The organism is Limnohabitans parvus II-B4 (assembly GCF_003063455.1).
In the GTDB taxonomy this organism is placed as follows: Bacteria; Pseudomonadota; Gammaproteobacteria; order Burkholderiales; family Burkholderiaceae_C; genus Limnohabitans_A; species Limnohabitans_A parvus.
Genome location: NZ_NESN01000004.1, coordinates 112307 through 337388 on the forward strand (window position 1 = coordinate 112307; position 225082 = coordinate 337388).

At 59.7% G+C, this 225082-nt stretch carries 205 protein-coding genes, 4 tRNA genes and 1 riboswitch (2 of these 210 cut by a window edge); of the genes, 137 read left to right on the forward strand and 72 right to left on the reverse strand.

Going from position 1 to position 225082, the window contains the following annotated elements:
* Positions 1 to 1100, forward strand: partial view of a DNA topoisomerase IV subunit A gene (parC, locus tag B9Z37_RS11125; protein ID WP_108313100.1) — the 3' end only. It extends 1264 nt beyond the left edge of the window; the window shows 1100 of its 2364 coding nt (coding positions 1265-2364); its start codon lies beyond the left edge, outside the window; it ends in the stop codon at positions 1098 to 1100.
* Positions 1101 to 1208: 108 nt separating this feature from the next.
* Here parC and B9Z37_RS11130 read toward each other — a convergent pair whose 3' ends face one another.
* Positions 1209 to 1976: a helix-turn-helix transcriptional regulator gene (locus B9Z37_RS11130; protein ID WP_108313101.1), complete on the reverse strand. Its 768-nt coding sequence runs from the start codon at positions 1974 to 1976 to the stop codon at positions 1209 to 1211.
* 114 nt (positions 1977 to 2090) lie between these two features.
* Here B9Z37_RS11130 and B9Z37_RS11135 point away from each other — a divergent pair, with 114 nt between their 5' ends.
* The 3 genes from B9Z37_RS11135 to B9Z37_RS11145 all read left to right on the forward strand — a co-directional run bounded on the left by B9Z37_RS11135 (position 2091) and on the right by B9Z37_RS11145 (position 5964).
* Positions 2091 to 2558 carry a DUF3237 domain-containing protein gene (locus B9Z37_RS11135; protein ID WP_108313102.1) on the forward strand — a complete coding sequence of 156 codons (468 nt, stop codon included), beginning with the start codon at positions 2091 to 2093 and terminating at the stop codon, positions 2556 to 2558.
* Between the two features lie 68 nt (positions 2559 to 2626).
* On the forward strand, positions 2627 to 4354 hold the full coding sequence (locus B9Z37_RS11140; protein WP_108313103.1) for a tannase/feruloyl esterase family alpha/beta hydrolase: 1728 nt from the start codon (positions 2627 to 2629) through the stop codon (positions 4352 to 4354).
* 17 nt (positions 4355 to 4371) lie between these two features.
* Positions 4372 to 5964: a tannase/feruloyl esterase family alpha/beta hydrolase gene (locus tag B9Z37_RS11145; RefSeq protein WP_167394375.1), complete on the forward strand. Its 1593-nt coding sequence runs from the start codon at positions 4372 to 4374 to the stop codon at positions 5962 to 5964.
* Between the two features lie 18 nt (positions 5965 to 5982).
* Here the strand turns inward: B9Z37_RS11145 and B9Z37_RS11150 are convergent, their stop codons facing one another.
* The 8 genes from B9Z37_RS11150 to B9Z37_RS11185 form a co-directional block, all read right to left on the reverse strand.
* Positions 5983 to 6498 (reverse strand): DUF1993 domain-containing protein, encoded by a 516-nt coding sequence (locus tag B9Z37_RS11150; RefSeq protein ID WP_108313105.1) that lies wholly within the window; start codon positions 6496 to 6498, stop codon positions 5983 to 5985.
* A 50-nt stretch (positions 6499 to 6548) separates the two neighbouring features.
* Positions 6549 to 6749, reverse strand: a complete 201-nt coding sequence (locus B9Z37_RS11155) for a hypothetical protein (RefSeq protein WP_108313106.1) — start codon at positions 6747 to 6749, stop codon at positions 6549 to 6551.
* Entirely contained in the window at positions 6746 to 7012 is a 267-nt protein-coding gene (locus tag B9Z37_RS11160) for a DUF2164 domain-containing protein (RefSeq protein ID WP_108313107.1), read from the reverse strand. The genes B9Z37_RS11155 and B9Z37_RS11160 overlap by 4 nt, the downstream gene beginning before the upstream one ends.
* A gap of 8 nt (positions 7013 to 7020) precedes the next feature.
* Positions 7021 to 7479: a RidA family protein gene (locus B9Z37_RS11165; RefSeq protein ID WP_108313108.1), complete on the reverse strand. Its 459-nt coding sequence runs from the start codon at positions 7477 to 7479 to the stop codon at positions 7021 to 7023.
* Positions 7480 to 7665: 186 nt separating this feature from the next.
* Positions 7666 to 8082, reverse strand: coding sequence for a hypothetical protein (locus B9Z37_RS11170; protein WP_108313109.1), 417 nt, complete (start codon positions 8080 to 8082; stop codon positions 7666 to 7668).
* A gap of 29 nt (positions 8083 to 8111) precedes the next feature.
* Positions 8112 to 9008: a transglutaminase family protein gene (locus B9Z37_RS11175; protein ID WP_108313110.1), complete on the reverse strand. Its 897-nt coding sequence runs from the start codon at positions 9006 to 9008 to the stop codon at positions 8112 to 8114.
* A 15-nt stretch (positions 9009 to 9023) separates the two neighbouring features.
* Positions 9024 to 11681: a circularly permuted type 2 ATP-grasp protein gene (locus B9Z37_RS11180; protein ID WP_108313111.1), complete on the reverse strand. Its 2658-nt coding sequence runs from the start codon at positions 11679 to 11681 to the stop codon at positions 9024 to 9026.
* A 17-nt stretch (positions 11682 to 11698) separates the two neighbouring features.
* The gene (locus B9Z37_RS11185; RefSeq protein ID WP_108313112.1) at positions 11699 to 15127 is read right to left on the reverse strand and encodes a transglutaminase family protein; all 3429 of its coding nucleotides are present in this window, start codon (positions 15125 to 15127) and stop codon (positions 11699 to 11701) included.
* A 197-nt stretch (positions 15128 to 15324) separates the two neighbouring features.
* Here B9Z37_RS11185 and B9Z37_RS11190 point away from each other — a divergent pair, with 197 nt between their 5' ends.
* From B9Z37_RS11190 to B9Z37_RS11200, 3 genes are all read left to right on the forward strand, one after another.
* The gene (locus B9Z37_RS11190) at positions 15325 to 17922 is read left to right on the forward strand and encodes a DNA internalization-related competence protein ComEC/Rec2 (protein WP_108313113.1); all 2598 of its coding nucleotides are present in this window, start codon (positions 15325 to 15327) and stop codon (positions 17920 to 17922) included.
* 470 nt (positions 17923 to 18392) lie between these two features.
* The gene (locus B9Z37_RS11195; protein WP_108313114.1) at positions 18393 to 19844 is read left to right on the forward strand and encodes a circularly permuted type 2 ATP-grasp protein; all 1452 of its coding nucleotides are present in this window, start codon (positions 18393 to 18395) and stop codon (positions 19842 to 19844) included.
* 141 nt (positions 19845 to 19985) lie between these two features.
* A complete protein-coding gene (locus B9Z37_RS11200; protein ID WP_108313115.1) occupies positions 19986 to 20963 on the forward strand; it encodes an alpha-E domain-containing protein in 978 nt (325 codons plus the stop codon).
* A gap of 226 nt (positions 20964 to 21189) precedes the next feature.
* Here B9Z37_RS11200 and xth read toward each other — a convergent pair whose 3' ends face one another.
* The 4 genes from xth to B9Z37_RS11220 are packed head-to-tail and all read right to left on the reverse strand — an operon-like array spanning position 21190 to position 23931.
* Positions 21190 to 21972, reverse strand: coding sequence for an exodeoxyribonuclease III (xth, locus tag B9Z37_RS11205; protein WP_108313116.1), 783 nt, complete (start codon positions 21970 to 21972; stop codon positions 21190 to 21192).
* A gap of 24 nt (positions 21973 to 21996) precedes the next feature.
* Positions 21997 to 22569, reverse strand: a complete 573-nt coding sequence (locus B9Z37_RS11210) for a DUF4337 domain-containing protein (RefSeq protein ID WP_108313117.1) — start codon at positions 22567 to 22569, stop codon at positions 21997 to 21999.
* A 10-nt stretch (positions 22570 to 22579) separates the two neighbouring features.
* The gene (locus B9Z37_RS11215) at positions 22580 to 23068 is read right to left on the reverse strand and encodes a dihydrofolate reductase (protein ID WP_108313118.1); all 489 of its coding nucleotides are present in this window, start codon (positions 23066 to 23068) and stop codon (positions 22580 to 22582) included.
* An 11-nt stretch (positions 23069 to 23079) separates the two neighbouring features.
* Positions 23080 to 23931: a thymidylate synthase gene (locus tag B9Z37_RS11220; RefSeq protein ID WP_108313119.1), complete on the reverse strand. Its 852-nt coding sequence runs from the start codon at positions 23929 to 23931 to the stop codon at positions 23080 to 23082.
* 120 nt (positions 23932 to 24051) lie between these two features.
* Here B9Z37_RS11220 and B9Z37_RS11225 point away from each other — a divergent pair, with 120 nt between their 5' ends.
* From B9Z37_RS11225 to B9Z37_RS11235, 3 genes are all read left to right on the forward strand, one after another.
* The gene (locus tag B9Z37_RS11225; RefSeq protein WP_167394376.1) at positions 24052 to 24804 is read left to right on the forward strand and encodes a peptidylprolyl isomerase; all 753 of its coding nucleotides are present in this window, start codon (positions 24052 to 24054) and stop codon (positions 24802 to 24804) included.
* A 77-nt stretch (positions 24805 to 24881) separates the two neighbouring features.
* A complete protein-coding gene (locus B9Z37_RS11230) occupies positions 24882 to 25028 on the forward strand; it encodes a DUF4160 domain-containing protein (RefSeq protein ID WP_240606696.1) in 147 nt (48 codons plus the stop codon).
* Between the two features lie 8 nt (positions 25029 to 25036).
* Positions 25037 to 25291, forward strand: a complete 255-nt coding sequence (locus B9Z37_RS11235) for a DUF2442 domain-containing protein (RefSeq protein ID WP_108313122.1) — start codon at positions 25037 to 25039, stop codon at positions 25289 to 25291.
* A gap of 6 nt (positions 25292 to 25297) precedes the next feature.
* On the opposite strand, the gene B9Z37_RS11240 is transcribed toward B9Z37_RS11235, so the two are convergent.
* Both B9Z37_RS11240 and B9Z37_RS11245 read right to left on the reverse strand, forming a co-directional pair.
* The gene (locus B9Z37_RS11240) at positions 25298 to 26743 is read right to left on the reverse strand and encodes an FAD-binding oxidoreductase (RefSeq protein WP_108313123.1); all 1446 of its coding nucleotides are present in this window, start codon (positions 26741 to 26743) and stop codon (positions 25298 to 25300) included.
* Positions 26744 to 26769: 26 nt separating this feature from the next.
* The gene (locus tag B9Z37_RS11245) at positions 26770 to 27177 is read right to left on the reverse strand and encodes a DUF2069 domain-containing protein (protein WP_108313124.1); all 408 of its coding nucleotides are present in this window, start codon (positions 27175 to 27177) and stop codon (positions 26770 to 26772) included.
* A gap of 21 nt (positions 27178 to 27198) precedes the next feature.
* Between B9Z37_RS11245 and B9Z37_RS11250 the strand changes: the two genes are divergently transcribed.
* Positions 27199 to 28449, forward strand: a complete 1251-nt coding sequence (locus B9Z37_RS11250) for a YihY family inner membrane protein (RefSeq protein WP_108313125.1) — start codon at positions 27199 to 27201, stop codon at positions 28447 to 28449.
* A 362-nt stretch (positions 28450 to 28811) separates the two neighbouring features.
* Here the strand turns inward: B9Z37_RS11250 and B9Z37_RS11255 are convergent, their stop codons facing one another.
* From B9Z37_RS11255 to B9Z37_RS11270, 4 genes are all read right to left on the reverse strand, one after another.
* Complete coding sequence (locus tag B9Z37_RS11255; protein ID WP_108313126.1) at positions 28812 to 29135, reverse strand: DUF962 domain-containing protein; 324 nt, start codon at positions 29133 to 29135, stop codon at positions 28812 to 28814.
* Between the two features lie 17 nt (positions 29136 to 29152).
* Positions 29153 to 30472, reverse strand: a complete 1320-nt coding sequence (locus B9Z37_RS11260) for a cytochrome P450 (protein WP_108313127.1) — start codon at positions 30470 to 30472, stop codon at positions 29153 to 29155.
* Positions 30469 to 31287, reverse strand: a complete 819-nt coding sequence (locus tag B9Z37_RS11265; protein ID WP_108313128.1) for an alpha/beta fold hydrolase — start codon at positions 31285 to 31287, stop codon at positions 30469 to 30471. Before B9Z37_RS11265 ends, B9Z37_RS11260 begins: the two co-directional genes overlap by 4 nt.
* Before the next feature lie 236 nt (positions 31288 to 31523).
* On the reverse strand, positions 31524 to 32822 hold the full coding sequence (locus tag B9Z37_RS11270; RefSeq protein ID WP_108313129.1) for an O-acetylhomoserine aminocarboxypropyltransferase: 1299 nt from the start codon (positions 32820 to 32822) through the stop codon (positions 31524 to 31526).
* Positions 32823 to 32936: 114 nt separating this feature from the next.
* On the opposite strand from B9Z37_RS11270, the gene B9Z37_RS11275 reads away from it, so the two are divergent.
* The 4 genes from B9Z37_RS11275 (at position 32937) to B9Z37_RS11290 (ending at position 37011) form a co-directional block, all read left to right on the forward strand.
* On the forward strand, positions 32937 to 33404 hold the full coding sequence (locus tag B9Z37_RS11275; protein WP_108313130.1) for a CBS domain-containing protein: 468 nt from the start codon (positions 32937 to 32939) through the stop codon (positions 33402 to 33404).
* Between the two features lie 33 nt (positions 33405 to 33437).
* Positions 33438 to 34535, forward strand: a complete 1098-nt coding sequence (gene aroC / locus B9Z37_RS11280; protein ID WP_108313131.1) for a chorismate synthase — start codon at positions 33438 to 33440, stop codon at positions 34533 to 34535.
* Between the two features lie 338 nt (positions 34536 to 34873).
* Positions 34874 to 36091: an MFS transporter gene (locus tag B9Z37_RS11285; protein ID WP_108313132.1), complete on the forward strand. Its 1218-nt coding sequence runs from the start codon at positions 34874 to 34876 to the stop codon at positions 36089 to 36091.
* A gap of 2 nt (positions 36092 to 36093) precedes the next feature.
* Entirely contained in the window at positions 36094 to 37011 is a 918-nt protein-coding gene (locus B9Z37_RS11290; RefSeq protein ID WP_108313323.1) for an alpha/beta fold hydrolase, read from the forward strand.
* 7 nt (positions 37012 to 37018) lie between these two features.
* Here the strand turns inward: B9Z37_RS11290 and B9Z37_RS11295 are convergent, their stop codons facing one another.
* Complete coding sequence (locus tag B9Z37_RS11295) at positions 37019 to 37879, reverse strand: alpha/beta fold hydrolase (protein ID WP_108313133.1); 861 nt, start codon at positions 37877 to 37879, stop codon at positions 37019 to 37021.
* A 258-nt stretch (positions 37880 to 38137) separates the two neighbouring features.
* On the opposite strand from B9Z37_RS11295, the gene B9Z37_RS11300 reads away from it, so the two are divergent.
* The 6 genes from B9Z37_RS11300 (at position 38138) to B9Z37_RS11325 (ending at position 41984) form a co-directional block, all read left to right on the forward strand.
* The gene (locus tag B9Z37_RS11300; RefSeq protein WP_108313134.1) at positions 38138 to 38794 is read left to right on the forward strand and encodes a DsbA family oxidoreductase; all 657 of its coding nucleotides are present in this window, start codon (positions 38138 to 38140) and stop codon (positions 38792 to 38794) included.
* 10 nt (positions 38795 to 38804) lie between these two features.
* Complete coding sequence (locus B9Z37_RS11305; RefSeq protein WP_108313135.1) at positions 38805 to 39428, forward strand: histidine phosphatase family protein; 624 nt, start codon at positions 38805 to 38807, stop codon at positions 39426 to 39428.
* The gene (locus B9Z37_RS11310; RefSeq protein ID WP_108313136.1) at positions 39425 to 39805 is read left to right on the forward strand and encodes a thiol-disulfide oxidoreductase DCC family protein; all 381 of its coding nucleotides are present in this window, start codon (positions 39425 to 39427) and stop codon (positions 39803 to 39805) included. Before B9Z37_RS11305 ends, B9Z37_RS11310 begins: the two co-directional genes overlap by 4 nt.
* Positions 39805 to 40584, forward strand: a complete 780-nt coding sequence (locus B9Z37_RS11315; RefSeq protein WP_240606697.1) for an SUMF1/EgtB/PvdO family nonheme iron enzyme — start codon at positions 39805 to 39807, stop codon at positions 40582 to 40584. The genes B9Z37_RS11310 and B9Z37_RS11315 overlap by 1 nt, the downstream gene beginning before the upstream one ends.
* Entirely contained in the window at positions 40584 to 41279 is a 696-nt protein-coding gene (locus B9Z37_RS11320) for an SDR family NAD(P)-dependent oxidoreductase (protein WP_108313324.1), read from the forward strand. The genes B9Z37_RS11315 and B9Z37_RS11320 overlap by 1 nt, the downstream gene beginning before the upstream one ends.
* 72 nt (positions 41280 to 41351) lie before the next feature.
* A complete protein-coding gene (locus tag B9Z37_RS11325) occupies positions 41352 to 41984 on the forward strand; it encodes a LysE family translocator (protein ID WP_108313137.1) in 633 nt (210 codons plus the stop codon).
* Between the two features lie 140 nt (positions 41985 to 42124).
* Here the strand turns inward: B9Z37_RS11325 and B9Z37_RS11330 are convergent, their stop codons facing one another.
* On the reverse strand, positions 42125 to 44050 hold the full coding sequence (locus B9Z37_RS11330; protein WP_108313138.1) for a B12-binding domain-containing radical SAM protein: 1926 nt from the start codon (positions 44048 to 44050) through the stop codon (positions 42125 to 42127).
* 96 nt (positions 44051 to 44146) lie between these two features.
* On the opposite strand from B9Z37_RS11330, the gene B9Z37_RS11335 reads away from it, so the two are divergent.
* Positions 44147 to 45307 (forward strand): hypothetical protein, encoded by a 1161-nt coding sequence (locus B9Z37_RS11335; RefSeq protein ID WP_108313139.1) that lies wholly within the window; start codon positions 44147 to 44149, stop codon positions 45305 to 45307.
* Here the strand turns inward: B9Z37_RS11335 and B9Z37_RS11340 are convergent.
* The 7 genes from B9Z37_RS11340 to B9Z37_RS11370 all read right to left on the reverse strand — a co-directional run bounded on the left by B9Z37_RS11340 (position 45288) and on the right by B9Z37_RS11370 (position 52541).
* A complete protein-coding gene (locus B9Z37_RS11340; RefSeq protein ID WP_108313140.1) occupies positions 45288 to 45770 on the reverse strand; it encodes a GNAT family N-acetyltransferase in 483 nt (160 codons plus the stop codon). The two genes, B9Z37_RS11335 and B9Z37_RS11340, sit on opposite strands and share 20 nt — an antisense overlap.
* Before the next feature lie 2 nt (positions 45771 to 45772).
* On the reverse strand, positions 45773 to 47080 hold the full coding sequence (locus tag B9Z37_RS11345; protein ID WP_108313141.1) for a D-amino acid dehydrogenase: 1308 nt from the start codon (positions 47078 to 47080) through the stop codon (positions 45773 to 45775).
* A gap of 122 nt (positions 47081 to 47202) precedes the next feature.
* A riboswitch (glycine riboswitch) is annotated at positions 47203 to 47297 on the reverse strand.
* Positions 47298 to 47398: 101 nt separating this feature from the next.
* Positions 47399 to 47770, reverse strand: coding sequence for a glycine cleavage system protein GcvH (gene gcvH / locus B9Z37_RS11350; protein ID WP_108313142.1), 372 nt, complete (start codon positions 47768 to 47770; stop codon positions 47399 to 47401).
* Between the two features lie 66 nt (positions 47771 to 47836).
* Complete coding sequence (locus B9Z37_RS11355) at positions 47837 to 49114, reverse strand: TRAP transporter large permease (protein WP_108313143.1); 1278 nt, start codon at positions 49112 to 49114, stop codon at positions 47837 to 47839.
* Positions 49111 to 49605 (reverse strand): TRAP transporter small permease, encoded by a 495-nt coding sequence (locus tag B9Z37_RS11360; protein ID WP_108313144.1) that lies wholly within the window; start codon positions 49603 to 49605, stop codon positions 49111 to 49113. The genes B9Z37_RS11355 and B9Z37_RS11360 overlap by 4 nt, the downstream gene beginning before the upstream one ends.
* Before the next feature lie 74 nt (positions 49606 to 49679).
* A complete protein-coding gene (locus B9Z37_RS11365) occupies positions 49680 to 50651 on the reverse strand; it encodes a TRAP transporter substrate-binding protein (RefSeq protein ID WP_108313145.1) in 972 nt (323 codons plus the stop codon).
* 198 nt (positions 50652 to 50849) lie between these two features.
* On the reverse strand, positions 50850 to 52541 hold the full coding sequence (locus B9Z37_RS11370) for an electron transfer flavoprotein-ubiquinone oxidoreductase (RefSeq protein WP_108313325.1): 1692 nt from the start codon (positions 52539 to 52541) through the stop codon (positions 50850 to 50852).
* Between the two features lie 147 nt (positions 52542 to 52688).
* Between B9Z37_RS11370 and B9Z37_RS11375 the strand changes: the two genes are divergently transcribed.
* Positions 52689 to 53471 (forward strand): SDR family oxidoreductase, encoded by a 783-nt coding sequence (locus B9Z37_RS11375; protein WP_108313146.1) that lies wholly within the window; start codon positions 52689 to 52691, stop codon positions 53469 to 53471.
* Positions 53472 to 53482: 11 nt separating this feature from the next.
* Positions 53483 to 53905, forward strand: a complete 423-nt coding sequence (locus B9Z37_RS11380; protein ID WP_108313147.1) for an acyl-CoA thioesterase — start codon at positions 53483 to 53485, stop codon at positions 53903 to 53905.
* A 30-nt stretch (positions 53906 to 53935) separates the two neighbouring features.
* On the opposite strand, the gene B9Z37_RS11385 is transcribed toward B9Z37_RS11380, so the two are convergent.
* Positions 53936 to 54820 (reverse strand): metal-dependent hydrolase, encoded by an 885-nt coding sequence (locus B9Z37_RS11385; protein WP_108313148.1) that lies wholly within the window; start codon positions 54818 to 54820, stop codon positions 53936 to 53938.
* Positions 54821 to 55014: 194 nt separating this feature from the next.
* On the opposite strand from B9Z37_RS11385, the gene B9Z37_RS11390 reads away from it, so the two are divergent.
* Positions 55015 to 55608 (forward strand): TetR/AcrR family transcriptional regulator, encoded by a 594-nt coding sequence (locus B9Z37_RS11390; protein ID WP_240606699.1) that lies wholly within the window; start codon positions 55015 to 55017, stop codon positions 55606 to 55608.
* Between the two features lie 244 nt (positions 55609 to 55852).
* Here B9Z37_RS11390 and B9Z37_RS11400 read toward each other — a convergent pair whose 3' ends face one another.
* Positions 55853 to 56449 (reverse strand): peroxidase-related enzyme, encoded by a 597-nt coding sequence (locus B9Z37_RS11400; RefSeq protein ID WP_108313150.1) that lies wholly within the window; start codon positions 56447 to 56449, stop codon positions 55853 to 55855.
* 116 nt (positions 56450 to 56565) lie between these two features.
* On the opposite strand from B9Z37_RS11400, the gene B9Z37_RS11405 reads away from it, so the two are divergent.
* From B9Z37_RS11405 to B9Z37_RS14665, 3 genes are all read left to right on the forward strand, one after another.
* Positions 56566 to 56991, forward strand: a complete 426-nt coding sequence (locus B9Z37_RS11405) for a carboxymuconolactone decarboxylase family protein (protein WP_108313151.1) — start codon at positions 56566 to 56568, stop codon at positions 56989 to 56991.
* A gap of 98 nt (positions 56992 to 57089) precedes the next feature.
* A complete protein-coding gene (locus tag B9Z37_RS11410; protein WP_108313152.1) occupies positions 57090 to 57761 on the forward strand; it encodes a nitroreductase in 672 nt (223 codons plus the stop codon).
* Between the two features lie 60 nt (positions 57762 to 57821).
* Positions 57822 to 60140 carry an acyl-CoA dehydrogenase family protein gene (locus B9Z37_RS14665; RefSeq protein WP_146179731.1) on the forward strand — a complete coding sequence of 773 codons (2319 nt, stop codon included), beginning with the start codon at positions 57822 to 57824 and terminating at the stop codon, positions 60138 to 60140.
* 10 nt (positions 60141 to 60150) lie between these two features.
* Here B9Z37_RS14665 and B9Z37_RS11420 read toward each other — a convergent pair whose 3' ends face one another.
* Positions 60151 to 60729: a LuxR C-terminal-related transcriptional regulator gene (locus B9Z37_RS11420; protein ID WP_108313154.1), complete on the reverse strand. Its 579-nt coding sequence runs from the start codon at positions 60727 to 60729 to the stop codon at positions 60151 to 60153.
* Between the two features lie 78 nt (positions 60730 to 60807).
* On the opposite strand from B9Z37_RS11420, the gene B9Z37_RS11425 reads away from it, so the two are divergent.
* Together B9Z37_RS11425 and B9Z37_RS11430 are read left to right on the forward strand one after the other, a co-directional pair.
* Positions 60808 to 61515 carry a CoA transferase subunit A gene (locus B9Z37_RS11425; RefSeq protein ID WP_108313326.1) on the forward strand — a complete coding sequence of 236 codons (708 nt, stop codon included), beginning with the start codon at positions 60808 to 60810 and terminating at the stop codon, positions 61513 to 61515.
* 1 nt (position 61516) lies between these two features.
* The gene (locus tag B9Z37_RS11430; RefSeq protein WP_108313155.1) at positions 61517 to 62158 is read left to right on the forward strand and encodes a CoA transferase subunit B; all 642 of its coding nucleotides are present in this window, start codon (positions 61517 to 61519) and stop codon (positions 62156 to 62158) included.
* Positions 62159 to 62229: 71 nt separating this feature from the next.
* On the opposite strand, the gene B9Z37_RS11435 is transcribed toward B9Z37_RS11430, so the two are convergent.
* The 3 genes from B9Z37_RS11435 to B9Z37_RS11445 all read right to left on the reverse strand — a co-directional run bounded on the left by B9Z37_RS11435 (position 62230) and on the right by B9Z37_RS11445 (position 64648).
* Positions 62230 to 63033, reverse strand: coding sequence for a ParB N-terminal domain-containing protein (locus B9Z37_RS11435; protein ID WP_108313156.1), 804 nt, complete (start codon positions 63031 to 63033; stop codon positions 62230 to 62232).
* A 49-nt stretch (positions 63034 to 63082) separates the two neighbouring features.
* Positions 63083 to 63156 (reverse strand) — tRNA-Gly (locus B9Z37_RS11440).
* Between the two features lie 13 nt (positions 63157 to 63169).
* Complete coding sequence (locus tag B9Z37_RS11445; protein ID WP_108313157.1) at positions 63170 to 64648, reverse strand: NAD-dependent succinate-semialdehyde dehydrogenase; 1479 nt, start codon at positions 64646 to 64648, stop codon at positions 63170 to 63172.
* A gap of 146 nt (positions 64649 to 64794) precedes the next feature.
* On the opposite strand from B9Z37_RS11445, the gene alaS reads away from it, so the two are divergent.
* The 3 genes from alaS (at position 64795) to B9Z37_RS11460 (ending at position 69335) form a co-directional block, all read left to right on the forward strand.
* Positions 64795 to 67446 (forward strand): alanine--tRNA ligase, encoded by a 2652-nt coding sequence (alaS, locus tag B9Z37_RS11450; RefSeq protein WP_108313158.1) that lies wholly within the window; start codon positions 64795 to 64797, stop codon positions 67444 to 67446.
* 44 nt (positions 67447 to 67490) lie between these two features.
* Complete coding sequence (locus B9Z37_RS11455; protein WP_108313159.1) at positions 67491 to 68060, forward strand: TlpA family protein disulfide reductase; 570 nt, start codon at positions 67491 to 67493, stop codon at positions 68058 to 68060.
* A 159-nt stretch (positions 68061 to 68219) separates the two neighbouring features.
* The gene (locus B9Z37_RS11460; protein WP_108313160.1) at positions 68220 to 69335 is read left to right on the forward strand and encodes a transglutaminase-like domain-containing protein; all 1116 of its coding nucleotides are present in this window, start codon (positions 68220 to 68222) and stop codon (positions 69333 to 69335) included.
* On the opposite strand, the gene B9Z37_RS11465 is transcribed toward B9Z37_RS11460, so the two are convergent.
* The 5 genes from B9Z37_RS11465 to B9Z37_RS11485 form a co-directional block, all read right to left on the reverse strand.
* Positions 69336 to 70286 (reverse strand): pseudouridine synthase, encoded by a 951-nt coding sequence (locus B9Z37_RS11465; protein WP_108313161.1) that lies wholly within the window; start codon positions 70284 to 70286, stop codon positions 69336 to 69338.
* Between the two features lies 1 nt (position 70287).
* Positions 70288 to 71037, reverse strand: coding sequence for a tRNA (guanosine(46)-N7)-methyltransferase TrmB (gene trmB, locus B9Z37_RS11470; RefSeq protein ID WP_108313162.1), 750 nt, complete (start codon positions 71035 to 71037; stop codon positions 70288 to 70290).
* Positions 71038 to 71080: 43 nt separating this feature from the next.
* A complete protein-coding gene (gene gluQRS / locus B9Z37_RS11475) occupies positions 71081 to 71998 on the reverse strand; it encodes a tRNA glutamyl-Q(34) synthetase GluQRS (protein WP_108313163.1) in 918 nt (305 codons plus the stop codon).
* A gap of 6 nt (positions 71999 to 72004) precedes the next feature.
* Entirely contained in the window at positions 72005 to 73051 is a 1047-nt protein-coding gene (locus tag B9Z37_RS11480; RefSeq protein ID WP_108313164.1) for an NAD(P)/FAD-dependent oxidoreductase, read from the reverse strand.
* Positions 73052 to 73122: 71 nt separating this feature from the next.
* Complete coding sequence (locus B9Z37_RS11485) at positions 73123 to 74052, reverse strand: LysR family transcriptional regulator (protein ID WP_108313165.1); 930 nt, start codon at positions 74050 to 74052, stop codon at positions 73123 to 73125.
* A 108-nt stretch (positions 74053 to 74160) separates the two neighbouring features.
* Here B9Z37_RS11485 and B9Z37_RS11490 point away from each other — a divergent pair, with 108 nt between their 5' ends.
* The 11 genes from B9Z37_RS11490 (at position 74161) to B9Z37_RS11540 (ending at position 86506) form a co-directional block, all read left to right on the forward strand.
* A complete protein-coding gene (locus B9Z37_RS11490) occupies positions 74161 to 74862 on the forward strand; it encodes a pirin family protein (RefSeq protein ID WP_108313166.1) in 702 nt (233 codons plus the stop codon).
* A 156-nt stretch (positions 74863 to 75018) separates the two neighbouring features.
* Positions 75019 to 75552 (forward strand): flavodoxin family protein, encoded by a 534-nt coding sequence (locus B9Z37_RS11495; RefSeq protein WP_108313167.1) that lies wholly within the window; start codon positions 75019 to 75021, stop codon positions 75550 to 75552.
* Positions 75553 to 75665: 113 nt separating this feature from the next.
* Entirely contained in the window at positions 75666 to 76361 is a 696-nt protein-coding gene (locus B9Z37_RS11500) for a DUF599 domain-containing protein (protein ID WP_108313168.1), read from the forward strand.
* A gap of 52 nt (positions 76362 to 76413) precedes the next feature.
* Entirely contained in the window at positions 76414 to 79938 is a 3525-nt protein-coding gene (gene dnaE / locus B9Z37_RS11505; RefSeq protein WP_108313169.1) for a DNA polymerase III subunit alpha, read from the forward strand.
* An 83-nt stretch (positions 79939 to 80021) separates the two neighbouring features.
* Entirely contained in the window at positions 80022 to 80186 is a 165-nt protein-coding gene (locus B9Z37_RS14510) for a hypothetical protein (RefSeq protein ID WP_167394377.1), read from the forward strand.
* A complete protein-coding gene (locus B9Z37_RS11515) occupies positions 80177 to 80416 on the forward strand; it encodes a zinc-binding dehydrogenase (RefSeq protein ID WP_108313171.1) in 240 nt (79 codons plus the stop codon). Before B9Z37_RS14510 ends, B9Z37_RS11515 begins: the two co-directional genes overlap by 10 nt.
* A gap of 267 nt (positions 80417 to 80683) precedes the next feature.
* Positions 80684 to 82768, forward strand: a complete 2085-nt coding sequence (locus tag B9Z37_RS11520) for a hypothetical protein (RefSeq protein WP_146179733.1) — start codon at positions 80684 to 80686, stop codon at positions 82766 to 82768.
* Positions 82769 to 82940: 172 nt separating this feature from the next.
* On the forward strand, positions 82941 to 83879 hold the full coding sequence (locus tag B9Z37_RS11525) for a hypothetical protein (RefSeq protein ID WP_108313173.1): 939 nt from the start codon (positions 82941 to 82943) through the stop codon (positions 83877 to 83879).
* Positions 83869 to 84852: a hypothetical protein gene (locus tag B9Z37_RS11530; protein ID WP_108313174.1), complete on the forward strand. Its 984-nt coding sequence runs from the start codon at positions 83869 to 83871 to the stop codon at positions 84850 to 84852. The genes B9Z37_RS11525 and B9Z37_RS11530 overlap by 11 nt, the downstream gene beginning before the upstream one ends.
* A complete protein-coding gene (locus B9Z37_RS11535) occupies positions 84849 to 85313 on the forward strand; it encodes a hypothetical protein (RefSeq protein WP_108313175.1) in 465 nt (154 codons plus the stop codon). The genes B9Z37_RS11530 and B9Z37_RS11535 overlap by 4 nt, the downstream gene beginning before the upstream one ends.
* 2 nt (positions 85314 to 85315) lie before the next feature.
* The gene (locus tag B9Z37_RS11540) at positions 85316 to 86506 is read left to right on the forward strand and encodes an SPFH domain-containing protein (protein ID WP_146179734.1); all 1191 of its coding nucleotides are present in this window, start codon (positions 85316 to 85318) and stop codon (positions 86504 to 86506) included.
* Positions 86507 to 86564: 58 nt separating this feature from the next.
* Here the strand turns inward: B9Z37_RS11540 and B9Z37_RS11545 are convergent, their stop codons facing one another.
* From B9Z37_RS11545 to B9Z37_RS11595, 11 genes are all read right to left on the reverse strand, one after another.
* Positions 86565 to 87632: a zinc-ribbon domain-containing protein gene (locus B9Z37_RS11545; protein ID WP_108313177.1), complete on the reverse strand. Its 1068-nt coding sequence runs from the start codon at positions 87630 to 87632 to the stop codon at positions 86565 to 86567.
* A gap of 25 nt (positions 87633 to 87657) precedes the next feature.
* Entirely contained in the window at positions 87658 to 88383 is a 726-nt protein-coding gene (locus B9Z37_RS11550) for a hypothetical protein (RefSeq protein WP_108313178.1), read from the reverse strand.
* Between the two features lie 63 nt (positions 88384 to 88446).
* Positions 88447 to 89418, reverse strand: coding sequence for a cell envelope integrity protein TolA (gene tolA, locus B9Z37_RS11555; RefSeq protein WP_108313179.1), 972 nt, complete (start codon positions 89416 to 89418; stop codon positions 88447 to 88449).
* Positions 89419 to 89428: 10 nt separating this feature from the next.
* Complete coding sequence (locus tag B9Z37_RS11560) at positions 89429 to 89848, reverse strand: biopolymer transporter ExbD (RefSeq protein ID WP_108313180.1); 420 nt, start codon at positions 89846 to 89848, stop codon at positions 89429 to 89431.
* Positions 89849 to 89860: 12 nt separating this feature from the next.
* Complete coding sequence (gene tolQ / locus B9Z37_RS11565; RefSeq protein ID WP_108313181.1) at positions 89861 to 90559, reverse strand: protein TolQ; 699 nt, start codon at positions 90557 to 90559, stop codon at positions 89861 to 89863.
* A complete protein-coding gene (ybgC, locus tag B9Z37_RS11570; protein ID WP_108313182.1) occupies positions 90556 to 90987 on the reverse strand; it encodes a tol-pal system-associated acyl-CoA thioesterase in 432 nt (143 codons plus the stop codon). Before ybgC ends, tolQ begins: the two co-directional genes overlap by 4 nt.
* Complete coding sequence (locus B9Z37_RS11575) at positions 90984 to 92171, reverse strand: pyridoxal phosphate-dependent aminotransferase (RefSeq protein WP_108313183.1); 1188 nt, start codon at positions 92169 to 92171, stop codon at positions 90984 to 90986. Before B9Z37_RS11575 ends, ybgC begins: the two co-directional genes overlap by 4 nt.
* An 11-nt stretch (positions 92172 to 92182) precedes the next feature.
* Positions 92183 to 92707 (reverse strand): transcription antitermination factor NusB, encoded by a 525-nt coding sequence (gene nusB / locus B9Z37_RS11580; protein ID WP_108313184.1) that lies wholly within the window; start codon positions 92705 to 92707, stop codon positions 92183 to 92185.
* Positions 92707 to 93204 carry a 6,7-dimethyl-8-ribityllumazine synthase gene (gene ribH, locus B9Z37_RS11585; protein ID WP_108313185.1) on the reverse strand — a complete coding sequence of 166 codons (498 nt, stop codon included), beginning with the start codon at positions 93202 to 93204 and terminating at the stop codon, positions 92707 to 92709. Before ribH ends, nusB begins: the two co-directional genes overlap by 1 nt.
* Positions 93205 to 93206: 2 nt before the next feature.
* Positions 93207 to 94334: a bifunctional 3,4-dihydroxy-2-butanone-4-phosphate synthase/GTP cyclohydrolase II gene (gene ribBA / locus B9Z37_RS11590; protein ID WP_108313186.1), complete on the reverse strand. Its 1128-nt coding sequence runs from the start codon at positions 94332 to 94334 to the stop codon at positions 93207 to 93209.
* The gene (locus tag B9Z37_RS11595) at positions 94331 to 94969 is read right to left on the reverse strand and encodes a riboflavin synthase (RefSeq protein WP_108313187.1); all 639 of its coding nucleotides are present in this window, start codon (positions 94967 to 94969) and stop codon (positions 94331 to 94333) included. Before B9Z37_RS11595 ends, ribBA begins: the two co-directional genes overlap by 4 nt.
* 124 nt (positions 94970 to 95093) lie before the next feature.
* On the opposite strand from B9Z37_RS11595, the gene phaR reads away from it, so the two are divergent.
* Entirely contained in the window at positions 95094 to 95726 is a 633-nt protein-coding gene (gene phaR, locus B9Z37_RS11600) for a polyhydroxyalkanoate synthesis repressor PhaR (protein ID WP_240606700.1), read from the forward strand.
* 57 nt (positions 95727 to 95783) lie between these two features.
* Entirely contained in the window at positions 95784 to 97181 is a 1398-nt protein-coding gene (rimO, locus tag B9Z37_RS11605) for a 30S ribosomal protein S12 methylthiotransferase RimO (RefSeq protein WP_108313188.1), read from the forward strand.
* Between the two features lie 171 nt (positions 97182 to 97352).
* On the opposite strand, the gene B9Z37_RS11610 is transcribed toward rimO, so the two are convergent.
* Positions 97353 to 97437 (reverse strand) — tRNA-Leu (locus B9Z37_RS11610).
* An 18-nt stretch (positions 97438 to 97455) separates the two neighbouring features.
* Between B9Z37_RS11610 and rnr the strand changes: the two genes are divergently transcribed.
* Positions 97456 to 99732, forward strand: a complete 2277-nt coding sequence (gene rnr / locus B9Z37_RS11615) for a ribonuclease R (RefSeq protein WP_108313189.1) — start codon at positions 97456 to 97458, stop codon at positions 99730 to 99732.
* 110 nt (positions 99733 to 99842) lie between these two features.
* Here rnr and B9Z37_RS11620 read toward each other — a convergent pair whose 3' ends face one another.
* Complete coding sequence (locus B9Z37_RS11620) at positions 99843 to 101333, reverse strand: NAD(P)H-hydrate dehydratase (protein ID WP_167394378.1); 1491 nt, start codon at positions 101331 to 101333, stop codon at positions 99843 to 99845.
* A gap of 5 nt (positions 101334 to 101338) precedes the next feature.
* Positions 101339 to 102694 carry an amidase gene (locus B9Z37_RS11625; RefSeq protein WP_108313191.1) on the reverse strand — a complete coding sequence of 452 codons (1356 nt, stop codon included), beginning with the start codon at positions 102692 to 102694 and terminating at the stop codon, positions 101339 to 101341.
* Between the two features lie 213 nt (positions 102695 to 102907).
* On the opposite strand from B9Z37_RS11625, the gene rpsB reads away from it, so the two are divergent.
* The 19 genes from rpsB (at position 102908) to greA (ending at position 123331) form a co-directional block, all read left to right on the forward strand.
* The gene (rpsB, locus tag B9Z37_RS11630) at positions 102908 to 103657 is read left to right on the forward strand and encodes a 30S ribosomal protein S2 (RefSeq protein ID WP_108287173.1); all 750 of its coding nucleotides are present in this window, start codon (positions 102908 to 102910) and stop codon (positions 103655 to 103657) included.
* Positions 103658 to 103735: 78 nt separating this feature from the next.
* Positions 103736 to 104629 (forward strand): translation elongation factor Ts, encoded by an 894-nt coding sequence (gene tsf, locus B9Z37_RS11635; RefSeq protein WP_108313192.1) that lies wholly within the window; start codon positions 103736 to 103738, stop codon positions 104627 to 104629.
* 60 nt (positions 104630 to 104689) lie between these two features.
* On the forward strand, positions 104690 to 105412 hold the full coding sequence (pyrH, locus tag B9Z37_RS11640; RefSeq protein ID WP_108313193.1) for a UMP kinase: 723 nt from the start codon (positions 104690 to 104692) through the stop codon (positions 105410 to 105412).
* Positions 105413 to 105436: 24 nt separating this feature from the next.
* Positions 105437 to 105997 carry a ribosome recycling factor gene (frr, locus tag B9Z37_RS11645; protein ID WP_108313194.1) on the forward strand — a complete coding sequence of 187 codons (561 nt, stop codon included), beginning with the start codon at positions 105437 to 105439 and terminating at the stop codon, positions 105995 to 105997.
* Positions 105998 to 106070: 73 nt separating this feature from the next.
* On the forward strand, positions 106071 to 106919 hold the full coding sequence (locus tag B9Z37_RS11650; RefSeq protein WP_108313195.1) for a phosphatidate cytidylyltransferase: 849 nt from the start codon (positions 106071 to 106073) through the stop codon (positions 106917 to 106919).
* Positions 106920 to 106935: 16 nt separating this feature from the next.
* The gene (locus B9Z37_RS11655; protein WP_108313328.1) at positions 106936 to 108129 is read left to right on the forward strand and encodes a 1-deoxy-D-xylulose-5-phosphate reductoisomerase; all 1194 of its coding nucleotides are present in this window, start codon (positions 106936 to 106938) and stop codon (positions 108127 to 108129) included.
* Between the two features lie 218 nt (positions 108130 to 108347).
* Positions 108348 to 110672 carry an outer membrane protein assembly factor BamA gene (bamA, locus tag B9Z37_RS11660; protein WP_108313329.1) on the forward strand — a complete coding sequence of 775 codons (2325 nt, stop codon included), beginning with the start codon at positions 108348 to 108350 and terminating at the stop codon, positions 110670 to 110672.
* Positions 110672 to 111190 (forward strand): OmpH family outer membrane protein, encoded by a 519-nt coding sequence (locus tag B9Z37_RS11665; RefSeq protein ID WP_108313196.1) that lies wholly within the window; start codon positions 110672 to 110674, stop codon positions 111188 to 111190. Before bamA ends, B9Z37_RS11665 begins: the two co-directional genes overlap by 1 nt.
* Before the next feature lie 23 nt (positions 111191 to 111213).
* On the forward strand, positions 111214 to 112200 hold the full coding sequence (gene lpxD / locus B9Z37_RS11670; RefSeq protein WP_108313197.1) for a UDP-3-O-(3-hydroxymyristoyl)glucosamine N-acyltransferase: 987 nt from the start codon (positions 111214 to 111216) through the stop codon (positions 112198 to 112200).
* A gap of 2 nt (positions 112201 to 112202) precedes the next feature.
* Positions 112203 to 112643, forward strand: a complete 441-nt coding sequence (gene fabZ / locus B9Z37_RS11675) for a 3-hydroxyacyl-ACP dehydratase FabZ (protein WP_108313330.1) — start codon at positions 112203 to 112205, stop codon at positions 112641 to 112643.
* 6 nt (positions 112644 to 112649) lie between these two features.
* A complete protein-coding gene (lpxA, locus tag B9Z37_RS11680) occupies positions 112650 to 113465 on the forward strand; it encodes an acyl-ACP--UDP-N-acetylglucosamine O-acyltransferase (RefSeq protein ID WP_108313198.1) in 816 nt (271 codons plus the stop codon).
* 52 nt (positions 113466 to 113517) lie between these two features.
* Positions 113518 to 114459: a Gfo/Idh/MocA family protein gene (locus B9Z37_RS11685; RefSeq protein ID WP_108313199.1), complete on the forward strand. Its 942-nt coding sequence runs from the start codon at positions 113518 to 113520 to the stop codon at positions 114457 to 114459.
* Positions 114460 to 114484: 25 nt separating this feature from the next.
* A complete protein-coding gene (locus B9Z37_RS11690) occupies positions 114485 to 115585 on the forward strand; it encodes a DegT/DnrJ/EryC1/StrS family aminotransferase (RefSeq protein WP_167394379.1) in 1101 nt (366 codons plus the stop codon).
* Complete coding sequence (gene lpxB, locus B9Z37_RS11695) at positions 115585 to 116766, forward strand: lipid-A-disaccharide synthase (RefSeq protein WP_108313201.1); 1182 nt, start codon at positions 115585 to 115587, stop codon at positions 116764 to 116766. Before B9Z37_RS11690 ends, lpxB begins: the two co-directional genes overlap by 1 nt.
* Positions 116738 to 117355, forward strand: coding sequence for a ribonuclease HII (rnhB, locus tag B9Z37_RS11700; RefSeq protein WP_108313202.1), 618 nt, complete (start codon positions 116738 to 116740; stop codon positions 117353 to 117355). Before lpxB ends, rnhB begins: the two co-directional genes overlap by 29 nt.
* The gene (locus tag B9Z37_RS11705) at positions 117352 to 118125 is read left to right on the forward strand and encodes a TrmH family RNA methyltransferase (protein ID WP_108313203.1); all 774 of its coding nucleotides are present in this window, start codon (positions 117352 to 117354) and stop codon (positions 118123 to 118125) included. The genes rnhB and B9Z37_RS11705 overlap by 4 nt, the downstream gene beginning before the upstream one ends.
* Before the next feature lie 200 nt (positions 118126 to 118325).
* Positions 118326 to 119489 (forward strand): glutamine-hydrolyzing carbamoyl-phosphate synthase small subunit, encoded by a 1164-nt coding sequence (gene carA / locus B9Z37_RS11710; protein WP_205872587.1) that lies wholly within the window; start codon positions 118326 to 118328, stop codon positions 119487 to 119489.
* Position 119490: 1 nt separating this feature from the next.
* Complete coding sequence (carB, locus tag B9Z37_RS11715) at positions 119491 to 122751, forward strand: carbamoyl-phosphate synthase large subunit (protein ID WP_108313204.1); 3261 nt, start codon at positions 119491 to 119493, stop codon at positions 122749 to 122751.
* 103 nt (positions 122752 to 122854) lie between these two features.
* Positions 122855 to 123331, forward strand: coding sequence for a transcription elongation factor GreA (greA, locus tag B9Z37_RS11720; RefSeq protein ID WP_108313205.1), 477 nt, complete (start codon positions 122855 to 122857; stop codon positions 123329 to 123331).
* Between the two features lie 68 nt (positions 123332 to 123399).
* On the opposite strand, the gene B9Z37_RS11725 is transcribed toward greA, so the two are convergent.
* Positions 123400 to 123873 (reverse strand): YhbY family RNA-binding protein, encoded by a 474-nt coding sequence (locus B9Z37_RS11725; protein WP_108313206.1) that lies wholly within the window; start codon positions 123871 to 123873, stop codon positions 123400 to 123402.
* A gap of 31 nt (positions 123874 to 123904) precedes the next feature.
* Between B9Z37_RS11725 and B9Z37_RS11730 the strand changes: the two genes are divergently transcribed.
* The 4 genes from B9Z37_RS11730 (at position 123905) to glmM (ending at position 128955) form a co-directional block, all read left to right on the forward strand.
* Positions 123905 to 124567, forward strand: coding sequence for an RlmE family RNA methyltransferase (locus tag B9Z37_RS11730; protein ID WP_108313207.1), 663 nt, complete (start codon positions 123905 to 123907; stop codon positions 124565 to 124567).
* 106 nt (positions 124568 to 124673) lie between these two features.
* A complete protein-coding gene (ftsH, locus tag B9Z37_RS11735; RefSeq protein ID WP_108313208.1) occupies positions 124674 to 126587 on the forward strand; it encodes an ATP-dependent zinc metalloprotease FtsH in 1914 nt (637 codons plus the stop codon).
* 64 nt (positions 126588 to 126651) lie between these two features.
* Entirely contained in the window at positions 126652 to 127539 is an 888-nt protein-coding gene (gene folP, locus B9Z37_RS11740; protein ID WP_205872588.1) for a dihydropteroate synthase, read from the forward strand.
* A gap of 87 nt (positions 127540 to 127626) precedes the next feature.
* A complete protein-coding gene (gene glmM / locus B9Z37_RS11745; protein WP_108313333.1) occupies positions 127627 to 128955 on the forward strand; it encodes a phosphoglucosamine mutase in 1329 nt (442 codons plus the stop codon).
* Positions 128956 to 129000: 45 nt separating this feature from the next.
* On the opposite strand, the gene ppsR is transcribed toward glmM, so the two are convergent.
* The gene (gene ppsR, locus B9Z37_RS11750) at positions 129001 to 129822 is read right to left on the reverse strand and encodes a posphoenolpyruvate synthetase regulatory kinase/phosphorylase PpsR (RefSeq protein ID WP_108313334.1); all 822 of its coding nucleotides are present in this window, start codon (positions 129820 to 129822) and stop codon (positions 129001 to 129003) included.
* Between the two features lie 144 nt (positions 129823 to 129966).
* Between ppsR and ppsA the strand changes: the two genes are divergently transcribed.
* The 6 genes from ppsA (at position 129967) to rplI (ending at position 136019) form a co-directional block, all read left to right on the forward strand.
* Positions 129967 to 132357, forward strand: coding sequence for a phosphoenolpyruvate synthase (gene ppsA / locus B9Z37_RS11755; protein WP_108313209.1), 2391 nt, complete (start codon positions 129967 to 129969; stop codon positions 132355 to 132357).
* A gap of 16 nt (positions 132358 to 132373) precedes the next feature.
* Positions 132374 to 134494: a VC_2705 family sodium/solute symporter gene (locus tag B9Z37_RS11760; protein WP_167394380.1), complete on the forward strand. Its 2121-nt coding sequence runs from the start codon at positions 132374 to 132376 to the stop codon at positions 134492 to 134494.
* Between the two features lie 94 nt (positions 134495 to 134588).
* On the forward strand, positions 134589 to 134954 hold the full coding sequence (rpsF, locus tag B9Z37_RS11765) for a 30S ribosomal protein S6 (RefSeq protein WP_019428749.1): 366 nt from the start codon (positions 134589 to 134591) through the stop codon (positions 134952 to 134954).
* A gap of 17 nt (positions 134955 to 134971) precedes the next feature.
* A complete protein-coding gene (priB, locus tag B9Z37_RS11770; protein ID WP_108313211.1) occupies positions 134972 to 135259 on the forward strand; it encodes a primosomal replication protein N in 288 nt (95 codons plus the stop codon).
* Positions 135260 to 135273: 14 nt separating this feature from the next.
* Positions 135274 to 135555, forward strand: a complete 282-nt coding sequence (gene rpsR, locus B9Z37_RS11775) for a 30S ribosomal protein S18 (protein WP_019427495.1) — start codon at positions 135274 to 135276, stop codon at positions 135553 to 135555.
* Between the two features lie 11 nt (positions 135556 to 135566).
* Complete coding sequence (rplI, locus tag B9Z37_RS11780; protein ID WP_108313212.1) at positions 135567 to 136019, forward strand: 50S ribosomal protein L9; 453 nt, start codon at positions 135567 to 135569, stop codon at positions 136017 to 136019.
* Positions 136020 to 136085: 66 nt separating this feature from the next.
* Here rplI and B9Z37_RS11785 read toward each other — a convergent pair whose 3' ends face one another.
* Positions 136086 to 137609 (reverse strand): helicase HerA-like C-terminal domain-containing protein, encoded by a 1524-nt coding sequence (locus B9Z37_RS11785; protein ID WP_108313213.1) that lies wholly within the window; start codon positions 137607 to 137609, stop codon positions 136086 to 136088.
* Positions 137610 to 137680: 71 nt separating this feature from the next.
* Between B9Z37_RS11785 and B9Z37_RS11790 the strand changes: the two genes are divergently transcribed.
* The 9 genes from B9Z37_RS11790 (at position 137681) to rng (ending at position 145303) form a co-directional block, all read left to right on the forward strand.
* Positions 137681 to 138406 (forward strand): YebC/PmpR family DNA-binding transcriptional regulator, encoded by a 726-nt coding sequence (locus B9Z37_RS11790; RefSeq protein ID WP_108313214.1) that lies wholly within the window; start codon positions 137681 to 137683, stop codon positions 138404 to 138406.
* 9 nt (positions 138407 to 138415) lie between these two features.
* The gene (purD, locus tag B9Z37_RS11795) at positions 138416 to 139696 is read left to right on the forward strand and encodes a phosphoribosylamine--glycine ligase (protein WP_108313215.1); all 1281 of its coding nucleotides are present in this window, start codon (positions 138416 to 138418) and stop codon (positions 139694 to 139696) included.
* Positions 139697 to 139711: 15 nt separating this feature from the next.
* On the forward strand, positions 139712 to 140368 hold the full coding sequence (locus B9Z37_RS11800) for a 1-acyl-sn-glycerol-3-phosphate acyltransferase (protein ID WP_240606701.1): 657 nt from the start codon (positions 139712 to 139714) through the stop codon (positions 140366 to 140368).
* 24 nt (positions 140369 to 140392) lie between these two features.
* Complete coding sequence (gene hemF / locus B9Z37_RS11805) at positions 140393 to 141313, forward strand: oxygen-dependent coproporphyrinogen oxidase (protein ID WP_108313216.1); 921 nt, start codon at positions 140393 to 140395, stop codon at positions 141311 to 141313.
* Positions 141304 to 141945, forward strand: coding sequence for a nicotinate (nicotinamide) nucleotide adenylyltransferase (nadD, locus tag B9Z37_RS11810; RefSeq protein WP_108313217.1), 642 nt, complete (start codon positions 141304 to 141306; stop codon positions 141943 to 141945). Before hemF ends, nadD begins: the two co-directional genes overlap by 10 nt.
* A complete protein-coding gene (gene rsfS / locus B9Z37_RS11815; RefSeq protein ID WP_108313218.1) occupies positions 141945 to 142673 on the forward strand; it encodes a ribosome silencing factor in 729 nt (242 codons plus the stop codon). The genes nadD and rsfS overlap by 1 nt, the downstream gene beginning before the upstream one ends.
* Positions 142674 to 142679: 6 nt before the next feature.
* Positions 142680 to 143147 carry a 23S rRNA (pseudouridine(1915)-N(3))-methyltransferase RlmH gene (rlmH, locus tag B9Z37_RS11820; RefSeq protein ID WP_108313219.1) on the forward strand — a complete coding sequence of 156 codons (468 nt, stop codon included), beginning with the start codon at positions 142680 to 142682 and terminating at the stop codon, positions 143145 to 143147.
* A complete protein-coding gene (locus B9Z37_RS11825) occupies positions 143144 to 143746 on the forward strand; it encodes a Maf family protein (protein WP_108313220.1) in 603 nt (200 codons plus the stop codon). The genes rlmH and B9Z37_RS11825 overlap by 4 nt, the downstream gene beginning before the upstream one ends.
* Positions 143747 to 143830: 84 nt before the next feature.
* Positions 143831 to 145303, forward strand: coding sequence for a ribonuclease G (gene rng, locus B9Z37_RS11830; RefSeq protein ID WP_108313221.1), 1473 nt, complete (start codon positions 143831 to 143833; stop codon positions 145301 to 145303).
* A 19-nt stretch (positions 145304 to 145322) separates the two neighbouring features.
* On the opposite strand, the gene msbA is transcribed toward rng, so the two are convergent.
* Positions 145323 to 147098 (reverse strand): lipid A export permease/ATP-binding protein MsbA, encoded by a 1776-nt coding sequence (gene msbA, locus B9Z37_RS11835; RefSeq protein WP_108313222.1) that lies wholly within the window; start codon positions 147096 to 147098, stop codon positions 145323 to 145325.
* A gap of 98 nt (positions 147099 to 147196) precedes the next feature.
* Here msbA and tolB point away from each other — a divergent pair, with 98 nt between their 5' ends.
* The 7 genes from tolB (at position 147197) to B9Z37_RS11870 (ending at position 152228) form a co-directional block, all read left to right on the forward strand.
* Positions 147197 to 148489 carry a Tol-Pal system beta propeller repeat protein TolB gene (tolB, locus tag B9Z37_RS11840; RefSeq protein WP_108313223.1) on the forward strand — a complete coding sequence of 431 codons (1293 nt, stop codon included), beginning with the start codon at positions 147197 to 147199 and terminating at the stop codon, positions 148487 to 148489.
* Between the two features lie 38 nt (positions 148490 to 148527).
* Entirely contained in the window at positions 148528 to 149064 is a 537-nt protein-coding gene (pal, locus tag B9Z37_RS11845) for a peptidoglycan-associated lipoprotein Pal (protein WP_108313224.1), read from the forward strand.
* A 5-nt stretch (positions 149065 to 149069) separates the two neighbouring features.
* On the forward strand, positions 149070 to 149843 hold the full coding sequence (gene ybgF, locus B9Z37_RS11850) for a tol-pal system protein YbgF (RefSeq protein WP_108313225.1): 774 nt from the start codon (positions 149070 to 149072) through the stop codon (positions 149841 to 149843).
* Between the two features lie 15 nt (positions 149844 to 149858).
* On the forward strand, positions 149859 to 150977 hold the full coding sequence (locus tag B9Z37_RS11855; RefSeq protein ID WP_240606702.1) for a YeeE/YedE family protein: 1119 nt from the start codon (positions 149859 to 149861) through the stop codon (positions 150975 to 150977).
* Positions 150974 to 151762, forward strand: a complete 789-nt coding sequence (locus B9Z37_RS11860) for a tRNA threonylcarbamoyladenosine dehydratase (RefSeq protein WP_108313226.1) — start codon at positions 150974 to 150976, stop codon at positions 151760 to 151762. The genes B9Z37_RS11855 and B9Z37_RS11860 overlap by 4 nt, the downstream gene beginning before the upstream one ends.
* A 45-nt stretch (positions 151763 to 151807) precedes the next feature.
* Positions 151808 to 151883: transfer RNA gene (locus B9Z37_RS11865), tRNA-Lys, on the forward strand.
* Between the two features lie 93 nt (positions 151884 to 151976).
* Positions 151977 to 152228, forward strand: a complete 252-nt coding sequence (locus tag B9Z37_RS11870; RefSeq protein WP_108313227.1) for a hypothetical protein — start codon at positions 151977 to 151979, stop codon at positions 152226 to 152228.
* 88 nt (positions 152229 to 152316) lie between these two features.
* Here B9Z37_RS11870 and B9Z37_RS11875 read toward each other — a convergent pair whose 3' ends face one another.
* The 4 genes from B9Z37_RS11875 to dapC all read right to left on the reverse strand — a co-directional run bounded on the left by B9Z37_RS11875 (position 152317) and on the right by dapC (position 157892).
* Complete coding sequence (locus B9Z37_RS11875) at positions 152317 to 154326, reverse strand: ABC-F family ATP-binding cassette domain-containing protein (protein WP_108313228.1); 2010 nt, start codon at positions 154324 to 154326, stop codon at positions 152317 to 152319.
* 179 nt (positions 154327 to 154505) lie between these two features.
* Entirely contained in the window at positions 154506 to 155384 is an 879-nt protein-coding gene (prmB, locus tag B9Z37_RS11880; protein WP_108313229.1) for a 50S ribosomal protein L3 N(5)-glutamine methyltransferase, read from the reverse strand.
* Complete coding sequence (gene dapE, locus B9Z37_RS11885; RefSeq protein ID WP_108313230.1) at positions 155381 to 156559, reverse strand: succinyl-diaminopimelate desuccinylase; 1179 nt, start codon at positions 156557 to 156559, stop codon at positions 155381 to 155383. Before dapE ends, prmB begins: the two co-directional genes overlap by 4 nt.
* Before the next feature lie 97 nt (positions 156560 to 156656).
* Entirely contained in the window at positions 156657 to 157892 is a 1236-nt protein-coding gene (dapC, locus tag B9Z37_RS11890; RefSeq protein WP_108313231.1) for a succinyldiaminopimelate transaminase, read from the reverse strand.
* Between the two features lie 145 nt (positions 157893 to 158037).
* Here dapC and smc point away from each other — a divergent pair, with 145 nt between their 5' ends.
* Genes smc through def form a run of 4 tightly spaced genes read left to right on the forward strand, consistent with a single transcriptional unit; the run spans position 158038 to position 165308 of the window.
* Positions 158038 to 161565 carry a chromosome segregation protein SMC gene (gene smc, locus B9Z37_RS11895; protein WP_108313337.1) on the forward strand — a complete coding sequence of 1176 codons (3528 nt, stop codon included), beginning with the start codon at positions 158038 to 158040 and terminating at the stop codon, positions 161563 to 161565.
* A gap of 24 nt (positions 161566 to 161589) precedes the next feature.
* Positions 161590 to 162624, forward strand: a complete 1035-nt coding sequence (locus B9Z37_RS11900) for a cell division protein ZipA C-terminal FtsZ-binding domain-containing protein (RefSeq protein ID WP_108313232.1) — start codon at positions 161590 to 161592, stop codon at positions 162622 to 162624.
* An 18-nt stretch (positions 162625 to 162642) separates the two neighbouring features.
* The gene (ligA, locus tag B9Z37_RS11905) at positions 162643 to 164772 is read left to right on the forward strand and encodes an NAD-dependent DNA ligase LigA (protein ID WP_240606703.1); all 2130 of its coding nucleotides are present in this window, start codon (positions 162643 to 162645) and stop codon (positions 164770 to 164772) included.
* Complete coding sequence (gene def / locus B9Z37_RS11910) at positions 164769 to 165308, forward strand: peptide deformylase (protein WP_108313233.1); 540 nt, start codon at positions 164769 to 164771, stop codon at positions 165306 to 165308. Before ligA ends, def begins: the two co-directional genes overlap by 4 nt.
* A gap of 3 nt (positions 165309 to 165311) precedes the next feature.
* On the opposite strand, the gene B9Z37_RS11915 is transcribed toward def, so the two are convergent.
* Genes B9Z37_RS11915 through lptF form a run of 5 tightly spaced genes read right to left on the reverse strand, consistent with a single transcriptional unit; the run spans position 165312 to position 170102 of the window.
* Positions 165312 to 166481: a pyridoxal phosphate-dependent aminotransferase gene (locus B9Z37_RS11915; protein ID WP_108313234.1), complete on the reverse strand. Its 1170-nt coding sequence runs from the start codon at positions 166479 to 166481 to the stop codon at positions 165312 to 165314.
* Positions 166482 to 166514: 33 nt separating this feature from the next.
* Positions 166515 to 167456 carry a CysB family HTH-type transcriptional regulator gene (locus tag B9Z37_RS11920; protein WP_108313235.1) on the reverse strand — a complete coding sequence of 314 codons (942 nt, stop codon included), beginning with the start codon at positions 167454 to 167456 and terminating at the stop codon, positions 166515 to 166517.
* A gap of 44 nt (positions 167457 to 167500) precedes the next feature.
* A complete protein-coding gene (locus B9Z37_RS11925; protein WP_108313236.1) occupies positions 167501 to 167893 on the reverse strand; it encodes a sirohydrochlorin chelatase in 393 nt (130 codons plus the stop codon).
* Positions 167890 to 168996 carry an LPS export ABC transporter permease LptG gene (gene lptG / locus B9Z37_RS11930; RefSeq protein ID WP_108313237.1) on the reverse strand — a complete coding sequence of 369 codons (1107 nt, stop codon included), beginning with the start codon at positions 168994 to 168996 and terminating at the stop codon, positions 167890 to 167892. Before lptG ends, B9Z37_RS11925 begins: the two co-directional genes overlap by 4 nt.
* The gene (lptF, locus tag B9Z37_RS11935; protein ID WP_108313238.1) at positions 168993 to 170102 is read right to left on the reverse strand and encodes an LPS export ABC transporter permease LptF; all 1110 of its coding nucleotides are present in this window, start codon (positions 170100 to 170102) and stop codon (positions 168993 to 168995) included. The genes lptG and lptF overlap by 4 nt, the downstream gene beginning before the upstream one ends.
* A gap of 23 nt (positions 170103 to 170125) precedes the next feature.
* On the opposite strand from lptF, the gene B9Z37_RS11940 reads away from it, so the two are divergent.
* From B9Z37_RS11940 to B9Z37_RS11950, 4 genes are all read left to right on the forward strand, one after another.
* Positions 170126 to 171622, forward strand: coding sequence for a leucyl aminopeptidase (locus B9Z37_RS11940; RefSeq protein ID WP_108313239.1), 1497 nt, complete (start codon positions 170126 to 170128; stop codon positions 171620 to 171622).
* A gap of 10 nt (positions 171623 to 171632) precedes the next feature.
* Positions 171633 to 172067 carry a DNA polymerase III subunit chi gene (locus tag B9Z37_RS11945; protein WP_108313240.1) on the forward strand — a complete coding sequence of 145 codons (435 nt, stop codon included), beginning with the start codon at positions 171633 to 171635 and terminating at the stop codon, positions 172065 to 172067.
* Positions 172068 to 172204: 137 nt separating this feature from the next.
* Complete coding sequence (locus tag B9Z37_RS14710) at positions 172205 to 172327, forward strand: hypothetical protein (protein ID WP_276308865.1); 123 nt, start codon at positions 172205 to 172207, stop codon at positions 172325 to 172327.
* A gap of 118 nt (positions 172328 to 172445) precedes the next feature.
* The gene (locus tag B9Z37_RS11950; protein ID WP_108313241.1) at positions 172446 to 173612 is read left to right on the forward strand and encodes a branched-chain amino acid ABC transporter substrate-binding protein; all 1167 of its coding nucleotides are present in this window, start codon (positions 172446 to 172448) and stop codon (positions 173610 to 173612) included.
* Positions 173613 to 173715: 103 nt separating this feature from the next.
* Here the strand turns inward: B9Z37_RS11950 and B9Z37_RS11955 are convergent.
* Positions 173716 to 173806 (reverse strand) — tRNA-Ser (locus B9Z37_RS11955).
* 186 nt (positions 173807 to 173992) lie between these two features.
* Between B9Z37_RS11955 and B9Z37_RS11960 the strand changes: the two genes are divergently transcribed.
* Positions 173993 to 176266, forward strand: coding sequence for an arginine/lysine/ornithine decarboxylase (locus B9Z37_RS11960; RefSeq protein ID WP_108313242.1), 2274 nt, complete (start codon positions 173993 to 173995; stop codon positions 176264 to 176266).
* A 469-nt stretch (positions 176267 to 176735) separates the two neighbouring features.
* Here B9Z37_RS11960 and fabI read toward each other — a convergent pair whose 3' ends face one another.
* The gene (gene fabI / locus B9Z37_RS11970) at positions 176736 to 177551 is read right to left on the reverse strand and encodes an enoyl-ACP reductase FabI (RefSeq protein ID WP_108313244.1); all 816 of its coding nucleotides are present in this window, start codon (positions 177549 to 177551) and stop codon (positions 176736 to 176738) included.
* 49 nt (positions 177552 to 177600) lie between these two features.
* On the opposite strand from fabI, the gene B9Z37_RS11975 reads away from it, so the two are divergent.
* The 12 genes from B9Z37_RS11975 to B9Z37_RS12030 all read left to right on the forward strand — a co-directional run bounded on the left by B9Z37_RS11975 (position 177601) and on the right by B9Z37_RS12030 (position 193649).
* Entirely contained in the window at positions 177601 to 179508 is a 1908-nt protein-coding gene (locus B9Z37_RS11975; protein WP_240606704.1) for an extracellular solute-binding protein, read from the forward strand.
* Positions 179509 to 179511: 3 nt separating this feature from the next.
* Positions 179512 to 180549, forward strand: coding sequence for a microcin C ABC transporter permease YejB (locus B9Z37_RS11980; RefSeq protein WP_108313245.1), 1038 nt, complete (start codon positions 179512 to 179514; stop codon positions 180547 to 180549).
* Positions 180546 to 181601: an ABC transporter permease gene (locus B9Z37_RS11985; RefSeq protein ID WP_108313246.1), complete on the forward strand. Its 1056-nt coding sequence runs from the start codon at positions 180546 to 180548 to the stop codon at positions 181599 to 181601. The genes B9Z37_RS11980 and B9Z37_RS11985 overlap by 4 nt, the downstream gene beginning before the upstream one ends.
* Entirely contained in the window at positions 181598 to 183196 is a 1599-nt protein-coding gene (locus tag B9Z37_RS11990) for an ABC transporter ATP-binding protein (RefSeq protein WP_108313247.1), read from the forward strand. Before B9Z37_RS11985 ends, B9Z37_RS11990 begins: the two co-directional genes overlap by 4 nt.
* A 154-nt stretch (positions 183197 to 183350) precedes the next feature.
* A complete protein-coding gene (gene rimP / locus B9Z37_RS11995) occupies positions 183351 to 183914 on the forward strand; it encodes a ribosome maturation factor RimP (protein WP_108313248.1) in 564 nt (187 codons plus the stop codon).
* Positions 183915 to 183985: 71 nt separating this feature from the next.
* On the forward strand, positions 183986 to 185470 hold the full coding sequence (nusA, locus tag B9Z37_RS12000; protein WP_108313339.1) for a transcription termination factor NusA: 1485 nt from the start codon (positions 183986 to 183988) through the stop codon (positions 185468 to 185470).
* Positions 185471 to 185493: 23 nt separating this feature from the next.
* Positions 185494 to 188487: a translation initiation factor IF-2 gene (infB, locus tag B9Z37_RS12005; protein ID WP_108313249.1), complete on the forward strand. Its 2994-nt coding sequence runs from the start codon at positions 185494 to 185496 to the stop codon at positions 188485 to 188487.
* Positions 188488 to 188862, forward strand: a complete 375-nt coding sequence (rbfA, locus tag B9Z37_RS12010; protein ID WP_108286996.1) for a 30S ribosome-binding factor RbfA — start codon at positions 188488 to 188490, stop codon at positions 188860 to 188862.
* A 2-nt stretch (positions 188863 to 188864) separates the two neighbouring features.
* Entirely contained in the window at positions 188865 to 189845 is a 981-nt protein-coding gene (gene truB, locus B9Z37_RS12015; RefSeq protein WP_108313250.1) for a tRNA pseudouridine(55) synthase TruB, read from the forward strand.
* Positions 189846 to 189858: 13 nt separating this feature from the next.
* Entirely contained in the window at positions 189859 to 191676 is a 1818-nt protein-coding gene (typA, locus tag B9Z37_RS12020) for a translational GTPase TypA (protein WP_108313251.1), read from the forward strand.
* Positions 191677 to 191689: 13 nt separating this feature from the next.
* Positions 191690 to 192574 carry a DMT family transporter gene (locus B9Z37_RS12025; protein ID WP_108313252.1) on the forward strand — a complete coding sequence of 295 codons (885 nt, stop codon included), beginning with the start codon at positions 191690 to 191692 and terminating at the stop codon, positions 192572 to 192574.
* Complete coding sequence (locus B9Z37_RS12030) at positions 192567 to 193649, forward strand: enoyl-CoA hydratase/isomerase family protein (protein ID WP_108313253.1); 1083 nt, start codon at positions 192567 to 192569, stop codon at positions 193647 to 193649. Before B9Z37_RS12025 ends, B9Z37_RS12030 begins: the two co-directional genes overlap by 8 nt.
* Positions 193650 to 193747: 98 nt before the next feature.
* On the opposite strand, the gene smpB is transcribed toward B9Z37_RS12030, so the two are convergent.
* On the reverse strand, positions 193748 to 194242 hold the full coding sequence (smpB, locus tag B9Z37_RS12035) for an SsrA-binding protein SmpB (protein WP_108313254.1): 495 nt from the start codon (positions 194240 to 194242) through the stop codon (positions 193748 to 193750).
* Between the two features lie 94 nt (positions 194243 to 194336).
* Between smpB and B9Z37_RS12040 the strand changes: the two genes are divergently transcribed.
* The 12 genes from B9Z37_RS12040 to B9Z37_RS12095 all read left to right on the forward strand — a co-directional run bounded on the left by B9Z37_RS12040 (position 194337) and on the right by B9Z37_RS12095 (position 205892).
* On the forward strand, positions 194337 to 194777 hold the full coding sequence (locus B9Z37_RS12040) for a type II toxin-antitoxin system RatA family toxin (RefSeq protein WP_108313255.1): 441 nt from the start codon (positions 194337 to 194339) through the stop codon (positions 194775 to 194777).
* A complete protein-coding gene (locus B9Z37_RS12045) occupies positions 194770 to 195138 on the forward strand; it encodes an RnfH family protein (protein WP_108313256.1) in 369 nt (122 codons plus the stop codon). The genes B9Z37_RS12040 and B9Z37_RS12045 overlap by 8 nt, the downstream gene beginning before the upstream one ends.
* Before the next feature lie 8 nt (positions 195139 to 195146).
* Positions 195147 to 196055, forward strand: coding sequence for a class I SAM-dependent methyltransferase (locus tag B9Z37_RS12050; RefSeq protein WP_108313257.1), 909 nt, complete (start codon positions 195147 to 195149; stop codon positions 196053 to 196055).
* Between the two features lie 97 nt (positions 196056 to 196152).
* Positions 196153 to 197622, forward strand: coding sequence for an IMP dehydrogenase (gene guaB, locus B9Z37_RS12055; RefSeq protein WP_108313258.1), 1470 nt, complete (start codon positions 196153 to 196155; stop codon positions 197620 to 197622).
* Positions 197623 to 197703: 81 nt separating this feature from the next.
* Positions 197704 to 197970: a nucleotidyltransferase family protein gene (locus B9Z37_RS12060; protein ID WP_240606705.1), complete on the forward strand. Its 267-nt coding sequence runs from the start codon at positions 197704 to 197706 to the stop codon at positions 197968 to 197970.
* Complete coding sequence (locus tag B9Z37_RS12065; protein WP_108313260.1) at positions 197967 to 198314, forward strand: HepT-like ribonuclease domain-containing protein; 348 nt, start codon at positions 197967 to 197969, stop codon at positions 198312 to 198314. Before B9Z37_RS12060 ends, B9Z37_RS12065 begins: the two co-directional genes overlap by 4 nt.
* Positions 198315 to 198327: 13 nt before the next feature.
* Complete coding sequence (guaA, locus tag B9Z37_RS12070) at positions 198328 to 199941, forward strand: glutamine-hydrolyzing GMP synthase (RefSeq protein WP_108313261.1); 1614 nt, start codon at positions 198328 to 198330, stop codon at positions 199939 to 199941.
* 48 nt (positions 199942 to 199989) lie between these two features.
* Complete coding sequence (locus B9Z37_RS12075; RefSeq protein ID WP_108313262.1) at positions 199990 to 200646, forward strand: FMN-binding negative transcriptional regulator; 657 nt, start codon at positions 199990 to 199992, stop codon at positions 200644 to 200646.
* Positions 200647 to 200652: 6 nt separating this feature from the next.
* The gene (locus tag B9Z37_RS12080; RefSeq protein WP_108313263.1) at positions 200653 to 201003 is read left to right on the forward strand and encodes a hypothetical protein; all 351 of its coding nucleotides are present in this window, start codon (positions 200653 to 200655) and stop codon (positions 201001 to 201003) included.
* Positions 201000 to 202370 carry a tRNA adenosine(34) deaminase TadA gene (gene tadA / locus B9Z37_RS12085; RefSeq protein ID WP_108313264.1) on the forward strand — a complete coding sequence of 457 codons (1371 nt, stop codon included), beginning with the start codon at positions 201000 to 201002 and terminating at the stop codon, positions 202368 to 202370. Before B9Z37_RS12080 ends, tadA begins: the two co-directional genes overlap by 4 nt.
* A 15-nt stretch (positions 202371 to 202385) precedes the next feature.
* Positions 202386 to 203297, forward strand: coding sequence for an LD-carboxypeptidase (locus B9Z37_RS12090; RefSeq protein ID WP_108313265.1), 912 nt, complete (start codon positions 202386 to 202388; stop codon positions 203295 to 203297).
* A gap of 102 nt (positions 203298 to 203399) precedes the next feature.
* Entirely contained in the window at positions 203400 to 205892 is a 2493-nt protein-coding gene (locus tag B9Z37_RS12095; protein ID WP_108313266.1) for a penicillin acylase family protein, read from the forward strand.
* A 49-nt stretch (positions 205893 to 205941) separates the two neighbouring features.
* Here B9Z37_RS12095 and B9Z37_RS12100 read toward each other — a convergent pair whose 3' ends face one another.
* Positions 205942 to 206619: a helix-turn-helix domain-containing protein gene (locus tag B9Z37_RS12100; RefSeq protein WP_108313267.1), complete on the reverse strand. Its 678-nt coding sequence runs from the start codon at positions 206617 to 206619 to the stop codon at positions 205942 to 205944.
* A gap of 346 nt (positions 206620 to 206965) precedes the next feature.
* Here B9Z37_RS12100 and B9Z37_RS12105 point away from each other — a divergent pair, with 346 nt between their 5' ends.
* Together B9Z37_RS12105 and B9Z37_RS12110 are read left to right on the forward strand one after the other, a co-directional pair.
* Positions 206966 to 209035, forward strand: a complete 2070-nt coding sequence (locus tag B9Z37_RS12105) for a RecQ family ATP-dependent DNA helicase (protein WP_240606706.1) — start codon at positions 206966 to 206968, stop codon at positions 209033 to 209035.
* Between the two features lie 135 nt (positions 209036 to 209170).
* Positions 209171 to 209665 (forward strand): hypothetical protein, encoded by a 495-nt coding sequence (locus tag B9Z37_RS12110; protein ID WP_108313268.1) that lies wholly within the window; start codon positions 209171 to 209173, stop codon positions 209663 to 209665.
* Between the two features lie 37 nt (positions 209666 to 209702).
* On the opposite strand, the gene B9Z37_RS12115 is transcribed toward B9Z37_RS12110, so the two are convergent.
* Positions 209703 to 210620, reverse strand: coding sequence for a Bug family tripartite tricarboxylate transporter substrate binding protein (locus tag B9Z37_RS12115; RefSeq protein ID WP_205872589.1), 918 nt, complete (start codon positions 210618 to 210620; stop codon positions 209703 to 209705).
* A 299-nt stretch (positions 210621 to 210919) separates the two neighbouring features.
* Here B9Z37_RS12115 and B9Z37_RS12120 point away from each other — a divergent pair, with 299 nt between their 5' ends.
* Positions 210920 to 212113, forward strand: coding sequence for a YbfB/YjiJ family MFS transporter (locus B9Z37_RS12120; RefSeq protein ID WP_108313270.1), 1194 nt, complete (start codon positions 210920 to 210922; stop codon positions 212111 to 212113).
* 68 nt (positions 212114 to 212181) lie between these two features.
* Here the strand turns inward: B9Z37_RS12120 and B9Z37_RS12125 are convergent, their stop codons facing one another.
* Positions 212182 to 212889 carry a VOC family protein gene (locus B9Z37_RS12125; protein ID WP_108313271.1) on the reverse strand — a complete coding sequence of 236 codons (708 nt, stop codon included), beginning with the start codon at positions 212887 to 212889 and terminating at the stop codon, positions 212182 to 212184.
* A gap of 90 nt (positions 212890 to 212979) precedes the next feature.
* Between B9Z37_RS12125 and B9Z37_RS12130 the strand changes: the two genes are divergently transcribed.
* From B9Z37_RS12130 to B9Z37_RS12170, 9 genes are all read left to right on the forward strand, one after another.
* Positions 212980 to 213585 (forward strand): isochorismatase family protein, encoded by a 606-nt coding sequence (locus tag B9Z37_RS12130; protein WP_108313341.1) that lies wholly within the window; start codon positions 212980 to 212982, stop codon positions 213583 to 213585.
* A 178-nt stretch (positions 213586 to 213763) separates the two neighbouring features.
* On the forward strand, positions 213764 to 215662 hold the full coding sequence (locus B9Z37_RS12135; RefSeq protein ID WP_108313272.1) for a propionate--CoA ligase: 1899 nt from the start codon (positions 213764 to 213766) through the stop codon (positions 215660 to 215662).
* Between the two features lie 208 nt (positions 215663 to 215870).
* The gene (locus tag B9Z37_RS12140; RefSeq protein WP_108313273.1) at positions 215871 to 218738 is read left to right on the forward strand and encodes a 2-oxoglutarate dehydrogenase E1 component; all 2868 of its coding nucleotides are present in this window, start codon (positions 215871 to 215873) and stop codon (positions 218736 to 218738) included.
* 44 nt (positions 218739 to 218782) lie between these two features.
* Positions 218783 to 220030, forward strand: coding sequence for a 2-oxoglutarate dehydrogenase complex dihydrolipoyllysine-residue succinyltransferase (odhB, locus tag B9Z37_RS12145; RefSeq protein WP_108313274.1), 1248 nt, complete (start codon positions 218783 to 218785; stop codon positions 220028 to 220030).
* 60 nt (positions 220031 to 220090) lie between these two features.
* Positions 220091 to 221518, forward strand: a complete 1428-nt coding sequence (lpdA, locus tag B9Z37_RS12150) for a dihydrolipoyl dehydrogenase (RefSeq protein WP_108313275.1) — start codon at positions 220091 to 220093, stop codon at positions 221516 to 221518.
* Between the two features lie 113 nt (positions 221519 to 221631).
* Positions 221632 to 222729 (forward strand): cell division protein ZapE, encoded by a 1098-nt coding sequence (gene zapE, locus B9Z37_RS12155; RefSeq protein WP_108313276.1) that lies wholly within the window; start codon positions 221632 to 221634, stop codon positions 222727 to 222729.
* On the forward strand, positions 222726 to 223061 hold the full coding sequence (locus B9Z37_RS12160; protein WP_108313277.1) for a hypothetical protein: 336 nt from the start codon (positions 222726 to 222728) through the stop codon (positions 223059 to 223061). The genes zapE and B9Z37_RS12160 overlap by 4 nt, the downstream gene beginning before the upstream one ends.
* Positions 223058 to 223276: a DUF465 domain-containing protein gene (locus tag B9Z37_RS12165; RefSeq protein WP_108313278.1), complete on the forward strand. Its 219-nt coding sequence runs from the start codon at positions 223058 to 223060 to the stop codon at positions 223274 to 223276. Before B9Z37_RS12160 ends, B9Z37_RS12165 begins: the two co-directional genes overlap by 4 nt.
* Before the next feature lie 95 nt (positions 223277 to 223371).
* Positions 223372 to 225082: the 5' portion of an ATP-dependent DNA helicase gene (locus B9Z37_RS12170; RefSeq protein WP_240606713.1), read on the forward strand. 293 nt of this gene lie beyond the right edge of the window; only the first 1711 of its 2004 coding nucleotides appear in the window; the start codon lies at positions 223372 to 223374; its stop codon lies off the right edge, out of view.

Genomic DNA, 225082 nt, shown 5'->3' on the forward strand with positions numbered 1-225082 from the left:
TGAACATCGACGAGGTGATCCGCATCATCCGCCACAGCGACGAGCCCAAGCCCGCGCTGATCGAAGCCTTCAAGCTCAGCGACCGCCAAGCCGAAGACATCCTGGAGATTCGCCTGCGCCAATTGGCCCGACTGGAGGCCATCAAGATCGAGCAGGAGTTGTCTGAGCTGCGCGAAGAACAGGGCAAGCTCGAAGAGATTTTGGGCAGCCCCGCCGCGCTGCGCCGCCTGATGATCAAAGAGATTGAGGCCGACGCCAAAACCTTTGCCGACCCACGCCGCACGCTGATCCAGGAAGAGAAAAAAGCCGTGGCCGAGGTCAAGGTGGTGGACGAACCCGTGACGGTGGTTGTGTCTGAAAAAGGCTGGGTGCGTGCCCGCACCGGTCACGGCCACGACGCCACCAGCTTCGCCTTCAAGGCGGGCGACGGTCTGTATGGCACCTTCGAGTGCCGCACCGTGGATCAGCTCATCATCTTTGGCAGCAACGGCCGCATTTACAGCGTGCCCGTGGCCACACTGCCCGGCGCACGCGGCGACGGCCAGCCGGTCACCACGCTGATCGAGCTGGAGCCCACCACGCAAATTGCGCACTACTTTGCAGGCCCGGCCAACGCCACGCTGCTGCTCAGCGGCTCAGGCGGTTATGGTTTCATGGCCTCGGTCGAGAACATGATCTCGCGCAACAAAGCGGGCAAGGCCTTCATCAGCCTGGGCGACGGCGAAACCGTCTGCGCCCCCAGCCATGTGAGTGGCTCCAGTGCCACTGTGCCTGCCGACAAACAGCCCATGCCCGCAGCCAACAGCGTGTGCTGCGCCAGCACGGGCGGCCGGGTGTTGACGTTTGAGATCAGCGAACTCAAAACCATGGAAAAAGGCGGCCGGGGCCTGATGCTGATCGACCTCGAAGCCAAAGACACCTTGGCTGGTGCTGCGGCTTACACCCGCAGCGTCAAGATCGAAGGCATCGGTCGCGGCGGCAAAGAGCGCGAAGAAACGCTCGAAATCCGCAGCCTCAACAACGTCAAAGTCGCTCGCGCCAAGAAGGGCAAAGTGGCCGATCTGGGCTTCAAGCCGAATCGTGTGACGCGGGTGGAGTGATGCTTTTTTAAGCATGCCCCGCCAGCCCTTGCGGGGCATGCCTTTCGAGGCTTGTCCCTGTAGTTGTCCACAGCTTTGGGCACGCTGTTTGGGGACAATTGGCGGGCATCATCCCGCCAGCAAGGCAAACAACTCGCTTTTGAAGTGGATGCCCAGCCGCGCAAAGGCGCGGTTGCGGTAGGTCTTGATGGTGGGTAGCCCCAAGCCCAGGTCAAGCGCAATGCCTTCTTGCGTCATGCCGGTCAGCAGGCGGGCGCAGACCTCCAGCTCGCGCGGTGTCAGCGAGGGCTCAAACTGTTGCAATTGGCACACCCATTCGGCGGTGTTGCGTCTGGCCAGCCGTGGGCGGGTGAGTTCAATTTGTTTTTGCGCCAAGGTCAGCAGTGCCGGTGCCAGCGATTCAAAGTCGGAGAGTTGGCCATCGCTGAAGGGGCGCTGGTGTTCATGCCGGTAAAAGTTGATCGCAAAAATCGCCGTGTTTTGGCGTTGCACGATCGAGACCCGTTCTGCCATGCCATGCGCTTCGTACACGCGGGCGCGGTGCTCGGCGGGCACTTCTGGGGCGGTGATGTGACACAGCACCATGCTGTCAGCCGATGCGTCTTGCACAGCCAGTGTGCGGTCACTTAAATAGGGGCCAGACAGGTAAGCGTTCCAGCATTCGCGGGTGGTGTCTGGAATGCCCAGACTGGCCGACATGAACCGGGTGGGGTCGCAGCCCCGGCCGATTTGGTAAATCGAATACGAGGCTGCGGGCACCAGCGGGTGCAGGTGACTTAAAAGCGAGGTTTCAAATTCGCGCTGGCCCATCAGGCCGATGAGGCCTTGCAGCACCTGAACGGAGCTGCTGGAGCTGGAGGGGGTCCATTGGCGCATGAAGGGGCTGGTTCAAATGGGCTTGCGCCGAGGGCGCTGTGAGCCAAGGTTCGGGTTTTTCCGTCATCTTAAGGGAGGACAGACGCTCTTTGCACTTAGGAATACCCTTGGCCAATGCCCAATTTGCCAACGCCTCAACTGAAATATTTTGCCGATCTGTCTGTCCAGGTAGACAAGCCCCAGGAGGTTGGCCAAACCCATCATGGTGTGCGTCGCCTGATCCCGATCCTGGGTGGACAAGTGCAGGGCGAGGGTTGGACGGCGCGTGTGCTGCCCGGCGGGGCCGATTTCCAGTTGATCGTGAACGAACGCATGGCCGAGCTGGATGCCCGCTATGTGATCGAGACCGATGGCGGCGACTTGATTTATGTGCAAAACCGCGCGGTACGCACGGCTGCCCCCGAGGTGATGGCGCGGCTGGTGCGAGGTGAGTCGGTGCCGCCCGAGTCGGTGTATTTCCGCTGCAGCCCGAGTTTTGAGACGGCCTCCAAGTCGCTCGGCTGGATCAGCGAGCGCTTGTTTGTGGGCACCGGCGCCCGCCATCCGGACCGGGTGGTGATGCGCTTTTTTGAGGTGGCCTGAAGCCCTGTTTGTCCATTGATCCGGCTAAGAGCCGCATTTTGACTGCCGCATTTTCAAGGAGATTCCTCATGCATCCCACCTCATTGCACCGCACCCTTCAGGGCTTGGGTGTGCTCTCTGCGCTCGGCGTGCTCGTCGCTTGCAGCACTTTGCCAAGCACCGCTGTTGCGCCCCTGAAAGCGGCCACAGGTGCCAGTTTGGCCCAATGCGAGGCCTTGGCGTCCAAGCTCCAGCTGCCCCATACGCGCATCGAGTCGGCCGCTTCGGTGGCTGCTGGTGCTATCAAGCAAGGCGATAAAGCGGTGCCCGCGCACTGCCTTGTGAAAGGCCGCATGCACGAGCGCAAAGGCAGCGATGGCCGCGACTACGCCATGGGCTTTGAGATGCGTTTGCCTGTGGCCTGGAACGGCCGCTTTTATTACCAAGGCAACGGCGGGCTGGACGGGGCCGTGGTGCCCGCTTTAGGCGCGTTGGGTGGTGGGCCGCTGACGGGCGCACTCATGCAGGGCTTTGCCGTGATCAGCTCGGACGCCGGGCACAGCGGCCCGCAAACCACCGTGTTTGGTCTGGAGCCACAGGCCCGGTTGGACTACGGCTACCAAGCGGTGGAAAAACTCACACCCATGGCCAAACAGCTGATTGCCGGGGCTTACGGCAAAGGGCCAGACCGTTCTTACATCGGGGGCTGCTCCAACGGCGGGCGTCACGCCATGGTGGCTGCTGCGCGTGTGGGCGACCAGTACGACGGTTATTTGGTCGGCGCACCGGGCTACCGCTTGCCGTATGCGGCTCTGGCGCAAATCTGGGGTGCCCAGCAGTGGGCACCGCTGGCCACACCCGGGGCCACGGTCAAAAACCCGCTCAACCCCAACGGCACTTTGCCCGATCTGGCCAGCGCCTTCACCACGAAAGAGCGCCAGACGGTGGCGAAAGCAATTGCCGACAAATGCGATGCGCTGGACGGTGCCAAAGATGACATGGTGCAGGCCACACAAACCTGCCAAGCCACCTTCAACGTGAAGACCGATGTGGCCACCTGCACCGGCGAGCGCAACGGCGCTTGCCTGACGACAGCCCAAAAAGAGGTGGTGGCCCGCGTGTTTGGCGGTGCGCACACGGCGGACGGCCAGCGCATTTACGCCAGTTTCCCTTACGACACGGGTGTGGCGGGAGCCAACTGGGGCACTTGGAAGTTTGTGGATTCGCTGATCCGTGATCCACTGGCCATCGGCACCATCTTCAGTGTGCCGCCTGCGCCAGTCAAACCACTGGAAGAAAACGTCACCCAGCGCCTGGCCATGTTCTCGGCCACCAACGACACTTACCGCGAATCGGGCTGGTCGCTGATGACACCGCCCGGAGAGGCCAACCCCGCCAATATGGCCGCTTTGCGTGCGCGGGGGGCCAAGGTGGTGATGTACCACGGCGTGAGCGATGCGATTTTTTCTGCAGACGACACCCGCCAATGGGTGGAACGCCTGAACCGCGCCAACGCCAATCCGGGTTCGGACTTCGCGCGTTACTTCCCGGTGCCCGGCATGAACCATTGCAGCATGGGCCCGGCTGCTGACCAGTTTGATTTGCTCGGTCCGCTGGTGCAGTGGGTGGAGCAGGGTGTGGCACCGCAGGCCGTGGTGGCCAGTGTGCGCGGCGCAGGCAACGCGGGTGGCGTGAACACCGAGCTGCCTGCCGACTGGTCTGCCCAACGCACGCGCCCGCTGTGTGCCTACCCCACGGTGGCCACCTACAAGGGCAGCGGCTCCTTGGAGGACGCCAGCAGCTTCTCCTGTAAATAAGAATGAAAGACAATGCCATGCAACAGATAAACCACATCTTCGCCGCAGTGGGAACGCTGCTGACCGTGAGCGGTGCGGCTTGGGCGCAAACGTCGGACTGCGCTGCTTTTGCGGCCACGACCTTGCCGGGCATGAGCCTGAAAACCGAAGCAGTGGCGGGTGACAGCACACGCCCACCGGGCGCCACAGCAGGCCCCATGCTGGTGGCGCATTGCAAGGTGAACGGCAAGATGGCCGAGCGCATGGGCCAGGACGGCAAGCCCTACCACATCGGTTTTGAGCTGCGTTTGCCCACGGCCTGGAATGGCCGCTTTTTGTACCAGGGCGGTGGCGGTAACGACGGCGTGGTGCGCCCCGCCGTGGGGCCGCAGGCCGCACCCGGCTACGCGCTCAACCGGGGCTTTGCGGTGGTCACCACCGATGCCGGGCACCAAGGGCCTACGGCCGATTTCGGGTTCGATCCGATCGCCCGCACCGACAACGCTTACAACGCACACGACAAGGTGGCAGTGACGGCCAAAGAGCTGATCCGTCAGTTCTACAGCAAGCCCGCCGACAAGTCCTACTTCATCGGCTGTTCGGGCGGCGGGCGACAGGCCATGATGTTCACGCAGCGCTTTCCCAGTTACTTTGACGGCGTGATCGCCATGGCCCCGGCCATGCGCGTGTCCAAAGGCGCGACCATTGCGGCGGCATGGGATACGCAGGCGCTGCATGCCATTGCACCCAAGGGCGCTGATGGCCAGCCAGTGCTGAGCCAGGCTTTGAACGACGGCGATCTGGCCTTGGTGCGCAAAGGTGTTCTGGATGCTTGCGATGCACAGGATGGCGTGGCCGACGGCCTGGTGTCCAACCCAGCGGCCTGCAAATTCGATGTAGCGGCCTTGCAATGCAAAGGGGCCAAAGACGACAGTTGCCTGGCACCTGCCCAAGTGGGTGCGCTGAAGAAGATGTTCACAGGGGCCAAGAACTCCGCAGGCCAGCCGCTGTATTTTTCATGGCCACTGGACCCCGGCATGGGCCACCCGCAAAACGACTGGCGCATGTGGAAACTGGGCAATTCGCCCACGGCCAAGGCCAACTCACGCCACGTGTTCCTGATGCAAGATGCGCTGCAGGGCTACTTTGTGACGCCGCCCGATCGCAGTTTGAGCATCTACAAGTTCGACTTTGACCGCGACCCGCAGCGCATGGACGCCCATTCGTGGATCTTCAACACTGACAGCGACGTGAAGCTCGCGGGCTTTCAAGCCAAGGGCGGCAAGCTGATGTTCATCCACGGCCTGGCCGATCCGATCTTCTCGGCCGACGAGATGGTGGACTACTACCAGCGCCTGACGGCACAAAATGGCCCTAAAACCAATGCGTTTGCGCGCCTGTTCCTGGTGCCCGGCATGGGCCACTGCGCAGGCGGTGCAGCCACCGACAGCATCGATGGTCTGGGCAGCTTGGTGGACTGGGTCGAAAAAGGCCAGGCTCCGCAAAGCGTGCCAGCCAGCGGCACAGCGGTCTACCCGGGCCGCACACGCCCGCTGTGCGCTTACCCGCAATATGCGCACTACAAAGGCTCAGGCAACCCTGAAGACGCGAGCAACTTCAGTTGCCGGTGAGTCTGAAGGCGCAGGGCTTCAGTCCTGCGCACCCAGCAGGTAATCCACCTTGCCCACGTCCACGCCGTTGTGGCGCAGGATGGTGTAGGCCGTGGTGATGTGGAAGTACATGTTCGGCAGCATCCAGCCGCTCAGGTAGTCCTGACCTTTGAGTGTGCGGGTTTTGCCGGGGCCTGCGGGGAAGGTGATCTCTTTGTCTTCAGTGCCGTCCAGCGCTGCGGCAGGCACGGTGGCGATGAAGGCCAATGTTTTTTGGATACGCTCTTGCAACTGGGTCAAGGTGGTCTCGGTGTCTTCAAACTTGGGGGCTTCTACCCCCGACAGGCGAGCCACGCCATTTTTGACAGCGTCGCAGGCGATCAGCACCTGGCGCGTGAACGGGAACATGTCAGGTGCGAGTCGATAGCTTGTCAGTGCCGTGGGGTCGATCTTTTTGGTTTCGACAAACTGCTCAGCCTTGGACAGGATGTGGCTCAGGTTGGTGAGCATGCGGGTGCAGACGGGCAGGCTGGCGCTGGACATGGAAATGGTCATGGGTTGTCTCCGTTGGGTTTGTTGAATTCAGGTCTCGGCCTTGGGGTGCGTTAACGTGGTTGCGCAGCCAGCTGGCCGCGTTCTTTTTCATATGGGTCGTGGTGGGGTAGGGCTTTGCTGGGGGCTGCGCCTGTGCCCACGGCTTTGGCTTTTTCTTGCGCACGGATCTCCTCGTACACGGCTTGCGTCGAAACGAGGCTGCAGCCCGATAGGCTCATGAGCAGTGCGAGGGTGATGTGCGCGGGGTTCATGGTTTGCGCTGATTGAATTTCGACCAATACTGGAACTCGTCTTCACGCACTTCGTACTCCAGATCTTCCACGCGCATGAGCATGCGTTCCTTGGCATCGCTCACGGCACGGTTGTAGATGCTGGGGCCGATTTCTTCCAGGACAAAACCGAGCAAGGCACCGGCAGAAATGTTGCCGATTTTTTGTTCGAAGTTGTCCAGAAAATAGCGCTCAATGCTGGCAATGGCCTGTGCTCGGTCTTCTTTGCTCAGTTCGATGGCCATGGCCGTGTTCAGCCGATTTCGGCGATCAATTCGATTTCGACACAAGCCCCCATCGGGATTTGGGCCACCCCAAAAGCGCTGCGTGCATGGGCGCCGGCTTGCGGGCCAAACACCTTGCCCAGCAGCTCGCTGCAACCGTTGGTGACCAAGTGCTGTTCCGTGAAGTCACCGGTCGAGTTGACCAAGCTCATCACTTTGACAATGCGCTTGACCTTGTTCAGATCGCCCACGGCCGCGTGCAGCGTGCCCATCAGGTCAATCGCCACGGCGCGGGCGGCTTGTTGACCTTCGGTCGTGTCGATGTTTTTACCCAATTGACCGACCCAGACTTTGCCGTCCTTTTTGGCGATGTGGCCCGACAGAAAGACCAAATTGCCGGTTTGCACAAAGGGCACATAGGCTGCGGCCGGCACGGCCACTGGGGGCAATTCGATGTTCAGGGATTTCAGGGTGTCGTAAATGTTCATGGAATTTCCTTTGAGGGTGTAGCGTATTCTTCTGTTGTCGTGCGCGGTGCTTCGCGACTTGGATCTGTGCCCAGTCTTGAAAGACTCCACTGTACCGTGTCATTTCCTGGCTTTCCGCTGCCTCCCCCTTTTGAGGGATAGATTCATTGGGGAAGCATCCGTTTCCATGCGACTGGCTGCGCAGCTTTACCGGATCAATCTAGCCTGCCGTGCTTGGGCCTCATTGAGGACTTGTTTGCGTCGGGATGCCAAATCAATGACGATGTACTCTTCCCCCACCGCATTGCCACCGCAAGCCGGTGCATCGATGATGACCACGACAGGTTTTCCTCGGAATTGGCCGCACACCATGTCCGTGTAGCAGCTGGGATGCAGCTGCACAGTGGCGCTGTCGTTGATGCTCACAATGGGGCTGTAATTGGCGGGAGCCCATCGGACGCCTCGAGCAAACTGAACGGCAGTGCCATTGCAGTTCAGGCGCTCAACTGTGATTTCTTCGTTGGAAACAAACTTGCCGCCGTTCAATCGCGCATGGGTTTGTGCAGCGGCGAAAGATGGCATGAGGACGGCCATCATGCAGCTGAGGAAAAAGCTTTTGGTCATGGGGTGTTCCTGATCTTCATGTCATCGGGTCATTCAATAGGCCTTACCGTCACGGCCACTTCGAGCGTGTGCGCTCCACCACCTTGCAAGACCCCCCGCAATGGCGAGACATCGGCAAAGTCGCGTCCGACAGCAAGGCGCACATAGTCCAGTCCTGGGCTGGCCAGGCCAACGCGGTCATTGGTCGGATCCAGATCGAGCCAGCCTTGGCATGCGTGGTTGGCCAACTCAGGCAGGTAGACCGAGGCCCAAGCGTGTGAAGCATCGCTGCCCACCAGCCGTGCTTGCCCAGGGGGTGGCTGGGTCAACAGGTACCCGCTCACATAGCGAGCAGATAAACCCAATGAGCGCAAACAAGCCAACAAAATGTGCGCAAAGTCTTGGCAGACACCGCGCTTTTTTTCCAGGGCTTCGAGTGCAGGGGTGTTGATGTCGGTGCTGGCGGTTTCGTAGCGGAAGTCCCGGTGCATGCGTGTGGTCAATTCTTGAGCCGCTTGCATCAGGGGTTTGCCAGGCGTGAAGCTGCTTTGTGCGTAGGTCAGAAAGGCTTCATGCACAGGCGCGTGGTGCGAACCAAAGACAAAGCCGCTGTGCACATCGCCCGGGTGACCACCTCGGTAGTGGAAATGCTCGCGCACCGACTCCCAGCTTTGGCTGGCGCTGGCTGCAGGCACAGCCGCCGTCTCGACTTCACTGTGCGCTTGCACCCGCAAACCGTCGTGCGGACTCGTCAGAGCCCAATAGACCGTGTGGTTTAAAAAAGCATCGATGCGGTGCTGCACAGAGGCCGCAGGCGTCACTTGCAGCGAGTGGCTGATGACCTTTTGGCAGGGGGTGTGGGCGGGTTGCAGGTGCGCCACATGTTGCGCGGTTTGGACCGACGGGTTGTAGCGGTAACGGGTTTCGTGGGTGATGGCCAGGCGCATGGTGTGGGGGGCTGGTCAGGCGCCAACGCTGTAGCGGGCTTCGCCGCTGTGGGTGAAAAACAGGCTGCACAGTCGGTCAGAGACCTCGTGGGCTGCGCTCTGGCAATGGGCCAATGCGGCATGCAGTGGCAAGCTGCTGTCGCTTCGGTTTGCTGGGACGTTTTCGGGCCAAAGTGATGCGGGGGGCAGGTCGATGAGTTGGGGTACCCATTCGGCCAAGGGCAAGGTGGCGCCATCGGCCAACTGACCCATGCGCAGCAAACGCGACCGCAAGGTGTGTGCGACCCAAGCCAGTGAGCGTGGATTGTCGGAATGGGTCACCAGCAAATCCATCAGGGCCTGAGGTGTGCGGCTTTGCTGGTACTGGGCGTGGAAGCTGATGGTGCTGTCAAACAGGTCGAGCACGGCATCAAAGCCCGCTTGTTCGCCGAGCAGACCCCACTGCACGGCTTCAGACAGGGCGCTCGATAAAAATTGCAGACGCTCTATGTGGCGACCGATCGAGAGTAAACGCCAGCCGTCATCACGGCTCATCCGGTCGGTTTGTGCGCCAGTCAGTGCGGCCAGCATCTGGCTCGTGTCGGCCAAGAGCCTTTGCACGGCCAGTGTGTCGGGTGCGGCGCTCAGGTGCTCGGGCCTGAAGAATCGCGATTCGGCTTGTTCGAGCAAGCGCCAATGCTCGGGCGAGAGGCGTTCGCGCACCGAGGCGGCCGCCAGTCGAACGGCGCGCAAATTGAAGCCGACGCTGGTCGCCAGTTCCTTGTCCCACAGCCCGGCAATGAGCGAGCGTTCAAAAACGCGATGTGCTTGCGATGCGGCGGGTACGCCCGCTCGCACCAGGCCGTGCTGTGTGGCCATGCGGGTGATGAAGTTGAGCAAGCCTGGTTGGTTCTGGTTCTCACTGCCCAAAATTTCCAGACTTAGGCGGACCAGGCGCAAGGTGTTTTCGGTGCGTTCGGTGTAACGGCCCATCCAAAACAGATTTTCTGCGGCACGGCTGGTGACCAGGCGTTGCCGCTGGGAAGAGGCCCCCGATGAGGTGTTGGGTGACTGAGACTGAGACTGAGACGGTTCAGGTGCATCGCGGGTCTGGCTGCGCTCGGCCCTTGGGCTTTGCACCCACACGTCGGCGCTGCTGCCACCGCGCTGCATGGAGGCAATGCCTGTCTGTGTGCCCAAGCGAGCCAGGCCACCCGGCAAGACTTGCCAGTGGCCTTGGGCATTGGCCACGGCGAACACGCGCAACACCACCGGCCGAGACTGGATGGAGGCGGCTCCATCCGAATCGGTTTGCCAGGTGGGTTGGTGCGACAACGGCAGCCACGACTGCAGCGTGTGCGCATCTGGGTCGCGCAAGATGCGGCCCGCCCACTCGTCTTGCTCACGACGCGAGAGCGTGTGACCCAGAACTGGCTCAAAGCTTTGGCGGTCGGTGTTGTAGGGGTAGGTGGGTTTGATCACGCACTGGCCGATGCGTGGCAACACATCTTGCAATGCAGCGGCTTCGCCGCACCACCAGCTCGGTATGGCGGGCAGTTGCAGTGCTTCACCCAGCAGGTCGCGTGCCAGTGCGGGCATGAAGCCCAGCAGCGCGTTCGACTCCAGAAAGCCCGAGCCAGGTGTATTGGCCACCAGCACGTGGCCACGGCGCACCGCTTGCAGCAGGCCCGGCACACCCAGAGTGGAGTCGGCTCGCATCTCCAGCGGGTCAAGCCAGTCGTCATCCACGCGCTTGAGCAGGCCATGCACGGGTTGCAGGCCTTGCAAGGTTTTCAAATAGAGCTTTTCGTCGCGCACGGTCAGGTCATTGCCCTGCACCAGACTCAGACCCAGATAGCGTGCGAGGTAGGCGTGCTCAAAATACGTTTCGTTGTAAGGCCCCGGGGTGAGCAGTGCAATGTGGGCTGAAGCCCCGGCAGGGCTGCGAGCCTTGATGCCGTCGATCAGTGTTCGGTAGGTTTCGGCCAAGCGTTGCACCGCCAGAGCCTCAAAGGCTTGCGGAAACAGGCGCGAAACAATCTGCCGGTTTTCAAGCAAATAACCCAGACCCGAAGGAGCTTGCGTGCGCTGTGACAGCAGCCACCAGCAGCCGTCAGGCCCGCGTGCCAAGTCAAAAGCGGCCAAGGACAAATAGCGCCCACCGACAGGAGGCACGCCGTGCATGGCGGGCAGGTAGGCCGGGTGGCCCTGGACGAGGGCTGCGGGGAGTTGGCCACTGAGCACGAGTTTTTGCGGCCCATAAGCGTCGGCCATGATGCTTTCGAGCAGTTGCATGCGCTGCATCACGCCCGCTTCAATTTGCTGCCAGTCCTTGTGGCCCAGCATCAGTGGAAACAGATCGAGAGACCAAGGGCGCTGCGGCTGATCGGCTGCTGCATACACGTTGTAAGTGATGCCGTTGTCCCGCACTTGCCGCTGCAGGTTGGCCATGCGGGTGTTCAGGTCCGACTCTTGGCCTGTGCTTTCTGACGCCAGTGGGGCGATGAAGGTTTGCCAAGGCTCGCTGATCGCTGCGGCGGTTTTTTCCGCATGGACTCGATGCGGGGTCTGATCAGCGGGGGTGACTTCGCCCCGCAATTCGTCCCAGTGCCCGGCAGGTGCGCACTCTTGCTGAAGCCCCAGCCATTTCACGGCTTCAGCTGAGCGGTCCTGATAGGGCGAAGTGTCATTCATCAAACCATTGTCGCTGATCAGGCCCGTCGCAGATCCAATGTGTACGGAAACTCTGCGCTGGCATGCAAGCCGGCGTTGGGGCCGAGCGCTGCCAGGTTGCGCATCGTGCCCGGGGTGTGTCCCATGCGGAAGAAACGCGCCAGGCGGCGGCTTTCGGCCTCGTAGGCATTGACCGGAAAGGTGTCGTAGTTGCGTCCGCCCGGGTGCACCACATGGTATTGGCAGCCGCCGAGAGAGCGCTTCATCCACGTGTCCACCAGGTCCACCGTCAGTGGCGCGTGCACACCGATGCTGGGGTGCAGCGACGAGGGCGGGTTCCAGGCCTTGTATCGCACGCTGGCCACGTATTCACCCACCACGCCCGTGGGCTGCAGGGGCAGGGCTTTGCCGTTGACGGTGACGCAATGGCGTGAAGGGTTCATGCCCGTCACATGCACCTCAATGCGCTCCAGCGACGAATCCACATAACGGGCGGTGCCGCCCGCCGAGCTTTCTTCGCCCATGACGTGCCAAGGCTCCAGCGCATTGCGCAGGGTGAGCACGGCGCCATCGACCCTGATTTGGCCGACCAGCGGGAAGCGGAACTCGAAATGCGGTGCAAACCAGGCGGGATCGAAATGGCAACCCGCGTCGCCCAGTTCCGTGAGCACGTCGTCAAAGTCTTTGTGAATCCAGTGCGGCAGCATGAAGCGGTCGTGCAGCTCGGTGCCCCAGCGGGTCACGGGGGCGGCATAGGGCTCGTCCCAGAATCGGGCCACCAGCGCCCGCAGCAGCAGCTGCTGCACGATGCTCATGCGGGCGTGTGGCGGCATCTCGAAGGCCCGCAGCTCCAGCAGGCCCAAGCGGCCCGTGCTGCTGTCGGGCGAGTACATCTTGTCGATGCAAAACTCGCTGCGGTGCGTGTTGCCGGTCACGTCCACCAGGATGTTGCGCAGGGTGCGATCGACGACCCACGGGGCCATGTCGGTGCCGAATTTTTGCCGGTTTTTCACGATCTCGCGCAGGGCGATTTCCAGCTCATAGACCTGGTCGTTGCGGGCTTCGTCCACGCGCGGGGCCTGGCTGGTCGGTCCGATGAACATGCCGCTGAACAAATAGCTCAAGCTGGGGTGGTTGTGCCAGTAAAGGATCAGGCTGGCCAGCAATTCGGGTCGGCGTAAAAACGGGCTGTCTGCCGGGGTGGCCCCGCCCATGACCATGTGGTTGCCGCCGCCCGTGCCCGTGTGGCGGCCGTCGGTCATGAACTTTTCGGCCGACAGGCGCGTCTCGAAAGCGGCTTTGTACAAAAACTCCGTGTGTTCGACCAACTCTTTCCAGTTGTGGGCCGGGTGGATGTTGACCTCGATCACGCCGGGGTCGGGTGTGACCTGCAGCAGTTTCAGGCGCGGGTCGCGTGGCGGCGGGTAGCCTTCCATGACGATTTTCATGCCCAGCGTTCTGGCCGTGGCTTCGACGGCACTCACCAGCGCCAGGTAGTCTTCCAGCCGGGCCAGAGGCGGCATGAAGACGTACAACACGCCAGATTTTTCACCTTGCTGTTGCGCCTCGGCCTCGACCTTGGGGCCGTTGGCACGGCGCGGGTCGCGCACTTCCACACACAGGGCGGTGCGCACCACAGAGGCGTCGGACTCGAACTTGGCTGCCGGACTTGCTGGAGCCGTTGCCTTTTGGACGTGGCGCGGCTGCAGGGTGATCGGGGCGGCCGCTGGCAAGGCGCTGCGGGGCGAAAACGGATCTTGCTCGATCATGTGCCAGCGGTCGGTCGGTGCTGCCCACGGCAAGGAGTCGAGTGGCAAGCGCCAGCCCATGGGGGAGTCGCCGGGCATGAGGTACATGCGCTCGTCGCGCAGGAACCAGCGGCCGGTTTGCCAAGGTGCCCCGCTCAGATTGGGGGTCTTTGACGAGGTGGCTTGCTCAACGGCTGGTTCAGCAGCTGGTTCAAAAGGCTGCAGCGGCAGCACATAACCCACAGGCTGGTCCAGCCCTTGGCTGAAGATGCGACGCAAACGGATGCGCTCCATCTCGTCGTCCAGTTTGGCGTCAAACGGGTCGACGTTCACGGGCAGGCGGCGTTCGCGCCACAGGTAATACCAGGTGTCCTCAAACCCGGGCAGCACGGTGTCGCCGGGCAGGCCCAGCTGCTCGGTCAGCCCTTGCATGAAGCGCTGGGCATCGGCGCTGGTGTACTGGCTGGGTTCGCGTTCGTCGGCAAACACGGCCGGGTCTTGCCAGCAGGGCGTGCCGTCGGCGCGCCAGTAAATGGACAGCGCCCAGCGCGGCAGCTGCTCGCCCGGGTACCACTTGCCCTGGCCAAAATGCAAGAAACCGCCCTGGCCGTATTGCTGGCGCAGCTTGTGCACCAGCTCAGTGGCCAAACCGCGTTTGGTGGGGCCCAAAGCGTCGGTGTTCCATTCCGCGCCGTCACGGTCGTGGGTGGACACAAAGGTGGGCTCGCCGCCCATGGTCAGGCGCACGTCTTGCGCTACCAATTGCGCGTCCACCTGGTCGCCCAGGGTCAGCACATCGGCCCATTGTTCTTCGCTGTAGGGCTTGGTCACGCGGGGTGATTCGTGGATGCGCGTGACGCTCATCTCATGGTGAAACTCGACCTCGGCTTTGTCCATCACGCCTTCAATGGGGGCGGCCGCAGAGGGCTGTGGTGTGCAGGCCAGCGGAATGTGGCCTTCGCCCGCCAGCAGGCCCGAAGTCGGGTCCAAGCCCACCCAGCCTGCGCCGGGCAAATACACCTCGCACCAGGCGTGCAGGTCGGTGAAGTCGACTTCGGTGCCGCTCGGGCCGTCGAGCGATTTCACGTCCGGGGCCAGCTGGATCAGGTAACCCGAGACAAAGCGGGCCGCGATGTTCATGTGGCGAAACAGCTGCACCAGCAACCAAGCCGTGTCGCGGCACGAGCCGCTTTTCAGGGTCAGGGTTTCCTCGGCCGTTTGCACGCCCGGCTCCATGCGGATGGTGTAACGGATGTCCTGGTGCAAGCGTTGGTTGATCTGCACCAAAAAGTCGATGGTGCGCTGGCGCTTGCGGTCCATGCTGGCCAGGTATTTTTTGAACAGCGGGGTCTTGTTGTCTTTGTCCAGATAGGACTGCAGTTCTTCCTTGACGGTGTCCGAGTACTTGAAAGGCACTTCCTCGGCCGAGGGTTCCAGAAAGAAGTCAAACGGGTTGAACACGGCCATCTCGGTGACCACGTCGACCGTGACTTTGAAGGCCGTCGTCATTTTGGGGAACACCAGCCGCGCCTGGTAATTGGCAAAGGCGTCTTGCTGCCAGTTGATGAAATGCTCTTCGGGCTCGACCTTGAGGCTGTACGACAGGATGCGGCTGCGGCTGTGCGGGGCAGGGCGCAAGCGGATGACTTGCGGGCCGAGCTGCACGGGGCGGTCGTATTCGTAATGGGTAACGTGGTGCAGGGCAACGTGTATCGACATATCTCGTTCAGCGCAACAGGGGCTGCACGCATGACAAATGCAGCTTGGGCGGTTACAACTAGCAAGACACGCGCCAGGAATCTGGACAAGACAGGGCAAAGACCCACCGATGACTCACCCAGCCAAATCAGGGAGGCTGCCATGAAGCGAAAGTGCATGCAGGGGGCCTGCGGGTCGACTGTCCGGCAGGCTTGGCCATGTGGTCACTGAAGTGGGGCCATGGTTTGGGTCTGGCTTTGCTGGCTTGGTGCGCTGGTGTGGCCGTTCAACTGCAACAAGAGGTGCTTTGGCCTGTCTGGGGCTATGCCGCAGGGCTGTGCCTGGCTTGGGGTGCTGGCCTGGTCTTGCGCCGTTTGGCCTTGTCTGTGGGTTGGCGTGCCGTGGTCCTGTGCCTGGTTTGGGGGTCTGCGTCCTTTGCTGTGACCGGCTTGCACGCCTTGTCCCGCTCGCACAGCATCGACCCTGCGCTGGAGGGCCAGGACCTGGATGTGGTGGGGGTGGTCCAGGCCATGCCGCAACGCCAGGACTTGGGGTGGCGCTTTCGCTTTCAAATCGAGCAAGCTTGGCAAGTCGACAAAACGGGCATGGCCCGAAGCGTGGATCTTCCGGCATCGTTGCCTTCGCAGGTGTATCTGGGCTGGTATGGCCAGGAGGGCACAGACGACAGTGGTTGGAACACTTCGGCCTTGCCCGAGCCGGTGAAGGCGGGTGAGCGCTGGCGCTTGCGGGTGCGCCTGAAAGCGCCGCACGGCAACCTGAACCCTCGGGGGTTTGACTACGAGTTGTGGTTGTGGGAGCAGGGCATTCGCGCCACTGGCTATGTGCGCACGGGGGGCAAAGACCCGGCCCCGCTGCGGCTGGCCGCCACTTGGGCGCACCCGATCGAGGGCTGGCGTCAGGCCGTGCGTGACCGTTTGCTGACGCATGTGTCATCGACCACTTTGCCGTGGACCGGGGCTGCTCAGTCAGCCCCGTTGGCGGGCGTTTTGGCGGCATTGGTCACGGGTGATCAGGCGGCCATTGACCGTGCCGATTGGGATGTCTTCCGGGCCACGGGGGTGGCGCACTTGATGAGCATTTCCGGGCTGCATGTGACCATGTTCGCCTGGCTGGCTTCGGCAGGCTTGGCTTGGGTGTGGCGCAAGTCGGCCTTGTGGGGTTTTGCGGGGGCTTTGCGGTGGCCAGCGGTCCATGTGGGGGCGCTGGCAGGCTTGGTGTTGGCAGGGTTTTATGCCTTGTTCAGCGGCTGGGGCGTGCCAGCACAACGCACGCTGTGGATGCTGGGGGTGGTGGCCTTGCTCAAAATGTCGTCTCGTCAATGGCATGGATCGCTCATTTGGCTGTTGGCGGGTGCGGTGGTGTTGGGGCTGGATCCTTGGGCTTTGTTGCAGCCGGGCTTTTGGTTGAGCTTTGTGGCGGTAGGGGTGTTGATGGCGTCTGGCCAGCACCGTGCGCAGGATCGGGTGATGCCAGCGGAACTTGTTGAACGCGATGCGCGGCAAGGCCGCACCGAGTTGGTGCTGAATGCTGGAAGGCACCGATGGGGTGCGCTTCTGCCCCCTGTTTGGGGAATGGCTTTGCTGCGCGGGGCTTGGGGCTTGCTGCGTGAGCAGGCCGCGATCACCTGGGCTTTGGCCCCGCTGACCTTGCTGTTTTTTGGCCAGGTGTCTTTGGTGGGCTTGTTGGCCAATTTGCTGGCGATTCCCTGGGTGACTCTGGTGGTCACCCCGCTGGCCATGCTGGGGGTGGTTTGGTCGGGCGCATGGGTGCTGGCGGCTTGGGCGCTGCAGCCTTTGGTGGGCTGGTTGGGGTGGCTCGCAGCCTGGCCGATGGCCAGCGTGTCCACGGCCACACCACCCTGGACTTTGGCCATGCTGGCGCTGCTTGGGGTTGTGGGCCTGGTGCTCAAGCTGCCGCTGTCCTGGAAGCTCCTGTGCCTGCCGCTTTTATGGCCTGCGCTGTTTTGGGTGCATCCGCGTCCGGCGGCCCCTGCGTTTGAACTGTTGGCCGCCGATGTGGGGCAGGGCAACGCCGTGTTGGTGCGCACTGCCACGCACAGTTTGTTGTACGACACCGGCCCCCGCTATTCGGCCGAAAGCGATGCCGGCCACCGTGTGCTGGTGCCCCTGTTGGCGCAAATGGGCGAACGGTTGGATGTGTTGATGCTCAGCCACCGCGACAGTGACCACACAGGCGGTGCAGCGGCCGTGTTGGCCATGCAGCCCCAAGCGCGTTTGTGGTCATCGCTGGAGGACGAGCACCCCTTGCATGCGATGCGCCCGGGCTGGACGCGTTGTCAAACCAGGCAATCTTGGGTGTGGGACGGCGTGCTGTTCGAGGTGCTGCACCCGCCAGCCATCACGGCCGTGCAGGTGGGTGGGGCGGCCCCCAAACACCCCAAACCCAACGAGGTCAGCTGCGTCTTGCGCATCAGCAGCGGTCAGGCCTCGGCCCTGCTGACCGGTGACATTGAAGCTGCGCAGGAGTCGGCTTTGGTGCAGGCGGGCGTAGCGCCTGTCGATGTGCTGTTGGTGCCACACCATGGCAGCAAGACCTCTTCCAGCCTGCCCTTTTTGCAGGACTTGCAACCCCGGCTGGCGCTGGTGCAAGCCGGCTACCGCAACCGCTATGGGCACCCGGCAGAACCTGTCCTCGCTCGCTACCGCACTCAGGGCATTGCGCTGGTGGAATCCGCCCGTTGCGGTGCCGCCAGCTGGCGCAGTGATGTGCCTGGGCAGGTGCAGTGTGAACGGGCACTGTCCAAGCGCTATTGGCACCACGTCATTGCGCCCTGATGCGGTGGTCATACCCGGCGCTCATGTCATACCCGGCGCTCATGTCATTCCAGCGCTCATGTCATACCCGTTTCTTTTGTCATACCCGGCTTGACCGGGTATCCATCAGCGTCGAAGGCATGGACCCCCGATCAGGTCGGGGGTGACAGCGTTTGGGTCATCGCCAGTGCCCGTGTTCATGTCATTCCAGCGCTCATGTCATGCCCGGCGCTTTTGTCATACCCAGCGCTTTTGTCATACCCGGCTTGACCGGGTATCCATCAGCATCGAAGGCATGGACCTCCGATCAGGTCGGGGGTGACAGTGTTTGTTGGACGTGACAAGTCTGCTCGACACGGCAAGTCTGCTGGACGTGACAAGTCTGTTTGGGGGTAACAGATCTGTTGAGCGCAATGCGGATCGGTGGATTTGACCCGAATCAATCGCGGCGGGTACGCATCTTGCTAACTTGTCCTCAGGAGTAACGAGCCATGCGCCAATTCGATGAAATGTACAGCCGCTTGCCTGCCGCAGGCGATGCCGGAGAAGTCAGAGACCATTACCTGGCCTATGCCCGCTGGTTGCAAGCGCAAGACAGCCAGACCATGGCTTCGCGCCGTGAAGAAGCCGAGATGATTTTTCGCCGTGTCGGCATCACCTTTGCCGTCTACGGAGACAAGGACGAAGACGGCTCCGGCACCGAGCGCCTGATCCCGTTTGACCTGATACCCCGCGTGATCGCCGCCCAAGAGTGGAAAAGCATGGAGGCCGGTCTGGTGCAGCGCGTCACCGCCCTCAACCGCTTTATCCACGACGTCTACCACGACCAAGAGATCCTGAAGGCGGGTGTGATACCGCGCGAGCAAATCGAGGGCAATGCCCAGTTTCGCCCCGAGATGGTGGGGGTGGATGTGCCCAACAACATCTATTCACACATCAGCGGCATCGACATCGTGCGTGCCCCCGACAGCGCGGGCAAGGGCGAGTACTACGTTCTTGAAGATAACCTGCGCGTGCCCAGCGGTGTGAGCTACATGCTCGAAGACCGCAAGATGATGATGCGGCTGTTCCCCGAGCTGTTCAGCCAACACCGCGTGGCCCCGGTGGCGCATTACCCTGATTTGCTGCTGGAGACCCTGCGCGCCAGCAGCCCCGCCACCACGGCCGAGCCCACGGTGGTGGTGCTCACGCCCGGCATGTACAACAGCGCCTACTTCGAGCACGCCTTTTTGGCGCAGCAAATGGGCGTGGAACTGGTGGAAGGGCAAGACCTGTTCGTCAAGGACAAGTTTGTCTACATGCGCACCACACGCGGCCCGCAGCGCGTGGATGTGATCTACCGCCGGGTGGACGATGACTTTTTGGACCCCAACGTGTTCCGCCCCACCTCCACTTTGGGATGCGCGGGCCTGATGGACGCCTACAAGGCTGGCCATGTGGCCATTTGCAACGCGGTGGGCACAGGCGTGGCCGACGACAAGTCGATCTACCCCTATGTGCCCGACATGATCAAGTTTTATCTGGGCGAGACGCCGATCCTGAAAAACGTGCCGACTTATCAGTGCCGCAAGCCCGATGACCTGCAGTACACCCTGGCCAACCTGAAAGACCTGGTGGTCAAGGAAGTGCACGGCGCGGGCGGCTACGGCATGCTGGTGGGCCCGGCCTCGACCAAGGACGAAATCGAGCGTTTTCGCGGTGCCTTGCTGGCCAACCCCGAGGGCTACATTGCGCAGCCCACGCTGAGTTTGTCGAGCTGCCCCACCTATGTGGACAGCGGCATCGCGCCACGCCACATCGACCTGCGCCCCTTTGTGCTGAGCGGTCGCACCGTGCAGATGGTGCCCGGCGGCTTGACCCGTGTGGCGCTGAAAGAAGGCTCTTTGGTGGTGAACTCGTCACAAGGCGGCGGCACCAAGGACACCTGGATATTGCAGGACTGAGGCGCACTTTGTCATACCCGCGCACGCGGGTATCCATCTGCGCAAACGTGACAAAACCTGGACACCCGCCTGCGCGGGTGTGACAAACACTGAAAACATGGATGCCCGCCTTTGCAGGCATGACGCACTAAGGAAAGAAATATGCTGAGCCGCACCGCTGATCACCTCTTCTGGATGTCCCGCTACATGGAGCGGGCCGAAAACACCGCCCGCATGCTCAATGTGAGTTACGAGACATCGCTCCTGCCCCAGTCTGCTGCCGCTGTCGAAGCCGGTTGGGAAGGCATCTTGTCCATCAGCGAGCTGTTGCCCGCCTATTTGGCGCTTTACAAGACGATCAACCCCCGCGATGTCATGGCGTTCATGGTGAAAGACGCAGACAACCCGTCTTCCATCATCTCTTGCCTGCGAGCCGCCCGTGAAAATGCCCGTGCGGTGCGCGGCACGCTGACCACCGAGGTCTGGGAGACGCAGAACCAGACCTGGCTCGAAGTCAACCGCATGCTCAAAAGTGGCGAGTTCGAGCGCGATCCGGGCCAGTTTTTTGAGTGGGTCAAGTTCCGCTCGCACCTGTCACGCGGCGTGACGGTGGGCACCATGCTGATGGACGAGTCGCTTTATTTCATGCGCATGGGCACGTTTTTGGAGCGGGCCGACAACACGGCGCGGCTGGTGGATGTGAAGTTCCACGCCATGCAAAACGACTTCTTCGGTGCCCCGCAATACGGCGCACCTGAGACCGAGAGTGCGCAGGAATACGACTTCTACCACTGGAGCGCGATTTTGCGCAGCGTCAGCGGTTTCGAGGTGTACCGCAAGGTGTACCGCGATGTGATCCGCCCCGAGCGTGTGGCCGAGTTGCTGATCTTGCGCCCGGACATGCCCCGCTCGCTGCACGCCAGCCTGAACGAGGTGCTGTCGAATTTGAAAATGGTCTCGCACGACCCCGACAGCGACACTTTGCGCCACGCCGGGCGCTTGCGCTCGGAGCTGGCCTTTGGTCGCATCGACGAAATTCTGGCCACAGGCCTGCACGCTTACCTGACCCAGTTCCTGGAGCGTGTGAACGTGCTGGGCGGCCGCATCAGCCGTGAATTCTTGATGCCGCAAGCGGCCTGATTTTTTGTCATCCGCGCGAAGGCGCGGGTCCATGACAGCCGAAGACATGGACCCCCGATCAAGTCGGGGGTGACAAATATGAAATCGGTGACAAATATGAAAACAGTGACAAATACGGCAGCAGTTGTGAATATGGAAGCAATGGCCCCTTTGTTGTCATGCCCGCGAATGCGGGTATCCATGACAGCCGAAGGCATAGACCCCCAATCAAGTCGGGGTGACAAAATCAATTGGCCAGCGTCAGCACCACCGGCGCATGGTCGCTCGGTCGCTCGTTCTTGCGAGGCGACCGATCGATCACGCACGCACTGGCACGGGCTTTGAGCGCTGCAGAAATCAAAATGTGGTCGATTCGCAGACCCCGGTTGCGGCGAAAAGCAAACTCGCGGTAGTCCCACCAGCTGTAGCTTTTCTCGGGCTGCTCAAACAGGCGAAAGCTGTCGGTGAGTCCCAGGTCGGTCAGGGCTTGGAGTTTTTCGCGCTCGGCCACCGTGCAGTGGATCGTGTCTTTCAGTCCCACCGGGTCCCACATGTCGAGTTCGTCAAAAGTGATGTTGTAGTCGCCCAGCAGCACCAGCTGGGGGTGCTTTTGCATCTCGCTGGCCACCCAGTCGCGCAGCGCATCGAGCCAGCGCATTTTGTAGACAAATTTGTCGCTGTCGGGCGCTTGCCCATTGGGAAAGTACGCACCGATCACCCGCACCGTGCCGCCTGCACCATCGGGGTAGGTGGCTGCGATCACGCGCGACATGTCGTCTTCAAAGCCGGGGATGTTTTTCACCACATCGGTGCCTTCGGCCTTGGAGATCAGTGCCACGCCGTTGTAGGTTTTTTGGCCGAACCATTGCGCCTGGTAGCCAGCTTCCGTGAACGCCGCCAGAGGAAACTTGTCGTCGGTCAGTTTGAGCTCTTGCAGGGCCAGCACATCGGTGGGGTTGGCCGCCAGCCAGTCCAGCACCTGAGGCAGGCGCACCGACAACGAGTTCACATTCCAGGTGGCGATTTTCATGAAGGACTTAACAAATGGAAGAACTTAAATGTGGAATGCGGCCAAGCCGCCAATCACCACACCCACTGCACCCGCGCCATACATGACGTATTCGAGCCATTTTTTACGGGTCAGCAGAGCAATCGCCGCCATGGCGATGGCCACTTGCAGCACGGTGGTGGCCTGCGCCCAGCGGTGGTGCTGGTGCATTTGCTCGTCAGATTGTTCGTCCCAATGCTTCGATTCGGCTTCGAGTTTTTCAGCGGCTGCCTTGATCTCGGCCTTTTCGCCCTTGTAGCGCTTGATTTCGTCCTGATAGAACTCTCTTTTAGCGGGGGTCAACTCCATGGCCAGCTCGCTCAGGTTTTGCTTGCTGCTTTTGGCCTGGTAATAGTTCCACTGGTTGGACGCTTCGGTCTTCTTGATGGCGGCATTGTTTTTGTACAGACCGGCATTGGCCTGGGTGGCCCCGCCCATGTAACCAAACAGCGCACCCACCGTGGCGATGATGGCGGTGAACATGGCAATGCTGCTGGTGTGCCCGTCGCCGTGACCTTGCGCTGCGTGCTCCAGCTCGTGGTCATGGGGACCGTGAACGTGAAAACCGTGTCCTGACATGCGTGTCTCCTCAGATGGCTTGTTGGTATGTGACAAAACTGAATGGCAGGCCATTGGCCGCCACATGCGATTCGCGCTGGACTTCGGCCCAACCTGCGCCTAGCACAGGGGCGAAGGCATCGCCGTCAAAGTCGGCGTCGATCTCTGTGACGACAGCGGTGCTGGCCAGGGGCTCGGCTTGGCGGTAGATTTCGGCGCCGCCCATGATCCAGGCGTCGGCCACATCGCCGCACAGGCGCATGGCCTCTTCGATCGAGCTGGCCCGCAACGCACCTTCGGCCTGCCAGTCGGCTTGGCGAGTGACGACGATGTTGACGCGGCCGGGCAGGGGCCTGAATCGGGCTGGAAGCGAGTCCCAAGTCTTGCGTCCCATGATGACGGGCTGGCCCAGCGTGACGCGCTTGAAATGCGCCAGGTCTTCGGGCAGATGCCAAGGCATCTGGTTGTCTTTGCCAATCACGCCGTTCCGGGCGCGGGCATAAATGAGGTGCAGCTTCATCCCGCTGGGCCTCAGACAGCCACGGGCGCTTTGATGGCCGGGTGGCATTCGTAGCCCACGACCTCGAAGTCTTCAAACTCGTAATCGAAGATCGACGCTGGCTTGCGTTTGATGTTGAGCGTGGGGTAGGCCATGGGCGCACGGCTGAGCTGCAATTCCACCTGCTCGTGGTGGTTGCTGTAAATATGGCAATCCCCCCCCGTCCAGATGAAGTCACCCACATCCATGTCGCATTGCTGCGCCACCATGTGGGTCAGCAAGGCATAGCTGGCGATGTTGAAGGGCACACCCAGAAAGATGTCGGCGCTGCGCTGGTAGAGCTGGCAGCTCAGGCGCGGCTTGTCTCCTGCTTTTTGCGGTGGCGCCACATAGAACTGGAAGAACGCATGGCAAGGCATGAGCGCCATCTGGTCCAGCTCGGCCACGTTCCAGGCGCTCACGATGATGCGGCGACTGTCAGGATTGTTTTTGAGCGTATCCATGACCTGCTGCATCTGATCAATGTGACCGCCGCCCGGGGTCGGCCAGCTGCGCCACTGCACGCCATAAACGGGACCGAGCGAGCCGTCTTCGCGAGCCCACTCATCCCAAATGGTGCAGCCGCGCTCTTGCAGCCACTTCACATTGCTGTCGCCGCGCAGAAACCACAGCAACTCCACAATGATGGCCCGCAAAAAAACCTTCTTGGTGGTGACCAGCGGGAAGCCCTCGTTCAGGTCAAACCGCATCTGGTGGCCAAACACGCTGCGCGTGCCGGTGCCGGTGCGGTCTCCCTTTTGCACGCCCGTCGTGTAGACGTGGCGCATGAAGTCTTCGTACTGGCTGCGAACAGGGCGGAGATGGGGCTGGGCAGGGGTGTTCATGGTCGCTGAGTTTAAGTCAATAGGACGTTGTATCCTTGATACCGAATTTCTTGTTTGGCTGAAAGGTGAAGGATGTTTCGAAAGCACTGGATGAGACGATGGGGGCTGACAGCCACTTGCTTGTTTGCGTTTGCTTCTCAGGCCGCCGACGCCCCAGTGGCCGTGGTCAACGGCGTGTCCATCGCTGCCCGCCTGATGGACCGCAATGTGCAAGCGAACGTGGCCCAGGGCCAAAAAGACACGCCCGAGTTGCGAGCCGCGCTCAAACAAGAGCTGGTGGCGCGTGAGCTGATGGTCCAAGAGGCACAAAAGCGTGGCCTCGACAAATTGCCCACCACACAAGACGCCTTGCTGGCGATGCGCCAAAACCTGTTGATCGAGTTGGTGTTGAACGACGAGTTCACCAAAAACCCGATCTCCGAGGCAGAGCTGAAGACCGAATACGAGCGCCAGGTCAAAGCCTTGAAGGCGGCGGGCGACCTGCAGCAGTTCCAGATCTCGACCATCGTGCTGGCCACCGAAGCCGATGCCCGTTCGGTGATGACGGCCATGCGCTCAGGCCAGGCCTTTGATGACTTGGCCAAGTCCCGTTCGATGGACCCGAGCAAAGACAAAGGCGGTGACTTGGGCTGGTTCTTGCCCGATCAGATTGCCCCGGCCATTTCCAATGTGGTGGTCAACTTGGCACCCGGCGCGGTGTCGGCCGCCCCGATTCAGGTCGGCCCTTACTGGCATGTGGTCAAGCTGGCGGGCAAGCGCCCTTACCAGGTGCCGGGTTTTGACGAGAGCAAAAACCTGCTGCAATCCGCCGTGGTCCAGAACCGCCGCACTGCTTTGCTTAAGAAGTTGACCGATGCGGCTGTGGTGAAGTGAGCTTTTGGGTGGAGAGGGGGTTTCAGCGTCAAACGCCCCCTGAGTTAGGTGGGAGTTTGTCTTCAATGGATATTGCAATGCTCACGATTTCCGGTGGAGAGTTGCCACGAAGGGCGCAAGAATTGGTTCTTGATTGGGCTGAACTGCATCAGCAAGAATTGTTGGAAGATTGGCGTATGTGCATGGAAAAGCAACAGCCAAAACCTATCGCACCACTGAAATAAGGTCACACATGGATTGGGATGTTATCTCTGTCAAACCTGTGGCGCATTTGGCGCTCATGGTTCAATTTGCAGATGGCACTGAGGGAGGGGTGCGGTTTGAACCTAGCCACCTGACTGGTGTGTTCGCCACACTTAAAGACCCATCGGTTTTTGCGCAGGCCTTTGTAGATGGTGGCGCGGTCTCTTGGCCCGGGGACTTGGATTTGGCCCCCGATGCGATGTATCAGGCCATTAAATCCCACGGTGAGTGGGTGCTGCGCTGACCTAACTTATTTTCCCAGCACCCGCCCAGGGTTGAGCAGGTTTTGCGGGTCCAGGGCTTTTTTCACCGCCCGCATCATGGCCAAGGCCGTGGGGTCTTTGTAAAGCGGCAGCTTGTTCACTTTTTGCTCGCCAACGCCGTGTTCGGCACTGATGGAGCCGCCAAAGCGTTTGACTTGGTCAAACACCCAAGTGTTCACCTTGTCTTCGAACTCGCGTAAAAAGGCTTGGCCATCGGCCCCTTCGGGCGCTTGCACGTTGTAGTGCAGATTGCCATCGCCCAGGTGCCCAAAATCCACCATGCGCACGCCGGGCACTTCGCGGGCCAGCAGGGCATCGGTCTCGGCCACGAAGGCCGGGATTCGTGAAACCGGGATGCTGATGTCGTGTTTGATGTTCAGGCCTTCTTGGGCCTGCGCCATCGTGATGCTTTCGCGGATGTGCCACAGGCCTTTGGCCTGCGTCAGGTTTTCGGCGACCACGGCGTCGGACGCGTAGCCTTGTTCCAACGCGGCTTCGAGCAGGGCTTCAAATTGGCTGCGGGCGTGTTGTTCGTTTTCGCTGTCGGAGTTTTCGAGCAGCACACACCAAGGGGTGCCTTGCCACAAGGGCACGCGCAGTTGGGGGTAGTGCTTGTCGACCAGACCCAGGGCAAACTGGTTCATGACTTCAAACCCCGTGAGGCCCGGGCCCAGGCGCTGGTGCGCCAAGCCCAGCAGTTGCACTGCTGCTTCCATGCTGGGCACAGCGGCCCAAGCGGTCAGCTGCGCGGCGGGCTGGGGGTAGAGCTTCATGGTGGCGGCGGTGATGATGCCCAGCGTGCCTTCGCTGCCGATCATCAGGTTGCGCAAGTCGTAGCCGGTGTTGTCTTTGCGCAGGCCGCTCAAGCCGTGCCAGATGTCGCCTTGGGCGTTGACCACTTCCAGGCCCAGGCACAGCTCGCGGGTGTTGCCGTAGCGCACCACCTGTGTGCCGCCTGCGTTGGTGCCCAGGTTGCCGCCGATGGTGCAGCTGCCTTCGGCGCCCAAGCTCAGGGGAAACAGAAAACCTGCGGCCTCGGCGGCAGCTTGCAGGTTTTGCAGCACGCAACCGGCTTCCACGGTGATGGTGAGGTTGGCTGGGTCGATGGCCCGCACGGCGTTCATGCGGGTCATGCTCAAAACAATTTGTGTGCCCGAGCCGTTGGGCACCCCCCCCACCACCAGCCCGGTGTTGCCGCCTTGCGGCACGATGGGGGTGTTGGCCGCTGCACAGGCTTTGACCACGGCGGCCACTTCGCTTGTGTTGCCCGGACGCACCACGGCCAAGGCACGACCTTTGACGCGTTTGCGCCAGTCTTGCTCCCACGGGCTGAGGTCGGTGGCCGGGTCTTCGTGGGTGAGGACGTTGGCGGAGCCACAAATCTGGCGCAGCTCGGTGATCAGGGGTGTACTGGGCTGGGGGCTTGTGGTCATGGCTGGGCTCGGGGTTTGAACAGGGTTCAGTCACGGGGCACGGGAACGAAGTTGCCCGTGGCTTTGGCGGCTTTGAATCGGATGCGCACATGCAGGGCGCAGGCGACAAACAAGGTGGTGCACAACAGGGTTTGCAGGCCTGCCAGCGCGTTGGAGGGCCAGGCATCGCCCCAGGCACGCACCACGCCCTCAATGAAGTACAGCCAGACCAGCATGCTGACCCAGCGGTAGGTGTACATGCGGTTTTTGAGCAGACCAGACAGCGGAATGCACAAAGGCAAGACCTTGATGGCCCACCAAGAGCCGCCGGGCCGCAAGGGGGCCAACCAAAGCTCCCAAAGCAGGCCCAAAACAATCAGGCCGAGCAGGCTGCCCACGGCCATCCAGCGTGTGAAATCGACGCCAGCGGGTGTGTTTTCTGTGTGTGTGTTCATTGCGGTGGCATCATACCGGGCATGCAATCTTCCTTGTCCAAGTCCACTTTGCGTGCGCATTTCGCACTTTGGTGGCAAGAGCTGTCTGTTTTTCCGTGGCGTCAGATGGCGGGCGTCCTGGCCGAGCGCTTTCGCGATGCCCGTTTGGGTGTGAGTGCCAGTTCGCTCACCTTCACCACCGTGTTGGCTTTGGTGCCCTTGTTTGCCGTGGGTTTGGCCGTGTTTGCGGCGTTCCCAGTGTTTGGCAAGTTTCAGGACACGATCCAGCGCTGGTTGATCGAGAGCCTGGTGCCCGAGAGCATTGCCCGACAGGTGCTGAGTTACCTGACCCAGTTTTCCCGCAAGGCCAGCCGTTTGGGCTCGGCGGGTTTGGTGGCGGTGTTGCTGTCGGCGGTGTTTTTGATGGTGACGATCGAACGCACCTTGGGCCAGATCTGGCGCTTGCGCCGCCAGCGGCCTTTGCCCCAAAGGGTGCTGTTGTATTGGTCGGCCATCACTTTGGGGCCTTTGCTTTTGGGCGGCAGTTTGGCGATCACCTCTTATGTGGTGTCGGCATCTCGCGACGTGGTGGATGTGTTGCCGGGCTCGATCCGCTGGTTGCTCGACAGCTTTGAGTTCTTGTTGCTGACCGCTTGCGTGAGTGGTTTGTACTTTTATGTGCCCTACACCCGCGTGCGTTGGCGTCATGCCATGACGGCGGGGTTTTTTGTGGCGGGGGCTTTGGAAATCGCCAAAAAGTTGCTGGCCATTTACCTTTTGCAGGTGCCGACCTATTCGGTCATTTACGGGGCTTTTGCGGCACTGCCGATTTTGCTGGTCTGGATTTACGTGACCTGGGTGATTGTTTTGCTGGGCGCGGTATTGGCCTCCAGCTTGCCTGAGTTAGGCCGGCAGGCGTGGCGAAAACCCGATGGCGCGGGCTGGGCTTTCCGCTTGGCCTTGGAGGTCCTGGCCGAGTTGAGCGGCGCTAAATCGTCCGCGCATCGCGGCTTCAGCACCGACGATCTGGCTGAGCGCTTGCGTGTAGAGCCGAGCGAGCTTCGGCAAGTGTTGGAGGTGTTGCAAAGTTTGGACTGGGTGGGCCGCTTGACCGAGCAAAACGACCAAGGGCAAGCACGTCAAGTGTTGTTGATCGACCCCGCCCAGGCGAGCGTGGCACCGTTGGCCGACCGGCTGTTGGTGCTCAGGGCTTCTGCGTCCGATCCAGTTTGGGTTCAGACGGGGATGGGCCAAATTCGGGTGGCGCAGTTGCTGCCGGAGCCCACAGCCTGATGTCATTCCGGCGCATGTGTCACCCCCAACGCATTCGTCACCCCCGGCACATGTGTCATACCCGGCACATGTGTCATATCCGGCACATGTGTCATACCCGGCTTGACCGGGTATCCATGGCTGACGAAGGCATGGACCCCCGATCGAGTCGGGGGTGGCAAGTCAAGGGCAGTCGGGGGCGGCAAGGTTTTGTCATACCCGGCTTGACCGGGTATCCATGGCCGCCGAAGGCATGGTCCCCCGATCAGGTCGGGGGTGACAAGTCAAGGTGAGTCGGGGCTGACAAGTCAGGGTGAGTCGGGGCTGACAAGTCAGGGTGAGTCGGGGGCGTCAAGTCAAGGTGAGCCGGGGGTGATAAATTTTCAAAAATTCACCCGTCCGCGCCACATGTCGCGGTACATGACCCAGTCGCCCATGAAGCTGTAGAGCGGGCGTTTGAAGCTGGCGGGCTTGTTCTTCTCGAACACAAAATGCCCGATCCAGGCGCAGCCGTAGCCGCACAGCAAGCCATACAGAAAGTACTGGGGTTTGCCGGTCACGGCCAGCATGGCCAGACACATCAGACTCAATGTGCTGCCCACAAAATGCATGCGTCGGCAGGTGCGGTTGCTGTGCTCGCTCAGGTAAAAGGGGTAGAACTCGGCAAAGCTGGTGTGCTGAGGCGCTTGTGTTTCGGTGGTGTCCATGGCTTGTCTCCTGGTGCTTATTGGATTGAAAACGGCGCGTGCAAGAAGCCGCGAAACCTCGCCCGGCCTCCGCGCATGGGCGTTTGGGTGAGTTGGTAGTCGGGAAAGCGTTGCAAAAACCGTCCGATGGCGATGCGCCCCTCCAAACGCGCCAAACTCAAACCCGCACACTGGTGCACCCCAAAGCCAAAGGCCAGGTGCTTGTTGCCTGTGCGGCGCAGGTTCAGTTGTTCGGGGTTGTCGTAAACGGCAGGGTCGCGGTTGGCCGCACCAATGCACAGCGTGACCAAGGCGCCTGCGGGCAAGTCCATGCCGTTGACCTGGGTGGCTTGAACCGCGCGGCGGTTGCTCAGTTGGTTGGACGATTCAAAGCGCAAAAACTCGTCGACGGCCAAACCCAGAATCTGTTGGCGCTCTTCTTCAGTGCCCGCCTGCGTCAAGTCGGCCTGCAGCTGTTTGCGCTGCTCGGACCATTCCTGCAGGCTGATGAGCGCGTTGCCGATCAGGTTGGTGGTGGTCTCATGCCCGGCATTGAGCAAAAACACGCAGTTTTGCAGCAGCTCGACCTCGCTCAAGGCGTCGCCATTTTCCTCACCCTGGATCAAGCGGGTCAGCACATCGTGCTCCGGGTCACCGGGTTGCAATCGCCGATCCGCAACCAACTTGCGCAGATAAGCCAGAAACTCGGTCACGCTGCGATTGCCCAGCGCTTCTTGCTCTGGGGTGAGGGATGGCTCCAGCGCCCCCAAAATGGCCAGCGACCAGCCGCGCAGCGGTTCGCGCTCGGCGTGCGGCACACCCAGCAGGTTGCCGATGATCTCGACCGGAATGGCCGAGGCAAAGTCTTCGATCAGGTCCCCGCCGCCTTGCGCCTCGATCTTGTCCAGCAGGCTGTCGACCAGCTGTACCAGGCCTGGCTCCATCGCTTCAATGGCCCGGCGAGTGAGGGCGCCCATGATCAGGCGGCGCACCCGGGTGTGCAGGGGCGGGTCGTTGAAGACCAGGCTGCTCGTGTGGTGCTCAAACAGCGGTGCCATGCCACTCGCTGTGGCAAATGGTGGCTGGTTGAAGGGGGCGTGGTTGTATTTGGGGCCGAACTCGACTTGCTTGTCGGAGCTGAAGACCTTGGCGTCGCGGTACACCGCTACCAGATCGGCGTGGCGCGTGAGGAAATAGGAGCCATCGGGCATGCGCTTGAAGGGCTCGGCTTCGCGCAGCGCGGCATAGACCGGGTAAGGGTTGTCCAGAAAGTCGCGCGGCAAGGCCCGCAGGTCTAGGTTTTGGGCCAACTCGCGGGCCCTTTCTGCCGACAGGGGCGGGGTGATGTGGGCGTTCATGGGTTCAAAAAATCTTTAAGGGCCTGCAAAACGCCTTCGGGCGCTTCGGTCATGAGCGAATGGCCTGCAGGCAGCTGCACCACCTTGGGCTGGGCGCACAAATCGATCAGGCTTTGTGCAGCTTTGGGTGGCGTCATCTGGTCGGCGCTGCCCAGCACGAACAAGGCGGGGCAGGTCACGCGGGGCATGGCCGCTTCTGCACCCCGGTAGTCGTCGCAGGCCTTGAAGCCGGTGTGGAACACATTGACTTGCGTGTTGCTGGCCAACACCCGGCGCATCAGCGCCTTGCTGCCGCCATACAACCAGGTGCCAGGGCCCAGCGCCGAAGGTGGCGGTGCCAATGTGGAATGCGAAAAGCTGTTGACCATGTCAATCGCCTTGAACGGGGCGCTGACGGATAAATCGAGCAGGGCGGGCGAGACGCGCATGGGGTAAGCGGTGCCCACCATCACCAAATTGCCTACGCGGCCTGGGTGCGCCACTGCATCGCGGGCGGTGGCTTCGAGGGCAATGAGCGAGCCAAAGCTGTGGCCGATCAGTGCGGCCTTTTCAATCTTCAGGGCATCGAGCAAGGCGATGACGGTGTCGGCCGCTTCTTCCACGCTTTGGGGTGGGGTGCCTTCGCTTTTGCAATGCCCCGGCAGGTCAATGGCCAACACGTTCCAGCCGTGGTGCGCCATGTAGCGTGTTTGCAAGATCCAGACGCTGTGGTCGTTGAGCACGCCGTGGATGAACACGGCGGTGGGCTGCGCGGGGTTGAAGGGCTTGCCGCCGGTGTAGGCGTAGAGCGTGTGGGTGGGCAAAGAGACGATCATGACTTGAGGCTCAGGTGATGAACTTTTCCGTTCAAGAAAGGACAAACGCTCGACATGTCACCCCGGACTTGATCCGGGGTCCATGGATTCCCGCATGCGCGGGAATGACAGTGGGTGCTCGGAATGACAGTGGGTGCGCGAAATGACAGGGGTTGCGCGAAATGACAGGGGTTGCACGGGAATGACAGGGGTTGCGCGGGAATGACGGTGGAGGGCATGGGCAGCTTGCGCAAATTTCAAGCGGCCTTTTCCGCGGCTTTGAGGGCTTTTTTCAGATCGTCGATCAGGTCGGCCGGGTCTTCCAGGCCAATCGACAAGCGGATGGTGCCGGGGCCAATACCGCCAGCGGCCAGTGCTTCGTCCGTCATGCGGAAATGCGTGGTGCTGGCCGGGTGGATCACCAGGCTGCGACAGTCGCCCACATTGGCCAGGTGGCTGAAGACTTTGAGGGTTTCGATGAACTTTTGGCCTTGGGCGCGAGTGCCTTGGATGTCGAAGCTGAACACCGAGCCCGCGCCGCGTGGCAAGAGTTTTTGTGCCAAAGCATGCGAGGGGTGGCTTTCCAGAAGTGGGTGTCCCACACGGCTGACCAGCGGGTGCGCGGCCAAAAATTCGACCACTTTGGCGGTGTTCTCCATGTGCCGGGCCATGCGCAGCGGCAGGGTTTCGATGCCTTGCAAAATCAGCCAAGCGGTGTGCGGGCTCATGCAAGCGCCAAAGTCGCGCAGGCCCTCGCGCCGCGCCCGCAGCAAGAAGGCACCCACGGTGCTTTCTTCGCTGAACACCATGTTGTGAAAGCCTTCATAGGCCTGGCTCAATTCGGCAAATTTGCCCGATTTGTCCCAGTCAAAACTGCCGCCATCGACCACCACACCGCCCACCACCGTGCCGTGGCCCGACAAAAACTTGGTGGCCGAGTGGTAAACGAGGTCTGCCCCGTGGTCAAAAGGCTTGATGAGCCAAGGCGAGGTGAGGGTGGAATCCACCAGCAGCGGCACACCCGCTTCGTGGGCGATGGCGCTCACGGCCTCGATGTCCAGCACATCCATGCCGGGGTTGCCCACGGTTTCGCCAAAAAAGAGTTTGGTGTCGGGTTGCACAGCGGCACGCCAAGCGTCCAAGTCGCCGGGTTTGACGAAGGTGGTGCGGATGCCAAAGCGGCTCAGGGTGTAGTGCAGTAGGTTGTGCGAGCCGCCGTACAAAGCCGACGAAGCCACGATGTGTGAGCCCGCGCCCATGAGCGTGGCGATGGCCAGATGCAAGGCCGCCTGGCCGCTGGCCGTGGCTATGGCCCCAATGCCGCCTTCAAGCGCTGAAATTCGCTGCTCCAAAACGGCATTGGTCGGGTTGCTGATGCGGCTGTAAACATGGCCAGGGCGCTCCAGATTGAACAGGGCCGCGGCTTGGTCGGTGGACTCAAAGACAAACGAGGTGGTGAGGTGGATCGGAACCGCCCGTGCACCGGTTACCGGGTCGGGGGCTGCACCCGCATGCAGGGCCAAAGTGTCAAAACCGGGATCGCTGTAACCAGCCATGAAGGGTCTCCGAAAAAAGAAAGTGTCCGGCAAGCTTGAAGCCTTACGCTTGGCGTTCATTGTGGGCTATATTGATATCCAATCTAACCCGGATCGACCCTCAGGAGACACACCATGAAAGTCAGCGACATCCTCCGCGTCAAGGGCGGCACCTTGTTCACCGTGCAGTCCGACGAGCCTTTGTCTCTCGCCATGAACGACATGGCCGAAAAAGACCTCGGTTCTTTGGTGGTCATGGCCAGGGGGGCGCTGGCGGGCATGCTTACTTTCCGCGAGGTGATCCGGCAAATCGTTAAAAACGGTGGGCAAGCCGGTTCCTCTTTGGTGAGCGATGCCATGGACAGCCAACCCTTGACCTGCACGGGCGAGACCGATATCGACGAAGTGCGCCGCATGATGCTGGAGCACCACGCCCGCTACATGCCGGTTATGGAAGGCACGATGCTGATGGGTGTGATCAGCTTCTACGACGTGGCCAAGGCCGTGGTGGACGGTCAGAACTTTGAAAACAAGATGCTCAAAGCCTACATCCGCGATTGGCCCGAAGGCTCGGCCTCAGATGCCGAAGACGTCAAGCTCTGACAGGCGGCTGCGCCGCTCTGGGATAATGACTCCATGAGCGGCAATACATTCGGAAATCTCTTCTCGGTCACCAACTTCGGTGAATCCCACGGCCCGGCCATTGGCTGCGTGATCGACGGCTGCCCCCCGGGCATGCCCTTGAGTGAGGCCGACATCCAGCCCGACCTGGACCGTCGCCGCCCCGGCACCAGCAAATTTGTCACCCAGCGCAACGAGCCCGATGCGGTGCAGATCCTCTCGGGCGTGTACCAGGGCCTGACCACCGGCACCCCGATTTGCTTGCTGATCAACAACACCGACCAGCGCAGCAAGGACTATGGCGACATCCTGCAAACCTTCCGCCCAGGTCACGCCGACTACACCTACTGGCGTAAATACGGCCTGCGCGACCCGCGTGGCGGTGGCCGCTCTTCGGCCCGTTTGACCGCGCCCATGGTGGCTGCCGGAGCGGTGGCCAAAAAGTGGCTCAAAGAGAAATTTGGCACCACGTTTGTCGGCTGCATGACCCAGATCGGCGATGTGCCGATCGGCTTTGAGAGCTGGGACCATGTGCCCAACAACCCGTTTTTTGCCCCGGTGGCCGATGTGTCGGCGCTGGAGGATTACATGAATGTGCTGCGCAAGTCCGGTGATTCGTGTGGTGCCCGCCTGCGGGTGGTGGCGCGTGGCGTGCCCGTGGGCCTGGGCCAGCCGCTGTTTGACAAGATCGACGCCGACATCGCCTTTGCCATGATGGGCATCAACGCGGTCAAGGGCGTGGAGATTGGTGCAGGCTTTGGCTGTGTCACCCAAAAGGGCAGCACCGCAGGTGACACGCTCACGCCCGAGGGCTTTGTGGGCAACAACGCAGGTGGCGTACTCGGCGGCATCAGCACTGGGCAAGACATCGAGGTGTCCATTGCCGTCAAACCCACCAGTTCCATTTTGATTGCCCGCGACTCGATTGACTCAGAGGGCAAGCCCACAGAGGTCATCACCAAGGGGCGTCATGACCCGTGCGTGGGCATCCGCGCCACCCCGATTGCCGAGGCCATGCTGGCTTTGGTGGTCATGGAGCATGCTTTGCAGCACCGGGCCCAATGTGGTGATGTGGTCCATGACTTTCCACCCATCGCTGCGGCCAAGCCCTGATGCACCATGGCCTGGTCATACCCGCGCATGCGGGTATCCATGCGCCGATCCGTTTCGGCCGTGGTGATGTTCCACTTTGTCATACCCGCGCATGCGGGTATCCATGCTTGGAGTCATGGATGCCCGATCAAGTCGGGCATGACAACTTCTGGGGCCAGGGCATGACAACTTTGAGGTGCAGGGCATGACAACTTTGAGGTGCAGGGCATGACTTGCTCTTGTCGCTACGGCCAAGCCCTGATGCCCCATGGCCTTGTCATACCCGCGCATGCGGGTATCCATGTTGGGGGTCATGGATGCCCGATCAAGTCGGGCATGACAGGCTCTGGGTGTCGGGCATGACGGCTTTGCAATCAGCTTCTGGTGCACGCAAACAGCTCCTGCCCTTTGCCGCGTTGTCGGCCAGTTATTTCGCGCACATCGGGTTCTTCAACCCCTATTTGCCACTGTGGTTGCAAGACATGGGGCTGAGCCTCTTGACCATCAGTGTGCTCACGGCCGTGCAGGCGACGACCCGCCTGTTTGCCCCATATGCCTGGGGCGCCTTGAGCGACCGCACGGGCGAGCGTGTGAAGCTGCTGCGCATTGGCGCAGGGGTGGCGTTTGCGTCGGCTTGCCTTCTGTTTTGGGATTGGGGGCCTGTGGGCCTGGGCTTGGTGCTGCTGGTCATGTTCACCCACACCAGTTCCATGATGCCCATGAGCGAAGCGGCCATGGCCCACCTCGTCAGTCAGGGTGGCGGGTTCGATGCCAAACGCTATGGCCGTGTGCGCCTGTGGGGCTCGCTGGGTTTTCTGGTCACAGTGTTTGTGGCCGGGGCCTGGTTCGAGGCCTTTGGCATGCAGCATTTCCCGGGCTGGACGGTGGTCAGTTTGGCAGCGGTCTTGCTCAGCGTCTGGTGCTTGCCCGATCTGAAAGAGGCGCAGCACCACACCGATGCCCATGTGTCTGTGGGACGCGTGTTGCGGCAAAAAGCGGTGCGCTGGTTTTTTGCATCCACATTTTTTCATGTGCTCTCGCACATCGGCATTTATGTGTTTTTCTCGCTGTACCTCGATTCGCTGGGTTACAGCAAAACCATGATCGGCGTGTTCTGGGCCGTGTCGGTGGTGGTCGAGATTGGCTGGTTTTACAGCCAGTCGCGCTGGTTGCCCCGCCTCCCGCTGACGGGCTGGTTGGTGGTGTGCTCGGCAGCCATGGTCTTGCGCATGGGCCTGACGGCCTGGTGGGCAGATGTGCTGTGGGTGCTGCTGCTGGCGCAATGCCTGCATGCGCTGACCTTTGCCACCCACCACACCGCCTGCATCGCCTTGCTGTCGCACCATTTCCCGGGGCGTTTGCGTGGGCGGGGGCAAGCCCTGTACACCGTGATTGCCTATGGTTTTCCGGGCGTGATCGGGGGGCTGCTGGGTGGTGTGCTCAGTGAGCGCTGGGGCCTGGTGTCGGTGTACCACGCCAGCTTGGTGACCAGCATGATCGCCACGGCAGCCGCTTATAAGGTCTGGCGCTTGCAGCACCCCAGACGGCCCTTGCCACGTCTTGACCCCACTGAATGACCATGACCGCTGGTGACAAAAATGGGCCCTTGGCTGTGGCGACGCCAGCCGCTTTGCCTGCATTTTTGCCATCTGAATTGGCAGTGGCCCTGGCAGGCGGGGAGCGTTTCGTCACCCATTGGGAGGGTGCCGGCACGGTCTGGCATGTTTGGGGGGAGGCACAGCATCCGGCAGTGGTGCTGCTGCACGGCGGCAGCGGCAGCTGGACGCACTGGGTGCGCAACATCGCGCCTTTGCGCGACGCAGGCTGGCGCGTGCTGGTGCCCGATTTGCCAGGTTTTGGCGACTCCGATTTGCCCAGCGGCTGCACCGATGTGGACGCTTTGCCAGCGCATCTGCACGCAGGTTTGCAGCAATTGCAGCAATCGGGTCAGTGCGCAGACGAAGTCAGCGTGGTGGGTTTTTCGTTCGGGGGCATGGCCGGGGCTTTGTGGCTGGCCGAACATGCGCAAGACGCCCAGCGTCTGGTGCTGGTCGGCGCTCCGGGCATGGGCCTGACGGTGCCTGAGCGCATCCCGCTCAAGGGCTGGCGGCATTTGCCCACCCCCGAAGCCCAAGAAGTGGTGCACCGCCACAACCTGATGGCGCTCATGCTGCAGAACCCGAACAGCCTGGACGACTTGGCCCTCAGCCTGCATGCAGCCAACGTGGCGCGTGACCGCATGCCGCGCAGGCGCATGTCTTCCACCGACATCGTGGCCCAAACCCTGCCCCAATTGCAGGTGCCTGTCAGCGCCATTTATGGGCAACACGACGCCTTGTACAAAGGACGTTTGCCCGAGTTGCAGGCCGCCATGCAGCGCCAGGCAGCCCATTGGGAGCAGTGGCACACCGTGGCCGGGGCGGGGCATTGGGTGCAGTACGAGGCGGCGCCAGCGTTCAACACTGCTTTGCTGGCGCAAATTTCCTCGGGCGGTTGATCGGGACTTACTCGGCTCCCGCTACAGGTGTCACGACACCTTCGTTGATCCAGCGCACCAGGGCTTGTCCCACGGCTTCGTGACGTTCATCGTAGCTGTGGTAGCTGGCTTTGCCACAAGGATCGGACCATCGGTTTCCGCCCACCACCGTGATCAGCCGGTTCGGGCTGCCTTGACGCTGTGCAAATCGGTAGGGCGTGAAGCGGCACAGGTCATCGCGGTGGTGCAAGTAGACAAAGGGCACACGCACTTGCTCGTGGGGGAATTGGTCGATGCTTTTGGCGTAACCCGTGAAGGGGCCACCTCCCGCGATGGATTGGGTGGCGGAATGGATGGCGCCAGCCAGGTGATCTGGCAAACGCAAAGACAGCCAATGGCTGCTGATGGCGCCGTAGCTGTGCCCCATGGCAAAGAAGCGGGTCAATGTCTGCTGGTTTCGCACTTGTTCTATGAGGCGGCGCACGTCATCGGCGTAAGCCTCAGAGCTGCGAAATTCGTCATCGCAGGCGCTCGGGTTGGGGCCCCGTTGCCCCCATTGGTCGGTCGGACAGTCCACGGTCAGCAAGGAGATGCCAGCGGCAAGGAGCACCGGACGCATGCGCTCAACGTGTTGCTGGAGGTAAAAGAAGGCGGGTTGACCGTTGCGCAGCTCGATCCGGGGAATGCCAGGCCAACCCGGAAAAACCATCAGAACGTTGCCATTGGCTTGGGGGGCTGTGTCCAGTAAACCCCGGATCACGACTTTTTGCTCGCTTTTGCTGCGGGCGCTCAATGCCTCCACCACTTGCCGCTGGGTATCTTGGGCTTGGGCATTGGGCAACAGGGCCAGCGCCATCCACAGACCCATCAAAAGCTTGAGTGTTCTCATTTTCAGTCCTTTCAGTCATCAGTTTGTGGGTGTTTTCAGGGCCGATACGGCTGCGCGCAGTCGGCCTGTGACCCCAGCGCCAGGCCCATAGCCCTGACTTGGGCCTTGATTACATCCCGCGTGTTGGTGCCGAGTAAGACAAGGACGTTCATGTTGGCGAGCCTTGGTCTATGGGAACCGGGGGGATGAAGGAAGCTGTCTGCGATTGTCGGTGATTTGCGGCAAGATAAGGCATTGGTTTTGCCTTGAAAGTTGCTGATGACCCCCCTGAAAATCGATTTCGTTTCCGACATTGCCTGCCCCTGGTGCGCCGTGGGCCTGGGTGCTCTGGAAAAAGCCCTGGAGCGCCTGGACGGCCAGGTGCAGGCCGACTTGCATTTCCAGCCCTTTGAGCTGAACCCGCACATGCCCCCCGGCGGGCAGGACCTGGGCGAACACCTGACCGAAAAATATGGCTCCACCCCCGAGCAGCAGGCGCAAATTCGCCAGACCATTGCCGCCCGTGGGGCCGAGGTGGGTTTTGAGTTTCACCCGGGCGGTCGCGGCCGGGTTTACAACACCTTCAACGCGCACCGCTTGCTGCACTGGGCCGAGGGCCAAGGCGCGGGAGCGCAACACGCCCTGAAGAAAGCCTTTTTGCAGGCCTATCAGGGCCGGGCCGAGTGCATGGAAGACCCGGAGGTTTTGCTCGCGGGCGTGGCCGAAGCGGGGCTGGATGTGGCCGCCGCACGTGAGGTGCTCAGCAGCGATGCGCACACCGCCGAGGTGCGTGAGCGCCAGCAGTTCTACACCCAGGCAGGCATCCGCTCGGTGCCTGCGGTCATCATCAACGACAGGCATTTGATCTCGGGCGGCCAGCCGGTCGAGGTGTTCGAGCAGGCACTGCGCCGCATCGCTTCGGGCGAAGTGTCCTGAGGCGCAGTGGATGACACCTAGCACTCGCGTTCCTGCTGGTGTGCCTCGCCGCACGGCCCTGGCCCGTTTGGGGGCGACCTTGGTCGCGCCATGGCTGGCCAGCACACCTGGCTTGGCTGGGACGAAGTCCGCACAGCCTGCGACGCGGGCGCAGTTGTTGGCTGTTTGGCGGCAAAGCGGCGGTGTGCTGCTCATCCGCCACGCCGCCACCGAATCGGGGATTGGCGATCCGCCAGGGTTTGTGATCGGCCAGTGCCGCACGCAGCGCAACCTGAGCGAGGCGGGGCGTCAAGCTTCGCGGGCCTTGGGAGCTTGGCTGCAAGTGCAGAACTTCAAGCCCGACGCGGTGCGCAGCAGCCAGTGGTGCCGCTGCCAGGACACGGCGCGGCTGGCTTTTGGCGCTTTCGAGGACTGGACCGCGCTCAACAGCACGTTTGCCGGGCAGGGCGATCCGGCGGCTCAGCAGCAGGCTTTGCGCGAGCGCTTGCAGGCGCTGCCGGCCGGGCGCACCGAGGTCTGGGTCACGCACCAGGTCATCATGACCGGCTTGACCGGGGCGTACCCGGGCCTGGGCGAAGGTTTTGTGGTGGACCGCCAAGGCCGCTTGGTGGCCCGTGGAGACCTGGCCGCATGAGCACGCTGCACCGCTTGACGGTTTACTTTGACGGCTCTTGCCCCTTGTGCCGCCGCGAAATCGCGATCTACCGCCGCCTGCCTCAGGCGACGAGTGTCGATTGGGTGGATGTGAGCACGGGGGCCGAGTTGGGCTCGCTCAGTTGTGCGCAGGCCATGGCGCGTTTCCATGTGCGCGACGCGCAGGGCCGCTTGTTCAGCGGTGCGGCGGCGTTTTCGCAGATGTGGCGGCTGTTTCCGGGCTGGCGTTGGTTGGGCTGGTTGTCGGCTTGGCCACCGATGTCGTGGGTGTTCGAGGGGGCTTACCGTTTGTTTTTGCCGCTGCGCCCGCGCCTGCAACAGTGGGTGCGGCGCTGGGTGGGCGAGGAGAAAGTGTGATGAAACTGCAGGGTGTTTCTGTTGTGCTGCTGGCCAGCTTGACCACGCTGGGCGGGCCTGTGGCGCAAGCCCAAACGGGTCAAGCCTCGACTGAAAAAGTGCCTGACAAAGTGCCTTTGGGCGACTGGGCCATCGACCGCACCGAAGTCACCATCGGACAGTTCGGCCGTTACGTGCGTGCCACAGGCACCGTGACCCGCGCAGAAAAAGAAGGTGGCGGCTTTGAGTACGGCGCTGGCTGGGAGCGTCGCCCCGGCTGGTCTTGGCGTTACCCCGACGGTCGATCCGATGGCGTGCCCGTCAGCCCGGATTTGCCCTCTGTGCACCTGGACTTTGCCGAGGCACAAGCGTATTGCCGCTGGGCCGGAGGGCGCTTGCCCACCGGGGCCGAGTGGCAAAAGGCCGGCTTCACCGAGCTGCGCGATGCGCCGCCTGCACCTTGGGTCAAGGGCCGCACCTACCCCTGGACCACGGGTGACAGTCCGCAAGGCACCAACACCAGCGATGCCGACCCGTGGCCTAGGGCCGCGCCCGCCGGGGCCACGCGCCAGGGCGTGAATGGCCTGTACGACATGGGGGCCAATGTGTGGGAGTGGACCACCGATGCCCGGGGCGCTGAGCGGCGCACCGTCGGCGGCTCTTGGTGGTACGGCGCGTTCAACATGAAGGCCGATGTGCAGGCTTACAAACCCGCTGATTTTTACGCGGTCTACATCGGCTTTCGCTGCGCCTATGACCTCAAGTCGCCAGGCAGCAAGCCCAGCAAGGCCCGGCCATGATGCATTCCCTGCCTGAGGGCTACCGCGCCTTGGTGATCGGTGCGAGCGGTGCCATCGGCAGTGCCTTGCTGCAGCAGTTGCAAAACGACCCGCGCTGCGAGCTGGCGCAGGGGGTGTCGCGCCAAAGTTCGCCGGGGCTGGATCTGCTGAATGAAGCGAGCATCGCCGCCTGTTCGCAAGCGCTGGCTGCGCAGGGGCCGTTCCATCTGGTGCTGGACGCCACGGGCGCACTCACTGTGAACGGGCGCGGCCCTGAAAAACGCCTGGACGAACTCGATGCCACGCATCTGTTGGCATCCCTGCAGCTCAATGCCGTGGGGCCTGGCCTTTTGCTCAAACACTTCGCACCCTTATTGGCGTCGGGTGAACGGCTCATCTGGGGCAAGTTGTCGGCGAGAGTTGGCAGCATCGAAGACAATCGCAAAGGCGGCTGGTACGGCTACCGAGCGGCCAAGGCCGCGCTCAACATGTTGTTGCAAACCGCAGCCATCGAAATCGCCCGGCGCAGGCCTTTGGCGGTGGTGGCCGCTTTGCAGCCGGGCACGGTGCAATCTGCATTGAGTCGACCCTTTGTGGGCGACGACGCTCTACACCCAGAACAGGCCGCGCAGCGTTTGCTGGCTGCCCTCGACGCCTTGCAGCCCACAGGGCGTGCCCACTTTGTGGACCACCAAGGGCAAAGCATTCCTTGGTGACCTGACAAACGAAGATGTGGGTCCGAGCTTGAAGGACAATCCGGGCACATATTGAAATACAGGGATGACAGGATGAGCGTGCAGTCGTGGTGGATGTTTGTCGTGATGACCTTTGTGATATCAGCCACCCCGGGGCCCAACATGCTCTTGGTCATGAGTCACGGTGCGCGTTTTGGTCTGCGCCCCGCCATTTGGACTATGGCGGGCTGCATGACGGCCCTGATGGGCATGGTCAGCATTTCAGCGGCCGGGGTGGGGGCTTTGCTGCACAGTTTCCCTGTGGTCTTTGATACGCTGCGCTACCTGGGTGCGGCTTACCTGGCCTATCTGGGCTACAACTTGTGGCGTGCAGGTGTGCCCACGGGAGACGAGCCTGTCATTGCTGCCGTGGCGGAAACGCCGCAGCGCAGCGCAGGGTCTTATTACCGGCAGGGGCTGGCGGTGGCAGCCAGCAACCCCAAGGCCATTGTTTTTGCGGCGGCATTTTTCCCGCAGTTCATCCAGGCCGATCGGCCTGCGGGTTTGCAGTTTGCAGTGTTGTTGATCACCTTCACCGTCATCGAGGTCAGTTGGTACCTGATCTACGCCCTGAGCGGTCAGAAGTTGTCGCGTTTTTTGCAGCAAGCCCATGTGCTGAAAAACTTCAACAGGGTCACGGGTGGTGTGTTTGTAGGCTTTGCGGCCTTGATGGCCGCCAGCCGCTGATCTTTTCTGGGCTCTGCCGAACACTGGCCCGGTTTACCCCTGTCAACTGTGCGCCAAGCTGTGGATAAGTGCATGAACAAGCCCTGAGAGCCGCATGCCTGTTGGTTTGGCAGCGGTTGCTTGTTATTTGAGCAGTCGTTTCAGCCGAGCGCTTTGGCGATCTTGTGTCGCGGCACGGTGGTTTTGGGGCACTGCCCCTTGGGCAGCTCAAACCACTGGCGCACATCGTTTTCTACGCCCACGCCGTGCATGAAGTTGTAGATGGCTTTTTTCAGGCCCTGGCCCAGCAGGTCGTGGTCCACGCCCGGGGGCATGGGCGTCGGGTCGACAAAGCCCACATCGTTTTTGGCAAAGGTGCCTTCGGGCAGGGGCAATAACGTCACGCCATAGGCCTCGGGGTTTTGGCCCACGGGGGAATGCACGGTGCAGACAAAGCGGTGGAAAAAGCCGCTGTGGATGCAGCCGTTTTCAAACAGCTGGCGCACGTATTCGAGCGCGTCCACCGTGTCCTGCACGGTTTGAGTCGGAAAGCCGTACATCAGGTAGGCGTGCACCAGCACACCCGCATCGGCAAAGCCTTTGGTCACTTGCGCCACCTGCTCGACCGAGACGCCTTTTTTCATCAATTGAAGCAAACGGTCAGATGCGACTTCGAGCCCGCCCGACATGGCGATGCAGCCGCTTTGGGCCAGCAAGTCGCACAGCTCGGGCGTGAAGGTTTTTTCAAATCGGATATTGCCCCACCACGAAATTTGCACGCCTCGGCGCAACAGTTCTTCGGCCAAGGCTTTCAGGGCTTTGGGGGGCGCGGCTTCGTCCACAAAGTGAAAGCCGGTCTGGCCCGTCTCGGCCACGATCTGTTCGATGCGGTCCACCAGGGTGCTGGCTTGTGCGGTCTCGTAGCGGCTGATGTAGTCCAGGCTCACGTCGCAAAAGCTGCACTTCTTCCAGTAGCAGCCGTGCGCCACGGTGAGCTTGTTCCAGCGCCCATCGCTCCACAGCCGATTCATGGGGTTGAGCATGTCGAGCAGCGACAGGTATTTGTGCAGCGGCAGGCCGTCCCAGGTGGGCGTGCCCACGTCTTCAAAGGGGATGTCGGGCTCTTGCATATTGATGTACTGCACCTGGCCTGCGTCGTTACGGATGAAGGTGCGCTGCAGGCGCTGCATGCTGCGCTGGCCTTGCAGGTGCTCGATCAGGCTCAGCAGCGGGCGTTCGCCACCGTCGAGCGTGACGAAATCCACATGGTCAAACACGCGGGCGTCTTTGAGTTCGCGCAGCTCGGTGTTCACAAAGCCACCGCCCAGGCCAATGCGGATCTGCGGGTACGAGCGCTTGATGCATTGGGCGATGCGAAAGGCCGCATAGACCGAGCCGGGGAAGGGCGCCGACAGCAACACCAGCGTGGGCTGGTGGCGCTCGATGGCTTGCAGTGCCAAGCGCTCCAGTGTGAGGTCGATCAGGTTGGGGGGCTGGGCCAGTGCTTCGGCCAACGCGTCAAAGCTGGGTTGGCTCGCGGCCAGGCGCTCGGCGTAGCGCACGAACTCAAAGCCTTCGTCCACGGCATCGCGCAGCACATCGGCCAAATCGTTCAGGTACAGCGTGGCCAAGTGCCGGGCGCGGTCGGTCTGGCCCAAAGCACCAAAGGCCCAGCCAATCGGGTCGCCCGTGCCGTCGTCTTCGTAGGCGTCGAGTGCCGAAAAGCGCGGGCCTTCGGGCAAAAATCCCCGGCCTGCAATGCGGTGGCTCAGGGTGCTGTCGCGCCCTTGCAAAAAGGCGATGACCGGGTCGATGCTGACGGCGTAATCGTTGAAGTGGTCGAGGAAAAAATTCACTGGCCCCGAGCGGTCTTCGACGGGCAAAGCGAGCGCTGCATCGCGCAGATCGGTCAGGCCTTGTTTGTTCAGCAAGGCCAGCACGGTGGCCAGCGCCAAATCCTCTTGCACCGCATCGAAACCCCGCGAACGCAAAAAACCCGTCAGGTAGGCCGTGGACGGGTAGGGCGTGTTGAGCTGCGTCATCGGCGGGATGAGGCTGAGCACTTTGAACGGGTTGGGGCTGGGCATCAGGCGGTGGCTTGTCGGGTCAGATGGGGGATTATCAACGGCCTCGGGGGCGTTAACATCCATCAGCCCAGCTGCCTTGCATGAATTGACCTTGAGATGACCCCTTTGCCCGAAGCGCTCCCCGACACCGCACCTGCTTTGTCCACCTTGATGGTGCAGGCATCGGCCAAAGCCAAACTCACCCCTGCTCAGCAGCGCTTCAACGACTTGTTGGCCCGGATCGAGCTGCTGTCGGGCCACATTCAGCGGCTAGAAAGCTGGTCAGACCGGCACCGCTATGGGCACATTCAAGCCCTGCGTGAATGGGTGCAGCAAGCGCAGGTGCACCGCAAGAGCCTGCTCCTGTTTGTGCACGAACGCTTGCAAACCACCGACTTCACCGACCGCCAGCAGCGGATGGCCAGGGGCCTTGTGCGTGGCTTGATCGACCAATTGGCCGCCAGCGCTGATCCGCAAGTGCAGGCTTTGTCTGACTTGTATGTGAGTGAAGAAGACACGCAGGAAGCCGCCGAGGAGCAGGCCGAAGCCGCCCGGCAGCTGCGCGAGCGCATCGAGGAAGCGCTGGGCCAGCCGCTCAACAAGCCCAGCCAATACCAAACGCCCGAAGAGATGATGCAGGCGGGCATGCGCCAGTGGCAGCAGCAGCAAGAGGCCAATGAGGCCAAAAAGAACGCCAAGCGCACAGCCCGAAAAGCCGAAAAACAAGCGAAAAAGAAAAGCGCGGCTGCCGAAAAAGGCGAAGTGCCCGCCGCCATGCTGCGCGAGCTGGACGCCAAAAGCGCCATCCGCACGGTATTCAGGCAATTGGCCAGTGCCCTCCACCCCGACCGCGAGCCCGATGAGCAGGAGCGCCTGCGCAAAACCGGTTTGATGAGCGAGGTCAACGCCGCTTATGAAAAAAACGACCTGACTACCTTGCTTCGCCTGCAAATGCAGGTCACGCAGGGCAGCCCCCAAAGTACCGCGGGCATGGCCGATGACAAGTTGATGGCCATGTCGGTGTTGCTCAAAGAGCAAGTCTCAGCGCTCGAAGACGATCTGGACCAATTGCAAAGCCGCCTGAGCCGCGAGTTGTGTGTGCCCGTGCGGGCAGACGCGGACGAGGCTGTCATGGCCCAGTCGCTGCAGCGCCTACAGGCCGATCAACGCTACATCACGGAGAGCTTGGAATCGGATTTGCGCCGCATTCAGAACGAAGCCGAACTCAAGCGCTGGCTGAAAGAGCAGTGGCAGCTGGCTAAAGCCACTTCTGCATGAAGCTGGCTTGGCCTGCTGCCGGGTCCAGGGCATAGGGCTCAAAACCAAACCCGAGGTAACTCTTCAAGGCCCGTGTGTTGCCTGTCAGTACTTCGAGCGTGAGCTTGCAGCAGCCACGCGCTTGGGCGTGTCGCTCGGCCGCCGCCAGCAAAGCCTGACCGACCCCAGCACCCCGGTGCTCGGGCAGCACGGCGATGTCGTGGATGTTCATCAGGGGCCGCGCTTTGAAGGTCGAATACCCCTCGATGCAGTTGACCAGTCCCACAGGCGCAGCGTCCAACCAAGCGATGAAGCTGGCCGCATCGGTGCGTGCGGCCAAGTCATCGCACAGCCGCGCTTTCACATCCTGCGCCAATGGCTCGCCCCCGCCCATCGGGTCTTGGGCGTAGGCGTCCAGCAACATCACCAGCGCCGTGCGGTGGATGGGGTTCTGGTAATCAACGGACAGGATGTGAAGTGGCATGGTCAGACGGCTGCAGGGGTCATGAAGGAGCGCACATTGTCCTGCATCGCTGCCATCACATGGCCCGCCAGTTGGTGCGCCGTGATCGCACTCAGCGTCCAGCCCAAGTGGCCATGCCCTGTGTTGTAGAACACGTTGGCTTTCTTGCCTGCACCCACACGCGGCAGCATGTTGGGCATCATGGGGCGCAGACCCGCCCAGGGCTCGACGCGGCGGGTGTCCACGCCGGGAAAGCATTGGTTGACCCAATTGACGAGTGGCTTGATGCGGTCGGCGCGGATGTCCAAGTCAATGCCGTTGAACTCGGCGGTGCCCGCCACGCGGAAACGGTCAGTCCCCAAACGGCTGGTGACCAGTTTGGTCTCGTCGTCCAACAGGCTCACCTGTGGTGCGGCGGCTTGGCTGGCGGCGTCGTTCAAGCCCACGGTGATCGAATAGCCTTTGACAGGGTAGATGTTCAAGCGGTCGCCCAGTTGCTCGGCCAGTTTGCGTCCATGCACGCCAGCACAAATCACGATGCTGTCAAAGCTGAGGGTCTCGGTCTGGCCTTGGTGCTGCACCTGCACCGTCGCGGTTTGCCCGTTGGATGCGACATTCAGCACCTGGTGCTCGGTGAGGATTTTCACCCCCAGGCGCTCGCAAGCCTTGGCCAGACCAAAGGTGAACTTGTGGATGTCGCCCGTCGAATCGCTTTCGGTGAAATAGCCGCCGTAATACTGGCCTTGCAGTGTCGGCTCGATGGCCTTCATTTCGTCGGGCGTCACGGCGCGGCGGGGCAGGCCGCCTTGGGCCAGCAGTTTGGAGACTTCGCCTGCATGGTCAAAGCCTTTTTTGTCGCGGTAGATGTGCAGGATGCCTTCGCGCTTGTGGTCGAAGTCGATGCCTTCTGCCTTGGCCCAGGCGAAGTGGTGCTCGCGCGATTCGATGGCCAGTTGGGCCGTGGCAATGGTGTTGTCTTTGTACTTGGGAATGGCGGCCACAAACTCGGCCATCCAGCTGAGTTTGTGCCATGTGGGCGCGGGGTTCATGAGCAAAGGGGCATCGCTCTTGAGCATCCATTTGAGGCCCTTGACGATGGTGGAGGGATGGGTCCAGACCTCGGCGTTGGAGGCGGACAGCTGGCCGCCGTTGGCGTAGGACGTTTCCATGCCGGGGTAGCGGTTTTTCTCGATCAGGGTGACTTGAAGGCCTTGTTGGGCCAAGGCGTAGGCGGAGGTGACGCCAGTGATGCCGCCGCCAATGATGACAATGTGCTTTTTCATGAAGCTACTCTCTTTGATGCGTCTCAAACGGGTAGACGAACCGCACACCGGATGTGTGCAGAACGACCCCCTCTGTTTGAAACCTGAGAGATTCACCCTGCCTGTGGAAGGCTTGGGGCTTGCTCCTGCGGTGTGCCGGGGGACGAATCCCGGCAACTCTTCAGAGTGCTTTGTTCACCACGGTCCTTTTGCCTGAGAGTTTCCGGGGTGGTTGCTCCTTCGGCGTTGAGGGCCTTTGGCCCCCAAGCTCTCCCACAGTGAACGTCGGACTGGGTCCGACTCGGGGTGACGGTTGCAAAACCGGCGTCACCCTGTGTTTCAGATTCTACGGCCTGAATCCCAGTCTGACAGGCCCATGACAAAAAATCAGTCGGTCAACTTCTGGTAACTGGCCTCGTCGTGCAAGGCGTCCAGGTCCGACAGCTGAGTCAGCTTGACCTTGAAGAACCAACCGGCGCCCAAAGGATCGGAATTGGCCAAAGAGGGGTCGGCACGCAGGGCTTCATTGACCTCGATGATTTCGCCTGCGGCAGGCATGTGCACGTCGGCAGCGGCTTTGACAGACTCCACCACGCCAGCGACTTCGCGCGCTGCAAAAGTTTTTCCGATGTCGGGCAAATCGACAAACACGATGTCGCCCAGGGTGTCTTGGGCATGGACCGTGATGCCCATCACGGCGGTCAGGCCATCGTCATTGCGCTGGAGCCAAGTGTGGTCTTCGGAGTATTGGATGGACATGGTGTGTAACAAAAAGGCCTGGCCCTCAAGGGGCCAGGCGGTGTGAGAATGCGGGAAATTCTAGCTTTATTTGGCGTAGACCAGATCCCGCAAAGTCAAGGACAGGGCGGGCACATAGCTCACCACCATCAAGCAGACCAGGATCACCAGGACGAAGGGGATCAAATCTTTGATCATCCGGTCCAGCGAAATCCGCGCCACCGTACATGCGGCGAACAGGTTCACACCAAAAGGCGGTGTGATCATGCCCAAAGCCAGGTTGACCACCATGACCAGACCAAAGTGAACCGGGTCGATGCCGAAGTGCACGGCCACTGGGGCCAAGATGGGGGCCAGCACAATGATGGCTGCGCTGGTTTCGATGAACATGCCAATGAAGAACAAAGCAGCGTTGACACCCAACAAGAAGTAAGCGGGTGACTTGAGCACGTCTTGCAACCAGTGGCCAATCGCTTCAGGCACACCAGCACGGGTGATCAAGAAGGCGAACAAGCCCGCGTTGGCAATGATGAACATGATCACCGCGCTGGACAGCACCGATTTGCGCATGATGATGGCCAGGTCTTTCAGCTTGATCTCACGGTAAATCAAGGTGCCCACAATCAGCGCGTAGAACACCGCCACGGCAGACGCTTCGGTGGGGGTGAACACCCCGCCGTAGATACCGCCCAAAATGATCACAGGCATCATGAGCGCCCAGCCGGCTTGCCAGGAGGCCTTGCCAAAGCTCAGACGGCCTTCGCCGTCGTTCTTGCCCCAACCTTTGTATTTGCAATAAATCCAAACCCAGAACATCAAGGCTGCGCCAATGAACAGGCCAGGACCGAAACCGGCAATGAACAATTCGCCAATTGAGACTTCGGCACTGACGCCGTACAGGATCATGGGAATCGAGGGCGGGATGATCACGCCCAACTCGGCCGAGGTGGCTTGCAAAGAAGCCGCGTAGGTGGTGGGGTAGCCGTGCTTGATCAGCGCCGGGATCAGGATGGTGCCGATGGCGAAGGTGGTGGCCACCGACGAGCCCGAGACGGCTGCAAAAATCATGCAGGTCAGCACGCAGGTCATGGGCAAGCCACCTTGCACGCCGCCCACAATGCTCTTGGCGAACTCCACCAAGCGGCGCGAGATGCCGCCGGTTTCCATGATGTTGCCCGCCAAAATGAAGAAGGGGATGGCGGCCAGCGGAAATTTGTTGATCGAATTGAACATCTCCTTGACGGAGATGAGCATGTTGGCGTTGCCGATTTGGATACCGACAATCGCCGACAAACCAATGGACACGGCCACCGAGATGGTGAGTGCAAAGCACAGCACCATGGTGCAAAGCATGACGACGCTCATTGTGCGGTCTCCAATTCAAGGCGCTGGGGGTCCAGCCAATTGCCAATGATGCTGATCACGCTGAAACACGCACCCACAGGCAAAGCCATGTAGGCCCAAAACATGGACACGTCTTCCAGACCAATCATGGACTGGACCTTGCCCCGGTTGGCGTAGTCCCAGCCCCACCAAATGATGATGCAGACCAAGGTGAGTGCAGCCAAAGCCACGGCGGTGTCCAGGAATTTTTTCATGCGTGGGCCGCTCCAGCGGTAAAGCACGTCGACGCTGACCATCGCGCCCTGACGGAAAGCCATGGGAATGCCCATGAAGACCATCCAGATCAGGCTGAAGCGGATGATGACTTCTGTCCATTCAACCGGAACTTCCAGTACAAAGCGGGTGAAAATTTGCAGCATGCCCAGACTGGCCGCGACAACCAGCATCAAACAGGCCACGAACATGGAGAAAGCGGTGGTCCACTTTTCTATGCTCAGATAAAGCGAGCGCATAAAAAATCCTTCACGACAAAATCAAAAAACGCCCGCCAATCCAGGATTGGGCGGGCGTTTCCACAAACTTCAGATTACTTGTAGTTGCGGATGCGGTCCAGGTTGGCTTTGCCGAACTGCTTTTCGAACTCGGCCATGGCGGGGCCCATGGTGGCCAAGAATTTGGACTTGTCCACGTTCTCAATGATGTTCATGCCTTTTTTGCGCAGCTCAGCCACGCCGTTGGCATCGTCTTTGTCCACGCGTGCACGGTTGGCCTTGACCGCTTCTTTGGCTGCGTCCAAAAAGATTTGCTTGTCCGCGGCGCTGAGTTTGTCAAACGAGCCCTTGTTCATCAGGATCACCACGGGTGAGTAGACGTGGCCAGTCAGTGTCAGGTGCTTTTGCACTTGGTCAAAGTTGGAAGCCATGATCACCGACAGTGGGTTTTCTTGACCGTCCACGGTGCCTTGTTGCAAAGCGGTGAACACTTCAGGGAACGCCATGGGGGTGGTCACGATGCCCAAGCTCTTGTAAGCGGCCACGTGCACAGGGTTTTCCATGGTGCGCATCTTCAGGCCCTTCAGGTCGCCCGGCTCATTCACCGCACGCTTGCTGTTGGTCATGTGGCGCACGCCGTTTTCACCCCAAGCCAAAGCCTTGAAGCCTTTGGAGTCAAACTTGGTCAGCAACTCTTGGCCAATGGGGCCGTCCAGCACGGCGCGAGCGTGTGCTTTGTCACGGAACAAGAAGGGCACGTCCAAGATGCGCGACTCGGGCACAAAGTTGGGCACAGGACCGGTCGATGTGGTAGCCAATTCTTGGGTGCCCAGTTGCACAGACTCGATGGACTCGCGCTCACCGCCCAAAGAGCCGGAGTAGAAGTTCTGAATCTTGATGCGGCCGTTGGTGCGCTTTTCGACTTCTTTGGACAGGGTGTCGATGGCCTCGCCTTGGTGGGAATTCTGGCCCACAGAAATGCTGTTGCGCATGGTGATTTGCGCAGAAGCGGTAGCCATGACACCAACAGCCAAACTCAGGCCCAACATCAATTTGCTCAATTTCATTCGATAGCTCCTCGTGGATCAGTGGACGACAACAAGCTGCGAATCAACTTGTCATACAAGTTTCATTATGGAGGTCTCTTTGGTCAGATAGGCTACGGGTTTTCGCGGGGGTGGTGATGCCAAGGTGACGCCAAACAATGCATCGGGTCAAACCAAAAAAAGAGGCCCCTCAGGGCCTCTTTAAAAAACAGGGCAATCTCACATGCCTGTGTAGTTCGGACCGCCGCCACCTTCGGGCGTGACCCAGACGATGTTTTGCGTCGGGTCCTTGATGTCGCAGGTCTTGCAGTGCACGCAGTTTTGCGCGTTGATCTGCAGGCGGTCCGAGTGGTCTTCGTTTTTGACGAACTCGTACACACCCGCTGGGCAGTAGCGGCTCTCGGGGCCGGCGTACTTGGCCAGGTTGATGCTGACGGGCACCGAAGCGTCTTTGAGCGTCAGGTGGGCAGGCTGGTTTTCTTCGTGGTTGGTGTTGCTGATGAACACGCTGGACAGGCGATCAAAGGTCAGCTTGCCGTCCGGTTTCGGGTACTCGATCTTCTCGCACTCGGCCGCAGGCTTGAGGTAAGTGTGGTCGGCCTTGTCGCGGCGCAGCGTCCAGGGGATGTGTCCGCGCAGCACGAACTGCTCGAAGCCGTTCATGAGTGTGGCCACGGTCAAGCCCTTCTTGAACCAGGTCTTGAAGTTGCGTGATTTGTTGAGCTCGGTGTAGAGCCAGCTGGCTTCAAAGGCCTCGGGGTAGGCACTCAGCTCGTCGTGCTGGCGACCGGCCACGATGGCGTCGTAAGCGGCTTCTGCGGCCAACATGCCGGTTTTGATGGCGGCGTGGCTGCCTTTGATGCGGCTCACGTTCAGGTAACCGGCGTCACATCCCACCAAGGCACCACCTGGGAACACGGTCTTGGGCAGGCTCATCAGGCCGCCTGCCGTGATGGCGCGGGCACCATAACCGATGCGCTTGGCATTGACCTCGCCCTTGTCGTTGGTGAAATACCACTTGATGTTGTTGTGGGTTTTCCAGCGTTGGAACTCTTCAAAGGGGCTGAGCCAAGGGTTGGCGTAGTCCAGGCCCACCACATAACCGATGGCGATCTTGTTGTCTTCCATGTGGTACATGAAAGCGCCGCCATAGGTGTCGTTGTTCATGGGCCAGCCGGCGGTGTGCATGACAAAACCGGGTGTGTGGCGTGAGGGGTCGATCTCCCAAACTTCCTTGATGCCGATGCCGTAGGTCTGCGGATCGCGGCCTTCGTCGAGTTGGTATTTGGCGATCAACTGCTTGCCCAGGTGGCCGCGTGCGCCTTCGGCAAACACCGTGTACTTGCCGTGCAGTTCCATGCCCAGCTGGAAGTTTTCGGTCGGCTCGCCGTCTTTGCCGATGCCCATATTGCCGGTTGCCACGCCTTTGACGCTGCCATCTTCGTTGTAGAGCACCTCCGCGGCGGTGAAGCCGGGGAAGATTTCCACGCCCAAGTTCTCGGCCTGCTGTCCCAGCCAACGGGTGAAGTTGGACAGGCTGATGATGTAGTTGCCGTGGTTTTGTGCGCACTCGGGCAAAAAGATACCGGGGGTGCGGGTGGCGCCGGTTTCGCTCAAAAAGCTCCAAGCGTCATCGGTCACGGGCTGGTTCAGTGGTGCGCCCAATTCTTTCCAATTGGGGAAGAGTTCGGTCAGGGCCTTGGGGTCCATGATCGCGCCCGACAGGATGTGGGCACCGGGCTCGCCGCCTTTTTCAAGCACGACCACCGACACATCCTGGCCTTTTTCGGCGGCCAGTTGCTTGAGGCGAATCGCTGTGGACAGGCCGCCAGGGCCGCCGCCGACCACGACCACGTCGTATTCCATGGATTCGCGGGGGCCATAGGTGCTCAGGATTTCTTCGGGGCTCATGAACGTCTCTTGTGAAGTGGTGAATTCGGGGCCGACACGCAGCGTGTCGGCCGTGTGACTCATTTTATGCGGCACAAAGGCCTTTCCCCCGCACAATGGTGTCACCCGTTGTCAGAAGCGGATACGAACCCCTTTGAAGGATTTGCCATGGCTTATGAAATTGATTTGTCGGGCCGCGTGGCCTTGGTGACCGGTGCATCAGGTGGTTTGGGCGCTCAATTTGCCAAAACCCTGGCCGCTGCCGGTGCTGGCGTCGTGTTGGCCAGCCGCCGGGTTGAAAAGCTCAAGGACCTGCGCGCCGAAATCGAAGCTGCAGGTGGTGACGCCCATGTGGTGGAGCTCGATGTCACAGACCGCCACAGCATTGCTGCCGCAGTGGCGCACGCCGAGACTGAGATGGGCAGCATCGACATCTTGGTGAACAACTCGGGCGTCAGCACCACCCAGCGTATCCAAGATGTGACGGAAGAAGACTACGACTTCATCATGAACACCAATGTGCGTGGTGCATTTTTTGTCGCGCAAGAGGTGGGCAAGCGCATGTTGGCCCGTGCCAAGGGGGCCGCACCCGGCAGCTTCACGGGCGGTCGCATCATCAACATCGCCTCGATGGCCGGCCTGAAAGTCTTGCCGCAAATTGGCGTTTATTGCATGAGCAAGGCCGCTGTGGTGCAGATGACCAAAGCGTTTGCCGTGGAGTGGGGGCGTTTTGGCATCAATGTGAACGCGATTTGCCCCGGTTACATCGACACCGAGATCAACCACCACCACTGGCAGACCGAACAAGGCCAAAAACTCATCAGCATGCTGCCGCGCAAACGCGTAGGTCAGCCCCAAGACCTGGACGCGTTGTTGATGTTGCTGGCGAGCGATCAGAGCCATTTCATCAATGGCGCGGTCATTTCGGCTGACGATGGATTTGCTGTTTAAGGAAGCACCCGATGAAGCTGGAGTTGCCTGAGCATAAAAAACTCGTTCATCAGATGGTCATTCCCATTCGCTGGGGAGACATGGACGCCATGGGCCACGTCAACAACACGGTCTATTTTCGGTATCTGGAGTCGGTACGGATCGATTGGTTCGATCAAATTGGCTTTGATCTGAACCCTCAGGGCGAGGGGCCCGTGATTGTGAATGCGTTTTGCAATTTTTACCGGCAGTTTGAATACCCGGGTGACATCCTGGCCAAGATGTATGTGAGCGACCCGGGACGTACCACTTTTGAAAGCTGGTGCACGCTCGAACGGGTGAACCAACCCGGTCGCGTGGACGCAGCAGGCGGAGCAACCACCATTTGGGTGGATTTCCCGAAGCAAAAAGCGGTGAATTTGCCCGACTGGGTGCGCGAAAAAGTCACCCCCTGACAAGCGCCGGGCAGACCTTGGCGCTGCCTCTTAGGCCTTGGCCCCCACCGCCGTCCATTGGTTGGCATGACGGGTGAGCCAGTCATGGGCTTGGGTGGGATGGCCCACCTGCATGGGGTGAAAGTCTTTGCGCGTGTATTCCCACACGGGCTTTGCCACACGCCAAACCATGCCGTGACGCCCGAACAGGAATTTGCCCGCTGACCACCAGGTGGCGGGTTTGAACAGCGTCTTGTCGTGCCAGAGGTTGTTGATCGTTTGGCGCAGCACGTCTGTGCTGAACTGGATCGTCACGTACCAGAACCAGCGCATGCGCCAGCTGTGGTTGCCGCCCAAGCGTTGGTAGAGGTCAAAAGCCACGCATTTGTGTTCGGACTCTTCGGCCGCATGCCATCGCCACAGGGTTTTGAGGGGCTCTTCGGCGCCCGCAAACCAGTCGCCTGCTTGGTCCATCCGTTCCAGCGTCAGGTCGCCAAAAATGGATGTGAAATGCTCAAAGGCGGCGGTGATCGCCAACTCGTGCAGGTAACCCTTCTCGCTTTTGCTGAAAAATTCGTCGCGGCCTTTTTTGAGGCGCTGCTCCGCGCGTGGCCCCCAGTGGTTGACCAAGCCTTGTTTTTCAAGGTGTGCGTTGTAGAGCGCGTGCAGGTGGCGGTGGGTTGCTTCTTGACCCACAAAACCCTTGGCGATGTGCTTGAGTTCTGCGTTTTCTGGCGTGTCGGGCAGGTTTTTTGCGCCTGCTTTGACCGCGTCGATGAAGGACTGTTCTCCCACAGGGAAACTCATGGACAAGGCATTGGCATAGGCCGTCAAAAACGCATCACCGCCATTCCAGTGGCGAGAAAAGCCTTGGCTCAAGTCCACGCTGAGTCGGCGAACTGTCAATTCAGTGGGGGCTGCAGGGTATGTGCTCATAGGGTGTGCCTTGGGATATCGGTCAGAATGTGAGCATTGTTCAGGTTTTGCAAAGACCTTGCAACTCGCGATCTGCTCACATTTTGGAATGGATTTTTCCGATGCCCAGCCCGAAACCCGATAAAGCAAACTCTCCGCTGCGAGGCCCATCCAGCCTCAGGCGGCAGCCTTCACAAGCCCGCGCCCAGCAAACCATGCAAACCTTGTTCAAAGCGGCTGCTCAGATTTTGGACAAGGACGGCGAGGCCGGTTTGACCACCAACAAAGTGGCCGCCGCTGCAGGTTTTTCGATTGGTACGCTTTATCAGTACTTCCCGAGCAAAGAGGTGTTGGTGCGTGCCATGGCCGCACGCGGGCAAGAGATGGTGCTGCAAGCCCTTGAGCAATACCTGGCCGCGCTGGAGTTGCGGCCCGATGTGTCCACGATGGACCCGCAAGACCTGTTGCGTCAAGCCATGCGCATCTTGCTGCAAGGGTTTGCCAGTGGAAAAGGCTTTAGCCAAAGCCTGATTCGCTTGGGTTGGATGATGGAGCAACCCCAGGAGACGGCCAGCGTGGTGCGCCAAGTGGCCGATCGCTTGGCGATCTTCTTTGAGCGCATCAATCATCCTGAATTGAAGTCACCATCTCCCGCGCAGTTGTTTGTGCTCAGCCGCTCGGTGATCGGCACTTTGCGAAGTGCCAGTCTTGAAAAGTCACCGCTCTTGGGCAGTGCGGCGCTCGAAGACGCGCTGGTGCAAGTGGCTTGGGCCTTGTTGGCCCGGCAGCATCTGTTGTACCCGGTGTGAGCGGTTATTCATGGCTATCGAAGGCATGGACCCCCGATCGAGTCGGGGGTGACAAATGTGCCGCATGCCCCAGCCTGTCGTGCCCCGGCCAGTCATCCCCCGGCCAGTCATCCCCCTGCGTGTCATAGCCCTGCGTGTCATAGCCCTGCGTGTCATCCCCCTGACTGTCATGCCCGCGCATGCGGGTATCCATGGCCGCCGAAGGCATGGACCCCCAATCAGGTCGGGGGTGACAAAGGGGAAGTCAAGCCGCTGGCTTGGCCTTGGGCGCGCGGCCCATCAGGTAGAACTCGGGGTTGGGCATCATGCCGCTGAAGCTGGCCATGCGGTTACTCAGGCCAAAGAAGGCGGTGATGGCCGCGATGTCCCAGATGTCCTCGTCATTGAAGCCGTGCGCGTGCAGGGCGGCAAAGTCGGCTTCTTCCACTTGGTCAGACTGGTTACAGACCTTGAGCGCAAAGTCGAGCATGGCGCGCTGGCGTGGGCTGATGTCGGCCTTGCGGTGGTTGATGGCCACCTGATCGGCCACCAAAGGCTTTTTCTCGTAAATGCGCAAGATCGCCCCGTGCGCCACCACGCAATACAGGCAGTGGTTGGCCGCGCTGGTGGTGGTCACGATCATCTCGCGCTCACCCTTGGTGAGGCCACTCTCGCGCCCCACCGACTCGGGCACCATCAGGGCGTCGTGGTAGGCGAAAAACGCGCGCCATTCGGCTGGGCGGCGGGCAAAGGCCAAAAACACATTGGGCACAAACCCGGCTTTTTCCTGGACTTCGAGCACCTTGGCTTTGATGTCTTCGGGCAGGTCATTGATGTCGGGGGCGGGGTAGCGTGTGTTCATGGCGTTCCTTTTGGGTGTCATACCCGCGAATGCGGGTATCCATATCTGATGGGCTTTGGCTGTCTTGGGCGCAGCCACTTGACAGATTATGCTGATGAACTTTTCAGGAGCCTGTCATGTCCAACACACCCGCACGTTCACCCATCGAGCAAGCCCGCGAGGCTCGCCCCGATGACGCCAACTTTCAAGCGGGCCTGACCACCCGCTCCCAGGTCATGGGCCCTGAGTACGTGGACCGCGCCTTGGGCGCTGCCACCGACTACACCATGCCCATGCAGGAGTTCATCACGGCCAATGCCTGGGGCAACGTTTGGCAGCGCCCGGGCCTGGACCTGAAGACCCGCAGCTTGATCACTGTGGCCATGCTCACGGCCCAGGGCAAGCAGCACGAACTCAAGGCCCATGTGCGCGGCGCGCTCAATAACGGCGCGACGCCCGAGGAGCTGCGCGAAGTGATGCTGCACGCCACCGTGTACTGTGGCTTTCCTACCGCCATCGACGCCTTTCGCAGCGTCACCGAGGTGGTCGAGTCCATGGCCTGAGCGATGTCGATCAGGAGGCGGGGCGAGTAACGAACGCAACAGGGCTGCATTGACGGGTCTTGGCTTTTCACCGATTCTCGGATGAGGAGACAAAACCCATGGAATTTTCAGAACTCATCAAGGCCCGAAAAAGCGTTCGCGGCTACCTGCCCAAACCCGTGCCACGCGAGGTGATCGAAGAGATCATCGAGGTGGCCAAGTGGTCGCCTTCGTCGATGAACACCCAGCCTTGGCATGTGCATGTGGTCACGGGCGAGCCCTTGGACCGCATTCGCCGGGGCAACACCGAGAACATGGTCAAGGGCGTGCCGCCCAAGCGCGACTTTCCGATGAAAGAGGCCTACGACGGTATTCACCGCAAGCGCCAGGTCGACATCGCCATTCAGCTGTTCGACGCCATGGGCATCGCCCGCGACGACAAAGAGCGGCGCACCGATTGGGTCATGCGTGGCTTTCGGCAGTTCGATGCGCCTGTGTCGCTGGTGCTGACCTATGACAAATACCTCGAACCTGCGGCCATCAGCCAGTTTGACCTGGGCGCTTTGTCGCATGCGCTGGTGCTGGCTGCATGGGAGCGCGGCTTGGGCAGCGTCATCAACGGCCAAGGCATCATGCAGTCGGCCGTGGTGCGCGAGCACGCGGGCATTCCTGACGACCAGAACATCATGATCTGCATCGCCATGGGCTACCCGGACGAAGACTTTGTGGCCAACAGCGTGAAGTCGGTGCGCGAAGACGCCGCCAACTTTGTGCGTTACGTCGGCTTCTGAACCCACTTTTGACCCAGGCGCCATCAGGCGATGGCGGCCGCCTCTGAGAGCGATGACCCCATGAACTTGAGCAAAGACGAACTGGAATTTCGTGACGAAGTGCGCGCCTTTTTGGCGGCCGAGTTGACCGACGAGATCCGTCTGGGCGGGCACCGCACCTCGGGCATTTTTTCAGACTATGAGGTCGGCATTCCCTGGCTGCGGATTCTGGCCAAACGCGGCTGGGCTGCGCCGCACTGGCCGGTGGCGTGGGGTGGCTGCGGCTGGACGCCCAGACAGCATGATATTTTTGCCAGCGAGATGTCGGCGGCCGATGCCCCCAAAGTCTCGCCGCTGGGCCTGGTGATGGCCGCGCCCGTGCTGGTGGCGTTTGGCACGCAGGCCCAAAAAGAGCGTTGGCTCGCGGACATCCGCAACGGCGTGAGTTACTGGTGCCAGGGCTACAGCGAGCCGGGGTCGGGTTCGGACTTGGCCTCGCTGCAATGCCGCGCCCGCCGCGAAGGCAACGAGTGGGTGATCAACGGCTCCAAAATCTGGACCACCCACGCCCACCGCGCCACGCACATGTTTTGTCTGGTGCGCACCGACAACAGCGGCAAGCCGCAGCAAGGCATCAGCTTTTTGATGTTCGAGTTGAACAATCCGGGCATCCAGATCCGGCCGATCATCAGCATCTCGGGCGACCACGAATTCAACCAGGTCTTTTTTGACGAGGCCCGCGTGCCCGCTGACGCCCTGATCGGCGAAGAAAACCAGGGCTGGACCATTGCCAAATTTTTGCTGGAGCACGAGCGGGGTGGCTCGTCTGCGCCGTTCTTACGGGGCCGTTTGGCCCGCTTGCGCGAGTCCTTGCAAGAAGCCTTTGCGCAAGGCGCGTCGGTCACCGAGCACGAAGACATCGCCCTGAGTTTGGCCAACGCGCAGTGCCGCATCGACGCCTTGCACGCGTGGGAACAACAGGTGCTGACCGCCCGCATTGGCGGCGGCACGCAACCTGCTTGGATGCCGGCTGCGCCGTCCATGGGCAAGGTGCTGGCCACCGAGCTCAAGCAGCACCTGACGGAGCTGGGCCTGGACATTGCAGGTCCCTATGGCGCCAGCAGCCTGACCATCGAGGAGGCTGCTGCCCATGCGCTGCCTGTGCCCGAAGAGTCGGTGTTTGCGACCCGTGCGTATTTGAACGACCGCGCTGCGTCGATTTATGGCGGTACCAACGAAGTGCAGCGCAACCTGATAGCCCGCCACGTTCTGGGGGCCGAAGTGGTCGAGCCTGTGCTGCCGCTGGACGAGACGCAGGCCATGCTCGTGGCCAGTCTGCAAGGCTGGCTGCAAGACAAATGGCCCTTTGACAAGCGGGCGCAAATGATCGCCACCCCAGAGGCGATAGGGCCGCTGTGGCAAGGCCTGGCCCACGAGCTGGGCCTGTTGGGTGCGGCATTGCCAGAACACCTGGGCGGCATGGGCGGTGGATTGCCCGAGCAGCTGCTGATCTGCCAGGCCCTGGGTGCGGCCCTGGTGGCCGAGCCTTACAGCAGCTCGGCGGTCTTGGGTGCCAACTTGCTGCAGGCGCAGGGTGACCCGGCAGCCGATGCGCTGTTGCAAGGCCTGGCCGAAGGCCAAGTGCGTTTGGCCGTGGTGGCCTTGGAGCCTGCCGGGCGCACGGATTTGAGTCGGGTGCAGACCCGTTTGCACAAGTCGAACGGCCAGGTGCACATCAGCGGGCGCAAAGCCCTGGTGCGTGGCGCACCCGGAGCCACGCATTGGCTGGTCAGCGCACGAGACGACGCGGGCCAGCTGCGCATCTGCCTGCTCGACCCCGCAGCCAGCGGCATGCAGCGGCGTGATGTTCGACTGATCGACGGTGCCTGGGCGGCTGAGTTGGCTTTTGACCAAGCGCCCGTGCAGGCGCTGATCGGTCAGGGCGATGCGCTGGCCGCGCTCTCGCAAGCCTGGGATGCGGCCACGCTGGCCGCAGGTGCCGAAGCCGTGGGCGTGATGCAGACCCTGATGCGCGACACGCTGAACTACACCAGCCAGCGCAAACAGTTTGGCCAGCCTCTGGCGGCCTTCCAAGCTTTGCAACACCGCATGGCCGACATGTACATGGCGCTGGTGCAGGCCGCAGCAGCGGTGGGTGCTTGTGCCGATGTGCTGGGCGACAGCCCCGAGCGCCGCGCCGAGCGGGTGTCATCGGCCCATGTGACGGTGCTGCGTGCGGCGCGTTTGGTGGGGCAGGGCGCGGTGCAGTTGCACGGCGGTATGGGTATGACCGACGAGCTGGCTGTGGGCCACGGCTTCAAGCGGCTGACAGTGATCGAGCAGCAGTTTGGCGGGGTGGCGCAGCATCTGCGGCGGGTGGCGGGTTTGGCTCGAGCCTGAGCATGAATGCTCACCCCCGCATCAACTTCTGAATTAAATCCGCAGCCCCTGAGGCTTGGTATTTGCGCATCAGCTTGACGCGGTAAATTTCTACCGTGCGGTGGCTGATGCCCAGGGCTTTGCCAATCTCTTTGCTGGTCAGGCCGTCCATCAGGTGGGCGGCGACTTCCCGCTCGCGGGCGGTGAGTTCGGCTTTGACGGGTTTGCGGGCCGAGAGGTCTTCAAAGGTCCAGATGCCGGCTTCGTGCGGGGCGTCGCGGTTGAGCGCCCGTCCGGTCACATGGCACCAAAAAGTCTCGCCTTTGAAGCGGCCGTCCACGCGTTTCATCACGCGGTCGTCGGCGTACACGCCCTTGGCGTTCAAGATGGGCGTGATGCGCTGGCCGGTGCGCTCGTACTCGTCGGCGCTGGGGTAGAGCAGCTGGAAGGTTTGGCCGATCAGCTGTTCGCGGGGCACGCCAAACATCTCGCACACGCGTTGGTTGCAGTCGACCATGGTGCGGTTGCGCGAGAGCACCATGCCGATGGGGGCCAGGTCAAAAGCGAGGCGGTAATCGATGTCGTTGGCAGTGGTGGAGGTATTGGGCATCAGGGCACACCATTACGAAAAACTACGTATTTGAATACGTAGTATCGTAGCGTTTTGATCCTCTATCTGGAGATTGGCGTGAACAAGATTTATCCCTCCGCAGCCGAGGCCTTGAAGGGCATCGTGGCTGACGGGCAACTGATTGGCGTGGGCGGCTTTGGCCTGTGCGGTATCCCTGAAGCGCTGATCGACGCGCTCAAGGAGAGCGGCGTGCAAAACCTCACAGCGGTGTCTAACAACGCGGGCGTGGACGATTTCGGTCTGGGCAAACTGCTGCAAACACGTCAGATCAAAAAAATGATTTCTTCATACGTGGGCGAGAACAAAGAGTTCGAGCGCCAGTACCTCGCGGGCGAGCTGGCTTTGGAGTTCACCCCCCAAGGCACGCTGGCCGAGAAGCTGCGTGCGGGCGGCGCGGGCATCCCGGCCTTCTTCACCAAGACCGGCGTGGGCACGCTGGTGGCCGAAGGCAAAGAGCTGCGCGAGTTCGATGGCGAGACCTACGTGATGGAGCGATCGCTGGTGCCCGATGTGTCGTTGGTCAAAGCGCACCGCGCCGACAAGTCCGGCAACCTGCAATTCCGCTACACCTCGCGCAACTTCAACCCCGCCGTGGCCATGGCCGGCAAGATTTGCGTGGTCGAGGTCGAAGAGATTGTGGAAACCGGGGCCATGCACCCGGACAGCGTGCACCTGCCGGGCATTTATGTGCACCGCATCGTGCTGAACCAGCACCCTGAAAAGCGCATCGAAAAACGCACGATCACTGAGAAAGCAGGAGTCTGATATGAGCTGGAGTCAAGACCAAATGGCCGCCCGTGCGGCCCACGAATTGGAAGACGGTTTCTATGTGAACCTGGGCATTGGCATCCCCACGCTGGTGGCCAACTTTGTGCCTGCAGACAAAGAAGTCTGGTTGCAAAGTGAAAACGGCATGCTGGGCATTGGCCCGTTCCCGACCGAAGACGAGGTCGATGCCGACCTGATCAACGCCGGCAAGCAGACCGTGACGACCATCAAGGGCTCGTCGATCTTTGGCAGCGAGCAGTCGTTTGCCATGATCCGCGGCGGCAAGATCAACCTGTCCATCTTGGGCGCGATGCAGGTCAGCGAAAAGGGCGATCTGGCCAACTGGATGATTCCCGGCAAGATGGTCAAGGGCATGGGCGGCGCCATGGATTTGGTCGCTGGCGTCAAGCGCGTGATCATCTTGATGGAACATGTCGCCAAGAAAAAAGACGGCACCGAAGACATGAAGATTTTGCCCAGCTGCACCCTGCCTTTGACGGGTGTGGGGGTGGTCGACCGCATCATCACCGACCTGGCCGTGATGGACGTGACGGACGCGGGCCTCAAAGTGGTCGAGTTGGCGCCGGGTGTGACACCTGAGGCACTGCAGGCCAAGACGGGTGTGAAGCTGATCTTCTGATCGGCGCGCTTGCCCTGAAAAAACCAAAGGCCCCGCGAGGGGCCTTTTTCATGATGGCTTGAACGCCGTGTTCAGTGCAGCTGCGCTTCGAGTTCTGCCACGCGATCGCGCAGGGCCTGGTTTTCGGCGGTCAGCGTGGCCACGCGTTCTTGCAGGTGGCTCACTTCGTTACCCTGCGAGGCCTTGGGTTCTTGCGCATCTTCTCTCACCGTTTTGCGGCTGACTTCGCGGACTTTTTGGGCTGCTTGCTTGAGTTCGTCCTTGCCGCCCAAGGCCGCTTGTTTTTGCTCTTCGGCAGGCAGTGTGGCCACGGCGGCTGCGGCATTGATGGATATCGTGCCTGCTTTGACGGCGGCCACCAATTCGGGTGCGGCTTGCTTTTGGATTTTCTCGATGTTTACCACCTGGCTGCTGCTCAGTCTCGCGGCCTTGGCAATGTCTGAGCGGCTTTTGAGCGGATTGCCCCCCATGTGGAAGGCGCTGTCGCTGGCGTCCACTGACAGTGCTTCGGGTAAATCGGTCGCGCTGACTGCATTGGCTGCTTGTGCGCGGCGCTCGCTCAGGATCTCGCGCTTGCGCAAAGCCAGTACGCCGCGCTGAAAGTCCGATACGCTGCGACGCCCCAGGTGCTGGTCGATCATCCACAGGTGCACGTCTTCTATGGACTTGAACCGCGTGTTTTGTACCGTCTGAAAAGACAAGCCATGCTTTTGGCAAATGCCGTAGCGGTTGTGTCCGTCCACCAACACATCGCCCCACAGCACCAGGGCGTCACGGCAGCCCTCGGCCAGGATGCTGCGCTCCAGCGCCGCGTGCTCATCAGGTGTGAGCGGGTCGATGTAGGCTTTGAGTTCTTCGTTGACGGTGATGTGCATGGCGCGCTGTACAAATGCAGAAGGCCCCTTGCGGGGCCTTCTTTGAAGCTGGAGCGGGTGAAGGGAATCGAACCCTCGTTATTTGCTTGGGAAGCAAAAGTCCTACCATTAAACGACACCCGCGAAGCCGTGTAGTTTACTTCAGGATGTCGCCCACACAGAGGTATTTGATCTCCACATAGTCGTCCATGCCGTGGTGCGAGCCTTCGCGTCCCAGGCCTGACTGCTTGACGCCCCCAAAAGGCACATGCTCGGTGGCCAAAATGCCCACGTTGATGCCGACCATGCCGTATTCGAGCGCCTCGCTCACTCGGAAGATGCGACCCACGTCGCGGCTGTAGAAGTAGCTGGCCAGACCAAACTCGGTGTTGTTGGCTGCAAAAATGGCGTCTTGCTCGGTCTTGAACTTGAAGATGGGGGCAAAGGGGCCAAAGGTTTCTTCGCGGGCGCAGACCATGTCAGCGCTCGCATCGGCGATCACCGTGGGTTCAAAAAATTGTCCGTCCAGACGCTTTCCGCCAGTGAGAACGCGCCCGCCCTTGGCGATGGCATCTTTCACATGGCGCTCGACCTTGTCGAGGGCCGAGGGTTCGATCAGCGGGCCTTGGTTCACGCCGTCGGCAAAGCCGTTACCCACTTTGGCGGTTTTGACTTTGGCCGCGAACTTGGTGGCGAACTCTTCGTACACCGACTCCTGCACATAAAAGCGGTTGGAGCACACGCAGGTCTGGCCCGCGTTGCGGTATTTGCTGGCAAAAGCGCCTTCGACGGCGCTGTCGATGTCGGCGTCGTCAAACACGATGAAGGGCGCGTTGCCGCCCAGCTCCAGCGACATCTTTTTGACGGTGGGGGCCGACTGCGCCATCAGGATGCGGCCCACTTCGGTGGAGCCGGTGAAGCTGATGTGGCGCACCACATCGCTGGCGCACAGCACTTTGCCGATGGCGATGCTTTGCGGGCCGTCAGCGGTGATGATGTTGAGCACCCCGGCCGGGATGCCCGCACGAATTGCCAGCTCAGCCGCTGCCAAAGCCGTGAGCGGGGTTTGCTCGGCGGGTTTGATGACCACAGGGCAACCTGCTGCCAGCGCCGGGGCCACCTTGCGGGTGATCATGGCCAGCGGGAAATTCCAGGGCGTGATGGCCGCGCACACGCCAATGGGCTGCTTGAGCACCAGCAGACGGCGGTTGTTGTCGAACTGGGGCAGGGTCTCGCCGTTCACTCGCTTGGCTTCTTCGGCAAACCACTCCACAAAACTCGCGCCATAGGCCACTTCGCCACGCGACTCGGCAATGGGCTTGCCGTTTTCTGCAGTCATGAGCCGGGCCAAGTCTTCGGTGTTGGCGATCAGCAGGTCAAACCACTTGCGCAAGATGATGCTGCGCTCTTTGGCGGTCTTGGTTTTCCAGGGGCCCCAGGCGGCGTTGGCTGCGGCAATGGCGGCCTCTGCCTCGGCGGCGCCCAGGTTGGCCACGTTCGCCAAGTGCTGGCCAGTGGCCGGGTCGGTCACCTCAAAACGCTGACTACCCGGCACCCATTGGCCGTTGATCAGGGCGTCGGTCTTGAGCAAAGTCGGGTCGTTCAGCAGGGCGAGGGGTGATGTTTTCATGTCTATAGGGTCTCCGGATATTATTTAACCTGTTAAATAAATTGTGCCATGGTTTGCACGATATCGCAGTTGCTTGGGGTCGCCTGTCACGCAAACAACTGAGGGTGGGGGCAAACTTATAATGTTCGGTTGCATCTAAAGCAAAGAACACCATGAGCCAACCCGTTATTTCCGTCGCCGACATCCGCAAGACTTTCCTGGACTTTTTCGAGTCCAAGGGCCACACCGTGGTGGCGTCCAGCCCCTTGGTGCCAGGCAATGACCCCACCCTGATGTTCACCAACTCGGGCATGGTCCAGTTCAAGGACGTGTTTTTGGGCTCGGACAAGCGCTCGTATGTCCGTGCCGCCTCTGTGCAAGCCTGCCTGCGGGCCGGTGGCAAACACAATGACCTGGAAAACGTGGGCTACACCGCGCGCCACCACACTTTCTTCGAGATGCTGGGCAACTGGTCGTTTGGCGACTACTTCAAGCGCGAGTCGCTGGAGTGGGCGTGGGAGCTCTTGACCCAGGTCTACAAGCTGCCTGCCGACAAGCTGTACGCCACGGTCTATATGGAAGACGACGAGGCCCATGGCATTTGGGAAGGCATTTTTGTCAAAGCCGGCTGGACCCCTGAGCGCATCAAGTCAGAGAACCGCATCATCCGCATCGGCGACAACAAAGGCGGGCGTTACAAGTCAGACAACTTCTGGATGATGGCCGACACCGGCCCTTGCGGTCCTTGCTCCGAGATTTTTTACGACCACGGCGCACACATCCCTGGCGGCCCACCCGGCAGCCCCGATGAAGACGGCGACCGTTTCATCGAAATCTGGAACAACGTGTTCATGCAGTTCAACATGGACGAAACCGGTGCCGTCACGCCGCTGCCTGCGCCTTGCGTGGACACGGGCATGGGCCTGGAGCGCCTGGCGGCCATCTTGCAGCACGTTCATAGCAACTACGAGATCGACATTTTTGACGCGCTCATCAAGGCGGCATCGCGTGAAACCGGCTGCACCGACCTGAACAACAAGTCGCTGCGTGTGATCGCCGACCATATCCGCGCCACCTCGTTCTTGGTGAGCGACGGCGTGGTGCCCAGCAACGAAGGCCGTGGTTATGTGCAGCGCCGCATCGTGCGCCGCGCCATTCGCCATGGTTATTTGCTGGGCCAAAAGACCCCGTTCTTCCACAAATTGGTGCCTGATTTGGTCAAGCTCATGGGCGCGGCTTACCCCAACATGGCCGATCAGGCCGAGCGCATTGCCGACGTTTTGCGTGTGGAAGAAGAGCGCTTCTTTGAAACGCTGCAAAGCGGCATGCAGATTTTGGATGCGGCTCTGGACGGTGGCGTGAAAGTGCTGCCGGGCGAAGTGGCCTTCAAGCTGCACGACACCTACGGCTTCCCGCTCGACCTGTCGGCCGATGTGTGCCGCGAACGTGGCCTGAGCGTGGATGAAGCGGGTTTCGCCACCGCCATGGAAAAGCAAAAAGCCCAGGCCCGCGCGGCTGGCAAGTTCAAGATGGACAAGGCGCTCGACTATTCGGGCGCGGGCAACGATTTTGTGGGCTACGACGACCTGACGGCCAACGCCAAAGTGCTGGCTTTGTACGCCGACGGCAACGCCGTGACCGAGCTGAAGGCAGGTCAAGCAGGCGTGGTGGTGTTGGACACGACCCCGTTCTACGCCGAGTCCGGCGGTCAAGTGGGCGACCAGGGCATGCTGCACAACGCGGGCGGCCAGTTCAACGTGGCCGACACGCTCAAGATCAAGGCCGATGTGTTTGGCCACCATGGCGAAATCAAATCCGGCAGCCTCAAAGTGGGCGACGCGGTGCAGGCGCATGTGGACCTGGCTGTGCGTGCCGCCACCGTGCGCAACCACAGCGCCACCCACCTGATGCACAAAGCCCTGCGCGAAGTGCTGGGCAGCCATGTGCAGCAAAAGGGCAGCTTGGTCAATGCCGAGCGCACCCGTTTTGACTTTGCCCACAACGCCCCTGTGACCGATGCCGAAATCCGCCAGATCGAAGCCCAAGTGAACGCCGAAATTTTGGCCAACGCTGCGGCACAAGCCCGTGTGATGGACATCGAAAGCGCCCAGAAAACCGGCGCCATGATGCTGTTTGGCGAGAAGTACGGCGAGACCGTGCGTGTGCTCGACATTGGCTCCAGCCGCGAGCTGTGCGGCGGTACACACGTCAAAGCCACGGGCGACATTGGCCTGTTCAAGATCGTCAGCGAAGGCGGCGTGGCCGCAGGCGTGCGCCGCATCGAGGCGGTGACGGGCCAAAACGCTTTGGCTTACCTGCAGTCACTCGAAGACACCGTGACCCAAGCAGCAGGCACGCTCAAAGCCCAACCGGCTGAGCTGAACGCCCGCATTGCGCAGGTGCTCGACCAGGTCAAGGCGCTGGAGAAAGAATTGGCCGCAGCCAAAGGCAAGCTCGCTTCGGCACAAGGCGACGAGCTGATGACGCAGGCTGTGGACATCCAAGGCATCAAGCTCTTGGTGGCCAAGCTCGAAGGCGCAGATGCGAAGACCCTGCGCGACACCATGGACAAGCTCAAGGACAAGATGAAAACCGCCGTGATCGTGCTCACGGCTGTGGACGGTGAGAAGGTGCAGATCGCTGCGGGCGTGACCGCAGACACCACAGGCAAAGTCAAGGCGGGCGAGTTGGCCAGCTTTGTGGCGGGCCAAGTGGGCGGCAAAGGCGGCGGCAAGCCCGACATGGCCATGGCCGGTGGCACCAATGCAGCGGCCTTGCCTGCTGCGATGGCCAGTGTGCAGGCTTGGGTGACCGAGCGGCTCTGACCGGGGTCCGGCTTGGAACTTTTTTTCAAGCTTCAGGCGGCGTCATGTTGAAAAACGGACGCCGCTTTTTCTTGCGCCTGTGCCTGGCTTTGCTGGCTTGTCTGGGGCAGAGCTTGGCGCATGCCCAGTTCGACAAAACCCCCTGGCCCCGCTCGCAGGCCACACCCGCCATCGACCTGGTGGACCTTCATGGCCAGCACTGGACCGGCGCTGCGCTGAAAGGCCGGGTGGTGGTGCTCAACTTCTGGGCCACTTGGTGTGGTCCATGCAAAGAGGAAATGCCGTCTTTGCAGGCCTTGCACAAAGACCCAAGCCCAGGCCCAAGCGACGCGCGTCCAGCGGTCGTGATCGGTATCAATGTGAAAGAAACGCCCAGCACGGTGCGCCGATTCATGGCGGCGCAGCACCTGGATTTGCCGGTGGTGCTGGACCCTCAAGGCGATTTGACGCGACAGTGGGGCGTGCGCATTTACCCGACCACAGTCTTGATTGGGCCGGATGGCCGGGCGCGTTGGCGGGTGGTGGGTGATCTGGACTGGAATGGTCCCATTGCACGGGCTTGGTTGAAGGACTTGCAAGCCCTGCCCGCGACATCCCAGTCCGCCTCCAAGTAAAGCGCTGGGTCCCGCACCCGTTCAAACAGGCCGACGTGGTCGGTCATAATCGCCGGGCCTTGCGCGCTTTGTGCCGGGCGACCTGCCTTCGGGGCATTGGCGTTTTCTCAACGCCTTGTGTGTGCCGACAGGTCTCATCCTTATTTCGGAGTTCTTTCCATGACCACCGCTCGCCGCTCTTTGCTCAAAGGAGGCGCCGCTCTGGGCGCCATGATCGCTGCACCCACTTGGTTGCACGCCCAAACCACGGCCCCGGCTGAACGCCGCTTTGCCCCCGAAGCGGGCACTTGGCGCACCTTTGAGGTGACCACCCGTGTTGAAATCGCCGACCCACAGGGTGCAACCCGCGTCTGGTTGCCCGTGCCCAGCATGGACACCGCTTGGCAACAATCTTTGGACACCCGCTTCAGCAGCAACGGCACCGCCCGCATGGGCAGCGATCTGGTGGAAGGCGCGCGTTTTGTGTCGGCCGAATTCGCCGCTGGCGTGCGCCCTGTGATCGAGGTCACCAGCCGCGTGAGAACCCAAAACCGTGCCGCTGAGATGAGCGCGGGCCGCGTGTTCGTGGCCGAAAGCGCCGACACCTTGCGCCACTACACCCGCCCCACACGTTTGCTGCCCACCGATGGCATCGTGCGCACCACAGCCATGGCGGCCACCAAGGGCGCGAAGACCGACGAGCAAAAAGCCCGTGCCATTTACGACTGGGTGGTGACCAACGCTTTCCGCGACCCCAAGACACGCGGCTGCGGCGAAGGCGACATCAAAACCATGCTGGAAACCGGCAACCTGGGTGGCAAGTGCGCCGACTTGAACGCTTTGTTTGTGGGCCTGTGCCGCGCGGTGGGTTTGCCTGCACGCGATGTCTACGGCATCCGCCTGGCCCCATCGGTTTTTGGCTACAAAGAACTGTCGGGCAATCCGGCCAGCCTCAAGGGCGCGCAACACTGCCGTGCCGAGGTGTATTTGCAAGCCCGTGGCTGGGTGGCGATGGACCCGGCCGATGTGGCCAAAGTCATGCGTCTGGAAACCGCCGAGTGGATCAAGAAGACCGATCACCCTGTGGTGGCCCCGGTGTACAAGCATTTGTTTGGTGGCTGGGAAGGCAACTGGATGGCTTGGAACAGCGCACACGACGTTAGCCTGCCCGGCGCCAAAGGCGGTGTGGCCAATTTCTTGATGTACCCCGTGGCCGAAACCGCAGAAGGTCGTTTGGACTCTTACACGCCCGACGCGTTCAAGTACACGATCACGGCCACCGAGATCAAAGGCTGATCAAAGCGCCAATTGCAGCTGGCTCTCAAACACACGGGCTTGGCCCGTGTGGGGGTCGGTGAAGGCGATCGATTGCGCCAGCAGTTGCAAGGGCTGGCTGAAGTCTTCGGGCGCATCCGGGCCGCGCAAGACTTCGGGGTAGAAAGCGTCGCCTTCAATCGGCAGACCCAAGGCGTTCATGTGCACCCGCAGCTGGTGGCGTTTGCCTGTCACGGGTTCGAGTTGGTACAGCGCCCGCTCGCCTTGCGTCTTTAACAGCCGTATGCGGGTCTCGCTGTTGGCTGGGCCTGCCACTTCCTTCGTTCTGAAAAAGGGCTCGCCGGGCACCAAGCGGCTGGCGTACACCGCAGGTAAGGCCATGTCACGGGGCGCAGCGGCGACCGCGTGGTAAGTCTTGTGGATGTCTTTGTCGCGAAACAGCGCGTGGTAAGCGTCACGGTCTTGCAGGCGTTTGCCCAGCAGCACCAGGCCCGCAGTTTCTCGGTCAATGCGGTGCAGCGGCACCAGATCGGCGCAGCCCGTCAGGCGCTTGAGTTGTACCAACAGGCTTTGCTGCACATAACGACCCGAGGGCGTCACGGGCATGAAATGCGGCTTGTCGGCCACCAGCAAGTGCGCGTCTTCAAACAGGATGTGCGCCTGAAACGGCAGGGCCGGTTCATCGGCCAGATGGCGGTAGTAATACAGGCGCTGGCCGGGTTGGCAGCTTTGGTGGGGCAGGGCGGTTTGCCCGTCTTCGTGCAGCACCAGTCCTTGGGCCAAGCGCTCGGCCCATTCGCTGCGCGAGATGCCCGGCATGCGCTGGGCCAAAAAATCGAGCAGGTTGGCTGCGCCCTGGGGCACGGAGACGACGCTGGGGCTCACGCCATTGCGCATGGGCAATTGAACGCTCCGCATGGGCAACTGAATGCCCCGCATGGGCAAGGGGACGGCGTGCCCTGCTTCGCGCATGTCAGACGCGGCGGAACACCAGATCCCACACGCCGTGGCCGAGTTTCAGGCCCCGGTTTTCAAATTTGGTCAGGGGGCGGTAGTCGGGCTTGGCGGCAAAGCCATCGGCGGCGTCGCTGGTGTTGACCAGCAAGGGCTCGGCACGCAGCACGCCCATCATTTGCTCGGAATAGGGCTGCCAGTCGGTGGCCAAGTGCAGGTAGCCGCCGGGTTTGATGTGCTGGGCCAGGCGCTGGATGAACGGCGACTGGATCAGGCGGCGCTTGTGGTGGCGGCTTTTGTGCCAAGGGTCCGGAAAGAAAATGTGCACGCCGTCCAGGCTGTCCGGGCCGAGCATGTTGTCCATGACCTCGATGGCGTCGTGCTGAACGATGCGGATGTTGCCAATGCTTTCCTCACCGCAGCGCTTGAGCAGTGCGCCCACGCCCGGTTCGTGCACTTCGCAGCACAAAAAGTTGTCGCTGGGGCGCACGTGGGCGATCTTGGCGGTGGCGTCGCCCATGCCAAAACCGATTTCCAGAATCAGGGGAGCGCTGCGGCCAAAGGCGGCTTGCACATCCAGACGCGCTGCGCTGTAGGGGATTAGGAACTTCGGACCAAACTGCTCAAAGGCCCGCACCTGGCCCGAGCCCATGCGCCCGGCACGCAGCACATAGGTTTTGATTTGCCGCATGAAGGGCGCGTCAGAGGAGGCCTGTTCGGTGGCGGATTCGAGGGCAGGCTGCTGAGGAGATTTTTCAGGCGTCGTCATGTCGGGTGTCGCGTGGTGTCGGGGTGCTTGGCAAAGCCTGCCATTATCGCGGCTGTGGCTTTGAGTTGCGCACGAACACGGTGGTCCATTGGGTCAGTGCTTGGGCAATTGGCGTGTGCTCAGGCATTGCGGGCAGGCCCAGTGCCTGCGCCGCCGCATTGAGCGCCCGAAGTGGGTGTTGCAAATCCAGCGCCATGGCCCCGTTTTGTTTGCTGAGCTTTTCGCCGTTGTTACCCAGCACCAAAGGCGTGTGCAGGTATTGAGGGGTGGGCAAGTCCAAGGCCTGTTGCAGCAGAATTTGCCGGGCGGTGTTGTCGGCCAAGTCTTCGCCGCGCACCACATGGCTGATACCTTGCGCGGCGTCATCGACCACCACCGCCAGCTGGTAGGCCCACAGCCCATCGGCGCGGCGCAGCACAAAGTCGCCCACTTCTGCGCTCACGTTTTGTTGCTGCGGCCCCAAACGCCGGTCTTGCCAAAGCGTGGCCAGCGGCAGATCCAGTGCGGTTTGCACCGCCTGCACGTTCAGGCGCCATGCTCGGGCTGGCTTGCCTTTCAAGCCGGCGCGGCAAGTGCCGGGGTAGACCGCGGCTTGGTGGCGGGCCACAGACGGCGCTTGCGTGGCTTCGATGGCGGTTTCAATGTCTTTGCGTGAACAGCCGCAGGGGTAAGCCCAGCCGCGCGAGATCAGTGTGTCCAATGCAACTTGGTAAGCCGCTGTGCGTTGGTTTTGCCACAGCACGGGTTGGTCGGAGACCATGCCGCAGGTGGCCAGTTGTTGCAAGATGGTTTGGTCCGCGCCAGGCACACAGCGTGGCGTGTCCACGTCTTCGATACGAACCAACCACTGGCCGCCACGGGCGCGGGCGTCGAGCCAGCTGGCCAGGGCCGCCAACAGCGAGCCTGCATGTAAAAGGCCGGTTGGCGATGGCGCAAACCGGCCTGTGTACCCTAGCGCCATGAGCGGTCAGCGTTTTTTGAGCACCGCCAGCGCCAACTCCAGGCCAGAGACAAAAGCGTCTTCGGCGCGGTGGCCCAAGCACCAGTCCCCGCACAAGCCAATGCCTTGTTCTTTGGCCCAGATGTGGCTTTGGCCCAAGGGTTGTGCTGTTTTGGCGTACAGCCAGCGGTGTACTTCGGCGTGAGCCGGGGTAGCGCGGATGCCGGTGATTTCGGCAAATGCTTTGATCAGCTTGCCTTTGATGCGCTCGGGGGCGTCGTTGACGTGCTCTGCCGACCATGGGGCGCTGGCTTGCACAGTCCAGCGTTCGATGCGCTCACGCCCCGGCTTGGAAGACTCACGCGCCATCCAGGCGATGCGGTGGTGCGTGCTGCGTGCGGCGTTCCACTGGGGTCCGAGTGTGATCAGGCCCGGCTGTACGGCTTGAGGGTAGGCCAGCATCAGGGTCCAGCAAGGGTCCACCTGGACATCGTTCAGAGGTTTGCCCAGTGCGCTCAGACCAGAGGTATTCAACAAGGCCAAGGCTTGAGCGGCCGGAATGGCCAGAATGACTTTGTCAAATCCGGCAAAAATGTGCTGCCCATCGTCTTCGGTTTCGGTTTGCAGTTGCCAGCCGTTTTTCTTCATGGGGTCGGCCATGATTTGCGTTACGCGGGTTTGCAACTGCACATTGCCGTCCTCCAGCAAGGGCGCGGCCCAGGCTTTGACCAAGCCATTCATTCCGGGGGTGGCCACCCAATGGCGCTCGCCGCCGGGCAAACCGGCTTCGATCACCCGGCCATTGGGGTCGAGCACGCGCACGGCGTTGGCGCTCCAAGGTTTGCACACACCGGGGGCCGTGCCAATGGCCAACTCGAAGCGTGGATCGCGCACCGTGAAGTACTGGGCCCCGTGGTCAAAGCTGCCAAATGCGCTGGCGCGTGTGGACATGCGCCCGCCCAAACCCCGGCTTTTTTCAAAAAGCGTGACGTTGTGACCGGCTTGGCGCAACGTGCGTGCGCAAGTCACGCCGGCCAAGCCGACTCCGATGATGGCAATGTGTTGTGTAGTCATGCTGCCACTTTAGCCCAGAAAAGGCGGGCCATGGCGCTTGGGTGGGTTTGTCCTTATGCTGTGACGCGTTCTCAACCCGCGCTCAGCAGAGCCTGGCGCGTGGCGGGTTTGTCCAGCTGCGCGGTCCACCACAGCAGGGCGTGGCCAGCAGGGCTCAGGCGGCTGTCGCGCCAAGCGGCATGGACCGGGCTCAAGCGGGATTGGTCGGTTTTTTTGACCACCAACAGGCCTTGCTGCACATGCGGTGCGGCCAGACTTTGGGGCAGAAAACCGGCCCCCAGACCACGCAGCTGTGCCTGCAGTTTGCTTTGCATGTCGGGCACGGTGAAAACGTCCTGACCGCCTTGCAGTCCGACGGTGAGGCCGCTGCCGCGCTGCACCGAGTCGGCCACGGCCACCATGCGGTGCTGGACCAACTGGGCATCGCTCAAGGGCTCGGCCGCTTGGGCCAAGGGGTGTTGGGGTGCCACGACAAACACAAAAGGCACCTCGCCCAGCGCCATGTGCTGGATGTCGGCGGCCAAATGCTGCCCCAGCGCCACGCCCAAGGCCAAGTCGGCCTGGCCGGATGTCAACGCGGCCATGGTGCCCGACAGGGTTTCGTGGCGAATGCGCAAGCGGGTGGGGCTGTTCAGCGCCAAAAAGGCTTCGCACAAATCCATCACCACGCTGCGCGAGACGATGCTGTCCACCGCCACCGTCAGCACGGCCTCCCAGCCGGTGGCCACGCGCTTGACCCGGTTGGCCACGGCGTCAATGTCTTGCAGCAATCGGCCCGCTTCGCGCAGCAGCTCTTGACCTGCAGCCGTGGGGCGCGCCTGGCGCGAGCTGCGGTCAAACAGCAGCACGTCCAAAGCATCTTCGAGCTGACGTACGCGGTAGGTCAGGGCGCTGGGCACCAAGTTCAGCTTGCGGGCGGCGGCGGCAAAACTGCCTTGTTCGTCGATGGTTTGCAGCATGAACAGGGCATCGGGGGTGAGCCAATCTTTGGGACTTTGCATGATCTTGCTATTTTATTTCAAATAATTTGAATGATGGCGGCAAACGAATTGCACCGTGCTGACATGTTCGTTCTTTAAAGTCCTACCCAATCACTCAGGAAACCCAACATGTTGACTTTGCGCAAATCCTCCGAACGCGGCTACGCCGACCATGGCTGGCTCAAGTCGTTTCACAGCTTTTCTTTTGCCAATTACTTTGACGCGGCCCACATGGGTTGGGGCAATCTGCGCGTCATCAACGAAGACCGCATCGCGCCTGGCACGGGCTTTGGCACCCACGGCCACCGCGATATGGAAATCATCAGCTACGTGCTGTCGGGCAACCTGGCCCACCAAGACAGTATGGGCAACGTCAAGGGCATTCCGCCCGGCGATGTGCAGCGCATGAGCGCGGGCAGCGGTGTGCGCCACAGCGAGTTCAACCACGCAGAAGGCGCGCAGACCCACTTTTTGCAAATCTGGATCGAGCCCAATGTGACGGGCATTGACCCAGGTTACGAGCAAAAAACCGTGCCCGAAGCCGCCAAGCGCGGGCAGTTGGCCCTTGTGGCCGCCCCTGATGCGGGCGACTACACCGTCAAAATTCACGCCGATGCCCGCTTGTACGCAGGGCTGTTTGATGGCACAGAAAGCGCCAGCCTGCCCCTGAACCCCGCCCGCAAGGCCTATGTATTTCTGGTGCGCGGTAGCTTGCAGGTCAATGGCCAGCAGCTCAACGCGGGTGACGCAGCCATGCTGCAATCCGAACCGTCTTTGGCCCTGGCCAACGGCCAGGACGCTGAAGTCCTGGTCTTCGACCTGGCACCTTGAGCATGAATCAGTCATTGCCGAGCACTCATCTTTCACTCCTGCACACTGATCTGTCGTTCCCGCTCGCTGATCTGTCATTCCCGCGCATGCGGGAATCCATCCCCCATCGCACCTTACTTAACCCTTTTCCCTCAACCCCTCCAAGGAGCTTTTCTCATGGCTAAAACTGTTGTTGTTTTCCATTCCGGCTACGGCCACACCCAACGCGTGGCCCAATTCGTGGCCCAAGGCGCGAACGCCCAAACCATCACCATCGATGCCGATGGCAACCTCACCGAGGCCGACTGGGCCACGCTGGACGCGGCCGACGCCATCATCTTTGGCTCACCCACTTACATGGGCATGGCCTCGTGGCAGTTCAAGAAATTTGCCGACGCCACCTCCAAGCGCTGGTTCACCAGTGCCTGGAAAGACAAAGTCGCAGGCGGCTTCACCATCTCGGCCAGCCCCAGCGGCGACAAACTGTCGACCATCCAGTACTTCATCACGTTGGCCATGCAGCAAGGCATGGTTTGGGTGGGTCAGCCCGCCATGAACGACGGCACCATCAACCGCATCGGCTCCAACTCCGGCCTGATGGCCCAAGTGGGCCCGACCAGCCCAGCCGAAGACATCCCGCAAGGTGACCTGGACACGGCCAAAGCCTATGGCGAGCGCGTGGCCGCAGTGGCTGCGAAACTGCGCGGCTGATCTTGGGGCCTTGGCCCATTCCCAAGCCAGGGCGCACGGCACGCCCTGGCTTTTTTTTGCGCGTTTTCGGGCGCAAGCACCTGCTCGGGCCCCGTACTTGCTAGGATGAGGGCATGAAAATCCTCTCGATGTTGCCGTGGGCCGACTGGTTGGCCATGTTGTCATTTTTTGGTTTGTGGGTGGGTTACGCCTGGTTTGCCCGGGTGCGTGGCAAGCGCGACCAAAGCCTGATCGCCACCACCAACAAATACCGCCAAAAGTGGATGCTGCAAACCACCGCACGCGACCCCCGCATGCTCGACGGCCTGATCACCCAGAATCTGTCGCAAACCCCGGCGTTTTTTTCATCGACCAGCATCATCATCATCGGCGGTCTGTTTGCGCTCTTGGGCACCACTGACAAGGCGGCCGAGTTGGTTCGTGAGATTCCGTTTGCCCAGCCGACCCCCATCTTGGTGTTCGAGTTCAAGGTCCTGGTGCTGGTGGGCATCTTTGTCTATGCCTTCTTTCGTTTCTCGTGGTCCATGCGCCAGTACACCTTTGTGGCCTTGGTGATCGGGGGCATGCCCCCGCCCGAAGAGTTTGATTCCGGACGGCTGGACCGCCAGCATGTCGCCGAGCGGGCAGGGCGCTTGGTGGGGGCTGCCGCCGAGACGTTCAACGACGGCTTGCGGGCCTATTATTTTTCCTTTGCGGCCATGGCATGGTTCTTTTCGCCACTGGCGCTGCTGATGGGCACAGCCTTGGTGGTGCTCATCCTTTATGGGCGCGAATTCCGCTCCGACGTGCTGCAGGTTTTGCGTGACTGAATCGCCTCAAATTTGTCAATTTGAGGTCTGTGGCCTCCTACAATGAGGGCCTATGTTTGTTCACCTGCGCCTCCACTCTGAATTTTCTGTCGTTGACTCGACCTGCCGCATCGACGATGTGGTCAAGATGGCGGCCAAAGACGGTCAGCCCGCCTTGGCCATCACCGACCTGAACAACCTGTTTGGCGGCGTCAAGTTCTACAAAGAAGGCCGAGGCAAAGGCGTCAAACCCATTTTGGGGGCAGAGATCAACCTCGAAGGCCTGGGCGGCGATCCAGCAGCCTTCAGCCGGGTGGTGCTGTTGGTGCAAAGCCACCAAGGCTATCTGAATATTTGTGAGTTGCTGGCCCGTGCCTGGACGCAAAACGTGGTCAAAGGCGTGGCTGTGGTCAAGCTGGCCTGGCTCAAAGAAATCTCTGAAGGTTTGATTTTGCTGTCAGGTGCGCAAGCCGGCCCGGTGGGGCAGGCCTTGGTGCAGGGTGACAGTGACAAAGCCGCCGATGTGGCGCTGCAACTGGGCTCGATTTTTCCGCACCGTTTTTACCTGGAACTGCAACGCGCAGGCCGCCCTGAAGACGAGCCTCAGGTGGCCGGTGCGGTGGCGCTGGCCGCTCGCTTGGGTTTGCCCGTGGTGGCCACGCACCCGGTGCAGTTCCATACCGCCGAAGATTACGAAGCCCACGAAGCGCGGGTGTGCATTTCTGAAGGTGAAATCCTGGCCAACCAGCGCCGGGTGCGCCGCTTCACCCGCGAGCAGTATTTCAAGTCGGCCGAGCAGATGTGCGCCTTGTTTGCCGATGTGCCCAGTGCGATTGCCAACACCTTGGAGATTGCCAAGCGTTGCAACCTGACCCTGGTGCTGGGCAAGCCGCAGCTGCCCAATTTTCCAATTCCGCCCGTCAATGGCGTGGTCATGTCGGTGGATGATTATTTCCGCCACGTCTCGCACGAGGGGCTGGAGGCGCGCCTGCTGCACTTGTACCCGGTCGAAGCCAAACGCAACGAGGAACGTCCGCGCTATGTGGAGCGGCTGGAATTTGAGCTGAACACCATCTTGAAGATGGGTTTCCCGGGTTACTTTTTGATCGTGGGTGACTTCATCCAGTGGGCCAAGGCCAACGGCTGCCCGGTGGGCCCGGGCCGGGGTTCGGGTGCGGGTTCGCTCGTGGCTTACGCGCTCAAGATCACCGACCTCGATCCGCTGCAATACAACCTGCTGTTTGAGCGCTTTTTGAACCCCGAGCGCGTGTCCATGCCCGACTTCGACATCGACTTTTGCCAAGGCAACCGGGACAGGGTGATCGATTACGTCAAGGACAAATACGGTCGTGATGCGGTCAGCCAGATCGCCACCTTTGGCACCATGGCTGCACGTGCGGCCATTCGCGACGTGGGCCGTGTGCTCGACATGAGCTACATGTTTTGCGACGGCATCAGCAAGCTGATCCCCAACAAACCGGGCATGTCGGTCACGCTGCAATACCCGCCTGCCACGCCCAAAGAGGGCGACAAGAACAACTACGCCATCGCCATGGAGCCGATCCTGGCCGAGCGCATCGAGCGCGAAGAGGATGTGAAGACGCTGATCGAGCTGGCCCAAAAGCTCGAAGGCATGACCCGCAACATCGGCATGCACGCCGGGGGCGTGTTGATTGCGCCCGGCAAGCTGACCGACTTTTGCCCGCTGTACCAGCAGCCCGGCAGCGAATCGGCGGTGAGCCAGTACGACAAGGACGACGTGGAAGCGGCAGGCCTGGTGAAGTTCGACTTCTTGGGCCTGGCCACGCTGACGATTTTGGAGATCGCCCGCGAGTTCATCATCGAGCGGCACAAAGGCCAAGAGAACTTCGCCTTTGAAAACATCCCGCTCGACGACACACCGACCTACAAACTTTTCTCCGACGGCAAGACCGAGGCCGTGTTCCAGTTTGAAAGCCGCGGCATGCAGGGCATGCTGCGCGACGCCCGGCCCAGCCGCCTGGAAGACCTGATCGCGCTCAACGCGCTGTACCGCCCGGGGCCTATGGACCTGATCCCCAGCTTTGTGGCGCGCAAGCACGGGCGCGAGGTCATCGAGTACCCGCACCCGCTGGTGGCCGAGATGCTGAGTGAGACCTACGGCATCATGGTCTACCAAGAGCAGGTGATGCAGACCGCCCAAATTTTGGGTGGCTACAGCCTGGGTGGTGCGGACATGCTGCGCCGGGCCATGGGTAAGAAAAAAGCCGAAGAAATGGCCGAGCACCGTGCCATCTTCCGCGCAGGGGCTGCCAAGAACGACATCACCGAAGAAAAAGCCGACGAAGTTTTTGACTTGATGGAAAAGTTCGCGGGCTATGGCTTCAACAAGTCGCACGCTGCCGCTTACTCTTTGCTGGCCTACCACACGGGTTGGCTCAAGGTGCACTACACCGCCGAGTTCTTCTGCGCCAACATGACGGTGGAAATGGACGACACCGACAAGCTCAAAGTGCTCTACGAAGATGCGGTCAAGTTCGGCATCACGTTCGACCCGCCCGATGTGAACCGGGGCACCCACCGCTTTGAGCCGGTGACCGACAAAATCATCCGCTACGGCTTGGGTGCCATCAAAGGCACGGGCCAGCAAGCCATCGATGCCATCGTGGCGGCCCGCAACGAGGGCGGTCCGTTCACCAGCCTGTTTGACTTTGCCGTGCGCGTGGACCGCACCCGCATCAACAAACGCACGGTGGACGCGCTCATCAAGGCCGGGGCTTTTGACTCGCTGCACATGAACCGCGCCGCCTTGTCGGCCAGCATCGACCGGGCCTTTGAATTCTCGAACGCCACCACGGCCAACGCCAACCAAGGCGGCTTGTTTGACATGCTGGGCGACGACTCGCACGGCTCCAGCACGCAAGAGCCCGACTTGGTCGAGGTCATGCCTTGGGGCATCAAAGAACGCCTGCTGCTCGAAAAAACGGCGGTCGGCTTCTTCCTGTCGGGCCATTTGTTTGACGCGGTGGAGCGCGAAGTGCGCCAGTTTGCACGCCGAAAGATTGACGACCTGATCGACAGCCGCGACTCCATGGTGTTGGCAGGCATCGTGAGCGATCTGCGCATCATCAACGGCCAGCGTGGCAAGGTGGCGATCTTCAAGCTGGACGACAAGTCGGGCGTGATGGAGGCCACGGCCGACGAAGCCCTGATCAACTCGGCCAAGCATTTGCTCAAAGACGACGAGCTGATCATCGTCACAGCCAAGATGCAGGCCGACCGTTTTTCGGGGGGCTTCCGCCTCAAGATGGAACAGATCATGGACCTGGGGGCCGCCCGCTGCCGCTATGGCAAATACCTGCGCGTGGCCGTGAACGGCCGTGCCCCCGACATCGCCCGGCTGGTCAAAGAGTTCCCCGCGCAGCGCGAGCAAACCGAGCAAGGTGATCTGGTGCGCGGCTTGTCCGTGCGCCTGGTGCTTGAGCGTCGCTCCGACGATCTGGCCGCCCGCGCCGAGCTGGCGCTGGGCGAAGCCGCCAAATTCTTCCCGACCGATGCGGCCCTGGCCAGCTGGATGGCCCAGGCCGACCAGGGGCAGGCGCGGGTCGTTTACGACTGATATCAAATCCCGCCGAGCCCGACCGCTGAGCGATCCTTTGATCGTTCCGCACAGCGACGGCGCGGGCGTGATCGAAGCGGTGGGTGCAGGCGGTCATTTTGGCCGAGCGCCTGGCGGGTGATTTACGTGGGCAAACCGTTTTGGTGTCTGGGGCTTCATCGGCTGTGGGCCACTCCATCACGCAAATGGTGTGCTTGGTCGGTGGCCGTGTGATCGGCACCGTGGGCTCCGAAGCCAAATGGACGTGAACTTGCCGTTTCGCCCTTGGTTGTTGCAGTCCATGGGCGTGAAGTTCTTTCTGCTCTATGACCTGACCCCCGCCGACCGTCAAAAGGCGATTGCCCGCCTGTCGGACATGCTGGTGCAAAACCAGCTGCGGCACAGCATCGGGGCGCGTTACGCTCTAGCCCAAATAGCCGAGGCCCACCGCACCGTGGAAGCGGGGCAGACGGTGGGCAATGTGGTGATCGATTTTTGAATCAGGACCTTGCTGTGTCAGGCCAGTGTCCTGACCCACAGCGATCCTGATCCATTGCATCTAAGCACCTGGCGCAACAGGTGTCATGTACAGACTGCGTTTCCAGTCCTCGCTGCTCATTTTGAGGGCTTAGATGAGTGGTGAATTTGAAGATATTTTTGATTTAACGCCGTTTGTTGAATTTAAATATTTGGCCATTTTTTGATGTTGCATATATAAATTTAAAGTAACATGAATATTTCTCGCGTTCGCTAAGACTGGAGTGGTATGAGCACAAAATCGTTGGCCAGGCCGATTGACAATGTCCTGGATGTACATGAAACGAGGGTGGTGGCCATCATTGACCACTTGGCTCCGGTGCTGGCCTCTTGGCGTCAAGGTGAAGATTTGCGCCATGAAAAGGACACCCTAGAGGCGCAGTGCGATGTGCTGGAGGGTCAAATTCTGACGCTCAAGCCTGCTGGCGAGCAGCTGGCCGCAGATTTGGCGGTCTCGCAAAAGAAGGTGTCTACCTTTTTGATGGTGGGTGTGGCGGTCTTGGCGGTGGGTTTGGGCCTGTATCTGGCTTATCCCGTTTTGACCTTTTTGGCGCTGGCGGCCAGCTTCCCGTTTTGGAAGTGGCATCAGTTCAAGCAGCAAGCGGCCACACTGGCCGAAGCTTTGGCCCAAAACCAGCAGGCTTTGTCCGATGCCGATGTGGCTTTGCGCCAGGCGCTGGCGCGGCTCGAGGTGATTGAGCAAGAACTCGATTCGCGTTTGGGGGGCTTCCCTGAAATCACTTTGGCCGATGTGCATTTGGCTTTGGAGTCGCTCGATTTGGCAGGTCACCGGGTGCTCAATGACCGCTCTGGCAGCCATGCGCCCGTTCGCTTGACCACGATTGACACGACGGCTTTGACCGATGAGGTGTCGGCGATCACCGGGCAGCTGGATGCTTTGTTGGACATTCCGCCCATGCTGTCTGCCGATGAGGTGACGGATTCGGCCGATCCGATGAACAGTCTGTACGGCGAAGAAAACCAGCTGCAGTCCTTGGTCGGTGAGTTCACCAACAATTTGGCCAAATTGCACGATGTGGGCATCGACATGCATTTGGTGCCCGCGTCGAGTTTGTTGCAGCAGCGCTTGTCGGCGGGTGAGTTCCAGGATGTGATGGCTCCTCAAGCTTGCGAGGTCGCCGCTTCGGGCAGCCATGCGCAGGAGATCGAGACATTCAAGGAGACGATCAATGTGCTGTCCAGTGAAAACGGACAGCGCATGCTGGACACGCTCAACACGGTCTACGAGGGGCTGGAAGCCACGTGCAACCGTTATGCGAACGCCCGCATTGCGTCGGTCAATCAGATTCATGGTGGCTTGACCCAGGTGCTGGAGCGGGCAAGCTGGTGCAGCCGCAAGTTTTTCTGCCCGCGCACGATCGTGGCGCCCCAATACATTGAGGACTTGATCGGTGTGCAGATTGAGAGCGCCCATGCGCTGGACATCCACACCTTGCTGGACCGTTTGCAATCGGACGAGGTGGTGCGCGCCCGCATCAGCAAGAAGCCTGATTTGCTGGAAGATTTGTCGGCAGCGCATCAGACGGTGGGTTTGTTCTTGCACATGATGGCGGTCGATGAGAACGGCAACGCTTTGCAGGATCAGGCCATCAAGCCGCGCCATGTGCAGATGCAGATCGATGACGCTTTGAAGGTCTTCCGCTTGGTGCTCAACAAGATCTTGACCGGCGCAAGCAATCCGATCATCCATTTTTCGCAAGAGGCGCAATTGCGCTACGACCCGGATCTGGATGAGTGGTCAACCGATTTGGCGGCCTATGTGTACCGCACACCGGATGCCATCAAGTACGGCAGTGTGGTCAAGGCGCATTGCGATTTGATGATTCCGCTGTGGGAGCATTTGTGGACGGAGAAGGCCGATTTCCGCAAGTCGGAGCTGTTCCGTACCAACGAGATGATGATTTCGATGAGCGAGAAAGAGGGCGAGAAACTGATCAGCGTGGCCAATCAGTTCCGCGACGACTTGCGCACGAACCGAGAGAACTTGTATCTGCTGGAGTCGGATTTGAATGCCAAATACGACGAGATCCTGAGCTTCCGCGATGGCATGAGCATGCTGGGCTTGTTGTCACCGCGTGTGATGGAGCAGATCACCGATGAGCGTTTGCAGCGCTTGTTGATTGGCGAGTCGCCGCTGTCGGCTGCCAGCACTTATGAGTCCACTTTGGCCAGCTTGCCCAAGGCTCAGGGCCTGACGCGGGGTACGGTGCATGACCCGATCGAAGTGGTGCGAGAGCCCGGGATCATGTTATCGACGCCCAGGGTCGGTGGTCCACGTTTGATTTCTGCTTGATTGAAGGGAGCAGAAGATGTCAAACACCCCATCGGGCGTGAGCCAGAGTTATGTTGACTCTGCGATCAGGTCCCTTCGTACTGAGATGCATGGTGAGCTCCGCTCGGTGTATTCCGAGATTGGCTCTTTGCGTTCTTATGTCGAGCATGAAGTCGCAAGGTTGGAGAGAGAAATGAGAGAAATTGGCGAGATGATCGTTCAGGCCCTGGAGCGGCAAACAGTGGCTGTGGTGGGCGGTGTGGCCGCCACCACGCTGATGCTGGAGCGCACCAAGCAACAAATTCAAACGGATTTCAGCGAAACGCGCTTGAAGCTGGATTTGCAGACCGAGTCGGCCATGCAAATCGAGATTGGCAAGAAGGTGGCCGAGGCCCAGTCGAGCAAGACAAAGTTGGGCGCGTTTTCTCAGGACATCAAGACCCGCTTTGAAAAGGCGGTCGAGGGCGCTGCGATCAATCGGGATTTGTACGATCTGAATTTCCAGAAAATCCTGGACGAGTTCGACAACAAGACCAAGACCATCGGCAGTCATATTTTTCAGATCCGCAACGAAGACATTGCACCTGCCGAGCGGGCAGCGCAAATGCCTTACGAGGTGGCGCACACCTTGCCGATCGAGATGGACTTGCACCGCCTCGAGATCCGTTCGCAGAATTTGGACCAGTCTTTGTCCATGCTCAAGTCGAGTCGCCTGGACGATGTTTTGTATTCACAGCAACGCAACGATGCGCAGTTGACGCCGTTTGCCGGTGGGGCTGCGGCGCAGCCGTCGGCCCATTGGGTGGTTGAAGGGGTGCTGACCAGCTCGTCTTTGCACAGCAAGCTGCTGGCAGGCCAGTCGGCCCAAAGCTGTGGCAGTGAGTCTTTGAGCTTGCAAAACCTGACCGACGAGCTGGCGTGCTTGAGCGGTGAGCAGGCCCTGGCTTCGGCAGAGCAAAGCGTGCGCTCTGGTGCGGTGCGGGATGCGAATTCCAACGACGTTGTGGCCTTGGCCAAGGCGGCTCAGATGCTGCGCAACAAGGGGCTGATTTCGCAGGATGCGGCCACCATGTTTGAAGATTTCATTGGTTCGGGTCAATTGAAGATTGTGGAGGCGCGTCATGCCCATTAAGCAAGAAGGCAGCAACGTGGTGGTCAAGGGCCACATTGCGGGCAGTGTGTTCCCGACCAGTGAAAAAGACACGAATTTCCCGGTGTTGGTCGATGGCAGTGAGCAGCCCGCCCGCATTGAGGGGGCTTTGTATGGCCGTGCGCTGGAGTTGCGCGGCGATGTGCTGGTCGAGGGGCCAGTAGTGGCGCGGGGGGATTTGCGCATTGATCCACGCCAAGGGCGGGTGCAGTTGCGCTCGGGCTTGACGATCAATGGGTCTTTGAATTGCCATTTGCAGGCCGACACGCAACCCATGCGTGCGGTGCAAAAAGCGTCTTTGATCATCAAGGGTGACTTGGTGGCCAACCAAAACATTGCACTCAAGAATGCGGTGATTTTCGGCAGCGTCCGGGCGGTGAACTGCACGCTCGAAAATTGCGTGGTGCTGGGCACTTGCATTGTGGAGGAGCGTTTGTCGGTGCGCATGTCTTCGCTGGGCGGTTACGCCAGCCGTGATGTGTCGTTTGAAGGGGCGTGCATGATGATCCATGCCTTGGGCGAGAGCTTGACCCAACCGGTGATGGCCCCGTATGAGGCGGCTGATGGCACCATTCAGGCCAGCGATGTGCGTTACTACCCGGCGGTCCGCAAGTTGGATCAGTTGATGAATCTGGTGGATTTGGCGCAGGCCGACTACCCCGCGTATTCGCTGCTGTCGCCGCACACGGATTGGCTGGAGTCGCCGGTCACCCCGAATGCGGCTTTGGATGAGTTGCACGCCGAGTCGCTGGACAAATGGGTCTTGTCCATCGGCGGGCGTATTGGCGATGTCACGGTGATTTCATCGTCCATCGACGCGATGACGGCGATGCTGAAGGTGGGCTTTGAGTATGAGCATTACCATCCACAGCGCCGTCAGCAGTACATCGAGCGCCTGCGCGGTCAGTTGACGAGCAGTGAGCAATGGGTTCTGGAATCGGTGTGCCCGGCATGAGCTACGTTTTCCGCTTTTTGGTGCTGGGCTTGGCATTGCCTTTGGTGATCTGGCTGCTGTTCAATGGCCCGGACCTGAAGGCTTCGGCCAATTTGTTTTTCTTCGGCATCATCGTTCTGAAGTTTTATTGGCTGATTTGGGGCCGTGTTCTGTTTGCCATGTTTGGCGGTGACCGCTTCACGTATGGTGGACTGGCGCTGGGCCTGAATGTCTACGCTTTTGCGCAGGCGTTGGTGTGGGGTGTTTTTTACTTCACGATTTCGCCTTGGCTGACGGGGGGGCCACGGTGGCAGCAGTTGTCGCAGGTGCCCACTTGGTTGGTGGGCTATTTGTCGGTTTGGATGTTGCTGAACATGGCCATTCCCTTGATGACTTCGCGCCATGTCAGCCCTTTGCCCAAGGCTTCGGAGCGCAGAACGTATGAAACGCCCGGTGAAGACCGGACACAGGAAGGGCAGTGACGATGAGCTTGTTAGGCAATTTGTTCGGTAAGTCGGTGGAGGCGGTCAAGGACACGGTGACTTTGTCTTTCATTCGCGACGAGACGAAGTCTTTGTACATTGCGCGACCAGAGAGCGCGATGGGCCAGTTGGTGTACATGCACCCGGACAAGAGCATTCCGCGGGGTGCCAAGATCACGGTGCGCAGCGATGAGTGCGCTTTGTTTTTCCGGGAGGGCAAGTTCATTGCCCGCTTGAACCCGGGGACCGAGTTGCTGGATACAGCAAACTTGCCTTTCTTGGGACATTTCCTGGTGGACCATTTCACCGGGGCTAATCACTTCTTGTGTGAGCTGTTTTTTGTGGCCACGCACGAATGCCGCCTGGACAGCGGCGTGGCGGAACTGGGGCAATACAAGGACTTGAACTCGGCCAACGTGGTGGGGATCAACGCCCGTCTGTCGTACACGGTTCGGATCAAAGACCCTGTGACCTTGATGACGTCTTTGACGGGCCTGTCGGCTTGGTCGGGGGCTGCAGCGCAACAGGTGCTGGATGGGCGCATTTTTAACCAGTTGCGCAAAACAGTGGGCATGCGGTCCATGCGGCAACCGGTCATGCAGATCGTCTCCAACGTGGATGTGGAGTCGATCAGTCAAGAGATTGCCCGGCTGACGGACGAAGAGTTTATGCCGCTGGGCCTGACGATTGGCCGCATTTATGACCTGGCCATGCAGCTCGACGATGCGAGCTTGCAGTTGCTGCGCGACTTTGGCAAACAGGAGTCGCAAAACCGCATTGCTTCGCAGGACGGCTACACCGAATTCAATCTGGTACAGGGCCAGCGTGCGGCACTGGAGGGCCTGGGCAAAGGCATGGAATCGCACGGGGTGCCGGTGATGGGCTCTTTTGGTGATTTGACACGCCGTGGACCGTCTTTGCAGTCGGCTGGTGTCGGGGCAGGTGCAGTGCGCCATGCTGCGGCTGGCACGGTGATTTCGGGCCAGGCGGCGTTTATTGTGCAGACAGACCGTGGCCCCGCAGGCCCCTATTCGGCCAGGCAGGTGGCCTTGATGGCGATCTCCAAGGGGCAGAGCTTGGCGCAGGTGCAAATCCGCTCGACCCAAGACCCTGAAGACATGTATTTCGCGGCCGATTTGGAGCCGCAGATTGTGCAGGAGTTCAAGCGTCGCTCACCGCCGGGTGCGGCTTGATCTGAGCCGAGACGGCATCAGCCCACGCCCAGCAGGGCGGGGCTCATGGTTTGAGCGGTCAGGGCTTGCGTGCCGGGATCGCTGGGAGCTGGGGCGATGTCTGGTTGGCCACCGCCTTGAATTTGGGCTCTGCAGCACGCGCGAACTCCGCCAAACTGCTGAGGGCTTGCGCCCGGTCTTTGGCAAAGTAATAAGCCAGCTTGAGCGCTGACTGGGCCGGCTGGGTGATGTCTTGTGCGGCAAACACCTGAGAAGCCAGCAACCAAGCAGAACCTGATTGTGGATCGGTGAGCAGCAACTCCAGCGTCAGCTTTTGGGCTTGTGCATGGTTGCGACTGGACAAGGCAGTCTGCGCTTGCTCACGCAGGGCTTGTGCGTTGGGGTTGGCTTGAGCTTGTGCGTTGCTCACCATATCGGCCAAGGCACTCCATTGGTCCTGGCCGACCAACTGCAGCATGTCGTTAATAAAGGCTTTGTCCACGGTGCGTGCCGCCACAGCCGCTGGGGCAGGTGCAGCTGGTGCAGCAGGAGCCGCCACTTGAGCTGGCGCGGGAGCCTCCTGCGGTGCGGGGGCTTTGCTGCCACCCGCCAACGCGAAATAAGCCACGGCGCCTGCGGTCAGCAGACCCAAGCCGCCCACGGCCATTTTGACGCCGCTCTTGGACGTTGCTTGGGCTTGTTTGGCGCTGTTGGCGCTTGTAGGCGCAGGCGCTGGGCTGGGAGCGGCCGGTGGTGTCGCAAACTCTGGGGCCACTTCGTATTTAGCAGTGGCTTGTGCTGCGGGTGCGGTCGCGATTTCGGGGGCCGCAGCCGGGGCTTGTACTGGCAGTTCCTCGGGCATTTGCACCGCTGCTTGCGCGGGCACTTGAACAGGTTCTTGAACAGGCGCGGGGGGCGCAGGTTCATCCAGCACGGGTGCAGGTGTTGTGTCTGGCACCAGGGGGCTGGCCTCTTGGGCTGGGGCCGCAGTCTGGCTTTGTTCGGGGGCTGCGGGTGCAGCAGGCACGTCGGCTACCGCTGGGGCGGGTGCTGCGACGGGTTCGGGCGCAGTGCCGACGGCGTTTCCGCACTGGATGCACAGTTTGGCTGTAGGGCGCAGCGATGCACCGCAGTGGTTGCACTTCATGGGCAATGTCCTTCAGACGGGTGTATCAAAAGCCTGTGGCGGCGGGTTTGGCTGCGGGGGCCGGTTTGGCCGCAGGTGCAGCCGGTGGGGCCGCGGGTTTGGGTGGGGCGGTTTCCTGGGCTTTGCGGCTCAGCGCGGCCTCGCGCTCGCGCAGGACGCGCTCGCGTTCGGCCAGTTCACGTTCTTTGGCTTGTTGCTCCCGCTCTTCCAGTGCTTTGCGTTGGGCTTCCAACGATTGGCGCTCGCGCGCAAGGCGCTCTTCGTCTTGGCGCATGCGGTTGCGTTCGTTTTGTTCGCGCTGGGCTTGCTCTTCAAGGCGTCTGGCCGCTTCTCCCACAGCTGGATCAATGACTTTGACCGGCAAGGAAATGGGGGCGCCTTCGCAGGGGATGGCCGATTTGAGTCCGCGTGACATATAGCGGCCAAAAATGCGGATGTTGTAGTCACCACTGCCGCCGTAGCGGTGGGTCAACTTCAGTGGCAGGCTCTGAAAGCCGTCTGAGCCCACGCGAATGTCTTGGGTTCGGCCATCACCGTATTCGACACGCATGCCGCACCAGACTGTGTTGCTGTTGGGCGTGAGCTGAACGGTGACCGCAAAATCCTCGTTGATCGGCACGGGGCTTCTCGACAGGGATGCCGAGTTCAGGACTTGGGCTTGGAGTGGCGATTGCAGCCACAAGGCCAGGCCGAGGAGGGTGCCCTGAACAATGGATGAAGTGGTCAGACGGGGTATTTGAACGGTTTTCATATAAGGTGACTTTGATTTTTTTGTGATTATAAATTTAAACATTGCAAAATACCTCGATAAGTGTCAATCCGAGGGGCGGAACCCCAGCACGATGACGGGAGGCACACGACCATCGGTGTCCTTGGGCAAGATTTCCGTTTTGTCGATGGCGCGCAGCACAGCGTCATCCCACGCTTTGTTGCCGCTCGGTTGCGCGATGCGGCGGCTCAAAATCATGCCGTCTGGGGCGACCTTGACTTCGACCTCTGCCCGCGGGTTGCCCACCACATCGCCGGGGTAGGTGATGTTGGGTTTGATGCGACCGACCAAGCGGCCTGCATAGCTGGCGGAAGGGCCTGATGATTTGAGTGCGGTGCCCGTGGCGTTTTCGCCACCGGAGGCCCCCGCCATGCCTTGCATGCGTTTGAGGTTTTCTTTGCGCAGCGCGTCCGTGCGTGCGGCATCGGCCTTTTCAGCGTTGGCTTTTTCGGCGGCTTTTTTCTTGTCGCGTTCTTTCTCTTCTTGTGCTTTTTTCTCTTTGGCCGCTTTTTCTTTGGCTTTGTCTTCTTTCTCGCGCTCTTTTTCTCGTTCCTTGCGCTTGAGTTCAGCCTTTTCATTTTCAGCCTTTTCCTTGGCGGCCTTCTCTTTTTCGGCCTTCAGCTTTTCAGCTTTCTCGGCTTCTTTCTTTTTTTCTTGTTGTTTTTTCTTTTCGAGCGCGATTTGGGCGTCCAGCCTCTCTTGCGCCAGATCGGGGGCAGGCGGTGGCGGTGGGGTGGGTTTGGCAGGTTTAGGCTGAGGAGCGGGTTCCGGCTCGGGCGCTGGCTCCGGCTCCGGCTCCGGTGGCGGTTCTTGCAGCCTTGGGGCTGCGGCCTGCGGTGTGGCGGACCACAGCTCGGCTTCGGCTTGCACGGTTTGCGTTTGTGTTTTCCAGGCCGTGGCCAGGCCCAAGGCCAAGAACAGCAGCGCGTGCACCAAGCCTGCGGTCAGCCAAGCGCGGCCCGCACCGGGCTGAGGTGGCGGGGCAAATTCGAGGTGCGGGGCGGCCTTGGCGTTCAAACCCGAGTCCTCAAGGGGCCAGTTGAACCGACAAGCCCACGCGTGCAATGCCCGCACGCTGCAGGCTGTCCATGACTTGCACCACGGTCTCGTATTTCACCGTGCGGTCGGCGCTGATGACGACGGCCGTGTTTTGCTCGTCGCCGACCAGACGCTTGACGCTGGCGGCCACGCTGGGCAGGGTGGCGGAGTCGGTTTTGCCGTCACTCACCAGCTCCAGCCGTTCGTCTTTTTGGATCACGATCTGGATGACTTTGTCGGGTTGTTTGGCGGCTTTGCCCACGCTGGGCAGGTCGACCACGCTGGGTGTGATCATGGGCGCGGTCACCATGAAAATGATGAGCAGCACCAACATCACGTCGATGAAGGGCACCATGTTGATTTCGGCGATGGTGCGGCGTCCGCGACCCCGGGATGAGACGGCTGGCATGGGTGGTTTCCTTCAGTGACCCGAAGCCGAGCTGTTGGCCCCGCCCAGGCTGCGCTGCAGGATGTTGGAGAACTCTTCGATGAAGGTTTCCAGCTTGATGGCGATGCGGTCCACGTCGTGCGAAAAACGGTTGTAGGCCAGCACGGCCGGGATGGCCGAGAACAAGCCAATGGCGGTGGCAATCAGCGCTTCGGCAATGCCGGGGGCCACGGTGGCCAGGGTCACTTGCTGCAAGCTGGCCAAGCCTGTGAAGGCGTGCATGATGCCCCACACGGTGCCAAACAAGCCGACATAGGGCGAGATGGAGCCGACCGAGGCCAGAAATGCCAGTTGCGATTCGGCCACGTCCATCTCGCGCTGGAAGCTCGCGCGCATGGCGCGGCGTGCACCGTCGAGCAGGGTGCCCGCGTCGCTGATGTGGCGCTCGCGCAGTTTTTGGTATTCGCGCATGCCGCTGGCAAAAATCCGCTCCATGGGGCCAGACAGTTTGGCGTTTTGGCTGGCCGCGTTGAACAGCTCATTGAGGCTGGTGCCTGACCAAAAGAGGCGTTCAAACTCTTCGTTCAGGTTTTTGATGCGCTTGATGGCTCCGAGCTTGCGCACGATGGCAGCCCAGCTGGTAACAGAGATGGTCAGCAGCAGCAAGACCACCAGCTGCACGACAAAACTGGCGTGCAAAAGCAGCGAGACGATGGACATGTCTTGGTTCATTTCAGGGCTTCCAGAACGGGGGCCGGAATGCGGCCCGGTTTCAATGTGGTGGCGTCGACCCAACCCAGGCGTATGGTGCCTTCGGCCAGCAGTCGGTCGGTTTGGCCCTCGGCGCGCAAGTAGGCACGCTGGGCAATGGTCAAACTGGCTTTGCCGCCGCTTTGCAGCTCGGCGGTCACGATCAAGGTGTCGTCCAGGCGGGCGGGCGAGTGGTATTTGACGGCGGTTTCACTCACCACAAACATGCCACCCGATTCGTCGCGCAGCACCTGTTGGCCAAAGCCGAGCGCGCGCAGCCATTCGGTGCGGGCGCGCTCAAAGAACTTCAGGTAGTTGGCATAAAACACGATGCCACCCGCGTCGGTGTCTTCCCAATAGATGCGGATGGGGTGCTGGAAAGCGGCGTTGATTTCCGCAGAGATGCTCATGGCTGCAACCACGCTTTCAGGCGGGCAATGGCGGTTTGCAACTCGGCCATCGAATTGGCGGTGGAAAAACGCACAAAGCTGGCCGTCTGGTCGGTGCCAAAGTCGCGCCCGGGGGTGATGGCCACATGGGCATGTTCCAGCGCGGCAAAGGCAAAGTCCCAGCTGTCTTTGAGGCCCAACTTTTGGCAGGCGGCGCTGCAGTCGGCCCAAGCATAAAACGCACCATCGGGGGCGACAGGCACGGACAAGCCCAGCTCGTTCAAGGCCGGAATGAAGTAGTCGCGCCGGGCTTTGAACTCGGCACGGCGGCGTTCGTATTCGGCCAGGCTCTCGGGCTCAAAGCAGGCCAGGGCCGCCTGTTGCGCCACGGTGCTGGCGCAAATGAACAGGTTTTGCGCCAGGCGCTCCAGCACAGGCGTGAGCTGCTCAGGCACCACCAGCCAGCCCAGACGCCAACCGGTCATGTTGAAGTATTTGCTGAAGCTGTTGATGCTGATGACGTCGTCGCCCAGGGCGAGGGCGCTTTGGCCGAATTGTTCGTCGTGGCTCAGGCCCAGATAAATTTCGTCGATCAAGGTGATGCCGCCACGGCTGCGCACCACTTCCATGATGCGGCGCAGCTCGGCCGGATCGATCGAGGTGCCTGTGGGGTTGGACGGGGAGGCCAGCAAGACGCCACGGGTTTTCGGGCCCCAAGCAGCGGCCACCTTGGCGGCGCTGAGCTGGAACCGCTCTTCGGCCGTGGTGGGCAGTAAGACCGCGGTGCCTTCTGCGGCACTCACAAAGTGGCGGTTGCAGGGGTAACTCGGGTCGGGCATGAGGATTTCATCGCCCCGGTCAATCAGCGCGAGACACGCCAATTGCAGCGCCGCCGATGCGCCCGCGGTGACCACGATGCGGCTGGCAGGCACTTGCACGCCAAAGCGCTGCGCGTACCAGTGGCTGATGGCTTGGCGCAGCGCATCCAGGCCCAGCGCGGGGGTGTATTGGGTGTGCCCGCCTTCGATGGCTGCTTGTGCAGCTTCTTGCACGCGGGGTGGGGCGGTGAAGTCGGGTTCGCCGATGTTCAAAAAAACCACCGGTCGGTCGGTGTGGGCGACCTCGCGGGCTTTTTGCGAGGCGGCTTTCGCCACTTCCATCACATAAAACGGCTCTATGCGTTCGGCACGTTCGGAGATGCGCATGGCCTGGGCGTTTATTTGGCGCGGCCGGACTGGCGGTCGGCTTGCACTTCGGCGCTGCGCAACTCGGGGGCCAAGCCACCCAGCACGGCGTTCACATATTTGTGGCCGTCGGTGCCGCCAAAGTCTTTGGCCAGCTCGATGCACTCGTTCAGCACCACGCGCCAAGGCACGTCCAAGCAGTGCTGCATTTCGTAAACACCGATCCACATGATGGCGTGCTCAACGGGGGAGATTTCGGCAAAGTGACGGTCCAGCTTGGGCGCGATCATCGCGTCGAGTGCTGTGGCTTGCTCGATGCAGCCATAAAGCAATGCGTCGTAGTGGGCCGAGTCGGCTTTGTGAAAACCCGACAGGTCGCGGGTGAAGACATCGATGTCTGAGGCTTCGTTGCGGCCCACGATGTGCTGGTACAGCGCCTGCAGCGCAAACTCGCGTGAGCGGCTGCGGGCGGGCTTGGCGGACGACTTGCGCGTGCCTGCGGCTGCGGGCGATGCACTTGCCGCTGTGGTGTCCGGCGTGCTGTTCTGGTCGGTCATCAGGTGTTCTCTTCGTCGTCAAATTCTTCGGCCAGGTCGGCCGACAGGTCGTCCATGATGCAGGCCATTTCAACGGCCACACGAGCAGCGTCGCGACCTTTTTCGGTCTGCCGCACGATGGCTTGTTCCAGGTTTTCGGTGGTCAAGATCGCGTTGGCGATCGGCAGGTTGTAGTCCAGCGACACGCGGCTCACGCCAGCGCCCGACTCGTTGGCGACCAGCTCGAAGTGGTAGGTCTCGCCACGGATGATGCAGCCCAGCGCGATCAGCGCGTCGTATTCGGCCCGCTCGGCCATGGCCTGCAGGGCCACGGGCACTTCCAGAGCGCCAGGCACCATGACATGGTCGATGCTGGTCACGCCCAGAGCTTCGAGTTCTTCGATGCAGGCTTTGGCCAGGGCATTGGTGATGTCTTCGTTGAATCGGGCCTGCACGATGCCGATGTGCAGAAATTGCCCGTCGAGTTCTTGTTCTGTGCCTTTGTTCGCTTCGAGCATGTTTATTCCTTGGGGATGTAGCCAGTGATTTCGAGGCCGTAGCCGGTCATGCTGGGCATGCGGCGGGGCTGGCCCATGAGTTTCATTTTGTGCACGCCGCATTCGCGCAGGATTTGCGCGCCCACACCGTAGGTGCGCAGGTCCATCTTGCCGCGCTCGGGCGCTTGTGCCGAGCGGGCGCGGCCTTCAAACTGGGCCAGCAACTGGTCGGCCGACTCGCCGCAGTTGAGCAACACGGCCACGCCGCAGCCTTGTGCGTTGAGGTACTGCAAGCTGGTGTCCAGACTCCAAGAGTGCATGGAGCGGTTGACTTCGAGCGCGTCGAGCACCGACAGCGGTTCGTGCACACGCACCGGCACTTCGGTGTCGGCAGACCATTGACCTTTGACCAAGGCCAGGTGCACGGTCTGGCTGGGTTGGTCACGGAAGGCGTGGGCGGTGAATTCACCGTGGGCGGTTTGCAGACTGCGGCTGCCGATGCGCTCGACGAGCGATTCGTTGCGGCTGCGGTATTGGATCAGGTCGGCAATCGTGCCGATTTTCAGGCCGTGCTCGGCAGCGAAGATTTGCAAGTCCGGCAGGCGGGCCATGGTGCCGTCGTCTTTCATGATCTCGCAGATCACGGAAGAAGGGGAGCAGCCAGCCATGGCGGCCAGGTCGCAACCGGCTTCGGTGTGGCCTGCACGCATGAGCACACCGCCGTCTACGGCTTGCAGCGGGAAGATGTGGCCCGGTTGCACCAGGTCGGTCGGTACGGCATTTTTGGCCACGGCCACTTGCACGGTTTTGGCGCGGTCCGCGGCCGAGATGCCGGTGGTCACGCCTTCGGCGGCCTCGATGGACACGGTGAAGGCGGTGCTGTAGACGGTGCCGTTGCGGGCGGCCATGGGCGGCAGTTTGAGGAATTCGCAGCGCTCGCGGGTGAGCGTCAAGCAAATCAGGCCCCGGCCAAAGCGGGCCATGAAATTGATGGCTTCGGGCGTGACGTGGTCAGACGCCAAGACCAGATCACCTTCGTTTTCACGGTCTTCTTCGTCGACCAGGATCACGATGCGGCCGGCTTTCATTTCGGCCACGATCTCTTCGACAGGCGAGATCGCCACGGGGGTCAGTTGCGCGGGGGCGTTCATGCTGTGTCTTTCTGGATCAGTCCGGCGCTGAGCATGCGCTCAACATAGCGGGCCACGGTGTCGATTTCGAGGTTGACCCGGCTGCCAGCTTGGAGGCTACCGAGGGCGGTGTTGTCCACGGTGTGCGGGATCAGGTTGATGCTGATTTCGCAGCCATTGGCCAGATCGGCCACCTTGTTCACCGTCAGGCTCACGCCGTTGACGGTGATCGAGCCTTTGTAGGCAAGGTATTTGGCCAGGGCATGGGGTGCCAAAATGCGCAGTTCCCAACTTTCACCGATTTGCTCGAAGTGGCTGATTTGGCCCACGCCATCCACATGGCCCGACACGATGTGCCCACCCAGACGGTCATGGGCACGCAGCGCTTTTTCGAGGTTGACGGTGCCTTCTCTGTCCAAACCGCTGGTTTTATCCAGCGATTCGGCCGAGATGTCGATCGTGAACTGACGGCTCTCGGGGCTGAAGGTGGTGACGGTCATGCAAGCGCCGTTCAAGGCGATGCTGTCGCCCAGGCCCACATCGTAAAGGTACCCGGCGGGGGCCTCGATGGTGAGGCGCTTGCCGTGGTGTAAAGAGCGACCCAGGTCGTGAATGGCGACGATTCGCCCCACGCCGGTGATGATTCCGGTGAACATAGCTGTCTATTTTCGCAGGTAATGAGGGTTAATCGGGGAGGGCGGCAACAAAAAAGCGCACTGTAGCTTCATCGCGTGTCTGCCTGGTTGGATCAGGGTTAACCAAGGCTCGAGCTGCCCGGGCATGTGCCTAGAATGTTGCATTGCAGCAGATTTGCTATTTACAGTCACTCATCAGGAGTTTTCATTGTCGGTCAAGCCCCCAGTCAAGTCGATCAAAACAGCCAGCACACCCGCGGCAGCGGATGTCCGGACGATCAAGAAATACCCCAATCGGCGCTTGTACGACACACAAACCTCCTCCTACGTGACCCTGGCCGAGATCAAAAAACTGGTCATGGCGGCGTCCCCTGTGGTCGTGCTGGATGCCAAAACGGGTGAAGACCTGACGCGCTCTATCTTGCTGCAGATCATTTTGGAAGAGGAATCTGCAGGCGTGCCCATGTTCAGCGAAGCGGTGTTGTCCAACATCATCCGGTTTTATGGCCATGCCATGCAGGGGCACATGGGCTCTTATTTAGAGAACCACGTCCAGTCCTTCATGGATTGGCAAAGCAAACTGGGTGAATCCAGCCCGGCCCTGAGCCCGGAAGTCTGGGCGCAGTTCATGCAGTGGCAGACGCCGCTGATGCAAAACATGTTTTCGGGATTGGCCAATCCGTCCCAAAACGTCATGGCGCAGATGCAGGAACAGATGCAAAAGCAAATCCAGAAGAACACGGAGCAGTTGCTCGGCGTCATGGGTTTAAGGACTTGATGGGCGCAACATGTCCTTTTGTCACAACGCAGACGTTTTTGCGGGGACAATGCGGGCATGAGTGAAATGACTGCAACTGCCCCCCTCCCGACCCCGAAAGTGGGTTTTGTCAGCCTGGGCTGCCCCAAGGCGCTGACCGATTCCGAACTGATCCTGACGCAATTGAGTGCAGAGGGTTATCAGACTTCCAAAACTTTTGAGGGTGCTGACCTGGTCATCGTCAACACCTGTGGCTTCATCGACGAAGCCATCAAGGAAAGTTTGGACACGATTGCCGAGGCGCTCAATACCAACGGCAAAGTGATCGTGACCGGTTGCCTCGGCGCTAAAACAGCCGAGGGCGGTGGCAATATGGTCTTGGAAACGCACCCCAGCGTGCTGGCCGTGACCGGGCCCCACGCCACGCAAGAGGTGATGGACGCAGTGCACACCCATTTGCCCAAGCCCCACGATCCGTTTCTGGACTTGGTGCCTGGTGGTTTTGGCGAGGCTGGCCTCAAACTCACGCCGCGCCACTATGCGTATTTGAAGATCAGCGAAGGCTGCAACCACCGCTGCACGTTTTGCATCATCCCGTCCATGCGCGGCGACTTGGTCTCTCGTCCGATTGGCGATGTGCTGAAAGAAGCCAAGGCCTTGTTTGAGGGCGGTGTGAAAGAGTTGCTGGTCATCAGTCAGGACACTTCGGCTTATGGGGTGGATGTGAAGTACCGAACCGGTTTTTGGGACGGTAAACCGGTCAAGACCCGTATGCTGGAGTTGGTGCAGACGCTGGGCGAGATGGCCCGCGCGCACGATGCCTGGGTGCGCCTGCACTACGTTTACCCTTATCCCAGTGTGGACGACATCATTCCACTCATGGCCCAGGGACTGGTGTTGCCGTATCTGGATGTGCCTTTCCAGCACAGTCACCCCGATGTGCTCAAACGCATGAAGCGTCCTGCCAGCGGCGAGAAAAACCTCGAGCGCATCCAGCGCTGGCGAGAACTGTGCCCCGAGTTGGTGATTCGCAGCACCTTCATTGCCGGCTTTCCGGGAGAGACAGAAGAAGAGTTTCAGCACCTGCTGGACTTTTTGCGCGAAGCGCAAATCGACCGGGCGGGTTGCTTTGCTTATAGCCCTGTCAAAGGCGCCACGGCCAATGAGCTGCCGGGTATGCTGCCCGAGGCGCTGCGCGAAGAGCGCCGCGCCCGTTTCATGGCGGTGGCTGAAGAGGTCTCTATTGCCCGTTTGCAGCAGCGCGTGGGTTCAACCATGCAGGTGTTGGTCGACTCTGCACCGGCCATGGGCCGGCGCGGTGGTGTGGGGCGCAGCTTTGGCGATGCCCCCGAAATCGACGGCGTGGTGCGTTTGTTACCGCCCGAGAAGCTGAGCAAAACACTCAAAGTGGGTGAGTTCACCCGCGCCCGTATCGTCAGCGTGGAAGGCCACGACCTGGTGGGGGTGCCGGTTTGATGGTGTGCGGCGCGCCGGGGGGCCGCCTTCAGGCGGCCCGGTTGCGTCGCGTGCAGTCGGGCTGGAATGCCTTGTGTTTTGAAGGCACGGGAAATACCGCAGACAACAAAAAAGCCGTTGATCAGAAATCAACGGCTTGTTGTGTTTTTAACTTATCTGATTCGATAAGATTGGTGCCCAGAAGAGGACTCGAACCTCCACGATGTTACTCGCTAGTACCTGAAACTAGTGCGTCTACCAATTCCGCCATCTGGGCGCCTCAGGAATTAAAGGATTGTATATCAAAAAAGTAGCGCCACCCAGCGGCTTGCTGGAAGAAATTGAAGGAAGTGTTCAAGGACACCGGGATGGCCATGGATTTTTGATCCGTGACAACGGCGAATCGGACATTTATTTGTCGCCCAACGAGATGCGTGCTGTGCTGCACAAGGACCGAGTCAAGGTGCGCATCGTGCGCCAAGACCGCAAGGGCCGCCCTGAAGGCCGCATCGTCGAAATCGTTGAGCGACCCGAGCAGCCCATCATTGGTCGATTGCTGCACGAAGGCGGCTTGTGGTTGGTCGCGCCCGAAGACAAGCGCTACGGCCAGGATGTGATGATTCCCAAAGGGGCTACCGGTACGGCCAAGCCGGGGCAGGTGGTGGTGGTCGAGTTGACCGAGCCGCCAGCCTTGTTTGGGCAGCTGGTGGGCCGTGTGAAGGAAGTGCTGGGTGAAATTGACGACCCCGGCATGGAGATCGAGATTGCCGTGCGCAAGTACAGCGTGCCGCACGAATTTTCGGCGGGCTGCATTGAGCAAGCCAAGGGCTTGCCGGACAAGGTGCTGGCCAAGGACCGCAAGGACCGGGTTGATTTACGCGATGTGCCCTTGGTCACGATCGACGGTGAAGATGCCCGTGACTTTGACGATGCTGTCTATTGCGAACCGGCCAAAGTGGGCCGCGGCAAAGGTTGGCGTTTGTTGGTGGCGATTGCCGACGTGAGCCACTATGTGCAAACGGGCAGCGACATCGACATCGATGCCTACGACCGCGCCACCAGTGTGTATTTCCCGCGCCGCGTGATCCCCATGCTGCCCGAAAAATTATCCAACGGGCTGTGCTCGCTCAACCCCGACGTGGACCGTTTGTGCATGGTGTGCGACATGCTGGTCAATGCCAAGGGCGATGTGCACGCCTACCAGTTTTACCCGGCGGTGATGCACAGCCATGCCCGCTTCACCTACACCGAAGTCGCGGCCATTTTGGCCAACACCCGCGGACCGGAAGCGGCCAAACGCAAAGAGCGTGTGACCGACCTGATGAATTTGCAGGATGTGTACAAAGCCTTGCTGGCTTCGCGTGCGGTGCGTGGGGCGGTGGATTTTGAGACCACTGAAACCCAGATCGTGTGTGACGAGAGCGGTCGCATCGAAAAGATCGTGCCGCGCGTGCGCAATGAGGCGCACCGCTTGATTGAAGAAGCCATGTTGGCGGCCAACGTCTGCAGCGCCGACTTCATTCAGCAGGGCAAGCACCCCGGCTTGTTCCGGGTGCACGAAGGCCCAACAGCCGAGAAAAAAGACATCCTGCGCAATTACCTCAAGGCGCTGGGCCTGGGCATGGGCATCAGCGACGATCCGCACACCAGCGAGTTCCAGAAAATTGCGCAAGCGACCAAGGACCGCCCGGACGCACAGCAGATTCACACCATGTTGCTGCGCTCGATGCAGCAGGCCATTTACACCCCGGTGAACAGTGGGCACTTTGGTCTGGCCTATGAGGCCTACACCCACTTCACCAGTCCGATCCGCCGCTACCCTGATTTACTGGTGCACCGCGTCATCAAGTCGATTTTGTTGGGCCGCAAATACACGCTGCCCAGCTTACCTGTGCCGGGCGAGGCACACGCCAAACTCAGCAAGCGCTTGGAGAAAAGCCGCGCCGCTAAAGGCGATTCACCCGAGTCTCAAGCCCCGCGCGTGCGCATGTCGGCCGCCGACCAGCGGGCCTGGGAAGCTGCGGGCTTGCATTGCAGTGCCAATGAACGCCGTGCCGACGAGGCCAGCCGCGATGTGGAAGCTTGGCTCAAGTGCAAATACATGCGCGAGCACTTGGGTGAGGAGTACAGCGGTGTGGTGTCTGCGGCCACCAGCTTCGGCATCTTTGTGACATTGGACACGTTGTATGTGGAGGGTCTGGTGCACATCACTGAGCTGGGGGGGGAGTACTTCCGCTTTGACGAGTTGCGCCAGGAGCTGCGTGGTGAGCGCACGGGCATCCGTTATGCCATTGGCAGTCGGGTGCAGGTGCAGGTCAGTCGGGTGGATCTGGATGGTCGAAAAATCGACTTCCGCTTGGTGCACCCTGGTGACGATCTGGTGCCGCGCGCCATGCGTGACAAAGGTGTGTCTGCGCCAGCCGAGAGCGGTCGCGGCAAAAAACACGGTTCGCAAGACCGCCGGTTGGCCGATGCCGAGCGCAATCGGTCGCCCATTCAGGCCCTCAAAGCTTCGGTGAAGAAGGCGGCCGCCAAGAAAAAGGGACCACGGACCACCAAGCCGCGCCGCTGAGGTGGTGTTGCCGAGGGGCTTCATCCTTCGGGTGGTCAGCACCACCTGATGCTGTCAAAAAGCCAGACTTCAATTCTGGCTTTTTGTTTTCTTTGCGTTGTGGCGACTTGTCAGGCCAAGCGCTGTGCCAATCGACTGGCCGTCAGGGCTTTGTTTGGGGGCCAATCGTCGGCCAATTGACCATGCTGCGCAGCAGCTGTGCAAGCCGCATCAAATGCGCCCAGACCTTGCGCCATGCGTGCACCGATGAGTCCGGCCAGCACATCGCCCGTGCCGCCTATGGCCAAGCGGCCGTTGCCGGAGGTGTTGATGCGTGGCGTTTGGCCAGGCGCTGCGATGACCGTGCCTGAGCCTTTTAAGACCACGGTGCATCGGAGTTGATCCGCCAAATTTTGAGCCGCCTTCAGCCGGTCGCTTTGCACCTCAGTTGTGCTGATGTTCAAAAGCCGTGCTGCTTCCAGGGGGTGGGGTGTGATGACGGTCGGTTGCGCATCTGTCCGCTGGCGCAGCCCGACTTGCAACTTGTCGTCTTGCGCAACAGCGTTCAGGCCATCGGCATCCAGCACCAATTGCCCACTGCGTCGCAGCACCTCTGCCATGACGGATTGCACGGTTTGACCACCGCCGCAGCCGCAGACCACATGCAGTTTTTCCAAATCGAGGCGCTGCCATTCGCGTTGCATCAGATCTGGTGGCACGCTTTCTGCGTGTTGCCCTGAGAGCAGGCTCAAGATGACGCGTCCGGCACCGGCGTGCAAGGCGGCTGTGGCTGCCAAAACGGCGGCACCTGTCATGCCCATGCCGTGCGCGGCCATCGCCTCGCCACCGATGATGGCCACATCGCCATGGCTGCCTTTGTGGCTGGCGTGGCGCTTGATCGGGCGTGGTTTGCTGTCGTTGAGCAAGGCTTGGGGTGGTGGCACGCTGATGCCGTCCCGAAAGCCCAGGCAATCCAGCCAGATTTGACCGCAGGCATCTCGACCATGACCCATGAAGAGCCCGGCTTTGGCCGCAATGAAGGTTAGAGTGTGATCGGCTTGTACAAGCAAGGCGGTGTCGGTCGCGTCGCCCAGCAGTTGCCCGGACTCGGGATTCAGTCCTGTGGGCAAGTCGATGGCCAGCACTGGGGCTGGACATCGGTTGATGGCTTGCACCCAAGTTTGCATCTCGCAACTGAGCGGCCGTGTGGCACCCATGCCCAAAAGGGCGTCGATGCACAGGTCCAAAGGACCCATGTCTTCCAGCCAAGAGGCTGGCAGTTCCGAGTTGATCTGAACGCCCGCTGCTTGCGCCCTTTGCCATGCTGCGTGCGCGTCGGCTGGCAGGTTCTGAGCTTTCCCCAGGAGGCTGACACGGACCGCTTTGCCCCATTGATGCAGGTGCATGGCGGCTTCCAGGCCGTCACCGCCGTTGTTGCCAGGACCTGCGGCGACCCATATGCGCTGGGCATAAGGTGCCAGGGCCAAGGCCAGTTGGGCGGTGGCCAAACCAGCTTTCCCCATCAGGGGTATCGGGCTGCAGGCTTGAAGTTGGGCTTCCAGCACTTGAATGCCTTGCCGCCCATGGACGGGCCAAGCCGATGTGCGGGACAGTCTTTGCATGGCGTTCAATGCCTTTGCAAAACGGGTTCCAGCAGAGCAGCCAGTTGAAGAATGGTGTCGTCGTGCATGGCGGTGTGCCATGCCATCAAACCGACTGGCAGTTCGCCTGGGGCATGGCAGGGCAGCGAAATGGCGCAACCGTCCAGCGTGTTGATGGTGCTGGGGTTGCGCAGCAGCAGGGCGTTGACGCGGAAAAACTCTGCATCGCGTTCCGGGCCGGGTGCGACGTCACTCAGGCAGGGTCCCACGATGGGCAGGGTGGGCGAGAGGATCGCGTCATACCCTTGCAGTGCGGCCTCGACCCGGGTAATCCAGTTGGCTCGTGCGCTTTGCAGGTGGATGTATTCATGGGCGGCCATTTGAGCGCCTCGCTGAATGCGCTGGGCCACTCGCGGGTCATATTGATCCGCGTCCTTGCCAAGCCAATCGCGGTGCCATGCAAAACTCTCGGCGGGACTGAAGCCGCCTGTGGCCATCATGGGGACGATGTCCAGCAGTTCCCGCAGGGGGATTTCCTGAATTTGGGCGCCCGCTGCACGCAAAGCCACCAGGCTGCGCTCAAAAGCACGGCTCACAACGCTGTCCATGCTGTCCTGCATGAGGCTTTGCACGATGGCCAAGCGGTAGCTCGACAAGGGTTTGTGTGCTTTTGGGACCTTTCTGCCCGACAAAATTTCGTGAGCCAAGACGGTGTCCCGCACCGTGCGGGTCATGGCGCAGACGGTGTCCAGTGTGGTGGACAGGGGAATCGCACCTTGGGTGGGTACGAGCCGGGCGGTATTTTTAAAGCCGACGATGCCGTTCAGTGCAGCAGGAATGCGGATGGAGCCACCTGTGTCCGAGCCCAAGCCAATAAAGGCGGCGCCGGTGGCGACCGAGACGGCTGCACCCGAGCTGGAGCCGCCCGGGATGCGTGGCGCTTGAGCTTCTCCAACCGGGCGGTCTGTCAGGGCATCCCAAGCTGCAGGCGTGCCATGGTGGGGGTTGATGCCAACGCCTGAAAAGGCGAATTCGACCATATTGGTTCGGCCAATGAATCCCGCCCCTGCGGCACGCAGGCGAGCAATAGCGGGGGCATCTTGTCTTGCAGGCTGCTGGTTTTGCAGCACCACCGAGCCGGCTGCGGTGACTTGTCCCTCGATATCAAACAAATCCTTGACTGAGACCGCCAAGCCCGCCAAGACTTGCCCTGTTACGGCGGGCTGGGTCGCGGTTTTTTTGAGGCTTTCAGGGGTGATCTGGAGGAAAGCATGTTGGCACGCCGAACTCTGCGCCACGTCCAGGCAGGCTTGTGCGGTGGCCAGGGGATGCGTTTTCCCTTCAATCAGGGCTTGCCGGGTGGCAATCAGGTCGGCTTTCATGGGGGAGTGCCTCTGTAGAGCAAAGTCAGGATGCTATAATCCTAAGGCTTTGTACAGCTCGGGTACTGTCTTTTGAGTGTCTTATTCAAAATGCAGTGATTCAGGTCAACAGAGCACATCCGCAAACCAGTCCCATCAAGGTGTCGCGCTTGTTCACACATGACAAGCCCGATCAGTGGACTGGATTTTAGACTCAACCTTTGGAGTATTAATATGTCCGTTACCATGCGCGAAATGCTGGAAGCCGGTGTCCACTTTGGTCACCAAACCCGCTTCTGGAACCCCAAGATGGCCCCTTTCATCTTCGGTCACCGCAACAAAATTCACATCATCAACCTGGAAAAGTCGCTGCCGATGTTCCAGGATGCGATCAAATTCGCCAAGCAGTTGTCTGCCAACCGCGGCACGATCCTGATGGTCGGCACCAAGCGCCAAGCCCGTGAAATGGTGGCTGCAGAAGCCCAGCGCGCTGGCGTGCCTTTCGTCGACCAGCGCTGGTTGGGCGGCATGCTGACCAACTTCAAAACCGTCAAGACCTCGATCAAGCGTCTGAAGGACATGAAGGCCCAGCAAGAAGTCGGCCTCGACAGCCTGAGCAAAAAAGAACAGCTGATGTTCAAGCGCGAGATGGAAAAGCTCGAAAAAGACATCGGCGGTATCCAGGACATGGCTGCTTTGCCTGATGCGATTTTCGTGATCGACGTCGGTTACCACAAAATCGCCATCTCGGAAGCCAAGAAATTGGGCATCCCATTGATCGGTGTCGTGGACTCCAACCACTCGCCAGAAGGCATCGACTACATCATCCCCGGCAACGACGACTCGGCCAAGGCCGTGGCTTTGTACGCCCGTGGCATCGCTGACGCGATCATCGAAGGCCGTGCCAATGCGGTCAACGACGTGGTCAAGGCCGTCACCGAAGGCGCTGACGAATTCGTCGAAGAAGCCAACGCTTCTGCCTGAGTTCCCAAGACTCGATGAAAGGGGCTTTGTGGCCCCTTTTTTTTAATCTGACTTTTAGACTGAATACGGAGAAATCAAATGGCTGTAATTACCGCAAGCATGGTCGCTGAACTGCGCGCAAAAACCGACGCTCCCATGATGGAGTGCAAAAAAGCCCTGACCGAAGCCGAAGGCGACATGGCCAAAGCTGAAGAATTGCTGCGCGTCAAGCTGGGCACCAAGGCTGGCAAAGCCGCTTCCCGCGTGACCGCTGAAGGCGTGGTCACCAGTTTCGTGAACGGCATCACAGGCGCCATGATCGAAGTGAACTGCGAAACCGATTTTGTGACCAAGAACGACAGCTTCTTGGCTTTGGCCAACGCCGCTGCCAAGCTGGTGGCTGAGCACAACCCTGCCGACATCGCTGCCTTGGGCGAGCTGCCTTACAGCCAAGACGGCTTCGGCCCCACCCTGGAAGAAGTGCGCAAGGGCCTGATCGGCAAGATCGGCGAGAACATGAGCTTCCGCCGTTTCAAGCGCGCAGCCGGTGGTGCCAAGATCGCCAATTACCTGCATGGCACCCGCATCGGTGTGTTGGTCGAGTTTGACGGTGACGAAACCGCTGCCAAAGATGTGGCCATGCACGTTGCCGCCATGAAGCCTGTGTCTTTGACCAGCGCCGAAGTGCCCGCTGAGTTGATCGAAAAAGAGCGCTCGGTCGCTGCCGCAAAGGCCGCCGAGTCGGGCAAGCCTGCCGACATCGTCACCAAAATGGTTGAAGGCTCGGTGCAAAAATACCTCAAAGAAGTGTCTTTGTTCAACCAGTCCTTCGTCAAAAACGACAAGCAGACCGTCGAGCAAATGCTCAAGGCTGCTGGCACCACGGTGAAGGCATTCACTTTGTATGTGGTGGGCGAAGGCATCGAGAAGAAAGTTGATGACTTTGCTGCTGAAGTGGCTGCCCAAGTGGCTGCTGCCCAAGCTGCGGCCTGATCCTTCTTCTACGCTTGAGTTGCTATTTCATCGTCCACATTGATATTCAAGGAGCCCATCATGTCCCCAGCCAAGCCAGCCTTTAAGCGCATTTTGCTCAAGCTGTCGGGCGAGGCCCTGATGGGTGACGATGCGTTTGGCATCAACCGTGCCACGATCGTTCGCATGGCCGAAGAAATCGCTGAAGTCACCCGCTTGGGTGTTCAGGTCGCTGTGGTCATTGGTGGCGGCAACATCTTCAGAGGTGTTGCTGGCGGCTCTGTAGGCATGGACCGTGCCACGGCGGATTACATGGGCATGCTGGCCACTGTGATGAATTCGTTGGCTTTGGCTGATGCCATGGACAAGGCCGGTTTGACCGCACGTGTCATGTCGGCCATCGGGATTGATCAAGTGGTTGAGCCCTATGTTCGCCCTAAAGCTCTGCAGTACTTAGAAGAGGGCAAAGTGGTGGTGTTTGCTGCCGGTACCGGCAATCCGTTTTTCACCACCGATACAGCTGCTGCCTTGCGTGGTGCCGAGATTGGCGCTGAAATGGTTCTGAAAGCGACCAAAGTTGACGGTGTGTACACCGCCGATCCCAAGAAAGACCCTTCAGCAACCCGTTACAGCGAGATCAGCTTTGACGAAGCTATTTCACGCAACTTGGGCATCATGGATGCGACGGCATTTGCCTTGTGCCGTGACCAAAAATTGCCTATCAAAGTGTTTTCCATCATTAAAAACGGTGCTTTGAAGCGCGTGGTTTTAGGTGAAGACGAAGGCACGCTGGTTCACGCTTGACCCTGTTCTGACGAGGAGAACTTCATGACGATTGCAGACATCAAAAAAACAACCGAAACCAAAATGGAGCAATCCATTGCGGCTTTCAAAAATAACCTCACCCGCATTCGTACTGGGCGTGCCAATCCGGCGTTGCTCGATACGATCCATGTCGACTATTACGGTTCGCTGGTGCCGTTGTCTCAGGTGGCCAATGTTTCCTTGATGGATGCCCGCACGATCAGTGTGCAGCCTTGGGAAAAGAGCATGGCTGCCAAAATCGAAAAAGCCATCCGCGAGAGTGAGCTGGGCCTGAACCCTGCTTCTCTGGGCGAGTTGATCCGCGTGCCCATGCCCGCCATGAGTGAAGAGCGTCGCAAGGAAATGACCAAGCTGGCCCGCACAGAAGGTGAAAATGCCAAGATTGCCATCCGCAATCTGCGCCGTGACGCCAACGAGTCGGTCAAAAAATTGGTCAAAGACAAAGAGGTTTCTGAAGACGACCAAAAACGCGCAGAAGCCGATGTTCAAAAATTGACTGACAAGCGCATGACCGAGATCGATCAGTTGGTGACTGCCAAAGAACAAGAGATCATGGCGGTTTGAGTTTGAATTCCATGCCGTGGCATCCCACGGCCTGACAGGCCGCCCCTAGGCGGCCTTTTTTTCTGGAGAAACCATGCTCAAACAAAGAGTCATCACTGCCTTGGCCTTGCTGGCCTTGCTGTTGCCCGCCTTGTTTGCAACCCATCCTTGGCCTTTCATGGGCTTGACCGTGGTGCTGATCGCAGCGGGCGCGTGGGAGTGGGGGCGCTTGAACGGCGTGCCTGCTTGGGTGGCCTGGTCGGGTGCTGTCATGTGCTTGTTGGCTTGCGCCGTGGCTGAACAATTGGGCTGGGTCCAGAGCACTCCCCCCATGGTTTGGTTGGTGGCTGGCTCGATGTGGGTTTTGTTGGGGGCCTGGATGATTCAGCGCGGTGTGGCCGGTTGGGGGCTTTGGCCCCAAGGCTTGCGTTGGGTGGTGGGCTTGTTGTTTTTGACCTTGGCATGGGTGGCCATGGCACAAGCCCATCGGCGGGGTGTGAATTTCCTTTTGTCCATCCTCGTACTGGTCTGGGCGGCCGATGTCTTTGCCTATTTTTTTGGCAAGGCATTCGGCGGGCGCTGGATCAAGACCAAGCTGGCGGCCAGCATCAGCCCAGGCAAAAGCTGGGAGGGCGTTTTGGGCGGCATGTTGGGGGTCTTGCTGGTGGCGGTCATCTGGGAAGAGCTTGATCGTCGCTGGTCCTTGCCTGACCTCAGCTTTTATTCGCTCTTGTTTGCCAAAGGCTGGTTCGTGGCCTTGCCCGCCTTGTTGTTCATGTCCGCCATGAGCGTGGTGGGTGATTTGGTGGAGTCATTGGTCAAACGCAGTGCCGGTATGAAGGACAGCTCAGGTCTGTTGCCCGGGCACGGCGGCGTGCTCGACCGTGTCGATGCGCTGTTGCCCACTTTGCCTTTGGCGATGATGTTGGTTTTCTGGATTTGAGATGAGGTCTGATTTCATGCAAGCAAAACAACGCATCACGATCCTGGGTTCGACCGGCTCCATTGGTCAAAGCACGCTCGATGTCATGGCGCGTCACCCGGGTCAGTTTGCCGTGCATGCATTGACGGCATCCAGCCAGGTTGATCTGATGTTGGCCCAATGCGTGCAGTTCAAGCCAGAGGTCGTGGTCATGGTTCAGGAGGCCGCAGGCCGTCTGCTGGCGGACAAGCTGAAATCCGAGGGCTTGAACATCCCGGTTCGTTGGGGGGCTGCGGCTCTGGACGAGGTGGCCAGCGCCCCGGAAGTGGACGCGGTCATGGCGGCCATTGTGGGCGCCGCGGGATTGTCACCTTGTCTGGCGGCTGCACGTGCAGGCAAACGACTTTTATTGGCGAACAAAGAGGCCTTGGTGGTGGGGGGTGAGGTGTTTCTGGCGGCTGTGCGTGAGGGCGGAGCTGTGCTTTTGCCGATAGACAGTGAGCATTCCGCCATTTTCCAGTCGCTGCCAGAAGATCCCTCCACTTGGCAAAGGCGTGTGCACAAGATCATTTTGACGGCCTCGGGAGGGCCATTTCGGGCTCGCGATCCGATCAGTCTCAAGGATGTCACGCCCGAGCAGGCTTGTGCGCACCCCAACTGGGTGATGGGCCGGAAAATTTCAGTCGACTCGGCGACCATGATGAACAAGGCCCTCGAAGTCATCGAGGCGCGTTATTTGTTCGGTTTGGAGCCGGACCAGCTGGAAGTGGTGATTCATCCCCAGAGCGTGATCCATTCCATGGTGCAGTACAAAGACCATTCTGTGGTGGCTCAATTGGGCACACCCGACATGCGTGTGCCGATTGCCTACGGCTTGAGCTGGCCGGAGCGCATGGTGTCGGGTGCGGGTGCACTTGACTTTCATTCCTTGGCCGCCATGACATTTGAGTCCATGGAAGACCATGGTCATCCTGCGCGATTCCCGGGCTTGAAGCTCGCATGGGCAACCCTGAAGGGCCTGCCAGGCAGTTGTGCGGTACTGAATGCCGCCAATGAGATTGCTGTGGCAGCATTTTTGAACCGTGAGATCAGGTTTGACCAGATCCATGATGTGAATGAGGCCACCTTGAATGCGGTAGCCAGCGTTCGACCTGAAAATTTGGATGATTTGTTGAGTCTTGACCGTCTGAGTCGCGATGCGGCTCTCAAGCTTGTCACGAGATGGCGTTGACGGCCGGATTTCAGCCTGCGCCAAGGCTGCAGAGGGCGCCATGAACGCCCTCTCCTGAGGTGTATTATCTTGGCTTGTTTTGTTTGGTCGCTGTATCTTGGCCGGGACAGGCGAAAATACGGTGTTGCCCTGCTGGGGCACATTGGTCGGTTTTTAAAATGGGTTCTGGACGGGGGCTTTTCATGAGCATGCAGTCCAGACCTCTCTATGGTTGCTCCATGAATTTTTTTGACATTCGTTCACGCATTCAGCCTGCTGCATTGACTTTGGCGGCCTCTTTGATGGCGTGCATGCCTGCTTGGGCCGTTGACCCATTCACCGTGCGCGATATCCGCGTAGAGGGTTTGCAGCGCATTGAGTCCGGTACTGTTTTTGCCTCCCTGCCATTGCGCGTGGGTGATCAATATTCGGACGAAAAGGGCGCAGCCGCCATTCGGGCCTTGTTTGCATTGGGTCTGTTCAAGGATGTGCGCCTCGAAACCCAAGGCGATGTTCTGGTGGTTGTGGTGGAGGAGCGTCCATCGGTGGCCGCGGTGGAGTTCATCGGTCTCAAAGAGTTTGACAAGGATGTGCTCGTCAAGGCTTTGAAAGAAGTGGGTCTGGCCGAAGGTCGGCCTTACGACAAAGCGTTGGCCGACAAAGCCGAGCAGGAACTCAAGCGTCAGTACATCAGCCGCAGTTTGTATGGCGCAGAGGTGGTCAGCACTGCAACGCCTGTTGACCGCAACCGCGTGAATTTGAGCTTCACCATCACAGAAGGTGGTCCCGCGAAGATCAAGCAAATCCAGATCGTGGGCAACAAGGCATTCTCCGAGTCTGATTTGCGTGACCAGTTCAACTTGGATACCGGTGGCTGGATGAGCTGGTACACCAAATCTGACCGCTACGCCCGCACCAAGCTCAACGCCGATTTGGAGGCTTTGCGGTCTTACTACTTGGCCCGTGGCTTCCTGGAGTTCCGCATTGACTCCACCCAAGTGGCCATGTCACCCGACAAGCAAGACATGGCGATCACCATCAATGTGACCGAAGGCGAGCGCTTTGTGGTCTCCGGTGTCAAGTTGGAAGGCAACTACCTCGACAAGGACGACGAATTCAAAGCCTTGGTCAAGATTGGTGTCGGCAAGGCTTACAACGCCGAAACCGTGGCAGAAACCACCAAAGCATTCACCGACTATTTTGGCAAATTTGGTTTTGCCTTTGCCAAAGTTGAAGCCAAGCCTGAAATCGATCGACAGAACAACCGCGTTCAATTTGTTTTGCAGGCAGAGCCTTCGCGTCGCGCGTATGTCCGGCGCATTTTGGTTTCGGGCAACAACCGCACGCGAGACGAAGTGATCCGCCGCGAGTTTCGCCAGTACGAGGCCGCTTGGTACGACGGTGACAAAATCCGCCTGTCACGTGACCGCGTGGACCGTTTGGGCTTCTTCACTGACGTGAACGTGGAAACCATTGAAATCCCGGGCACCCCCGATCAGGTCGATTTGATGTTCACCGTGGCCGAAAAGCCCACCGGCAGCATCTCTTTGGGGGCGGGTTTCTCTTCTGCTGAAAAAGTGACTTTGAGCTTTGGCATTCGCCAGGAAAATGCTTTTGGTTCAGGCAACTATCTGGCCGTTGAGGTCAACACCAGCAAGTACAACCGCAATTTGGTTCTGAGCACCACAGACCCTTACTTCACACAAAACGGCATATCCAGGACGATTGATGTGTTCCAGCGGACAACGCGCCCATACTTGGGGGACATCAACTCCTACAGTTTGGTCAACTCGGGTTTGGGTCTGCGTTTTGGTGTGCCTGTGACTGAGACCGATACAGTATTTGTTGGTGCAAATGCTGAGCAGACGCAAATCAAGTCGGGAACGGGGCTGCCTTACCCCTATCAAAAATATGCTGCCGACTTCGGCTCGACCAGTTCGGCTATTCCTTTAACTTTAGGGTGGGCGCGGGATGGTCGCGACAGCGCCTTGGTTCCATCCAAGGGCACTTATCAGCGCCTGAACGCGGACCTCAGCTTGGCGGGTGACGTTCGTTATTTCCGCAGCAATTACCAATATCAGCAGTATTTCCCTTTGAGTAAAAAATACACCCTGGCGATCAATGCAGATCTGGGGTTGGGTAAAGGCCTGAATGGTCAACAGTTCCCATTGTTTAAGAATTTTTACGTTGGTGGCCTTGGCAGTGTTCGTGGGTTTGAGCAATCCACCCTTGGACCTAAAGAAAGCACAATTCAAAACGACCCTACTTCAGCTCCGGTATACCTAGGCGGCTCTAAGAAACTCGTCTTGAATGCCGAATTCATGATGCCCTTTCCTGGGGCCGGTAACGACAAAACCCTGCGTCTCTATGGTTTCACCGATGTGGGCAGAGCGTTTGGTGAAAACGAAAAACTGTCTCTGGGCGAGCTTCGTGCTTCGGCCGGTATCGGCCTGAGCTGGATTTCACCCATGGGGCCTTTGCGCTTCTCATATGCAACGCCTATCCGTCAACAGACAGGCGATAAAATTCAGAAACTCCAATTCCAGATCGGAACTTCCTTCTAATGAAAACGATTCGCAAGACCCTTCTCGCCGCACTGCTGGTTGGTGCATCGGCTTTGACAAGCTTGGCTCAGGCCCAAGACTTCAAAATCGGCATTGTCAACACCGATCGTATCCTGCGTGATTCCAATGTGGCCAAAGCTGCCCAGGCCAAGCTGGAGTCCGAGTTTTTGAAGCGAGAAAAAGACCTGAATGACGCCATTGCGGCTTTCAAGCAGTCGGCTGAAAAGTTCGAGCGTGATGCACCCACACTGGCTGAGGCCCAGCGGGTGGCCAAACAAAAGCAGTTGATCGAGCAAGACCGTGACTTGAAGCGCCGCCAGCGCGAATTTCAGGAAGATCTGGGTGCTCGGAAAAACGAAGAAAACCAGATGCTTTTTGAAAAAGCAGGCCGTGCAGTGAAACAAGTCGCCGAGTCAGAGAAGTACGATCTGATTTTGCAGGATGCCGCCTACTTCAATCCCAAGCACGACATCACCGAAAAAGTCATCAAGGCACTCAACGCCTCGGTTGGCAAATAACAGGCGCATGCCTGTTTGAGACCGTGTCGCTGACGCTTGGCGCTATCGTAGAGGCACTTGGTGGCCGCCTGTTGGGCTCTTCTGACATGCAGATGTCGGGATTGGCGCCTTTGCAGACCGCCCAGCCCAGCCAAATCAGTTTTCTGAGTCAAGCCAGATACCAAAGTCAGTTGGCCCCGAGCCTTGCGGGGTGTGTCATTGTCAGCCCGGCTTTTGAAGCCCAGGTGGTGCAGCGCACTGCGGCCATCATCACCGATGACCCTTATTTGTACTTTGCCCGATTGACCCGCCTCTGGAAGCGTGAGCACCATAAAGGCACAGGCCCTCGAATTCATCCCAGTGCCATCATCGACCCACAAGCGGAGATTGCCGCCGATGCGGTGATTGGCCCTTTGTGTGTGGTGGAGCGAGGTGCTGAAGTGGGGGCTGCAACCGTGCTCAAGTCACGCGTGACGGTTGGTGAGGATTGCAAGATCGGAGCGCGTTGTCTGTTGCATTCCGGTGTGGTGATCGGCGCTGACGGCTTTGGCTTCGCACCTCACCAAGGGCACTGGGAAAAAATCGAGCAACTGGGGGCAGTGCGCATTGGCAACGATGTGGAAATCGGTGCCAACACCTGCATTGACCGGGGTGCATTGGACGACACCGTGATCGAAGACGGCGTCAAACTCGACAACCTGATTCAGATCGGGCACAACGTGCATGTGGGCCGCCACACGGCCATGGCCGGGTGTGTTGGTGTGGCTGGTAGCGCCCGGATTGGCGCGCATTGCACGGTGGGTGGTGGTGCTGTGGTGTTGGGTCATCTGAGCTTGGCTGACCATGTGCACATTTCGGCAGCATCGGTGGTCACGCGCTCGATCTTGCAGCCCGGGCATTACACGGGCATGTTCCCTTTGGACAGCAATGCCAATTGGGAAAAAAATGCCGCCAGTCTCAAACAATTGTCTCGATTGCGTGAACGCATCAAAGCCTTAGAGGCTGACATTCAAAACAACAAGGAAACATGACCATGATGGACATTCATAAAATTCTCAAACAGTTGCCGCATCGCTACCCGTTCTTGCTGGTGGATCGCGTGTTGGAGATTGAAAAAGGCGTGCGCATCAAGGCCTTGAAAAACGTGACCATCAACGAGCCATTTTTCACGGGCCACTTTCCACATCGGCCCGTCATGCCAGGTGTATTGATGCTCGAAGCCTTGGCGCAAGCCGCGGCCTTGCTGTCCTTTGACACGCTCGATACCGCCCCGGATGACAACACGGTTTATTACTTTGCTGGCATCGATGGTGCGCGTTTCAAGCGGCCTGTGGAGCCCGGCGATCAGTTGACCCTCGAGGTGCAGCTGGACCGCATGAAGGCCGGTATTTTCAAATTCAAGGCGCAAGCCAAAGTGGGTGACGAGTTGGCCTGCGAGGCCGAGTTGATGTGCACCATGCGCAAAATTGCCTGAGGACCTATGGCGACTATCCATTCCACTGCCTTGGTCGATCCGGCTGCCCAGCTGGACGCCTCCGTGACCGTTGGTCCCTACACCATCATCGGCCCTAACGTGGTCATCGGTGCAGGCTCTACGGTGGGCTCGCATTGCACCATCGAGGGTTACACCACCATCGGTCTCAACAACCATGTCCACAGCTACACGTCATTGGGTGCTGTCCCCCAAGACAAAAAGTACGCTGGCGAGCCGACCCGGCTGGTGATCGGCAATGGCAACACCATCCGTGAGTTTTGTACGTTCAATGCTGGCACCGTCAACGGTGGTGGTGTGACGCAGGTGGGTGATGACAACCTGTTCATGGCTTATGTCCATTTGGCGCACGATTGCCATATTGGCAGCCACACCATTTTTGCCAACAACTCCCAACTGGCGGGTCATGTTGTCGTGGGTGACTGGGTCATCTTGGGTGGCTTCACTGTGGTGCGCCAGTTTCTTCGTTTGGGTGCCCACAGCTTCACTGCGATGTGCACTTTGCTGTTTGCCGATCTGCCGCCGTATGTGACTTGCCAGGGCCAACCTGCTGCTGCGCGCACTGTGAACGCTGAAGGCCTGCGCCGCCGCGGTTATTCCCCGACCCGAATTGCCGCCGTGCGGGCCATGCACAAAGCTTTGTACCGTGAAAATTTGACGTTCGACGCCGCAAAAGACCGTATTTTGCAAATAGCGAAGGACAAACCCGAAGTGCAGGCAGATGTCGACATGATGCTGGATTTTTTGGCGGATGTTTCTCCCAAAGTTGGCATTGTTCGTTCGCGCCGCCGTTCGCTTGATTGACAGTTTTCAGGAGCGGAATTTCTTCCGCCTCCGTGCATGAAAGGAGGGCCCTGTGGCCCTGTTGCGTTGCGCCGTGATTGGCGTTGGTTATCTGGGCAAATTCCATGCTCAAAAGTACGCCAAGATTCCAGAGTGTGAGCTGGTGGCCGTGGTGGACAGCCGTCAGGACCAGGCAGACGCTGTCGCGGGTCCTTTGGGGTGTGCTGCACTGACGGATTACCGGGCTTTGCTGGGCAAAGTGGATGCGGTCAGCATTGTGGTTCCTACGCAAGGTCATTACGATGTGTGTGCCGAGTTTTTGCGTGCTGGCGTGCATGTCTTGGTTGAAAAGCCAATGACCACCACCCTTGAGCAAGCCGACGAGTTGATCCGATTGGCCAAAGAAAACCGTTGTGTGTTGGCGGTGGGTCATCTGGAGCGTTTCAACCCTGCAGCGCTGGCATTGGAGCCTTTGCTGTCTGACCCCCGCTTCATCGACAGCTCGCGTCTGGCTCCATTCAAGCCCCGTGCCACCGATGTGAGTGTCTTGCTCGACTTGATGATCCACGATGTGGACTTGATCCTGTCCTTGGTGGACAGTGAGCTTGAAAGTGTGGACTGTTCGGGCGCTCGTGTGCTGACATCGGACATCGACATCGCCAACGCTCGCATTCGCTTTGCCAACGGTTGCGTGGCCAACGTCACGGCCAGCCGAGTGAGCGCCAAAAGCGAGCGGAAAATGCGCGTGTTTCAAAACCAGGCGTGCCACTCGCTGGACTTTCAGGCCCGCACGCTGACCACGTACCGTGGTTCAACCGATCCGTTGGTCGAGACGGAACAAGCCATCGAGCGGCACGAGCAATCGTTTGGCGAAGCCGATCCGTTGTTTGCCGAGATCGTGGATTTCGTTGACAGCATTCGCAACAAGCGCCCACCCAAAGTGAGCGGTGAAGCCGGTCGCCGTGCACTTGAAGCTGTGCAGCGCATCACCGAAGCCACCCGTCTGATTTCCTGAATTTTGAATATTTGAAAGGTACGCCATGCGCATCCCTATGGTCGATCTGGTCGCGCAATACCGCGACCTCCAGCCCAAGCTGGAACCTGCATTTTTGGGCGCTTTGAGCGCGGCGCAGTTCATCCTCGGACCCAACGTCCAAGCGTTTGAAAAAGAAGCGGCCGCTTATTTGGGGGTGGCGCACGCCATCACCTGTGCCAACGGCACGGATGCTTTGCACCTGGCTTTGCTCGCTGCCGGTATCGGCCCCGGTGACGAAGTCATCACCACGCCATTCACTTTCATTGCTACCGCTGAGGCGATTGCTTATGTGGGTGCCAAAGCGGTATTTGTAGACATCGACCCTCACACATTCAATATTGACGTGGAGCAGGCCCGTCGTGCGATCACGCCTCAAACCAAAGCCTTGCTGCCTGTGCATTTGTTTGGGCAACCCGCAGACTTGGCCCCGTTGATGGCCTTGGCCAAAGAGCATCGGCTGCAGTTGGTCGAAGATTGCGCGCAATCGTTTGGTGCCGACATCGGTGGCCGCAAAACAGGTGCCATGGGTGATGTGGCGGCCTTCAGTTTCTTTCCCAGCAAGAATCTGGGCTGCTATGGCGATGGTGGCATGGTGACCACCCAGTCGGACGAGATGGCCGAAACATTGCGCATGCTGCGCAATCACGGCAGCAAGGTGCGTTACTACCACGACATCATTGGCTACAACAGCCGCCTTGACGAGTTGCAGGCGGTGGTGTTGCGGGCCAAGATGCCCTTGATTGACCAATACAACCAGGAGCGCCGCCGCGTCGCGCACCGGTACAACGCTGGCTTGGCGGGCCTGAATTTGCAAACGCCTTTTGAAGACGGTGTTGGCCTGCACGTGTACCACCAGTACACCCTGTTGACCGATGACCGTGCTGCGATTCAACAAGCCTTGACCGAGCAGAAAATCGCCAGCGCCATTTATTACCCCGTGCCTTTGCATCAACAAAAAGTTTTTGCTTCGATTGCTGCCGGTTTGAGCTTTCCTGTGACGGAATCTGTGGCTGCGCGTTGCTTGTCTTTGCCGATTTATCCAGAGCTGAGCAACGACTCAGTGGATGAAGTTTGCGGCGTCATTCGTCAGGCTTTGAAGGCGTGATGAACGCGAGAGACGCCCAGCAATTTTCTGGATCGGCATCTGCGCAAGATCTGCGTTTGAGCATGGTCGCTGCTGAGCGTTCGGGTGACATGCTGGCGGCTTTGTTGCTGCAAGGCATGCGCAAAAGCTGGCCTCAACTGCAAGCTTCGGGCATTGGTGGCCCGCAGATGGATGCAATCGGCTTTGTCTCTCGCTGGTCTTGCGACGAATTGTCGGTGCGTGGTTTGGTTGAAGCCCTTTGGCGTTACCGTCACATCAACGGCATCCGCCAGACCTTGATTCAGGATTTGTTGGCTTCTCCGCCTGACTTGTATGTCGGCGTGGATGCGTCTGACTTCAATTTGCCAGTGGAGCGTTTGCTGCGTCAAAAGGGCGTGCCCACAGTTCAACTGGTGTGTCCATCGATCTGGGCTTGGCGACCTGAGCGCGTGCAAAAGATTCGTGACAGCGTGGACCATGTTTTGTGCATTTACCCGTTCGAGCCTGCCTTGCTGGCTCAGCACGGCATTGAGGGGACCTTTGTCGGGCACCCTGTGGCCGATGTGATCGATATCGAGCCAGACCGCCTACAAGCGCGCCAAGCCTTGGGGCTCGCTACCGATGCCACCATCGTGGCTTTGTTGCCCGGAAGTCGGCCTTCCGAGGTCAAGGGATTGGCCTTGCCGTTTCTTCAGGCCGCCAAGCGCATGCTTGCGCTGCGACCCGGCTTGCAGTTTGTGCTGCCGACACATGGTCCTTTGCTGCCCATGATCGAAGCGGCCATTGCCCAAGCCGGCATGCAAGGTCAGGTGCATCTGATCATGGGGCGTTCGCATGAGGTGCAGGCCGCCTGCGACGTGGCCTTGGTGGCCAGTGGCACCGCCACGCTCGAGACGGCTTTGCATAAGCGCCCCATGGTCATTGCTTACAAAATGCAATGGCTGTCATGGCAGATCGCCAATCGCAAGCGCCTGCTGCCCTGGATTGGCTTGCCCAACATTTTGTGCAATGAAAGCTTGGTACCTGAATTTTTGCAAGAAAAAGTGCACCCCGAGGCGCTGGCCAAGGCTGTTTTGCAGTGGCTCGACGATCCGGTCGCTGTGGCCAAAATTCAACAGCGGTTCACCGAGCTGCACCATCAATTGCGTCAAGACATGCCGACGCTGGCCACCTATGCGATCCAAAAAGTCCTTGCCGCTTGAGCAAAAAACCTTGAATTGGGACACCGCAGGCCTTATGGCTGGCGTGGATGAGGCTGGGCGAGGCCCCTTGGCCGGTCCTGTCGTGGCAGCCGCTGTGATTTTGGACGACTTGCAGCCGATCGCTGGCTTGAATGATTCCAAAAAACTGTCTGCCAAGCGTCGTGAGCGTTTGTTTGACGAGATCCGTGCGCGGGCTTTGTGTTTTTCAATTGCCGAAGCGACGGTGAAGGAAATTGACCAGCTCAATATTTTGCAAGCCACGATGCTGGCCATGAAGCGTGCTGTCGAAGGCTTGCGCTTAAAGCCCCAAATGGTCCTTGTCGATGGCAACCGGTTGCCGACGCTGGACATTTTGGCGGAGGCCATTGTGCAGGGGGATGCGCTGGTGCCAGCCATCTCTGCCGCTTCCATTTTGGCCAAGGTGCACCGTGACCGTTTGTGTGAAGACATGCATGAACGCTATCCGGTCTACGGCTTTGACCAACACAAAGGTTACGGGACGGCCCAACATTTGGCTGCATTGCAAACGCATGGCCCGGCAGACTGCCACAGAATGACTTTTGCCCCGGTGGCCAGGAGCGTGCGATGAATCTGATCACCTCGCGTGACAACCCCCAAGTCAAAGCTTGGCGACGTTTGGCGCAAGACACTACGGCTTACCGCAAAGCCGGGCAATTCTGGCTGGAGGGTGATCATCTGTGCCGTGCCGCCATCGACCGGGGTGTCAAGCCCTTGCAAATTGTGTTGAGTGCTTCTTGCTTTGAAGCGCAGGGCCCTCAGTGGGCAGGCTTGACCGATGCCTTGTTTGTTTTGCCTGATCCTTTGTTTGCCAGCCTGAGTGGTCTTGAGTCTCCGGCCCGAATGGGTTTTGTGGTTGCGTGGTCGGCGCAGGGGCAACTTTTGTCAGATGCTTCCACCGTGGTTCTGGACCGTTTGCAGGACGCGGGTAATGTAGGCGCGATTTTGCGCTGCGCTTCGGCTTTTGGGTACCGGCAAGTGCTGGCCGTCAAAGGAACTGCTGCTCTGTGGTCGCCCAAAGTGCTCAGGGCTGGGATGGGGGCGCATTTTGGTCTGCATTTGATCGAATCGGTCAGCGAAGAGGATGTGGCCGCTTTGCAGGTCCCTGTTTTGACCACAAGTTCCCATCAGGGGCCTTTTTTGCATGAGTTGTTGCAACGCCAGGAATTGACACCAAAGTGTGCCTGGGTTTTTGGCCACGAAGGGCAGGGCGTCAGCGACAGCTTGATGGCTTTGGCGCACCAAAAAGTGCGAATTGCCCAACCTGGCGGGGAAGAGTCATTGAATGTGGCGACTGCAGCGGCTATTTGCCTGCACGCCAGCGCCACTGCTGCCATTTGAGTTGGTGAAGGGCCTGTTTCCGAACGTTTTGTCGGGGCTCTGTCAGGGTTTTCGAGCGGTCCTCAGCTATAATAAGAGGCTTTCCCGCATCAACCTGTACGCCACAGTCCATCCCAGGCCCAATCCTCGAACAAGCAGCCAAAAAGAGATCGCATCTCTGGTGAGTGCTGAGGCGTACCCGAACTATTCCGGAGAACCCAGTGCTTTTGTCTCTTCAGGGAACCTTCCCGCCCGCCATCTTGGCGCTCGCAGACGGCACGGTCTTTATCGGCAACTCGATCGGAGCCACCGGCTCCACAGTCGGCGAAGTGGTGTTCAACACCTCGCTCACCGGCTACCAGGAAATCCTCACCGACCCCAGCTATTGCCAGCAGATCGTCACTTTGACGTACCCGCACATCGGCAACTACGGTGTCAGCGTGGAAGACATCGAAGCTGACAAGGTCCATGCCGCTGGCTTGATCATCAAAGACCTGCCTTTGATCGCCAGCAACTTTCGCTCCAGCCAAACCCTTTCGGCTTATCTCATGGAGGCGGGCACGGTGGCCATTGCCAACATCGATACCCGCCAGCTGACCCGCATTTTGCGCACGAAGGGTGCCCAAAACGGTGCCATCGTGGGGTTGGCCAAAGGTCAGGCGGTCACCCAAGCGGTCATTGACCAGGCGATTGCCGCAGCAAAAGCTGCCCCCAACATGGCGGGTCTCGACCTGGCGCAAAAAGTCACGGCGTCCCAGCCTTATGACTGGACGCAAACCGAGTGGAAACTCGGCGCGGGCTACGGCACTCAGACATCACCCAAATTCCATGTGGTGGCTTACGACTACGGCGTCAAGAAAAACATCTTGCGCATGTTGGCCGAGCGCGGCTGCAAAGTCACTGTGGTCCCAGCAAAAACACCCGCAGCCGAAGTGCTCAAACACAAGCCGGATGGCATCTTCCTGTCCAACGGCCCTGGCGACCCACAGCCTTGCGACTACGCGATTGCGGCGGCGGCCGAGTTGATTGAAACCGGCATCCCGACCTTCGGCATTTGCCTGGGTCATCAGATCATGGCCTTGGCCAGTGGCGCCAAAACTTTCAAGATGAAGTTTGGCCACCACGGTGCGAACCATCCAGTGAAAGACCTCGACACGGGTCGTGTGTCCATCACCAGCCAAAACCACGGTTTTGCGGTGGACGAAAAATCTTTGCCCGCCAACTTGCGCGCCACGCACGTGTCCTTGTTCGATGGCACTTTGCAGGGCCTGGCCCGCACCGACAAGCCGGCGTTCTGCTTCCAGGGTCACCCCGAAGCGTCACCTGGCCCGCACGACATTGCTTACCTCTTTGACCGCTTCATCCACCTGATGGAGGCGAAATAACATGCCAAAGCGCACCGACCTCAAAAGCATTCTCATCATTGGCGCGGGCCCGATCATCATTGGTCAGGCCTGCGAGTTCGATTACTCTGGCGTGCAGGCTTGCAAAGCCTTGCGTGAAGAGGGTTACAAAGTCATCCTGATCAACAGTAATCCTGCGACGATCATGACCGACCCGGCCACGGCCGACGTGACCTACATCGAGCCCATCACTTGGCAAACGGTCGAGAAGATCATTGCCAAAGAGCGCCCTGACGCGATCTTGCCCACCATGGGTGGCCAGACCGCGCTCAATTGCGCTTTGGACCTGTGGCACCACGGTGTGCTTGAAAAGTACAAGGTTGAGTTGATCGGCGCAACGCCCGAAGCCATCGATAAAGCCGAAGATCGCTTGAAGTTCAAAGATGCCATGACCAAGATCGGTCTGGGCTCTGCGCGCTCGGGTATTGCCCACAGCATGGAAGAAGCGTGGGATGTGCAAAAGACCTTGGGTTTCCCCACGGTCATTCGCCCCAGCTTCACGCTGGGCGGCACGGGCGGCGGTATTGCCTACAACCCCGAAGAATTCGAAGTCATTTGCAAACGTGGCCTGGAGGCTTCGCCCACCACCGAGTTGTTGATTGAAGAGTCCTTGCTCGGTTGGAAAGAGTACGAGATGGAAGTGGTCCGCGACAAGGCGGACAACTGCATCATCATCTGCTCGATCGAAAACTTGGACCCCATGGGCGTGCACACCGGTGACTCGATCACCGTGGCACCTGCACAGACGTTGACCGACAAGGAATACCAAATTTTGCGCAACGCCTCGCTGGCAGTGCTCCGCGAAATTGGTGTGGACACGGGCGGATCGAATGTGCAGTTCTCGATCAACCCCAAAGATGGCCGCATGGTCGTCATCGAGATGAACCCCCGCGTGTCGCGTTCATCGGCTTTGGCGTCCAAAGCCACGGGTTTCCCGATTGCGAAAGTCGCGGCCAAGCTGGCCGTGGGCTACACGCTCGACGAGTTGCGCAACGAAATCACAGGTGGTGCAACGCCCGCATCGTTCGAGCCTTCGATCGACTACGTGGTCACCAAGATTCCACGTTTTGCGTTCGAAAAATTCCCAACCGCCGACAGCCGCCTGACCACCCAAATGAAATCGGTGGGCGAGGTGATGGCCATGGGCCGCACCTTCCAGGAGTCGTTCCAGAAAGCACTGCGCGGTTTGGAAGTGGGCGTGGATGGCATGAACGAAAAAACCCAAGATCGCGAAGTGCTCGAGAAAGAACTGGGCGAGCCTGGTCCTGAGCGCATCTGGTACGTGGGCGATGCATTCGCCATGGGCCTGAGCGTGGACGAGGTCTTTGCCTTGACCAAAATCGACCCTTGGTTTCTCGTGCAGATCGAAGAGATCGTGAAGATCGAGCTTGAACTTGAAGCCACCACGCTGGAGGCGATCACTGCCGAAGAGCTGCGTGCGCTCAAGAAGAAGGGCTTCTCGGACCGCCGCCTGGCCAAGTTGCTCAAAACGACTGAGCATGTGGTGCGCGCCCGTCGCCATGCCCTGAACATTCGCCCTGTGTACAAACGCGTGGACACCTGCGCGGCCGAGTTCTCGACCGACACCGCCTACATGTACTCATGTTATGAAGGTAACGGAGATGGCGAATGTGAAGCTGAACCCACGACCAACAAGAAAATCATGGTGCTGGGAGGCGGTCCCAACCGCATTGGTCAAGGCATTGAGTTTGACTACTGCTGCGTGCACGCCGCCTTGGCCATGCGCGAAGACGGTTACGAAACCATCATGGTCAACTGCAACCCCGAGACCGTGTCGACCGACTACGACACCTCGGACCGTTTGTACTTTGAGCCCGTCACTTTGGAAGACGTGCTCGAAATCGTCGACAAGGAAAAGCCAACCGGCGTCATCGTGCAATACGGTGGTCAAACGCCTTTGAAGTTGGCGCTCGATTTGGAAGCGGCAGGCGTTCCCATCATCGGCACCAGCCCTGACATGATCGATGCGGCTGAAGACCGCGAGCGTTTCCAAAAGTTGTTGCACGACCTCGGTTTGCGTCAGCCGCCCAACGCCACGGCTCGCACCGAGCCAGAAGCTTTGGAAAAAGCGGCTGCCTTGGGTTACCCCTTGGTCGTTCGCCCCAGCTATGTGTTGGGCGGCCGTGCCATGGAAATCGTGCACGAGCAACGTGACTTGGAGCGCTACATGCGCGAAGCGGTCAAGGTGTCGCACGACTCGCCCGTGTTGTTGGACCGTTTCCTGAACGACGCCATCGAGTGCGATGTGGACTGTCTGCGCGACCCCGAAGGCAAAACCTTCATCGGCGGCGTGATGGAACACATTGAGCAAGCGGGTGTGCACAGCGGTGACTCGGCTTGCTCCTTACCTCCGTACTCTTTGTCCGAAGCCACTGTGACCGAGCTCAAGCGCCAATCTGCCGCGATGGCCGGTGCTTTGAATGTGGTCGGCTTGATGAACGTGCAGTTTGCGATTCAACACGTGGACGGCAAAGACGTCATCTATGTGTTGGAAGTCAACCCACGCGCTTCACGCACCGTGCCTTATGTGTCTAAAGCCACGGGCATCCAGCTGGCCAAGGTCGCTGCACGTTGCATGGCGGGTCAAACACTTGCGTCGCAAGGCATCACCAAAGAAGTCACGCCCCCTTATTTCAGCGTGAAAGAAGCGGTGTTCCCGTTCGTGAAGTTTCCCGGTGTGGACACCATCCTCGGCCCCGAAATGAAGTCCACAGGCGAAGTCATGGGTGTGGGCAAGACCTTCGGTGAAGCCTTTGTGAAGAGCCAATTGGGTGCAGGCACCAAACTGCCACGCCCAACCAAGGCCGACGGCACGTCATCGGGCAAGGTGTTCATCTCGGTCAAGAACAATGACAAGCCGCGTGCCATCGAAGTGGCGCGTCAGTTGGTCTCACAAGGCTTTGAGTTGATCGCGACCAAAGGCACGGCTGTGGCGATCAACGCCGCAGGTGTGGCTTGTGCCACGGTGAACAAGGTGACCGAAGGTCGTCCCCACATCGTTGACATGATCAAGAACAACGAAGTCGTGCTGGTGATCAACACGGTCGAAGAGCGCCGCAATGCGATCGCCGACTCACGTCACATCCGCACTTCGGCCTTGCTCAACCGTGTCACGACCTTCACCACCATCGCCGGTGCCGAAGCCGCCGTCGAAGGCATGAAGTACATGGACCAGCTGGACGTGATTTCTGTGCAGGAAATGCACGCGCAACTGGCAGCCTGAAATCGCGGCCCAAGCCCTGTGCCTGGCATATGGGTGCAGGGCATAATGCAGTCAATGACCGCCGAGTCTCAACACTCGGCGGTTTGCTTTTGGAGAACTGAACATGTCAACCATCCCGATCACAAAACGCGGCGCAGAAAAGCTCAAAGACGAGCTGCACCGCCTCAAGACAGTCGACCGCCCTGGCGTGATTCAAGCCATTGCCGAAGCGCGCGCGCAAGGTGACTTGAGCGAAAACGCCGAATACGACGCGGCCAAAGACCGTCAAGGCTTCATCGAAGGTCGGATTCAGGAAATTGAAGGCAAGCTGTCTGCCGCGCAGATCATTGATCCGGCATCGGTCGATGCGGGTGGTCGTGTGGTCTTTGGCACGACTGTGGAACTCGAAGACGAAAGTTCGGGCGAAGCTGTCAAGTATCAAATCGTGGGTGAGGATGAGGCCGATTTGAAATTGGGTCTGATCAACATCAGCAGCCCGATTGCCCGCGCCTTGATTGGCAAAGAAGAGGGCGATGTGGCGGAAGTGCAGGCGCCGGGTGGTGTCCGCCGCTATGAAATCGTGGGTGTTTCGTACATCTGAGAAACGACAAAGGCCGTTGTGAAACGGCCTTTGTCGTTGTTATCTGCCTGTTTCAGGCAGCGTGTGTGTCAGTCGTGGCGGCCTTTTTTGACCGATTTTTGCTTGGGCTTGGCCCGTTTGATTTGGCCACCCGCCGCCAGACGTTGGTTGCCCAAAACGCGAACGGTTTTGACCTCGGGTCGTTGACCACCGCGTGAGCTGTATTTGAGGATCTTGAAGTCGCGTGGACCGGCTTTGCGGTCTTCGTCAATCTCTTTGATTTTTTCAGGCTGAGGGCGCCAGAGGATCAGCAATTTGCCAATGTGCTGGATGGGGGCTGCATTGAGTTGGTCGGCGAGTTGGGCAAACATCGCTTCGCGTGCAGCGCGATCGTCGCCCAGAACCCGAATTTTGATCAGGCCATGGGCGTTCAGGGCCGCTTCGGTTTCCTTGACGACAGCAGGAGTCAGGCCATCGCCCCCGATCATGACGACCGGATCCAGGTGATGGGCATCGGCGCGAAAAACTTTGCGCTCGGAAGGTGTGAGTTGTATTTGGGGCATCCCCGTATTATCCCCGCAAGGACGCAAAAGAATGAAAGTCAAAACCAAAAGTAAAAAGGTCAACAAAGCGTGGTTGAACGACCATGTGAATGACACCTACGTGAAACTGGCTCTGAGAGAGGGCTACCGGGCGCGGGCTGCCTATAAATTGAAGGAAATCGATGAAACACTCGGTTTGATCCGTCCTGGCAACTTGGTGGTGGATTTGGGGTCGGCCCCCGGTGCGTGGAGCCAGTACCTGCGCAGACGGCTGTCGCCCGATGGCGCGGCTGTGGGGGCGCTCAACGGAACGATCATTGCGTTGGACCTTTTGCCCATGGCCGCCGTGGAGGGGGTTCACTTCATTCAGGGCGATTTCCGAGAAAACGAGGTCGCCAACCTGCTGGAGGCTGCATTGCAGGGGCGTCAGGCAGATGTGGTGGTGTCCGACATGGCCCCTAATTTGTCAGGTATTGAGTCGTCAGACGCCGCTCGCATCCTGCATTTGATTGAGCTGGCGGTCGAATTTGCCCAAAACCACATGAAGCCCGAAGGTGCGTTGGTCGTCAAAGTGTTCCATGGCAGCGGTTACAGCCAGATTGTGAAGATGTTCAAAGAGACCTTTAAGGTCGTCAAACCCATCAAGCCCAAAGCGTCGCGAGACAAGTCTTCTGAGACCTTTTTGGTGGGCATGGGGCTGATTCACGGCGTTTGATGTCGTAATTCCTGCCTTTTAGAGGGCCAAAGCCCCTTCCATCTGCCATGAGGGCCTTCCGCAGGCCTAGAATCACCACAGTCATTTTTTTCGATTGGAGCCTCTCTTGAATAACCCTTGGTTTTCCAAAATTGCCGTTTGGATGGTGATTGCCATGGTGCTGTTCACCTTGTTCAAGCAATTTGACAACCGTGGTGTCGCCGGTGCGAACGCCATTGGCTATTCAGATTTTCTGGAAGAGGTTCGCGGTAACCGCATCAAGAGCGCCACGATTTCCGAAAGCCCTGGCGGCACCGAGATTCTGGCGGTCACCAATGACGATCGCCGCATCAAAACCACAGCGACCTACCTGGACCGTGGTCTGGTGGGTGACCTGATCAATGCAGGCGTCAAATTTGATGTCAAGCCACGCGAAGAAGGCTCACTGCTCATGACTTTGTTGGTCAGCTGGGGCCCGATGTTGCTGTTGATCGGTGTCTGGGTGTATTTCATGCGCCAGATGCAAGGCGGCGGCAAAGGTGGGGCTTTCAGCTTCGGCAAGTCCAAGGCCCGCATGCTGGACGAAAACAACAACCAGGTCACATTTGCGGACGTGGCTGGTTGTGATGAAGCCAAGGAGGAAGTCAAGGAAGTTGTCGATTTCCTGAAAGACCCCCAGAAGTTTCAAAAGCTCGGCGGCCGCATTCCCCGTGGTTTGTTGCTGGTGGGCCCTCCGGGTACCGGTAAGACCCTCTTGGCCAAAGGCATCGCCGGTGAAGCCAAGGTCCCGTTTTTCAGCATCTCGGGCTCTGACTTTGTGGAAATGTTCGTGGGCGTGGGCGCTGCCCGTGTTCGTGACATGTTCGAAAATGCCAAAAAGAACGCGCCTTGCATCATCTTCATTGACGAAATCGATGCCGTCGGTCGCCAGCGCGGTGCCGGTTTGGGCGGTGGCAACGATGAGCGCGAGCAAACCCTCAACCAGATGCTGGTTGAGATGGACGGTTTCGAAACCAACCTCGGTGTGATCGTGGTGGCGGCCACCAACCGTCCCGACATTTTGGATGCCGCCTTGCTGCGCCCAGGCCGTTTTGACCGTCAGGTGTATGTGACTTTGCCCGATATCCGTGGCCGTGAGCAGATCCTCAATGTGCACATGCGCAAGGTGCCGATTGGCCAAGACGTCAATGCCGGTGTGATCGCGCGTGGTACGCCCGGCATGAGTGGCGCTGACTTGGCCAACCTGTGCAACGAAGCCGCTTTGATGGCAGCACGTCGCAACGCCCGTGTGGTCGAGATGGTGGACTTCGAAAAGGCCAAGGACAAAATCCTGATGGGCCCTGAGCGCAAGAGCATGGTCATGCCTGAGGAAGAGCGTCGCAACACGGCTTATCACGAAGCAGGTCACGCCCTGATTGGCAAACTTCTGCCCAAATGCGACCCTGTGCATAAAGTCACCATCATCCCCCGTGGCCGTGCCCTGGGTGTGACGATGAGCCTGCCCGAGCAAGACCGCTACAGCTACGACAAGGAGTTCATGCTGAACCAGATCAGCATGCTGTTTGGTGGACGCATTGCCGAAGAGGTGTTCATGCACCAGATGACCACCGGTGCCAGCAACGACTTTGAGCGTGCGACCTCGATTGCACGCGACATGGTGATGCGCTATGGCATGACCGATGCTCTGGGCCCGATGGTTTATGCTGAAAACGAAGGCGAAGTGTTCCTGGGCCGCTCGGTCACCAAGACCACCAACATGAGCGAGTCCACCATGCAAAAGGTGGACATGGAAGTGCGCCGCATCATTGACGAGCAGTACAAACTGGCCCGTCGCCTGATTGAAGAGCACAGCGCCCAGATGCACGCCATGGCCAAGGCTCTGCTGGAGTGGGAAACCATCGACAAGGACCAGATCGACGACATCATGGCCGGACGTGACCCCATGCCTCCCAAAGACTGGACGCCTCGAACCCCTCCTTCCGGTGGTGGCAGCGGTGGCACCCCTGCGGTTCAGCCAGAGCCAGCAACCACGGCCGCTTGATTTTTTCAAGATCGGTGCAACAAAAGCGGGGCCTTCGGGCTCCGTTTTTCATGGAGTAAGCCACATGGAAGTTGAAAAAAAAGGACTGCACAGTCCTCTGCGCTGGCAGACAACGCGTTTTGAATTAGACCTTTCCCGCCCTTGGGTGATGGGCATTGTGAACGTCACCCCCGATTCTTTTTCTGACGGTGGACGCCACGGTGATACGGCGCAAGCTTTGCGGCATGCCGAACAATTGCTGCGCGATGGCGCGGGGATTCTGGATGTGGGCGGCGAGTCCACGCGACCAGGCGCATACCCTGTGCCTTTGTCGGAAGAGTTGGCGCGTCTTGTCCCGTTTTTGCAGGAAGCTGTGCGTTGGCAAGTGCCGATCTCGGTGGACACTTACAAGCCTGAAGTGATGCAAGCGGTGCTGGATCTGGGCGTTGACATCGTCAATGACATTTGGGCTTTGCGCCAGCGTGGGGCTGAGCGGGTGATTGCAGCACATCCCGCTTGTGGCGTGTGTTTGATGCACATGCACCGCGACCCACAAACCATGCAAATGCAGACCATGACGGGCGATGCTCTCACCGAGGTCACCGCTTTCTTGAAAGGGCGCGCCGAGTCGCTCTCCGCGCAGGGCATTGCTGCGTCGCGACTGATGCTCGATCCTGGCATCGGTTTCGGGAAAACCGTTGCGCAGAACTTTCAATTGCTTGCCAGGCAGGCCGATTTGTTGCGCTTGGGTTATCCGGTTTTGGCCGGTTGGTCGCGCAAGTCTTCTTTGGGCGCGGTATTGAGCGAAAACGGGCAGACCCCTGAGCCCGCCCAGCGACAGGCTGCCAGTGTGGCCGCGGCTTTGTTGGCGGTGGAGCGGGGTGCTTGTGTGGTTCGGGTGCACGACGTGAAGCAAACGGTGGACGCCCTCAAAGTCTGGCAGGCCATGCAGCTTCATGCCGACGCCGGCTAAAACGCTGGGCAGTCCTTTTTGTCAGGGTTCGCGGTCAGCGTGGCCGCTAAAATTCTTCTACTTATTAAAAAAACAAGGATGGTGAGCATGGCGCGTCAATATTTCGGCACAGACGGCATTCGGGGCACGGTAGGCCAAAGCCCCATCACGCCCGATTTTATTTTGCGTCTGGCGCATGCGGTAGGCCGTGTTTTGAAGGCTCAGGAAGCGCACCCTGTGGTGCTGATCGGCAAAGATACCCGCATTTCTGGCTATATGCTGGAAAGTGCGTTGGAGTCGGGCTTCAACTCCGCAGGGGTCGATGTCGTGTTGCTGGGCCCGGTGCCCACGCCAGCCGTGGCGTACTTGACCCGGGCGCAGCGAGCCTCGCTGGGCGTGGTGATCAGCGCAAGCCACAACCCGTTTGCGGACAACGGCATCAAGTTTTTCAGTGCCCAAGGCAAGAAGCTCTCCGACGCATGGGAAGAAACCGTTGAGGCGACTTTGCTGGAAGACCCTGTTTGGGTGGACTCGGCCGCTTTGGGCAAAACCCGGCGCCTGGACGACGCTGCGGGTCGGTACATCGAGTTTTGCAAGAGCACGTTTTCCAACGATCTGACCCTCAAGGGCTTGAAGATTGTGGTGGACGCCGCCCATGGTGCTGCCTATCAAATCGCGCCCAAGGTTTTCCATGAGTTGGGTGCCGAGGTGATCGCGATCGGTTGTTCCCCTGATGGCCTCAACATCAACAAAGGCGTGGGGGCCACGCACCCTGAGGCTTTGGTGCAAGCCGTCAAGGACCAAGGCGCCGACTACGGCATTGCGCTGGATGGGGATGCGGACCGCTTGCAATTCGTGGATGACACAGGCCGATTGTTCAACGGTGATGAGTTGTTGTACCTCATGGTCGCAGACCGTTTGGCGCGGGACGAAGCTGTGCCGGGCGCGGTGGGCACCTTGATGACCAATCTGGCGGTGGAAGTGGCACTCAAACAACGTGGCGTGCAGTTTGTGCGAGCCAAAGTTGGCGACCGTTATGTGCTGGAGGTCTTGCACGACAAAGGCTGGTTGCTGGGCGGTGAGGGCTCAGGTCACCTGCTGGCCTTGGACAAGCACACCACAGGCGATGGTTTGGTCAGTGCTTTGCAAGTGCTGCAAGCCTGTGTGGGCAGCGGACGGACCATGGCCCAGTTGCTGGAGGGCATCACTTTGTTCCCGCAAACGCTGATCAATGTGCGTTTGACACCGGGCTTTGATTGGCAAGGCCACCAGCCCTTGTGGGATGCCACCCGGGCTGCAGAATCCGAATTGGGCGATTCGGGGCGCGTCTTGATTCGTGCCAGTGGCACCGAGCCCTTGGTCCGAGTCATGGTGGAGGCCCGTGATGCCGCTCAGGCTCGGAAATGTGCCGAACGGATTGCTGCGACCCTGTCTTGATCTGCTGCCCCGGTTGTTGCGCGCAATACCGGGCAGGCAACTTGCTCAGTAAATCAGCCGCTCAGGTTTGATTTCCTGCAGGATGGTGGTGGCGATCTCTTCAATCGACTTGGTGGTGGTGGACAGCCAGCGGATGCCCGAGCGGCGCATCATGGCTTCGGCTTCGGAGACCTCCATGCGGCAATTTTCCAGGCTGGCATAGCGGGAGTTGGGTCGGCGTTCCGCACGGATTTCGGCCAGGCGGTCGGGGTGAATGCTCAGGCCGAAGATTTTTTTGCGGTGTGGCACCAGGGCTGGGGGCAGCTGCTTGCGGTCAAAATCTTCGGGAATCAAGGGATAGTTCGCGGCTTTCAGGCCGTGCTGCATGGCCAAGTAAAGGCTGGTCGGAGTTTTGCCGCTGCGGCTCACACCCACCAAAATCACATCCGCCGATTCCAGATCCCGGTTGGATTGGCCATCGTCATGGGCCAGCGAAAAGTTGATGGCCTCGATCCGGTCGTGGTATTCCTTGCTCTTGCTCACGTCCGAAAAGCGCCCGACCCGGTGGTGGGACTTGATGCCCAGCTCGTTTTCAAGCGGGTTCACGAAGGTGCCAAACATGTCCAGCAGCATGCCTTGGCAGTGCTCCTGCAACACTTTGAGCACGTCCATGTTCACCAAGGTGGTGAACACGATGGGTTTGTTGCCCTCGGTGTCGGCTGTGTGGTTGATCTGCCGTACCGCTTGGTGCGCCTTGTCGATGGTGTCGGTGAAGGGCAGGCGCACATGACGGGTTTTCATGTCGAACTGGGCCAGGATGGCGTTGCCAAAAGTCTCGGCCGTGATGCCGGTGCCGTCAGATACGAAAAAAACAGTGCGTTTGGACATGGATGCAAAAATTTCAAATGCAGGCGGCAACAAGCCCCCTAAAATGATTCGATTATCCATGGCACCCCGCTCGGCGGTTGAATTCCAAGAACAACAAATCCCCGTCTTGCCCCATGGAACCCGGTTTTAACTTTGGAGCTTTGTATGTCTGATCTTTTCAGTGAGACCGCCTTGGTCGTTCCCTTTGAGCAATTGCGCATGACCGATGTCGAGTCGGTGGGGGGGAAAAATGCCAGCTTGGGGGAGATGATTTCCCAATTGCCCTCGGGCGTGCGGGTGCCCACGGGTTTTGCCACCACCGCCCATGCTTTTCGCCAGTTTCTGGCTTTTGGCGGCTTGACCGAGCGCATCAACGCTCGTCTGGACGCGCTGGACACCGAAGATGTGCGCGCTTTGGCGGCTGCGGGTGCCGAAATCCGTGCCATGGTCGAAGCCCAGCCATTCCCGGCCGATCTGGAGCAAGCCATTCGCGAGGCGTTTGTGCGTCTGCAAGGCAGCAACCCCGATGCTTCGTTTGCCGTGCGCTCTTCGGCCACAGCCGAAGACTTGCCGGACGCCTCTTTTGCCGGTCAACAAGAGACCTTTCTGAACGTGGTCGGCATCGACGATGTGCTGCACAAAATGAAAGAGGTGTTTGCCTCTTTGTACAACGATCGGGCCATCAGCTACCGCGTGCACAAGGGTTTTGCCCACGCCGATGTGGCTTTGTCGGCGGGTGTTCAGCGCATGGTGCGCTCCGATTTGGGCGCTGCGGGTGTCATGTTCACCATCGACACCGAGTCGGGCTTTGAAGACGTGGTGTTCATCACCTCCAGCTACGGCCTGGGCGAGACGGTGGTGCAGGGCGCCGTGAACCCGGACGAATTTTATGTGCACAAGCCCATGTTGGCCGCGGGCAATCGCTGCGTGATCCGACGCAATCTGGGCTCCAAGCTGATCGAAATGGTGTTTGCCACGCCTCAGGAAAAAGCAGCATCGGGCAAGTTGGTCAAAACCACTGACGTGCCTGCTGAATTGCGCAACCGCTACAGCCTGACAGACGATGAGGTCGAGCAATTGGCCCGTTATGCGGTGGTCATTGAGCAGCACTACGGCCGCCCGATGGACATCGAGTGGGGCAAAGACGGTACCGATGGCCTGCTTTACATCCTGCAAGCGCGCCCCGAAACCGTGAAAAGCCAGGCCAAGGGCACGCCCGAGCTGCGCTACAAGCTCAAAGGCAAAAGCACCATCCTGGCCGAGGGTCGGGCGATTGGCCAGAAGATCGGCACAGGACCTGTTCGCTTGGTGCACAACATCAGCGAGATGGACAAGGTCCAACCTGGCGACGTGCTGGTGACCGACATGACCGATCCGAACTGGGAGCCGGTGATGAAACGCGCCAGCGCCATCGTGACTAACCGCGGTGGGCGCACATGCCACGCCGCCATCATTGCGCGGGAGCTGGGCATTCCCGCCGTGGTGGGTTGCGGCAATGCCACGGAACAGTTGAAAGAGGGCACCTTGGTCACCGTCAGCTGCGCCGAGGGCGATACCGGTCACATTTACGATGGCTTGTTGGAAACCGAAATCAGCGAAATCCAGCGTGGCGTGTTGCCCGAGATCAAAACCAAAATCATGATGAACGTGGGCAACCCCCAGTTGGCCTTCGACTTCGCGCAATTGCCCAACGCGGGTGTGGGTTTGGCGCGTCTGGAGTTCATCATCAACAACAACATTGGTGTGCACCCCAAGGCGATCCTGGACTATCCCGCGATCGATGCCGACTTGAAGAAGGCCGTGGAATCGGTGGCCCGTGGGCATGCATCGCCCCGTGCTTTTTATGTCGACAAAGTTGCCGAAGGTGTGGCCAGCATCGCCGCAGCCTTTTGGCCCAAGCCGGTCATCGTGCGTTTGTCTGACTTTAAAAGCAACGAGTACCGCAAGCTCATTGGCGGCAGCCGCTACGAGCCCGAAGAAGAAAACCCGATGCTCGGTTTTCGTGGCGCTGCACGTTACATCAGCGCAGACTTTGGCGAAGCCTTTGCCATGGAGTGCGAGGCACTCAAACGCGTGCGCGGCGAGATGGGATTGACCAACGTTCAGATCATGGTGCCCTTTGTCCGTACCCTGGGACAGGCCGAAAAGGTCACCCAGCTGCTGGCCAGCCAAGGCTTGCGCCGTGGCGAAAACGACCTCAAAGTCATCATGATGTGTGAAGTGCCCAGCAACGCCATCCTGGCAGAGCAGTTCCTTGAGTTCTTTGACGGCTTCTCGATCGGCTCCAACGACCTGACCCAATTGACCTTGGGTCTGGACCGCGACTCGGGCATGGAGCTGCTGGCCGTGGACTTTGATGAGCGAGACCCGGCCGTGACGGCGCTGATTTCGCAGGCCATCAAGGCTTGTTTGTCTCAAGGCAAATACATCGGCATCTGCGGTCAAGGCCCCAGCGACCACCCTGACTTTGCCCGTTGGTTGATGGATCAGGGCATCAGCTCCATCTCGCTCAACCCGGACACGGTGATCGAGACCTGGACCAATCTGGGCCGTTGATGCTTCATATCAAGGCATGGCGATGACTCAACCGATGGCAGACCGTCAAACTGCGGCTTACCATTGGCGTTTGCATCGCAATGTCTTGATTTACATTGCCATCCTGCTCACGCTGTTGGGCGCTATGGCGTGGGCTGAACGGTGGGGGTTGTCGCGCAATTTGATTGGCCCGATTTTTTTGTTCAGTACGGTGATGATTTATGCCTTGATTGGCATTTTGGGCCGCACGACAGACGAGGATGAATACTACGTGGCGGGTCGCCGCATTCCGGCCATGTACAACGGCATGGCCACGGCAGCCGACTGGATGAGTGCGGCTTCTTTCATCAGTTTGGCGGGCGCACTCTATTTGCAGGGTTTTTCCGGCAGCGGTCAGCAGCCCGGAGGCTTGGCTTATGTCATGGGCTGGACGGGCGGTTTTTGTCTGGTCGGGTTGTTGATCGCCCCGCATCTGCGGGCCATGAAGCTGTACACCCTCCCGGATTACTTTGACCAGCGCTATGGCGGTCGTTGGCCGCGCATCATTGCCGCTTTGGCATCGGTTTTGTGCTCTTTTACCTATGTGGTCGCCCAAATTTACGGCATTGGCCTGATCGCTTCGCGCTTGACGGGCGTTCAATTCGAGATCGGCATCTTGCTGGGCTTGGGCGGTGTCCTGTTGTGCTCTTTTCTGGGGGGCATGCGGGCCATCACCTGGACCCAAGTGGCGCAATACATCATGTTGTTGCTGGCGTTCATGATCCCCGTGTCGTGGTTGGCCTACAAACAACTGGGAACGCCTCTGGCACCCTTCGTCTACGGGCAGCAGCTTTCCCGCATTGAGGCCATCGAAAAGAAACTGATCAACGATCCCGGTGAAATCGAAGTGCGTGAGGAATACGCCCGGCGTGCCCAAATGTTTCAGGCACGACTGGAGCATGTCGAGCGTTCGATGGTCGAGTTGCGCCAAGAGCTGGAAGAGAAAATCCGGCTGCTCAAAGCGCAATCGGCCGACTATTCATCGATTGCGCAAGCCCGACGCGAGCTTTTGGCTGTGCCGCGTGATGCGGTAATCGCCAAGGAGCAATGGACCCGCGCCATGCATGACAACTTGGACCGGGCCAGACCCTTGGGGGGGATGCCCATGCACGCGCAAGCATTTGCCGGCAAGCCCGATGGCAACCCCTCAGAAGTCAAGCTGTTTGAGGAATCCCGGCTCAATTTTTTGGCCTTGGTTTTCTGTCTCATGGTCGGTACGGCGGGTTTGCCGCACTTGTTGACGAGGTTCTATACCTTGCCATCGGTGGCCGAGGCGCGCAGCTCGGTGGCCTGGTCCTTGTTTTTCATCGGTTTGCTGTACCTGAGCGTGCCTGCTTTGGCTGTTTTGGTGAAGTTTGAGGTCCTGAACAACCTGGTGGGCAGCAGTTTTGAAGATTTGCCCAGTTGGATGTTTCAATGGGCCCGTTTGGACTCGGCATTGCTGGAGTTTTCCGATGTCAATGGCGATCGGGTGTTGCAATTGGGAGAGTTGAAATTGGGGGCTGACATGATCATGCTGGCCACGCCTGAATTGGGCGGCATGCCGTTTGTGGTGTCAGGTCTGGTTGCTGCAGGGGGACTGGCCGCTGCTTTGTCTACGGCCGATGGCTTGTTGTTGACCATCAGCAACGCGCTGGTGCATGACATCGGGCCGGGGCGAGAGCGCAAACCCAAATCACCTGAGGGGCGGGTCATTTTGTCCAAATTTGCTTTGTTGGCGGTGGCCATGCTGGCTGCTGTGGTCGCGGCGTTCAAGCCTGCCGAAATTCTGTCCTTGGTTTCTGCGTCCTTCTCATTGGCCGCTGCCGCCTTTTTCCCGGGTATGGCTTTGGGCATGGTCTGGAAGAAGGTCCATCGTCCCGCTGTGGTGGCTGGCATGTTGGCGGGTTTGGGCTTGACCCTTTGTTACATGGCGGTCAATGCCCCGGGGTTTCGGCACTTTTGGGGTCTGGACCCTGTCGGGGGCTTGTGGTTTGGCATTCAGCCCTTGTCCGCGGGTGTTTTCGGGGTGCCTGCAGGCTGTTTGGTGATGGTTTTGGTCACTTGGCTGCTTCCTACGCGCTGGGTTTCCCCGCCCAAGCAACCGGTGGTGCTTGGCAATGGCTATCCTGGCCTCTGAATTAAAGCTATAATCGCAGGCTTCGCCTTGCCGCACCCCGACAGACGCTGGGGGCGGCTTTTCCAACCTTTTGGGTTAACCGCAAGGAGTCTCAATGCGTCATTACGAAATCATTTTGCTGATCCATCCCGATCAGTCCGAACAAGTTCCAGCCATGCTGGAGCGTTACAAAGGCATGATCACTGCCGGCGGTGGCAATATCCACCGTGTTGAAGACTGGGGCCGCCGTCAGTTGGCATACCAGATCAACAAGCTGGGCAAAGCCCACTACCTGTGCGTGAACATTGAAGCCGACCAAGCCGTCATGGCTGAACTGGAGCACGCCTTCAAGTTCAACGATGCTGTTTTGCGTCACCTGACTGTGCTCAAGAAAAAAGCCGACACCGCTCCTTCGTCCATGATGAAGACCGTTGAGCGCGAAGAAGCCCGCAAGTCACAACAAGCCGAATTCGCCGCTTGACACGTGCCTGTTGAGGAGTGAACCGCACAGAACTGACCGCCTGTATTGCCGAGCAAGCCGCTTTGCGATACACCCCCGCCGGTTTGCCCGCTCTGGATTTGATTCTGGAGCATGCCTCTGAAGTACAAGAGGCAGGACAAGCCCGCAAAGTCCAGCTCAAGCTTCGTGCCTTGGCCTTCGGGTCACTGGCTGAAACGCTGGTCAAGCAAGCGGTAGGCAGTGTTTGGACGTTCAAAGGCTTTTTGGCCACCCCTCGACAAGGCAAAAGTGTCGTGTTGCACATTCAAGAGTTTCAGCAAGATTAATTTCAGGAGGCCCCATGGCCACGTTCAAAAAATTCAACAAAGACAAGCGCCCAAAGCGCAACACCCAGTCACTGCTGTTCAAGCGCAAGCGTTTCTGCCGCTTCACAGTCACTGGCGTCGAAGAAATCGACTACAAAGATGTGGACACCTTGCGTGACTTCATCGCCGAAAACGGCAAGATCATTCCTGCACGCTTGACTGGCACCCGTGCCATTTTCCAGCGTCAGCTCAACACAGCCATCAAGCGCGCACGCTTCTTGGCCATGTTGCCCTACACCGACCAGCACAAAGTCTAAGGAGTCCAACCATGCAAATCATCCTGCTCGAAAAGGTTGTGAACCTGGGTAATCTGGGCGATATCGTCAAAGTCAAAGACGGTTACGCTCGCAACTTCCTGATCCCACAAGGCCGTGCACGCCGTGCCACCGAAAACAACAAGGCCGAGTTCGAAGCTCGCCGTGCTGAACTCGAAAAAGCCGCTGCTGCCAAATTGGCTGAAGCCCAAGCCCAAGGCGAAAAATTGACTGGTTTGGTGGTCAAGTTGTCGCAAAAGGCTGGGGTGGATGGCCGTTTGTTTGGTTCCGTGACCAACAACGACATCGCTGAAGAGTTGAACAAACAAGGCTACAAGCTGGTCAAGTCCCAGATTCGTATGCCTCATGGCCCCATCAAAACTGTGAGCGAATCCACTGTTGCAGTGGCTTTGCACACCGATGTGGTGGTGGAAGTGACTGTGACTGTGTTGGGCGAAACAGCCTGATCGTCGACAGATCCTTTGCAAAAACCGCCGTGTGCTGCACACGGCGGTTTTTTTTTCGTCTCGCGCTCAGCGGCGTCGACTGGAGCCCAGAAGACCTCCCAGAACACCGCGCACGATTTCGCGGCCAATGGCCGAGCCCACAGTGCGCACCGCACTCTTGACCACCATCTGGGCGACGCCATCGCGCTGACCACCGCGTGGACCGGTCGAGCCAAAAACCAGCTCTGACAGACCGCCCATCAGGCTACCTTCTTTGTCGGCCGTGACGGTGGCCTGACCCGGCAGCGCTGGTGTGGCGTTGTCCTGACCCCGAGACGCACCCGCCTTGATCTTTTCATAGGCCGATTCTCGGTCTTGGGTTTTCTCATAGACCCCCGCCACCAAAGAGCCCTGAATCAGGGCTTGCCGCTGTGCTGGAGTAATGGGCCCCAATTGGCTGGAGGGAGGTAAAACAAACACCTGTTCGGTCTCACAGGGACGTCCCTTGGCGTCCAGCAAGCTCACCAAGGCCTCACCCACGGCCAGCTCGGTGATGGCGGCTTCGATGTTCAATCCGGCTTTGGGGCGCATGGTCTGCGCCGTGGCCGCCACGGCTTTCTGGTCGCGCGGGGTGTAGGCACGCAGGGCGTGCTGCACCCGGTTGCCCAGCTGGCCCAGCACGCTGTCGGGAATGTCCAGTGGGTTTTGGGTGACGAAGTACACACCCACGCCTTTGGACCGAACCAGGCGCACCACCAGTTCGATGCGCTCGACCAGCGCTGCAGGCGCGTCCTTGAACAGCAAATGGGCTTCGTCAAAGAAGAACACCAGTTTGGGTTTTTCGGGGTCGCCAATTTCGGGCAGCACCTCGAACAGCTCGGACAGCATCCACAACAAGAAGGTGGCGTACAAGCGGGGCGAGTTCATCAGCTTGTCGGCCGCCAGAATGTTCACCACGCCCAGACCTTGGGCATCGGTTTGCATGAAATCTTCGATGTTGAGCATGGGCTCGCCAAAGAACCGGTCGCCCCCCTGGCTTTCAATTTGGAGCAGGCCGCGTTGAATGGCCCCAATGCTCGCTGCGCTGATGTTGCCGTATTCGGTGGTGAAGTTTTTGGCGTTGTCCCCAACGTACTGCAACATGGCCCGCAGGTCTTTCATGTCCAGCAGCAGCAAGCCATTGTCATCGGCGATCTTGAACACCAAATTCAGCACGCCCGCTTGTGTTTCGTTCAGGCCCAGCATGCGGGTCAAGAGCAGGGGGCCCATGTCCGAGATGGTGGCTCGCACAGGGTGACCTTGTTCCCCAAACACATCCCAAAGGGTGGTGGGGCAGGCCATGGGCTCGGGCAGGGCAATGCCGCGGTCTTTGAGCACTGTCGCTAATTTTTCACCGATCTTTCCGGGCTGGCTGATGCCGGTCAGGTCACCTTTCACATCGGCCATGAAGACCGGGACGCCCAAACGTGAGAAGTGTTCGGCCAGGGTTTGCAGGGTCACGGTCTTGCCCGTGCCCGTAGCGCCAGTGATGAGTCCGTGGCGGTTGGCCAGACCCGGCAGGAGGTGGCATTGCACCTGGGTGTTTTGCGCAATCAGCATCGGTTCAGCCATGTTTGTTTTTCTCCCGCTTGTGAAAAGTAAAATCCAGTCTGTAGATTAAATCAACATTCAAGGAATTCCCGATGGCTGGCCACAGTAAATGGGCAAATATTCAGCACCGCAAGGGGCGGCAAGACGAAAAGCGTCAGCGCATCTGGACCCGGGTGGTCCGTGAAATCATGGTGGCCGCACGAACCGGCGGCGGCGATGTCAGCGCCAATCCCCGCTTGCGCCTGGCCATCGAGAAGGCCAAGGCGGCCAACATGCCCGCCGACACCATCAAACGCAATGTGGACAAGGCCACTGGCAACCTCGAAGGCGTGAGCTACGAGGAAATTCGCTACGAAGGCTATGGCATTGGGGGCGCGGCCATCATTTTGGACACCATGACCGACAACCGGGTGCGCACGGTCGCGGAAGTGCGCCACGCCTTGAGCAAGCATGGCGGTAACCTGGGGACCGAAGGCTCGGTGGCGTTCCAGTTCAAAAACTGTGGCCAGCTGATTTTTGCCCCGGGCACCAGCGAAGACAAAGTCATGGAAGTGGCTCTGGAGGCTGGCGCCGAGGACGTGATCACGGACGAGGAGGGGGCCATCGAGGTGCTGACTGCGCCAGCGGAGTTTGAGGCTGTCAAGAACGCGCTGGAGGCCGCAGGGCTGGTGGCCGATATGGCCGAGGTGACCATGCGTGCCGAAAACAGCATTTCGCTTGCGGGTGAAGATGCGGTCAAAATGCAAAAATTGCTGGATGTGCTGGAAGACTTGGACGATGTGCAAAACGTTTTCCACAACGCCGAATTCGAAGATTAAGGAAGTTTGATGAAAGTATTGGTAGTCGGCAATGGTGGCCGAGAGCACGCCATGGCGTGGAAATTGGCGCAATCGCCCAAAATTCAGCAGGTTTACGTCGCCCCCGGCAACGGTGGCACGGCCAAAGACCCCAACCTGATCAATGTCCCGGTCACCGATTTGGCGCAACTGCGCCAATGGGCGATCGACAACGGCATCGCATTGACCCTGGTCGGCCCTGAGGCGCCGCTGGCTGCAGGAATCGTGGACGATTTTCGTGCGCATGGTTTACGCATCTTTGGCCCCACTCAGGCGGCAGCCCAGCTCGAAAGCTCGAAAGCTTTTTCCAAGTCATTCATGCAGCGCCATGGCATTCCCACGGCCGAGTTTGAAACCTTCACCGATGCGGCCTTAGCACATGCCTATGTGGACCTCAAAGGTGCGCCCATTGTGGTCAAGGCCGATGGCTTGGCCGCAGGCAAAGGCGTGGTGGTCGCGATGACGGTGGCCGAGGCCCATGAAGCGATCGACTTCATGTTGCTCGACAACACCTTGGGCGTGGCCCATAACGTAGGCGGTGCCCGCGTGGTGATCGAGGAGTTTTTGCAGGGCGAGGAAGCCAGTTTCATGGTTTTGTGCGATGGCAAAAACGTCACAGCACTCGCCACCAGCCAGGATCACAAGCGTTTGCTCGACGGCGATGAAGGCCCGAACACGGGCGGCATGGGTGCTTATTCGCCCGCGCCCGTGGTCACGGCCGAAGTGCATGCCCGCGCCATGCGCGAAGTCATCTTGCCCACCATCCGGGGCATGGAAAAAGATGGCATCACTTACACCGGTTTTTTGTATGCCGGTTTGATGATCGACCCCCAAGGCCGCGTCAAAACCCTGGAGTTCAACTGCCGCATGGGTGACCCAGAAACCCAGCCCATCTTGATGCGCCTGAAATCGGACCTGTTGGACGTGCTTTTGGCCGCAACCTCTGAGGGCCTGGAGCACCTGGAGCTGGAATGGGACCGCCGGGTGGCGCTCGGTGTGGTGATGGCTGCGGCCGGTTACCCCATGAACCCGCGCAAAGGGGATGCCATCAATGGCCTGCCCAAAGACGAAGAAGAGGCCATGGTGTTTCATGCAGGCACCACCGAGCAAAACGGTCAGATACTGACCTCGGGCGGCCGTGTCTTGTGTGTCACGGCTTTGGCCGATTCGGTGCGCCAAGCACAGCAAAAGGCCTACCAGACCGCCAGCCCCATCGCATTCGATGGCATGCAGATGCGCAAAGACATCGGTTACCGCGCCATCAAAAACTGACGGGGCACATTGTTCATGCGTTTTCCATCACCCCATCCTGTTCAATTCAAGGGCTCCCGTTTGGCCCGCTGGGTCTTGAAGATGCTGGGCTGGCGCCTGGAGTTTGAAGGCTTTCCTGCGCTTCAGGGTGTGGCCATCGTCTACCCGCATACCAGCAATTGGGATTTCCCGATCGGCATGCTGGCCAAATGGGCCTTGGGCATTCCAGCGCATTTCTGGGGCAAAGACTCCTTGTTCAAGTTTCCCCTGATTGGCGCCTGGATGCGTTGGGTGGGCGGCCTTCCGATTGACCGCAGCTCTTCGAAAGGGGTTGTGGGTCAGATGGTTCATGTGTTCGAGCAACACAAGGCCAGGCATCAATTGCTGTGGCTTGGCCTGGCCCCGGAGGGCACGCGCAGTCTCACACCGGGTTGGCGCAGTGGCTTTTACCAAGTGGCTTTGGGGGCTCAGGTGCCTTTGGCCTTGGTCAAGCTCGACTGGGGCAAACGCTGCTTCAGTGTGGTTGATTTTTACGAACTGACCGGCGAAACCGATGTGGATTACGCCCACTTCGCGCAAGTGTTCGAGGGTGTTGAGGGCTTCCATGTGGACCAAATGGGCCCCATCGTGCCCTGGAGTCCGCAGGCGACTTCCAAGGCGACCACTTCCACCTCGGCTTCACAGTCTTCCTGATTTCGCATTGCGTTAAAACCCCCCATGAACACATCGTTTGAACTCGGCACAGTCAAGAACTACCTCGTGGGCTTGCAGTCCCGCATCACCGGGGCTTTGACCGACATCGATGGCACGCCGTTTTTGGTGGATGCCTGGCAAAAAGAGCCCGGTGAAAAGCTGCAAGGCAACGGCATCACCCAAATTTTGGAAGGCGGCCCGGTGTTCGAGCGTGCTGGTTGCGGTTTTTCGCACGTGAGTGGACCGCAGTTGCCCCCCTCGGCAACACAGCACCGCCCTGAGTTGGCGGGTTCGGCCTTTGAGGCCATGGGCGTGTCGCTGGTGTTTCACCCGCGCAACCCTTACGTGCCCACGGTGCACATGAATGTGCGCATGATCGCCGCCAAGCCCGAAGGTAAAGCGCCTGTGGCCTGGTTTGGTGGCGGCATGGACCTGACACCTTATTACGGCTTTGACGAAGATGCGGTGCATTTTCACCAGACCTGCAAAGATGCGCTGACGCCGTTTGGTGAAGGTTTGCACCCCCGCTTCAAAACCTGGTGCGATGACTATTTTTGCAACAAGCACCGCCACGAGCAGCGCGGCGTGGGCGGCATCTTCTTTGACGATTTTTCCGAGCTGGGCATGGCCCCAAGCTTTGCCATGCTGCAAAGCGTGGGCGATGCCCTGTTGCCCGCTTACATGCCGATCGTGCAACGGCGCAAAGACATGCCCTATGGTGAGCGTGAGCGTGACTTCCAGCTGTACCGCCGTGGCCGCTATGTGGAGTTCAACTTGGTGTGGGACCGGGGCACGCATTTTGGCTTGCAGTCGGGCGGACGTACCGAATCCATCTTGTTGTCCATGCCGCCCGAGGTGCGCTGGTCTTATCAGCGCCAGGATGAACCAGGTTCGCCCGAAGCGCGTTTGCTGAGCCATTTCTTGGTGCCCAAGGATTGGGTTTGAATCTGCCCATCGTCACCCGATTGGGTGTTTTTGGCGGTGCTTTTGATCCACCGCATCTGGCGCATGTGGCCTTGGTCGAGGCGGCTATTGCGCAGCTCCAACTGGAGCAAGTGCGTGTTTTGCCCACGGGACAGGCTTGGCACAAAACGCGCCATTTGAGCGATGCCGCTCACAGGCTCGCCATGACCCGAATGGCCTACCAGCATCTGCCCCAGGTCGTGGTGGATGAGCGTGAAATCAGGCGTGCCGGACCCAGCTACACGGTGGACACATTGCATGAGTTGCAGGCCGAATTTCCACAGGCCCAACTCTATTTGTTGCTCGGCGATGACCAGCGGCGGTCCTTGCCATCCTGGCATCAAATCGAAGAAATCGGCCGCATCGCTATAATCTGCGCCGCAGGGCGTGATATGGCCGTGCGTGCCTGGAATGAAGAGTCGGGTACGTCACAGGCAGTCGCGCCCCTTTCTGACACGATGCAAGCGCGCATTCAGACTCTGGAGATGCCGCTGATGCCTCACAGTGCCACGGACATCCGTGAGCTGCTGGCCAAAGAGCAGGCCATTTCAGGTCTGGTGCCCCCCGCTGTTGAGCGCTATATTCACGAACACCATCTTTACAGGCCCCTTTGATGACCGAAAACGCTGCCAAAAAAGACATTCAAAAACTCCAGCGAGCCATTGTGGACGCCTTGGAGGACGTCAAGGCCCAAGAGATCCAGGTGTTTGACACCGAGCACCTTTCCTCCCTGTTTGAGCGGGTCATCATTGCGTCAGGCACATCGAACCGCCAGACCAAGGCCTTGGCCGCCAGTGTGCGCGACAAGGTGCGCCATGCCGGTTTTGGCAAGCCCCGCATCGAAGGTGAAGACAACGGCGAGTGGATCATTGTGGATTGCGGTCAGGCCGTGGTGCACGTCATGCAGCCCACGATCCGCACTTACTACAACCTGGAAGAAATTTGGGGTGGCACACCCGTGCGTCTGAAGTTTGGTGCCCCTAAACCAGCCGCCACAGCCGAGGTCAAAGGCCACATCCAGAACTCGGTGGCCAAAAAAGCGACCAAAGTGCCGGCAGCCAAAAAGACTGCAGCCAAAGCCAAGCCGGCTTTGAAGGCCCCCGCCAAGACAGCCAAGCCTGCTGCCAAAGCCGCAGCGAAAACGTCTGCGAAGACTGCAGTAAAGTCGCCCGTTAAAACGGTTGCCAAATCGGCCACCAGCAAGCCCACCGTGAAAACAGTGGGCAAGCCTTCGGCCAAACCGGCTGCCAAAGCGGCGACCAAGACAGCTGCCAAACCCGCTGCCAAGAAAGCTCCAGCCCGCAAGGCCGTACAAGCTGCGACCCGTCGCAAAGCCGATTGATCCTTCATGAAGCTGCTGATCGTTGCGGTCGGCCTGCGTGTGCCTGACTGGGCTCAGACCGCCTGGGACGATTACGCCAAACGTTTTCCGCCTGAGCTCAAGGTCGAGCTCAAGGCCGTGAAAACCGAGCCCCGAGGCTCCAAAACCCTGCCCACGTTGTACGCTGCCGAGCGCCAGCGCATCGAGGCGGCCATTCCCCGTGGCACCCGCATTGTGGTGCTGGACGAGCGCGGCACCAACCTCACCACCCAAGCCCTGGCAACACGCCTGACCAGTTGGCAATTGGGGGGTGACGATGTGGCCTTGGTCATCGGCGGCCCCGATGGTCTGGAGCCCGAATTCAGGCAAGCCGCGCACGAACGCATTCGCCTGTCCGACCTGACCTTGCCCCACGCCATGGCCCGGGTGCTGTTGATTGAGCAGCTGTACCGCGCCTGGTCCATCAACGCCAACCACCCTTACCACCGCGAATGAGCGACTTCATTTACCTCGCCTCTCAAAGTCCCCGGCGCAGCCAGTTGCTGGACCAAATCGGCGTGGCCCACACCTTGCTGTTGGCCGAGCCTGGCGAAGATGCCGAGTCCTTGGAAGAGGTTCGAGGCCATGAGGCACCTGGCCGCTATGTGGCCCGGGTGACGGGCCTGAAGCTGGATGCTGCCGTGCAGCGCCTGAAGCGGCAGGGCCTGCCTGCCGCGCCGGTGCTGTGCGCGGACACCACCGTGTGTTTGGGCCGTGACATTTTGGGCAAACCGGCGGACTCAGCCGATGCCGTGCGCATTTTGAAATTATTGTCTGGCCAGACCCATCGGGTGTTGACGGCGGTGGCTGTGCAAAAAGGCCGTCAACGCGTGGCGGCCGTGTCCGAGTCATGGGTGCGTTTTGCACCCATGACCCCAGCGCAAATCAAGGCCTATGTGGCGTCAGGCGAGCCCATGGGCAAAGCCGGGGCCTACGGTGTGCAGGGCAGGGCGGCTGCTCATATTGAACAGATCCGGGGCAGTTATTCAGGCATCATGGGCCTGCCGCTGTTCGAGACCGCAGCCTTGCTGCGCTCGGTGGGCGTTCGCTGCTGAGTGTTTGAAGGGCCTGTGCGAACCGCTTGGCCAGGCGCTCGTGTGTTGTGAGCCGATTCCCCATTTTCCAACCTGATTCCATCCATGCAACAAGATATTTTGGTCAATTGGTCACCCCAGGAAACCCGGGTCGCGGTGGTCGAATTTGGCGCGGTGCAAGAGCTGCACGTTGAGCGCACGCTCGAGCGCGGTTTGGTCGGCAATGTGTACCTGGGCAAAGTGGCCCGCGTGTTGCCGGGCATGCAGTCGGCGTTCATCGACATCGGGCTGGACAAGGCTGCGTTTTTGCATGTGGCCGATGTGTGGCAAAAACATGCCGAAGGCGAGGCCTCTGCTGCCCGCACGGGCCAGCCGCTGGTGCCGATTGAAAAACAGGTGTTTGAAGGTCGCGCCATCATGGTGCAGGTCATCAAGGACCCCATGGGCACCAAAGGCGCCCGTCTGTCTACGCAAATCAGCATTGCGGGGCGTCATCTGGTGTTTTTGCCGCAAGACGATCACATTGGGGTGTCGCAAAAAATACCGTCTGACCAACGCGATGCACTGCGCCAGAGGCTGCAGGCCCTGGTGGGCGCTGATGGTGGTGGTTTCATCTTGCGCACCAATGCCGAAGACTCAAGTGATGAAGAGTTGCAGGAAGACATCGCGTATCTGCGCAAGACCTGGGCCCGCATCAAGGAGGCTTCGATGCGTTTGCCTCCTGCGTCCTTGCTGCACCAGGATCTGACGCTGTTGCAGCGCGTGCTGCGCGACCTGGTGGGTGAGGCCACCCAAAGCATCCGCATCGATTCGCAAGAGCAGTTTGCTCAGCTGGTGGCTTTTGGCCGCGAGTTCATGCCGAAAGCGGCAGAGCGCTTGCATCTGTACAAAGGCGAGCGGCCGATTTTTGATTTGTATGCGATCGATGAAGAGATCGCCAAAGCCTTGGGGCGCCGGGTTGACCTGAAATCTGGCGGCTACCTCATCATTGACCAGACCGAAGCCCTGACCACGGTGGATGTGAATACCGGCGGTTATGTCGGGGCGCGCAATTTCGAAGACACCATCTTCAAGACCAACCTGGAGGCGGCCCAAGCCATCGCCCGCCAATTGCGCCTGCGCAATCTGGGCGGCATCGTCATTGCCGATTTCATCGACATGTCACGCCCGGACCACCAGGACGCGGTGCTGGCCGAGTTTCGCAAGCAATTGGCGCGTGACCGCGTGAAGACGATGGCGGGTGGTTTCTCGTCATTGGGCTTGCTGGAAATGACCCGCAAACGCACCCGTGAGTCTTTGGCCCACATGCTGTGCGAGCCATGCCCCAGTTGCCAGGGCAAGGGCATCGTCAAGACCGCTCGCTCGGTGGTGTATGACATCTTGCGTGAAATCTTGCGCGAAGCACGTCAATTCAACCCGCGAGAGTTTCGTGTTGTGGCCGCATCGGCGGTCATTGATTTGTTGCTGGACGAAGAAAGCCAGCATCTGGCAGGCTTGTCGGATTTCATTGCCAAGCCGATTTCGCTCCAGGTGGAGCCCGCCATGGGGCCCGAACAATACGATGTCGTGCTGCTCTGAGTGGTGCTTTCCAAGGGCCTTAAGCTGCAGCCTCGCTGGTCCATTCACCCCGGTTGTGCAACCGGGCATAAGCGCCACCTGAGGCCAGCAAGTGGGCTGGCGCACCTTGTTCCACGATCCGGCCACGCTCCATGACCACCACGCGGTCAGCATGCTCAATGGTAGACAAGCGGTGCGCCACGATCAAGGTGGTTCTGCCTTGCATGAGTTTTTGCAAGGCGTCTTGCACCAGTCGCTCGGACTCATTGTCCAGCGCCGAGGTGGCTTCGTCCAGAATCAAAATGGGCGCATCTTTGTACAGTGCCCGCGCAATCGCCAGGCGCTGGCGCTGGCCACCGGACAGCTGGTTGGCGTTGTGGCCCAAAAGCGTGTCCATGCCTTGCGGCATTTGTGAGACATGGCTCCACAGGTTGGCCGCATCCAGGCAAGCCTGAATCCGGTCCTTGTTCGCATCATGACCCAGGCAGATGTTGGCTGCCACCGTGTCGTTGAGCATCACGACATCCTGGCTGACCATGGCAATTTGGCGTCGCAAACTGTCCAAAGCCCAGTCTTCGATAGGCACGCCATCAATGCACACGCGGCCGGAGGTGGCTTGCACGAACCGGGGGAGCAGCTGGATCAGGGTGGTTTTGCCTGCGCCGGATGTGCCGACCAAGGCCACGGTTTCGCCCGGTTGAACTTTCAGATTGACGCCAGACAGGGCGGCTTGGCCATTGGGGCTGAATTGAAGGTGCACATCCTGCCATTCCACCGCACCTTGTGCGCGATGCTGGGTGTAGGTCCCTTGTGTTTCTTCCTTGGCTTCATGAATCAAACCCAGGCCTCTTTCGAGCGCAGCCAGCCCCCGGGTGATGGGGCTGGAAATTTCAGCCAAACGCTTGATGGGTGCAACCAGCATCAGCATGGCGGTGATGAAGGCCACAAACCCGCCCACCGTGGCGCCTGATGCGCCGTTCTGACTTTGGTAAAGCGCGATCACCAGCACCATGGACAAGGACAACGCGGCCATGATTTGCGTCAATGGCGTCATGGCAGCTGAGGCCACGGTGGTCTTCAGGGCCAGTCGGCGAAGCACCTGTGCCAGTTGGCCGAAACGCGCAATTTGGTGTGCTTGCCCACCTTGCAAACGCACAACCCTGTGCGCCAACACGTTTTCTTCGACCACATAAGCCAGGTTGTCGGTGGCGGTTTGGCTTTCTTTGGTCAATTTGTAAAGGCGACGCGAGAGTGCCTTCATGATCCAGCTCAGGCCCGGAGCCACCGTGAACACCACCAGCGTGAGTTTCCAGTTCAGCCACATCAAATAACCCAACAAGGCGATCAACGTGAACCCGTCGCGGGCCAGGGCAATGACTGCAGACACCAATTGCGAAGCGCCTGTCTGGACTTCGTAGACGATGGTGTTCGACAGGGCGCTGGCCGATTGCTTGGAAAACAGGGATAAGTCAGCCTTCATGAGCTGCGAGAAAAGCTGGGACCGGAGTTTTTCCATCCCGTCATTGGTCAATCTGGAAAGGGCGTACTGGGCGATGAAGTTGGCCACCCCGCGCACCGTGAACAAGCCAACCACAGCCGCCGGAATGGCCCACAAAGGCAATTTGTTCTCTGCAAAACCCTTGTCCAGCAGTGGCTGAAACAGGGCCGGAATCATCGGCTCCGTCAATGCGGCCATGAGGGTCGCCAAAATGGCCACGACCCAAATGCCCCTTTGGCTTCCAAAATACGGCGCCAGTCGCCGCAATCGGTCCCGGATACTGGGTTGGGAAGTGGGAGAAGTGGTGGTCTGGCTCATGCCGAGATTGTAAGTAGGGCAGTCAATGCAGTCGCAGAAAACAGATTTCTACGGTGTACGATCACGACATCCGCAATTTGAATGGTCACCACATTGACATGAAGCTTGTATTTTTGCGCATTGACCTGTTGTCATGGCTTTTGAAGCTGCTGGTTTTGAGCACGCTGGCGGTCCCCTCCTGGGCTCAATTTCGCGTGGAAGTCACGGGCGTCGGCATGACCCAGTTGCCAGTGGTGATTGCCCCCTTCAAAGGCGAGGCCACCGCTCCGCAAAAGCTGGCCAGCATCGTGCAGGCCGATCTGGAGCGCAGTGGACAGTTCAAGGGCCTGGCCGCGGGTTCGGCCTTGATGGACGAAACGAGCCGACCCGACTGGTCGCCCTGGCGTCAGTTGTCAGCCGAGGCGTTGGTAGCCGGTTCGGTGACCCGTTTGGCCGATGGCCGTTTTGATGTGCGTGCCCGTCTGTGGGATGTGGTCAAAGGCCAAGAGAAAGGTGATTTCAAGGACACCGTTTCTGCTGCTGATTTGCGTTTGTCAGCGCACCGCATCGCCGATTGGGTTTACCAACAGCTCACGGGTACCCCAGGGGCTTTCGCTTCGCGCATCAGCTATGTCACCAAAGCAGGGGGGCGTTATTCTTTGTGGATTGCTGACTCCGATGGAGAGAACGCCCAGTCGGCCTTGAGCAGCCCAGAGCCCATCATTTCGCCGTCTTGGTCGCCCAATGGTGCGCAGTTGGCCTACGTGTCGTTTGAATTACGCAAACCTGTGGTGTATGTGCATGAGCTGGCTACGGGACAGCGTCGGCCAGTGGCCAACTTCAAGGGGTCCAACAGTGCGCCCGCATGGAGTGCCGATGGCAAGTCGCTGGCGGCGACCTTGAGCCGAGACGGTGGGTCGCAGCTGTTTCGCATCGACTTGGCGGGCGGGGAGCCGCGCCGTTTATCGCCTCCCGGGGGCATCAACACAGAGCCCGCATTTTCGCCAGATGGCAGCGCCTTGTTTTTCGTCAGTGATCGTGGTGGCAGTCCGCAGATCTACCGCATGCCCACACAGGGTGGCCCGGCCGAGAGAGTGACCTTTTCTGGCACTTACAATATTTCACCTGCGCTCAGCCCTGATGGACGTTGGCTGGCCTATGTCTCGCGTGTAGGAGGTGGATTCCGACTGCACCTGATGGAGTTGGCCACAGGACAGGTGGTGGCATTGACCGACACCTCTTCAGATGAGCGCCCCAGTTTTTCGCCCAACAGCCGTCTGTTGGTTTATGCCACTGTTTTCCAAGGTCGAGAATCGTTGATGACCACGACCTTGGATGGCCGTATCAAAGCCCGTTTGGCGGGTCAAGGCGGAGATATCCGAGAACCCCATTGGGGTCCGGTTCGGAAATAAATTTTTGAGAATTCATTTTGAAGTTAAAGAGGTAAATCATGAGCAAGAAATTTTTGACCAGTTTGTTGTTGACTGCGCTTTTGGCGGGTTGCGCATCCGGTGTGAAGTTGGACGATGTGCCTGTTGAAGACAAGTCGGCCACATCCTCCGGTGTGTCAGCACAAGGCATTGGCAACAACGCCAACGGCGCACAAACCGGCGTGGCGGGTGTGGTGGTCGAGAAGTCGGCTTCGGGCACCGGGCCTGTTGGCGTAGCGCACGTGGTGTTCTTTGATTACGACAGTTTTGTGGTTCGTGCCGAAGCGCGCCCAGTGATTGAGAGCCATGCCCGCTTTTTGCAAACCAACAAGCAGCGCAAAGCCAACCTTGAAGGTCATACCGATGAGCGTGGCGGCCGTGAATACAACTTGGCTTTGGGTCAAAAGCGTGCAGAAGCTGTGCGTCAAGCTTTGAGCTTGTTGGGCGTCCCAGAGAGTCAGTTGGAAGCCGTCAGCTATGGCAAAGAAAAACCCGCAGCGCAAGGCTCTGCAGAATCCGACCTGGCTAAAAACCGCCGCGTCGAAATCCGGTACTGAAAACCATGAAAACGCTGGCCAGATTGGGGGGCTCAGGGCTCCGATTTGCATGGATCCCCGTTCTGTGGGCGTTGATGGGCACAGCGCAAGCGGGCCTTTTTGAAGACGATGAAGCCCGCAAAGCCATTCTGGATTTGCGCCAACGGGTGGAGCAATCCAACACGGCCATCAAAGGCTTGGCGGATGAAAATGCCCAGTTGCGCCGTGCCTTGCTCGATTTTCAAGGCCAAATTGACGGCTTGAGGGCGGAGCAATCTCAAATCCGTGGTGCTCAAGAGCGTTTGGCCCGCGATGTGTCTGAAGCACAGCTGAGCCAAAAAGACATGGCCAATGGCGTGAACGAGCGTTTGCGCCGTTTTGAGCCCGTCAAAGTGTCTGTGGATGGCGCGGAGTTCATGGCTGAACCCGTAGAAAAGCGTGACTACGAAGCAGCCATGGATGTTTTCCGCAAGGGCGACTTTGCTGCTGCACAAGTGGCCTTGGGTCAATTTGTTCAGAGGTATCGGCAAAGCGGTTACGTGTCATCGGCTTTGTTCTGGCTGGGGAACGCCCAATATGCCAACAAGGATTACAAAGACGCTTTGTCAAACTTTCAGCAAATGTTGAAAGCTGCTCCCACGCATGCCCGCGCACCTGAGGCGATGCTGGCCATCTCCAATGTTCAGATCGAATTGAAGGACCTCAAAGGCGCCCGTAAAACGATGGACGAGTTGGTCAAGGCCTATCCGGCATCGGAGGCTGCCACCACAGCACGCGACCGTCTGGCGCGTTTGCGCTGAGCCCAAAGGCATTGGGTGATCACGCTTGATCAACTCCAGCTCCAGGCACTGGGGGTCTTGGGGCTGACATTGGTATTGTCGGTCTTGATGGGGGCGCTGTTTCACCGCAGCCACTTTTGCACCATGGGGGCCATCAGCGATTGGGTGATCATGGGCGATGCGCACCGTGCCAAGCAGTGGGCGATGGCGGTTGCCGTCGCCGTGCTGGGTTTCGGTTTGATGTCTTGGTTGGGCTGGGTTACGCCTGGCAACACCATTTACGCCAACACGCAGATCCCTTGGCTTTCCTTGTTGTTGGGAGGGGTGATTTTCGGTTCGGGCATGGTGCTGGGCTCGGGTTGTACAAGCAAATCACTGGTCAGATTAGGTGGCGGCAATCTGAAGTCGTTGGTGGTGTTGATGGCTATGGGCATATCGGCCCTGGCCACCTTGCGCGGTTTGACGGCGGTGTGGCGTGTGAATTCGATTGACTTGGTGACCGTGGACTCCGGCATGGGCGCCTTCCTGGGGCAATGGTTTTCTCACGTGACACACATCGCTCAGCCTTGGTCAAACCTGCTGTCGGCCTTTGCAGTGGCCAGTTTGCTTTTTCTCTGGGTTTTCAAAGATCGTCGAACATTGGGCCGATCTGCAATTCTTTCAGGCGCTGGGATCGGGGGCGTCGTGGTCCTTTTGTGGTGGGTCAGTGGCGTGTTGGGCTACGTGCCTGAACACCCCCAAACACTGGAGCCTGTCTTTTTGGCCACAGCCAGTGGTCGGATGGAAGCCATGAGTTTGACGGCACCGGTCGCTTATGGGTGGGATGCGTTGATGTATTTCAGTGACGGTGGCAAACGGGTGACGACCGGTATGGTCATGGTGATGGGGGTGTTGCTTGGCGCGTTTTGCAGCGCCCAATGGCAAGGCACATTCCGTTGGGAGGGCTTTACGCAAACCGCAGACCTAGGGCGGCACCTCTTAGGAGGAGCATTGATGGGCATTGGCGCAGTCATGGCCATGGGCTGCAGCATTGGCCAAGGCTTGTCGGGTTTGTCCACGCTCAGCTTGGGCAGTGGCTTGGCTGTCATCGGCATCGTGTTGGGCGCGGTGTTGACCTTGCGCTGGGAAATGCACCGTGCGGAGTTGTTGGCATGAGCGTCGTAATGCGCCAGGACGATGGAGATGACCGCCGTTTTGGCGGATTGCAACGCTTGTATGGTGTGTCCGGCGCGCAGCGGATTCGACAAGCGCATGTGGCCGTGGTGGGCATTGGGGGGGTGGGGTCCTGGGTGGCCGAAGCACTGGCACGCAGTGGCGTTGCACGTTTGACCTTGATCGACATGGATCACATTGCCGAGTCCAACATCAACCGCCAGATTCATGCGCTGACCAACACGACAGGGCAAGCCAAAGTCGATGCCATGCGCGAACGCATTGCCTTGATTCACCCTGAATGCCATGTGGATGCCCTCGATGAATTTGTCAGCCCCGAAAACTGGCCTGCTGTGTTGCCCTGTTTGCCCGATGCGGTGATCGATGCTTGTGACCAAGTCAAGGCGAAGGTGCACATGGCTCAATGGGCGCTCGATAACAAAGTAGGTTTCATCACCGTGGGCGCTGCGGGCGGCAAGCGTTTGGCGCATAAGGTGGACGTTGACGATTTGTCAAAAATCACGCACGACCCTTTGTTGGCGCAAGTGCGCTACCGCTTGCGCAAGCACCATGGTGCAGCCAAGGGGGACAAGCGCATGGGCATTCAAGGTGTCTTCAGTCGGGAATCGGTGGCGCCGCCTGATGCGTCATGCGCGATGGAAGGTGACGGCACGCTCAATTGTCACGGCTATGGATCAGTGGTCAGCGTGACGGCGACCTTTGGCATGTGCGCGGCTTCAGAAATTTTGAATTTTTTGGCGCTTGGTCCTCAGAAGGCCCAAAAATAACGCTATAATTTGAGTCTTGCTACAGTGCACAAACACTGAAGCAAAGGGACCATAGCTCAGTTGGTAGAGCAGCGGACTTTTAATCCGTTTGTCGTGGGTTCGACCCCCGCTGGTCCCACCAAAAAAACTAAAAAGCACTTTGTATCTCGGTACAAAGTGCTTTTTTCATGGGCGCACTTGTCGTGAACCCGGATCCATAGCGAAAGAGCACCCCATGAGCAGCGAATTGAACGCCCAAAGTGAATTGAAAAAGATGGCGCTGTGCGAGCCTTGTTCGGGTATCCAGCGCAATTGGCGTCGCGCCCCTGGACATGCAGAATTGGTACAAGGTGCCAATCGCAAGGAGCAGCGAGAGTCAGGTCAAGCGACCATCACTTCTTACCGCTGTGATCGCTGTGGCACCTCGTGGGAGTACGAGAACAACAAAGCCGATCAGCATGCTGGCTGGTCAGTAGTGGGCGGATAAGCACGATCCGCCTCAGTGCGCGGGCATTGATCAAAACAAAGGGGGACCATGCTTGGGCCCCCTTTGTTTTTGGGCAGATTGATCAGACTCAGGCGGTGGCCTCGAGCAAATTCGTCAGTTCAAGCCAACGCTCTTCCAGGGTGGCTACTTCATCCGACAAGGCTTTCAGGCGGCGGCCTGCTTCGGCGATTTCAGCTGGGGGCAGGGGGGTGCTCAGTTGTTGTTCCAGCAATGATTTCTCGGCCTCGATGTTGGCCATGCGTTGCTCGTTTTGTTCCAGTTCGCGTTTCAAGGGGCGGGTTTGCGCAGCCAGTTGCTGGCGTTTTTGGGCATCGAGTTTGCGCTGCTCAGCGTTGCTGACAGTGGGGCTGTGGGCCACAGCCACGGGTGTCGCAACAGCGGCGATGACCGGTTTGGACACCTCGGCCACAGGCGCTTGGGCGGGCGCGGACACATCGCGGGCGGCATTTTTGGCCTCTTCGCGCAGGCGCTTGGATTCTTCCAACAGATATTTTTGGTAATCGTCCAAGTCGCCGTCAAATGGCTCGACCTTGCCCCGGCCCACCATCCAGAACTCGTCACACACGGCGCGCAGCAAGGCACGGTCGTGGCTGACCAGCATGACGGTGCCTTCGAATTCGTTGAGCGCCATCGACAGCGCCTCGCGGGTGGCCAGGTCCAGGTGGTTGGTGGGCTCGTCCAACAGCAAGAGGTTGGGGCGCTGCCACACGATCATGGCCAGCACCAGGCGGGCTTTTTCGCCACCGCTCATGGTGCCCACGGCTTGCTTGACCATGTCGCCACTGAAGTTGAAGGTGCCCAGGTAGTTGCGCAAATCCTGCTCACGGCTGGGTTCGCCACTGTTGGCCCCCAACTCTTTGGCCAGGCGGATCATGTGCTCCAGAGGGTTGTCCTGCGGGTGCAGCACATCGAGTTCTTGCTGGGCAAAGTAGCCAATGTTCAGGCCCTTGCCCTCGGTCAGCGTGCCCGTCAGCTGCGGCATGGTGCGGGCAATGGTCTTGACCAGGGTCGATTTACCCTGACCGTTGGCCCCCAAAATACCGATGCGCTGCCCGGCCAACACCGATTTGCTGACGCCTTGCACGATGGTTTTGGGCTCGCCATCGACCATGTAACCAAAGCTGGCTTCGCTGATGGCCAGCATGGGGTTGGGCAGGTTATGGGGTTCTTTGAAGCCGAAGGTGAACTCGGCATCGGCCAGCAGCGGGGCCACTTTCTCCATGCGCTCCAGCGCTTTGACCCGGCTTTGTGCCTGCTTGGCCTTGCTGGCCTGGGCCTTGAAGCGGTTGATGAACTTTTGCAGGTGGGCGATCTTGTCTTGCTGCTTGGCGAATGACGCTTGTTGCAGCTCCATCTGTTGGGCGCGCAAGATTTCAAAGCCGCTGTAATTGCTGCCGTAACGCGTCAGTTTGGCGTGGTCGATGTGCAGCGTGACATTGGTCACGGCATCCAAAAATTCGCGGTCGTGGCTGATCACGATCATGGTGCCCGCATAGCGTTGCAGCCAGGCTTCCAGCCAGACCAGTGCGTCCAAGTCCAAGTGGTTGGTGGGTTCGTCCAACAACAAAATGTCCGACGGGCACATCAGCGCCCGTGCCAGCTGCAAGCGCATGCGCCAGCCACCCGAGAAGCTGTTGACTGGGTTGTTCAGTTCGTCCACCCGAAAGCCCAAGCCCAAAATCAGTGCCTCGGCTCGGGGCAGGGCGTCGTGGTCGCCCGCGTCGGCCAGATCTGTGTAGACATGCGCCATCTCCATGCCGTCGCCACTTTCTTCGGCCGCGACCAGACGTTGGCGCAATTCGGCCAGTCGGGTGTCACCCTCCAGCACAAACTCAGACGCGGGCTGGTCGGTTTCAGGCATGTTTTGCGCCACCTGCGCCATGCGCCAGGCTTTGGGCATGTCGAAGTCGCCGCCATCTTCGTGCAGCGTGCCGTTGAACAGCGCAAACAAGGTGGATTTGCCCGCGCCATTGCGCCCGACCAAGCCGACTTTTTCTCCGGGGTTGAGGGTGACCGAAGCCTGGTCCAGCAGCACCTTGGTGCCTCGGCGGAGGGTGACGTTTTTGAGGTTGATCATGAAAAATCAGTGACCGGAAGGGTTCCGGGGGTAAATGGTTGGTCATTCCCGCGAAGGCGGGAATCCACGGTGTTCGGAAAGGGTAGGTATGTCATCCCCGCCTGCGCGGGTATGACATACAGGAGTCAGCAAGGATTTTCAGTGTTTGGGCATGGATTCTGGGCGATAGCGCAAGTTTTTCAGTGGTGGAGCAGGGCTTCGCGAGTGATCAGCAGCACCTGGTCGTCGCCCGCACTGGTATCCAGCCAGGCCACTTCAAGCTCAGGGAAGGCGGCGATGAAGTGTTCTACTTCGTTGCCGATCTCCAGTACCAACACGCCGTTTTCGGTCATCCGCAATGGGGCATCCTTGAACAGCTGACGCACAAAATCCATGCCATCGCTGCCACCGGCCAACGCCAGTTCAGGCTCGGCCAGGTATTCGGCGGGCAGTGCGTCCATGCTGGCCTGGCAGACATAAGGTGGGTTGCACAAGATCAAATCAAACGGCCCCGGCAAAACCGACAAGCCATCGCTGTGCACCAGCTTCACCCGCTCTTGCAGATCGTGGCGCGCCACATTGATGGCGGCCACGGCCAGTGCATCATCCGAAATGTCCGCCCCGGTGACTTGCACCTCTGGCCAAGCGAGCGCCGCCAGCACGGCCAGGCTGCCGTTGCCGGTGCACAGGTCCAGCACGCGGGTGGTGTGGTCAGACAACCATGCATCGATCGTGCCGTCGGCCAGCACCTCGGCGATCAGGCTGCGCGGCACGATGGCCCGCTCGTCGATGTAAAACGACACGCCTTGCAGCCAAGCTTCGCGCGTGAGGTAAGCGGCGGGTTTGCGGGTGGTGATGCGCTCTTCGATCAGCGCGGCGCAGGCCGCTTGCTGCTCGGGCGTCACGGTTTGCTCGGCCATTTCGTCCAGGTCGGTGTCGAGCGGCAGGCCCAAGCGCCAGAGTACCAGCCAGACGGCTTCATCAAAGGCGTTGAGGGTGCCATGACCAAAGGCCACGCCCGCTTGCGTGAGGCGCTCGGCCGATACCGTGATCAGCCCTGAAAGGCTCAGGGCGCTCATGTGGTCAAGCCCATGTTCAGTTGTTCCAGCGTGCGACGGTAGATGGCTTTGAGCGGCGCGATGTCACTCAGCGCCACATGCTCGTTGACCTTGTGGATGGTGGCGTTGGGCGGGCCGAACTCGATGACCTGCGGGCAGATTTGTGCGATGAATCGCCCATCGCTGGTGCCGCCAGTGGTGGACAGTTCGGTTTTGAGGCCGGTTTCGTCGGCAATCGCTTGTTGCACAGCGGCCACCAGAGTGCCTGGCGTGGTCAAAAACGGCAGGCCGCCAATCGTCCAGCACAGCTCGTACTTCAAACCATGGCGGTCCAGCACGGCGGTCAGGCGTTGCTGCAGGCTCTCAGGGGTGGACTCGGTGCAAAAGCGGAAGTTGAAATCCACCACGCAGTCGCCCGGGATCACGTTGCTCGCGCCCGTGCCCGCGTGGATGTTGCTCACTTGCCAACTGGTGGGCGGGAAGAAGGCGTTGCCTTCGTCCCAGCGAATCGCCACCAAATCGGCCAGCGCGGGGGCCAGGCGGTGGATCGGGTTGTCGGCTAAGTGTGGGTAGGCGATGTGGCCTTGAATGCCCTTCACTGTGAGCTTGCCGCTCATGGTGCCGCGTCGGCCGTTCTTGATCATGTCGCCGGTTTGTTGCACCGAAGTAGGCTCACCCACAATGCAAAACTGCGGAGCTTCGCCACGTTCTTGAAGTTGTTTGCACACCACCACCGTGCCGTCGAGCGCTGGGCCTTCTTCGTCGCTGGTCAGCAAAAAAGCCAGGCCCAAGGCCGGGTTGGGGTTCGCTGCCAGAAACTCCTGCACCGCGACGACCATGGCCGCCAGTGATGTTTTCATGTCGCTCGCACCGCGACCATACAGCTTGCCGTCTTTGTGCGTAGGGGTGAAAGGATCGCTGTCCCATTGCGCCAGAGGCCCGGTGGGCACCACGTCTGTGTGACCGGCAAAGGCCAGGGTCTGGCCCGAAGTGCCTGCGCGTTTTGCCCAGAGGTTGCGCACACGGAAAGTTTCGGGCCCGGAGTCCATGAACGCGCAGACAAAGCCCAAGGGCTTCAAGGCGTCGGTGATCAGGTCCATACAGCCCGCGTCATCGGGTGTGACGGAGGTGCGGGCGATCAGCTGCTCGGCCAAGCGCAGGGTGTTGTGGCATACGGGTGTGCTGGTGGTGGTCATTTGGGGTTTCGCAAGAAGATGGATGCCGGGTCAAGCCCGGCATGACAACACATGAAGAGCAGGGCCTTGAACAAAACAAGCAAACACAGTTGAACTGTCACCCCGGGCTTGACCCGGGGTCCATCTTCGCAGGGTGGGCGCGCACAAAATGGGCGATGCGTTCAGCCGCTTCCAGGCACTCGGCGGTCTCGGCCACCAGCGCCATGCGGATGCGGCCCTGGCCGGGGTTGCTGCCATTGAAGTCACGTGCCAAATAGCTGCCGGGCAGCACCGTCACGCTCTCGGCTTCGTACAGCGCCTTGGCAAAAGCGGCGTCGTCGCCTTGCCATCCAGCGGGCACACCGGCCCACAGGTAAAAGCTGGCGTCGGGCAGTTTCACGTCGAGCACTTCGGCCAGCACGGGCGTGACCTGGGCGAATTTGGTCCGGTACTGGTTGCGGTTGTCCACCACATGGGCTTCGTCGCCCCAGGCGGCCACGCTGGCCGTTTGCACCACCGGGCTCATGGCGCTGCCGTGGTAAGTGCGGTAGAGCAAGAACTGTTTGATGATCGCTGCGTCACCCGCCACAAAGCCGCTGCGCAGGCCGGGCACGTTGCTGCGTTTGCTGAGGCTGGTGAAGGCGATCAGGCGTTTGAAGTCGGTACGGCCCAGCTGGTGGGCGGCCTCTAAACCACTCAAGGGGGCTTCTTCGCGGAAGTAAATCTCGCTGTAGCACTCGTCTGACGCGATCACAAAACCGTGCTGGTCGGACAGGGCAAAGAGTTTTTCCCATTCCGACAAGGGCATGACCGCGCCTGTGGGGTTGCCGGGCGAGCAAACAAACAAAAGCTGGGTGCGGGCCCAGACTTCGGCGGGCACGCTGTCCCAGTCGTTGGCAAAGTTGCGCGCCGGGTCGCTGGGCACGTAATAGGGCGTGGCCCCCGAGAGCAAGGCTGCACCTTCGTAAATTTGGTAGAACGGATTGGGGCTGACCACGGTGGCGCCGGGTCGGGTCGGGTCGATCACGGTTTGGGTCAGGGCAAACAGGGCCTCGCGTGAGCCATTCACAGGCAGCACCTGGGTGGCCGGATCCAGCGTCAGCTGGTAACGGGTGTGCAGCCAAGCGGTGCAAGCTTTGCGCAAAGCTGGCTCGCCTGCCGTGGCCGGGTAGGCGGAAAGGCCCGTGGCGACCGCCGCCTTGAGGGCATCCTGAATGAAGGTGGGGGTGGCGTGCTTGGGCTCGCCAATGCCCAGGCTGATGGGCTTGAGTGCGGGGTTGGGCGTGACGCTTGAAAACAGGTGTTTCAGCCGCTCAAAAGGATAGGGCTGCAGCTTGGCGAGAAGGGGATTCATCCCCCGATTATCCGGGATCATCCGTGCAGGTCTGCTGGGTTAATATTGAAGACTGTTCGAACGGTCTGGATTCAGGCTTTTCGTGCAGGGTGATGACGCTCCAGTGTTGTCATTTTGTATTCTCTTTTTGATTGACCGGACCGCCGTGCGCCTCAATTCCATCAAGCTTTCAGGCTTTAAATCGTTTGCCGAGCCGACCAACTTCCTGCTGCCTGGGCAGCTGGTGGGTGTGGTTGGACCGAACGGCTGCGGCAAATCCAACATCATGGACGCGGTGCGTTGGGTGTTGGGCGAGTCCAAGGCTTCCGAGCTGCGTGGCGAGTCCATGCAGGACGTCATCTTCAACGGCACCACCACCCGCAAGCCGGCCAGCCGTGCCAGTGTGGAGCTGGTGTTTGACAACGCTGACCACCGTGCGGGTGGCCAGTGGGGCCAGTTTGCCGAGATCGCGGTCAAGCGCGTGCTCACCCGCGATGGCAACAGCAGCTACTACATCAACAACCAGCCTGTGCGTCGCCGTGACGTGCAAGACGTGTTCCTGGGCACGGGCCTCGGCCCTCGCGCCTACGCCATCATTGGCCAAGGCACCATCAGCCGCATCATCGAGTCGCGCCCTGAAGAGCTGCGCTTGTTCCTCGAGGAAGCTGCAGGCGTGTCCAAATACAAGGAACGCCGCCGCGAGACCGAAAACCGCCTCTCCGATACCCGCGAGAACTTGACCCGGGTCGAGGACATCCTGCGCGAGCTCAACGCCAACCTCGAAAAGCTCGAAAAACAGGCCGAGGTGGCCACCCGGTACAACTCGCTGCAAGCCGACAGCACACTCAAGCAACACCAGCTGTGGTTCCTCAAGCGTCGCGACGCTGAGAGTGATCAGGGCAAGGTCAAGTCCGATGTCGATCAGGCTGTGAACGCGCTGGAGTCACGTATTGCCGATTTGCGGCATGTGGAGGCCGATCTGGAAGCCATCCGCCAGGCGCACTATGACGCGGGTGATCAGGTCAACCAAGCCCAAGGTGCTTTGTACGAAGCCAGCGCCGAAGTCGGTCGTCTGGAGGCCGAAATCCGCTTTGTGGTGGAAGGCCGCCAGCGCGCCGAGCAGCGCCTGCAGCAGCTGGTGGAGCAAACCGCGCAATGGGGCACCCGCAGCCAGGATGCGCAAGCCGAGCTGGAAACCTTGTCCGAGCAGGCTGCGATGGCCGAAGACCAGAGCATGACGCTGGCCGCGCAAGTGGAAGACCAGGCCATGGCCTTGCCCGATTTGGAAGAAGCCCTGCGCAAAGCCCAAAACGACGCCAATGCCCAACGCGCCAGCGTGGTGCAGGTGCAGCAGCAAATTGGCGTGCTGGCCGCTGACCAGCGCAACGTCGAAGAGCAATCGCGCCAGCTCGACCAGCGCCGCGAGCGCCTGCTGGCCGACCGCAATGCGCTGGCCGCGCCCGATGAGGCGCGCCTGAGCAACCTGCGTGAACAGCTGGCCGAAGCCGAAGCGCTGGCCGCCGAATCAGAAGCCCGTTTGCAGGACTTGCAAGAGCAAGTGCCCCAGCTGGACGAAGACCGCCGTACCCGCCAAAAAGCCGTCAACGATGAGTCTGCCCGCCTGGCCGATCTGAGCGCCCGCATCGACGCGCTCAAGGCGCTGCAAGAAAAAGTGCGCACCGACGGCAAACTCAAACCCTGGCTGGCCAAACACGGCATGGACGGTTTGGACGGGCTGTGGAGCCGCATCCACATTGAAGCCGGTTGGGAAAACGCTCTCGAATCGGCGCTGCGCGAGCGCCTGTCGGCCCTCGAAGTCTCGCGCCTGGACATGGTGCGGGCCTTTGCCAACGATGCGCCACCGGCCAAACTCTCATTTTTCAGCCCGCCGCTGGCCGCCAGCGCCGCGCAGCGCAGCGGTTTGCCGGGCGGCTGTCGCCCGCTGGCCGAGTTGCTGCGCATCCCGGACGCCGGTTTGTCGGCCTTGCTGGCCGACTGGCTGCAAGGCTGTTTCACCGCCCCTAACATCGAAGACGCGCTGGCCTGGCGCAGCCAGCTCCAAGCGGGCGAGACCCTGTATGTGCAGGCCGGCCACGCGGTCGACCTGAACAGCGTGGTGTTTTACGCCCAAGACTCCGAGCAGGCCGGAATGCTTGGCCGCGCCCAAGAGATCGAGAACCTCGAAAAGCAGCTGCGTGCCCAGACCCTGATTGCCGAAGACAGCCGCAGCGCTTTGGTGCGGGCCGAAGCCGCGTATGCCGATGCCTCGCAGCGCCTGATCACGGTGCGCCGTGAAGCGGCCGAGAGCCAGTCGCGCACCCATGGGCTGCAGGTCGAGACCCTGCGCCTGTCGCAGCTGGTGGAGCAAACCCGCGCCCGCAGCGAACAGATCAGCAACGATCTGGCCGAAGTCGAGGCCTTGCTGGACGAGCTGCAAGAGCGCCGCGTGACGGCCGAAGCCCGCTTTGAAGAACTTGACATGCAGCTGGCCGACACGCAAGAGCGCCACGCTCAGCTGGACGAGCGGGTGATCGAGTCCGAGCGCAAGCTGGCTGAATGCCGCGAGCAGCAGCGCAGCCTGGAACGCCGGGCGCAAGAAGCCCAGTTCTCGCAGCGCAGCCTGGACGCCCGCCGCGCCGAGTTGCAGCGCACCATCGAGACCGCGCAGCAGCAGGTCACCAGCATCGACGCCGAAATGCAGCGTGCCCGCGATGAACTGAGCCGCCTGACCGATGCCGCCGCCCAAGCCGGCTTGCAAAACGTGCTGGCCATCAAGATGGAGCGTGAACAGGCGCTGGCTGCCCGACGCAGTGCCTACGACGATCTGACCGCCAAACTGCGTGCCAGCGATGAGCGCCGGGTAGCTTTTGAGCGCGAACTCGACCCGCTGCGCCAACGCATCACCGATTTGCAGCTCAAAGAGCAAGCCGCGCGCTTGGGTCTGGAGCAGTACACCCAGCTGCTGGCCGATGCGCAGGCCGATCTGGAGGCGGTGGCCCAGTCCATCGAGGCGGGTCAGGTGCGCGTGACCGGTCTGCAAGGCGAGATCGACCGCATTCACCGCGAAATCACGGCTTTGGGCCCGGTCAACCTGGCCGCGCTCGACGAGTTGAGCTCCTCGCGCGAGCGCAAGACGTTCCTGGACTCTCAAAACGCCGACCTGACCGAGGCGATGAACACGCTCGAAGACGCGATTAGCAAGATCGACGCTGAAACCCGCGATTTGTTGGGCGGCACCTTTAAGATCGTGAACGAGCATTTCAGCCGCATGTTCCCAGAGCTGTTTGGCGGCGGTAACGCCCGACTGGTGATGACCGGTGACGAAATTCTGGACGCGGGCGTGCAGGTGCTGGCCCAGCCTCCGGGTAAAAAGAACCAGACGATTCACTTGCTGTCGGGTGGCGAAAAAGCCCTCACAGCCATCGCGCTGGTGTTTGCGATCTTCCAGCTGAACCCTGCACCGTTTTGCTTGCTCGACGAGGTGGACGCGCCGCTGGACGACGCCAACACCGAACGCTATGCCCGCCTGGTGGCTGGCATGGGCAAGGAAACCCAATTCCTGTTCATCAGCCACAACAAGATCGCTATGGAAATGGCCGAACAGCTGATCGGCGTGACCATGCAGGAGCAGGGCGTTTCCCGCATCGTGGCGGTGGACATGGAGTCTGCAGTGTCTATGGCCGATGAGGCCTGAGGTTTTTGATTTATGTTGGATTCAATGAGTTCCTTGCAACTGAGCTTGGCCGTTATCGGTGCCCTCACCTTGGGGGCGGTGGTGATCTACAACTATTGGACATCGCGCAAGAACGCGCCGCGCCAGGCCGAGGCGCCCATGGAGTCTGTGGGTACAGCAGACACGGCCCCCGAGGACTTCGAGCCGCGAGAGCCGGTCTTGACCGATGACTTCTCCAGCTTGCCGCAGCCCGAACGCAAACCTTTGCTGGATGCCCTGATCGATGTCATTGCGACCATCGAGATGGATCACCCTGTTTCCGGCGATGCTGCACTGGCCGCTGTGCCCGTCACCCGCCGCGTGGGCACCAAACCCTTCCATGTAGAAGGCTGCAGCGATTTGAGCGGTGAATGGGAGGCCTTGGTGGCGGGGCGTCGCTACTCGGCTTTTCAGGCGGGCGTTCAACTGGCCAACCGTGTGGGTGCACTCAACAACATCGAGTTTTCAGAGTTTGTGGTTAAAGCACAGGCCTTTGCCGATGCCGTGGGCGGCACGCCCAGCTTCAGCGACATGCTTGAAGAGGTGGCCCGAGCCCGTGAATTGGACCAGTTTGCCAGCGCACACGACGCACAACTGAGCTTCGCTCTGTGCGCCAGCGCCTCTGCCTGGAGCCCGGGCTACATCCAGCAGCACGCAGCGCGTCTGGGTTTTGTGGCTGGGGTCATTCCGGGGCGCATGGTGTTGCCCTCTGCGGTTGCAGGTTTGCCTCCCATCTTGTCTTTGGTTTTTGACACCCAGGCAGCCCTGGCCGATGACCCGGCCTTGTCTGCTATCCGGGAGTTTTCGCTCAGTCTGGATGTGCCGCAAATTGCGCGTGAAGACCAAGCCTTCGAGCGTTTGCGCGAAGTCGCCCGCTTGCTGGCAGAGCACATGGATGGTGTGGTCACGGACGGGAACGGACAGATTTTGGGCGAAGAAGTGCTCAACCAGATCGCCAACGATTTGCAGCAGCTGTACGACGCACTGGACGCACGGGAGTTGTCCGCTGGCTCGCCGCAAGCGCGCCGCTTGTTCTCCTGATTCGGGCGATTGGTGACCATGTCCCATCCGGACTTGTTTGGTGAACTGCCATCAGACCCGCCTAGCCAAGCCGCTGCCGTTTCACCTTTGCGGGCACCTGCCGACCAAGCAGCCCAGCTGCGAGCCCAGCTGCACCAGCACGCGCATGCTTACTACACCCTGGATGCGCCCGAAATCCCGGATGCCGAATACGACAGGTTGTTCCGTGAATTGCAAGCGTTGGAGGCGGCCCACCCCGAGCTGTTGACACCCGATTCGCCCACCCAGCGTGTGGGTGGCAAGGTCCTCGATGCTTTTGCCCCTGTGCAACACCGCGTGCCCATGCTCAGCATCCGCACCGAAACCGACACCGAAGCCAGCGGGGCCGAGGCGTTTGATGCCCGCATCCGCAAGGAGCTGGCCCTGAGTGAAGCCGACCCGGCCGTGGTCTACGTGGGTGAGTTGAAATTTGACGGTTTGGCCATGAGCCTGCGCTACGAAAACGGCATGCTGGTGCAAGCCGCCACCCGGGGCGATGGCGAAACCGGGGAAGAGGTCACCACCAACATCCGCACCATCGGGCAAATCCCGCTGCGCTTGCCGACCGACGCCCTCGCCGTGCTCGAAGTCCGCGGCGAGGTCTACATGCGCCGGGACGACTTTGAACGCTTGAATGAACGCCAGCGCGAACGCATCGCGGCCGGTATGAAGGGCGAAAAAACCTTCGTCAACCCGCGAAATGCCGCAGCCGGTGCCGTGCGCCAGCTCGATTCGGGCATTGCCGCCGAGCGCCCCTTGAGCTTTTTTGCCTATGGGCTTGGCGACATCACGCCCGGCAGTGAAGGCGGCCCGCAGTGGCGCACCCACTTTGACATGCTCCAGCAGCTTAAGGCCTGGGGCTTTCCGGTGGCCGAACAAACCGCCTGCGTGCAAGGTGCTGCCGGTCTGGTGGCGTTTCACCAGCGCATGGCGGCTGAGCGCGACGCCTTGCCCTACGACATCGACGGCGTGGTTTACAAAGTCAACGACCTGGCGCTGCAAGACCGCCTGGGCTTTGTGACCCGTGAGCCACGCTGGGCCGTGGCCCACAAATACCCGGCACAAGAAGAAATGACCACCGTGCTGGCCATTGACGTGCAGGTGGGGCGCACCGGCAAGCTCACACCCGTGGCCAAACTGGCCCCGGTGTTTGTGGGTGGCGTCACCGTGACCAACGCCACGCTGCACAACGAGCTTGAAGCCCGCCGCAAGGACGTGCGGGTGGGCGACACGGTGATCGTGCGCCGTGCGGGCGATGTGATTCCTGAGGTGGTGTCGGTGGTGCTGGACCGCCGTCCGGCCGATGCGCCTGTTTTCACCATGATGACGCACTGCCCCGTGTGTGGGAGTCTTGCCGAGCGAGAAGAGGGCGAAGCCGACCACCGCTGCACGGGGGGGATTTTTTGCAGCGCCCAGCGCAAGCAAGCCATCTGGCACTTTGCCCACCGCCGCGCCATGGACGTGGACGGTCTGGGTGACAAACTGGTGGACCAGTTGGTCGATTCGGGTCAGGTCAACACCCTGGCCGATCTGTACCACCTGCCGCTTGATTCTCTGGCCAACATGGACCGCATGGCTGAAAAGTCGGCCGTCAACCTGCTCGAAGCGCTGGAAAAATCCAAAACCACCACGCTGGGCCGTTTTTTGTTCAGCCTGGGCATCCGCCATGTGGGCGAGGCCACCGCCAAAGAGCTGGCCCGCCACTTCGGCCAGCTCGATGCCATCATGGCCGCCAGCGAAGATGCCTTGCTGCAAGTGGCCGATGTGGGGCCGGTGGTGGCGCACAGCATCCGCACCTTTTTTGACCAGCCGCACAACCGCGAAGTGGTGCAAGCACTGCGCGATGCTGGCGTGACGTGGCCCGAAGGCGACGCCTTGGCGCCAACTGAAATGCCCTTGGCGGGCATCACGGTTGTCTTGACGGGCACCTTGCAAAGCATGGGCCGCGACGAAGCCAAGGAAAAGCTCGAAGCACTGGGTGCCAAAGTGGCCGGTTCGGTCAGTAAGAAAACCCACTACGTGGTGGCCGGAGCCGAGGCGGGCAGCAAGCTCGACAAAGCTCAGTCTTTGGGGGTGCCCGTGCTGGATGACGCGGGTTTGGCGGTGTTGTTGACAGGGGAAAAGCCATGAGCGTGCGAGAAATTCTCAAAATGGGCGATGCCCGCTTGCTGCGTGTGGCGGAGCCTGTGCCAGCTTTTGACACCCCCGATTTGCACGCCCTGATCGCCGACATGCGTGAGACCATGGCCGCCGTCAACGGCGCAGGGCTGGCCGCACCGCAAATCGGGGTCAACTTGCAGTTGGTGATTTTTGGCAGCACTGAGCGCAACCCGCGCTATCCGGACCGACCTCAGGTGCCCCCCACTGTGCTCATCAACCCCGTCATCACGGCCTTGGGCGTTGCACAAGAGGAAGACTGGGAAGGCTGCCTGTCGGTCCCGGGCCTTCGCGGCGTGGTGCCACGCTGGGCGCACATCCGATACACCGGCTTTGATGAAAAAGGCCAGCCGATCGACCGTACCGTCGATGGCTTTCACGCACGTGTGGTGCAGCACGAATGCGACCACCTGATCGGCAAGCTGTACCCGATGCGGGTGCGCGACTTTGCCCGTTTTGGCTTTACAGAGGTGCTGTTCCCAGAGATCAGCGCCGCTGAAGACGATTGACGTTCACAGTCTGGCCAGTCGCTCCAAGGCCAGATTCAGCGTTTCGTCTTTTTTGGCAAAGCAAAACCGGATGACTTTTTGGTCAAAGCCGTTGCCGTAAAAGGCTGAAAGCGGGATGGCCGCCACGCCGATGTCGGTGGTGAGCCATTTGCAGAAGTCGGCTTCGCTGAGGTTTTTCTCAGGTACTTTCAGTGCCGAAATGTCCACGCACTGAAAGTAAGTGCCTTCACCGGGCAGCAGCTTGAACTGGGTTTGCGCCAGGCCTTGCCGAAACAGGTCGCGTTTGCGCTGGTAAAACGCGGGCAGTTCCAGATAAGGGGCTGGGTCGGCCATGTAGCGGGCCAAGCCGTGCTGCATGGGGGTGTTCACGGTGAACACGTTGAACTGGTGCACTTTGCGAAATTCGGCGGTGTAAGCCGCCGGGGCCGCCACGGTGCCGATTTTCCAGCCGGTCACATGGTAGGTTTTGCCAAAACTGGACACGATGAAGGCGCGGGCAGCCAGGCCGTCAAAATGCGCAGCGCTCCAGTGCTGGTTGGGCGCGTAGACCATGTGCTCGTAGACCTCGTCGCTGATGAGCACGATGTCGGTAGGGGCCAAAATTTCTTGCAGCGTGAGCATGTCTTGCTGGGACCAGATCATGCCGCTGGGGTTGTGTGGCGAGTTGATCAGGATGGCCCGTGTTTTGGGCGTGATCGCAGCGCGAATTTTGTCGAAATCAGGTCGGAAGGTGCCGGGCGTGAGGGGCACGCGCACCACTTTGCCGCCCGCCAGTTCGATGTTGGGCACATAGCTGTCGTAGCAAGGTTCCAGCACGATGACTTCATCACCCGCGTGAACGATGGCCAGGATGATGGTCAGGATGGCTTGGGTGGCGCCTGCCGTGACGGTGATCTCGGTTGCAGGATCGTAGTGGCGGCCATAAAGGGTTTCGATTTTTTTCGAGACGGCTTCGCGCAGCGGGGCCACACCGGTCATAGGCGGGTATTGGTTGAGGCCTTCGCGCATCGCATCGTTCACCAGCTCCAGCAGCTTGGGGTCGCAAGGGAAGTCCGGGAAACCCTGGCCCAGATTGACCGCATTCTTTTCAGTGGCCAATGCCGACATGACGGTGAAAATGGTGGTGCCCATATTGGGCGCTTTGGAGACGAGGCTGGGGGTGTGTGCGTTCATGGCGTTCAGAGTGATGTGCTCAAAGTTCAGGGCTCAAAGTTCGTAGTCGTTGACGTGTCCGGTCATGGCTTTGGTGATCAAGGGGGCGGTCAGGCGATCGCTGAGCAATTCGGCGAAATGGTAGACGAAGTGGCGCAGGTACGCCCCGCGCTTGAAGGCTACACGGGCCACGTTCATGCCCAGCAGTGCGCCCAGAGGGCGAACCGCCAGGTCTTTCACCGGGTCGTCCTTGACGGCCATTTCGGCCACAATGCCAATGCCCAAACCCAGGCGGACATAAGTTTTGATCACATCCGAGTCGATGGCTTCCAGCGCGATGCGCGGGTGCAGTTTTTTGGCGGCAAACGCCTGGTCAATGCGGCCCCGGCCCGTGAAAGACGGGTGGTAAGTGACGATCGGCTCATTGGCAATGTCTTCCAGTGACAAGTGCTCTTTTTGGGCCAGAGGATGGTCCAGCGGCAAGACCAGCACGTGTTGCCACTCATAGCAGGGCAGGGTGACCAGTTCTTCGTAGGCCGACAGTGATTCGGTGGCGATGCCAATTTCTGCCGTGTCATCGAGCAGCATCTTGGCCACTTGGTCGGGCGCGCCTTGGTGCAGGCTGATATTGACCTTGGGGTATTTTTCACGCAATTTGGCCACCGGCATGGGCAGCACGTAACGCGCTTGGGTGTGGGTGGTGGCAATCGACAAGGTGCCGCTGTCTTGTGCGCTGTATTGGTCGCCGATTTTGCGCAGATTGCCCACTTCACGCAGGATGATTTCGATGCTTTGCAGCACGTGTTGCCCTGGCTCGGTGATGCGCTTGAGCCGTTTGCCGTGGCGCGCAAAGATTTCGATGCCCAGTTCTTCTTCCAGCTCAATGATGGCTTTGGACACTCCGGGCTGCGAGGTGTGCAGGGCCTTGGCCGTTTCGGTCAGGTTCAGGTTGCGGCGGGCGGCCTCTTGGACAAAGCGAAATTGGTGCAGGTTCATATGTTAAATGCCATATTGACTTTCAACATTATGCTTTAACTGGTCTATGGAGTGATGGCTTGGTTGGCTGCAATGTCGGCCATGAGCTGGGTCATGGCCGGGTGTTCGCCAATGGCGGGCAGCAATTCAAACTGCACTTGTGGGTAGGCTTGGGCGAGGTCGTTGACCAGCGCGGGCAGGTCTTCGCGTGCGTGACGACCCACCCCCAAAAACATGGGCACGATGCGCAAATGCGTCACGCCCCGCATCATCATGGTCTCCACAGTGGTGGCCAGGTCGGGGGTGGTCAGCTCCAGAAAAGCACATGCCACGGCCAAGCCCGGCCAGCGCTGGGTCATTTGCTGGGCGACGGCATCAATGGGCAATCGCCACAAGGGGTCGCGTGAGCCATGGGCAAAAAGAATCACGCCCGTCTGGGTGTTCAAGTTCGTTGTCATTGTCGTAAGACCATCCACCAAAAACCCAGCAAGGAAATCGCGCTGTACAGCAAGGCCGGTGCTGCAGCGGTCAGCCAAGGTTGCCAGTTTTGCAAATTGCCAACAAAGCTGAAGAGGTTGTTGAGCAATGCAAAGCTGATGCCTGCGAGAACCCCACCAAAGACATGGCCTGCAATTTGGCCCGAGCGAAAGTGCAGGTAGGCGAAGGGCAAGGCCATGACCAGCATGACCAGGCAACTCAAGGGGTAGAAAACCTTGCGCCAGAACTCGATTTCGTAGCGCTGTGCGTTTTGCTGGTTGCTTGCCAAATGGCGCATGTATTTGAACAGTTCCCAGGTTTGCATGCGGTCTGGACTGAGAACGGCCGCGGCCACCATGTCGGCGCTGATTTCCGTGCTCCAGGCCATGTTGGCGTGCTTGGCTGCGGTGTATTGCAGTGCGTTTTGGCTTGTCTCCACCCGAATGGACTTTTGTTCCACTTGCTGCAGCTGCCATGTACCGGTGCCCACTTCGCCCAGAGGGGCGGTGGTGATGGCCAGCAACTGTCCGGCCTCATTGAACTCATGAATCCGGATATTTTCCATGCGGCTGATGCCGTCAAAACTCCGAACGTTCACCGCGAAATGCCGCTGGCCTTGCCGTTCTTTGAGCCAGGCCCCTGTTTGACCCACCGTCAAATTGCCTTGAAATCGGCTTTTGAGTAAGACGCCTTGGCGCTCGGCCCAGGGCGCTGCGTAGTCGCCAATCAAAAAAGTCAGCGCCACAAACACCAGCCCTAATTGCATCAAGGAGCCCAAGGCTTTGAGCGGCCCCAGACCGCCGGTGCGCAAAATCGTGAATTCCGAGCTTTGGGCCAGCCTGGCCATCACGAAAATACAGCCAATCAGCACAGAGATGGGAAACAGCTCATAAACGTGGGCTGGAATTTTGAGCGCCACATAAAACAAAGCATGTTGCAGTTTGTAGCCTTGACTGGCCAGTCGTGACAGGTTCTGCAGTTCGTCCACGAGGTCGAAGAACAGGAACAAGGCGAGAAAGCCAATGCCCACAAAAGTCACGGCCCGAATGATTTCGCCATGCAGCAAGCTGCGTACGGTTTTCATGCTGCGCCCTTGCTCTGTGTGGCGTTCAGGGGCCTGAGAAATCGCCATGACCAGTTGAAGTGTCGCGCCGAGAGCCAAAGCATGGCGACCACAAAGACGCCGCCATGCAGGCCCAGCATGAAGGGCGCAATGTTGACGCGCCCGGTGCTGATCCAGCTTTGGCCAACGTTGACCATGTTGTAGTACGCCACAAAGACAAACAGGGCCAAGGCCAAGTGGTAGCTGCGCCCGCCCCGGGGATTGACGGCCGATACGGCCAAGGCGAGCAGCATCAGGTTGATGCCGGCCAAACCCAAGCCCAGGCGCCAAGACAGTTCAGCCCAATTTTCGCGGCTGGGATTTTTCAGAAGTTCCCAACTTGGGGTGTGGCGGCTGGTGAACGCAGAAGAGGGGATTCCCACATCGGAGTCCACCAGCAGTTCATAGTGTTCAAACTGGGTCAATCGGGTCTCACCGGTCTCACGGTTGGTCAGCCACTGCTGCCCCTTGTCCAGAATCAAGAACCGGTCATTGCCAGTGAGTTCAATGCGTCCTTGTTGGGCGGTGGTCACACTTTCCATGCCTCCCTCCATGCTGGAGATGAAGACATGGTTGCCGAAACGGTTGTCCGGACTGTCTTTGTCGATGAAGAAGACGCGTTGTCCGCCGGCCGACTCCTGAAATTGGCCGGGTGCAACGCGTTCGATGTCGTTGCGTTTTTCAAAGCGCTGTTTCAGATCCTGAATTTGCTGGTTGCTCCAGGGCCAGGCAAAAAGCGCCAGCAGGGTGACGATCAGCAGGACGGGCCAGGCAAATCGGAAAAGTGGGCGCACAAAATGCCCCAAACCCTGTCCACTCGAAAACCAGATCACCATTTCACTGTCGCTGTACATCCGCGAAAGTGTGGCCACCACGGTGATGAACAGGCTCAAGGTGATGATGGTGGTCAGCTGGCTCAGCACGCTGAACCCCATGACCAACAAGACCTCTGAGGGGTTGACGCTGCCGCGGCTGGCTTGGCCCAGTGTCCGGATCAGGATGATGGTGATCACAATGGTGACCAAAACCACCAGCGTGGCCCCGAAATTGCGGGCAAGGTCTTTGCGTAAAGTGGAATGGAATAACATCGGTACGAAGGAAAAGCTGAATTATGAACTTCGAAATCCAAAAACGCGCTCTCTCCAGTGTTATTCGTGACGATCTGGATGCCTTGGTTGTTTTATGGCCTGCGCAAGACAAAGCGGTTGTCGCGGGCCAGGATCCGGTGGCCTCCTTGGTGAGGGCGGCCGTCCAGCACGGTGATTTTGAGCACAAACCGGGTGCAGTGTTGTCTTTGTACGCACATCCGGGCATCAAAGCCCGTCATCTGGTGGTCGTTTGTGTGGGCGATGGCACGCCAACCCATGTTCGAAGCGCGGTGCTCGCTGCCTGGAATGCACTCAAGTCGGCCAAGATCAAGCGCATGGGGCTTCATGCTGTGATGGACCTGTCCACTCAGCTGTTGCAAATGGCCGTTTCGACTTTGGCCGATGCCAGTTACAGCTACACCAGTACCCTGAGCAAACCCAAGCCTCGAACCCTCAAGCAAGTCGTGTTCAGCGGGAATGCGGCCAACGCCGAGTTGCGTGGGGCCATTGCCCAGGCGCAAGCGCTGGTAGCAGGCGTCGAAGTGGCCAAAGAATGGGCCAACCGCCCAGCCAACCATTGCACACCGGCCATGCTGGCCGATGCCGCCAAGTCCATTGCCAAAGGTGCGGCTTTCAAATGCGAGGTGCTGGGCCCCAAAGAGGTTACCAAATTGGGCATGGGCGCCTTTTTGGCGGTTGCCCGCGGTGCTGCAGAGCCTTTGCGGTTCATTGTGATGCGTTACAACGGCGCAGCCGCAGCCCAAGCCCCCGTGGTGCTGGTGGGCAAGGGGATCACATTCGATACCGGCGGTATTTCCATCAAGCCGGCTGCCGAAATGGACGAGATGAAATACGACATGTGCGGCGCGGCCAGTGTCTTGGGGGTTTTCAAGGCCTTGGGTGAGCTCAAGCCCGCCATCAACGTGGTGGGCTTGATTCCTGCCACCGAGAACATGCCCGATGGCTTGGCGGTCAAGCCGGGTGATGTGGTCACCAGCATGAGTGGCCAGACCATTGAAATTTTGAACACCGATGCAGAAGGGCGTTTGGTGCTCTGCGATGCGCTGACGTATGCCGAGCGGTTCAAGCCCCAAGCTGTGATCGACATTGCCACCTTGACCGGCGCCTGCGTGATTGCACTCGGCGCTGTTCGCTCGGGCCTTTTTTCGAGCAACGATGCCTTGGCACAGTCACTCCTGAGTGCGGGTGATGCGTCGGGTGATGGCTGCTGGCGCATGCCGTTGGACGATGACTATGCGGAAGGCCTCAAGTCGCGTTTCGCAGACGTGGCCAACGTGGCCGGTCGTCAGGCGGGCTCGGTCACCGCAGCCAAGTTTTTGCAACGCTTTGCGTCGCGTTATCCGTGGGCCCACTTGGACATTGCCGGAACGGCTTGGCGAAGCGGAGCGGCTAAAGGTGCCACAGGCCGGCCTGTCGGTTTGCTGATGCATTACCTCTTGGCACAAGTGAGTCAAGTGCAAAAAGGGCCAGCCAAAACCGCTGCTGCACGCCGCCGTTGACTGGGTGCAGATGACCCGGATTGAATTTCATTTCAATGCGCCCGAGCGCTTGCAATATGCCTGTCGACTTTTGCGCAAGGCGCATGGACGTGGCTTGAGCTTGGGGGTTGTGGGCTCCGAGGCCGCATTGCGCCAATTGGACGCAGCGCTTTGGACTTTTTCTGAGACAGATTTTTTGCCACACAGCACAGCGGCAGATGCCCAAGATGTGCAGGATGCCTCGCCCATTCGCTTTCATGTTGATCCGCTTCAGTTGAGCGGGATGGATGTGCTGGTGAACCTGGGCGATGACGTGCCTCAAGGTTTTGAAAAGTTTGAGCGCTTGATCGAGATCGTGGCCACCGACGACCATGGCCGAATGACTGCGCGCCAACGCTGGCGGCATTACACCGCCCAAGGCTACGATTTATTGCAACACGATTTGTCCAAGGTTTCTGCGCCATGACATCGCCTGAATCAGAGCGCTTTTCTGAACACGCACCTTTGGTTGTTCCAGTTTTAAGCACGGTTGTTCCGCAACATCAAATACCCTTCGATTTGATGGCGGCGTTGGATGCGCGTGAATCTGAACGGGTTTCTTTTATGGCTTTAGCCGACGACTTGGTCCAAGCTTTGCGCCCTGAATTGGAGCGCATGACCACCGAATTGGTGCGGCGCAGCTTGCAGCAGGCTTGGGCCAAGCGTTTTCGCCCAGAGTGGGACTGAGTAGCCAAATAACCTTGGTTGTTTGGCGAGAATTTTGGTTTTCCCTAGGCCACAAGCGGTCAGATTTGCAGTATCTTTACGGCTTGCTTAATTGAAGCAATTTATTTTCGGAGTTTCTATGAAATTTTCTGGTGTGCGTTCTTTGACAGTGGTTTCTGTGGCCGTTGCTGCAGTTGTTTTGGCTGCTTGTGGCAAAAAAGATGCTGCATCCGACGCCACAGTGATCAAAATTGGTCACGTGGGTCCTGTCAGCGGTGCCATTGCTCACTTGGGCAAAGACAACGAAAACGGTGCCCGCATGGCCATTGAAGAACTCAATGCTGCTGGCCTGAAAATCGGTGACAAGGCTGTCAAATTTGAATTGCTGGCTGAAGACGATGCTGCCGATCCCAAGCAAGGCACGGCGGCTGCTCAGAAGCTGGTCGACGCCAAAGTCAACGGCGTGATTGGTCACCTGAACTCCGGTACCACCATTCCTGCTTCGCAGCTGTACAACGCTGCAGGCATTCCTCAGATCTCTCCATCCGCTACAAACCCCAAGTACACCCGTCAGGGTTACACCGGCGCGTTCCGCGTGATGGCTGACGATGTGCATTTGGGCGGCACCTTGGGCAAATACGCTGTGGAAACCCTCAAGGGCAAAAACATCGCTGTGATCGATGACCGTACAGCTTACGGCCAAGGCGTGGCTGAAGAGTTCAAGAAGGGCGCCACCGCTGCTGGCGGCACCATCGTCGGTCACGAATTCACCACCGACAAAGCTTCTGACTTCAACTCCATCCTGACCACTCTGAAGGCCAAGAAGCCTGACGTCGTGTTCTTCGGCGGCATGGACGCTGTGGCTGGCCCCATGCTGCGCCAGATGAAATCTCTGGGCATCAACGCCAAGTTCTTGGGCGGTGACGGCATCTGCACTTCCGAGCTGGCCAAGTTGGCTGGCGACGCCATGAAAGACGAGTCGGTCTTCTGTGCTGAAGCTGGTGGTGTTGAAGGCGAACAAAAAGCCGGTATGGACAAGTTCCGTACCGATTTCAAAGCCAAATTCAATGCCGACGTGCAGGTGTACGCCCCTTACGTTTATGACGCTGTCAAAGTCATGGCCACAGCCATGGTGACTGCAGGCTCGGCTGATCCAGCCAAGTACCTGCCAGCTTTGAAAGCCATCAACTACAAAGGCGTGACTGGCAACATCGCGTTTGACGAAAAAGGCGACATCAAGAACGGCGCTTTGACTCTGTACACCTACAAAGGTGGTGAGCGCGCTCAACTCGCAGTCGTCCGCTGATCTTAAAGCCCCCGGTTTCGGGGGCTTTTTTCTTGCCCTGGCACGACCAGGGTTTGAAAGCACAGACGAAAAAAAGCCTGCACATGTGCAGGCTTTTTTGTTTTGGCGGAGCAGGCGGGATTCGAACCCGCGGTGGGCTATTAACCCACACACGCTTTCCAGGCGTGCGACTTAAACCACTCATCCACCGCTCCGAAGCGTCGTATTGTAGCAGCGTAAAAGGCCCATTTAGGCTCTTGAACCTTTTGTCTGCCCTGATTCGCACATTGGTTTTTTTGTGAATTCTGGATGACAGTGGTTTTACGGGGGGGTTTTGTCCTTAAACTTCGCCTCTGTTTGAATTCCTTTGTCCCTTCTTTGGCGCACAGCCCGACAAGCCCATGAAATTTCGCTTTCCCATCGTCATCATTGACGAAGACTACCGCTCCGAAAACACATCGGGCCTGGGCATTCGGGCTTTGGCCGATGCAATCATCAGCGAAGGTTTCGAAGTTCTGGGTGTGACCAGTTACGGCGACTTGTCTCAGTTTGCGCAGCAGCAAAGCCGTGCCAGCGCGTTCATCTTGTCGATCGACGACGAAGAGTTCTCGCCAGGCCCTGATCTGGACCCTGCGGTGATCAACCTGCGGGCCTTCATTGATGAAGTGCGTCGCAAAAATGCTGACGTGCCGATCTACATTTATGGCGAGACCAAAACATCGCGCCATTTGCCCAACGACATCCTGCGCGAGCTGCACGGCTTTATACACATGTTTGAAGACACGCCCGAGTTTGTGGCGCGTCACATCATCCGCGAAGCCAAGAGCTATCTCGAAGGCGTGCAGCCCCCATTCTTTAAAGCATTGCTCGATTACGCCGAAGACGGCTCATATTCGTGGCACTGCCCGGGCCACTCGGGGGGCGTGGCTTTTTTGAAGAGCCCAGTGGGCCAGATGTACCACCAGTTTTATGGCGAAAACATGCTGCGCGCCGACGTGTGCAACGCGGTGGAAGAACTGGGCCAGTTGCTGGACCACAACGGTGCCATTGGCGAGAGCGAGCGCAACGCCGCCCGCATCTTCAATGCCGACCACTGTTTCTTCGTGACCAACGGCACCAGCACTTCCAACAAAATCGTCTGGCACCACACCGTGGCGCCTGGTGACGTGGTGGTGGTGGACCGCAATTGCCACAAATCCATCTTGCACGCGATCATCATGACCGGCGCGATTCCGGTTTTCATGAAGCCCACACGCAACCATTTCGGCATCATTGGGCCCATCCCCAAAAGCGAGTTCGAGCCTTCAGCCATCATGGCCAAGATCAAGGCCAACCCTTTGCTCAAGGGCGTGGACCCGAAAAAGGTCAAGCCGCGTGTGATGACCCTCACGCAGTCCACCTACGACGGCGTTTTGTACAACACCGAAACCATCAAGAGCATGCTGGATGGCTATGTGGAAAACCTGCACTTTGATGAAGCCTGGTTGCCGCATGCTGCTTTCCACCCGTTTTATGGTCCTTATCATTCGATGGGCAAAAAGCGCGCACGGCCGAAAGAGTCGATGGTGTACGCCACGCAATCTATCCACAAGTTGTTGGCAGGTATCAGTCAGGCCAGCCATGTGTTGGTGCAAGACGCACAAAACACCAAGCTCGACCGCCCGCTGTTCAATGAGGCATACCTGATGCACACGTCGACCAGCCCGCAGTACAGCATCATTGCCAGCTGCGATGTGGCGGCCGCCATGATGGAGCCACCCGGTGGTACTGCGCTGGTGGAAGAAAGCATTGCCGAAGCGTTGGATTTCCGCCGCGCCATGCGAAAAATCGATGCCGAGTACGGCAAAGACTGGTGGTTCAAGGTTTGGGGCCCTGAGAAGTTTGCCGAAGAAGGCATTGGCCGAGCTGATGACTGGATCTTGCGCAATGATCCGCGTAAGAAAACCAGCAAATGGCATGGTTTCGGTCAGCAACTGGCCGATGGCTTCAACATGCTGGACCCGATCAAGTCGACCATCGTCACGCCAGGCCTGGATCTGGATGGCAAGTTTGACAAGACTGGTATTCCGGCATCGATCGTCAGCAAGTTTTTGACCGAGCACGGTGTGGTGGTCGAAAAAACTGGCCTCTACAGCTTCTTCATCATGTTCACCATCGGCATCACCAAGGGCCGCTGGAACACGCTGTTGACTGCTTTGCAGCAGTTCAAGGACGAGTACGCCAAGAACCAGCCGATGTGGAAAATCATGCCGGAGTTCTGCCAGAAGCACCCGCGCTATGAGCGCATGGGCCTGCGTGACCTGTGCCAGCACGTGCACGAGATGTACGCCAAGTACGATATTGCCCGCTTGACCACCGAGATGTATTTGTCGGACTTGGCACCTGCCATGCGCCCTTCAGACGCTTATGCCCACATTGCGCAGCGCAAGACCGAGCGCGTGGAAATCGACCACCTGGAAGGTCGCATCACCGTGGGCCTGGTCACACCTTACCCACCGGGCATTCCACTGTTGATTCCCGGCGAAGTCTTCAACAAGAAGATCGTGGACTACCTCAAGTTCGCTCGCGAGTTCAACGAAAAGTGCCCTGGCTTTGAGACCGATATCCACGGTTTGGTGGAAATTAAAGACGACGATGGCAAGAAGCGGTACTTTGCGGATTGCGTGAAGGCTTAAGGCATTTGCGGTGGGTTTTTGCCTCTTGGGTCCGAGGGGAGGGCAGGTGAGTTGGGGCCCTGTGCGGGGGCTCAGAGGCGCTTCGCTTTGCCACATCGCCCCCGCACAGGGCCCCAACTCACCTGCGGGGGAGAATTGAAAAAAGCGGGTTTCGCCGCTTTTTTCAATTTCAGCGCATGGTTTTTTTTAGCCATATTTGACGACCTTGGCTTTGACTTTTGTCGTGTCCAACGATGTCTGCGATCGAAGGCGCATGCCTTGGCTGTATTGGATACCCGCGTGCGCGGGTATGACAGAGGATATTTCTCGAGACAGACCAGTCGCCACTTAGCCTGGGGTGAGGCGGGCGCTGAACCGGGCGATTTGGCGAGCGAAGCGAGTTATGAGCCCGGGCAGCGCCTGCCTCAGCTCAGGCGGTTTTTGCAGAAGCTGAAGCCTGGCTTGAAAAGCTTCAGCCCATGACAAAGTATCAAGCCGCAGCCGCTGGCTCCGCAATCCCACCGACCACCTGGCTGAAACCACCGTCCACATAAGTGATCTCAGCGGTCACACCAGCGGCCAAATCGCTCAACAAGAACGCAGCCACATTGCCCACATCGTCAATGGTCACGTTGCGGCGAATCGGCGAGGCTTCGGCCACCACCGACAAAATTTTGCCAAAACCCTTGATGCCGCTGGCGGCCAGCGTCTTGATGGGGCCGGCCGAAATGCCGTTGGCTCGCAGGCCACGGTTCTGGCTGCCCAGCGACTCGGCCAGGTAACGCACCGACGCTTCCAGACTGGCCTTGGCCAAGCCCATGGTGTTGTAGTTGGGCACGGTGCGGATCGCACCCAGATACGTCAGGGTCAGCACGGCCGCCTTGTCGTTCAGGTAGGGCAGGGCAGCCTTGGCCATGGCGGGGAAGCTGTAGGCACTGATGTCGTGGGCAATTTTGAAGCCTTCGCGGGACAGACCGTCTAGGAAATCTCCGGCGATGGCTTCGCGCGGGGCATAACCAATCGCGTGCACAAAGCCGTCGATCTTGGGCCAGGTGGCCGACAAGTCGGTGAACAGCTTTTCGATTTGTTCGTCGCTGCCCACGTCGCAGTCAAAAATCAGCTTGGAGCCAAAGTCGGCCGCGAATTCGGTGATGCGGTCCTTGAAACGCTCGCCCACGTAACTGAAAGCCAGTTCGGCCCCTTGCTCGTGGCAAGCCTTGGCGATGCCATAGGCGATCGAGCGGTTGGACAACACGCCGGTGATCAACAGCTTTTTGCCTGACAGAAATCCTGTTTTTGTAGTCATGTCTTCAACTCCTGGAAAATGTGTGCAGAATTGTCGCATGCGAAGACCCATGGCCCGATTTTGGACAAACTGCTTGCTGGCCCTCGGGCTCTGGACGACAGCCACGGCGTGGGCGGCGCACGCTTATGCGCAGTTTGGTGACATCCGCTACCCCGCAGGTTTTGCGAATTTCTCGTATGTGAACCCCGCTGCACCCAAAGGCGGCGAGATCATTTTGGTGCCCCCCACGCGCCAGTCCAATTTCGACAAGTACAACCCCTTCACCCTCAAAGGCAGCGCACCCCCTTCCATGCTGGCCATGATGTTCGACACCTTGCTGGTGGGCAACATGGACGAGCCGACCACGGCTTATGGCTTGCTGGCTTCGGACACTCAGGTGTCGGCTGACCGCATGTCGGTGACATTTCAGATCCACCCCCAGGCCCGCTTTCACAACGGAGACCCCGTGCTGGCCGCCGATGTGCGCCACTCTTTTGAACGCCTGACCAGCAAGCAGGCCGCACCGCAGTACCGCACTTATTTTGGCGAGGTCAAGGCCGCCACTGTATTGGGTGAGCGCAGCATCCGCTTTGATTTTGTGCGGCCCAACAGTGAACTGCCTTTGATCGTGGGCAGCTTGCCCGTGTTCAGCCAAAAATGGGGCCTGCAAGGCAACGCGCACAAGCCGCTGGACCAAATGGTCATGGACATCCCGATTTCGTCGGGGCCTTACCGCATCGGTCCAGTGCAGTTTGGCAAAGACATCACGTATGTGCGCGACCTGGCTTATTGGGCCAAAGACCTGAACGTGCGCAAGGGTCTGTTCAACTTCGACCGCATCACCTACAAAATTTACAAGGACAGCACAGCGCAGCTCGAAGCCTTCAAGGCGGGCGAGTTCGATTACATGCAGTCGTTCATTGCGCGGGAATGGGCCAGGGCCTTCACGGGCCGGGCATTTGATCGAGGCGAACTGATCAAGGCCGAGTTGCCGCATGGCAATGCGGGCGACTTTCAGGGTTTTCAGTTCAACCTGCGCCGAGACAAGTTCAAGGATGTGCGTGTGCGCCAAGCGATTGCTTTGGCCATGGACTTTGAATGGTTGAACCGCCAGCTGTTTTACAACGCCTACAGCCGTGTGCGTGGCTATTTCGTGGCCAGTGACTTCGAAGCCAAAGGCCGACCCGGCCCCGATGAATTGGCCTTGCTGCAGCCTTTGAGGGCCAAGTTGCCTGCGGCCGTGTTCGAGCAAGACGTGCCCTTGCCCCCCAAGACGGATTTGGCCATGGACGCGGGCCACAGCTTGCGCGACCACCTGCGCCAAGCCCGTGATTTGCTCAATGATGCGGGCTGGACTTACCGCGACGGCGCTTTGCGCAATGCCAACGGACAGGCGCTGACACTCGAATTTCTGGACAGCTCGGGCTCCATGGGGCGCGTGGTCACACCCTTTGCCAAGAACCTCGAAAAGCTGGGTATTCAGGTGCAATACAAAGTGATCGACTTCGCCCTGTTGCAAAAGCGCATGGACGTGTTTGACTTTGACATCGTCAGCAATCGCACCGTGGGCAGCGAAGCGCCTGGCACCGAGTTGCTGGAGCGCTTTGGCAGCAAGTCTGCCGATGTGGAGGGTTCGGGCAATGTGTTGGGCCTGAAGGATCCGGCTGTCGATGCCTTGCTCGACAAAGCCGTGAGCGCCACCACCCGGCCGGAACTGGTCACGAGCTTGCGTGCGCTGGACCGTGTTTTGCGACATGGCCATTATGTGGTGCCGCACTGGTATGGCGCGGTGCACCGTGTGTCCTGGCGTGCTGCGGCTTTTGACCGGCCTGCCACCTTGCCCCGGTATTACCAACCAGAAGCCTTGGTGACTTCGGTTTGGTGGTCCAGGTCGGCGGGCGCAACTACTCACACCTTTGCTGCACCGGTGTCATCAACCACCCCCGTCGGCAAGGACGCGTTCAAGAAAGGCCCTTGATCCATGTTGGCCTACATATTAAAGCGCTTGTTGTTGATGGTCCCGACCTTGTTCGGGGTCTTGCTGATGACTTTTGCGGTGATCCAGTTTGTGCCCGGTGGGCCGGTGGAGCAAATGGTGGCCCAACTGCAGGGGCGCGACACGGGCGGGGAGGGCGCCGCTGCCGCAGGCAGTGGCTACCGCGGCCGTCAGGGGGTGGACGCCGCGCGCATTGCCGAGATCAAAACGCTCTATGGTTTTGACAAGCCACCCACTGAGCGTTTCTGGATGATGCTCAAACAGTTTGCGCAGTTTGATCTGGGCAAAAGCTTTTTCTATCCCAAAGACGTCTGGAGCCTGATCAAGGAAAAACTGCCGGTCTCGATCAGCCTGGGTTTGTGGACGTTTTTCCTGAGCTATCTGGTATCGGTGCCTTTGGGCATTGCCAAGGCGGTGCGGGCAGGCACTCGTTTTGACACCCTGACCAGTTTGCTGGTGCTGGTGGGTTATGCGATTCCGGGCTTTGTGTTGGGTGTGGCTTTGCTGGTGATTTTTGGCGGGCAGTTGCAGTGGTTCCCGCTGAGGGGGCTGACTTCGTCCAACTGGGAACAGCTCAGCTGGGGTGCCAAGGTGGTCGATTATTTGTGGCACATCGCCTTGCCGGTCACGGCCAGTGTGCTGGGCTCTTTTGCGGTCATCACCATGCTGACCAAAAACGCGTTCCTCGAAGAAATCCGCAAGCAATATGTGTTGACGGCCCGAGCCAAAGGCTTGAGTGAAAACCGCGTGCTGTACCGCCATGTCATGCGCAATGCGCTGATTCCCTTGGTCACGGGTTTTCCTGCGGCGTTCATCGGCGCATTTTTCACGGGCTCTTTGTTGATCGAAACCTTGTTTTCGCTCGATGGTCTGGGTTTGCTCAGCTATGAATCGGTCATCCGGCGCGATTACCCGGTGGTGTTGGGCACCTTGTATTTGTTCACGCTGATCGGGCTGGTCACCAAGCTGGTCAGCGACCTTTGTTATTTGTGGGTGGACCCGCGTGTGAAGTTCGACCAATGAGCGCATCAGTGACTCCCTTCTCGTCTGCTCAGGCCTCGCCCACGGCCCGGGCCTGGCAGCGTTTCAAGCGCAACCGCCTGGGTTGGTACAGCCTCCTTGTTTTCATGACCTTGTTCGTGCTCAGCCTGGGAGCCGAGTTCTTGTCGAACGACAAACCTCTGGTGGTGCGCTTTCAGGGGCAGTGGTACTTTCCGGTGGTGCAGACCTTGCCCGAAAAATTGTTTGGTGGCGACTTTGAAACCCCAGCCGATTACCTGGATCCTTTCATACAGCAGCAACTGCGCAAGGATTCCAACTGGGCGTTGCAAGCGCCCAACCCTTACCACCACAGCACACTCGATTACTTTGCCCCCTTGCCCAATCCGGCGCCACCCAGCACTCGCAACTGGCTGGGCACCGACGACCGGGGCCGTGATGTGCTGGCGCGTTTGCTCTATGGGTTCAGGGTCTCGGTGCTGTTTGCGCTGGCCCTGACGCTGTTTGGTGTTTTGCTGGGCGTGTTGACCGGGGCCGTGCAGGGCTTTTTTGTGGGCAAGACCGACCTGGTTTTTCAGCGCTTCATCGAAATCTGGAGCGCCATGCCCGAGCTGTATTTGCTCATCATCTTCTCGGCGGTGTTCGAGCCCAGCGTGGGCTTGTTGCTGGTATTGCTCAGCCTGTTTGGCTGGATGGGCTTGTCCGACTACGTGCGGGCCGAGTTTTTGCGCAACCGCCAACTCGACTACGTCAAGTCGGCTCGGGCACTGGGTCTTGGGCACTGGCAAATCATGTGGCGGCATGTGCTGCCCAACAGCATGACCCCGGTGGTGACCTTTTTACCCTTCCGCATGAGTGGCGCCATTCTGGCTTTGACCTCGTTGGATTTTCTGGGCCTGGGTGTGCCACCCGGCACGCCCTCATTGGGTGAGCTGCTGTCGCAGGGCAAAAACAACATCGACGCTTGGTGGATTTCGATCTCCACCTTTGGTGTGTTGGTGGTGACCTTGCTGCTGCTGACCTTCATGGGCGATGCCTTGCGCGACGCCCTGGACCCCCGAAAGGCCAACGCATGAGTACGCCCTTGCTTCAATTGCGCGACTTGAGAGTGTCCTTTGGCGACACCGAGGTGGTGCACGGTATCAACCTGAGCATCCACCCTGGTCAGCGTTGTGCGCTGGTGGGCGAGTCGGGCTCGGGCAAGTCGGTCACGGCTTTGTCGGTATTGCGTCTGCTGGAGTCGGCACAACTGCGTGGGCAGGTGTTGTGGCAAGGGCGCGATTTGCTACAACAGTCACCCGCTGAGATGACGCGCATCCGTGGCGATGACATCGCCATGATTTTTCAGGAGCCGATGACCGCACTCAACCCCCTGATGACGGTGGGGCAGCAAATCTCTGAAGTGCTGCAGCTTAAAAAAATGTGGCGTCGCCAAGAGGCCGATCAACGGGCCGAGGCGCTGTTGGCCGAAACCGGTATCGATGACCCGCACCGCCGATTTGGCGCTTACCCGCATCAGCTGTCGGGTGGTCAAAGGCAACGCGCCATGATGGCCATGGCTTTGGCGTCCGAGCCCAAGCTGCTGCTGGCCGATGAACCCACTACCGCGCTGGACGCCAGCTTGCGTTTGCAAATGCTGAATTTGCTGGCCGATTTGCAGGCCAAGACGGGCATGGCCGTGCTCTTGATCACCCACGACCTGGCCTTGGTGCGTCACTTTGCAGACCATGTGGCGGTCATGGAAAAAGGCTATTTGGTGGAGCAGGGGCCCTTGGCCGAGTTGTTTGCACGGCCGCAGCACCCTTACACGCAAAAGCTGCTGGACAGCCGCCCGAGCCGGGAGGGGCTGGTTCCGGTGAGGGCAGACCGGGCCGAGTCACTGCTGCAAGCCCAAGGGCTGCGCGTGCGTTACCCCATGAACTTGCCTGGTTTGCGGGGATGGTTCCAAAAAGACCACTTCACCGCTGTCCAGGCGGCAGATTTCCAGATCGAGGCTGGCACGACCTTGGGGGTCATGGGTGAATCGGGTTCGGGTAAATCCAGTTTGGCGCAAGCGGTGCTGGGCTTGATCCCGTTTGAAGGCGGGCTGTCTTTTGGCGATCAAACGTGGCAAAACTCGCCCGCCCGGGACAAGGCGCTGCGGCAACGCGTGCAGGTGGTATTTCAAGACCCCTATGGCAGCCTTTCGCCCCGAATGACGGTGGGCGAAATCGTTTCGGAGGGTTTGCGCCTGCACCAGCCGCAAGCGCTTGAATCCCAAATTGAGGCCTGTGTTTTGGCCACTTTGGCTGAAGTGGGGCTGAGTACTGCGGATTTTCCGGATTTGCTCAACCGCTATCCGCACTCTTTTTCAGGGGGGCAAAGGCAGCGCATGGCCTTGGCTCGGGCCTTGGTGGTCGAGCCCGATCTGTTGGTGCTGGACGAACCGACCAGCGCTTTGGATGTGACGGTGCAAAAGCAAATATTGAAATTACTGCAGGATTTGCAAAAAACGCGGTCGATTGCTTATTTGTTGATTACCCACGATATCGATGTTTTACGGGCCATGGCCCACCAAGTGATGGTGCTGCAGGCCGGGCAAATCATGGAGGCAGGCACGGCGGATCAGGTTCTGTACCAACCGCGTCACGCTTACACCCGCACTTTGCTGGAGGCCTTTCCAAATGCGTGAACAGATTCACGCTAAACGGGGCTTCGTTTTCCTTAAAAATCACGCACTTAGCGCGTTTTTCGGCTAGAATACTGGCTTCACGACCAAACGGGCGGGTTTTCACCGCCCGTTTTTTTTGGGTCTTTCTTTTTTAACGTTGATATTCCGAAGCTCTGTGGCATTGCAGCAAATTGTTCAAGAAACCGTGACTGGACTGGGTTATGACCTGGTTGAGATTGACCGCACTGCGGGCGGATTGTTGCGCATCACCATCGATTTTCCGTGGCAGCCGGGCTCTGAGCTCTTTATCAACGTGGAAGACTGCGAAAAAGTCAATCGGCAACTTCAGTTTGCCCTTGAAGTCGATGGCGTTGCGTACAACCGGCTTGAGGTGTCCTCTCCCGGAATTGATCGCCCCTTGCGACACGAAAAAGATTTCGAGCGTTTTGTCGGTGAGTTGATCGACATCACCCTCAAAGCGCCTATGGGCGAAAACGCTGTCGGTCTGGTCAGTGCCAGCCGCAAAAAATTTCGAGGCACTCTAGAGCGGACAGCTGCGGGTGACGGTTGGCAAATCGTCTGGAGCGATGAGCCTGTGGGCAAGCCAGGTCAACGAATCAGTAAAAAACGCATCCCAGCACCTTTGAATGCGCTGGGTTTCGCATTGGATGAATTGCGCGAGGCCCGTTTGGCGCCCGTGGTGGATTTCAAAGGGCGCAAGCCAAAGGTTGAAACCTGACCTGGGTGTCGGGTTTTGAGCATTTATATCGGGTCTGAACCGCAGACCCAGTGGAACAGGAGAGTCAAGTCATGAATCGCGAAATGTTGATGTTGGTCGAAGCCATCTCACGTGAAAAGAACGTTGAGCGCGACGTGGTGTTTGGTGCTGTGGAAGCCGCTCTGGCCCAAGCCACCAAGAAACTGTATGCCGGTGAAGTGGACATTCGTGTGTCGGTCGATCGTGACAACGGCAACTACGAAACTTTCCGCCGCTGGCATGTGGTCCCAGACGAAGCCGGTCTGCAATTGCCCGAACAGGAAATTTTGCTGTTTGAAGCCAAAGAGCAAATTCCGGACATCGAAGTCGACGAGTACATCGAAGAGCCGATCGAGTCTTTGCCCATTGGCCGTATCGGTGCCATGGCGGCCAAGCAGGTGATCTTGCAGAAAATCCGTGATGCCGAGCGTGAAATGTTGCTCAATGACTTCATGTCGCGTGGCGAAAAGATTTTTGTCGGCACCGTCAAGCGCATGGACAAGGGCGACATCATCTGTGAAGCTGGCCGCATTGAAGGCCGCCTGCGTCGCAGCGAAATGATCCCCAAGGAAAACCTGCGCAGTGGCGACCGCGTGCGCGCCATGATCATGGAAGTGGACCTGACCTTGCGCGGCGCGCCCATCTTGTTGTCGCGTTCAGCCCCTGAGTTCATGATTGAGCTCTTCCGCCAGGAAGTGCCCGAGATTGAGCAAGGCCTGTTGGAAATCAAAACCTGCGCCCGTGACCCCGGCTCCCGTGCCAAGATCGCTGTCTTGTCGCACGACAAGCGCGTGGACCCCATCGGCACCTGCGTCGGTGTGCGTGGCACCCGCGTCAACGCCGTGACCAATGAATTGGCTGGTGAGCGCGTCGACATCGTCTTGTGGAGCGAGGATCCCGCCCAGTTCGTGATCGGTGCCTTGGCTCCGGCCAACGTGCAATCCATCGTGGTGGACGAAGAAAAGCACGCCATGGACGTGGTGGTCGACGAAGAAAACCTCGCGATCGCGATTGGCCGTGGCGGTCAAAACGTGCGTTTGGCTTCTGACCTCACGGGCTGGAAGATCAACATCATGGATGCCGCCGAATCTGCCCAAAAGCAGGCCGAAGAAACCACAGGCATTCGCCAGTTGTTCATGGAAAAGCTCGATGTGGACCAGGAGATTGCAGACATCCTGATCGGCGAAGGCTTCACAAGCTTGGAAGAAGTGGCCTATGTGCCGATCCAGGAAATGCTGGAAATCGAAAGCTTCGACGAAGACACCATCAACGAGTTGCGCACACGTGCCAAAGATGCGTTGCTGACCCTCGAAATTGCACGCGAAGAGAGCGTTGAAGAAGTGTCGCAAGACCTCCGTGACCTGCCAGGCCTCACGCCTGAGCTGATTTCCAAGCTGGTTGAAGCGGGCATCCACACCCGTGACGATTTGGCTGACTTGGCCACCGACGAACTGACTGACATCACTGCTCAGACAGATGAAGAGGCGACCGCCCTGATCATGAAAGCCCGCGAACATTGGTTCGCTGGCCAGGCCTGAAGCTATGGAGGCTTGAACACAATATGTCCAGTACCACTGTTGCCGAGTTCGCGAACGAACTCAAAAAATCTGCCGATGTTTTGCTCGATCAATTGCGATCAGCGGGTGTCGCTAAAAGCGCGGTCAGCGATACGCTGAACGATGCTGACAAACAAAAGTTGCTCAGTTATTTGCAAGCCAGCCATGGCACCGTCGTGGCCGGGGATCGCAAGAAAATCACCTTGGTGAAAAAATCCACCAGTGAGATCAAACAAGCCGATGCCTCTGGCAAAGCCCGCACGATTCAGGTGGAAGTGCGTAAAAAACGCACATTGATCAAGCGTGACGACGAGCCAGTGCAAGAAGCTCAAGTCGAAGAGCTGCAAGAGCCCGTGATGGATCACGCTGATTTGGCGCGACGCGAAGAAGAAGCCCGACGTCAGGCAGAGCTGATCCGCCGCCAAGAAGAAGAGCTGGTTGAGAAGCGCCGTGTGCGCGAGGCGCAAGAAGCGCAACAGCGTTCTGAGCTGGAAGCACAGGAAGCGAAGGCCCGCGCTGAAGCCAAATCCTTGGCTGAAGCGGCTGCTTTGGCCGCTGGCCAAGCTGAGCCTGTCAAGCCATCGTTGAGCCGCGAAGAGCGTGAGCAGTTGGCTCGTGCTGAAGCGGCCAGCATCAATGCCGCATCGCAAGCCAAGACTGCGCCCGCTATGCCGGTGATTTCTGCTGAAAATGTGGCTGCAGCCAAGGCGGCTGAGTTGGCTGAGGCGGCTGCTGCCAAAGCCAAAGCAGACCAGGAAGCCCGTGAAGCGGCTGCACAAAAAGCGGCAGCCGATTCGAAAGCCAAAGCCGACGAAGACACCGCGCGTGCCGCCGATCTCGATGCACGTCGTCGCAAGGCCCTGGCTGAAGCCGAGGCCATCCGCACCATGATGAATGCACCTAAAAAGGTGTTGGTTGCGAAAAAAGAAGAGCCCAAAGTCGAGGCCAAAGCAGCGGTCAAAGGCACATTGCACAAACCTGCCGGTACGCCCGCACCCGGCGCTCGCGCTGCTGCAGCCCAAGCTGCTGCACCATCTGGCCCAGGTGGCAACAAAGAAGTTAAATCAGCCAAGCTTTCCTCCAGCTGGGCTGGAGACCCAGCCAAGAAGAAGGCCATTCCGACTCGCGGCGACACCAGTGGTGGTGTGGGCCGTAACAACTGGCGTACGGGGCCGCGTGGCCGTCGTGGAAATGACCGTGACCGTGATGAGTCTCAGACCCAATCGGCACCTGCCGAAGTGCGTGTGCTCGAAGTGCACGTGCCCGAAACCATCACCGTGGCTGAATTGGCTCACAAAATGGCCATCAAGGCTTCCGAGGTCATCAAACACTTGATGAAGCTCGGCCAGATGGCCACGATGAACCAGCCACTGGACCAGGACACCGCCATGATTGTGGTGGAAGAAATGGGCCACAAGGCCGTGATCGCCGCGTTGGACGATCCGGAAGCTTTCACCGACGATGAAGTGTCGGAACAACATGCTGAGTCTTTGCCGCGTGCTCCAGTGGTGACCGTCATGGGTCACGTTGACCACGGTAAAACATCTTTGCTTGACTACATTCGCCGAGCTAAAGTGGCTTCGGGCGAAGCGGGTGGTATCACGCAGCACATTGGTGCGTACCACGTTGAAACGCCTCGCGGCATGATTTCCTTTTTGGACACCCCGGGTCACGAGGCCTTCACGGCCATGCGTGCCCGTGGCGCACAAGCCACCGACATCGTTATCTTGGTGGTGGCGGGTGACGATGGCGTGATGCCCCAGACCAAAGAGGCGATCAAACACGCGAAAGCGGCAGGCGTGCCCATCGTGGTGGCCATCAACAAGATGGACAAACCCGATGCCAACATCGAACGCGTTCGCAGCGAGCTGATTTCCGAAGAAGTTGTGCCTGAAGAGTTCGGTGGCGATTCGCCATTCGTTTCTGTGTCGGCCAAAACCGGTATGGGTATTGACGATCTGTTGGAGCAAGTGCTTTTGCAAGCTGAAGTTTTGGAGCTCAAGGCCCCCGTCGCAGCTGCGGCCAAGGGTCTCGTGATCGAAGCTCGCCTTGACAAAGGCCGTGGTCCCGTGGCCACCATCTTGGTTCAGTCGGGTACTTTGAACACAGGTGATGTGGTGTTGGCAGGCCAGACCTTTGGTCGCGTTCGTGCCATGTTGGACGAGAACGGTGCCCCGATTAAGTCGGCGGGTCCATCGATCCCTGTTGAAATTCAGGGTCTGACCGAAGTGCCGCAAGCCGGTGACGAATTCATGGTCATGGGCGATGAACGCCGTGCCCGTGAAATCGCTACTTACCGCGCAGGCAAGTTCCGCAACACCAAACTCGCCAAGCAACAAGCTGCCAAGCTCGAAAACATGTTCACCGACATGTCTGCGGGCGAAGTCAAAATGCTGCCGATCATCATCAAAGCCGACGTGCAGGGCTCGCAAGAAGCGCTGGGTGCTTCCTTGCTCAAACTGTCGACCGAAGAGGTCAAAGTTCAGTTGGTTTATTCCGGCGTGGGTGGCATCAGTGAATCCGACGTCAACTTGGCGATCGCTTCCAAAGCCATCGTGATCGGCTTCAACGTGCGTGCCGATGCCGGTGCGCGCAAATTGGCCGAAGGCAATGGCGTTGATCTTCATTACTACAACATCATTTATGACGCTGTGGATGAACTCAAGGCCGCGATGTCGGGCATGTTGGCGCCAGAACAACGCGAAGAAATCATGGGTATGGCCGAAATTCGGACTGTGTTCGTGGCTTCCAAGATCGGTACGGTTGCGGGTTGTATGGTCACTTCGGGTCAAGTTACCCGCAACGCCAAGTTCCGCCTGTTGCGCGACAACGTGGTCATCTACACCGGCGAACTCGACTCGCTCAAGCGCCTCAAGGACGATGTGCGCGAAGTCAAAGAAGGCTTCGAGTGCGGTATCAAGCTCAAGAACTACAACGACATCAAAGAAGGCGATCAACTCGAATTCTTCGATGTCAAGGAAATTGCGAGAACGCTGTAAATGGCGCGTAAGAAGCAATCGTCCGTCCCGAATCGCGGTTTCCGCGTGGCCGATCAGATCCAACGCGATCTGGCCGAATTGATCGCGCGCGAGTTGAAAGACCCGCGAGTGGGCATGGTCACGATCAACGCGATTGAGGTCACGCCCGATTACGCCCATGCCAAGGTTTATTTCAGTGTCTTGACGGGCAATCCTGAAGAAGCCACCGAAGGCCTGAATGCTGCGGCGGGTTTTTTACGCAATGGCCTGTTCAAGCGTTTGCATATCCACACCGTGCCGACGTTGCACTTCTTGTTTGACCGCACCACCGAGCGCGCTTCTGACATGAATGCTTTGATCGCCAAGGCGGTGTCGTCTCGTGCCCAGGAGGACTGAGCATGAACGCGCCACGCACCAGGGTGCAGCGGCGCCCTGTGCACGGGGTGCTCCTGCTTGACAAACCGCTGGGTCTTTCCAGCAACCAGGCTTTGCAAAAGGCCAAGTGGTTGTTGCGGGCTGAGAAAGCCGGTCACACAGGGACCTTAGACCCCTTGGCCAGCGGTGTATTGCCTTTGTGTTTTGGTGCTGCCACCAAGTTCAGCCAGCAGCATCTGGATGCCGATAAGACTTACGAGACCACGGTCAGGTTGGGATTGAAAACCAGCACGGCCGATGCCGAAGGTGATGTGATCGAAACGCGCGAGGTGCGTTGCACCCCGGGCCAGGTGGTGGCGGTGTTGGATCGGTTCATGGGACCGATCAGCCAAGTACCGCCCATGCACAGTGCCTTGAAAAAAGACGGCAAGGCTTTGTACGAATACGCCAGAGAGGGCGAAACCGTTGAGCGGGAAGCGCGCAACGTGGTGATTCATGACCTGGATCTGCTGGACATGCAACTGCAAGGCGATGTGCCTTTTTTGCGTTTGCGTGTGCGTTGCAGCAAAGGGACCTACATCCGGACGCTGGGCGAAGACATCGCTGAGGCACTGGGTTGTGGCGGCCACTTGAGCGCCTTGCGCCGTGTGGTGACAGGGCCTTTTGATGCGTCACAGTGCGTGACACTGCAGGCTTTGGAAGCCATGGATGAAGCCGAGCGCCTTGGTGCTCTGCGACCTGTCGATGTTTTGTTACCAGGCTACACCGAGGTGAACCTGGACAGTGACAACGCTGGGCGGTTTTTGAGTGGGGTGCGTCGACGCGGCCCTTGGGTTGATTGTGATCAAGTCGTGGTGTATGGAGACCATCCTCGTGCCTTGCTGGGAACAGCACATGTGCATGGCGGCGAATTGATTCCGGGTCGATTGTTGAGCCCGATCGAAATTCAACAGATTTTGGAAAAATCACCTGTCAACGCGCCTTTGCTGGCCGAGCAGGTTTAAAGGAAGAGAAAGCATGAGCAAGCAAATTCGCAACATCGCCATCATCGCGCACGTTGACCACGGTAAAACCACCATGGTCGACCAACTGCTGCGTCAGTCGGGTACCTTCGCTGACCACGAAAAAGTGGTCGACACCGTGATGGACAACAATGCCATCGAACGTGAGCGCGGCATCACCATCTTGGCCAAAAACTGCGCCGTGAGCTGGGAAGGCACCCACATCAACATCGTCGACACCCCCGGTCACGCGGACTTCGGCGGAGAAGTGGAACGCGCCTTGTCCATGGTTGACGGCGTGGTGCTGTTGATCGATGCGCAAGAAGGCCCCATGCCTCAAACCCGTTTTGTGACCAAAAAGGCCTTGGCCTTGGGCCTCAAGCCCATCGTGGTGGTGAACAAGGTGGACAAGCCCGGTGCCAACCCCGACAAAGTGGTTAACGCCGCTTTCGACCTGTTTGACAAACTCGGTGCGAACGACGAGCAACTCGACTTCCCTGTGGTGTACGCATCCGGTATCAACGGCTGGACATCTTTGGAAGAGGGCGCTCCTGGTGAGCAGTGGGGTCCCGACATGTCGGCCCTGTTCAACACCGTGCTCAAGCACGTCAAACCCAACGCAGGTGACCCCGCAGCGCCTTTGCAGTTGCAAATTTCCGCTCTCGACTTCTCGACTTTCGTGGGCCGTATCGGTGTGGGCCGAATCAGCCAAGGTACCGTCAAACCCAACATGGACGTGGTCGTGATGGAAGGCGCAGACGGCTCGAGCATCAAAGGCCGTGTCAACCAAGTGCTGACTTTCCAGGGCCTGGACCGTGTGCAAGTGACCGAAGCCGGTCCTGGCGACATCGTCTTGATCAACGGCATTGCTGACCTGAACATTGGCGTGACCGTGACCGACCCGACCAACCCCGCACCGCTGCCCATGCTCAAAGTGGACGAGCCCACGCTGACCATGAACTTCTGCGTGAACACCTCGCCTTTGGCCGGTCGTGAAGGCAAGTTTGTGACCAGCCGTCAGATTTGGGACCGCTTGCAAAAAGAACTGCAACACAACGTGGCTTTGCGCGTCAAAGAAACCGACGAAGATGGTATTTTTGAAGTCGCTGGCCGTGGTGAATTGCACCTGACCATCTTGCTGGAAAACATGCGCCGCGAAGGCTATGAGCTGGCAGTGTCCAAGCCACGTGTGCTGTACCGCGACATCAACGGTGAGCGCCACGAGCCTATCGAGCTGGTGACGGCCGACATCGAAGAAAACCACCAAGGTGGCGTGATGCAAGCTCTGGGCGAGCGCAAGGGCGAGCTGGTCAACATGGAACCCGATGGCCGTGGTCGTGTCCGTCTGGAATACCGTATTCCTGCCCGTGGCCTGATCGGTTTCACCAATGAATTCCTGAACTTGACCCGTGGTTCCGGCCTGATCTCCAACATCTTTGACGGCTATGAGCCACACAAAGGTGAAATCGGCGGCCGTAAGAATGGCGTGCTGATTTCCATGGACGACGGTGAAATCTTCACCTACGCCCTGGGCAAGCTGGACGACCGTGGCCGCATGTTCGTCAAGGCGAACGATCCGGTGTACGAAGGCATGATTGTGGGTATCCACAGCCGTGACAACGATCTGGTGGTGAACGCCACGCGCACCAAGCAGCTGACCAACTTCCGCGTGTCCGGCAAAGAAGACGCGATCAAGATCACGCCCCCGATTGACCTGACCCTGGAATACGGCGTCGAGTTCATTGAGGACGACGAATTGGTCGAAATCACGCCCAAGAGCGTGCGTCTGCGCAAGCGTTTCCTGAAGGAAAGCGACCGCAAGCGCAACAAGTGATCGGTTGACGATCATGCGTTTAACGCACGGCCTCGCCGTCTGGACCATGGTGGGCTGCACCGCCCTGTGGTCCATGGCCGGGGTGGTGACGCGACACCTGGAGCAAGCGCGCAGCTTTGAAGTGACCTTCTGGCGCAGCTTCTTCACTGTGGCGTCCTTGCTGGTCATCTTGCCTTTGTGGCAAGGCCGAAGTGTTTGGTCACGGCTGCCTCTGCGCAGCCGTTACTTTTGGTACTCAGGTATTTGCTGGAGCGTCATGTTCACCGCCTTCATGGTGGCGCTCACCTTGACAGCGGTGGCCAATGTGTTGATCACCATGGCTGTGGGGCCGTTGCTCACCGCTTTGATCACCCGAGTGTTTTTGGGGCACCGTTTGCCTGCCCGCACTTGGGTAGCCATTGCGCTGGCTGGCATTGGCATTGCCTGGATGTACGGCTCACAACTGAGCTTGGGCGATCCCAACTTCTTGATCGGTTCTTTGGTGGCCTTGTGTGTCCCGATTGCAGGCTCTGTGCAGTGGACGTTGACGCAAAAAAGCCAAAGCGAGGGGCAAAGCCTCGATCTGGTGCCCAGCGTCATGCTGGGTGCGCTCATGTCGACTTTGCTGACTTTACCTATGTCCATGCCGTTTCAGGCTTCGGCGCATGATGTCGGTTTACTGGCTCTGCTGGGCTTGTTTCAGTTGGCCATACCGTGCGCCTTGTCAGTGGTCTGCGCCCGTGTGCTCAAGGCCCCTGAAGTGGCCTTGCTGGCCTTGCTCGAAATCGTATTTGGCATCGCTTTGGCTTGGTGGGGCGCGAACGAAGCGCCTCAGCTGAGCGTGCTTTTTGGGGGGGCCCTGGTCTTGGGTGCCTTGCTTCTCAATGAATGGTTAGGCTGGAGTCAAAACAATGTCTGATGTCATTGCACAAATTGAAGGCCGTATTGGCTGCATCACTCTGAACCGACCTAAGGCGCTGAATGCCTTGTCGCTGGACATGGTTCGTTCTTTGACCCAAGCGCTTTTGGCCTGGCAGGATGATCCGCAAGTGTTGGCCGTGGCCGTGCGCGGCACAGGCAAAGAAGGTCCGTTTGGCGCATTTTGCGCAGGCGGAGACATCCGCTTTTTCCATCAGGCCGCACATGCGGGTGACGCATCGCTGGGGGACTTTTTCACCGAAGAGTACCGTCTCAACCACCTGATTCACACTTACAGCAAGCCTTACATCGCCTTCATGGACGGCATCGTCATGGGCGGCGGCATGGGCATCAGCCAAGGCGCCAGTGTGCGCGTGGTGACCGAGCGCACTAAGATGGCCATGCCCGAAACCAACATCGGCCTGTTTCCAGATGTGGGTGGTGGTTACTTTCTCAGCCGTTGCCCGGGCCGCCTGGGCGAATACCTGGGCCTGACAGGGCAGATGCTGAATGGTGCACAGGCGGTGGCCGCCAAGTTGGCCGACATCGCACTGCCCAGCGGCATGCTGGAGCCCATCTGGCAAACCTTGATCAGCAGCCCGTTTGAAAACGCAGAGTCGGTGGAGCGCTGGGTGTTGGCCCAAGCCGGCGCCATGGCGCCAGAAAAGCTGATACCTCAACCCCAAATAGACGAAGTGTTTGGTTTGCCCAGCATTGCGCAGATGTTGCAAAAGCTGGAATTTGCCTCTGACGAGTGGAGCCAGAAAACGGCCCACGCCTTGCGCCACCGTTCGCCCTTGATGCTGCATGTGGTGCTGGAGCAAATCCGCCGAGCCCGCCAAATGAGCTTGGCCGACGACCTGCGCATGGAGCGCGACATGGTGCACCATTGTTTCCACCTGCGCGCCGTCGGCGACAGTGACACCGTGGAAGGCATTCGGGCGCTGGCAGTCGACAAGGACCACAGCCCGAACTGGAAGCCTGCGCGTGTCGAAGAAGTGGATGCGGCCGAAGCTGCACGTTTCTTTGCGAGTCCTTGGCCTTCGGATCACCACCCCTTGCGCGATTTAAGCTGACTTTGTAGGTCGGTGGCTTTAGCCCCGACACAACGGACTCATAAAACATGTCGGGTCTGAAGCCGCCGACCTGCCAACCGAACCCTGAGGGCTGATGCTCAGCGGTCCCGGTGGCGGCTCTTCATGGCGCGTTCCACTTCGCGCTTGCCTTCGCGGTCCTTGATGGTGTCGCGCTTGTCGTGTTCGGCCTTGCCTTTGGCCAGTGCAATGTCGCACTTCACCTTGCCCGCTTTCCAGTGCAAATTGATCGGCACCAGGGTGTAGCCCTTTTGCTCGATCTTGCCGATCAGCCGCTTGATCTCTTCTTTGTTGAGCAGCAGCTTGCGCGTGCGTGCGGCTTCGGGGTTGATGTGGGTGGAGGCGGTTTTGAGCGGGTTGATCAGGCAGCCAATGATGAACAGCTCGCCATTGCGGATCACCACATAACCGTCGGTCAGTTGCACCTTGCCTTCGCGGATGGCCTTGACTTCCCAGCCTTCCAGCACCATGCCTGCTTCATAGCGTTCTTCGAAAAAATAGTCGAAGGCGGCCTTTTTGTTCTCGGCGATCTTGGCAAAAACGGGGGCAGCTGGTGATTTTTTGGTGGTGGCCATGGTGAGCAGATAAGGACGGGCAGGCCGTTCGCAAGAGTGTGCAGCCCGGCGATCAGCCAACAGGCAGATCGAAAAACTACAATCGGTGCATTGTATGAAGAATATCCATAAGTCTGTTCTCATCTGGTACGCCCCAGAGGAAATGTTTCGCCTGGTCACCGACGTGGCCCGTTACCCTGAGTTTTTGCCTTGGTGCGACCGCGCGAATGTGCTCGAAACTGATGCCCAAGGCATGTTGGCCGAAGTGGGCATCAGTCTGGGCGGCATCCAACAAACCTTCACCACCCGCAACACGCACGAAGAAGGGCGCTCGGTCGGCATGAGCTTGGTCAAAGGCCCGTTTTCCAACCTGAGCGGCATGTGGCGTTTTACCCCGGTGGGTGATGGCACGCAGCGTGCCTGCAAGGTCGAGCTGGACTTGCAGTACGGTTTTTCCAGCAAGACCTTGGCCACGCTGGTGGGCCCTGTGTTCGACAAGATCGCGGCCAGCCTCGTGGATGCCTTTGTGAAGCGCGCCGAAACGGTCTATGGCTGAGCCGACATGTCAGGTCACGCTGTGCTGGAGCCTCGCGCCCAGACATGTGCAGGAAATGAGCCTGCAAGTGCCTGAGGACAGCACCGTGGAGGCCGTGCTCGATCTGTGCGTGGCCCAGTGGCTGCAAAGCCAGGGTTCAGCCGATGCCGCATCCCTGTCATCGCTCAAATTTCAGCAGCCCGGCATTTGGGGGCACAAAGTCGCCTGGGGGCACCGTGTGCAGGCGGGCGATCGCATTGAGCTGTACCGCCCCCTCAAAGTCGATCCCAAAGTGGCACGGCGCCAGCGCTTCAAGCGCCAGGGCAAGGGCCGCACGGGCCTGTTTGCCAACCGCAAGAGCGGCTCTGCAGCCGGTTACTGAAAGCCCCCATGCAAGCCCTTTTGAACGCCATTGCCCAGATGCACAACACGGCCGATGCGCACCGGGTGTTCCACGGGCGCGGTGGTGTCTACCCCGGCTGCGAGCACTGGACGCTCGACTGGTTTGCCCCTGTGTGGGTTCTGACCAGCTTCAAATCGGTGACCGAGGAAGAGCTGGCCCTTTGCCAAAGCGCACTGCAGGCCCGCTGGGACACATTGGCCCCGGGTGAACCGCTGAACTGGGTGTTCCAGTGCCGTGCCCAAGGCGAAGCCGAAACGCGCCTGATGGCGGGCAGCGTCCCCGAGCCGCATGTGGTGACCGAGCAAGGGGCGCGTTACATCGTGCATGTGATGCGCGGGCAAAACCATGGCTTGTTTCTGGACATGGCCAATGGGCGCGAGTGGCTCAAAGCCCATTCAAAGCACGAGAACATCCTGAACCTGTTTGCCTACACCTGCGCTTTTTCGGTAGCGGCCTTGCAGGGCGGGGCTGCGCAGGTGGTGAACCTGGACATGAGTCAGGCCGCGCTGGCAGTGGGGCAGCAAAACCACCGCCTGAACGATCTGCCTGCCAAAGCCCGGTTTTTGGGGCACGACGTCTTCAAAACCTGGGGCAAGATCACCAAGATGGGGCCTTATGGCGTGATCGTGATTGATCCGCCCAGCTACCAAAAAGGCAGTTTCATCGCGACCAAGGACTACATCAAGTTGATCCGCCGACTGCCCGATTTGCTGGAACCGCAAGGGCATGTGCTGTTGTGCCTGAACGCGCCGGAGCTGGACACGCAGTTTTTGCACCAACAAGTGGCCGAGGCCGCCCCTGCCTTGCGTTTTGTTGAGCGCTTGGCCAATCCAGCAGCATTTGTCGATATCGACCCGGAAAAGTCTCTCAAAGTGCTGCATTACCAAAACGCCTGAGGCTTGGCCTGGGTGTTTCGCTGCGCCATTTTTGGTGTGTAGGGCGGGAAATCCCTCGGTCTGCGCGGGTACAATCCATTTTTTGGAGCCTTAGCTTATGCGCCTACTCGGTAAAGCCCTTACTTTTGACGACGTTCTCCTCGTCCCTGCCTACTCCCAAGTCCTGCCCAAGGACACGTCGCTCGCGACGCAATTCACCCGAAACATCCGCTTGAACTTGCCCCTGGTGTCTGCCGCCATGGACACCGTGACCGAAGCGCGTTTGGCCATTGCCATCGCGCAAGAAGGTGGCATCGGCATCGTGCACAAAAACCTGACGGCGCAAGAGCAGGCCGCGCAAGTGGCCAAGGTCAAGCGCTACGAATCCGGCGTGCTGCGCGACCCGGTCGTCATCACCCCCGACACCACCGTGCGCCAGGTCATGGCCCTCTCCGACGAGCTGGGCGTGTCGGGCTTTCCGGTCTGCGATGGCCGCCAAGTGGTCGGCATCGTCACTGGCCGTGACCTGCGTTTTGAAACCCGCTATGACCAAAAGGTCAGCGAGATCATGACGCCGCGTGAGCGTTTGATCACCGTGCCCGAAGGCACCACGCCCGAGCAAGCCAAACACCTGCTCAACAAACACAAACTCGAACGCCTGCTGGTGGTCAACGACGCCTTTGAACTCAAGGGCCTGATCACTGTCAAAGACATCACCAAACAGCTGAACTTCCCCAACGCCGCACGCGACGCCGCTGGCAAGCTGCGCGTGGGCGCTGCCGTCGGCGTGGGCGAGGGCACCGAAGAGCGCGTGGAGGCACTTTCTCGCGCAGGGGTTGACGCCATCGTGGTGGACACCGCGCACGGCCACAGCAAAGGCGTGCTCGACCGCGTGCGCTGGGTCAAACAAAACTACCCGCACATCGAAGTCATCGGCGGCAACATCGCCACGGGCGCAGCCGCTTTGGCCTTGGTTGAGGCGGGCGCGGACGGCGTCAAGGTCGGCATCGGCCCCGGCTCGATTTGCACCACCCGCATCGTGGCGGGTGTGGGGGTGCCGCAAATCATGGCGGTGGACAGCGTGGCCACGGCCCTCAAAGGCACAGGCGTGCCCCTGATCGCTGACGGCGGCATTCGCTACAGCGGCGACATTGCCAAAGCCATTGCCGCAGGTGCGGGCACCGTGATGATGGGCGGCATGTTTGCGGGCACCGAAGAAGCGCCCGGCGAAATCGTGTTGTTCCAGGGCCGCAGCTACAAGAGCTACCGCGGCATGGGCTCCATTGGTGCAATGCAGCAAGGCAGTGCAGACCGCTATTTCCAGGAGTCGAGCACCGGCAACCCCAACGCCGACAAACTGGTGCCCGAAGGCATCGAAGGCCGCGTGCCCTACAAAGGCTCGGTCGTCTCCATCATTTACCAAATGGCCGGTGGCTTGCGCGCCAGCATGGGCTACTGCGGTTGCGCCACCATCGAGGCCATGCACAACGAATCGCAGTTTGTGGAAATCACCGCAGCGGGCATCCGCGAAAGCCATGTGCACGACGTGCAGATCACCAAGGAAGCCCCAAACTACCGCGCTGATTGATGCTTGCCCCTATTTCGTGCTTTGCGTCAGAATTGTGAGCCTTGAAGGGAACTTACCATGTTGCTTGACCAACTTCGCCAGATGAACACCAGCCTGAACAGCATTGCTGCGCAGTTTGGGGCGTCTCGTCTGCGCGTGTTCGGTTCTGTGGCTCGTGGTGAAGAGACTTCTGACAGCGATGTGGATTTTTTAGTCGAATTTCCGCGCGGATACGACTTGTTCACCCAGCGCATGCCATTGGCGCAAGGGTTGGGTGACCTGTTGAATCGCAGGGTGGATCTTGTGCCTGAGCATGAACTGAACCCGCACATCAAAGCGCAAGTCCTTGCTGAAGCGGTCGCGCTATGAGCAAGTCGTGGCAGACTTATGCACTCCACATATTGGATGTTGCTGCAAAAATAGCACGCATTCAGGCTCGTGGGGATTTGACGCAAGACGAAGTGCTTTATGACGCAGCACTTCGGAATTTGCAGACGCTTTCCGAGGCCACCCAAATGCTTCCCGATGACCTGAAGGCGCAGTTCCCCGCCATTCCTTGGCGAGAAATCAGCGGTTTTCGCAACATCCTCGTGCACAACTACCTCGGCGACATAGATGCACTGACTGTTCGGTCTGTGATCGATCGTCATTTGGCTTCTTTGATCGACTGTGTGCAAACCCTGCTTGCAGCCGACGCCTCCTCTAACAATTAACGCGCTTTTTCGAATGCAGCACTCCAAAATCCTGATCCTCGACTTCGGTTCGCAAGTCACCCAGCTCATCGCCCGCCGCGTGCGCGAAGCGCATGTGTTTTGCGAAGTGCATCCTTGTGATGTGACCAGCGACTGGGTGCGCGAATACGCCAAAGACGGCAACCTCAAAGGCGTGATCCTTTCGGGCAGCCATGCCAGCGTCTACGAAGTCGATGACCGCGCACCGGATGCTGTGTTTGAGTTGGGCATTCCGGTTCTGGGCATTTGCTATGGCATGCAAACCATGGCGCAGCAGTTGGGCGGCAAAGTGGAGGCGGGCACGACACGCGAATTTGGCTACGCCGAAGTCCGTGCCCATGGCCATACCGAACTGCTCAAGGGCATCGAAGACTTCGCCACGCCCGAAGGCCACGGCATGCTCAAGGTCTGGATGAGCCACGGCGACAAGGTCACCCAAATGCCCGACGGCTTCAAGGTCATGGCGTCGACCCCGGCTTGCCCGATTGCGGGCATGGCCGATGAGTCGCGCCATTTCTACGCGGTGCAGTTTCACCCTGAAGTCACGCACACCGTGCAAGGCCAGGCGCTGCTCAACCGCTTTGTGCTCGACATTTGCAAAGCCCGCCAAGACTGGATCATGGGCGACTACATCGAAGAAGCCGTGGCCAAGATCCGCGCGCAAGTGGGTGACGAAGAAGTCATCCTTGGCCTGTCCGGCGGTGTCGATTCGTCTGTGGCTGCCGCCTTGATTCACCGCGCCATCGGCGACAAGTTGACCTGCGTGTTTGTGGACCACGGCCTGCTGCGCCTGAATGAAGGCGACATGGTGATGGACATGTTCGTCGGCAAGCTGCACGCGCACGTCATCCGCGTCGACGCCAGCGATCTGTTCCTGGGCAAGCTGGCGGGCGTGAGCGAGCCCGAAGCCAAGCGCAAGATCATTGGCGGCTTGTTTGTCGATGTGTTCAAAGAGCAAGCCGCGAAATTGAAGGCGGGCGACGGTGGCCACAAAGGCGCGACCTTCCTGGCCCAAGGTACGATTTACCCCGACGTGATCGAGTCGGGCGGTGCCAAGAGCAAAAAGGCCGTGACGATCAAGAGCCACCACAACGTGGGCGGCTTGCCCGAGCAACTGGGCCTGAAACTGCTGGAGCCACTGCGCGAACTGTTCAAAGACGAAGTGCGCGAACTCGGCGTGGCGCTCGGTCTGCCGCGTGAAATGGTCTACCGTCACCCCTTCCCAGGCCCCGGCCTGGGCGTGCGCATTTTGGGCGAAGTCAAAAAAGAATACGCCGACCTGCTTCGCCGCGCCGACGCGATCTTCATCGAAGAGCTGCGCAACTTCACCGACGAAACCGGCAAGACCTGGTATGACCTGACCAGCCAAGCCTTCACCGTGTTCTTGCCAGTCAAGAGCGTGGGCGTGATGGGCGACGGCCGCACTTATGACTACGTGGTGGCCTTGCGCGCCGTGCAAACCAGCGACTTCATGACTGCCGACTGGGCTGAGCTGCCCTATGCGCTGCTCAAGAAAGTGTCGGGACGCATCATCAACGAGGTGCGGGGGATCAACCGAGTGACGTACGACGTGAGTTCAAAACCACCGGCGACCATCGAGTGGGAATAATCAACAAGGCACCTTCGGGTGCCTTTGTTTTGGTACATTCATTCTGATATGTACCTGCCCCAACAATTCCGAAACACCGACTCCGCCATCGCGCAGCGCATCATGCGGGAACACCCTTTGGCGTCTGTCGTTTCGGTGGGCGAGAACGGTTTTCCGGTGCTCAGCCATATCCCGATGCACTGGCAAGCTGTGTCCTTGTGGGGTGAAAACGCTCCCGAGCACGGCGTTTTGCTGGGACACTGCGCCCGGGCCAACCCGCAGGCGCAACTGCTGGCGTCTAAGCCGCAGGCTTTGGTGAGTTTCATGGGGCCGCAGGCCTACATGTCGCCCGGCGTTTATGCCGACAAGCAGCGGGTGCCCACCTGGTCTTATCTGGCGGTGCAGGCCAAGGTGCACACGCGCATCGTCGACCCGCACGAAGACCGCGACCGTTTGCTCAAGTGTTTGATTGCCGACCACGAGCCGTCTTATGCGAAGCAGTGGCGCGAATTGCCAGCCAGTTACACCGAGGCCATGCTGAACGGCATTGTGGCTTTCGAGATGCAGATCACCGATTTGCAATGCGCCGTCAAGCTCAACCAACACCGCCCAGAGGCGCAAGCCGCCATGCATGCCGCGTATGCGGCAGGCCCTGCGAACGCGCAAGCGCTGGCCCGCTGGATGGAAGACATCGGGCTGGTGCCGCCAGCCCCAGTTCAAGGATGACGCACCATGTTTGAGCATTACAGCAAACCCCTGATTCCCCAGGCGGCGTACCACCGGCGCTTGGTCGGTGCGGCGGGTCTGGCCTTGCTGCTGATTGGTGTGTCGTTGCTGGCGGGCATGTTGGGTTACCACGCGCTGGAAAACATGCCCTGGGTGGACGCTTACCTGAGTGCCGCCATGATTTTGTCGGGCATGGGACCGGTGGGTGAGCCGCTCAGCACGGCTGGCAAGTTGTTTGCGGGCACTTATGCGCTGTACAGCGGCTTTGTGGCTTTGATCTGTGTGGGAGTGTTGGGTGCACCTGTGCTGCACCGTTTTTTACACCGCTTTCATTTTGAAGAGGACTCGGACGCATGACTGCTTGGAGCGACGAACTAGGCATGCGTCTGGCTTTGGACCAAGCCCGCGTTGCGGCGGCAGCGGGTGAGGTGCCCGTGGGCGCGGTGGTCGTCAAAGACGGCCAAGTCATCGCCACCGGTCGCAACGCCCCTATCGCCAGCCACGACCCGACGGCGCATGCCGAGGTGGTGGCGCTGCGTGAGGCGGCCCGCGTGCTGGGCAATTACCGGCTCGACGGCTGCACGCTGTATGTGACGCTGGAGCCCTGTGCCATGTGCAGCGGGGCCATGCTGCACGCCCGGGTGGACCGGGTGGTGTTTGGCGCAGCCGACCCGCGCACGGGCGTGGCGGGCTCGGTGCTCAACCTGTTTGGCCACCCGCAGCTGAACCACCAGACGCTGGTCACGGGTGGCGTGCTGGCCGATGAGTGCGGGCAGTTGCTCAAGGACTTTTTCAAACCCCGGCGCGTGAATGCCGACCCGGTGCGCGAAGACGCTTTGCGCACGCCCGATGCCGCATTTTCTGACTTGCCCGATTACCTCTGGCAGCCCCGTTATGTGAACGACCTGCCCAGCATCGCCGGGTTGCGCATGCATTATTTGGACGAGGGCGACACGGATGCGCCGCTGACCTGGCTGTGCCTGCACGGCAACCCGGCCTGGAGTTACCTCTACCGCAAGATGATCCCGGTCTGGCTGGCTGCGGGGCACCGCGTGGTGGCGCCTGACCTGATTGGCTTTGGCAAGAGCGACAAACCCAAAAAGGACAGTTTTCACCAGTTTGAAACGCATCGCCAGTCCTTGCTGGACTTGGTTGAGCGGCTGGATTTGCAGCGCGTGGTGCTGGTGGTGCAGGACTGGGGCGGCATTCTGGGCCTGACCTTGCCGATGGATGCGCCCAATCGATACCAAGGTCTGCTGGTCATGAACACCACCTTGGCCACGGGCGAGCTGCCCTTGAGTGCAGGCTTTTTGGCTTGGCGCGATTGGTGCCAAAGTCAGCCGCAGTTCGATGTGGGCAAGCTGTTCGCTCGCGGCAACCGCAGCATGACGCCCGTTGAGACCGCAGCCTACAACGCGCCGTTCCCTGACAAAGGCTTTCGCGCCGCGCTGCGCGCCTTTCCACCCATGGTGCCGGAGTTCACCGATTCGCCGGGCGCCGCCATCTCCAGACAAGCGCTTGACTTCTGGCGCAACGATTGGCAAGGCCAGAGTTTCATGGCCATTGGCCAGCAAGACCCGGTGCTGGGCGAGCCGGTGATGCGCCAGTTGCAAAGTCAAATCAAGGGCTGCCCCGAGCCGATGCTGCTGCCTGATGCAGGGCATTTTGTGCAGGAGCAGGGCAGGGCGATTGCGCAGGCGGCTGTGCGACACTTCAAGCCCTGAAAAAGAACACAGCCCATGGCCCACATTTACATTTTTTCCCCCTCCAGCGCGGTGCGCGACAAAGCTGCTTTTCGCCGAGGCCTCAAGCGCCTGAAGGCCCAAGGCCATGAGGTGGAAGTCGACGAGGCAGCGCTGGCCAGCCACATGCGTTTTGCGGGTGATGACGCCACCCGCATCGCGGCCATCACCCGTGCTGCGGCCAGTGGGGCCGATGTGGCGTTGATTTCGCGTGGCGGCTACGGCCTCACGCGCATCCTGCCCGGCTTGCCCTACAAGGCCATTGCCAAAGCGATTGATGGCGGCACGCAGTTCGTGGGCCTGAGCGATTTCACGGCCTTCAACCAAGCGGTAGTCGCCAAGACCGGGCGCATCAGCTGGCAAGGCCCGGCCCTGGGCGAAGACTTCGGCCCGGAGCATGAACCCGACGACATCATGCAGGCCTGTTTTGACGACCTGCTGCTGGAGCAGGGCGAGGGCACGGGCTGGCAGCTGCCCAAGGCCGAGGCCGAGCGCCGCGTGGTGGTGAAAGATGCGCCGCTGTGGGGCGGCAACCTGACCGTGCTCACGTCTTTGCTGGGCACGCCGTATTTCCCGCAGGTCAAAGGTGGTGTACTGTTCCTCGAAGACGTGGGCGAGCACCCTTACCGGGTTGAGCGCATGCTCACGCAGCTCTTGCATGCGGGTGTGCTGGCCCAGCAAAAGGCCGTGCTGATCGGTCAATTCAGCAATTACAAGCTGGTGCCTGCGCACGACAAAGGCTTCAAGCTGGCCACCGTGGTCGACTGGCTGCGCAGCCAGATCAAGGCGCCCGTGCTCACGGGTTTGCCCTTTGGCCATGTAGAGACCAAGGTGCTGCTGCCCGTGGGTGCCAAGGTGGACCTTGTCACCGAAGGGCGTGACGCGCTGATGGTTTGGGGCCATATTTAAAGCGACCAAGTTCACAGAGCCTTTTGCCCGCATGCGTTGCAGCGCTGGGGCTCTGAAGTCACGTGCAGAGGCTGATGCCTTTCAAAAAATGAGGAGACAAGCATGAAGTGGATCGCAAGAACCCTGTTGGTGGTCATTGCCGCCGTGTTGGCAGCAGGTGGGGTCATCAGCGTGCACTTGTTGCGCGGCTTGCCCCAGCTCGACGGCCAGGTCCACCTCAAGGGCTTGTCGGGCCCGGTTCACATCACCCGCGATGGGGCCGATGTGACCCACATCAACGCCAGCAGTGCCTTGGATGCCTGGCGTGCCATGGGTTTTGTGCACGCACAAGAGCGGGGTTGGCAACTCGAATTCAACCGGCGCGTGATGCGCGGCGAGTTGTCTGAAATTCTGGGCGCGGCCACGCTGGACACCGACAAACTGATGCGCACGCTGGGCATCATCGGCATGGCCCAGCAGCAATTGCAGGGTTTGTCTCCAGCGACCCAAGCCGCGCTGGCAGCTTACAGCGAAGGCATTCAGACCGCTTGGCAAAGTGGCGCGGTGCGCCCGTCGCCGGAGTTCAAGCTGCTGGGCACCCAAGCCGGGGGCAAAAATGGCCCAGCTTGGACGCCCGAAGACAGCGTAGGCTGGGCCTTGATGATGGCGCTGGACCTCGGTGGCAATTGGGGGCAGGAGTTTGCCCGTTTGTCTGCCGGCCAGGTGCTGAACAACGAACAACTGTGGCAACTGTTGCCTGCCTACCCCGGCGAAAAGCCCGCCACAGCGGTGGATTTGCCTGCTTTGTACCGCGGCTTGGGCGTTTATGCCCCTGCAGCGGCCAAGACAGGTGCTTTGCCTGCCGCCAAGTCGCAATTGGCCCTGTGGTCCGCTGATTGGGTGCGCGACATGGGCATTTTGGAAGGCAAGGGCAGTAACAACTGGGTCGTGCCCGGCAGCCGCACGGTTTCGGGCAAACCTCTCTTGGCCAATGACCCGCATTTGGCCTTGAGCGCGCCTGCCATCTGGTATTACGCCCATCTGAAAGCCCCTGCGGGTGAGTTGCCCGGAGGGCAAAAACACCCGGCGCTCGACGTGATTGGTGCCACCTTGCCTGGCTTACCCTTTGTGGTGCTGGGCCGCACCACGGGTGTTGCCTGGGGTTTCACCAACACCGGCCCCGATGTGCAGGATTTGTACCTGGAGCAACTGGATGCCGCAAAGCCGGGCCAATACCGCACGCCAGAGGGTTGGGCTGCTTTCGGTGAACGCAGCGAAACCATCCGCGTCAAGGGGCAGGCCGATGTGGCGCTCAAGGTCCGCAGCACGCGCCACGGGCCTGTCATCAGCGATGTGCAGCCGCAATACCAGGGTGTGGTGGATGCGAACCGTTATGCCATCAGCCTGCGCTGGTCCGCCCTCACGCCAGACAACAAAACCATGGATGCGGGCATGCAAGCCAATTGGGCGCAGACCGTGCCGCAGTTGCAGCAGGCTTTTGCCGATCACCACGCGCCCATGCAGAGCGTGGTGATGGCCGACACCTTGGGTGAAGTGGCCTACCGTGCGGTGGGCAAAGTGCCCACGCGCGCGCCCCAAAATGACATTCGTGGTGTGGCACCGTCTCCGGGTTGGCTGGCTCAGTACGACTGGACAGGTTGGTTGCCGTATGCGCAAAACCCGGCTGTGGATGGCGCTCAGATTGAGAAGAAGGGCTGGCACGCGACGGCGAACCAGAACATCCTGCCGCCAGGCTATGCCCACTTTGTGGGGGGGGACTGGACCACACCCGAGCGTTTTAAGCGGATCGAGCAGCTGTTGGCGGCCATGCCCAAACACAGCCGTGAATCCATGCAGGCCATTCAGAACGATGTGTTGTCTTTGGGGGCCAAGGCCTTGCAAGCCCAATTGGCCAAGCACCTTTCTGGTCAACCGTCATCGCACCCTTTGGCACCCGCTGCCTTGAAGTTGGTGGCCGAATTTGATGGTCAGATGCGCACCGACAGCGCGGCTGCACTGGTGCTGAACGTCTGGGCCGATGAACTGACGCGGGGCTTGTTGGTCCCGCACTTGGGGGCTGAGCGCTTTCAGTCCCTGTATGGCAAGCGCCATTTCAGGGCTGCCGTCGAAGGCATTCTGGACCGGTCCGATGCATTCTGGTGTGGCGCTTCTGGGTGTTCCGTGCAGGTGGCTTTGGCGCTGGACCGGGCGCTCGATCGCATCGCCGCAAGCCAGGGGAGGGATGTGAGTGCCTGGCGTTGGGGTGCTTGGCACCCGGCCATCAGCAGCCACAAGCCCTTGGGCAAAGTGCCTTATCTGAATGCGCTGTTCGATGTGCGTGTCGAAAGTGCCGGGGATTTGTTCACCGTCAACGTCGGACAGTATTGGGCCAATGACAAACAAGCGCCTTTTGCCAACCGGCATGCCGCATCCATGCGCGCGGTGTACGACTTGGCGCAACCCGGTCAGTCGGTGTTCATTTACCAGACCGGGCAGTCAGGCCATGCGTTTGACCCGCGCAGCCGCAGCATGGCGGCACGGTGGGCTCAAGGGGGATATGCGGGTTTGCAGCAGCAGCCTCAAACAGTGCTGCACCGCATGAGGCTTGTGCCTTAGATCTGGGGGCCGAGTGGGGCGCAGTGCCCACTCGGCAGCGTTTTGGGGCTCAGTTGCGGCGCTGGGCGACAAAACCGGCCAGATAGGCCGAAAGCCACAGAGGTGACAAATCGTTGTTGACCACTTGAATGCTACCTGCGTTGTCTCCGGGCTTGGTGGGTGGCAGCAAATCGGTTTCGGGCGTCAAGATCAAGGTGTGGGCCAGCGTGTGACGTGAGCCCATGAACTTTTGCAAGATTTCCAGAATTTTCTCCTGCTGCTTGCGGGGCGAGTTCATTTGCAAGATCAGCAAGTCATGCTTTTGATTGAGCAACTCCAGCAGTGCTTCGGTCAGTGACTCAAAAAATGAGACTTTCAGGGGCAGTTGCCATTGCGTGGCGTCTTTGGACAGCCGCTTGATCAGCTCGGGCGATTCGATCACTATCGAAACTTGGTAGGGTCTGTTCGTCGGTGCACTTGTTTGCTGGCTCGAAGTATTCGATGTTTGGTAGCTTAAAACCGAAGCCAGTGAAATGCGGCGATGCCCGCCAAAGGTTTTCCAAGCTTGCAGGATGTTGTTGTCAACCAGTTTTTGAATGGTGGCCATGGACAAACCCAAACGTTTCGCAGCTTGTGAGCTGGTCAAGAATTCAGAAATCTGAGGCTCGGCCTTGTCGGATGCCGCAAACATTTGTGCGGGTGAATTCACTGGATAGTCGAGATCGTTCATAGGCTGGCTGTTGTCCATGGAAGCTCATATGGGGGCGTTTTATCGTCACATGGCATCTGATCTTGTTGACGCCTTCAGTGCCTGAAGTATCAAAATCGCCATGAATTTTCGATTTCAATTTTCAAGAAGATTGATTCAGCTGCCTATCCCTAATTGGGGATTTGTGGATCGAATTTATCGAAAAAATTGAAAATACTTGAAACGAGTTGCCCAAAATGACGATGTTTTCCCCCGTCGCAGCCCACATGGGGGCCGTGTGGCTTGAGATGTCGGATGTCTGCCGCAAGGTTCAGGATGAGGGCGAGTTTGGCCGCAAAATGGACCCCATCACAAACGCCGCCAAAGGCGTCAGGGGAGTTTTCAAATGACCACAACCGACCATCCGGGAAGTGAATTCGCAGCGCAACACATGCTCATCGTTTTGGCCCGCCTGGCCGGTCCGGGTGCGCAGCCGCGTTCTGACCAGGTGGATGCAGTGCACGCGGTGTTGCAGCCCGCCTCGCGGGTGCTGGTGGTGCAGGCCACGGGCTGGGGCAAGTCGGCGGTGTATTGGGCAGCCACACATGCCATCCGCAGCACGGGCGCTGGCCCCACGCTGGTGGTGTCGCCCTTGCTGGCGCTGATGCGCGATCAGGTGAGCGCGGCTGAACGGGCGGGGCTGAAAGCGGCCACGGTCAATTCGACCAACATTGACGATTGGGACGAGGTCTTTCAGCGGCTGGACGAGGACGCCATCGACGTGCTGCTGGTCTCGCCCGAGCGGTTGGGTAACCCGCGTTTTGCGGCGCGGCTGGGCGCTTTGCTGGCCCGGGTGGGCTTGATCGTGATCGACGAGGCGCATTGCATCAGCGACTGGGGTTTTGACTTTCGGCCTGACTACCAGCGGCTGGCGCGGGCGCTCTTGTCCACGCCCACGGCCAGCGTGCTCGCCACCACGGCCACGGCCAATGAGCGGGTGACGCTGGACATCGGCAAGCAGTTGGGCGCAAGCACGGTGACCTTTCGCGGCACGTTGGCCCGCACCTCGCTTACGCTGTCGGTGGTGCCGGGTTTGTCGCCTTTGCAGCGCTACGCCTGGATTGCCGACGCCCTGGAGCAGTTGCCCGGCTCGGGCATTGTGTATGTGCTCACGGTGGCAGAGGCCGAGCGGCTGACGGCTTTTTTGCGAAGCTGCGGCCATGCGGTCGATGCCTACAGCGGGCAGACCGACGCCGACACCCGCCTGAAGGTGGAAGACCGTTTGCGCCACAACCAGGTCAAGGCGGTGGTGGCCACCTCGGCGCTGGGCATGGGTTACGACAAGCCTGACCTGGGCTTTTGCGTGCATGTGGGCTCACCCTCCACCCCGGTGGCCTATTACCAGCAGGTGGGGCGGGCAGGGCGCGCCGTGGCGCACGCCGAAGGGGTGTTGCTGCCTTCCGATGCCGACGAGCGCATTTGGGACTATTTCGCCACTGCATCGATCCCAGACCCACAGGCCGCAGACAAGGTCTTGCAAAGCTTGGGCAGTGAGGAACGCAGCCTGGTCGAGATCGAGGCCGAGACGGGCGTGCGCCGGGGGCGGCTGGAGGCGCTGCTCAAAATTTTGGCCGTGGAAGGTGTGGTCGAAAAAACCGGCTCTGCCTGGCACACCACAGGTGTGCCTTATGTGCACGACACGGCCAAATGGACAGCGCTGGCCCAGGTGCGCCAGCAAGAGGCGGGCATCATGCGCCAATACGCGCACGGCCAGGGCTGCCTGATGGCGTATTTGCAGACCGCGCTGGACGACCCGTCGCCCGCGCCGTGTGGCCGCTGCTCGGTCTGCACAGGGCATGTGCCGCATCCGGGGCTCATGCCATCCCAAGACAAGTTGATGGCCGCCCGCAACTTCTTGCGCGGCATGGACGTGGACATCGAGCCGCGCAAACGCTGGCCTGCCGGGGTGCGGCGCAAAGGCAGCATCCAGGGCTTTGATGTGGGCCGGGCGGTCTCGTTTGCCGACGATCCGGGCTGGGTGGCCGAGCTGCAGGCTCTGCGCACCGCCGTACCCGGGGATGTGCCTGCCGAGTTGCTGGCGGGCGCGGTGGCCACGCTGGGGCGCTGGGCCAAGCGCTGGCCCACCCGTCCGGTGTGCGTGGTGCCGCTGCCTGCGCCCGACATGGCGTCGAACCGGCGCATGGCCGAACACATCGGTCAAAAGGGGCGGCTGTTGATGCTGGACGGCTTCAGCTGGACGGGCGGACCCGAGCCGGATGATGCCGCGTCCACCCCGGTCGTGGCGCATCTCGAATCAGCCATCCGCTGGACAGGCGACACCGCCATGCCCGCTGGGCCGGTGTTGCTGGTGGGCACCGATGTGCGAACCCGCTGGACGGCCACCGTGGCGGCAGCGCTGTTGCGCGAGCAGGGCGTCAGCCAGGTACTCTTGTTGGCGTTGCACCTGCGGCCTTGAAACTGTGCAGGTCGTGTAGGTCGCGGGCTTCAGCCCCGACATGGGCGTTTGCCAAAGCGGACAAAGGTCGGCGCTGAAGCTCCGACCTGCAAAATGCCTTGGTGCATGATCAGCACAAATTTTTGCAATTTCACAATGACTGACAACACACACGACACGCCCCTGCTGCAAGAACCCCGCCTCTGGCAAAACGAGCAATGGACTGCCAAAGTCATCAAAAATGACGATGACGATGGTTGGGCGGTGGCGATGTTCAAGATCGGTGAATCCGAGCCCGCCCTGGTTGGGCCCTGGACCATGGGGCGCGACAAAAAGAACCCCAAGCCGCTGGATGGCACGGCTTTCATCACGCTGGTGAAAACCGCCAGCGAGTTTGTGCGCCGAAGCGAGCAGCAGTTGCATGCCCAGCTCAACCAGAGCGTGACGGTGAACGGACCGGACAGCCGCGTGACTGTGTTGCTGCGCATCGTGCCCGATGACGACAACCCCTATGCGGTGCTGAGTGCCCAAAACGAAGCCGGCGATGAATTGGCTGAAATCAAGGTCGATGCCGGGTTCAAGCTCAACCGCCAGACCGCGCAAGCCTGGGTCGATGCTGACTTTGCCAAATCCGGCAGCGGGCGGCGCTGAACCCCACTGGGTTTGCTCCAACCCGCTTGGCGTATTTTTATTGCGCTTTGGCGCCTGAGTCCTTAACCGCCTTGGCCCACTTGGTGATCTCGCTTGCCTGGTAGCGTGCCAGCTCGTCGGGGCTGGACAGCACCGGGTCGAGGCCGAGGGTTTTCAGCTTCTCTTGCACTTCGGGCAGCTTGAACACGCGCACCGCCTCAGCATTGAGTTTGTCGATGATGGGGCGCGGCACATTGGCTGGGGCAAACAGGGCAAACCAGGTGGTCGCCTCAAAACCGGGCACAAACTCGGCCACGGTGGGCACATCGGGTGCGGCGGGCGATCGGGTCGCAGTGGTTTGGGCAAGTGCGCGGATCTTGCCTTCCTTGGCCATGGGCAAGGCCGAAGGCATGTTGTCAAACATGAGCTGGATGCTGCCGCCGATCAGGTCGGGGATGGCATATTGCCTGCCTTTGTAGGGCACATGCGTCATGCTGGTGCCGGTGAGCGACTTGAACAATTCGCCCGACACATGCACCGAGGTGCCGATGCCCGGCGAGCCAAACGACAGCTTGTTGGGGTTGGCCTTCATGTAGGCGATGAGTTCGGGCACGGTTTTGACGGGCAGGTCGTTGTTGACCACGAGCAAGTTGGGGGCTGAGGCAATCAATGAAATGGGGGAAAAATTTTTCACCATGTCGTAAGGCATTTTTTCGTACAGCGCCCCGTTGATGGAGTGTGTGCCGACCGTGCCCATGACGATGGTGTGACCGTCGCCCGGCGATTTGGCCACGATGTCCGCACCGATGTTGCCGCCTGCGCCCGGTTTGTTGTCCACCACGATGGGAAAGCCGAGTTGGGCCTTTTCACTGAACAGCCGGGCCAGGATGTCGGGCGCACCGCCCGACGGAAAGGTGACCACTAGGCGCAAGGGTTTGGTTGGAAAGTTTTGAGCGCTGGCTCCGGTGGCAGCCATAGCTCCCAAGCCCAAAAGCAGGATTCCCAGACTGCGTCGAAGGGGGGAGGCAATGCCCCCCGTTGTGGATGAAGTCAGCGAGCGGATAGGTGCAAAACGTGGACGCATGAAAGTTCTCCTTGGCGTTTCACTTTAGGGGTCTGACATCACGAGGCGCATGGTGAAAACCCTTTGCAACAGGCCGCGCTTGTCATGTTTGCGACCTTGGCCAGCGGCTGGCTAGGGCTGTTACACAGGTGTCAGTTGCCCTCGCAGAGCCAGCTGGACTCTCTGGGAATGGGTGGATACTTGGACCTCAGATGCAAGATTTATCCACTCCCCGTTCTCTGCAGCCTTGGCAAGTCATCGTTGGCGGTATTTTTGGCTTGGTGCTCACCATTGGTCTGGCCCGCTTTGCCTACACGCCTTTGCTGCCCGCCTTGCAGGTGCAAACCGGGCTCAACGATGCCAGCGCAGGGGCGCTGGCCGCCATCAATTACGCGGGCTACATCTCGGGGGCGCTCGCCGCTGCGTGGATCGACGATGTGCGCTGGCGGCACCGGCTCTACAGCATGGGTTTGTGGCTGTCGCTCTTGACGGTGGCGGGGATGGCTTTGTCGACTTGGATGCCCGCCTGGGCGCTGTGGCGTTATCTGGGTGGCCTGTGCGGGGCAACCGGCATGTTGCTCGGGGCGGGCCTGGTCTTGGGGTGGCTGATGCGCCAGGGGCGCAGACCCGAGTTGGGGGTGCATTTCATCGGGTTGGGGCTGGGCATTGTGGTGTCGGCGGTTGGCGTGTGGGGTGTGTCGCAGATCTGGGCGTTGTGGTCGCAGCAGTGGCTGGCCATGGCGGCCATCGGGCTGGTGTTTTTTGTGCCCGCCTGGGCTTGGCGTCCGCCTGTGCCGCCCGCACCGGTTTCCGCCAGCGAAATGCAAGCTGCGCCCAAAGTGTCGCGCCGCTGGATGCTGACCATGGCGGGCAGTTACTTTGCAGCGGGTTGGGGTTTCGTCATCAGCGCCACCTTCACCGTGGCCATTGTCGAGCGCGAACCGGCTTTGGCCGGGCAGGGTGCACTGGCTTGGGCGCTGGTCGGGTTGGCGGCCATGCCTGCCGTGTTTTTATGGGACAAGGTGGCGAGGCGGTGGGGTGATACGCGAGCCTTGCTGCTGGCGTTTGGCTTGCAAACCCTCTCGGTCATCTTGCCTGCCTTGTCGGGTTCGCTGGCAGCGGTGCTGGGCGGTGCCATAGGCTACGGCGCGACCTTCATTGGCATCGTCAGCATGACGCTGGCGCTCGTTGGGCGACGTGCCCCGCACAATCCAGGTAAAGCCATGGCCCGTCTGACGCTCAGTTATGGGGCGGCGCAGGTGATCGCACCCGTGGTGGCGGGGGCCATGGCGCAGGCCACGGGTACTTTCAAAGGGGCCTTATGGCTGACCGCAGCGGTCATGGCTGCAGGCATGGTGCTGTTGGCGACTTTGCCTGGGGAGGGCGCGGAGAAAAAAGTCCGCTGAGATGGGATAAGCGGTGGATGAGCCGGCAAGCTGAAAGCGTAGGAAGCGCAGGCCACTTCAAATCAGCGTCAAATGCCCCAACTTTGCAGTTGCACCATGCCCTTGGGCGTCTGCAGCGTGGCCATGATGTTGGCCGGCCCGGTTTCCACGGCGATGTCCGCTAAACCGATTGATTCGTAGGCCGCCTGCAGCTTGGCACCGCTGGGGTGGCTGACGGTCAGGCTTTGCAGTGTCACCCCCGAGCGAGGCAGGCTGTTGCGCGGATGCAAGCGAAGCGGCTCCGTTGCGTCCGGCTTGCCCCATTGAATCAAGGTGGGCAGGGTGCCGTTGAACAGACGTTCACCATCTTCGCGCACCGTGATTTGCCAGTTGAGCGTGCCCTTGCCGGATTTGCGGCTGGCGTGGACCACCTGTCCGCGTTCGATGCCTTGCGTGCGCAGCACATGCCGAGCTGCTTTGACGTCGTCGGTGCTGGTCACAAAGTGAATCAACTGAGGCCTGTCAGCCACGGCCTTTTGCAAGGCCTTGTCATCCATGTCGAACCAGCGCGGCACTTGCGAGCGCTTGGGGATCACCGCCTGTGGGTTGATGGCGATGATCTCAAAGTAAGCCAAAGGAAATTTTGGGGACGCAATTTTGAACAGGCGGTTGTGGGTGCCGTATTTTTCGTGTTCGCCACCTGGGCCGGGCGTGATGCCCAGCGTTTCCTCGCACCATTGAACGCCCGCATCGAGTGTCGAAGCCATCACCACGAGGTGGTCAATTTGTGTTTTCATTTTTTCAGAGGGTAAGGTGTTTGTTCGAGCATAACGGATGCCGTGTCAGCCTCCTGCGACAATCAGGCCCATGACTTATGAGGAATGCTGATGTTGATCGATGCAGATGAAAGCCAATTGGTGCTGGTGGATTTTCAGTCCCGTTTGAAGCCGGTGATGCTGGATGCCGACTTGGTTTGGGCCAACGCCGCCAAGCTGGCCACATTGGCCCAAGCCTTGGACGTGCCCACATGGGGCACCGAGCAAAACCCGTCGCGTTTGGGTGAAATGCCCCCTGAAATCCGCAACCACTGTCGCAAAGTGCTGGCCAAAATGCAGTTCAGCGCGGTGGAAGAGGGTTTGGGCGAATGGTTGCAGCCCGAGCCGGTTCAGGCTCCGCGTGGCAATGCGCGCAGCTTGCCGCGCCATTTGCAAAAGCCCCAAGCGGGGGCCGAAGAGCGCAAAACCATTGTGCTGGCCGGGTGCGAAGCCCACATCTGCCTGATGCAAACAGCACTGGATTTGCTGGAAGACGAGTTTGAGGTGTGGGTGGTGACCGATGCCTGCAGTTCACGCACCGAACGCAACCGCGATGCCGCTTATGACCGTTTGGCAGGGGCGGGCGCCGAGTTGGTGACCGCCGAGATGGTGGCTTTTGAGTGGGTTCGCACGGCCGAGCACCCGGATTTCAAGCTGCTGCAAAGCCTGTTCAAGTGAACTTTGAAGTGCGTTGACGGGTTCTTGGACAGTAGCCTGTCATGCGCTGAGCCGTGCGAGGCATAAAGTCAGCTTGTTGCAAGTCCTTTGCCCATAATTATGAATTCAGAAGGGCGCTGCCGTCAGTTGGCTGGCGCGCCTTCCAAGCATTCATTTGGCCGGTATTCAGGAGACATTCATGGGCAGCTTTGCTGAGTTTCACGCACGCTCGATCAACGACCGCGACGCTTTCTGGGCCGAGCAGGCCAAGCTGGTGGACTGGAAAGTCCCGCCTCAGCAAATTTGCGACTACAGCAACCCGCCGTTTGCCAAGTGGTTCGTGGGTGGCCAGACCAACCTGTGCCACAACGCGGTGGACCGCCACCTGGCCGAGCGTGCCGACCAGCCTGCGCTGATCTTTGTCTCGACCGAAACCGACCAGGAAAAAACCTACACCTTCCGTGACCTGCATGCCGAAGTGCAGCGCATGGCTGCGATCCTGAAGGACCTGGGCGTGGTCAAGGGCGACCGCGTGCTGATTTACATGCCCATGATCGCCGAAGCTGCGTTCGCCATGTTGGCCTGTGCCCGCCTCGGTGCGATCCACTCAGTGGTGTTCGGCGGGTTCGCCTCGCACTCGCTGGCCACCCGCATCGAAGATGCTTCACCCAAGGTCATCATCAGCGCCGATGCCGGCTCGCGCGGTGGCAAGGGCGTGCCTTACAAGCCGCTGCTCGACGAAGCCATCAAGTTATCGGCCCACAAACCGGCCAACGTGATCATGGTGGACCGCCAATTGGCGGCTTTCACGCCCGTGGCGGGCCGCGATGTGGACTACGCCACCGAGCGCGCCAAGCACATGGACACCGTGGTGCCTTGCGAGTGGGTCGATGCCACCCACTCGAGCTACACGCTCTACACCTCGGGCACGACCGGCAAGCCCAAAGGCGTGCAGCGCGACACCGGTGGTTACACCGTGGCTTTGGCGGCCAGCATGCCGCACATCTTCCAGGGCAAGCCCGGCGGCACGTTTTTCTGCACCAGCGACATTGGCTGGGTCGTGGGTCACAGCTACATCATTTATGGCCCGCTGATCGGCGGCATGGCCACCATCATGTACGAAGGCCTGCCGATCCGTCCGGACGGCGGCATCTGGTGGAGCCTGGTCGAAAAATACAAGGTCAACGTCATGTTCAGCGCGCCCACGGCCATCCGTGTGCTCAAAAAGCAGGACCCTGCGCTGCTCTCTAAATACGACCTGTCCAGCCTGCAGGCGCTGTTCCTGGCCGGGGAGCCGCTGGACGAGCCCACCGCCAAGTGGATTTCTGAAGGCCTGAACGGCAAAGCCATCATTGACAACTACTGGCAGACCGAGACCGGTTGGCCGATTCTGAGCATTTGCAACGGCGTGGAAAAAGCGCCCAGCAAGTTCGGCTCGCCCGGCAAGGCCATTTATGGCTACAACGTCAAACTGGTCGACGACCAGACCGGCGAAGAACTGACTGGGGCCAACCAGAAGGGCGTGTTGACCATCGAAGGCCCGCTGCCTCCCGGCAACCTGCAAACCATCTGGGGCGACGACGAGCGTTTCGTCAAGACCTACTGGAAGACGGTGCCAGGCAAGCTGGTGTACAGCACGTTTGACTGGGCGGTGCGCGACGAAGATGGTTACTACTTCATTCTGGGCCGTACCGACGACGTGATCAACGTGGCCGGTCACCGCCTGGGCACCCGCGAGATCGAAGAAAGCATCTCCAGCCACCCCAACGTGGCCGAAGTGGCCGTGGTCGGCGTGGCCGACCAGCTCAAAGGGCAGGTGGCCATGGCTTTTGCCATCGCCAAAGACACTTCGGGTCTGACCGATGCGGCAGCGCGCCTCAAGCTTGAAGGTGAGGTCATGAAGGTGGTGGACTCGCAATTGGGCGCAGTGGCCCGTCCTTCTCGCGTGTTCTTTGTCTCGGCCTTGCCCAAGACGCGCAGCGGCAAACTGCTGCGCCGGGCCATTCAGGCAGTGGCCGAAGGCCGTGACCCCGGTGACCTGACCACGATGGACGATCCGGCTGCGTTGCAGCAGATCGTTGACCTGGTCAAAGGCTGACACAAGAGGACCTCGCCCCGGCGGGGTCTTTTTTTGCCCGTGCATCCGAAAGATGTAAGTTTGATACCGGTGAACCCATGGCACAATGCGCAAGTTACTCAGGCCCTTCCCATGCCACAGTCGCATCCGCCAACCGGTTCAGCCGTGTCGCGGAAGGTAGAAATCAACCAACTTATGTTTCCCAGAGGGAAACGGAGGTCAGCGAATCATGAGCGAGACAAATTCCGTCTACGCTGCCTATTCAGGCAACACCCACCTTTTCGGAGGTAACGGCCCGTACGTCGAAGAGATGTACGAGAACTACCTGGCCAATCCAGGCAGCGTGCCCGACTCCTGGCGCGAATATTTCGACGCCCTCCAACACGTTCCCGCAGTCGACGGCTCCAATGCCAAAGATGTGCCGCACTTGCCCGTCATCAACGCTTTCGCAGAGCGCGCCAAAGCTGGTGGCACCAAGGTCGTCATGGCCAGCGAAAACGTCGAAATGGGCCGCAAGCGCACCGCCGTTCAGCAGCTGATCGCCGCGTACCGCAACGTCGGTCAACGCTGGGCTGATCTGGACCCGCTCAAGCGCACCGAGCGCCCCAACATCCCCGACCTCGACCCCGCTTTCTACGGCTTCTCTGACGCCGACCAGGAAACCGTGTTCGACACCAGCAACACCTTCTTCGGCAAGAACAACATGTCCTTGCGCGAGTTGCTCAATGCGCTTCGCGAAACCTATTGCGGCACGCTGGGTGCCGAGTACATGTACACCACCGAGCAGGCTGAAAAGCGCTGGTGGCAACAAAAGCTCGAAAGCATCCGCAGCAAGCCCAGCTTTGGCGGCGACAAGAAAAAGCAGATCCTCGACCGCCTGACGGCTGCCGAAGGGCTGGAGCGCTACCTGCACACCAAATACGTGGGCCAAAAGCGTTTTTCGCTCGAAGGTGGCGAGAGCTTCATCGCGGCCATGGACGAGCTGATCCAGCAAGCCGGTGCGCAAGGCGTGCAGGAAGTCGTGATCGGTATGGCCCACCGTGGCCGCTTGAACGTGCTGGTCAACACCATGGGCAAGTTGCCCTCGGACCTGTTTGCCGAGTTCGACCACACCGCCCCTGAAGATTTGCCAGCCGGTGACGTGAAATACCACCAGGGTTTCAGCTCGGACGTGAACACCGCCGGTGGCCCCGTCCACCTGTCGCTGGCGTTCAACCCCTCGCACCTGGAAATCGTCAACCCTGTGGTTGAAGGCTCGGTGCGTGCTCGCATGGACCGCCGTGATGACCCGCTGGGCAAGCAAGTGCTGCCCGTGTTGGTGCACGGTGACTCCGCCTTCGGCGGCCAAGGCGTCAACCAAGAAACCCTGGCGCTGGCCCAGACCCGTGGTTATTCCACAGGCGGCACCGTCCACATCATCATCAACAACCAGATCGGTTTCACCACCTCTGACCCCCGCGACATGCGCTCGAGCGTGTTCTGTACCGACATCGTCAAGATGGTCGAAGCGCCTGTGCTGCACGTGAACGGTGACGATCCCGAGTCCGTGGTTCTGGCCACACAGTTGGCCCTCGAATACCGCATGACGTTCCAAAAAGACGTGGTGCTGGACGTGGTCTGCTTCCGCAAGTTGGGCCACAACGAGCAGGACACCCCTGCGCTGACCCAGCCGCTGATGTACAAAAAAATCGGTGCTCACCCCGGCACCCGCAAGCTGTTTGCCGACAAACTGGCCACGCAAGGTCTGGGCGACACCCTGGGCGATGACATGGTGAAGGCTTACCGCGCCGCCCTGGACGCAGGCAAGAACACCACCGAGCCAGTCCTGACCAACATCAAGACCAAGTTCACCGTGAACTGGGCCCCCTTCATGGGCAAGAAGTGGACAGACGCAGGGGATACCTCCATCCCCTTGGCCGACTGGAAGCGACTGGCCGAGAAGATCACCACCATCCCTGAGTCGGTGACCCCGCACCAACTGGTCAAGAAGGTCTATGACGACCGCGCCGCCATGGGCCGAGGCGAAACGCCTGTGGATTGGGGCATGGGCGAGCACATGGCTTTCGCATCGCTCGTGGCTGGCGGTTATCCCGTGCGTCTGTCGGGTGAGGACTGTGGCCGCGGCACGTTCACACACCGTCACGCCGTGATCCACGATCAAAAGCGCGAGAAGTGGGACACCGGCACGTACGTCGCTCTGCAAAACGTCTCTGACAAGCAGGCCCCGTTCGTCGTCATCGACTCGATCCTGTCCGAAGAAGCGGTGCTCGGCTTTGAATACGGCTACGCCTCGAACGACCCCAACACCCTGGTGATCTGGGAAGCCCAGTTCGGCGACTTCGCCAACGGCGCACAGGTCGTGATCGACCAGTTCATCGCCTCCGGCGAAGTCAAGTGGGGCCGTGTGAACGGCCTGACCCTGATGTTGCCGCACGGCTACGAAGGTCAGGGCCCTGAGCACAGCTCGGCCCGCGTCGAGCGTTTCATGCAGCTGGCGGCCGACACCAACATGCAGATCGTGCAGCCGACCACGGCCAGCCAGATCTTCCATGTGCTGCGTCGCCAGATGGTGCGTGACCTGCGCAAGCCGCTGGTCATCTTCACGCCCAAGTCGCTGCTGCGCAACAAGGACGCCACTTCCCCGGTGTCCGAGTTCACCAAGGGCAGCTTCCAGACCGTGATCCCCGAGAACAAGCCGCTCAAGGCCGACAAGGTCAAGCGCGTGATCGCCTGTTCGGGCAAGGTCTATTACGACCTGGTCAAGCAGCGCGAAGCCAAGGGCGCGGACGACGTGGCGATCATCCGTGTGGAACAGCTCTATCCGTTCCCGCACAAGGCGTTTGCCGCCGAGATCAAGAAGTACCCCAACGCGACCGACATCGTGTGGTGCCAGGACGAGCCACAGAACCAGGGTGCCTGGTTCTTCATTCAGCACAACATCCACGAGAACATGCAGGATGGTCAAAAGCTCGGTTATGCCGGTCGCGCAGCGTCCGCATCGCCAGCGGTGGGTTATTCACACCTGCACCAGGACCAGCAAAAAGCACTGATCGAAGCGGCCTTCTCGAAGCTCAAGGGCTTCGTGCTGACCAAGTGATCTTCCAGAACAACCTTGCGTTTAACCTTTAAAGAGAATTCAACATGGCTATCGTAGAAGTCAAAGTTCCCCAGCTGTCCGAGTCCGTGGCCGAAGCTACCATGCTGCAGTGGAAAAAGAAAGTCGGCGAAGCCGTCGCTGCCGATGAAATCCTGATCGAAATCGAGACCGACAAGGTCGTGCTCGAAGTGCCAGCACCTGCGGCTGGCGTGATCACCGAGATCATCGTGGCCGATGGCGGCACCGTGGCTGCTGAGCAGCTGATCGCCAAGATCGACACCGAAGGCAAAGCCGGTGCTGCCGCTGCCCCGGCAGCCGCTGCTGCACCTGCGGCCGCAGCGCCTGCAGCCGCCCCGGCCGCTGCCGCAGCCAGCAAAGCGGGTGTGGCCATGCCCGCCGCTGCCAAGCTGATGGCCGACAACAGCCTGGCCGCTGGCTCGGTGTCTGGCACGGGCAAAGACGGCCGTGTCACCAAGGGTGATGTGTTGTCTGCTGTGGCTGGTGGTGTCAAGTCCACTGCCGCAGTGATCCCCACAGGCGTACCCGCCAAGACGCTGCCTCAAGTATCGGCACCTGCCGTGGCCTTGGGTGACCGCCCCGAGCAGCGTGTGCCCATGACCCGTTTGCGAGCCCGCGTGGCCGAGCGTCTGTTGCAATCGCAATCGACCAACGCCATCCTGACCACCTTCAACGAAATCAACATGGCCCCGGTCATGGACATGCGCAAGCGCATGCAAGAGCGTTTCGAGAAGGAACACGGCGTCAAGCTCGGCTTCATGAGCTTCTTCGTCAAGGCGGCTGTGCACGCCCTGAAGAAGTTCCCTGTGCTCAACGCCTCGGTGGACGGCAACGACATCGTGTACCACGGTTACTTCGACATCGGTATCGCTGTGGGCTCGCCACGTGGTCTGGTGGTGCCGATTTTGCGCAACGCTGACCAGATGAGCTTTGCCGACATCGAGAAGAAGATCGCTGAATTCGGCGTGAAAGCGCGTGACGGCAAGCTGGGCATCGAAGAGATGACCGGTGGCACCTTCTCCATCTCCAACGGCGGCACCTTCGGCTCGATGATGTCTACCCCCATCATCAACCCACCCCAGTCGGCCATTTTGGGCGTTCACGCGACCAAAGACCGCGCCATGGTGGAAAACGGCCAGGTTGTGGTTCGCCCGATGAACTACTTCGCCATGTCGTATGACCACCGCATCATCGACGGCCGCGAAGCTGTCTTGGGCTTGGTCGCCATGAAGGAAGCGCTGGAAGATCCAGCCCGCTTGCTGTTCGACATCTGATATCCCTGAATCTGCAATGCCCCCTTCACGGGGGCGTTGTCCATTGAGAAGACAAATACCATGAGCAAACAATTCGACGTCGTCGTCATCGGCGGTGGCCCCGGTGGCTACATTGCAGCCATCCGCGCTGCACAACTCGGTTTCCAAGTCGCTTGTATCGACGAGTGGAAAAACGCAGCCGGTGGCCCAGCCCCCGGTGGCACCTGCACCAACGTGGGTTGCATCCCCTCTAAAGCTTTGCTGCAGTCCAGCGAGCACTTTGACCATGCCAACCACCACTTCGCCGAGCACGGCATCAGCGCCACCGGCGTGAAGATGGACGTGGCCAAGATGATTGCCCGCAAGGACAGCGTTGTGAAGCAAAACAACGACGGCATCTTGTACCTGTTGAAGAAAAACAAGGTCACGTTCTTCCACGGTCGCGGCAGCTTTGCTGGACAAGCTGAAGGCGGTTACACCATCAACGTGGCTGGCAAGACCGAAGAAGCCATCACCGCCAAGCAAGTCATCATCGCTACAGGCTCGAACGCCCGTGCGTTGCCCGGCACCCCGTTTGACGAAGTCAACGTGTTGTCCAACGACGGCGCATTGCGCGTGGGCGCTGTGCCCAAGAAGCTGGCCTTGATCGGCTCAGGCGTGATCGGCCTCGAAATGGGTTCGGTCTGGCGTCGTTTGGGTGCTGATGTGACCATCCTCGAAGGTCTGCCGACTTTCCTGGGTGCTGTGGACGAGCAAATCGCCAAAGAAGCCAAGAAGGCATTCGACAAGCAAGGTTTGAAGATCGAGCTCGGCGTGAAAGTCGGCGAGATCGTCAACGGCAAGAAGGGCGTCACTGTCAACTACACCAACGCCAAAGGCGAAGCCATTGTGCTTGACGCTGACAAGCTCATCGTGTCGATTGGCCGCGTGCCCAACACCATTGGTCTGAACACCGAAGCCGTGGGCTTGCAGCTGGACGAGCGCGGTGCGATCGTGGTGGATGCGGATTGCAAAACCAACCTGCCCGGCGTCTGGGCGGTGGGTGACGTGGTGCGTGGCCCGATGCTGGCGCACAAAGCCGAAGAAGAGGGCGTTGCCGTAGCCGAGCGCATCGCTGGGCAACACGGTCACGTCAACTTCAACACCATCCCTTGGGTCATCTACACCAGCCCCGAAATCGCTTGGGTGGGCCGCACAGAGCAGCAACTCAAAGCCGACGGCGTGGCGTACAAAGCAGGCACATTCCCGTTCCTCGCGAACGGCCGTGCACGCGCTTTGGGCGATACCACGGGTATGGTCAAGTTCTTGGCCGATGCCACGACCGACGAAATCTTGGGCGTGCACATGGTAGGCCCACAGGTTTCGGAGCTGATTTCTGAGGCTGTGGTGGCCATGGAATTCCGTGCCAGCGCCGAAGACATTGCCCGCATTTGCCATGCTCACCCCAGCTTGAGCGAAGCGACCAAAGAAGCGGCTTTGGCCGTGGACAAGCGCACACTGAACTTCTAAGCCCATCCCCGTTGCTGACTGCGGTTGGCAACGAGTTGGGTTAAAGTTCTTGCATCCCAAAAACCCGGGCTGGCCCCGGGTTTCGTTTTTTGACATCGAAGATCGATCCACCCATGTCTGTTCGTGCTGTTTACGAAGAAGAACTCCGCAAGCGTGGGTTCCAAAGCGACCCGGCGCAGTTGCGTGCCATCGAGGCCCTGGAGCATTGCGCCAATGAGTGGGCCGCTTACCGTGCCAAACGCTCGAATGCCCTGAAAAAGCTGATCAACCGCCCCGAGATCCCCAAAGGGGTGTACATGTTTGGCGGGGTAGGGCGTGGCAAAAGCTTTTTGATGGACTGCTTTTACGAAGCGGTGCCGATCAAACGCAAAACCCGTTTGCACTTTCACGAGTTCATGCGCGAGGTGCATCGAGAGTTGACGGCCATGCAAGGCACGGTCAATCCGCTGGATGTGCTGGGCAAAAAGATGGCTCAACGCTACCGCTTGATCTGCTTTGATGAATTCCATGTGGCCGACATCACCGACGCGATGATCCTGCACCGATTGCTGGTGGCGCTGTTTGATAACGGCGTGGGCTTTGTCACGACCTCCAACTTCGAACCCGATGGTTTGTACCCGAATGGTTTGCACCGCGACCGCATTTTGCCGGCCATCGCCTTGTTGAACCAGCGCATGAACGTACTCAATGTGGACAACGGCACAGATTACCGCCGCCGCACGCTGGAGATGGTCAAGCTCTACCACACCCCGCTGGGCGCGCAGGCCGATGCCGAGATGGACGATGCCTTCAACCGCCTGGCCACAGGGCCGGATGAGGACCCGGTGCTGCACATTGAGGCGCGCAAGATCCAGTCGCGTCGCCGCTCGGGTGACGTGGTCTGGTTCGATTTCATGGCCATTTGTGGTGGTCCCCGATCGCAAAACGATTACCTCGAAATCGCCACACAGTTCCATACGGTGCTGCTGAGCAATGTGCCTCAGCTGCCCGTGAGCATGGCGTCCGAGGCGAGACGCTTGACGTGGCTGATTGATGTGTTGTACGACCGTCGAGTCAAACTGATTTTGTCTGCAGCCGTGCCGCCCGAGGCCTTGTACACGCAAGGGCCGATGTCACACGAGTTCCCGCGTACGATATCTCGTCTGCATGAGATGCAATCGAGTGAATTTCTGGCGCTGGAGCACCGTACAGTGGACACGCACATCACATGAAACGTTCACTGTTCGCGGTCGTGGCCGCATTGAGTACAAGCTTGAGCGCGCAGTCCTTGCTTGGAGCGCCGGAGTTCATTCGCGTTCAGCGCGAAGAGATTGCCAGGCAGCGTGAGGTCATCACGGCGTTTTACCAGGAAGACGCGAAAGCCTGCTGGCAAAAATTTGCGGTGAATGCCTGCCTCAGTGACGCCCGAAAAATGCGCCGCGCAGCGCTGGAGCCACTGCGGCAGCAAGACTTGCTGTTGAATGCCCAAGAGCGCCAGTGGCGAACCGAGCAGCGCAATCTTCGGCTTGAAGGCAAGCAGCCAGAAAACCGCAGCACGCCATGACGCACGACAGCTTTGATGATCAGCGTTCTCCCCAGCGCCAATTGATCGAATGGCAGATGGAGCATGCCGATCTCGATGCCTTGATTGACCAAGCGGTGCTCGCTGCCCAGCCTCTGGACGAGTTGCTCTTGCGGCGGCTGAAAAAACGCCGTCTGGCTTTGCGCGACCAAATGGCCAAGTTGCAGTGGATGCTCGACCCCAAGGAGCCCGCTTGAGCTTGCTTGAGCAGCGCGTTGCAGAAACGCTGTCCAGCCATGGCAGCTTGGCGCAGGCGGTGCCCGGGTTTCAGCCTCGGGCAGGGCAGACCGACATGGCCATGGCGGTGACCCAGACCTTGGAGCAAGGCGGTCAACTGGTGGTCGAAGCGGGTACGGGTGTGGGCAAAACCTATGCCTATCTGGTTCCCGTTCTCCTGAGCGGCCAGCGGGCCTTGGTGTCAACGGCGACCAAGGCTCTGCAAGACCAATTGTTTTCTCGCGACATCCCGCGCCTGGTCGAGGTCTTGGGCTTGCCCATTCGGGTGGCCTTGCTCAAAGGGCGATCCAATTACCTGTGTTTGCACCGCATGGATCAAGCGCGGCACAGTGCTGAAGCCGCTCAGCCCGGTGCGCAGCGGGCGCTGGCCAAAATTGAAACCTGGTCACAAGCCACCCGCACAGGGGACATGGCGGAGCTGACAGGTCTGGATGAGCGCTCGTCCTTGTGGCCCTTGGTCACCTCGACGCGTGACAATTGTCTGGGGTCCAGTTGTCCACGTTATCGGGCTTGCCATGTGAACCTGGCACGCAAAGAGGCCATGGCGTCCGATGTGGTGGTCATCAACCACCATCTGTTTTTTGCCGATATGGCTGTGCGTGAGTCGGGCGTGGCCGAATTGCTGCCCACCGTGCGTGTCACGGTGTTCGATGAGGCTCACCAACTCAATGAAATCGGTGTGAATTTTCTGGGCCAGCAGTTGTCAACGGTCCAGTTGCTGGAGTTGTCGCGCGATGTGCTGGCCACGGGATTGCAATTGGCGCGAGGTCTGGTGGATTGGCATGCCCTGACCGACCGACTGGAAAAATCGTCCCGTGACCTGCGCCTGGCTGCGGGCATGCACCGGGGTTCTGTTCGTTTGCGCTGGACCGATGCCTTGCCCGAAGGCGTGGAGTCCACCGAATGGACGCCTGCGCTGCACAACCTGGTGCAAGCTTTGGAGCAGATGCAAAGCGGTCTGGAGACCGTGGTCGAATTGGCCCCGGATTTTCAGCGCTTGTTCGAGCGCGCACGTGAGTTGGGGCAAAAAGCGGATTTGTTTTCGCAGGCCCCGGACCCCGAAGGCGTGCGCTGGGCCGAAGTCAGTGCACAACTGCGTTTGGTGGAGTCGCCGCTGGATATTGCGCAGGCGTTTTCTGCTTTGACCAAGCCCGTGCAAGCGCCATTGGTGCTGCAAGACGAGGATGCGTCTGACCCTGAATCCATTCAGGCCCTGATGGCCGGTGATCCCCGCCACGGTGCAGACCCCCAGAACCCTCAAGCCAGTGGGCTTGGCCAACGTGCCTGGATTTTCACGTCCGCCACTTTGGGGGATGAACCCAGTTTGCGTTGGTTCACCGAGCCTTGTGGCTTGACTTCGGCGCAAGTGATGCAAGTCACCAGCCCGTTTGACTACGCCAAGCAAGCGGCTTTGTATGTGCCAGAGCATCTGCCCAAGCCCGGCGACCCGGGGCATGCGGGCCATGTCGCTCAGCTGGTGGTGGAGGCGGTTGAGTTGCTGGGCGGCCGGACACTGGTGCTCACGACCACGCTGAATGCGATGCGCAGCATTGGTGAATATTTACAGACCCGCCTGGACCCCGCAGCGAATGTAGAGATTCTGGTGCAGGGGCAAAGCCCCAAACGGCGTTTGATGGAGCGTTTCAGGGAGGGCGCAGGGGACGGTCGTGCGGGCTGTGTCCTGGTCGCTTCGGCTTCGTTTTGGGAGGGCTTTGATGTGCCCGGCGAGGCATTGCAGTTGGTGGTCATCGACAAGCTGCCGTTTC

Excerpts from the sequence above, each read along its gene's own strand:
- B9Z37_RS11130 (WP_108313101.1), bottom strand. The coding sequence starts at position 1,976 with ATGCGCCAATGGACCCCCTCCAGCTCCAGCAGCTCCGTTCAGGTGCTG.
- B9Z37_RS11135 (WP_108313102.1), top strand. The coding sequence starts at position 2,091 with ATGCCCAATTTGCCAACGCCTCAACTGAAATATTTTGCCGATCTGTCT.
- B9Z37_RS11140 (WP_108313103.1), top strand. The coding sequence starts at position 2,627 with ATGCATCCCACCTCATTGCACCGCACCCTTCAGGGCTTGGGTGTGCTC.
- B9Z37_RS11145 (WP_167394375.1), top strand. The coding sequence starts at position 4,372 with ATGCAACAGATAAACCACATCTTCGCCGCAGTGGGAACGCTGCTGACC.
- B9Z37_RS11150 (WP_108313105.1), bottom strand. The coding sequence starts at position 6,498 with ATGACCATTTCCATGTCCAGCGCCAGCCTGCCCGTCTGCACCCGCATG.
- B9Z37_RS11155 (WP_108313106.1), bottom strand. The coding sequence starts at position 6,749 with ATGAACCCCGCGCACATCACCCTCGCACTGCTCATGAGCCTATCGGGC.
- B9Z37_RS11160 (WP_108313107.1), bottom strand. The coding sequence starts at position 7,012 with ATGGCCATCGAACTGAGCAAAGAAGACCGAGCACAGGCCATTGCCAGC.
- B9Z37_RS11165 (WP_108313108.1), bottom strand. The coding sequence starts at position 7,479 with ATGAACATTTACGACACCCTGAAATCCCTGAACATCGAATTGCCCCCA.
- B9Z37_RS11170 (WP_108313109.1), bottom strand. The coding sequence starts at position 8,082 with ATGACCAAAAGCTTTTTCCTCAGCTGCATGATGGCCGTCCTCATGCCA.
- B9Z37_RS11175 (WP_108313110.1), bottom strand. The coding sequence starts at position 9,008 with ATGCGCCTGGCCATCACCCACGAAACCCGTTACCGCTACAACCCGTCG.
- B9Z37_RS11180 (WP_108313111.1), bottom strand. The coding sequence starts at position 11,681 with ATGAATGACACTTCGCCCTATCAGGACCGCTCAGCTGAAGCCGTGAAA.
- B9Z37_RS11185 (WP_108313112.1), bottom strand. The coding sequence starts at position 15,127 with ATGTCGATACACGTTGCCCTGCACCACGTTACCCATTACGAATACGAC.
- B9Z37_RS11190 (WP_108313113.1), top strand. The coding sequence starts at position 15,325 with ATGTGGTCACTGAAGTGGGGCCATGGTTTGGGTCTGGCTTTGCTGGCT.
- B9Z37_RS11195 (WP_108313114.1), top strand. The coding sequence starts at position 18,393 with ATGCGCCAATTCGATGAAATGTACAGCCGCTTGCCTGCCGCAGGCGAT.
- B9Z37_RS11200 (WP_108313115.1), top strand. The coding sequence starts at position 19,986 with ATGCTGAGCCGCACCGCTGATCACCTCTTCTGGATGTCCCGCTACATG.
- xth (WP_108313116.1), bottom strand. The coding sequence starts at position 21,972 with ATGAAAATCGCCACCTGGAATGTGAACTCGTTGTCGGTGCGCCTGCCT.
- B9Z37_RS11210 (WP_108313117.1), bottom strand. The coding sequence starts at position 22,569 with ATGTCAGGACACGGTTTTCACGTTCACGGTCCCCATGACCACGAGCTG.
- B9Z37_RS11215 (WP_108313118.1), bottom strand. The coding sequence starts at position 23,068 with ATGAAGCTGCACCTCATTTATGCCCGCGCCCGGAACGGCGTGATTGGC.
- B9Z37_RS11220 (WP_108313119.1), bottom strand. The coding sequence starts at position 23,931 with ATGAACACCCCTGCCCAGCCCCATCTCCGCCCTGTTCGCAGCCAGTAC.
- B9Z37_RS11230 (WP_240606696.1), top strand. The coding sequence starts at position 24,882 with ATGCTCACGATTTCCGGTGGAGAGTTGCCACGAAGGGCGCAAGAATTG.
- B9Z37_RS11235 (WP_108313122.1), top strand. The coding sequence starts at position 25,037 with ATGGATTGGGATGTTATCTCTGTCAAACCTGTGGCGCATTTGGCGCTC.
- B9Z37_RS11240 (WP_108313123.1), bottom strand. The coding sequence starts at position 26,743 with ATGACCACAAGCCCCCAGCCCAGTACACCCCTGATCACCGAGCTGCGC.
- B9Z37_RS11245 (WP_108313124.1), bottom strand. The coding sequence starts at position 27,177 with ATGAACACACACACAGAAAACACACCCGCTGGCGTCGATTTCACACGC.
- B9Z37_RS11250 (WP_108313125.1), top strand. The coding sequence starts at position 27,199 with ATGCAATCTTCCTTGTCCAAGTCCACTTTGCGTGCGCATTTCGCACTT.
- B9Z37_RS11255 (WP_108313126.1), bottom strand. The coding sequence starts at position 29,135 with ATGGACACCACCGAAACACAAGCGCCTCAGCACACCAGCTTTGCCGAG.
- B9Z37_RS11260 (WP_108313127.1), bottom strand. The coding sequence starts at position 30,472 with ATGAACGCCCACATCACCCCGCCCCTGTCGGCAGAAAGGGCCCGCGAG.
- B9Z37_RS11265 (WP_108313128.1), bottom strand. The coding sequence starts at position 31,287 with ATGATCGTCTCTTTGCCCACCCACACGCTCTACGCCTACACCGGCGGC.
- B9Z37_RS11270 (WP_108313129.1), bottom strand. The coding sequence starts at position 32,822 with ATGGCTGGTTACAGCGATCCCGGTTTTGACACTTTGGCCCTGCATGCG.
- B9Z37_RS11275 (WP_108313130.1), top strand. The coding sequence starts at position 32,937 with ATGAAAGTCAGCGACATCCTCCGCGTCAAGGGCGGCACCTTGTTCACC.
- aroC (WP_108313131.1), top strand. The coding sequence starts at position 33,438 with ATGAGCGGCAATACATTCGGAAATCTCTTCTCGGTCACCAACTTCGGT.
- B9Z37_RS11285 (WP_108313132.1), top strand. The coding sequence starts at position 34,874 with ATGACGGCTTTGCAATCAGCTTCTGGTGCACGCAAACAGCTCCTGCCC.
- B9Z37_RS11290 (WP_108313323.1), top strand. The coding sequence starts at position 36,094 with ATGACCGCTGGTGACAAAAATGGGCCCTTGGCTGTGGCGACGCCAGCC.
- B9Z37_RS11295 (WP_108313133.1), bottom strand. The coding sequence starts at position 37,879 with ATGAGAACACTCAAGCTTTTGATGGGTCTGTGGATGGCGCTGGCCCTG.
- B9Z37_RS11300 (WP_108313134.1), top strand. The coding sequence starts at position 38,138 with ATGACCCCCCTGAAAATCGATTTCGTTTCCGACATTGCCTGCCCCTGG.
- B9Z37_RS11305 (WP_108313135.1), top strand. The coding sequence starts at position 38,805 with ATGACACCTAGCACTCGCGTTCCTGCTGGTGTGCCTCGCCGCACGGCC.
- B9Z37_RS11310 (WP_108313136.1), top strand. The coding sequence starts at position 39,425 with ATGAGCACGCTGCACCGCTTGACGGTTTACTTTGACGGCTCTTGCCCC.
- B9Z37_RS11315 (WP_240606697.1), top strand. The coding sequence starts at position 39,805 with ATGAAACTGCAGGGTGTTTCTGTTGTGCTGCTGGCCAGCTTGACCACG.
- B9Z37_RS11320 (WP_108313324.1), top strand. The coding sequence starts at position 40,584 with ATGCATTCCCTGCCTGAGGGCTACCGCGCCTTGGTGATCGGTGCGAGC.
- B9Z37_RS11325 (WP_108313137.1), top strand. The coding sequence starts at position 41,352 with ATGAGCGTGCAGTCGTGGTGGATGTTTGTCGTGATGACCTTTGTGATA.
- B9Z37_RS11330 (WP_108313138.1), bottom strand. The coding sequence starts at position 44,050 with ATGCCCAGCCCCAACCCGTTCAAAGTGCTCAGCCTCATCCCGCCGATG.
- B9Z37_RS11335 (WP_108313139.1), top strand. The coding sequence starts at position 44,147 with ATGACCCCTTTGCCCGAAGCGCTCCCCGACACCGCACCTGCTTTGTCC.
- B9Z37_RS11340 (WP_108313140.1), bottom strand. The coding sequence starts at position 45,770 with ATGCCACTTCACATCCTGTCCGTTGATTACCAGAACCCCATCCACCGC.
- gcvH (WP_108313142.1), bottom strand. The coding sequence starts at position 47,770 with ATGTCCATCCAATACTCCGAAGACCACACTTGGCTCCAGCGCAATGAC.
- B9Z37_RS11355 (WP_108313143.1), bottom strand. The coding sequence starts at position 49,114 with ATGAGCGTCGTCATGCTTTGCACCATGGTGCTGTGCTTTGCACTCACC.
- B9Z37_RS11360 (WP_108313144.1), bottom strand. The coding sequence starts at position 49,605 with ATGCGCTCGCTTTATCTGAGCATAGAAAAGTGGACCACCGCTTTCTCC.
- B9Z37_RS11365 (WP_108313145.1), bottom strand. The coding sequence starts at position 50,651 with ATGAAATTGAGCAAATTGATGTTGGGCCTGAGTTTGGCTGTTGGTGTC.
- B9Z37_RS11370 (WP_108313325.1), bottom strand. The coding sequence starts at position 52,541 with ATGAGCCCCGAAGAAATCCTGAGCACCTATGGCCCCCGCGAATCCATG.
- B9Z37_RS11375 (WP_108313146.1), top strand. The coding sequence starts at position 52,689 with ATGGCTTATGAAATTGATTTGTCGGGCCGCGTGGCCTTGGTGACCGGT.
- B9Z37_RS11380 (WP_108313147.1), top strand. The coding sequence starts at position 53,483 with ATGAAGCTGGAGTTGCCTGAGCATAAAAAACTCGTTCATCAGATGGTC.
- B9Z37_RS11385 (WP_108313148.1), bottom strand. The coding sequence starts at position 54,820 with ATGAGCACATACCCTGCAGCCCCCACTGAATTGACAGTTCGCCGACTC.
- B9Z37_RS11390 (WP_240606699.1), top strand. The coding sequence starts at position 55,015 with ATGCAAACCTTGTTCAAAGCGGCTGCTCAGATTTTGGACAAGGACGGC.
- B9Z37_RS11400 (WP_108313150.1), bottom strand. The coding sequence starts at position 56,449 with ATGAACACACGCTACCCCGCCCCCGACATCAATGACCTGCCCGAAGAC.
- B9Z37_RS11405 (WP_108313151.1), top strand. The coding sequence starts at position 56,566 with ATGTCCAACACACCCGCACGTTCACCCATCGAGCAAGCCCGCGAGGCT.
- B9Z37_RS11410 (WP_108313152.1), top strand. The coding sequence starts at position 57,090 with ATGGAATTTTCAGAACTCATCAAGGCCCGAAAAAGCGTTCGCGGCTAC.
- B9Z37_RS14665 (WP_146179731.1), top strand. The coding sequence starts at position 57,822 with ATGAACTTGAGCAAAGACGAACTGGAATTTCGTGACGAAGTGCGCGCC.
- B9Z37_RS11420 (WP_108313154.1), bottom strand. The coding sequence starts at position 60,729 with ATGCCCAATACCTCCACCACTGCCAACGACATCGATTACCGCCTCGCT.
- B9Z37_RS11430 (WP_108313155.1), top strand. The coding sequence starts at position 61,517 with ATGAGCTGGAGTCAAGACCAAATGGCCGCCCGTGCGGCCCACGAATTG.
- B9Z37_RS11435 (WP_108313156.1), bottom strand. The coding sequence starts at position 63,033 with ATGCACATCACCGTCAACGAAGAACTCAAAGCCTACATCGACCCGCTC.
- alaS (WP_108313158.1), top strand. The coding sequence starts at position 64,795 with ATGAGCCAACCCGTTATTTCCGTCGCCGACATCCGCAAGACTTTCCTG.
- B9Z37_RS11455 (WP_108313159.1), top strand. The coding sequence starts at position 67,491 with ATGTTGAAAAACGGACGCCGCTTTTTCTTGCGCCTGTGCCTGGCTTTG.
- B9Z37_RS11460 (WP_108313160.1), top strand. The coding sequence starts at position 68,220 with ATGACCACCGCTCGCCGCTCTTTGCTCAAAGGAGGCGCCGCTCTGGGC.
- B9Z37_RS11465 (WP_108313161.1), bottom strand. The coding sequence starts at position 70,286 with ATGCGCGAAGCAGGGCACGCCGTCCCCTTGCCCATGCGGGGCATTCAG.
- trmB (WP_108313162.1), bottom strand. The coding sequence starts at position 71,037 with ATGACGACGCCTGAAAAATCTCCTCAGCAGCCTGCCCTCGAATCCGCC.
- gluQRS (WP_108313163.1), bottom strand. The coding sequence starts at position 71,998 with ATGGCGCTAGGGTACACAGGCCGGTTTGCGCCATCGCCAACCGGCCTT.
- B9Z37_RS11480 (WP_108313164.1), bottom strand. The coding sequence starts at position 73,051 with ATGACTACACAACACATTGCCATCATCGGAGTCGGCTTGGCCGGCGTG.
- B9Z37_RS11485 (WP_108313165.1), bottom strand. The coding sequence starts at position 74,052 with ATGCAAAGTCCCAAAGATTGGCTCACCCCCGATGCCCTGTTCATGCTG.
- B9Z37_RS11490 (WP_108313166.1), top strand. The coding sequence starts at position 74,161 with ATGTTGACTTTGCGCAAATCCTCCGAACGCGGCTACGCCGACCATGGC.
- B9Z37_RS11495 (WP_108313167.1), top strand. The coding sequence starts at position 75,019 with ATGGCTAAAACTGTTGTTGTTTTCCATTCCGGCTACGGCCACACCCAA.
- B9Z37_RS11500 (WP_108313168.1), top strand. The coding sequence starts at position 75,666 with ATGAAAATCCTCTCGATGTTGCCGTGGGCCGACTGGTTGGCCATGTTG.
- dnaE (WP_108313169.1), top strand. The coding sequence starts at position 76,414 with ATGTTTGTTCACCTGCGCCTCCACTCTGAATTTTCTGTCGTTGACTCG.
- B9Z37_RS11515 (WP_108313171.1), top strand. The coding sequence starts at position 80,177 with ATGGACGTGAACTTGCCGTTTCGCCCTTGGTTGTTGCAGTCCATGGGC.
- B9Z37_RS11520 (WP_146179733.1), top strand. The coding sequence starts at position 80,684 with ATGAGCACAAAATCGTTGGCCAGGCCGATTGACAATGTCCTGGATGTA.
- B9Z37_RS11525 (WP_108313173.1), top strand. The coding sequence starts at position 82,941 with ATGAGAGAAATTGGCGAGATGATCGTTCAGGCCCTGGAGCGGCAAACA.
- B9Z37_RS11530 (WP_108313174.1), top strand. The coding sequence starts at position 83,869 with ATGCCCATTAAGCAAGAAGGCAGCAACGTGGTGGTCAAGGGCCACATT.
- B9Z37_RS11535 (WP_108313175.1), top strand. The coding sequence starts at position 84,849 with ATGAGCTACGTTTTCCGCTTTTTGGTGCTGGGCTTGGCATTGCCTTTG.
- B9Z37_RS11540 (WP_146179734.1), top strand. The coding sequence starts at position 85,316 with ATGAGCTTGTTAGGCAATTTGTTCGGTAAGTCGGTGGAGGCGGTCAAG.
- B9Z37_RS11545 (WP_108313177.1), bottom strand. The coding sequence starts at position 87,632 with ATGAAGTGCAACCACTGCGGTGCATCGCTGCGCCCTACAGCCAAACTG.
- B9Z37_RS11550 (WP_108313178.1), bottom strand. The coding sequence starts at position 88,383 with ATGAAAACCGTTCAAATACCCCGTCTGACCACTTCATCCATTGTTCAG.
- B9Z37_RS11560 (WP_108313180.1), bottom strand. The coding sequence starts at position 89,848 with ATGCCAGCCGTCTCATCCCGGGGTCGCGGACGCCGCACCATCGCCGAA.
- tolQ (WP_108313181.1), bottom strand. The coding sequence starts at position 90,559 with ATGAACCAAGACATGTCCATCGTCTCGCTGCTTTTGCACGCCAGTTTT.
- ybgC (WP_108313182.1), bottom strand. The coding sequence starts at position 90,987 with ATGAGCATCTCTGCGGAAATCAACGCCGCTTTCCAGCACCCCATCCGC.
- B9Z37_RS11575 (WP_108313183.1), bottom strand. The coding sequence starts at position 92,171 with ATGCGCATCTCCGAACGTGCCGAACGCATAGAGCCGTTTTATGTGATG.
- nusB (WP_108313184.1), bottom strand. The coding sequence starts at position 92,707 with ATGACCGACCAGAACAGCACGCCGGACACCACAGCGGCAAGTGCATCG.
- ribH (WP_108313185.1), bottom strand. The coding sequence starts at position 93,204 with ATGCTCGAAGCGAACAAAGGCACAGAACAAGAACTCGACGGGCAATTT.
- ribBA (WP_108313186.1), bottom strand. The coding sequence starts at position 94,334 with ATGAACGCCCCCGCGCAACTGACCCCCGTGGCGATCTCGCCTGTCGAA.
- B9Z37_RS11595 (WP_108313187.1), bottom strand. The coding sequence starts at position 94,969 with ATGTTCACCGGAATCATCACCGGCGTGGGGCGAATCGTCGCCATTCAC.
- phaR (WP_240606700.1), top strand. The coding sequence starts at position 95,094 with ATGTGCCTAGAATGTTGCATTGCAGCAGATTTGCTATTTACAGTCACT.
- rimO (WP_108313188.1), top strand. The coding sequence starts at position 95,784 with ATGAGTGAAATGACTGCAACTGCCCCCCTCCCGACCCCGAAAGTGGGT.
- B9Z37_RS11620 (WP_167394378.1), bottom strand. The coding sequence starts at position 101,333 with ATGCAAAGACTGTCCCGCACATCGGCTTGGCCCGTCCATGGGCGGCAA.
- B9Z37_RS11625 (WP_108313191.1), bottom strand. The coding sequence starts at position 102,694 with ATGAAAGCCGACCTGATTGCCACCCGGCAAGCCCTGATTGAAGGGAAA.
- rpsB (WP_108287173.1), top strand. The coding sequence starts at position 102,908 with ATGTCCGTTACCATGCGCGAAATGCTGGAAGCCGGTGTCCACTTTGGT.
- tsf (WP_108313192.1), top strand. The coding sequence starts at position 103,736 with ATGGCTGTAATTACCGCAAGCATGGTCGCTGAACTGCGCGCAAAAACC.
- pyrH (WP_108313193.1), top strand. The coding sequence starts at position 104,690 with ATGTCCCCAGCCAAGCCAGCCTTTAAGCGCATTTTGCTCAAGCTGTCG.
- frr (WP_108313194.1), top strand. The coding sequence starts at position 105,437 with ATGACGATTGCAGACATCAAAAAAACAACCGAAACCAAAATGGAGCAA.
- B9Z37_RS11650 (WP_108313195.1), top strand. The coding sequence starts at position 106,071 with ATGCTCAAACAAAGAGTCATCACTGCCTTGGCCTTGCTGGCCTTGCTG.
- B9Z37_RS11655 (WP_108313328.1), top strand. The coding sequence starts at position 106,936 with ATGCAAGCAAAACAACGCATCACGATCCTGGGTTCGACCGGCTCCATT.
- bamA (WP_108313329.1), top strand. The coding sequence starts at position 108,348 with ATGAATTTTTTTGACATTCGTTCACGCATTCAGCCTGCTGCATTGACT.
- B9Z37_RS11665 (WP_108313196.1), top strand. The coding sequence starts at position 110,672 with ATGAAAACGATTCGCAAGACCCTTCTCGCCGCACTGCTGGTTGGTGCA.
- fabZ (WP_108313330.1), top strand. The coding sequence starts at position 112,203 with ATGATGGACATTCATAAAATTCTCAAACAGTTGCCGCATCGCTACCCG.
- lpxA (WP_108313198.1), top strand. The coding sequence starts at position 112,650 with ATGGCGACTATCCATTCCACTGCCTTGGTCGATCCGGCTGCCCAGCTG.
- B9Z37_RS11690 (WP_167394379.1), top strand. The coding sequence starts at position 114,485 with ATGCGCATCCCTATGGTCGATCTGGTCGCGCAATACCGCGACCTCCAG.
- lpxB (WP_108313201.1), top strand. The coding sequence starts at position 115,585 with ATGAACGCGAGAGACGCCCAGCAATTTTCTGGATCGGCATCTGCGCAA.
- rnhB (WP_108313202.1), top strand. The coding sequence starts at position 116,738 with ATGCGATCCAAAAAGTCCTTGCCGCTTGAGCAAAAAACCTTGAATTGG.
- B9Z37_RS11705 (WP_108313203.1), top strand. The coding sequence starts at position 117,352 with ATGAATCTGATCACCTCGCGTGACAACCCCCAAGTCAAAGCTTGGCGA.
- carB (WP_108313204.1), top strand. The coding sequence starts at position 119,491 with ATGCCAAAGCGCACCGACCTCAAAAGCATTCTCATCATTGGCGCGGGC.
- greA (WP_108313205.1), top strand. The coding sequence starts at position 122,855 with ATGTCAACCATCCCGATCACAAAACGCGGCGCAGAAAAGCTCAAAGAC.
- B9Z37_RS11725 (WP_108313206.1), bottom strand. The coding sequence starts at position 123,873 with ATGCCCCAAATACAACTCACACCTTCCGAGCGCAAAGTTTTTCGCGCC.
- B9Z37_RS11730 (WP_108313207.1), top strand. The coding sequence starts at position 123,905 with ATGAAAGTCAAAACCAAAAGTAAAAAGGTCAACAAAGCGTGGTTGAAC.
- folP (WP_205872588.1), top strand. The coding sequence starts at position 126,652 with ATGGAAGTTGAAAAAAAAGGACTGCACAGTCCTCTGCGCTGGCAGACA.
- glmM (WP_108313333.1), top strand. The coding sequence starts at position 127,627 with ATGGCGCGTCAATATTTCGGCACAGACGGCATTCGGGGCACGGTAGGC.
- ppsR (WP_108313334.1), bottom strand. The coding sequence starts at position 129,822 with ATGTCCAAACGCACTGTTTTTTTCGTATCTGACGGCACCGGCATCACG.
- ppsA (WP_108313209.1), top strand. The coding sequence starts at position 129,967 with ATGTCTGATCTTTTCAGTGAGACCGCCTTGGTCGTTCCCTTTGAGCAA.
- B9Z37_RS11760 (WP_167394380.1), top strand. The coding sequence starts at position 132,374 with ATGGCGATGACTCAACCGATGGCAGACCGTCAAACTGCGGCTTACCAT.
- rpsF (WP_019428749.1), top strand. The coding sequence starts at position 134,589 with ATGCGTCATTACGAAATCATTTTGCTGATCCATCCCGATCAGTCCGAA.
- rpsR (WP_019427495.1), top strand. The coding sequence starts at position 135,274 with ATGGCCACGTTCAAAAAATTCAACAAAGACAAGCGCCCAAAGCGCAAC.
- rplI (WP_108313212.1), top strand. The coding sequence starts at position 135,567 with ATGCAAATCATCCTGCTCGAAAAGGTTGTGAACCTGGGTAATCTGGGC.
- B9Z37_RS11785 (WP_108313213.1), bottom strand. The coding sequence starts at position 137,609 with ATGGCTGAACCGATGCTGATTGCGCAAAACACCCAGGTGCAATGCCAC.
- B9Z37_RS11790 (WP_108313214.1), top strand. The coding sequence starts at position 137,681 with ATGGCTGGCCACAGTAAATGGGCAAATATTCAGCACCGCAAGGGGCGG.
- purD (WP_108313215.1), top strand. The coding sequence starts at position 138,416 with ATGAAAGTATTGGTAGTCGGCAATGGTGGCCGAGAGCACGCCATGGCG.
- B9Z37_RS11800 (WP_240606701.1), top strand. The coding sequence starts at position 139,712 with ATGCGTTTTCCATCACCCCATCCTGTTCAATTCAAGGGCTCCCGTTTG.
- hemF (WP_108313216.1), top strand. The coding sequence starts at position 140,393 with ATGAACACATCGTTTGAACTCGGCACAGTCAAGAACTACCTCGTGGGC.
- rsfS (WP_108313218.1), top strand. The coding sequence starts at position 141,945 with ATGACCGAAAACGCTGCCAAAAAAGACATTCAAAAACTCCAGCGAGCC.
- rlmH (WP_108313219.1), top strand. The coding sequence starts at position 142,680 with ATGAAGCTGCTGATCGTTGCGGTCGGCCTGCGTGTGCCTGACTGGGCT.
- B9Z37_RS11825 (WP_108313220.1), top strand. The coding sequence starts at position 143,144 with ATGAGCGACTTCATTTACCTCGCCTCTCAAAGTCCCCGGCGCAGCCAG.
- rng (WP_108313221.1), top strand. The coding sequence starts at position 143,831 with ATGCAACAAGATATTTTGGTCAATTGGTCACCCCAGGAAACCCGGGTC.
- msbA (WP_108313222.1), bottom strand. The coding sequence starts at position 147,098 with ATGAGCCAGACCACCACTTCTCCCACTTCCCAACCCAGTATCCGGGAC.
- tolB (WP_108313223.1), top strand. The coding sequence starts at position 147,197 with ATGAAGCTTGTATTTTTGCGCATTGACCTGTTGTCATGGCTTTTGAAG.
- pal (WP_108313224.1), top strand. The coding sequence starts at position 148,528 with ATGAGCAAGAAATTTTTGACCAGTTTGTTGTTGACTGCGCTTTTGGCG.
- ybgF (WP_108313225.1), top strand. The coding sequence starts at position 149,070 with ATGAAAACGCTGGCCAGATTGGGGGGCTCAGGGCTCCGATTTGCATGG.
- B9Z37_RS11860 (WP_108313226.1), top strand. The coding sequence starts at position 150,974 with ATGAGCGTCGTAATGCGCCAGGACGATGGAGATGACCGCCGTTTTGGC.
- B9Z37_RS11870 (WP_108313227.1), top strand. The coding sequence starts at position 151,977 with ATGAGCAGCGAATTGAACGCCCAAAGTGAATTGAAAAAGATGGCGCTG.
- B9Z37_RS11875 (WP_108313228.1), bottom strand. The coding sequence starts at position 154,326 with ATGATCAACCTCAAAAACGTCACCCTCCGCCGAGGCACCAAGGTGCTG.
- prmB (WP_108313229.1), bottom strand. The coding sequence starts at position 155,384 with ATGAGCGCCCTGAGCCTTTCAGGGCTGATCACGGTATCGGCCGAGCGC.
- dapE (WP_108313230.1), bottom strand. The coding sequence starts at position 156,559 with ATGACCACCACCAGCACACCCGTATGCCACAACACCCTGCGCTTGGCC.
- dapC (WP_108313231.1), bottom strand. The coding sequence starts at position 157,892 with ATGAATCCCCTTCTCGCCAAGCTGCAGCCCTATCCTTTTGAGCGGCTG.
- B9Z37_RS11900 (WP_108313232.1), top strand. The coding sequence starts at position 161,590 with ATGAGTTCCTTGCAACTGAGCTTGGCCGTTATCGGTGCCCTCACCTTG.
- ligA (WP_240606703.1), top strand. The coding sequence starts at position 162,643 with ATGTCCCATCCGGACTTGTTTGGTGAACTGCCATCAGACCCGCCTAGC.
- def (WP_108313233.1), top strand. The coding sequence starts at position 164,769 with ATGAGCGTGCGAGAAATTCTCAAAATGGGCGATGCCCGCTTGCTGCGT.
- B9Z37_RS11915 (WP_108313234.1), bottom strand. The coding sequence starts at position 166,481 with ATGAACGCACACACCCCCAGCCTCGTCTCCAAAGCGCCCAATATGGGC.
- B9Z37_RS11920 (WP_108313235.1), bottom strand. The coding sequence starts at position 167,456 with ATGAACCTGCACCAATTTCGCTTTGTCCAAGAGGCCGCCCGCCGCAAC.
- B9Z37_RS11925 (WP_108313236.1), bottom strand. The coding sequence starts at position 167,893 with ATGACAACGAACTTGAACACCCAGACGGGCGTGATTCTTTTTGCCCAT.
- lptG (WP_108313237.1), bottom strand. The coding sequence starts at position 168,996 with ATGAAAACCGTACGCAGCTTGCTGCATGGCGAAATCATTCGGGCCGTG.
- lptF (WP_108313238.1), bottom strand. The coding sequence starts at position 170,102 with ATGTTATTCCATTCCACTTTACGCAAAGACCTTGCCCGCAATTTCGGG.
- B9Z37_RS11940 (WP_108313239.1), top strand. The coding sequence starts at position 170,126 with ATGAACTTCGAAATCCAAAAACGCGCTCTCTCCAGTGTTATTCGTGAC.
- B9Z37_RS11945 (WP_108313240.1), top strand. The coding sequence starts at position 171,633 with ATGACCCGGATTGAATTTCATTTCAATGCGCCCGAGCGCTTGCAATAT.
- B9Z37_RS14710 (WP_276308865.1), top strand. The coding sequence starts at position 172,205 with ATGGCTTTAGCCGACGACTTGGTCCAAGCTTTGCGCCCTGAATTGGAG.
- B9Z37_RS11950 (WP_108313241.1), top strand. The coding sequence starts at position 172,446 with ATGAAATTTTCTGGTGTGCGTTCTTTGACAGTGGTTTCTGTGGCCGTT.
- B9Z37_RS11960 (WP_108313242.1), top strand. The coding sequence starts at position 173,993 with ATGAAATTTCGCTTTCCCATCGTCATCATTGACGAAGACTACCGCTCC.
- fabI (WP_108313244.1), bottom strand. The coding sequence starts at position 177,551 with ATGACTACAAAAACAGGATTTCTGTCAGGCAAAAAGCTGTTGATCACC.
- B9Z37_RS11975 (WP_240606704.1), top strand. The coding sequence starts at position 177,601 with ATGGCCCGATTTTGGACAAACTGCTTGCTGGCCCTCGGGCTCTGGACG.
- B9Z37_RS11980 (WP_108313245.1), top strand. The coding sequence starts at position 179,512 with ATGTTGGCCTACATATTAAAGCGCTTGTTGTTGATGGTCCCGACCTTG.
- B9Z37_RS11985 (WP_108313246.1), top strand. The coding sequence starts at position 180,546 with ATGAGCGCATCAGTGACTCCCTTCTCGTCTGCTCAGGCCTCGCCCACG.
- B9Z37_RS11990 (WP_108313247.1), top strand. The coding sequence starts at position 181,598 with ATGAGTACGCCCTTGCTTCAATTGCGCGACTTGAGAGTGTCCTTTGGC.
- nusA (WP_108313339.1), top strand. The coding sequence starts at position 183,986 with ATGAATCGCGAAATGTTGATGTTGGTCGAAGCCATCTCACGTGAAAAG.
- infB (WP_108313249.1), top strand. The coding sequence starts at position 185,494 with ATGTCCAGTACCACTGTTGCCGAGTTCGCGAACGAACTCAAAAAATCT.
- rbfA (WP_108286996.1), top strand. The coding sequence starts at position 188,488 with ATGGCGCGTAAGAAGCAATCGTCCGTCCCGAATCGCGGTTTCCGCGTG.
- truB (WP_108313250.1), top strand. The coding sequence starts at position 188,865 with ATGAACGCGCCACGCACCAGGGTGCAGCGGCGCCCTGTGCACGGGGTG.
- typA (WP_108313251.1), top strand. The coding sequence starts at position 189,859 with ATGAGCAAGCAAATTCGCAACATCGCCATCATCGCGCACGTTGACCAC.
- B9Z37_RS12025 (WP_108313252.1), top strand. The coding sequence starts at position 191,690 with ATGCGTTTAACGCACGGCCTCGCCGTCTGGACCATGGTGGGCTGCACC.
- B9Z37_RS12030 (WP_108313253.1), top strand. The coding sequence starts at position 192,567 with ATGTCTGATGTCATTGCACAAATTGAAGGCCGTATTGGCTGCATCACT.
- smpB (WP_108313254.1), bottom strand. The coding sequence starts at position 194,242 with ATGGCCACCACCAAAAAATCACCAGCTGCCCCCGTTTTTGCCAAGATC.
- B9Z37_RS12040 (WP_108313255.1), top strand. The coding sequence starts at position 194,337 with ATGAAGAATATCCATAAGTCTGTTCTCATCTGGTACGCCCCAGAGGAA.
- B9Z37_RS12045 (WP_108313256.1), top strand. The coding sequence starts at position 194,770 with ATGGCTGAGCCGACATGTCAGGTCACGCTGTGCTGGAGCCTCGCGCCC.
- B9Z37_RS12050 (WP_108313257.1), top strand. The coding sequence starts at position 195,147 with ATGCAAGCCCTTTTGAACGCCATTGCCCAGATGCACAACACGGCCGAT.
- guaB (WP_108313258.1), top strand. The coding sequence starts at position 196,153 with ATGCGCCTACTCGGTAAAGCCCTTACTTTTGACGACGTTCTCCTCGTC.
- B9Z37_RS12060 (WP_240606705.1), top strand. The coding sequence starts at position 197,704 with ATGAACACCAGCCTGAACAGCATTGCTGCGCAGTTTGGGGCGTCTCGT.
- B9Z37_RS12065 (WP_108313260.1), top strand. The coding sequence starts at position 197,967 with ATGAGCAAGTCGTGGCAGACTTATGCACTCCACATATTGGATGTTGCT.
- guaA (WP_108313261.1), top strand. The coding sequence starts at position 198,328 with ATGCAGCACTCCAAAATCCTGATCCTCGACTTCGGTTCGCAAGTCACC.
- B9Z37_RS12075 (WP_108313262.1), top strand. The coding sequence starts at position 199,990 with ATGTACCTGCCCCAACAATTCCGAAACACCGACTCCGCCATCGCGCAG.
- B9Z37_RS12080 (WP_108313263.1), top strand. The coding sequence starts at position 200,653 with ATGTTTGAGCATTACAGCAAACCCCTGATTCCCCAGGCGGCGTACCAC.
- tadA (WP_108313264.1), top strand. The coding sequence starts at position 201,000 with ATGACTGCTTGGAGCGACGAACTAGGCATGCGTCTGGCTTTGGACCAA.
- B9Z37_RS12090 (WP_108313265.1), top strand. The coding sequence starts at position 202,386 with ATGGCCCACATTTACATTTTTTCCCCCTCCAGCGCGGTGCGCGACAAA.
- B9Z37_RS12095 (WP_108313266.1), top strand. The coding sequence starts at position 203,400 with ATGAAGTGGATCGCAAGAACCCTGTTGGTGGTCATTGCCGCCGTGTTG.
- B9Z37_RS12100 (WP_108313267.1), bottom strand. The coding sequence starts at position 206,619 with ATGGACAACAGCCAGCCTATGAACGATCTCGACTATCCAGTGAATTCA.
- B9Z37_RS12105 (WP_240606706.1), top strand. The coding sequence starts at position 206,966 with ATGACCACAACCGACCATCCGGGAAGTGAATTCGCAGCGCAACACATG.
- B9Z37_RS12110 (WP_108313268.1), top strand. The coding sequence starts at position 209,171 with ATGACTGACAACACACACGACACGCCCCTGCTGCAAGAACCCCGCCTC.
- B9Z37_RS12115 (WP_205872589.1), bottom strand. The coding sequence starts at position 210,620 with ATGGCTGCCACCGGAGCCAGCGCTCAAAACTTTCCAACCAAACCCTTG.
- B9Z37_RS12120 (WP_108313270.1), top strand. The coding sequence starts at position 210,920 with ATGCAAGATTTATCCACTCCCCGTTCTCTGCAGCCTTGGCAAGTCATC.
- B9Z37_RS12125 (WP_108313271.1), bottom strand. The coding sequence starts at position 212,889 with ATGAAAACACAAATTGACCACCTCGTGGTGATGGCTTCGACACTCGAT.
- B9Z37_RS12130 (WP_108313341.1), top strand. The coding sequence starts at position 212,980 with ATGTTGATCGATGCAGATGAAAGCCAATTGGTGCTGGTGGATTTTCAG.
- B9Z37_RS12135 (WP_108313272.1), top strand. The coding sequence starts at position 213,764 with ATGGGCAGCTTTGCTGAGTTTCACGCACGCTCGATCAACGACCGCGAC.
- B9Z37_RS12140 (WP_108313273.1), top strand. The coding sequence starts at position 215,871 with ATGAGCGAGACAAATTCCGTCTACGCTGCCTATTCAGGCAACACCCAC.
- odhB (WP_108313274.1), top strand. The coding sequence starts at position 218,783 with ATGGCTATCGTAGAAGTCAAAGTTCCCCAGCTGTCCGAGTCCGTGGCC.
- lpdA (WP_108313275.1), top strand. The coding sequence starts at position 220,091 with ATGAGCAAACAATTCGACGTCGTCGTCATCGGCGGTGGCCCCGGTGGC.
- zapE (WP_108313276.1), top strand. The coding sequence starts at position 221,632 with ATGTCTGTTCGTGCTGTTTACGAAGAAGAACTCCGCAAGCGTGGGTTC.
- B9Z37_RS12160 (WP_108313277.1), top strand. The coding sequence starts at position 222,726 with ATGAAACGTTCACTGTTCGCGGTCGTGGCCGCATTGAGTACAAGCTTG.
- B9Z37_RS12165 (WP_108313278.1), top strand. The coding sequence starts at position 223,058 with ATGACGCACGACAGCTTTGATGATCAGCGTTCTCCCCAGCGCCAATTG.